We start from the raw sequence: 230,686 nt of genomic DNA on the forward strand, positions 1-230,686 counted from the left end.
TGGTCAGCAGGATCACCGGCATGTCCGCGATGGTGATGCCATCGGTGGTCCCACTCTCAATGATCTTGGCCACCTGCTTCTGCGACCAATCGAGTCCACTGGGTTCGTATTCACCGGTTAATGGCATGACGACAACTGTATCGCCGCGCCGGAACGTAGTTCCATCGCATATCGTCGCGCACTGAATGAGCCGCCGCCCGCTTGTTCATTTTTTGTGCCCGTAGGCATGTGTTCGGTTGACCGAACTTCTGCTTTAGGCCTATCCTGTACCCATGACGACATTCGAGCGCGCGGCACATGAGCTGCGGTCCCTGGATGTCGCCGCCTGGCCGGCCTACAAACTGCTCGCTCTTGGTGCGGGTGCCGTGGTCTTCATCGTCACGTTCCTGCTGATCGCATCGCTGTCGACCGCGGTGCTTTCTGCCGCCGCCGTGGCCAGCTTCGGATGGCTCACCGGCTCACTCATTCACTGAGCAAGACCTCATCGCGGGGTGTAATACATCCCCATGTCTTCGCCACGCGAATCCGCCGCCGGGCACCCGGGCGGCCACCGTATCGAGCGACTTGCCCTTGAAGTGTCCGACGATGTGCTGGCCGCCGAAAAGCACCTGCCGTCGTGGCTGCGTCCGGGTGCTCCAGAAAGCCGCATACCGGTCCTCATCGCCCTGGTGACGGCAATCTGCCTTCAACTGGCGATCCCTGCCCAGTTCAACCTCACACCGCGCTGGCCCCTGCCGGTGTTGGAGTCCGCACTGCTACTCGTCCTGGTAATCCTCAATCCGATAAAGTTCACGCGCTCAACGACTCTCGGGCGCTGGGCGACGTATCTGCTGATCGCCGCGATCACCGCCGACAACACCATTTCCGCAGCCCTACTGGATTACAAAATCGTGAGCGGACAGATGGGTGACAATCCGCGCGTGCTACTCGGCAGCGGCCTGGCGATCTTCATCACCAACGTGATCGTCTTCGGCATGTGGTACTGGGAGTTTGATCGCGGCGGCCCCTTTGCGCGCCGCACACCCGACCGTCCGCACCCGGATTTCATGTTTCCACAGATGGCCAATCCAGAACTGGCGCCCCCGGATTGGCGACCGAAATTTCCTGATTATCTGTACGTGAGCTTCACCAATGTGGTGGCCTTCTCCCCCACCGACACCATGCCGCTGTCGCGGTGGGCGAAGATGCTGATGACCCTGCAGTCGATGGTGGCGCTCTCCACCGTCGCGCTGGTGCTTGCCCGCGCCGTGAACATCCTGAGTTAGCGATGATCGCCCAGGAGTCCGTTCCGGCCCCGGACGCCCCAGGGCCCGCCCATCGCATCGTGCACCTGGCCACGATGATGGCGGTGAATGCCATTCCGCTCACCGGATGGTTCATCGGCGGATGGTCTGCGGGCACCACTTTGGCGGTTTATTGGTTCGAAACCGTCGTGGCGTCGCTCTTGGTTGCGCTCCGTGCGCTGCTTCACAAACATTGGAGCCCCCGCCATGGGCACTTCCGGTATGAGGCACCTGGCCCGGATCGCCGTTACTCGCGCACGTCCTTCGTCAAGGGCTTCCTGTTCACCACTCTCGTCTTCTCGGGGGCGCACGGGTTCTTCCTCGCGGTCATCGTGCTCCTGCTCACGCACAACGGCAAGGCTGCGCTGATCGGTATCGATTGGCGCAGTGTGGGTTTGGGCTGCCTGCAGGTGCTGATCGCGCTTGCCGCCGACTTCGTGGTAGACCTGCCCTCGCTGCGCCGGTGGACCTTTTGGCAACTCGAAGTGATGGCGAGCCGCGGATTTCTGCGGGTGGCCGTGGTGCACCTGACCTTGATCTTCGGGATGTTCGCGGTCGCGGTCACCGATGCGCCGTCCGCCTTGTTCGGCGTGTTCGTCGCCCTGAAGACCATGTATTCGTTGAGCACCATCTTCCCGCAATGGGAGCCTGCCGCCCCTCCGCGCTGGCTGAGCCGAGCCATGAACCGCATCCCCAGTGCTCGCCCAGGGCAGACATTTGAGCAGCAGTGGGCCAAAGACCGCCGCGACGAGGCGGTCCGGCGCAAAAAGAACGAACAACCGTGGACCGGGATCAACCGCTGATCGGGCTAGCCCCCCAGACAGCCCGGACCGAGCAGTGCCTTGAGATCTCCCATCAGGGCGGACGAAGGAGTCACCCGAAGCGACTGATCGAGCTCCAGCGTGGTGACGCGCTCCCCGCTGATCAACCGCAGATGCACCTGGTTGGTGCCCGGGTGCCGGGTAAGCACCTGTTTGAGCGCCGTCACCTTGTCGATGGTGCACTGCCGCGTCGGCATCGTCACCGCGACCGGCCGATCGTCGGCCGCCTGAGAGAAGTCCGGCACCACGAGGTCATTGGCGATCAGCGAGACCCGGTCATCCCGGATCGCGACCTTCGCGTTGACGAGCACCACGGCATCATCGGCGATGTCTGCGCCGTACACCGAGTAGGCCTGGGGGAAGAACAGCACCTCAATGCCACCCGTGAGATCCTCCAGCTGCGCCGAGGCCCACGGCATCCCATTCTTGTTGACACGGCGGTTCACCGAGGCCAAGATGCCGCCGACCTTGACTACGGCATCGTTGGCGACTTCGCCATCGAGGATCGCGGGGATCTGGGTATCGGTTTGTCTGCTGAGTAGGTGCGCCACACCGTTGAGCGGATGTCCGGACACATACAGCCCCAGCATCTCTCGTTCCAGGGCCAGCTTGTGCTTTTCTTCCCACTCGTCGTCGGGAACCTTGATCGCAAAAATATCGGAGGCCGGGACGCTGTCTTCCCCGCCGCCACCGAAGAGATCGAACTGCCCCATGGCTTCGGCCTTCTTGGTGCCGAGCACCGAGTCGACCGCGTCGGACTGCACAAGGAAAAGCCCCTTGCGCGGATGCCCTAGCGAGTCGAATGCCCCCGCCTTCACCAGAGATTCCGTGACCTTCTTATTGCAGGCCGCGATATCGATCTTGTGCAGGTAATCGGAGAAGTCGGTGAACGCTCCCTTTTCCTCGCGAGTCGCGATGAGGGACTGCACCACGTTGGCGCCGACGTTGCGCACACCGCCGAGTCCGTACCGAATGTCCTCACCCACCGACGCGAAGTTATGTACGGACTCATTGACATCCGGCGGCAACACGGTGATACCGAGACGACGGCAGTCAGCGAGGTAAACGGCCGCCTTGTCCTTGTCGTCGCCGACAGAAGTGAGCAAACCGGCCATGTATTCGGCCGGATAGTTCGCCTTGAGATACGCCGTCCAGAAGGACACCAGCCCGTACCCGGCGGCATGCGATTTGTTGAACGCGTACCCGGCGAACGGGAGAATGGTGTCCCACAAAGCCTTCACGGCCTTCTCCGAGAAACCGTTATTGGTCATGCCCTCGTAGAAGCCCTTGTACTCGGCCTCGAGGACTTCGAGCTTCTTCTTACCCATGGCCTTACGCAGCGCATCGGCCTTACCCATCGAGTAGGAGGCAACCTTCTGGGCGATGAACATGATCTGCTCTTGGTAGACGATCAGGCCGAACGTCTCGGCCAGGATGTCCTTGAGCGGTTCCTCCAGCTCCGGATGAATCGGTTTGATCGGCTGGCGCCCGTTCTTACGGTCGGCGTAGTCGTTGTGCGCGTTCATGCCCATCGGTCCGGGGCGGTATAGCGCCAGCACGGCGACGATGTCGTTGAACCCGGTGGGCTGCATACGGCGCAGCAGATCACGCATCGGCCCGCCATCGAGCTGGAAGACGCCCAGAGTGTCGCCGCGAGAAAGTAATTCGTAGGTCGCCGGGTCATCGAGCGGCAGATGGTCCAGGTCCAGATCGATACCGCGGTTGGCCTTGATGTTGTCCAGGGCGTCGCCGATGACCGTGAGGTTGCGCAGGCCCAGGAAGTCCATTTTCAGCAGGCCGATGGCCTCACACGACGGATAGTCCCAGCCGGTGATGATGGCGCCGTCTTGGGCGCGCTTCCACAGCGGGATGGCGTCGGTCAGAGGCTCCGAGCTCATGATGACCGCGCAGGCGTGCACACCGGCGTTGCGGATCAGGCCCTCCAGACCAAGCGCTGTCTGGTAGATGTTGCGCACATCCGGATCGGTATCGATCAGGGTGCGCACCTCGGCGGCCTCCTTGTACCGCTCGTGCTCGGGGTTGGTGATGCCCCATACCGGGATGTCCTTGGCCATGATCGGCGGCGGAAGTGCCTTGGTGATGCGGTCGGCGATCGCGAAACCCGGCTGGCCGTAGTGGATCCGTGCCGAGTCCTTCAATGCGGCCTTGGTCTTGATGGTGCCGAAGGTGATGACCTGTGCGACCCGGTCGCTGCCCCATTTCTCGGTGGCGTAGCGGACCATCTCACCGCGGCGGCGGTCGTCGAAGTCGATATCGATATCCGGCGCCGACGGACGTTCCGGGTTGAGGAATCGCTCGAACAGCAGGCCGTGCGGTATCGGGTCGATATTGGTGATGCCGAGCGCGTAGGCGACAAGTGAACCTGCCGCCGAACCACGCCCAGGGCCGACCCTGATGCCGACCTCTTTCGCGTGGGAGACGAGGTCACCGACGACGAGAAAGTATGCGGGGAAACCCTTTTGCTTGATGACGTCCAGCTCGTAGTGAGCACGGGTGAAGTACTCGTCGGGCACTCCCCCCGGGACTCCCTCGAAGCGGCGCTCCAGTCCGCGGTCCACTTCCTTACGCAGCCAGGAGTCTTGATCTTCCCCCTCCGGCACCGGGAAGATCGGCATCCGGTCCTTGAAGTTCCAGACGTCTTCATAGGACTGCACCCGTTCGGCGATCAACAGCGTGTTGTCGCAAGCACCGGGAACGGCGTCATCCCAGAGGTCCCGCATCTCGGACGCGGGTTTGAGGTAATAGCCGTCGCCGTCGAATTTGAAGCGGGTGGGGTCCGAGAGCGTCTTCCCGGTCTGCACACACAGCAGTGCCTCGTGGTTGTGCGCGTGATCCTTGGTGACGTAGTGGCAGTCGTTGGTCGCCAGCGGCGGGATGCCCAGCTTCTTGCCGACCTCCAGTAGGCCCTCACGCACCCGCCGTTCGATGGACAGCCCGTGGTCCATCAGCTCCAGGAAGAAATTGTCCTTGCCGAAGATGTCCTGCCATTTGGCCGCGGCGGCAAGCGCCTCGCTCTCCTGCCCCAGCCGCAGGCGGGTCTGCACCTCACCCGATGGACATCCGGTGGTGGCGATGATGCCGCTGGCGTGCTCGGCGATGAGGTCGGCGTCCATGCGCGCCCACTTGCCCAGCTGCCCCTCGAACGAGGCCAATGACGACAGCTTGAACAGGTTGCGCAGCCCGGTGGCATTCTCGGCAACCATGGTCATGTGGGTATACGAGCCCGAGCCCGAGACGTCATCGGACTTCTGTCCGGGATCGCCCCAGAAAACACGTTTGGTGTCGAACCGCGACGCAGGGGCGATGTAGGCCTCGATACCGATGATCGGTTTGACTCCGGTGGCCGCGGCGACGTTGTAAAACTCGCTCGCGCCGTACATGTTTCCGTGGTCGGTCATGCCGACAGCAGACATGCCCAGCCGTTCGACCTCGGCGAGCATCGGCTTGATCTTCGCTGCACCGTCGAGCATCGAGTACTCGGTGTGGTTGTGCAGGTGCACGAACGAAGAATTCGAGGAGCTCACACGTGCCTTTCGTACCGACCCGGGATTGGGGCGTCAATCGCTAGAGGGGTCAGTTTATTGCGAGGGTCCGACAGACCCGGGCGTGTCGGGGGTGTGTCGTCAAGCTCACCGGGCTACCCGATTCACAGCGGTCACAAATGCCCCGCCAGCAACGCTTAGGGCGAGGCCCAACCCGGCGCGCAATTGACGTCGACCACGTATGTCATGGTCTTCTCGGCGCCGCTGTCGTGGCCGGAGCCTTCCCCCTCGATGTGAAAGCTGTCGTCGTTCCTGGTCGCTGTGATCTGCTCACCGACGTTGTCTTCCTCGGTGAGCAAAATGATGAGCTCACGCGTCTGGATATCGAAAGTCTGGACGGCCAGCGAATCCGGGTCCAGTTTCACCATCGCATGCCCGCCGGATGCTTTCTTCGGTCCGACGTTAATGAGCAAGTGGGTCACTCCCCTGTTCACAAAGCAATAGACCGGGCCAGGCATGTTCAACACGGCGCCGTCCACCGTGACCGTCGCATCACCCGAGGGCATGAAGCCGGGGTGCCTGCCCCCGGTCCTGAGTGCTTGCACCATGCTTTGGCCTTGCGCCGGTATGTCATCGGTAGCAGCGACCGCAATGCTGGCTTCTGCGTCCTGCTGCCCGCCGGACGAAGCACAGCCGGACAACGTGGCCACCACGACCGCCGCCCCGAGGATCATGTGCCGCAACGCTCAATCCCTCCCCTTGACCGACACCATGTCGATGGGCGAAACCGTAGCCGGTCGGCCCGACTGACGCGGCAAGATCAGCGCACTGCGCACGGTATCGGCCGTGAATATCACCAGCGCAGCCCAGATCAAGACAAAGCCCACCCAGCGCTCCGGCGGCATTGCCTCGTGTTTGACCAGTACACCCCAGAGCATCTGCAACGTCGGCGTCACATACTGCAGCAGCCCCAGGGTGACCAACGGAATACGTTGTGCCGCAGCACCGAATAACAACAGAGGCAGAGCCGTCACCACACCGCTGAGCACCATCAGCGCGGTATGTCCGTGGGTGTAGCCCAGAAAGTGTTGCTGACCGGACACGCCCACGAATACCAGGTAGGCGCCCGCGAACGGCGCGGCGACGATCCCTTCGGCGGTCAGGCTTACCCGCGGGTCAACGGTGATCGTCTTCTTGATGGCGCCGTAACCGGCGAACGAGGCGGCCAGAATCAACGTGATGACCGGCAACCGGCCCACGCTGATCGTCAGTACCGCGACCGCGGTGAACGCCAACACCAGTGCCAATAGCTGCCACCGGCTGAGGGGTTCCCGAAAGAGCACCACTCCCAACAACACCGTCACCAACGGATTGATGTAATACCCCAGGGCGGCGTCGAGTACATGCCCGGAGTTGACGGCATAGATGTACACGCCCCAGTTCAGCGCGATGAGCAGCGAAGCGCCGATGAGCAGCCCCCAGTTGCGCAGCCCCATGGCGACCAGGTCGCGCAGACGTCGAGAGACCGCGACGACGACCGCCATCAGCAGCAGTGTCCAGATCATGCGATGCGCCAGAATCTCCAGCGCACCCGCAGGTTCCAGCAGCGGGAAGAACGCCGGGAACAATCCCCACATCAGGTATGCGGCCGCGCCGAACAGATACCCGGATTTCGGGCTGCGGTTCTGTTCGGGAATGGCGGGGAGCCCGCTCATCGCAGGACGTCGAGCGCGTGGGCCAAATCCTCGGGGTACTCACTGGTGATCTCAATCCAGCGACCGTCCCCCGGATGGGCAAAGGCCAACGATTTGGCATGCAGCCACTGACGTTCCAGTCCGAGCTTGGCGGCCAGTGTCGGATCGGCGCCATAGGTCAGGTCGCCACAGCACGGATGTTTTATCGCCGAGAAGTGCACTCGAATCTGGTGCGTGCGACCGGTTTCCAGGTGTATGTCGAGCAGGCTGGCCGCCACGAACGCCTCAAGGGTGTCGTAGTGGGTGATGGAATGACGACCATCCTCGACCACGGCAAATTTCCAGTCGTGACCGCGATGCCGGCCGATGGGCGCATCGATTGTGCCGCTGGATGGATCCGGATGCCCCTGCACGAGAGCGTGATAGCGCTTCTCAACCCGCCGGTATTTGAAGGCTCGCTTGAGCTCGGTGTAGGCCTTCTCGGACAGCGCTACGACCATCACCCCGGAGGTTCCAACGTCCAGGCGGTGCACGATCCCCTTGCGTTCGGGAACACCGGACGTCGTCATCCGGAAGCCGGCCGCTGCGAGTCCACCGAGCACGGTCGGCCCGGTCCAGCCGACGGAGGCGTGGGCGGCGACGCCTGCCGGCTTGTCGACGGCAACCAGATCGTCGTCGGCATAGAGGATCTTCATGCCCTCGATCACCTCGACGCGGTTCTCCGGCGGCGCCTTGGGCTCGGGCAGCGTGACCTCCAGCCAGGTACCCGCGGTCAGCTTCTCGGATTTGGTGACGGCAACCCCGTCCAACAGCACCGCGCCCTCTTCGGCGAGGGCGGCCGCGGCGGTGCGCGAAAGTCCCAGCAGACGAGCCAAACCTGCGTCCACACGCATACCGGACAGGCCGTCCGGAACCGGCAGAGAGCGCGACGTCATGACGGCTTGGTCTGGGAAGCCTGCGGGTCCGCGTTCACGCTGTCCTCCGGGCCACTGCTCGCTGGTTTCGAGGTAGAACGGCCCTCGCGGTCGTAGTCGTAACCGAACAGCGACAGTGCCACCAGCAGAATCGCGCCACCCACCACGGAGGGGTCCGCGACATTGAAGACCGGCCACCACCCCACGGACAGGAAGTCCACCACGTGGCCGCGCAGCGGTCCCGGGCCGCGGAAGAACCTGTCCACGAGATTGCCCAGTGCACCGCCGAGAATCATGCCCAAGCCGATTGCCCACCACGTCGAGACCAACCGACGACCGATGAACAGGATTCCCACCACCACCGAGATGGCGATGAGGGTGAGCACCCAGGTATAGCCCGTGGCGAACGAGAACGCGGCGCCCGAATTGCGCACCAGCGTCCAGGTGACGGTGTCGCCGATGATGGGCACCGGCTTGCCGGGTTGTAGCAGCCTGACGGCGAGAACCTTGGTCACGACGTCCAGTACGAGCACCACCGACGCCACGATGAGCAGCAGTTTTATCCGCCGCTTTGGCTTCCGGGCGGTCTCGGACTCGTCACTCACGTCCCCCATCATCCCTTACGCGGCGCAGCGCTTTGCGCAACCTGTCTGCGATGATCGCCGCTGTGCCTGCCGCTCTTCGCCCAAATGACTCCTCGCCAGCGCTCGTTCTCTTGACCACGGGGGGCACGATCGCGACCGAGGTGGGCGCAGACGGCATCGCCCGGCATGCCAGTTCCGGCGGCGATCTGCTGGCGGCAAGTGGCCAGGGCAATGTGCTGGTCGAGGACCTGATGACGATCGACAGCGCGGAGATGACGCCGCAGCGCTGGCAGCAGATCGCGGCCTCGGTACGCGGGCATGTCGCCGCGGGCGCGACCGGAATCGTCATCGCACACGGCACGGACACTCTGGAAGAAACCGCTTTGTGGCTCGCGCTGACATGCGCGGTGCCGGTCCCCGTCGTACTGACCGGCGCACAACGCAGCGGCGACCACCCCGAGTCCGATGGTCCAGGCAACCTGCGCGACGCGTTGACGGTGGCGGCCTCCGGCGAGGCGCTGGGCGTGGTGGTGTGCTTCGCCGGGCAGGTCTTTCCGGCGGCGGGCATCCGCAAGGTGGATCTGACCGCGACCGCGGGATTCGCCGGGGCACCGCCGGTCGGGCAGATACGCGACGGCGCCTTCGTCCGCACCGCCCAGGCGTCCTCGTCGTTTCTGGGCACCGTGACCCGTCCGGCGCTGCCGCGGGTCGATGTGGTGAGCCTGTACCCGGGTGCCGACGCCGTGGCACTGGACGCCTTCGCGCGGGCCGGCGCGCAGGGCCTAGTGCTCGAATCGATGGGTGCCGGAAACGCCAACGACGCTGTCACCGAAGCGGTTTCCCGCCACATCGAGAACGGGATACATGTTGTGGTGACCACCAGGGTGCCGGGTGGCCTGCTGTCCCCGGGCTACGCACCGGGACAGAAGCTCATCGACGCCGGCGCGGTGGTCGCGCCTCGGCTTCGCGCCGGCCAAGCGCGAGTGCTGTTGATGGCGGCCCTAGCCACCGGTTCCGATCTCGTCGCCGTCATCGACCGGCTCGGCTGACTCCCCCGGCCAGTCCAGGCTCGCCACCGGGTCGGCGCGCGCGATACCCGGATCATCGACCGCGAAGGTGCGCGCGATACCCGGACCGCTGCTTCGCGTCTCAAATCTCACCGTCATGACACCGTGCCCGGTGCCCTGTATCCACCCGTGCCCGAACTCGGCGTGGTCGACGTCATCCCCGACACCCCAACCAGCCGTGCTGTGGGTGGGCTCCGCGGTAGATGGCACCTCGTCGGACTCGGCAACGGGCTCGGCCTGATCCAGATCCGGGAACAACGAGGTCTGCTGAACATCGGAGAATCCCGAAAAACCTACGCCGACAAGACGGATCGGCCCGATCTCGACGGGATCCAGCAGCAGCCGGCGCGCCGCCGACATCAGTACCGCGCGTTCCGTGGTGGCGTAGGGCAGCGTCGCGGACCTGGTCAGGATGCTCATATCCGAGCGCCGCAACTTCACGGTGACGGTCCGGACGCCACGCCCGTGTTTGATGAGTCGCCGGTGGGCGTGGACACCGATGGGCTCGATGGCCTGGCGTAGTTGATCAAGGGTTGTCAGGTCGTCGGGAAACGTCGATTCCGCGCTGATCTGTTTGGTTTCGGCCCGCTCGGCCACCGGGCGGTCATCGACGCCACGGGCCAGCTGGTGCAGCGCGGGGCCGATCGTGCCACCCAAGACCGAGGCCGCCTCACTGGTCTGCAGGGCCGCGAACTGGCCAATTGTGTTGATACCCAACCTATTCAGGCGCTCTTCGGCGACCGGGCCGATACCCCACAATTTGCGCACCGGGAGCTCGTCGAGCAGTGTCCGTTCTTCCTCCGGCGCTATGATCCGCACGCCGTCGGGCTTGGCCAACCCCGAGGCGATCTTGGCAATCTGTTTACCCGAGCCCGCCCCTACCGACGCGGTGAGACCGGTCTCGCCGAGCACGCGTGAACGCAACTCATGAATGTAATCCGCGACTGCACTTGTTGTGGCACCGAATAATTCGGACGGTTCTCCAAACGCCTCATCGAACGACAGCTGCTCCAGAATGGGGATCATCGATCGCACTGTCTCGAATACGCGCCTGCTGGCCACGCCGTACACCGAACCGCGAGGCGGCAAGACGACAGCGTTGATGCCCACCAGGCGCCGAGCCTGATGCATCGGCATGGCCGAACGGGCCCCGAAGACCCTGGCCTCGTAGCTCGCGCCGGCCACCACGCCGCGGCCGCCGGTGCCGCCGACGAGTACCGGACGACCACGCAGGGTGGGCCGGGTCAGCTGCTCGACCGAAGCGAAGAAGGCGTCCATGTCGAGGTGCAAAACCCATCGACCGGCAGCACACACGCGCCCATCGTATTGCGGCCCACCGACTGCCCACGGGTATCGCTGTCGGAAGCTCGATATGGATTGGCCGAATCCCGGTAGCCGCTGGCCCGCAGCCCTCCTAGCCTGGCGTTATGGCAATGAATTTGGTGCATCGGTGGTGCTGTAGCTCGGAAATGTGGGCACGCAAGACCGAGTCGCAGCTCCTCCCCTGGGCGCTGCAGGGGGTTGAACTCGGTGCGGACACTCTGGAGATCGGGCCCGGCTACGGCGCGAACCTTCGGGTGCTGACCAATCGCACCCCGCAGCTCACCGCGGTCGAGATCGACGAAACCATGGCCACCCGGCTCCAGCGACTCTATGGCGACCGGGCGACCGTGATGCAGGGCGATGGCACCAAGCTGGGTTTCGACAACGACAGGTTCAGCTCCGTGGTGTGCTTCACCATGCTGCATCATGTCCCCACCGCAGATCTGCAAGACCAACTGTTTGCGCAGGCACACCGAGTGCTGGCACCCGGCGGAGTCTTCGCGGGGAGTGACGGCGTGCATTCCACGTTCTTCCGGCTGCTGCACATCGGCGACACCTACAACCCGGTGCCGACCACGTCGCTGCCGGATCGTCTGCGCGCGGCGGGCTTCACCGATATCGAGCACCACCTCGACGGCGGCAATCAGCGCTGGCGCGCAGTCAAGGCCGCCTAGAGCTGGGGCCCGGTGCAGTAGGCGCCGGGGTGCCCGGCTAGGAGCGACAAGCACGCCGACGTGCCATCATTGTCGCTCCTAGCCGGGCACAGGGAGACTTCGCCGAAGCGGGCTTAACCCGCCGCCTTCTTCAAGGACACCCGGACCCCGTCGCTGAGAGCGGTGGCGGGCGTCCGCGTATCCGCGCCGGCTTCCGCGATGTCCAGTGTCGTGGCCAGGATCTCCCCAGAGATCAGTTCGCGGTGCCGTTCCGCCCACGCGCGATGCACGGCCGGAACCTCCAAGACCACCTCGATCCGATCGGAGACCTCCAGACCCGTCGATTTGCGCAGGTCCTGGAGCTCACGGATGAGATCACGTGCCCAGCCCTCCGCTTCCAGCTCCTCGGTAACGGTGTCATCCAGGATGACCAGCCCTCCACCTTCGGGAAGCGCCGCAGTCGAATCCGGTTCAGCGGCGACCAGTTTCGAATCGAACTCACCCTCGCGCAGGGTGATACCCGCGGCGACGACGGTACCGTCGGCCTGCTGAGCCCAGTCGCCGGACTTGACCGCCCTGATGACCGTCTGTACGTCCTTACCCAGCCGCGGGCCCGCGACCCGCGCATTGACGGTCAGCTCAAACTTGCCATACGCAGCGATATCGTCAGTCAGCTCAACCGATTTCACGTTGAGCTCGTCGGCGATGAGCGCGGTGTACGGCTCCAACCGCTTCGGATCGGGCACCGCCACGGTCAGCTTGAGTAGCGGCAACCGCACCCGCAGCTTCTTGGCCTTGCGCAAGGAAGACCCGGTAGAAGCCACCTTTCTCACCTCGTCCATGGCGGCGACCAGTGCGGCATCCGCGGGCAACACAGACTCGGACACCCAGTCGGTCAGGTGCACTGACCGCTCCCCGGTGAGCCCCCGCCAGATGACCTCGGTGGTCATCGGTAGCAGCGGCGCCGCCAGACGGCACGTCGTCTCCAGCACGGTGTGCAAGGTGTCGATGGCGTCCGCATCCTCTTCCCAGAAACGCGAACGAGACCGCCGCACATACCAATTGGTCAGCGCATCGGTGAACTGCCGTAGCTGCTCGCACGCCACGGAGACATCGCAGTCATCCATGGATGTGGTGAGATCGTCACGTAGTTGCGCCAGTTTTGCCAGGATGTATCTGTCCAGCACCTGCTTCGAGTCGGTGCGCCAGGTACCGGGCTTGGGCGCGTACAGCTGCAGGAAGCTCCAGGCATTCCATAGCGGCAGGATGACCTGCCGCACGCCCTCGCGGATCCCCTGCTCGGTGACGATCAGATTGCCGCCGCGCAGGATCGGCGATGCCATGAGGAACCAGCGCATGGCATCGGATCCGTCGCGGTCGAACACCTCGTTGACGTCCGGGTAGTTGCGCAGCGACTTGCTCATCTTCTGGCCGTCGTTGCCCAGCACGATGCCGTGCGACACACAGGTGCGGAACGCCGGGCGATCGAAGAGTGCGGTCGCCAACACGTGCATGACGTAGAACCAGCCACGCGTCTGGCCGATGTACTCCACGATGAAGTCGGCCGGAAAGTGCTTCTCGAACCACTCGGCGTTTTCGAATGGGTAATGCACCTGCGCGTAAGGCATTGAGCCGGAATCGAACCAGACGTCGAAGATATCCGGGATGCGACGCATGGTGGACTTGCCCGTCGGATCGTCCGGGTTCGGCCGGGTCAGCTCGTCGATGTAGGGCCGGTGCAGGTTCGTCGGCCGGACTCCGAAGTCGCGTTCCAGCTCATCGAGGCTGCCGTACACATCGATACGGGGATACGCCGGATCGTCGGACTTCCATACCGGAATGGGGCTGCCCCAGTAGCGGTTACGCGAGACCGACCAGTCACGCGCACCTTCCAGCCACTTGCCGAACTGACCGTGCTTCACATGCTCGGGATACCAGGTGATCTGTTCGTTAAGCTGCACCATGCGATCCCGGAATTCGGTGACCTTGATGAACCAGGAGGACACCGCGCGATAGATCAACGGGTTTCGGCAACGCCAGCAGTGCGGGTAGGAGTGGTCGTAGGTCTCGTGACGCAGCAGAACCGCCCCGTTGAGACCCGCTGCGCCCGTGCCGTTCTTGAGGTCCTTGATGATCTGCGCGTTGGCATCGAATACCTGCTGCCCCTCGTAATCGGGCACGGTCGCGTCGAATCGGCCCTTCGAATCGACAGGGGTGACCGGAGTGATCTGCGCCCTATCGGTGACGTTCTTGTCTTCTTCACCGTAGGCGGGTGCCATGTGCACGATGCCGGTACCGTCGTCGGTGGTCACATAGTCTCCCGACAGCACGGTGAAGGCGTTCGGCGAGGCGTCCTGCTGGAAGTATGGGAATGGCGGCAGGTAGCGCAGACCCAGCAACTCCGCACCGGTGTAAGTGTCCAATACGGTGGGCTCCTCGCCCAGTTCCCGCGCGTACGCACCGACCCGGGCCTGCGCCAACAGGTAACGGTCTTCGGAGTCTTCCGGTTTCACCACCGCGTAGGTCACCTCGGGGTTCACCGCGACGGCGAGGTTCGACGGCAGCGTCCACGGCGTTGTGGTCCAGATCAGCAACCGCGCGCCGTCGAGCGTCGCCCACCGGCTGTCCTCGTTACCCGCGATCCGGTAGCCGACGGTGACAGCAGGATCCTGACGACTTTGGTAGACGTCGTCGTCCATGCGCAGCTCGTGGTTGGACAGCGGCGTCTCGTCACGCCAGCAGTACGGCAGCACGCGGTAACCCTCGTAAGCCAAACCCTTGTCCCACAACTGTTTGAACGCCCAGATGACCGATTCCATGAAGGTCAGGTCCAGCGTCTTGTAGTCGTTGTCGAAGTCGACCCAGCGCGCCTGCCGGGTTACGTACTCACGCCATTCCTTGGTGTAGCGCAGCACCGACTCGCGGCAGGCATCGTTGAACTCGGCAATGCCCATCGAATCGATCTGGGATTTATCGGTGATGCCCAGTTGCCGTTCGACTTCCAGCTCGGCGGGCAATCCGTGGGTGTCCCACCCGAATCGCCGATCCACCTGATAGCCGCGCATGGTCTGGTATCTCGGGACGATGTCCTTGACATAGCCGGTCAGCAGATGCCCGTAGTGCGGTAACCCATTGGCGAACGGCGGACCGTCATAGAAGACGTATTCCGGTGCGCCGTCACGGTTCGCGATGCTCGCACGGAAGGTGTCGTCCTGATCCCAGTAGCGCAGTACCTGCTTTTCCAGTGCAGGAAGATTCGGGGATCCGCTGCGCTGATCGGCGCCGAGATCGGTCCGCGGGTACGCGTCCATATGGGTACTTCTCCCTGTGCTCGCCGGCACGGGGACGATGGGACGCCGTCGGCGTACCTCCGCGGTACCACCCCGCTTGCCCCGACCTGGCCGGGGCCTCTCGCAACGGCTGTGACGGGCCTACCCGTCCGGTTCTACTCTGCTCACGCATTTCTTCCGGAGACTCCCCGGTGATAGCCGGATCAGTATCGGTAACAGCGATTCTATTCGGGTGCGTTGATATGGCCAAACCGGTTTCGAAGCACCATCAGCGCGGCCAGGACCAGCGCGATCGCCAAGAGCGCGCCCACAAAGAGCACCGTGAGCCCCCAGCCGCCGGCCTGGTACGCCAGTCCGCCCACAGCACCCGCCACCGAACTGCCCAGGTAGTAACTGAACAGATACAGCGCCGAGGCCTCGGCACGATCACGCTGCGCGACGGCGCCGACCCAACCGCTCGCGACGGTATGGGCCGCGAAGAAGCCGGCGGTGAACACACCGACACCGACGATCACCGTGAGCAGCGAGTTCGGGATTGTCAGCGCAAGCCCGGCGGCCGTGATGACGATCGCGGCGATCAAAACCGAACCCCGGCCCCGGCGATCCGCCAGCCGTCCGGCCACCGCCGACGACATGGTTCCGGCCAGGTACAGCAAGAACAGCAGACCGGCAATGGCTGTCGGCAGCCCGAACGGGGGTGCGACAAGGCGATAGCCCAAATAGTTGTATACGGTGACGAATCCACCCATGAGCAGAAATGCCAAGCCGAACATGATGAGCAGGACCGGGTTTCGTAGGTGCACACCCAGGATCCGCAGGGTGGTGCCGACCCGGACCTTCTTCGGCACAAAGAACTGAGACTTCGGAAGCAGCGCGGCGAACAGCACCGTGCACACCAAAGTCATGGCACCGCTGCCCAGCAGGGCGATACGCCAGTTGCTCACATCAAGCACTGAGGAGGCCACCAGCCGCCCGGCCAGCCCGCCCACCGTGGTGCCCGCGATGTATCTGCCCATCGCCGAGCCCAGCGATCCCGGATGCACTTCTTCGGCCAAGAAGGCCATTGCCACCGCCGGAATCCCAGCCAGGGCAGCTCCCTCGGCGGCACGGCCGATCAACAACACAGCGAACGTGGGGCTGGCAGGAAGGAGCAGCCCGATGATCGTGGTGGCGATCGCCGAAACCAGCATGACGCGAGTACGGCCGAACCGTTCCGAGAGTGCACTGGCCGGAATGATCGACAGGGCGAGCATCCCCGTGGTTACCGAGACCGTCAGGGCCGCCGAAGCGGGGCTGACCCCTAGATCCGCGGAGAGTGCCGGCAGCACCGCCTGGGTTCCGTAGAGCGCCGCGAAGGTCGCCAGTCCCGCGGCGAACAGCGCACCGGTCAGGCGCCGGTAACCGGCGGTACCTGTCTGATGGGGTGACGGATCCACGCCATTGCGGACGGTGGTGGTGCCCTCGGTGCTCGCAGCCGTCGCCATGAGTCCCAATGTTGCTCGCGATCAGGCATATTGCGGAAATGAGCAATATTCGGATCTATAATTCATTTTACGTATAAACGGAGGTAGAGCCATGGCCGAGGGTGACTACGAGTGGTACATCACACTCGCCGAGCTACAGAACGTCACCGCGGCCGCCGACCAGCTCCGGCTTGCGCAGCCGACACTCACCCGCATGCTGGCCCGTTTGGAACGCCGCCTGGGCGTGCAGCTCTTCGACCGGCACGGTAAGCGGCTCGCCCTGAATCCATTTGGCCGGATCTTCTACCAACACGCCCGCCGCGCTCAGCTGGAACTGGATTCCGCGCGCCGCGCAATCGACGATCTCGCGAACCCTGCTGAGGGCGAGATCCGTCTGGGGTTCCTGCACACCTTCGGGCCTACCTTGATCGCCGGATTGATCGCCGGCTTCGCGACGACATCGCCGCATGTGCGATTCGTCCTGGAACAGGGCGCCGCAGGCAGTCTCGATGATCTGGTGGCCACCGGCGACCTGGACGTCGCCATCGTCTCTCCGCGCCCTCGGCGTGCGAATCTCGGCTGGCGCAACCTTTTCCGGCAACGTCTCGGCGTCGCGGTGCCCACCGACCATCGCCTTGCGCAAGCCCAGGATGTGTCGATGGTTGACCTTGCCGACGAACCTTTCGTGGCGATGCATCCAGGTTTCGGTATGCGTCGGCTGCTCGAAGAGCTCTGCGCCGCAGCACAATTCCAACCACGGATCGTGCTGGAATCAAGCAATCTGATGACGGTGGCGGGTCTGGTGGCCGCCGGTCTCGGCGTTACCGTGCTTCCCGTCGACGCCACCACCTATCCGCCCGACCTGCGGATGTTGCGCCTCATCGACGCCGATGCGCACCGCGACGTCGGGATCGTCTGGAGCTCCGGGCAACCGCTGTCGCGGCCCGTCCGCAACTTCATATCCCACGCCGTCGCATCGACGTAGGTAACAATCATTGCCATGTCTGCCGAGGTGCCGGCCGAAAACGGGATGGCCCGGGCCATCGCGCAGATCGATGCTGCCGCCGACGAAGCGGCGTTCCATGCGGGGGTGAGCGCGACACGGATCGCGATCACATTGCAGGCGCGGGCGCGCGCACCGGAGGCAACTCTCGCCGCTGCGTGGTCCGAGGCATTGCGCAGCAGTGTCATCACCGCGGCGAGGCTCGTCACCGATGGCGTGAACCCCGGCTGGAGCTGGTTCGTTTCCGGGAGTGCGGCACGCGGCGAGGCGGCGCCGGGATCGGACATCGAGACGCTGATCGCGGTCGACGACACGATCGACGCCGAGGGCAAAACTCGCCTCATGGAGCTGGCGGCACGGGTCCACACGACACTCGAGCGCGGCGGCATTGGCGGCGATTCCAACGGGGTGCTGGCCAGTCGCGGCCGATTCTGCCGCCGCACCACCGACTGGCTCGAGGGCATCGAGCGCTGGTGTGCCAATCCTCCGGCGGACCGGGGGGTCGTGATGGCGGGCTTGATGGCCGATTCACGAGGTGTCGGCGCCGACGCGTCGCTGCCGGACGGCGCCCTGCGCAGCAAAAACGCGCGCTGCGCCCAGCGCCACTACCCCATCCGTCATGCGATGCTGCAGGATGCGGTGGCAGTGCGCGCGGGATTCCCTTCGCGGTTGAAGATATTCGCGACGCAATCGGACTCGGTAGACCTCAAGATCACCGCGATGGACCCGGTGGTGAAGATCGCCCGGTGGGCGGCGTTATCGGCCGGATCGGATGTTCTCGCCACGCCCGCGCGGCTGGATGCCGCATCCACTGCCGAAACCCTCGACCGCGATGACGCCTCGACACTGCACGACTGTTTCGACTGGCTGCTGCGCTTCCGGTGGCGGGCACGAGCGGCGGCCTGGGAGGAAGGGCAGCCGATGTCCGATACCGTCTCGCTGTCCGCCCTTGCCCCTCAGGAACGTGCGATGCTGCGCGGTATCGCACGGGAGATCGCCGGCATCAGACGCAAGCTGGTTTACCTGTCGTCGACGTCGTCATTCAGATAATCGGTCGTACCAGCGCATGGCCCAACGAGCATCGCCAAGGGCCGTGTGCCGCTGCGCCGCGCTCGGGGTCTTCACGCCGAATTGCTGTGAGAGGTTGGAATAGTCGGCATCCGGTGTCAACCCGCGGTCCCGCAGTCGTGCCGCCGTGGTCGCGACCACGTCGACAAGTTCCGGATTCCAGGTGGGACCGACCCCGTGAGCCAGAAACATCCGCGCCAGACATTCGGTGTCGAATTGCGGTATCACCCCGACGATCGTGGCTCCCGCCGTCCATTCCGCGACAAGCGAAACAGCCTCGGCGGCACGGAAAACACGCGGAAATTGCAACGGCCGCAGACGAACCTGTGGATGGCGCTTGTGGAAACCGCTTATTTGCAGGCCCGCCGGATCGGCGGCCGCCAAGTCGAGATCCTGCACATCGACGCACAAATGCAACTGTCGCTGGCCCGCCGCGGTTCGCCGGATGATCGCAATCTCCCACGGTTCGCGCTCGCGGTGCAGCCCGGTGGTCTCCGTATCGAGAAAAACCAACGCCATCCAGACATCTTCTCGCGGGCGACACCTTGGGCACACACATACCGGCGTGTTTGTGTGCGCAACGCCGCGCTCGAGGTCTACGAGCTGAGGTTGAGTAGTTGCTCGGCGGCCAGCGCGGGCGTCAGGGTGCCTTCCCGCACCTGCTGCTCGATATCAGCACGCGACGCCTTCACGTCGGGGGCGTTCAAAACCCGGTCGAGCACCGCGTCGCGCACCATCGCCCACATCCAATCGACTTGCTGGCGGCGGCGTTTGGCCTCGAACTCGCCCGCTTCGGTGAGCACCGCGCGATGCTGCAGCACCGTGTCCCACATCTCGGAGACACCGTTGTTCTCCAGCGCACTCATGGTGAGAACCGGTGGGCGCCAGAGCGTGTCATGCGGATAGATCAGGCGCAAGGCTCCCGACAATTCACGGGCGGCCTTCTTGGCTTCGATGGCGTGCTCACCATCGGCCTTGTTCACCACCACGATATCGGCGAGTTCGAGTACGCCCTTCTTGATTCCCTGCAACTGGTCGCCGGTGCGCGCCAACGTCAGGAAGACAAATGTGTCGACCATATTGGCGACCGCGACCTCGGACTGCCCCACGCCCACAGTCTCGATCAGGATGACATCGAAGCCGGCGGCCTCCAGCAGGACCACCGTCTCACGGGTGGCCTTGGCCACCCCACCCAGGGTTCCCGAGGTCGGCGACGGCCGGATGTAGGCATCCGGATGCACCGAGAGCCGACCCATCCGGGTCTTGTCCCCCAGGATCGATCCGCCGGTGCGCGTCGACGATGGGTCGACCGCCAGCACGGCGACGCGATGTCCCTGTTCGATGAGATACATCCCGAGCGCCTCGATGGTGGTCGACTTCCCCACCCCGGGCACTCCGGTAATCCCCACGCGCAGTGCGTTTCCCCCCTCGGGCGAGAGCTCGAGCAGCAACTGCTGCGCCTGCGACCGGTGATCTTGTCGGGTCGACTCCACCAAGGTGATGGCCCGGGCCAGGCCGGAACGGTCTCCCGACCGGATCAGTGCTGCCAGATTGTCAGGTGCCGACATCAGGTCAGGTCGTACCCGAGCCGCTCAGCCAGCTTGTGCAACAGGCCAATTGCGGCCTCCGAGATCACCGTTCCGGGAGGGAAGATGGCCGCGGCGCCCGCCTGGTACAGCTCGTCGAAATCGCCCGGCGGGATCACGCCGCCCACCACGATCATGATGTCCGGGCGCCCCACCTCGGCCAGCGCCTGACGCAGTGCAGGGACCAGGGTGAGGTGGCCCGCGGCCAACGACGACACACCAACCACATGCACGTCGTTGTCGGCGGCCTGTCGCGCGACTTCCTCCGGAGTCTGGAACAGCGGACCCACATCGACATCGAATCCGATGTCGGCGAACGCCGTTGCGATCACCTTCTGTCCGCGATCATGCCCGTCCTGCCCCATCTTGGCGACCAGCACGCGCGGCCGGCGGCCGTCGGCGTCGGCGAATTTCTGTACCAGCTCGGTTGCTTGCGTCACGCTGCTGACGGCGCCATCCCTTCCCACTTCGTCGCGGTATACCCCGCTGATGGTACGGATTTCGGCCTGATGCCGGCCATAGACCTTCTCCAGCGCATCGGAGATCTCCCCGACGGTCGCCTTGTGCCGAGCGGCGTTGATGGCCAGCGCCATCAGGTTGTTACCCAGCCCGTCTTCGCCGGCCCGGCCCGAATCGGCTGCCGCACGAGTCAACTCGGCCAAGGCTGCCTGTACCGCGTCGTCATCGCGCTCGGCACGCAGCTGCTGCAACTTGGCCAGCTGCTCGGCCCGTACGCGGGAATTCTCTACCTTGAGAACCTCGATCTGCTGGTCCTCGGCAACCTGGTATTTGTTCACGCCGATCACCGGCTGACGGCCCGAGTCGATGCGCGCCTGGGTGCGTGCGGCGGCCTCTTCGATACGAAGCTTCGGGATGCCCTGATCGATGGCCTGCGCCATACCGCCGGCCTCGGTGACCTCCCGAATATGTTCGCGCGCGCGGGAGGCGAGCTGGTGAGTCAGCCACTCGACGTAGTACGAGCCGCCCCACGGGTCGATCGGGCGACAGGTGCCCGACTCCTGCTGGATGAGCAGCTGCGTGTTGCGGGCAATGCGGGCCGAGAAGTCGGTGGGCAGCGCCAGCGCCTCGTCCAGGGCATTGGTATGCAGCGACTGGGTGTGTCCCTGGGTGGCGGCCATGGCCTCGATGCAGGTGCGGGCCACATTGTTGAACACGTCCTGCGCGGTCAATGACCACCCGGAGGTCTGCGAATGCGTGCGCAGCGACTGCGACTTGGAACTCTTCGGATCGAACTGCGCGACAAGCTCACTCCACAGCAGACGCCCGGCGCGCAGCTTGGCGACCTCCATGAAGAAGTTCATGCCGATGGCCCAGAAGAACGACAGACGCGGGGCGAAGACGTCGATGTCCAGCCCTCCGGCCAGGCCTGCCTTGATGTACTCGACGCCATCGGCCAGCGTGTATGCCAGCTCCAGATCGGCTGTGGCACCGGCCTCTTGGATGTGATAGCCGGAAATCGAGATGGAGTTGAACTTCGGCATCTTGGCGCTGGTGTACGCGAAAATATCGGAGATGATCCGCATCGACGGCTTCGGCGGATAGATGTAGGTGTTGCGGACCATGAATTCTTTGAGAATGTCGTTCTGGATGGTCCCGGCAAGCTTCTCCGTACCGACACCCTGCTCCTCGGCTGCCACCACATACAACGCGAGGATCGGCAACACCGCGCCGTTCATGGTCATCGACACCGACACCGAACCCAGGTCGATACCGTCGAACAGCTGACGCATATCCAGGATGGAGTCGATGGCCACGCCAGCCATGCCCACATCGCCCTGCACGCGCGGATGGTCCGAGTCATACCCGCGATGGGTCGCCAGGTCGAATGCCACGGACAGGCCCTTTTGGCCCGCCGCCAGGTTGCGGCGGTAGAACGCGTTGGACTCGGCGGCCGTGGAGAAACCCGCGTACTGGCGAATGGTCCACGGCTGATTGACGTACATCGTCGGATACGGCCCGCGCAGGAAGGGCACCTGACCGGGGAAGGTATCCAACGGATAACCCTGCGCCCGCACCGCCTCGCGGTCGGCGGCCGTGTAGATCGGCTTGACGGTGATCGCCTCCGGCGTCTCCCAATCAAGCTGCTCGGGACTGTATCCGTGCGCGGCGGCGGCCTCGCTTACCGCGGTCTGAACGGCGGCGGTGTCCGGGGCGACGGATACGCGGTCACCGTGCAGCGGTACATCGGCAAAGCTGCCCAGGATGGTGCCGGATTCCGAAAGATCCGTGAGGTCAGTCATGTCACGCTCCCAATGTGGTCAGCATGGCCGAAAGCGCTTCGACAGCATTGATTTTCATGGTGAGGTACCCATCCGGCCGGGAGGCCTCCGCGACCTCGGCAACAGCCTTCTCCGGTCCCGCGAGATACACGTCGGTGATACCGGCTGCCTTCGCCGCGTCGACGACAGCGCCGGCCTCGGCCGCATACCGGCCATCGGTGCCACAGATGACGGCGATACGGGCTCCGGCATCGGCCACCGCGCCGGCGACAGCACTCGCGTCCAGCACACCGGGGTTGATGGCTTCGATACCACCGGAGGCCAACAGGTTCGAGGCGAATGTGGTGCGCACATTGTGTTCGGCCAACGGTCCCAACGGCAGTAGCAGCGCCGACGGCCGGGCGCCGGAGGATGCCAGGAAGGCATCCGAGCGGTCCCGCAGTTCCTCGAAGTCGGCGGCGTACCGGTAACCCGTGCCAGGATGCGGCGGTAGCGGCTCCTCCGCGAGATTGGGGAACTCGTTCACTCCCGTGACCGAGGTACGCCGATGAGCGATGTCGTCGGCACGCTGGGCGCGGGTGGCCGCGATCCGTTCCCGGATCAGCTCGGTGGCGGCTTCAAAGCCGCCCGCGGCCTCGATCTCGGTGAACAGCGACCATGCCTGCTGCGCAAGGCTTTCCGTTAAATCTTCGATGAACCACGAGCCGCCGCCGGGATCGAGCACCCGCGCGACATGCGACTCCTCGATAAGCAGCAGCTGAGTGTTCCGTGCAATGCGGGCAGCGAAGGCGGGAGATACCGCGCTCAAACCACCCGGGATGGCGTCGTCGAATCGCCGGACCCGGACGCTGTCCGCACCGCCGACTCCCGCGCCGAAGGCGGCGAGGGTGGTACGCAGCATATTCACCCACGGATCACGTTGTGCCATCATCGGTTCGGAGGTCACCGCGTGGATAACCGCGCCACCGGCGTCGGGTGCACCGGCAACTTCGGCGACCCGGGCCCACAGCACCCGCGCCGCCCGGAACTTGGCGATGGACAGAAACTGATCGTCTGTTGCGGCGATACGGAAGCTGATCTGCTCCAGCGCTTCCGCGACGGTCAGGCCCGCCCGCTGCAGTAGCCGCAGATATGCGACGCCGGCGGCCACCGCCACCGCGAGTTCCTGGCTGTCGCTGGCACCCGACTCATGTGCGACGGTGCCGTCGACCGTGATGGCGCGCACCTGTTCGGCCCGCGCGGTCGCCCGACGGGCCAGGGCAACGGTCTCATCGATCGAAATCCCGGCCCGGTCCGCGAAGGCGTTGCCCAATGGGTCGGCGCCCAAATCGGCCACCACGGCAGCGGCGTCTCCCTCATAGGCATCGAGGGTGGTCAACAGGGCTTCGGCCACCGCCGCCAGCTCGGCACCGGCCTCAAGCTGCACGGGCGCCAGGTCCAGGTAGACACCCTGCAAGGCCCGAGCAACCGCCTCGGGTGGCAGGCCTGCCAACACGATGGCACTGGCACCCTGTCCCAGCGCATCGAGGATGGTCTCGTTCACCAGCGCCGGATCGGCGGCACCGCCGAACGCCTCGGCCACCTTCCACCCGCTGTTCACATCGCGGCGCGGGTCACCGCCACGCACGAAGGGCCACTGCCCGGGTAGTGACGGCTCGGGTAGCTCGTCAAGCGCGGTGTACAACGGCCGGATGGCAATTCCGTCGTAGGTGGGCGAGTCGAGCAGGCGCTCGGGGTCCGCCGGCAGGTCCTCGACCGCTTTGCGGGTCGATTTCGCCAGCACGCCGGCGACGCCCTTCTGCCATCGCGCGAAGTCACGCTGAATTTCGGGCACCTCAACAGTCACAAAACTGCTCCCTGCTGCTCGTCGTCGAGCGACACATATGGCACTCCATGCCGAAATGCCTATCACACTTACTCATCAGGCTAAATGACGCCGCCCATTACTTCCCAGTACGGGGGCCGGCGCACCACAACGACCGTGTCCTGGTACCCGCCATTCATGCAGGCTCCGTAGGCTTGTTCACCATGGGGTTCCGGCAGATCGGGAGAACGGCCGTCGCAACGCTGCGACGGCTGCCGCGACGCCAGCTGCTGTGGACCGGCGCCGCTCTTCTTATTGTGATCGCCGCGGTCCGGTTTGTCCCGCTGCCGACGGCCCTACAGATGCGCGACTGGGCGCGCGACCTCGGCCCGTGGTTCCCGCTCGCTTTCCTGGGCGCACACACGATCGTGACGGTGCTGCCCTTCCCCCGCACCGCGTTCACCCTGGCTGCCGGGCTGCTGTTCGGGACACAACTCGGCGTGCTGCTGGCCGTCGTCGCCAGCACCGCAAGTGCGGTCCTGGCCCTGTGGGCGGTCCGGGCGCTGGGATGGAAGCTCAGTGCATTGCATCACCGTCCCGCGGTGAAAAGCGTGGACGATCAGTTGCGCCGGCGCGGCTGGATCGCGGTGATGTCGATGCGACTCATCCCGGCGGTGCCGTTTTCGGTACTCAATTACGCGGCAGGGGCCTCCGCCGTGCGGGCGCTGCCCTACACGCTGGCCACCTTCGTCGGTCTGCTCCCGGGCACGTTGGCCGTCGTCGTGCTTGGTGACGCATTGACCGGGCACATCAGTCCCACACTCTTCGCCGTCTCGTTGGCTACCTCGGCGATCGGCGTGCTGGGCATCCTCTATGAAATTCGGCGCTATAAACGCACGCACACCGAGATCCCTGATCCGGAAAGCTCCGGCGCGCCCGAACGCGTCGGCCGCTAGGGTTGTACGACTTCTCGTTCGTCAAATCCCTTGGCGGTAAGCACAGCGAACAATGCGAGCAGGCTTGTCGCGGGTAACGCGTTGAGCATCTTGTCGTGTGCGCGTAGGTGTGCGCCGACTGCCAAAGTGAAGTAAACGGTCAGCATGAATGTGGTCAGTCTGCCCAGCGCCGACCACCGTATCCCGCCGATGAGCCCCGCTGCCGACGCGGTCTTCACGACGGGTAATAGCCACCAGATATCTTGCGGCAGACCGACTTTCTCCAGAGAATCTTTGACCGGTTTGATCGGCCCGACACAAGCCGCGGCATCGGCAGCCTGGACGGCGGCCAGCACGGCCAAGACCCTGGGTTTGGCTAAAAGCCGTTCCGTCATGATGATTTCGCCCCCAACCCCTTCACCATCAGGGCGCCGTAGGTGGCGAGCAAAGCCGACGCCGAGACGGCGTTCAGCCCGATATCGCGCGCGCGAACATGCGCTCCGACCGCCAGGGTGAAGTAGACGGTCAGCATGAGCAGGGTTAGCTTCGCAAGCCACGGGAACCGGATGCCCCCTAACAGGCCCACCGCCGACGCCGCCTTGATGGGCGCGAAGATCCACCGATATTGCTGCGGATAGCGCACATCATCGAGGCACTTGGCCACGTAGGGAATCGGCTGGACGCAGATGGCGGCGTCAACAGCCTGGAATGAGGCCAGAAGAGCCAGAACTCGCGGAGATACGAAAGCGCCATTGCTCATTACTCCAGTGAACCACTACTACGCCGCGCAGACGATGGCGCGACCGATTCCCGCTAGTGAGGAGCGTGTGCACCCAACGATGCGGAGATAACGGCCAATGGCGACAGGGCCAGCTGCATGTTGGCCCGCTCCTGGGGGGTCAGCCGACGGCGCTCCCAGAAAAGTCGCAACGCGCGAATACTCATCTCTCTATTGGACGCGGCCGCGCCGACATAATCCAGCGCGGCCGCGATATCCCAACGAATTCATGACGCGTCCCTTGCGGGGCTCAGTTGCCGTGGGCGAGTTGAATCGCCTTCACCACCAACAGAATGGCACCGACAACCAGATAGCCCCGGAGCGCGAGCATGCCCAGCTTTGTCCCCGGGCTCCACCTGACGGGTTCGAGCAGTGCCAGCGGCGGCATGCGCCACGTCCGCGCATCTACGCCGTCGAGCACTTTGGTCATCGCCAGCACCGCGGGATCGGCGCGTTGTCGGCTCGATACCCACCACAGGCCTGTACCGATCAACACCGCGAGAATCGTGACACCCACCGCCAGATCACGCGCGACCTCCACCACATCCAGATCCGGGAAGAGCGTGGTGGCCATCAGAATGCCGGAAAGGAACAGCAGCACGCCGACGATGAGCCCGGCGACAATGTTGAGCCACGGCTTATTGACCCACGGACCCAATACCGCCTTGTCATTGCACAGCAACAGCAGGAACACACTCGCGCTGGGCAGTAGCAAGCCGGCCAGGGCCTGCACCGCGGTGGTCATGAGCCCGAGTGGGGCGTTCGGTATCAGCACTATGGCCGCCCCCACCCCGACCATCACCGTGTAGGACAGGTAGAACGGCTTGGCGTCCTTGAAGCTACGGTGCAGTGAGTGCTTGAGTCCGAAGGTGTCCCCGAACGCGTAACTCGTAGCCAGGGTGACCGCAGCCGCACCGATTATCGACGCGTCCAACAGCACGATCGCGAAGATCTTGCCCAGCAACGGTTGCACCTGCCCCAGCCATTCGGCGATGAGGCCCGCATCACCGCTGTCGCCCCACTTGTCCGGGCCCGAATTACCGGTCGCGCGGGCGGCGTAGTCGGCGGTCATGAGCAGGGCGGCGGCCCCGATCACCACCACGAGTGAGCCGATCACGGTGTCGGCGCGCTCGTATCCGATGAAACGTGGGGTGATGCGCTTGTCGACGATGTTGGACTGCTGGAAGAAGAGCTGCCACGGAGCTACCGTGGTGCCCACCATGGCGATGATCAGCAGCACCGCCCCCGAGCTGACGCCGCCGTCGATACCAGGGACCACGAAATCGTGTGCGGCCCTTCCCCACTGCGGCTCGGCCAGCAAGAACATCGGAATCTGCAGCAGCGTGATCGCGATGAAGACGAACATGGCCCGCTCCCAGCGTCGGAAACTCCCGGTGGCCATGATCAGAATCAGGGCGATGGCCGCGAGGGGAACGGTGTAGTACTTCGAGACGCCCAGATACTCGGAAGCCAGTGCGACACCGATAAATTCGGTGACAAGGGTAAGAAAGTTCAGGATGAACAAGTCGCCCACCGAGAACCAGCCCCAGCCACGACCGAACCGCTCATTGATCAACCGGGCGTGCCCGACTCCGGTCACCGCTCCGAGGCGAACCACCATCTCCTGGTTCACGATGAGGACGGGGATCAGCAGCAAGAGCACCCAGAGCAGGCTGTACCCGTAGCTCTGACCGGCCTGCGCGTAGGTTGCGACGCCGCCCGCGTCGTTGTCGCCGACCATGACGATGATGCCCGGCCCCAGGATGGCGGCCATGGTGGCCATCCGCGACCTGAAGGTACGGGCCTGCCCGGGATCACTGACGCTGATCTTGCCGAACGCACCTTCGATATCTCCCAGGTGAGCCGAATCGAGCACAGCGCTCTTCGGTTGCGATACTTGCACTTTGAGCTGTCCGTTCGCAGTTTCCGCGCCGTTGACAGACCCGTTGACAGACCCGTTGACGATGCCGTTTTCACTCATGGCGCGACTCCGTCGGGGTTCGACGCGGCCTGACGGACCGGCCGCGGGGCCGGTTCACGCCGCCGCCAATCCTGGGGGATGAGCGCGGCCAACACGTCGTCATAGGTCACGACCCCGAGCACCCTGTCGCCCTCGTCGACAACGGGGATCAGGGCCAGGTTGTAGTCGGCCATCAGCAGGGCGACATCGGTGAGATCGGCCTGCGGTGCCACCCGCACCGGATCGTCGTCCATGACCGATTCCACCGCGGCGTCACCATCGGCCTGAAGCAGCCGGATCACCGACACCACACCCACCAATTCGCCGTTATCGGCCAGCACATGCACCTTCAGCAATGCCTCGGGCTGCAGGGATTTGGCGGCGGAGATGGCCCCCAGTGCGGCGCCGACAGTGCTCCCGAGCACACAGGACACGATGTCGACGTTCATCAAACCGCCCGCCGACTCGGGGCTGAACCCCATCAAGGTGACCACCTTGGTGCGCTGCGGCGCGGGCATCAGCTCCAGAACCGCGCGACGGCGGGACTGACGCAGGTCGAAAATGGCATCTGCCGCATCGTCCGCGCGCATGCGGCCGAGGAGAGCCGCGACATCGCCGTCGGACATGTCTTCGAACAGCTTGCCGGCCTTCTCCGAATCGAGTTCCTCGAATACGTCGGCCTCGAGCTCAGGGTTGTCGCGGACGCGATCCAGGATCTCGCCGCCCTCCTCCTTGGTGGCCTCCTCGAGCAGATCGGCGATCTCGGCGGGCTTGAGGGTGTTCACCCGTCCGCCGACACGGCGCGCCAACAGGGAACCACCATGCCCGATCATGGGTTCGAAGGCTTTCCAATCCCGCCCAGCCTGGCCCGCGCCAGCCTTGATAAGACCGAAAAACCTTGCGGGACGACGAGTATCGAGACGGGCAAGAATCCACCCCTCAGCCGTTTCCTGCAGCTCGATGTCATAGGCGTGTACCAATTCGGCGTTGTCGACATCGATGAACCGGTGGTCGAGTACGTCCTCGTCGAGCAGGTACTCACCGTCGCGGCGCTCGAAGCCCCTGAGGTCAACCTTGTTCTTGCTCAACTCGATTCGATCCGGCGCCACGACAGAAACCACGTCCGCGGAAATGAAGACGGTGCGCCCGCCCATGTCCACGACGTATCCGGTGACGAGCGGATACCGGTCGGACCCGCGGAGCCGGACAATCACATCCTCCAGCCGGCCAATGGTCTCACCGGACCGCGCGACAACCGGAGCCTTCAATAGATCTGAGAATTGAATTACCCGCGGCGTAGCCGCCGTGTTCGAAGTAGCCATGCCGACTCCTCAGCGTTTGCACCAATACGCTTCGCCCGCCCGGGTGGGTGGACGAAGCGTATTGGCCTCGAATGAATTCCGAATGTCCACGCACTGTGAATCGACTGTGCGTGGTAGTGATTGCCGTACCGCCGAACTACCGCGGTGGATGTGCCCCGAGCGATGCCGATACGACGGCAAGCGGCGAGTACGCCAACTGCAGGTTGGCCCGCTCTTGCGGGGTCAGGCGGTGCCGGATCCAGATACGGCGGACGGCGTTGAATGTTGTGGTCATGATCGGACTCCTTCTAGGGAGAGCCGCATACCCGAACCCGAGCGTCAAAAATGTTGACTCAAGCGAGGGTTCACCCTCGAACGCGCAGCAAGGTATGCGGCAGCTGTTGTCTATGCGGACCATCGCCGGATATCACGGTCGTGCCTCACCTCCTTGCCGTCGGGGCGCGCGCGGGCGCCTGCTGCAGGAACAGCGACCAAGAGAGGGAGAGAAAATTGCCGAACAACGAACGCCGCCCGGCACGCACCCCTCTCGTCAGGGCTTCGGCACTACGTGACGTGTCCGCCAGCGGAAGCCACTTCGGGTCATCCCTTAGTCCGGGAAGACCTGTCCTAACCTTGGGCGTCTCTCGACGTCGTCAGATCAGTGGCCTGTATTCACGTAGGAGCCTCACCTAGCAAGGTGCTGAACCGGTACCCATGATGGGCCGCTGAAATAGGCTTGTCAAGCCAGCGACATCCGCGTCACACCTCGGGCAACTGATGCCGGCTCACCGGATCGATCTGACCAATCTCCTTTGCGGCCGACTGCGCCTCGGCGACCGCCGCGGCCGCCTCGGGAGTCGCCTTGGTGTCGAACCATCCCGCCACCTCATCGGAGTCATCCTCGGGACGCTCCGTGGACGTATCGACCGGGGACGGCTCGTAGCGGAACACTCCGTCGTCGCCAGGGGCACCCAACAACTTTGTAAACCCTTGTAGCGCCGAACCGAAGTCGCTTGGAATCAGCCATACCTTATTCGCCTCGCCCTCGGCCATCTTGGGTAACGTCTGTAAATACTGGTAGGCCAACAACTCTGGCGTGGGTTTACCGGATTTCACTGCGGCAAAAACCTTTTCGATCGCCTTCGCCTGGCCCTGAGCCTGCAGATACTGTGCGGCACGTTCACCCTCGGCGCGCAGAATGCGCGACTGCCGGTCGGCCTCGGCCGAGAGAATCGCCGCCTGCTTGGCACCCTCTGCCGCGAGGATCTGCGACTGCTTGGCGCCCTCCGCCTGCTTGATGGAGGCCTCACGCACACCCTCGGCGTTCAGGATCATCGCACGCTTCTCGCGGTCGGCCTTCATCTGCTTTTCCATCGACTCCTGCACCGACGGCGGTGGGTCGATAGAACGCAGTTCCACCCGGGCCACGCGCAGTCCCCAGCGCCCGGTGGCCTCGTCGAGCACGCCACGCAGCTGGCCGTTGATCTGGTCGCGCGAGGTGAGCGTCTGTTCCAGGGTCATACCGCCCACCACGTTGCGCAGAGTGGTCGTGGTGAGCTGCTCGACGCCCACGATGTAGTTGCTGATTTCGTATACCGCCGCCTGCGGGTTGGTGACCTGGAAGTAGACGACAGTATCGATGTTCACCGTCAGGTTGTCCTCGGTAATCACCGGCTGCGGCGGGAAGGACACGACGCGTTCACGCAGGTCTACCTTGGCCCGGATCCGGTCCACGAACGGCACCAGGATGGTGAGCTGCCCACTCACCGTCTTCGAATAGCGCCCGAGCCGCTCGATCACCGCGGCCTCGGCTTGCGGAACGAGCGCCACGGACTTCAGCACGATGGTGACGCCCAGGATGATCAAGACGATCAACACAAACACTCCGGCCGCTACTCCCATACCCGTACTCCCCTATTCTCAGATCTTTTCGACAACCGCCGTGGCGCCGTCGATTTGAACCACTGTGACCGTCTCGCCCTGCTCGAATCGCCCAGACTTTTCCAGACTGCGGGCGGTCCACATCTCCCCACCCAGACGGACAAGCCCATGCAGATCGTCGACGGGTTCAATCACAATGGCGCTCTTGCCCTCCAATGCCTTGGCATTGGTATGCAGGACCGGTCCGGCCGTCAGGCGCCGCCGCAGCGCCGGGCGCACACCGACCAACAGCACGACCGCACTGATTACGAAGACCAGCCCTTCGGCCCATAACGGCATGTCGAATGCCCATCCGGCACCGGCCGTGACCAGGGCCGATCCGCCCAGCATCAACAGGAACATGTCCCCTGTCATCAGCTCGGCGGCCGCGAGCAGGATGCCTGCGACAAGCCACACAATCGGCATGTGTCCACATTAGCCCGCGTGGGCAACTGGTGGGGGCGGATGCGGCGCCTTACACTGCGAGCATCATGGCGAATCCGAGTGTGTCCCTGGCAGTGTGGGCAAGCGCGTGGCTGGCGGGCCGCGCGGCACCCGATGATGTCATTGATGCCCTCATCGCGTGGGCACCAAGGCATTTGGTCACCGCATACGATGCGGTCGCGGCGGGTCATACCGGGCTGTCCTGGCCCGATATGGACGACAACGGCCCCATCGGCCTGCTCCAGACGATCCGCACCGCGACCGGTCAACCACACGGTTTACCCGATATCCACGTCATTCTGCCCGCGCCGGGCGACCCTCGTGGGCTGCCCGCAGGCACACAGTTCCAGCGCGACGCCATGGAGGCCAGTGAGGCGATCATCCTCAGCGACCGCCAGAATGATTCCACCGCAATAGGATTGGTTCCGGCCGTGGAATACGACGAGGATCGCGACGAGACCACCGGGTTGTTTTGGACCGTCTATTCACTACCGGCGAAGATCCCGCCGCAACCCGCACAAGATCTCGGGGAAGCCGAGTTCCAACTGCGCCAGGCGGTTCGTGCCGCAACCGCGACGCTGGGGCGCCTGGACCGCGCGGTGGGGGCAACCGAAGCCGACCCCCGCGCCCTGGTCGAGGAGGTGCTATCCACGCTACGCGGGCATCGCCTGCCGGACTACGCGCCACACCGCGCGATTCGAGTCCTCGACTCGGCCAACCAAGTGGAGGCCATCGCCACGGCCGCGGCCGAGATCTTGGAGCTGCCCGGCGCACTCGATGATGGTGCGGTGTCCGACGCTTTGCGGCCGCTGATCTTAGTGGTGCGCGAAGCACGGATGGCTGCGGCCAGCGCCATTATCGGGGCCGCGCGCTAGTCCTCCTGCACACCGCAGCACAGGGGCGAGCACAATGCGCCGTTCACACTGAATCCGTACCCCGGGACCGGGTTCACCCCACTGGCCCGTAACGCCGGCCGTCCCTCAACGACCTCAGTGATCAAGTCGACCGCAAGGCGCGCGAATCGTTCATCCGCACCGGGCGTGGCCGCCCGGACGAGCTCGATATCGTGCTCTTGCGCGTATTCACGAGCCTCGTTGTCCAGGTCCCAGACCACCTCCAGGTGGTCGGACACAAACCCGATCGGCGCCACTGCCACCGATCGAATCCCTCGATCTTTCAGCGCCGCAAGGTGATCGACAATATCGGGCTCAAGCCACGGAACCTGAGGCGGGCCCGAACGCGATTGCCACACCACGTCGTAGTCCTGGTGACCAGTCGCGGCGGCAACCAATTGCGCCAGGTAATGCACTTGCCGGCTGTAGAGCTCGGGGCCGTGGCGCCGGTCCGCCGCAAGGGGAATCGAATGAGCCGTGAACACCAATCGCGCCTCACCGCGCAGGCTCGACATCGCGGCGGACACCGCCTCGGCGTACAGCTGCACCAAGGACGGGTGGTCGAAGTACTGACGAAGTTTGACCAGCTCCGGCGCGCCGTCACCGACGGCTGCACGGGCCCGGGCAATGTCCTCCACGTACTGCTTGCAGCCCGAATACCCGCCCCACGCCGAGGTGGTGAAAACAGCTGCTCGCCGAATTCCCTTGTCCCGCATCTCAGCAACCGTGTCCTCCACCATGGGATGCCAATTGCGGTTGCCGAAGAACACCGGCAAGGGGTGCCCGGCCGACTCCAGCTGCCGTGAGATCTGATCGACAAGCGCCCGGTTGATGCCGTTGATCGGAGACACGCCACCGAAATGGAAGTAGTGCTCGGCTACCTCGTCGAGACGCTCGGGTGGAATGCCGCGGCCACGCGTCACATTCTCCAGGAACGGCCGAACCTCCTGCGGCCCCTCGGGACCCCCGAAGGACAGCAGCAGCACCGCGTCAAATAACACAGCAGTCCGTCAGAGCAGCTGAGTGTGAGCGCCGCCGTCGGCGAAAATGATGTCGCCGGTGGTGGCGGGCAACCAGTCGGACAGCAGCGCGCACACCGTCTTGGCCACGGGTGTCGGGTCCTTCATGTCCCAGCCGATCGGGGCACGCTGATCCCAGCCCTCTTCCAGCAGCTGCATTTGCTGACCGGCCTCATCGCCGAGGGCACCGCCCACAATGGCGCTCATGGCCAACGTGCGGATCGGTCCGGCCGCCACCAGATTGGAACGGACACCGACCTTGCCTGCCTCACGGGCGACGAATCGGTTCACCGACTCCAGCGCGCTCTTGGCCACGGTCATCCAGTTGTAGGCAGGCATCGCCCGAGTCGGGTCGAAGTCCATACCCACAATGCTGCCGCCCCGGTTCATGACCGGTAGCACGGCCTTGGCCAGCGACGAGTACGAGAACGCCGAAATGTGGAAGCCCTTGGAGACGTCCGCGAACGGCGCGTCGAAGAAGGGGTTGACGCCCATTCCGCTCTGCGGCATGAAACCGATCGAGTGCACAACACCATCGAGCTTGTTGCCCTCGCCGATCACCTCGGAAATGCGCCCAGCCAGGCTGCCCAGGTGCTCCTCGTTCTGCACGTCGAGCTCCAGCAGCGGGGCCGGCTTGGGTAGGCGCTGGGTGATGCGCTCGATCAGGCGCAGCCGGTCGAATCCGGTGAGCACCAGCTCTGCGCCCTGTTCCTGCGCGACCTTCGCGATGTGGAATGCGATGGACGAATCGGTGATGATGCCCGTCACCAGGATGCGCTTGCCCTCAAGTAGTCCTGCCACGATTCTCCTTAGGTAATTGCCTGCGCTCCTGCGCACGCGGGGACGTCCGAGAAAGTTCCTAGTGGCCCATGCCCAGGCCGCCGTCGACCGGAATAACGGCGCCCGAGACGTAGGCGGCATCCGGCGAAGCCAGCCAGCTGACCACACCGGCGACCTCGCTAGGTTCACCGATGCGTCCCATCGGGATCGCAGTCAGCGCGGTCTCGACGTGCTTTTCACCCAGCTCGCGGGTCATGTCGGTATCGATGAAACCGGGCGCGACCACGTTGGCGGTGATCGAGCGCGACCCCAGCTCACGGGTGAGCGCACGGGCCATGCCCACCAGACCCGCCTTGGACGCCGAGTAGTTGGCCTGCCCCGGCAGGCCGATCTGGCCGGCCACCGATCCCATGAAGATCAGGCGGCCGAAGCGCTTCTTGATCATGTTGCGCGAGGCACGCTTGGCCAGCCGGAAGGTACCGATCAGGTTGGCGTCGATGACCTTGAGGAACTGCTCTTCGCTCATGCGCATGATGAGCATGTCCGCGGTGATGCCGGCGTTCGCGACAAGCACCTCGACCGGACCCTGCTTCTCCTCGACCTCCTTGAAGGCCGCGTCGATCTGGTCGTTGTCGGTGATATCGCACTGCACGCCGAGCAGACCCTCCGGAGCTCCCGAACCGCGGTGCGTCACCGCCACCTTGTGCCCGTCGGCGGCCAGGCGCTGGGCCACGGCCAGACCGATCCCCCGGTTGCCACCGGTGACAAGGACGGAACGAGGAACGAATTCAGCGTTGGTCATGAGAGTCAACTTATCGTCTTCTTAGACTTCTTCCTAAACGACTGGCCAAGGAACCGCACAAGGAACCGCACAAGGAACCGCACAAGGAACCGGCACAAAGGAACCGGCACAGCGGGTATCGCATCAGTTGGGCAGGCGCCGGTTGATGACGAGCCCGACGAAGGCCGCCGCCAGCACGAGAAGCGCACCCAGCCGCAGCCAGCCGACGCTCGCGTCACCGCGGATCGTCTCGTACCCGATCTGCTGCTGCAGATTGGCGTACACCTCTTTGAGCTGACCCAGCGTGGACGCCGTGTACGTCTCGCCACCGGAGAGCTTGGCCACCTTTTCCATCATGTCCGGGGCGTACGGAACGTTCTGGCGTTGCCCGTTGATCTCGACGTACCCGTCTTTGGTACCGAACGCGATGGTCGAAATCGGCACCTGCTGATCCTTGGCCGTGCGCGCCGCGGTGTAGGCACCCTTCGGGTTGTCCGGGTTCGACGGCACCGTCTCCTTACCGTCGGACATCAAGACGATGCGCGCCGGAGGTGGCTTGTCGCCGCCGCCGATGACAGCACCCACGGTCGCGATGGCCTGTAGCGCCGTGAAGATGCCCTCGCCGGTCGCGGTGCGATCGGCGAGCTGCAGGTTGTCCAGGGCATTGACGGTGGCGTCGCGGTTGGTGGTCGGCGAGACCAGCACCGTGGCGGTACCGGCGTAGGCGATAAGACCCAAGTTGATACCCGGGGTCAGATTGCGTGCGAATTCCTTGCCGGCTTCCTTCGCGGCACCCAAACGGTTGGGTGCCACATCGGTCGACTCCATGGAGCGCGAGACATCGATGACGAGCATCACGACCGCACGGTTACGCGGAATCCGCACATCGTGCGTCGGACCGGCCAGCGCGATGGTCAGCACCATCAACCCCACCACCAATAATGCCGTCGCCGCATGGCGCCACGTTCGGGGACGCGTGGGCGCCACCGAGTCCAACAGCTCGGTATTCGCGAACCGCAGTACCCGCTTCTGCCGCAGGTATTGGGCCACCACATACAGGGCGATCAGGGCTGCCACCAACAGCAGCACCAGGAAGAACCACGGATGGGCGAAGCCCGTCAGGGTCATCGGCCCGAAGAACGGAACGTCGTTCATCGAGTCCCCGCCCCCGTTCCGGCCACCGCGCCGCGGCGTTGTTGCGAGACGAATCTCACGATGTCGCTGATCCAGTCACGGTCGGTCCGCAGGCTCAAAAGCGGTGCACCGCAACGACGTAATGTGCGTGCCACCTCTTCATGATGCCTTGCCGCCGCCTGCTGGAAATCCCGGCGCAAGTTCTCGTCGATCCGGTACTCCTTGGTGATGCCGGTCTCGGCGTCCTGAAGCAGCACCTCGCCTACGTCCGGTAGCTCCACATCACGCGGGTCCAGCACCTCGATGCCCAGCACCTCGTGCCGGCCTCCGATCGCACGTAGCGGCCGCATCCAGTTGATCGGGCCCAGGAAATCGCTGATGATCACGGCCATCCCGCGCCGGCGCTCCGGGCGGCGCAACGCGTCAATGGCAACCGACAGATCACCACGCACCCCTTGAGGGGCCTTGGGCATGGTCGCGATGCTACGCAGGATGTCCTGTTCGTGGGCGCGACCGGAGCGTGCGGGCAACCGCACGATCTTGTCTCCGTTCGCGATGATCGCGCCCAGCCGATTACCTCCGCCGCTGTTGAGGAAGATGATCGCCGCGGCGGCAGCCACCGCGAGATCGCGCTTCTCACAGTTGGTGGTGCCGAAGTCCAGACTCGCCGACATGTCGACCACCAGCCACGTCTCCAGCTCGCGGTCGGCGATCATCTGGCGGACATGCGGGCTGGTGGTCCGGGCCGTCACCGACCAGTCCATCCGCCGCACGTCGTCACCGGGTTGATACAGCCGCGACTCCCCCGGCTCTGATCCCGGACCGGGGATCAGACCGAGGTGGTTGCCGTGCAACACCCCGTCAAGCTTGCGACGGATCTTCAGTTCCAGAGTCCGCAGTGCCGCCGACAGCTGCGGATCACGGATCTCGCCACGACGCAGCGACGGGATGTCTACCGGCCGGCCGGAGGCCGGACTTGGCGTGCTCACCTGGGTGCGGCGTTATGGGCGGCCGGGACCGGGTTGTTGGTCCCAACCATCGCCGGCGGCACCGAATTTCCTTGCTGCGGAACAGCATTCACCTGCGGCAGGCCCACCGTCTGCAGAATTCGGTTGATCGCCGTGTCGGCGGAAACCTCGTCGGCAAGCGCGTCGTAGCTCATCACCAGACGGTGACGGAGTACGTCCGGGATCACCTCGATGACGTCCTGCGGAATGACGTAGTCACGCCCACGCACCAGTGCCAGTGCGCGTGCCGAGGCGATGATGCCCAGCGAAGCACGGGGGCTGGCACCGTAGGAGATCCAGTTGGCGACATCGCCGAGACCGAACTGAGCCGGATTGCGGGTGGCCGCGATGACCCTGACCACGTAGTCGACCAGGGCGTGGTGCACGAAATTATTGGCCGCCAGGTCCTGCAGGCGCAGCAGCGCCTCGGACGACAGGATCTGCTTGGGCTCCGGGGGCGTGACACCCATCCGGTAGATGATCTCGCGTTCCTCTTCGACCGTCGGGTAATCGACGTTGATCTTGAACAGGAAGCGGTCGCGCTGAGCTTCCGGCAGCGGATACACGCCCTCGTTCTCGATCGGGTTCTGCGTCGCCATCACCAGGAACGGCTTGGGCAGGTGATAGTCCTTGCCGCCGATGGAGATCTTGCGCTCGGCCATGACCTCCAGCAGTGCCGACTGCACCTTGGCGGGCGCACGGTTGATCTCGTCGGCCAGTAGGAAGTTCGCAACCACCGGGCCCAGCTCGGTATCGAACTCCTCGCGGCCCTGGCGGTAGATGCGGGTACCGATGATGTCGGTGGGCACCAGGTCGGGGGTGAACTGGATACGCGAGAACGTGCCGCCCACCACCTTCGCGAAGGTTTCCACCGCGAGCGTCTTGGCAACGCCGGGCACACCCTCGAGCAACACGTGCCCCTTGGCAAGCAAGCCGACCAGAATTCGCTCGACCAGACGGTCCTGGCCCACGATGATGCGCTTTACCTCGAAAATGGCACGCTCGAGGTTCTGCACCTCAGCGGCCAGGGCCGGTGACGTCGCACCCTGCGGGGCGTGCGGCGCGGAGCCGGCGCTTCCGCCGGTGTACCCGGCACCTCCCCCTGGTTGCCCTGGTGATGACATCAACTTCCCTCCGGCTCTGCCTGACGATTCCATGCTTTTTCGGTGGCTTCTTGGTGGCCCTGTCCATACGGGCGACACCCAACCCTGGGCGGCGCCTTCGGTCCACTATTCCAGCATCCCGGGGTTTGGTCCACGTACCCGTTCGCTGGCGCGCCCTTCTAGCTCACCCGAAGGATCAGAAGAGCTACCACGCGATGATACGAACGGCGTAAGGAGTCATGCCGCCCGTGCGCACCGGGGACACGGTCACCTTGCCCGCACTGCCGCTGGCCTCCAGCATCTGGCCATTGCCGAGGTAGATCACCACGTGCTGAGAACCGCCGGGACCGTAGAACAGAAGGTCACCACGTTTTGCCTGCGCGACCGGGACCTTTTGGCCGGCGTTGTACTGGTCTCCCGAGTACTTCGGCAGCTTCACTCCCGCGGCCGCGTACGAAAACATGGTGAACCCGGAGCAGTCGTAGCCGACCTTGCCCGAGTCATAGTCGACACCACCGCTGGGCCCGCGCACTGTGCCACCGCCCCAGGAGTACGGCACCCCGAGTTGGGTCCCGCCACGCTGAATCACGCGCTCCACGGCGGCACGGCCGTAGACCAGCGGGCGCCCCGCGCCCGCGGACGCGCTGTTTCCACCGATCCCCAGCGCTCCCAACGCGGTCTGACCGACCCCCATCACGCCGTTCATGATCTTTGCGGGATCCGCGCCCTGGCTCGGGCCGGCGAAGGGCAGCGTGGGGTCGTATTGGCCGCCGGTCGGGTTCAGTCCGAGAGCGTTGAGGAAGGCGGTACCGACATTGGGACCGAGCGGGTTATCGTCGGCCGCGGCCCGCGGGACACCCATGAACAACACCAGTGCGATGGCGATAGTCACTGCGATGGCCGACCGTAATAGGAAGAGCCCCTGCACTTTTAGCACCTTTGCCGCCTTCACCACTTCTACCACTCAATCATCCGGGTTACATAGGGCGTCATGCCACTGGTGCGGACCGGCGACACCTTGACCACATCGCCGGTGTTCGGCGCTTCAAGCATCTGACCGTTGCCCAGGTACAGCGCAACGTGCTGACTTGCGTTGGGGCCGTAGAAGATCATGTCGCCGCGCTTCATCTGTGCGCTGGGAACCTTGCGCCCGGAGTTGTACTGGTATCCGGTGTAGTGCCGCAGCCTGATGCCGACCGCGGCGAAGCCGTACATCATCAGCCCGGAGCAGTCATAGCCGACAGTTCCTGCACCGGAATCGATTCCACGAGTAGGGCCGTTATAGGAGCCACCGCCCCAGGAATACGGCGTGCCCATGGCACTACCGGCGCGGGCGATGACGCGCTCCACGTTCTCGCGGCCATAGACCTTGGGGAGGTACTCGCCGCCCTCGCCCGAAGCCGCCGCCGCCGGGGCGGCCTTCGGGCAGAAGATGCCGATCACACCGCACACCGCTGATTGCCCGACATTGGCCGCGGTATTGCCGATCCCCAAGACCATGTTGATGGTCTGCGTCGGGTCGGTGGGCACGTTGGCACTGGCGATCATCGGGAGGGTGGTGTCCCACTGGCCGCCGGAGGAGACCGGCGCGGGGCCCTCGGTCCATTCATTGCCATTGCCGGCGATCGCGGCACTCGGGTTGATCACCCGGGCGGTCGCGGTCGAGGCGGCATAGGCCGGGCCGCGCGCCGCCGCGAGCTGCGCCTCCGCACTCTTCTTCTTGGCCGTCAGGTCCGCGGCGACGCCACGCTGGGCCTCCAGCTTCTTCTGCACGTCCTTCATCGCGGACACCAGATCGTCTTGTTGCTGTTGGGCATCCGCGGCCGCCTGGTCGGCCTTCTCCTGGATGGCCCGGGCCTGCGATTGCTTGTTGACCTGCTCGGTACGCGCCCGGCGCAGATTGTCCATGACCGTCTGCGAGCTCGCTTCGACACTCTTGGTCACGGAGGCCAGACGCACCACGTCATCAGGATTGGTCGCGGTCAGATATGAGGTGGACGGGCCCGCCATATAGGTGGCCGCGGCCATCCGATCGAACTTGCCCTGAGCCTCCTCGATGGCACCGTTGGCGGCGTCGACGGCGCGCTGCCCCTCGGCGACCTGCGCGGCGGCACTGGCGGCGTTATCACGCGCGGCCTGCAGATCGACCAGCCCCTTGTTGATGGACTCTTGCTGGGTCTGCACATCGGCGGTCAGTTGTTCGATCTGCTGGTTCGTATCGGCCAGCTGCGTGATCAACGAGGCCATGTCGTTCGGCTCGGCGGACGTTACTGCGACAGTCGTGGGAAACATCATCAGCCCGGCGACCAGTAGCGGCGGCACCATCAGCGCAGTTGCCACGGTTCGTTTGCCCCGCACCGCGAAACGGTCATTCACTGTCCGCTTCATCGCGTCTGCCGTCTCCCTATTCCTGCCAAGTCTCTGCACTGGTCGAGCCTTCTCGGTCATTAGCGGCCCTTCCCCGACACGCTCCCAGTTGTCACATAAGACGCACTAACAACATTGGCGCCACTTGCACCGTACGTCACTTTTGCAACTAATGAAACTTTAGTCACAAATTACAGATGTGTAATTAATTGCCCACTGGCGGACAATTACAGAGATGTCATCCGACGGTTAATTGACGCGAATTGAAAAGCGGCAGTTCATCCGGGTTCTATAGTGCGCGCGGCTATTTCGCGACGAAACCTGGTGTGCGAATGGTTTGCAAACCGTTACTTAACCGAGTCATTCGCGAAGCGGCCGCGAACGAGTGCAATTCCGGCGCAGGCCGCCGCGACCAGCACGACGAGCACAATGGTCAACGCGGTCCATGAGAAGTGCTCACGTCCCAGCTCGTCCACGAAGTTGTTGGCCGACAGGACCGGGTTCCCGGTCTTTGCGACATCCTGCCCCGCCTCCAGCGTCACCCTGTCGTACTTGGCGCTGTAGGTGCCGGCGTAGGAGGGGCTGATGACCAGGATCGTCGAGTCCGGATGGTCCTTGCCGATCTCGGTCGCGATATCGCGCAACGGGGTGTCAATCCAGGGATTGCCAGGAAGAGCGACGACCTTCAGGTCGATGTCCTTGGCATGCGCCTTGGCGACGACTTCCTTCAGCCCGGGAACGTCAGCCGGCGCGGCCGCGACGCCGTCCTCGTTGACGTCCGCGCGCGCCATCTGCAGACACTTGGCCGACCAGCCCACGGGGTCGGTTCCCGCGGTCTGTATCGACACGCCCACCGCCTGGCACAGTTCGGCGGGAATGAAGGTCGGCAGGTGCTGCGGCGTCACGCGACCAATCTAACCCCCGGCGAGCGCCGCGTTGCGCACCCGGACACGCCGTATTTGACGTGCATAACGACGCCTTCCCCCGGGGTGGCGGATGCCACGACGGGAATGGCGAGTGAAATTTGTGCATCCCCCTTATTACGGGACAAGCGTACTGTTAGACTAGCGATGGAAGGCAGCCATCTGTGGTGGCGCCTCCGGAACCCCGCCTGGCACAGCCCGCCGGCGGGTGGCCTTCGAGCTTTGGAGCTGATGTGACTAGCAGTCCTAACAAGACGGAATCGGTGAATTCCTTCGGCGCGCGCGGCACTCTGCAGGTTGGCGACGAGTCGTACGAGATCTTCCGACTCAACGCCGTACCGGGCACCGAGAAACTGCCCTACAGCCTGAAGGTGTTGGCAGAGAACCTATTACGCACCGAAGACGGCGCGAACATCACCAAGGACCATGTCCTGGCGCTGGCCAACTGGGATCCCTCGGCCGAGCCGAGCGTGGAAATCCAGTTCACCCCGGCCCGCGTGGTCATGCAGGACTTCACCGGTGTGCCCTGCGTGGTCGACCTGGCCACCATGCGTGAAGCGGTCGCCGCCCTCGGTGGCGATCCGGACAAGGTGAACCCGCTGTCCCCCGCCGAGATGGTCATCGACCACTCGGTGATCCTGGACGTCTTCGGCACGGCCGACGCCTTCGAGCGCAACGTCGAACTCGAATACGAGCGCAACGCCGAGCGCTATCAGTTCTTGCGTTGGGGCCAGGGCGCTTTCGACGACTTCAAGGTCGTCCCGCCGGGCACCGGCATCGTGCACCAGGTCAACATCGAGTACCTGGCCCGCACCGTGATGGTGCGCAACGGCCAGGCCTACCCCGACACCTGTGTGGGCACGGACTCGCACACCACCATGGTCAACGGCCTGGGCGTGCTCGGCTGGGGAGTCGGGGGTATCGAGGCCGAGGCAGCCATGCTGGGCCAGCCGGTCTCCATGCTCATCCCGCGCGTCGTCGGCTTCAAGCTCACCGGCGAGATCCAACCGGGTGTGACCGCCACCGACGTGGTGCTGACCGTCACCGACATGCTGCGCAAGCACGGCGTGGTGGGCAAGTTCGTCGAGTTCTACGGCAAGGGTGTGGCCGAGGTACCGCTGGCCAACCGCGCCACGCTGGGCAACATGAGCCCGGAATTCGGTTCTACCGCAGCGATCTTCCCGATCGACGACGAGACCATCAACTACCTGCGTCTGACCGGTCGCGACGAGGCACAGCTGGCGCTCGTCGAGGCCTACGCACGTGAGCAGGGCATGTGGCACGACGCCGATCACGAGCCTGCTTTCTCGGAGTACCTCGAGCTGGACCTGTCCACCGTCGTCCCGTCGATCTCCGGACCCAAGCGTCCGCAGGACCGCATCGAGCTGTCCGATGCCAAGAACGCGTTCCGCAAGGACATCCACAACTACGTCGAGGAAAACCACCCGGCGCCGCACACGAACCTCGATGAGGCCGTTGAGGAGTCATTCCCGGCAAGCGACTCCGCGGTGCTGTCCTTCGCCGAGGATGACGCCGTCATCCCGTCGGCGGCCAATGGCGGCGAGGGTCGCCCGTCCAAGCCGGTCAAGGTGACGTCCGCCGAGCGCGGCAACTTCGTGTTGGACCACGGCGCGGTGGTGGTCGCGGGCATCACGTCCTGCACCAACACCTCCAACCCGTCGGTCATGCTGGGCGCCGCCCTGCTGGCCAAGAAGGCCGTCGAGAAGGGCCTGACCACCAAGCCATGGGTCAAGACCAACATGGCCCCCGGGTCGCAGGTCGTCACCGACTACTACAACAAGGCCGGTCTGTGGCCGTACCTGGAGAAGCTGGGCTACTACCTGGGCGGCTACGGCTGCACCACATGCATCGGTAACACCGGCCCGCTGCCCGACGAGATCTCCAAGGCCATCAACGACAACGACCTCTCCGTGACCGCGGTCCTGTCCGGTAACCGCAACTTCGAGGGCCGCATCTCCCCCGACGTCAAGATGAACTACCTGGCCTCCCCGCCGCTGGTCATCGCCTACGGCATCGCCGGAACCATGGACTTCGACTTCGAGACCGATCCCCTGGGCAAGGATCACGACGGCAATGACGTCTTCTTGAAGGACATCTGGCCCAGCGCCTCGGAGATCGAAGAGACCATCGCCTCGTCGATCAACCGTGAGATGTTCACCAGCTCCTACGCCGATGTCTTCAAGGGCGACGAGCGCTGGCGCGGGCTGCCCACCCCGGAGGGCAACACCTTTGCGTGGAGCGACGATTCGACGTACGTGCGCAAGGCGCCCTACTTCGATGGCATGCCGCTGGAGCCCACGCCGGTCACCGACATCAAGGGTGCGCGTGTGCTGGCCCTGCTCGGCGACTCGGTGACCACCGACCACATCTCGCCGGCCGGTTCCATCAAGTCGGGCACCCCCGCCGCGCAGTACCTCGACGAGCACGGTGTGGAGCGCAAGGATTACAACTCGCTGGGCTCACGCCGCGGCAACCACGAAGTGATGGTGCGCGGCACCTTCGCGAACATCCGCCTGCGCAACCAGCTGCTCGACGACGTCTCGGGTGGATACACTCGCGACTTCACCCAGGATGGCGGACCACAGTCGTTCATCTACGACGCGTCGGTGAATTACCAGAAGGCCGGTATCCCCCTGGTGGTGCTGGGCGGTAAAGAGTACGGATCAGGCTCGTCCAGGGACTGGGCGGCAAAGGGCACGCGTCTGCTGGGCGTCAAGGCCGTCATCACCGAGTCGTTCGAGCGCATTCACCGGTCGAATCTCATTGGTATGGGTGTCGTCCCGCTGCAGTTCCCGGCCGGAGAGTCCGCGGCCTCGCTGAAGCTGGACGGCACCGAGACCTACGACATCAGCGGAATCGAGAAGCTCAACGAGGGCTCGACGCCGAAGACCGTGCAGGTGACCGCTACCCGCGAAAACGGCGAGACGGTTCAGTTCGACGCCGTGGTCCGGATCGACACCCCCGGTGAGGCCGACTACTACCGCAACGGCGGCATCCTGCAGTACGTGCTGCGGAACATGCTGGCCGGTTAACCCCGGCCAGGACTAGGGGCCAACACAGTGCCGCGCGTTAGCGAGGATCACCTCGCGGCTCGTCGCCGCCAGATCCTCGATGGCGCGCGGCGCTGTTTTGCCGAGTACGGCTATGACGGCGCCACGGTGCGCCGTCTTGAGCACACCATCGGCATGTCGCGGGGCGCGATCTTCCATCACTTCCGCGACAAGGACACCCTGTTCTTCGCGCTCGCGCGCGAGGACGCCGAACGGATGGCGAATGTGGCTAGCCGTGAGGGTCTGGTGCAGGTGATGCGGGACATGCTCGCCGATCCGAGTCAATTCGATTGGCTGGCAACCCGTTTGGAGATCGCCCGGAAGCTGCGCAACGATCCGGAGTTTCGGCGGGGCTGGAACCAGCGTTCCGAAGAGCTCAACACCGCTACCTTGGCGCGGCTACAGCGCCAGAAAAAGGCGGGCAGACTGCGTGAAGACGTGCCCAGCGAAGTCATCCTGGGTTATCTCGACCTGGTGCTCGACGGTCTGGTGGCCCGCCTGGCCGCCGGCGAATCGACAGAGAGCCTCAGCCGGGTGCTGGATCTCGTGGAGGACTCGGTGCGACGTGCCGATCACGCCTGACACCAAGGACTGGACCTGGGTCCTGGAGAGCCGTTGCGGTGAGTGCGGATTCGATCCGGCCGCAACATCATTCGATCAGATACCACACATCGTCCGGGAGAATCTGGCGGCCTGGCAATCAGTGCTGGCCGGCCCCGACGTGCACCTGCGCCCCGACGAGCAGACCTGGTCGGCACTGGAGTACGGCGCGCATGTCCGCGATGTGTTCCGCATCTTCCTGACACGGCTGCGGCTCATGTTGGCCGAGGACGACCCGCTGTTCGAGAATTGGGACCAGGACAAGACTGCGCTCGAGGACCGCTACGCCCAACAAGACCCCGCGACAGTTGCCGACGAGCTTGCCGCGGCCGGTGAAGCCGTCGCCGCCGCATTTGCCGCGGTGCCGCTCAGCGCGTTACAGCGGCGCGGAACGCGAAGCAATGGCTCGGTTTTCACCGTCACCACGCTCGGGCTGTACTTCGTGCACGACCCGGTGCACCATCTCAACGATGTTTCCCGCCCGGCCGCGGATTAGTGCGGGAAGTCGATCACCGCGCGTGCGGGCGTATCGGCGACATAGACCACCGGGCATTTCGATGCGTGCGCAGCGACCTTCCATGCCAGCACGCCATTGCGGTCTTTGAAGATGTCGGGGTCTTGCATGAGGCGGGCCGATCGCACCACCGGTGAGCCGGGCGGCGCCCCGAGGTCATCGGGCTGCGGAAAGGACTTGACCCGTTGGTTCTCCGGGCGGTCGAAGCTGCCCATCACCGTGTCGTGCGCCGCGGCGCCACGGAACGCCACCGCGTATCCCCCATCCACGGGCGTGACGGAAAACGGCGGTGCCTGCCAGTAGGTCACCGGCCCCACCGGCGGTGCCAGCCTGTTCGGCCCGAAGACAAAGGTGACCCGATCTACGTCATCGAGGGTTTCGATGCGCACATCGTGCAGGATGTTGGCGTAGTTCTCGGCACCGCCGTCGGTCAGGGTGGGGCAGGCGGGCGCGGCCCCTGCCTGCGGGACAGGCACCAACGAGCCGACTACTAGTACAAGCGGTACCAGGTATCGATACATGAGTAGCGAATGTACGGCGTCCGCCACGAAATTGTCGGCATTCGGCTGCGTCTTGTCCGTGGTGGTCAAGCCCGAGCCAGCACGTGGTGACCCGTCACAAATACCGTTAGTGCGGCAGATCCACCACAAGCCGTGGCGGGTTGGTCAGGGTGCTCACTTGGGGACAGCGCTGCTTGTTCAGCCCCAGCGCCCACCTGACCTTGCCTTCGAAATCCTCACCTTGCTTGGCCTCCGCAAGAACCGGGAAGTCCTTGGGCTTGATCTCGTTGGGCCCCGGGTAGGAGCGGATCGGTTTGTCGGCTTCGTGGGCGGCGGCGCCGTCGAAGAGCACACCGAGCAACGCATTTCCCGCGACTACGACATGGTCGCCCTTAGGCCCCGCAGACACACTCGCCGGGCTGTCCACCGAGTACTTGGGAACCACCAGCTCATCCAGCGGCACCTTGTTCTTGGGATCGGCCTTGGGGTCCGGCCCGAATTCGAAGGTGACCCTGTCGTAGTCGTCTTGCTTTCCGACTCGGACATCGCGGAGCAGCGGGGCCACGTTCTTGCCGCCGCCGCCGCCGCTGACCGTCTCGCACGCGGTAACCCGGAAGGTCTCCGGCGCCGGCGTCGTCGTTTGCGGCAGCGCAGTCGTCGTGGCCACCGGCGACACCAGCTCGCCCAGCTGGCGTGTCTGGCCGGCACAACCGGATGCCGTCAGCGCCGTCAGCGCCAGTACTCCGATGTTCCGGATACCGCCTTGTCCTCGCATCGCACCACGGTAGCAACAATTGTCGCCCGAAAGCTCAACGGGCACACTGCGTGTCGAAAGCCAACTAGACCTTGCGGCCGCGCCGATTCGGGCCTCCGCGGCCGCGCAGGACCACGCCCGATTCCACGAGCGCGCGGTGCACGTAGCCGTACGATCGGCCCGTTTCCGCGGCGAGCGTACGAATGCTCGCCCCCTTCTCGTATCCGGCCTTCAGCTCGGCACGCTCCTCGTCGCGCGTTTTGGCCATCGCGACCTCTCTCCCGACTCCATTCCACAGCCCTGCTGGGCAGCTCGACCCGGTTGCACCATAGCGCAAATGTGATCACGCATGTGCACGAGACGCGGTAGGAGGGGAAAGAAATAGGTTAGGCCAGCTCGATGAGGTCCCGATACTCGTCCGACCAGTAGTCCTCGGTGCCATCCGGCAACAACACTACGCGTTGCGGGTTCAGTGCCTCGGCGGCTCCGGGGTCATGCGTCACCAGCACAACCGCACCGAGGTAACTGCGCAGCGCGTCCAGAACCTGCTCACGCGAGGCCGGGTCCAAGTTGTTGGTCGGCTCGTCGAGCAGCAACACATTCGCCGTCGAGGCCACCAGTCCGGCCAGAGCCAGCCGGGTCTTCTCACCGCCGGACAGCGTGCCCGCCAGCTGCTCCAGCTGGGGACCACTGAACATGAACGCGCCCAGGATTCCGCGCAGCTCCTGCTCTCCCGTATCCGGAGCGGCGTGACGGATGTTCTCCCAGACTGTCGCGTGATCGTCCAGGGTGTCGTGTTCCTGCGCGAAATATCCGAGTTTGAGACCGTGCCCCGGTTCCAACTCGCCGGCGTCGGCGGTCTCCACGCCCGCCAGCAGCCTCAGCAGCGTCGTCTTGCCGGCGCCGTTGAGTCCCAAGACCACGACCCGGGAACCACGATCGATGGCCAGATCCACCCCGGTGAAGATCTCCAGCGACCCGTAGTTCTTGGTCAGCCCCTTGGCCACCAACGGCACCCGCCCACACGCGGCCGGAGTGGGGAACTTGATGCGGGCCACCTTGTCGGCCACCCGTTCCTCGTCGAGCCCCGACAACATCTTCTCGGCGCGGCGCAACATATTCTGCGCGGCAACGGCTTTGGTGGCCTTAGCGCCCATCTTGGCCGCCTGGGTGCGCAGGGCTGACGCCTTCTTCTCCGCGTTGGCGCGCTCCCGGCGGCGGCGCTGTTCATCCAGCGACCGCGCGTCCAGATACTTCTGCCAACCCATGTTGTAAACGTCGACCTCGCCGCGTACCGCGTCCAGGAACCACACCTTGTTGACGACGTCCGCGAGCAGCTCGACGTTGTGACTGATCACCACCAGCCCGCCATCGTGATTTTGCAGAAAGCTACGCAACCAGCCGATCGAGTCCGCGTCCAGGTGGTTGGTCGGCTCATCGAGCAGCAGTGTCATGCTCGAGCCCGCGCCGCCTTCGGACGCACCGAAGAGGATCCGCGCGAGCTCGACACGGCGGCGTTGCCCGCCGGAAAGCGTCCGCAGCGGTTGAACCAGAATCCGCTCGGGCAACCCGAGACTCGAGCAGATCCGGGCGGCTTCACTCTCGGCGACATATCCGCCCAGCGAGGAGAAACGCTCCTCCAACTGCCCGTAGCGGCGCACCGCTTTATCGCGCTGGTCGTCGTCGGCCAGCTCGGCCATCAGTGTCTGCTGCTTTTCCATCTCGCTGATGATGGTGTCCAGGCCGCGCGCCGACAGCACCCGGTCACGAGCCAGCAGATCCAAATTTCCCTCTTTGGGATCCTGTGGCAGATAACCAATTTCGCCAATCCGGGACACCGAGCCGGCGTATGGTTCACCCTCGCCGGCCAGAATTCTCATCGAGGTGGTCTTGCCGGCCCCGTTACGGCCCACCAGACCGATGCGGTCACCGGGCTGAATACGTAACGCGGGGCCCGGCGCGTAGACGAGCGTGCGGGCGCCGGCGCGGACCTCGAGGTCCGTCGCGGTAATCACTACTTACTCCTTGGATGCTGGGTGCGTGCCGGGCACGTCTCAGCGCTTGTCTCTGAATTCCGCCGGCCGCTTCTCCTTGCGCGCGGCGGTGGCTTCTTCGAAGTTGTCGGTGAGTAGCCGGACATATAGCTGGCCCAGGCCCTCTTGGTGCATATGACTTTCCAGGCTAGCGGCGTCCAGCCCACTCCAAATCGTGCGCTTGGTCAACTCGATTCCCGGACGGGAGAACCCGGCGATGCGTTCCCCGATCGCGTAACACTCTTCCAGCAGCGACTCGGACGCCACCTTCCGGGATACCAATCCGATGCGTTCGGCCTCGTCGGCGTCGACGTCGCGGCCGGTCAACATGATGTCAGAGGCGCGCGAGGTGCCGATGGCGCGGGGCAGCAGATAGCTCAGACCCAGTTCGCTGGCGGTCAACCCGTTGTTGATTCCGGCCGCCCGGAAGTACGCGTCCTGCGAGGCCACCCGGACGTCGCACGCCAGCGCCAGGCATAGTCCGCCGCCGATGGCCGCACCGTTGATGGCCGCGATCACCGGCTGATGCATGCGGCGCAGCGTGAGGATCACCTCGTCGAGCAGTTCCATGGAACGCAACGCGATGGTGGGCTGGGTCAGTCCGCCGATATGCGGAATGGGGCCGGCCGACTTCTGGTCGGCGCCCGAACAAAAGCCCTTACCGGCGCCCGTGATCACGACGGCGCGCACGTCATTGTCGTGGCTGATATCGACGAGCATCTGCTTGAAAGGCAGCATCACGTCGAACGCCATGGCATTCATCCGCTCGGGCCGGTTCAGGGTGACCAGGGCAATTTCCGGACGCGGACGGTCCACCAGGACGAAACTCATGAATCCATATAACCGACCGCGCCGGGCTGCACCAAATCGCTGTGCCGCCGCACGTGCGGCCATGCCATACGGAGCGGTCAGCCGGCCCGGACCGGATTCTCGGCGCCGCTGCCGAGAACGGCAGACCGCTCGGCGGCCGATTGGTCGGACCGGCGGACAAACCGTTGCAGCAGGGTTACCGCGCTGGCAATGGAGACGATCAGAAGGGTGGGGCCGATCGCGACGATCAGAAGCTGCGACACGTCGACCGACAACGTGAAGATCAGGAAGACGGCCAACACCGGAAACATGCCGCAGAGCAGGCCCAGCCACAGGCAGATGCGTGTGTGCAGTGCGTGCCAGTCCGCGACATCCCGCTCCGTCCAGCCACGGCCCGCCAGTGCTCCATCGGCAAGCTTCGGCGAGATGGCGCTCGCGAACTTTTTGGATGCAGGCTTGCGCAGCAGCGCACTGACGACCAGGGACCATACGATCATGGAAACCGGGATGAGCTCGGTGACCTGCACAATGCGGGGGTTCTTGGTGGTGAATGCGACCGTCAGCGAGCACGCGGCCGCGACGATCACCAACCCGTTCACCGGCTCGAACTTGCGTTTGATCACCATGTTCAAGATTCCCTGCAGGACGGCGGTGATGATCGCGCCCGCGAGCGCGAGGTAAGGCGTTACCCCGAACGCGCGAAGGGCGTAGTACGCGATAAGCGGCGGAAGGGTGTTTATCGCGGTGGTCTTGACGTACTCCCGCAGGCTGGTCGGCGCGTCCACACCTTCCGAGAGAGGTGTTTCGCCGTCGACTGGAACATGACTACCCACGGTAAGTAAGCGTAGCCTACACTTACTTACCGTGGGTGGCTCCGCGCTTGGTTAAGCCTCTTGCTCGCGTAGCGCCGCCTCGACGTCCAGGTCCCTCACCTGCTGTACCAAATCGGCCAACGACGCCGGAGGCAACGCGCCCGCCTGGTTGAAGACCAACTGCCCCTGCTTGAACGCCATCAGCGTGGGAATCGAGCGGATATTCGCCGCCGACGCCAGAGCCTGTTCGGCCTCGGTGTCCACCTTGGCGTGCACCACATCGGGGTTGGCTTCCGACGACGCTTCGAAGACCGGGCCGAACTGACGGCACGGTCCACACCAGGACGCCCAGAAGTCGACCAGCACGATGTCGTTGTCGTGGATCAGGTCATTGAACGCGTCAGCGGTGATGTCACGTGTTGCCATGTAGTCCTCAACGTTGCCGGAGTGCGCGATGTTCCGCCGGCGGTCAGTAGAGCGCCGACAGTGCCTTGCCGATATTGAATCCGACGAATTCGCCCTGCCTGCCGGACCGCAGCTTGTTCACCCACTCCGGGTCCGACAACAGCGCCCGTCCGACCGCGATGACGTCGAACTCGTTATCGGCGAATTGACGCAGCACCGCCTCGACAGGTGCAGGTTCGATATCGCGCACCTCCGAAGGTTTGAACTCCGTCTGCAACCCGACCGAGCCAACGGCGACGGCCGGCAGGCCGGTGAGTCGTTTGGTCCAGCCCGCCAGGCTCAACTCTCCGTCGGCGCCCGCCAGCTCCGGGAACGCGGGCACATAGTGCCGACGGGTGGACGGATGAAAGACGTCCACACCCGCATCCACGAGGGGCGCCAGCAGGCCTTCCAGTTCCGCGGGGCTGTCGGCCAGCGTCGCGGTGTAATCGGCCTGCTTCCACTGCGAAAACCGGTACAGGATAGGGAAATCCGGCCCCACAGCGGCACGTACCGCACGCACCACCTCCACCGGGAACCGCAACCGCTGCGCTGCCGAGCCACCGTAGCCGTCGGCGCGAACGTTGGTCCGCTCCCACAGGAACTGGTCGAGCAGGTAGCCGTGGGCACCGTGCAGTTCGACCGCGTCGAACCCGGCGGCCTTGGCGTTGCGGGCGGCCTCCGCGTACTGCCCCGCAAGCGGGGCGAGCTCACCGGTCTGCAACGCGCGCCCGCGGGGCGACGCGTCACCGGCCAAACCCGACGGGCTCACCGACTCCACCCCGGGGTTGAACTCCGGATCGACACCGCGCTCCACACCCTGATGCCAGAGCTGTGCGGCGATCACCGATCCCTCCCCATGCACCGCATCGGTGACGGCCGACCACCCCGCCAGCGAATCAGCACCGGCCAGCCGCGGCACATTCGACTGCCCACCGGCGGCATCATGCGGGATGAAGACGCCCTCGGTGATGATGAGGCCGACACCACCAGCCGCGCGACGCCGATAGTAGGCGGCCACATTCTCTCCCGGCACACCACCGGGCGAGGCCGACCGCGTCATCGGCGCCATCGCGAATCGGTTGGGCGATGTCATCGATTTGACAGCGAAGGGCTCGAAAAGGGGCGCTACGTCTGGTCTCACGTCGGTCACGAGGTGTCAAACTACGCCGTCACCGCATCCATTCCAGATAACGTGGTCAACCATGTCACCAAACCTCAGGCCCCGGCCCGCGTTCCTGGTGATCGCCAGCGCGGTCCTGTTGTCGAGCACGGCATGCGGCGGGTCCCAGGACAAACCCACGGTGTCATCCCCCGGCCCCGCTTCGACCACTGTGACACGTCACGCCGGCGGGCATGACCGGGCCGGCGGGCTCATCTCGGCGGTAAGCGGGCACACCGTGCAAGTGGCTACGCCCGACGGCGGCACCGCAGATATCGACTTCAACACCATGACCAAACTCACCGAGGTGCGGCCGGGAGAGCTTTCCGATGTGGTGGTCGGCAGCTGCGTGAGCGTACTGTCGGCGCCCAGCGCGGATACCGACGACGTCACCGCGCAGCGGGTACTGATCAGTGCCGCCGAGGACAACAAGTGCGCCGCCGACACACCACCCGGCGGTGCGCCACCTCCCGGCATACCCCAGACACCGCCTCTCCCGGGGCCGGAGGGGCCGCCACCGGGCGCGCCGGCCCCATTCGGCGGGCCGAATGTGCAGGGCGGGGTCGCCTCCGTCAACGGCAACACCATTGTGGTGACCAACACCAACCCGAGCGCGGGGTCGGCGATACAGACCAATGTCACGGTGAACGACGACACCAAGTACGACAAACGCCAGCCCGCAGAGGCCATCGCCATCACCGCCGGCAAATGCGCTGACGCCCGGGGCACCAAGGACGGCCAGGGCGTACTGCAGGCCACCAAGATCGACCTCGGTCCCGCCGTCGATGAGAGGTGCGGACCGCCACTACGGTGAATACGTATGGATATCCGCCATGCGAAGCCGTCCGATCATTCGGCCATCAAAGACGCCATCCCGCAGTGGTGGTCGGGTTCACGCACCCCTGCACAGGCACGCGAGCTCAGCCTGTTGGTGCCCCCGCTGTTTCTTCAGCATTTCGGCTCCACCAGTTGGGTGGCCGAAGACGGGGGCACATTGGCAGGGTTCCTGATCGGGTTTCATTCGGCAGATCACGGCGATCAGGCGTACATACATTTCGTCGGCGTCGACCCCGCACACCGCGGCCAAGGGGTGGGACGCCACCTCTACGACCTGTTTTTCACGCAGGCTCGAGATGCCGGGCGCAGCGTCGTCAAAGCGATCACCTCACCACGCAACACCGCATCAATCCGGTATCACGCCGCGCTCGGATTCGTACTGCAACCGGGAGACAAGGAAGTCGGAGGCGTACCGGTCCACACCGATTACGACGGACCCGGAGAGGATCGCGTCTGTTTCATCCGGCGGATCGCGTGAGGCGGCACGCCATGACATCCACAGCAACTTCGCACACGGGCCGGAGCCCGACCCCAGCCGCGGTAAGCACGCTGAGTTGTCCCATTCGCCGATCACGGAGAGCATCAATGACCCCCACCCAGACACTTGCCCAACCACGATTCGCCCGCGGGGCGCTGCTGGCATTCGCCGGCCTGACAGCATTCTCGGTGGCGGCGTGCGGCACGCACGGCGACACCAATGCCGCCTCGACACGTTCATCGGCGCCCACCACATCGTCGTCGGCCCCCCACGGCGAGCACAACGAGAAGGGCCACGTCAGCGGCCTCATCGTGTCGGTGTCGGGTAACAGCGTCGAAGTGACCAAGCAGAACGGCAACGCGACCGTCAGCTTCGGTCAATCGACGAAAGTCTCCGAGATCTTCGCGGCGCAGCTATCGGATGTCACGGCGGGCAGCTGCATCGCCGCTATGACACCACCGGACTCCAACCCGCCAACCGCCCGTCGCGTCATGATGTGGCCGTCCGCGGACGGTAGTTGTGTGCGCGAACATCCGAAGGAACAGCAGTCCACCTCTCCCGCCCCGACGTCCGGCAAGCGCCCCGAGCATGAGGGCATTCGCGGCACCGTGGCCTCGGTCAGTGGAAACGCCATCACGGTGACCGGTACGGATCCGAACGGCACAGCCACCGGCCCCACCACCGTGACCGTCAACAACGACACAACGTATGCCAAACGGGCCCCGGTGGATCAAAATGCGATCGCCACGGGCAAGTGCATGGCCGCGCACGGCACCGACGACGCGTCCGGAAACCTGCAAGCCACGTCGATCACGCTGCGTGCGGCGCGGGACGGCTCATGCGATGGCGGCGGCCACGAAGGCCATCACCAGCGCTAGACGGTGAAGCCGAGGGCCCGGAGCTGCTCCCGACCATCGTCGGTGATCTTGTCCGGGCCCCACGGCGGCACCCAGACCCAGTTGATCTTGATCTCTTTGACAAGTCCCGCGCCGACGAGGGCGTTACGCGACTGGTCCTCGATCACATCGGTGAGCGGACATGCCGCCGACGTGAGGGTCATGTCGATGACCGCGACCTTGCCGCTCTCGCTCTCCTCGACATTCAGCCCGTACACCAGGCCCAGATCGACCACGTTGATACCGAGCTCTGGGTCGACGACATCGCGCATCGCCTCCTCGACATCTTCGAGAAGCTTTACTTCCTCTGATACCTCGGTCATCGCTTCACCTCGTGATGTTCTATTGCCTGTACCAACGCATCCTTGAACGCCATCCATCCTAGGAGCGCGCACTTGACGCGGGCCGGATAGCGCGAAACACCGGCGAAGGCAATGCCATCGCCGATGACGTCCTCGTCGCCGTCGATGGTCCCGCGCGACGAGATCATCTCGTTGAATGAGGCCACCGTTTTCAGTGCCTCGTCCACTGTCAACCCGATCACCTGATCGGTCAGCACCGACGTGGCGGCCTGGCTGATCGAGCAACCCTGACCGTCATAGGACACGTCGGCGATCTTGTTGTCCTGCACAAAGACCCGCAGCGTCACCTCGTCGCCGCAGGTGGGATTCACATGGTGTACCTCGGCCGCGAACGGCTCACGCAGCCCGCGATGGTGCGGATGCTTGTAGTGATCCAGGATGACTTCCTGGTACATCTGCTCCAGACGCATTATGAAAAGAACTCCTGTGCGCGGCGAACACCGGCGGTCAGCCGATCGACCTCGTCCAGGGTGTTGTACACCGCGAAAGATGCGCGGGCGCTGGCCGCTATGCCGAATCGACGGTGCAGCGGCCACGCACAATGATGGCCGACCCGCACCGCGACGCCCTCGTCGTCGAGCACCTGTCCTAGGTCGTGCGCGTGAATACCGTCCACCACGAAGGAGACCGCCCCACCGCGATCGAGGTTGTCCGTGGGGCCGATGATGCGGACGCCCTCGATGCCGGCAAGCCCGGCGAGCGCCGCGGACACCAACTGATGTTCGTGTGCGGCAACGGCTTCCATACCCACCGCATTGAGATAATCGACGGCCGCGCCCAGGCCCACCACCTGGGAGGTCATCGGCACACCTGCCTCAAATCGTTGAGGCGGCGGTGCATAGGTGCTGACCTCCATGGTCACCGTCTCGATCATGGAGCCGCCGGTGATGAACGGGGGCATAGCCTCCAGCAGCGCACGCCGGCCATACAACACCCCCACCCCGGAGGGGCCAAGCATCTTGTGTCCGGAGAACGCCGCGTAGTCCACCCCCAGCTCCCGGAAGTTCACCGACATGTGCGGGACGGACTGGCAGGCATCGAGAACCACCAGGGCGCCAACGGCCTTCGCACGTCGCACCAGTTCTGCCACTGGCGCGACGGCACCCGTCACATTCGACTGATGGGTGAATGCGACAACCTTGACCGCTTCGGTGAGTTCCAGCGAGTCGACATCAATACGGCCATCGTCAGTCACGCCAAACCACCTCAGGGTGGCGCCGGTGCGGCGGCAGAGTTCCTGCCACGGAACCAGATTCGCGTGATGCTCGAGTTCGGTGACGACGATCTCATCGCCCGGTCCCACCGCACGATCGAACCTGTTGTCACCGAGGGTGTAGGCCACCAGGTTCAGCGATTCGGTCGCGTTCTTGGTGAACACGATCTCGCCGTCGTCGACACCCACGAACCGGGCAATCGCATTGCGCGCGCCCTCGTAGGCGTCCGTCGCTTCCTCCGCCAGCTGATGTGCGCCGCGGTGCACGGCCGCATTGCGCTCGGTGAGGAAACGGCGTTCGGCGTCGAGCACTTGCACCGGGCGCTGCGAGGTGGCCCCGGAATCCAGATACGCCAGCGGTTTACCACCGCGCACCGTCCGACTCAGGATCGGGAAATCATTCCTGATCGCGGTGATATCGAGCGGCACAGTGGCCGTCACGGTCAGGCTCCCACCGCTTGGGTGAAGCGCACATAGCCGTTCTCCTCCAGCTCGTCGGCCAGCTCGGGGCCACCGGACTCGACGATGCGGCCGCCGACGAAGACATGCACGAACTGGGGCTGGATGTACCGCAGAATCCGGGTGTAGTGCGTGATGAGCAAGATGCCCCCATGCTCACGCTCGGCGTAGCGGTTCACACCCTCGGACACAATGCGCAGCGCATCAACGTCCAGGCCGGAGTCGGTCTCATCGAGTACCGCGATCTTCGGCTTGAGCAGACCCAATTGCAGGATCTCGTGGCGCTTCTTCTCGCCGCCGGAGAAGCCCTCGTTCACGCTGCGCTCTGCGAAGGTGGAGTCGATCTCCAACTCCCCCATGGCCTCCTTGACTTCCTTGACCCAGTGGCGCAACTTCGGAGCCTCACCGCGTACGGCGGTGGCGGCGGTACGCAGGAAGTTCGACATCGACACGCCAGGCACCTCGACGGGGTACTGCATCGCCAAGAAGAGACCCGCCCGCGCTCGTTCATCGACCGAGAGCTCCAGGACGTCCTGACCGTCGAGGGTGATCGATCCGGACGTCACCTCGTATTTGGGGTGTCCGGCGATGGCATAGGACAGCGTCGACTTGCCGGAGCCGTTGGGCCCCATCACGGCGTGAGTCTCTCCCGAGTTCACGGTCAGGTTGACGCCCTTGAGGATCTCGATCGACTCGCCCTCCTTGGGCGAGATGCTGACGTGCAGATCCTTGATTTCTAGCGTGGTCATGAGTTGCTTTCTATCTACGAGTTCGACTTAGTTCGCGTTCGCTTGCAGTTCTTGTTCGATGGCCTCGGTGAGGCGGTCTCGCACCGACTCGATCCCGATGCGGCCGATGATGTCCTGGAAGAAGCCACGCACCACCAGGCGGCGGGCGTCTTCTTCGGGAATTCCGCGCGAGCGCAGGTAGAACAGCTGCTCGTCATCGAATCGGCCGGTGGCACTGGCATGTCCGGCCCCGGCGATCTCCCCGGTCTCAATCTCCAGGTTAGGCACCGAGTCCGCCCGCGCCCCGTCGGTGAGGATCAGGTTGCGGTTCAGCTCAAAGGTGTCGGTTCCGGTGGCCTCGGCGCGGATGAGCACGTCGCCGATCCAGACGGTGTGCGCGTCGGGCTTATCCGAGGACGGATCTCCCTGTAGGGCTCCCTTGTACACAACATTCGACTTGCAGTTCGGCTGGGCATGGTCGACCAGGAGCCGGTGCTCGAAGAACTGCCCCTCATCCGCGTAGTACAAGCCCAGCAGTTCGGCATCGCCGCCCGGCGCACCGAAACGGACGGTGCCCGTCAGCCTCACCACATCTCCCCCCAAGGTGACCGCGATATGCCGAAGCACGGCGTCCTTGCCGAGTTTGGCGTGGTGGGTTGTCACGTGGACGGCGTCGTCGGCCCAGTCGGCAATGGAGACCACCGTCAGGCGCGCGGCGTCGTCCAATACAAACTCGACATTCTCGGCGTACGTTCCGCTGCCGCGATAGTCGATCACCACGGCCGACTCGGACAATGCACCGGCGCGAACCTGCGTGTGGCCGTACGCGACCTGCCCCTGGCCGGGCCCGCTGAGGCTGATTTCGATCGGGTCGGCGACGACTTGCTGCTTGCCGACAGAAACCACGGTCGCCGTCGAGAACGACGAATACGCCTGTGCCGCGACACGATCCGACGGGATACCGCCCTGGCCCAACCTGTCATCGGAGCGCTCGACGGTTTCGACCGTCACACCGCCGGACGCGTTCACGGCCACGGGAGCCGCCGCCGTCGCCACCGCGGTCCCGTCGTGCAGGCCGCGCAGGCGCCGCAGCGGGGTGAACCGCCACAACTCGTCGCGACCGCCGGGCACCTCGAAGGCGTCGACATCGTACGAGCTGAACAGCTCGCCCTTGTTGATGCCCGTACCCTCTACGGCCCCAGCGAGATTCGATCCACCCGGGGTGGAATCAGTGAGATTCGACATGCGTTAACCGACCGCGCCTTCCATTTGCAGCTCGATGAGGCGGTTGAGCTCGAGCGCGTACTCCATGGGCAATTCCTTGGCGATGGGTTCGACGAACCCGCGCACCACCATGGCCATCGCCTCATCCTCGGTAAGGCCGCGGCTCATCAGGTAGAACAGCTGATCCTCGCTGACCTTGGACACCGTGGCCTCATGGCCCATCGTGACGTCGTCCTCGCGGATGTCGACGTAGGGGTAGGTGTCGCTGCGGCTGATCGTGTCAACAAGCAACGCATCGCATTTCACCGATGAGTGCGAACCGTGCGCACCCTTGTTGACCTGCACCAGACCCCGGTACGAGGCACGTCCGCCGCCGCGAGCCACCGACTTGGACACGATCGTGGAGGACGTCTTCGGAGCCAGATGCAGCATCTTGGCGCCGGTGTCCTGATGCTGCCCCTCGCCGGCGAATGCCACCGAAAGCACCTCGCCCTTGGCGTGCTCACCGGTCATCCAGACCGCCGGATACTTCATGGTGACCTTGGACCCGATGTTGCCGTCGATCCACTCCATGGTGGCCCCGGCCTCGGCACGGGCGCGCTTGGTCACCAGGTTGTAGACGTTGTTCGACCAGTTCTGGATCGTCGTGTACCGGACGCGCGCATTCGGCTTCACGATGATCTCCACGACGGCCGAGTGCAGCGAATCCGACTTGTAGATCGGCGCAGTACATCCCTCGACGTAGTGCACGTAGGAACCCTCGTCGGCGATGATGAGCGTCCGCTCGAACTGGCCCATGTTCTCGGTGTTGATCCGGAAGTAGGCCTGCAGCGGGATGTCGACATGCACACCCGGCGGCACGTAGATGAACGAGCCGCCCGACCACACCGCGGTATTGAGCGCGGAAAACTTGTTGTCGCCGGCGGGGATCACGCTGCCGAAGTACTCCTTGAAGATCTCCGGATGCTCACGCAGACCCGAGTCGGTGTCCAGAAAGATGACACCCTGCGATTCGAGGTCCTCACGGATCTGGTGGTAGACGACCTCGGACTCGTACTGGGCTGCGACACCGGCTACCAGCCGCTGCTTCTCGGCCTCCGGGATACCCAACCGGTCATAGGTGTTCCTGATGTCCTCGGGCAGATCGTCCCAGGACGCCGCCTGCTTCTCCGTCGAACGCACGAAGTACTTGATGTTGTCGAAATCGATGCCATCGAGGTTGGACCCCCAGTTCGGCATGGGCTTCTTGTCGAAAGTACGCAACGCCTTCAGGCGGATGTCCAGCATCCACTCGGGTTCGTTCTTCTTTCCCGAGATATCGCGGACCACGGCCTCGGAAAGCCCGCGCTGAGCGCTTGCCCCCGCGACGTCGGAGTCCGACCAGCCATAGCCGTAATTGCCCAGCGACGCAATGGTTTCGTCCTGGGTCAAGACCTCACGTTCGAGGGTCATCGTGACTCCTTCTACTCGTTTGACATCCGGCGCGGGCTGGGCACCGGGACTGGGCTGTTAGGCAGGCGGTGACGTCTGCATCGGCACATGGGTGGTGCAGGCGCAGTCGCCGTTGGCAATGGTCGCCAAACGCTGTACATGTGTTCCCAACACCGCGGCGAAGGCCTGCTGTTCCGCCTCGCACAATTCCGGGAATTCCGCGGCGACATGCGACACCGGGCAGTGATGCTGACAGATCTGCACCCCTTGCAGAAATCCACCGGACCCACCCACCTTCTGGGTGGAGGCGGCATACCCCGCGCGGGTGAGCGCGTCGGCCACCTGGCCGACAGCCGCCGGGAGGTCGTCCTGAGGCGCTCCGATCGTCAGATCCCCCAGGATCGTGTCGATGCGGCGCCGCGCGAATGTGCGCACCGCCTCGTCACCGCCAATTTCACGCAGCTGGCGCATGGCCGCCGAAGCCAGATCGTCGTAGGCGTGGTTCAGCTTGGCGCGGCCATCGGCCGTGAGCTGAAACCGCTTGGCCGGACGACCCCGGCCGTGATGCTGCCAGGCCGCAGCGGGATGTGCGACGGCGTCACCGGCGTCGATGAGCGCATCCAAGTGCCGACGCACGCCCGCGGCCGACAGGCCGAGCCGTTCGCCGATCTCACCTGCGGTGATGGGCCCCGATTCGAGGAGCAGGCGAACCACCGCCGCCCGGGTCTGCCCCTCGGTGGATGCGGCCGGAGCAGCGTTCAGCGACGGCGCTGCCGTGGCGGCAGTCCCTGCTGACGTACCCGGACCGAATTTCACAACACCAGTGTGACGCAATTCGGAATGCCACGTCTAGCAAGGGTTACCTATGTTGAGCGGCAGCCCACCGGGTGGACAGGCCCGTCCGACTGGTTCCGCGGCGCGAGCATGGCGGGCCGATACGCTGCTGGTGTGTCGGTACGTGGGCAATGGCTGAGCTCGTCGCTCTCGCATCTGCATGACGATGAGCGCTCGTCGGCTCCACTCAATGAGCACGAACTCACCGCCATGAACCGGACGCGTTTGTTCGGCGCCACCGGAACCGCCCTGATGGCGATCGGAGCGCTCGGAGCCGGCGCCCGCCCGGTGATCCAGGACCCGATCTTCGGGGTTCGGCTACTCAATCTGCCGTCGCGAATCCAGACGGTGTCCCTGACCATGACAACCACCGGCGCGGTGATGATGACGCTCGCCTGGTTGATGTTGGGCCGCTTCGCGATCGGCAGCCTGCGCAACAAAGGTCCGGACGGTCGCCCGGATGGGCCCAGAGGTCCGGTGCGCAGGATGTCCCGGGGCCAGCTGGACCGGACCCTGCTGCTGTGGCTCCTGCCGCTGCTCGTCGCGCCGCCGATGTACTCCAAGGACGTCTACTCGTATCTGGCACAAAGCCAGATAGCGCGACTCGGCAAGGATCCGTACACCGAGGGCCCGGCAGCCGCCCTCGGGCTGGACCACGTGTTCACGCTCTCGGTGCCGAGTCTGTGGCGAGAAACACCTGCCCCGTATGGTCCGCTGTTCCTGTGGATCGGTAAGGGCATCTCGTGGCTTACCGGCGATGACATCGTCGCCGGGGCGCTCTGCCATCGGCTGGTCGAACTTCTCGGCGTGCTGCTGATCATCTGGGCCACGCCGCGCCTGGCCCAGCGCTGCGGCGTGGCGGAGGTCAGCGCGCTCTGGCTCGGAGCCGCCAATCCGCTGCTCCTGATGCACCTGATCGCCGGAATTCACAACGAGGCCCTCATGCTGGGCCTGATGCTGGCCGGCACCGAACTGGCCATGCGGGGTGTTGATTCCACCCATTCACTCGCCGGCGTACGACACTGGCCGCGCAGCCACGCTCAGTGGGCCAGCTGGGCACCTCTCGGGAACCTGCTGGCCGGAACGCTGCTGATCACCGCATCATCACAGGTCAAGCTGCCCTCCCTGTTGGCGCTGGGCTTCGTCGGGATGGCGCTGGCGCGCAGGTGGGGCGGCGGGGTTCGCGGCCTGTTCCAGGCCGGGACACTGTTGGGCGCTGTCACCGGAGCGTGCACGGTGCTCATCGGATGGGCCAGCGGGCTCGGGTTCGGGTGGATTTACACACTGGGTACGGCCAACGCGGTACGCAGCTGGATGTCGCCGCCCACGCTCGTCGCGCTGGGTACCGGACAAGTCGGCATCCTGCTCGGCCTGGGTGATCACACGACCGCCATCCTGTCGCTCACCCGCGGCATCGGCATCGGCATCATCGCGATCGCGGTGTCCTGGCTACTGTTCGCCGTGCTGCGTGGGCGCCTGCATCCCGTGGGCGGGCTGGGCGTAGCCCTGGGCATCACCGTCCTGCTTTTCCCGGTCGTGCAGCCCTGGTACCTGTTATGGGCGATCATCCCGCTGGCTGCCTGGGCCACCCGCCCCGCCTTCCGCGGCACCGCGATCGGGATAACGCTGCTCGTGGGCATTTTCGGGCCCACCGCCAACGGCGACAGGTTCGCCCTGTTCCAGATCATCGACGCCACTGCGGCGAGCGCCATCATCGCCCTGCTGCTGATCGCTATCACGCACGACTATCTGCCGTGGCGTCGGCTGCCTAACGGTCACCAAGAGGCGCCGCTTACGCTGACTGACCGTGACGCAACCATCGACCAGGACAGCACCACCAGTGCGGATGCGGTCGGTGACCAAGCGATACGGGACGGCCGCGGCTCCGATCACAGCGTTGGACAGCCTGGACCTTGAGGTCCACGCGGCGCAGGTCTTCGCCTTGCTCGGCCCCAACGGCGCGGGAAAAACCACGACCGTCGAACTATGCGAAGGCTTTCTGCATCCCGATGAGGGCACCGTCGAGGTACTCGGCATGGACCCGGTCGCGAAGAACTCCGCCGTACGCTCGCGCATCGGGGTCATGCTGCAAGGCGGCGGCGCCTACCCCACCGCACGCGCCAGCGAGATGCTTGGACTGGTGGCCTCGTACTCCGCGAATCCCCTTGACCCACAATGGTTATTGGACACACTGGGCCTTACGGATGCCGCCCGCACCCCGTACCGGCGGCTGTCGGGCGGGCAGCAACAGCGCCTCGCGCTGGCGTGCGCGCTCGTAGGCCGGCCAGAGCTGGTTTTTCTCGACGAGCCGACCGCCGGCATGGACGCGCACGCGCGGCTGGTGGTGTGGGAGCTGATCGACTGCCTGCGCCGGGACGGCGTCTCGGTGGTGCTGACCACGCACCACATGAAGGAGGCCGAGGAGCTGGCCGACCAGTTGATGATCATCGATCATGGTTCGGTGGTGGCCGCAGGTACGCCCTCGGAGCTGATGCAGTCCGGCGCCGAAAACCAGCTGCGCTTTGCCGCCCCTCCACGTCTGGACCTGACCCTGCTCACGTCTGCCCTGCCGGAGGGCTACAAGGCCACCGAGGTGACGCCGGGCGAGTACCGCGTCGAGGGCGTTGTCGACCCACAAGTGCTGGCCACGGTCACGGCGTGGTGCGCGCGGATGGACGTCTTGACCACCGACCTGCGCGTGGAGAAGCGCAGTCTTGAGGACGTCTTTCTCGATCTGACCGGCAGGGAATTGCGATGACCGACACCACCACACCCCGCTTCGATCCGGGCACCTTCACTCCCGATCCACGGCCGAGCGCCGTCCACACCATGCTTTTCGCGCAGTTCTGGCTGGAACTCAAGCTGCTTCTGCGCAATGGTGAGCAACTGCTGCTGACCATGTTCATCCCGATCACCCTCCTGATCGGATTGACGCTGCTGCCGCTGGGGCAGTTCCCCGGCTCGCGCACCGATATCTTCGTGCCCGCCATCATGGCGCTGGCTGTCATCTCCACTGCCTTCACCGGACAGGCCATTGCCGTCGGGTTCGACCGCCGTTACGGCGCCCTGAAACGTCTGGGAGCCACCGCCTTGCCGGTATGGGGAATCATCGCGGGCAAGGCGCTGGCCGTGGTGACGGTCGTCGTGCTGCAGGCTGCGGTGATCGGTGCGATCGGTGGCGCGCTGGGTTGGCGCCCGCACCCGGTCGGCCTGCTAGTCGGCGCGGTGGTCATCGCGATCGGCACCGCGGCCTTCGTGGCGATGGGCCTGCTCCTGGGCGGCACGCTGCGCGCGGAAATCGTACTGGCCCTGGCGAATCTACTGTGGTTCATCTTTGCCGGCCTGGGAGCGCTGACACTCGAAGACGGCCGCACCACCGACGCGATTCCCCGCGCCGTGGTGCTGTTGGCGCGTCTTTCTCCCTCGGGCGCGCTGTCGGAGGCGCTCGCGGCCGCGATGACGCTGTCCGTGGACTGGTTCGCGATCGCCGTGCTCGCGGTGTGGGGTGCGCTGGCCGGCTACGGCGCGCTGCGCTGGTTCAAGTTCACCTGAGCCGAGGTATATCCACCCCGATACCCCAACTACTACAGGCTGTAGTTGGCGGTGGCATAGACTCAGCACGTGCTATATCGAGCATTTCTGCGGGTAGTCGATCTGCTGCCGATGCCAAGTTTGCGTGCGCAGCGCCTCATCGCCGCGGCAGTGATCCTCACCCAGGGTGGCATTGCCGTGACCGGAGCCGTCGTGCGGGTCACCGCCTCTGGTCTTGGCTGCCCCACCTGGCCACAGTGCTTCCCCGGCAGCTTCACCCCGGTCGCGGTGGCGGAGGTGCCGCGAATCCACCAGGCGGTGGAGTTCGGCAACCGGATGATCAGCTTCCTGGTGGTCATCACGGCGGCGTTGGCGGTACTCGCGGTGACCCGAGCGCGTCGCCGGCGCGAAGTGCTGGTGTACGCGTGGCTGATGCCCGCTTCGACGGTGTTGCAGGCCATCATCGGCGGCATCACGGTACGCACCGGACTGCTCTGGTGGACCGTCGCGATTCACTTGCTGGTCTCGATGGGCATGGTGTGGCTGGCAACCCTGCTGTACGTGAAAGTCGGTGAGCCCGATGTCGTTTCCGATCTGCCCAGCGTGCCCCCGCCGCCCGCACCACTGAGCCGGCTCACCGCATTGATAGGCGTGACGTTGGCCGCGGTCCTGGTGGCCGGAACGCTGGTCACCGGCGCCGGGCCGCACGCCGGCGACAAGAGCATCACCCGGGTGGTCCCCCGGCTGCAGGTCGAGATCACCACGTTGGTGCACCTGCACGGCACTCTGCTTATCGCCTACCTCGCGCTACTCCTGGGCCTTGGGTTCGGGCTGGCGGCGGTCGGCGTAACGCGGCATATCTGGGTGCGCTTCACGGTGGTGCTGGCACTCACCCTGGCACAGGCACTCGTCGGAGTGGTGCAGTTCTACACCGGAGTGCCCGCTGTTCTGGTAGCGCTGCACGTCGCGGGCGCGGCCGCATGCACAGCCGCCACCGCGGCGCTGTGGGCGGCGCTCACCACTCCGGAGCTAGCCGCGACCGCGCTGCCCAAGCGGGCCGAGGCCCAACCGCTCTAGCGCGTCCTCGACGCCGATCACGAACTTACGTTGGGCGAGGTCACGCTCCTCGGTCTCCAGCTGACGCCAGCCCAGGGAAGGCTCGACCAGCTCGAGTTCCAGCAGTCGCGGGTCATCGTCCGCCACCCCACCGATCACGTCGACGCGCGCATAGAGCAGGTCCGTCATCGCCACTCCGCACTGTGTCGCGGCCGCCGCGAGCGCCGCCGCGCCGAGCCTCCACAGCGCCGAGGTCGGCTTCACCGGTGCCAGTCGCTCGGAGTGGAACAGGCCCGACTCATCGACCTCTGCGGCAGTGCCCGGCGGAGGCAACAGCGCTGCCTTGGTAAACGCATGCGACGGTTCACCGTTGAGAAAGACCAGCGCGGTCTCTCCATGCTGATCGACCCGCGGATCGTAAGGCTGAATCAGCACGGTGCGCCCCTCGTCCTGCAGAGCCTCCGCGTGATTGCGCGCGGCCTCCGGGCAGGTGAAGCGGCCCGCGCCGCGAGATCCGCCCGCCACCGCAGGCTTGATGACGAGCTCGCCATCAGGCAGGACAATCGGCTCATCAGGGGCGAAGAACATGCTGGGCACAGTCGGAATGCCCGCTGCGGCAAGATCATTCAAGTAGCGTTTATCGATGTTCCAGCGCACCACCGGCAGCGGATTGAGCACATTGCGGACCGAGCCGGCCCATGTCAAGAATTCATCCAACCGTTCGGGGTAATCCCAGGTGGCGCGCAGAATTACCAGGTCGGCCTGCGTCATCTCCGGGTCATCCCAGGACAGCCACCGGGCATGCAGATCGCGAACACGCAGCGCGGCAACGAGTTCGGCGTCATCGCCATCGCCGGCGACGAGCTGTGGGCAACCGGCCAGAACAATGCGCGGATGGAAGATATCCGGCCGTCCCAGCCTTACGTCCGGGCGACCCACCCGGCCATCTTCTTGACGTGACCCGGCGCCGGAGTGGCAGTGCTGACCAGTTCACGGTCCCAGCCTTCGGCAACCTCAATGCCTTCGACGGCTGCCACGGCAGCACGCGCGGTGGCGAGGTCGGCGACCACCTGGTCACCGAGAACCCCGTCGGCGCCCACCAGAGTGATACGCACACCGGTCTCCCCGACCGGCTGCAAGACGGCCTTGGTAGGCATGTGGTGCGCCTTCACGAAGGCCGTCAGGGCGCGGTGCACGGTCGACGGCACCGTGGGCTTCGCTTCGTCAGACATGAGTAAAGACTACGGCTTGCCGCGAGCGATGTACCGACCTGGTTCGGTTGCCAAGGCCCCTGCTGGCCGACGACTGCTGAATACTGGATGATATGCGCGCCATCGAGGTACCCGTGACCGGAGGACCAGAGGTCCTCACGCTCGTCGAAAAGACCGATCCCGCACCGGGTCCCGGCGAGGTGCTTATCGACGTGGACGCGGTGGGGGTCAACTTCCGCGATATCTATCTGCGAAACGGCAGCTACACCGCTCCGCTCCCCCATATCCCGGGATCGGAGGTCAGTGGCGTAGTGCGTGCCGTAGGCGAGGGAGTCCAAAGCCTGGCCCCCGGAGATCGGGTCGCCAGTCCGGTCGCGGCCTGGGGATACGCCGAGTCGACCACTGCCCCTGCCGATTACACCGCCAAAGTGCCCGCAGGTCTCTCCGCCGAGGTAGCGGCGAGCTCCCTGCTACAGGGGATCACCACGCACTATCTGTTGACCTCGGTCTACCCCGTGGCGGCCGGTGACACCGTGCTGGTGCACGCCGGCGCCGGCGGTATGGGACTGCTACTGACCCAGTGGGCGACGTATCGAGGAGTCAGGGTCATCACCACTGTGTCGAGCGAGGCGAAGGAGAAGCTGTCCCGCGAGGCGGGCGCAGCCGAGGTTCTGCCGTACCCGGACCCCGCCGATCCATCCGAGTTCGCCGCACAAATCCGGGAATTGACAGCCGGCGAAGGTGTCGCCGTCGTCTATGACGGGGTCGGAAAGTCAACCTTTGAGGCCAGCCTGGCCGCCGTCCGCGTGCGTGGCCTGATCGCCCTGTACGGAGCGGCCAGCGGCCAGGTGCCGCCCTTTGACCCGCAGCGTCTCACCGCGAAGTCCGCTGTGCTCACCCGCCCCACCATGGGACATTTCATCCGCACCCCCGAAGAGTTCGCCTGGCGTGCCGACGATGTCCTGGACTTGGTGTCACGCGGGACCTTGAAGATCACGATCGGTGCCGGCTACCCGCTCGAACAGGCCGCCCAGGCCCATACCGACCTGGAGGCACGCAAGACCACGGGGTCGGTCGTATTGGTTCCCTGACGCGGCTCAGAGCTGGAAAAGGGTTGGCCAGCCGACCACAGAGTCGACGGCGAGCGCGCAGAAAACCACAGCCAGATAGTTGTTCGATTGCAGGAAAAGACGCAGCGGCCTGATGGGCTGGCCTTTGCGCACACCCGAGTACAGCTGGTGCGCCATCGCCAGGAACCACACCCCAGCCAGGAAAGCGACCACCGCGTAGATGACACCGGCGGCCAGCGCGAGCGCCAACGTGGACAGCACCGTGAGCCAGGTGTACACCAGGATCAGCTTGGTGACCTTCTCCTCGGTGGCGATCACCGGCAGCATGGGGACTCCGGCGGCGCGGTAGTCCTCCTTGTACCGCATCGCGAGAGCCCAGGTGTGCGGCGGCGTCCAGAAGAAGATGACCGCGAACATCACCAGCGCCGGCCACTGAATCGTGTTCGTGACCGCCGACCACCCGATCATCACCGGCATGCATCCGGCGGCTCCGCCCCACACCACGTTCTGCGCGGTGCGACGCTTGAGCACGAGCGTGTAGACGAAGACATAGAAAGCGATGGTCGCCACGGCGAGCAGGCCCGACAGCAGATTGGCGGTCCACCACAACCACGCGAAGGCGCCCACACCCAGCACGACTCCGAAGATCAGGGCGTTACGGGTGGTCACCGAGGACATGGCCAGCGGCCGCCGTGCGGTGCGCTTCATCACCTTGTCGATATCGGCGTCGGCGACGCAATTCAGGGTATTGGCGCTGGCTGCCGCCATCACGCCACCCAGCAGCGTATTCAGGATGAGCAGCGGGTTCACGTCGCCGCGATCCGCCAGCAACATCGCCGGAATGGTGGTGACCAGCAGCAGCTCGATGACGCGCGGCTTGGTCAGCGCGATGTACGCGAGGATGGTGCGGAGAAAGGGCGGTGCGTTCCGGCCACGGCCTTGCGCGCCCTGCGTCTCTCGCATCCGCACCGCGCTGATCCTCCTGGGTAGCTTTTTGGTGAGCCAGCCGACCCGCGGCACTGAGCGCTCTACTACACACGATGGTAGACCGCCAGGGTCCGGCGTCGACAACCAAGGTCGGCCCATCGAAGTGAACACCGGTTGTCTGTCACTGGACTATCACATTGCTCGCACGGCGTGACCCGGCCTTGAGGCAGCGGCATGAAATCGTCAGCACTACGATGGGGCCCGTGACCGCGATCTCACGTGAACTGGCGGAAGTCCCGACCGATATTCCAACCCTGACCCGGGTCGACCACCCGGATGACTGGACCGAGCTGGACTCACGCGCGGTGGACACCGTGCGGGTGTTGGCCGCTGACGCGGTGCAGAAGGTTGGCAATGGCCACCCTGGCACTGCGATGAGCCTGGCGCCCGTGGCGTACACGCTTTTTCAGCGTCAGTTGCGCCACGATCCCAGCGACACCACCTGGATCGGCCGCGACCGGTTCGTGCTGTCCTGCGGGCACAGCAGCCTGACTTTGTACTTGCAGCTCTACTTAGGCGGGTTTGGCCTGGAGCTCTCCGATATCGAAGCGCTACGCACCTGGGGCTCCCTGACTCCCGGGCACCCCGAGTACCACCACACCAAGGGTGTGGAGATCACCACCGGGCCGCTGGGCCAGGGCTTGGCCTCCGCGGTCGGCATGGCGATGGCCTCCCGATACGAGCGTGGCTTGTTCGATCCGGACGCCGCCCCCGGTACCAGCCCGTTCGATCACTTCATCTACGTCATCGCCTCCGACGGGGATATCGAAGAGGGCGTGACTTCGGAGGCCTCGTCGTTGGCGGGCACTCAGCAGCTCGGAAACCTCATCGTCATCTGGGATGACAATGAGATCTCCATTGAGCACGACACCAAGATCGCACTCTCGGAGGACACCCCCGCCCGCTACGAGGCGTACGGCTGGCATGTACAGACCGTCGTCAGTGGTGAGAACGTCACCGGCCTTGAAGAAGCACTGGCCAACGCCCGTGCGGTCACCGACCGCCCGTCGTTCATCGCGCTGCGCACGATCATCGGTTACCCCGCTCCCACCAAGATGAACACCGGCGGTGTGCACGGCTCGGCCCTGGGCGCTGACGAGGTGGCCGCCACCAAAAAGATTTTGGGCTTCGACCCGGATAAATCCTTCGAGGTGGCCCCCGAGGTCATCGCGCACACGCGCGAACTGGTGACGCGCGGTAAGCAGGCGCATGCCGAGTGGGACAAGAGCTTTGAGGCCTGGGCGGCCCGTGAGCCCGAGCGCAAGGCGCTGCTGGACCGCCTCCAGGCGCGTGCGTTGCCGCAGGGCTGGGACGCCGGGCTGCCGTCCTGGGAGCCCGGTTCCAAGGCGGTGGCCACCCGCGCCGCCTCCGGCGACACGCTTTCGGCGCTCGGGGCCAAGCTGCCCGAGCTGTGGGGCGGCTCGGCGGATCTGGCGGGCAGCAACAACACCACCATCAAGGGCGCCGATTCCTTTGGCCCGACCTCCATCGCGACGTCCGACTGGAATGCCCAACCCTATGGCCGCACACTGCATTTCGGCATCCGCGAGCACGCGATGGGTTCCATCTTGTCCGGCATCGTGCTGCACGGACCCACCCGCGCGTACGGCGGAACGTTCCTGCAGTTCGCCGACTACATGCGCCCCGCGGTGCGTCTGGCCGCGCTGATGAACATCGACCCGATCTACGTCTGGACACATGACTCGATCGGTCTGGGCGAGGACGGGCCCACCCACCAGCCGGTGGAACACCTGGCCGCCCTACGCGCCATCCCCAACCTCTCGGTGGTGCGCCCCGGCGACGCCAACGAAACCGCGTACGCCTGGGCGACCGTCCTGGAGCGCCAATCCAGCACCGGCCCCGTCGGTTTGGCACTCACCCGCCAGGGTGTGCCGATCCTGGAAGGCACCAGCCGCGAAGGCGTGGCCAAGGGCGGCTACGTGCTGGAGGCAGCCAGTGACAATCCGGCGGACGCTCCCGATGTGATCCTCATCGGCACGGGCTCGGAACTGCAGCTCGCCGTCGAGGCCAAGAAGATTCTTGCCGCCAAGGGAATTGCGGCCTCCGTGGTGTCGTTGCCCTGTGTGGAATGGTTCGAATCCCAGCCCCAGGAATATCGCGACAGCGTGCTGCCGCCGTCCGTACGCGCGCGTGTGGTGGTGGAAGCCGGCATCGCGCAGGGCTGGTACAAGTTCGTCGGCGATGCGGGGCAGATCGTCTCCCTGGAGCATTTCGGAGCTTCGGCCGACGACAAGACGTTGTTCCGCGAGTTCGGCTTCACCCCTGACGCAGTGGCCGCAGCGGCCGAAAGGTCAATCGCAGCAGCTCAATAACCCCGAATCAGGAAGGGATGAATCCCATGAGCACATCTGATCAGAACGCTAATCTCGCCGAACTGAGCGAGGCCGGAGTCGCTGTCTGGCTCGATGATCTCTCCCGGGACCGACTCAATTCGGGCAATCTCGCCGAGTTGATCGCAACCAGGAGTGTTGTCGGGGTCACCACGAACCCGGCGATCTTTCAGGCAGCCTTGTCCAAGGGCCATGCCTATGACGCGCAGATTGCCGAGTTGGCCGAGCGCGGCGCCGATGTTGATTCGGCGATCCGCACCGCGACCACCGATGATGTGCGTGCGGCGTGCGATGTGCTCGCTGCGCAGTACGAGGCTTCCGGTGGCGTCGACGGGCGCGTCTCCATCGAGGTTGACCCGCGTCTTGCCCATGACACCGATAAGACGATCCTGCAGGCGATCGAGCTGTGGAAGATCGTCGACCGGCCGAATCTGTTGATCAAGATTCCGGCCACCAAGGCGGGTCTGCCCGCGATCACCGCGGTGATCGCCGAGGGTATCTCGGTGAACGTCACCCTGATCTTCTCAGTGCAGCGCCACAAGGAGGTCATGGACGCTTACCTAAGCGGCCTGGAGGCCGCCAAGGAAGCCGGCCGCGACTTGTCCAAGATCCACTCGGTGGCCTCGTTCTTCGTCTCGCGGGTGGACACCGAGATCGACAAGCGCCTCGAAGAGATCGGCAGCGGCCAGGCATTGTCACTGCGCGGCCGCGCCGGGGTCGCCAACGCCCGGTTGGCTTACCAGGCCTACGAGAAGGTCTTCGGCTCGGACCATCATGCTGGTCACCGGTTCGCCGCGCTCAAGGACGCCGGCGCACGCGTGCAGCGTCCGCTGTGGGCCTCCACGGGTGTGAAGAACCCCGACTACGACGACACCCTGTACGTGGTGGACCTGGTGGCGCCGCACACGGTGAACACCATGCCCGAGAAGACCTTAGAGGCGGTTGCCGACCACGGCGTGGTCACCGGCAACACCATTGCCGGAACCTATGACGGCGCGCACGCGGTGTTCCATGAGCTGACGCGCGCCGGAATCGACCTTGACGACGTGTTCGAGGTGCTCGAAACCGAAGGCGTCGAGAAATTCGAAGTTGCCTGGAACGAGCTCATCGACGCCACCCAAGCCCAACTCGACGCGGTATCCACCCAGGACTGAGCGTGGATGACGGTCTTCACACGAAAGGCTCATCCATGACCGAGGTTCTTCCCCCCGATAGCTCGTTGACGGCAAATCCGTTGCGGGACAAACGTGACAAGCGCTTGCCCCGCATCGCGGGCCCTTGCTCGCTGGTGATCTTCGGCGTCACCGGCGATCTGGCGCGCAAGAAGTTGATGCCGGCGATTTACGACCTGGCCAATCGGGGGCTGCTGCCGCCGTCGTTCGCGTTGGTCGGGTTCGCCCGCCGGGATTGGGCCAACGAGGATTTCGGGCAGATCGTGCTCGATGCTGTCAAGGCACACTCACGCACGCCGTTTCGTCAGCATGTGTGGGATCGCCTTGCCGAGGGAATCCGGTTCGTGCAGGGCAGTTTCGATGACGACGCGGCCTTCGAGCAGCTCAAGAAGACGCTGCAGACCCTCGATGAGGAACGTGGCACCGGCGGCAATCACGGTTTCTATCTGTCGATTCCGCCGAATGCCTTCCCCACCGTCTGCGAGCAGCTGTCCAAATCGGGCCTGGCGCAGCCCGTGGACGGCGCGTGGCGGCGCGTGGTGATCGAGAAGCCCTTCGGCCACGATCTGGCCAGCGCCCGCGAGCTCAATGCGGTGGTCAACGAGGTTTTCCCCGAGGAGTCGGTCTTCCGCATCGACCACTACCTCGGCAAGGAGACGGTGCAGAACATCCTGGCGTTGCGGTTCGCCAACCAACTGTTTGACCCCATCTGGAACGCGCACTTCGTCGACCATGTGCAGATCACCATGGCCGAGGACATCGGTTTGGGAGGCCGCGCAGGATATTACGACGGCATCGGGGCGGCGCGCGATGTCATCCAGAACCATCTGCTGCAGCTGCTGGCCTTCACCGCGATGGAGGAGCCCATCAACTTCTCCCCCGCCGAGTTGCAGGCCGAGAAGATCAAGGTGCTCTCGGCAACCCGCCTGGCCGAGCCGTTGGCCGAAACCACGGCCCGTGGCCAGTATGGTCCCGGCTGGCAGGGCAGCCAGCAGGTGCCCGGCCTGCTGGAGGAGGAAGGTTTCTCCAAAACCTCGACCACCGAGACATTCGCGGCCATCACCCTGGAGGTGGACAGCCGGCGCTGGGCCGGGGTCCCGTTCTACCTGCGTACCGGAAAACGCTTGGGCCGCAGGGTTACCGAGATCGCACTGGTGTTCAAGAGAGCACCGCACCTGCCCTTCGACTCCACCATGACCGAGGAACTCGGAGCCAACGCACTGGTGATCCGGGTGCAGCCCGACGAGGGCGTCACACTGCGGTTCGGATCCAAGGTGCCCGGAAGCGCCATGGAAGTACGCGATGTCAACATGGACTTCTCCTACGAGCAGGCCTTCACCGAGGAATCACCGGAGGCCTACGAACGGCTGATCCTCGACGTGTTGCTGGGCGAGCCGTCACTGTTCCCGGTGAACGCCGAGGTCGAATTGTCTTGGCGGATCCTCGATCCCGCCCTGGACTTCTGGGCCTCCCAAGGCCGGCCGGACACCTACGAGTCGGGAACCTGGGGACCGCAATCGGCGGTGGAAATGCTGGCCCGCAGCGGCCGGGAATGGAGGCGGCCATGATCATCGATCTGCCCAACACCACCACCAACGACGTCAACAAAAAGCTCGTCGAACTACGCGAGACCGGCGGAGCGGTCACCATGGCCCGCGTGCTGACCCTGGTGGTCATCACCGACGCCGGAGACGACGTGGAAGAGGTGATCGAGGCCGCCAATGGTGCCAGCCACGAACATCCATGCCGCGTGATCGTGCTGGAACGCAATCCCCTTGCCTCCGATACCGGATTGAGTGCTCAAATCCGCGTCGGGGGCGATGCCGGGACCGGCGAGGTCGTCGTACTACGCCTGCGCGGCCCGCTCGCCGCCCATGAGCACAGCGTGGTCATTCCGTTCCTACTGCCCGACACCCCGGTAGTGGCGTGGTGGCCCAATCAAGCACCCCCGATCCCCGCGCAACATCCACTGGGCCGCCTAGCCATTCGCCGGATCACCGACGCCACGACGGCCCCCGACCCGATGAACGCCATCAAAAACCGTCTCGCCGGTTACACCCCGGGCGATACCGACCTGTCCTGGAGCCGCATCACCTACTGGCGAGCCCTGCTGGCCTCGGCGCTCGATCAGGCACCGTACGAAGGCATCAACTCCGCGGTCGTCTCCGGGCTAGCCACCGAACCGGCACTGGACGTCACCGCCGGATGGCTCGCCTCACGCATCGACGGCCCCGTCACCCGGGTCGTCGGCGACCTGAAGGTCGAACTGCACCGGGACAGCGAGATCATCACCCTGAGCCGCCCGCAGACCGGGGCCATCGCGACCCTGACCCGCACCGGACGCCCATCAGCGTCACTACCCCTGCCACGCAGGGAGACACGCGATTGTTTGGCCGAGGACTTGCGCCGCCTCGACCCCGACGAGATCTACCGCACGGCGCTCGAGGGAATCGCGAAGGTGCAATACGTATGAGTGAGACGATCATCGAAAAGTACGCGGACACGGATGCTTTGGTGACCGCGGCGGGCGATCGGCTGGCATCGGCGATCACCGGCGCCCTCGCCGAACGGGGCAAGGCGATGATCGTACTGACCGGCGGCGGCACCGGCATAGCGCTACTCAAGCACCTACGCGATGTCGCCAGCGGTCTCGACTGGACCAACGTCCACGTGTTTTGGGGCGATGACCGGTACGTCCCCAAGACCGATCCGGAACGCAACGCCTGGCAAGCCTGGGAGGCACTGCTGGAGCACGTGAACTTCCCACTGCGCAACATGCATGCCATGCCCAACAGCGAAAGCGAGTACGGCACCGATCTTGACGCCGCCGCACTGGCATACGAGCAGCTGTTGGCGGCCAATGCCGAGCCCGGCCAGGATTGCCCGGCATTTGATGTCCATCTGCTGGGCATGGGCGGCGAAGGTCATATCAATTCATTGTTCCCGCATACCGATGCCGTCAAGGAGACGCAGCGGCTCGTCGTGGCGGTGCCCGACTCTCCCAAGCCTCCGCCACAACGGATCACCTTGACCCTGCCGGCAATTCAGCGCTCACGCGAAGTGTGGCTGGTGGTTTCCGGCGAGGCGAAGGCCGATGCAGTGGCTGCGGCCGTCGGCGGTGCCGACCCTGTCGATGTGCCCGCGGCCGGCGCCAAGGGCATCGAGCGCACGGTGTGGCTGCTCGATGAGGCCGCGGCAAGCCAACTGGGCTAATCGCCGAGACGATCGCCCGCCACCGCGGCGGTGATCGACTTGATGGCCTCCGCGATCGGTAGGCGATCAACATCCTCGGCGCGCCATTGCAGCATCGTGGGTATTTCGACGGTGAGATCGTCGATCGGCAGCAGTACGAACTCGGCAGGATCCAGACCCTTGAGTTCTTCCGATTGAAGTGAACGCAAGGTGATCTTTGTTGAGTTTCGCAGGGTCAACAGCATGCTGGAAACGTCGTCGCAGCGCGTCAGGGAATCATTGAGTACGCCGCTATCGAACAGAACATGCTGGGCCTCGAGCATCGACGCGATCTCCCAGGCCTCCGGCCCGTGCACGTAGGTGTAGCCGCGTAGATCCGCCAGCTGGACACTGACTTTCGCGGGAAACGCGGACGCGTCGGCAAGAATCGCCAGCCGCTCGGTGTTCAACAGCCGGGCCTGCACACGAGCGCTTGCCGCAGGGACCCGGGAAACCCCCAGATCGATGCTTCCGGCCAGCAGCTGTCGTTCCATGTCGCGTGACGCGACTTGATTGACGATGTAGGTGTGATCCCGTGAGAGCTCGGCCAGGACGTCCGATATCGTCCGACGGCTCCGGCCGTTCAGGGCACGGGTGACGCCCACCCGTACCGCACCAGCGGGCATGCCCAACAGGAGTTTTCGCGGCAAGGCATCGAAGTCAGACACGATGGTCCGCGCGAGCGGAACCAGCCTCTCCCCAGCATTGGTCAATTCGACATGATGGGTCGACCTGTCGAAGAGTTGTTCGCCTAGTTCGTTTTCCAGGGCCTTTATCCGCTGACTCAGGGGTGCGACGGACATATGGAGATTTTGGGCAGCCTTGGTGAAACTCAATTCCCTCGCGACTGCCAGAAAATATCGCAGGTGATGAATCTCCATTCTCGAATGCTACTGACTATTGACGCGAACGGACGCGTTCATGCCCATGTCCGGCACCGTACGCCGGTATGTCCATGCCGATAAGACAACTTTGCGAGATGGACATTCCCATTGCCCAACATACAAATTAACCTCGCACCATAGGCACGGTCAGCGTCGACATTGCTTTGCTGTCAATTGATTGACCGATGTCGCCGCGCATGCCGCGCCCGCCCTGCCCCCCAAGTACGCAGTGGTCGGATGCCGCTGCCAATCGGCGCACCGGCCCAGAAAAACGAAGGGGTAGGAGTGAAGAACTCTAACCAACTGCAACAGCGGGCACTCAAGGCTGTGACCGCGCAGCTACCGATCGATATCGATGGCAGTAACGTCATTGTGGAGGACGGCCTCTCTTACACGCGCAGCCCGATCAAAGCGCATGACTACGCGACTGGTTTGTTTTCGGCATTCGGGGGCGCCGTTGAGTACTTGGGACGGATGCGCGGGCTGCCCGCCCAGACGTTGACCGTCAACCGCCGGCTTTCCGGGCTCTCCCTGAACTCTTTGCAACTGACGTTCTCGAACGGCCGTGCACTCGGGTTCGATGACTACACGACCGGCCCCGACAACGGCATCTACCGCACACGGGACAACCGGTTCTTCGGGATGATCGGACTGCACCCGAAGCTGCGAGACGGCATCACCGAGTATTTGGGTGCCACCAGCCGTGAAGGCCTGCGGCGCGCCATTTCCCAGCGCGACGCACAGGATCTGGAGGACTCATTCGCCCAGCGGCGGCTGCCCGGAGGCATCGTCAGAACTCCGCAGGAGTGGCTCGATCACCCTCAGGGGAGGGCTTGTGCGGAGCATCCGATGGTGCTGGTGGACCAGCTGAGTAAGGGAGGCTCCCACCGCCGCCTGGGAAACGCCACGGTGCGTCCGCTGGAGGGCGTCCGGGTTGTCGAACTTGCCAATGTGGTCGCAGGCCCCACCACCGGCCGGGCTCTGGCCGAGCAGGGCGCCGAGGTCATCAAGCTCGCCTGTGTCGGCGGGCCAGTCACCATCGGCATCTGGCTCGACGCCAACTGGGGCAAACGGCAGTTCCGCATGAACATCAAAGGCCCCGCCGGGCAGGCCAAGCTACGAGAGCTACTCGCCGGTGCAGATGTGTTGCTCAACAGTATGAGCCCAGGGCGGCTTACCGAATTGGGATTGGGCCCGGAGGCACTGCAACAGATCAATCCGAACCTGATACTCGCTGACTTCTCTTTTGCGCCAAAGAATTCGCCGTGGTTCGACCGCAAGGGCTTCGAACAGATCGCCCAATCCGTATCGGGCATAGTTTCGGTGAACTCGCAGGACCGCTATGTGGACGATCCGACCCATATCTCGGTGCTGATCAACGACTTCTGCTCGGCCTACAACCTGGCCACCGGTATCGTCTCCGCACTCGCCGCACGGGAAGAGCAGGGCGGATTCTGGTACGTCGAACACTCACTGCTGCGGAACGCCACCGAAGCGGTGCGCTACGTCCGCCCGATGAACGACGAGCGGTACGCGCCGGTGTCGATCGCCGACCTGCGCCGCTGGGCCATCGATCAGGACACCCCGAACGGTGTCTTCACGCGCCTGACGCCTCCGGTGACCTTCAGCCACACCCCCTCGAAGGCCTGGCGCCCCACCGGGCTGCCGTTCGGCGGGGTCGAGGGGCTGTCATGGCAGGACAAGCCAATCGGTTCCGATGACCCACTGGCGACTCCCCATTATCCGTCCAGGATCGTCGCCGAGGGCCGACTACACGACTTTGTCGAGTGTTACGGCATCGAGGACCGCGGCGATGGAGGCGGCGATGTGAGCTTTTTCTCCCCTGGGTTGGCGGTTCTCTCCAGAAACCAAGGGCTAGAGGCTATTTGATGCGCATAGTCATTGCCATGACCGGGGCGACCGGCGCGGTTCTCGGGGTTCGACTCCTCGAGAACCTAGCAGCGCGGCCCGACATCGAAACCCACCTGGTGATCAGTCGTTGGGGCCGGGCCACTATCGACTATGAAACCGACCGCACACCAGTCGAAGTCGAAAAACTGGCCGATGCGGTGTACAAACCCGATGACATGTACGCCCCGATCTCATCGGGGTCATTCACCACCGACGCAACAATCGTGGTGCCCTGCAGCATGAAGACCGTGGCCGCCATTCGCGCGGGCTACTCCGACGGTCTCATCGCACGCGCGGCAGACGTAACCCTGAAGGAGCGCCGGCGGCTGGTGCTGGTGCCCCGAGAAACACCGCTGTCCGAGATTCATCTGGATAACATGCTCGCCCTGTCTCGCATGGGTGCACACATAGTTCCGCCCATGCCCGCGTTCTATCAAATGCCCAACACCATCGACGACCTGGTGAACCACACGGTGATGCGCATCCTGGACGCCGCCGGCATCGAGAACGAAACCGCGCCGCGTTGGCGGGGACTTCCTGCTCGAAATGAGCGAAATACCAATAAGAATGGAAATCCATATGGCGTTCAATGACCTCCGCCGCTACCTCGCCGACCTGGAAGCACACGGCGAGCTGCGCACCATCAAGACTCCCGTGAGCACCGAGATCCAACTTGGGGCCATCGCCCGACTCGCATGCGAAACATACGGTCCGGCAGCACTTTTCGAAAACCTCGTGGGCTACCCGACGTTTCGCGGACTCGCCGCGTTCGAGACATATTCCGGCAATCCAGACAATCGAGCCTGGCGCCTCGCCCGCGCCCTGGGGCTATCCGACGACACCACTGGTGATCAGATCGTGGACTTCCTGGCGGGGTTTCGCGATACCGCGGGCGTCGCCCCAGTTTTGGTTGAGACCGGTCCGGTGCACGAGAACATCGTCCGCGACCGCGGCGAGTTGTTGGACTACCTGCCGATTCCACACCTGCACCCCGGAGACGGCGGCCCCTACGTAAACACCATCGGCTTCTTCGTGCTGGAATCCCCGGACCGCAGCTGGGTGAACTGGGCGGTAGCGCGCTGTATGAAACTCGACGGTGACCGGATGGTCGGAATGACCGCGGTGATGCAGCACATCGGCATGTTGCGCCGAGAATGGGACAAGATCGGCACGAGCGTTCCGTTCGCCCTCGTCCTCGGCGCCGACCCGATCACGACGCTGATTTCAGGAGGCCCTTTGGCCAAGTTCGGCGCCAGTGAGGGTGACATCATCGGAGCCATTCGGGGTGAGCCGCTTGAGGTCGTCGAGTGTGTGACGAGCTCGCTCCGCGTACCCGCACACGCGGAGATCGTCATCGAGGGATACATCGACCTGACCGAATCCGCGGACGAAGGACCGATGGCCGAGTATCACGGTTACATCGACAAGGCGAAAAACACCACCGGCGCACCAGATTTCGGCGTGTACCACATCACCGCGGTGACCCACCGCAATGACGCCATCTATCCATCCACCTGTGCCGGAAAACCGGTTGACGAAGACCACACCATCACCGGACCAGGAGTTGCCGCGGCAAGCCTCAACGCACTACGGGCAGCGAGCCTGCCCGTAGAGAAGGCCTGGATGGTGCCTGAGTCCGCAAGCCACGTGCTGGCTGTGACTGTCAGCGATGGTTGGTCTGGGGAATTCCCCGACGCAAATGAGCTCTGCCGCAAGATCGGTAACGCGGTCAAGACGATGGACCATTCGGCGTACTGGGTACAGCGAATCCTGGTTACCGACAACGATATCGACCCGACTTCTCCGTCGGACCTGTGGTGGGCGTACGCAACCCGGTGCCGCCCAGGCGATGACTCCATCATCTTGGAGGATGTGCCCATCATGGCGCTGTCACCGATCGTCAACACTCGCGAAGAACGGACTAAGACTCGCGGTCGCGTGGAAGTGCTCAACTGCCTCATTCCGCCCTATGCGGATGATCTCTCGGTCACGTCGGCCGCGCTGCGTCAGGCCTACCCCCACGATGCGATCGCGTTCGCCGAACGAACGTATCTCGGCGAGTAGCCGGGCTCGTCGCGCCTGCCGCGCCAGCTCGTCACGGCAATTCGGTCACGCCTGGGTATTGACCCGCCCCCGCCATCGGCATATATTACCGACTGGTCAATTCGCTGCCGTTATGGCGGCGTATTGCGGGCACGGACGCCACCACCCGATCACACCGGGTCGCTAGCCGCGCCCATCGTGGCTAGCTGAAGAGGAGCTCGACGTATGCAAAACCGGATGCTAGAGCGCGCGAGCGCCTGGTCTGGCCTTTTTTACCTGCTCCTCTTCGGAACCGGCTGGCTATTGGTCGCTCGTTTCATGCCGCCGATCCCTCCCTCCGCCGGACCCGCGCAAGTAGCCTCCCAGTTTGCGCAGCGACATGCATGGCTGATGCTCGCGGCGGTGCTGATGATGTGTTCTACGTTTGCCTTGTTTCCGGTATCAGCATTGCTGGTGTTGATAGCCCGCAGGATCGAACGCCAGGTCGGCATGGTCACGGTGATGATGGGCCTGACCCTCGCGACCTACCTGGTGATGAACTTCTACACGCCGTTCTCGTTCGGCATCGCAGCCTTTCGGACCGAGCGCGACCCGGCCCTGGTCCAATACGCGAGCGACTACGGCTTCCTGCAGTTCATGGGTGGTATCCCGATGTTCCTCATGGTGTGGCTGCTCAGCGCCTACGCCATTCTGGTGTTGAGCCCTCGCCACGATCCCGTTGTCCCCCGCTGGTTCGGCTATCTGAACCTGTGGATAGCAATCCTTTACCTACCAGAGCTTTTGGTGTTCTTCTTCCACTCCGGCCCCTTCGCATGGAACGGCGTCGTAGGGTTTTGGATTCCCGCGATTCTCTTCATCGTCTATTTCGCGATCTCTCCGGTGATCCTGATCCCCCTGGTGCGCAAGCTGATTGCCGAGTCGACGGAAACCGCCGTGACACCGGTGCGCATTTCGTGACCATCGAAACCGGCCCCCGACCTTCGACGCACCGTCGTCGTATCGGTGGCCACGTGCCCGCAGAAGCAGAGCTGTGGATCTTCATCATGGGAGATCTCACCGTGTTCGGCGTCTTCTTCGCGGTCTGGGGATGGAGCTACGCCCGCAACCCGGCCATGTTCGAGCTCGGCCGCGCGAGCATGTCGCAGTCGATCGGTCTGACCGAGACCCTCACCCTCATCAGCAGTTCTGCTGCGGTGGTCACCGCGCTTACCCGTGCGCGGTGGAAACAATGGTCCCGGGCGTGCGCCTGGTACCTCACCGCAATCGGTTTCGGTGCGGTGTTCGTGGTGTTGAAAGCCTTTGAATACGGTCGCCATCTGACCACCGGCCTGGATCCCCTCGCGGGTGAATTCTTCATGTATTACTTCGTTTTCACGGGAATTCACCTGCTGCACGTACTGATCGGACTCCTCGGACTGGGCGCTGCCGCGCGGTCGATGCGCCCTAGAGCCACACGTCGCTATGGCGTAGCTCTACTGGAAGGTATCGGCGTGTACTGGCACATGGTGGATGTCTTATGGGTCGTGCTGTTCTCGTTGATCTACCTGATCTAGATACTGAGCAACCCGTGATCATTTCCGCGCTCCCGATGCCCGCCCGCCGCAGCACACTCGTGACCTGGCTGGTGCTGACCGGCTGTACCGTGCTGTCCTGGTCCGAGAGCTCCTCGGGGCGCCCCTCCATCCCGGTGATTCTGGTTATGTTGTCGCTGACCGCGATCAAGTCGGCACTGATCATCGCGTCCTACATGGAGATCAGCCGAGCGCCAAGGTGGCTTCAAATGCTCTGCGGCACATGGGTGGTAGTAGTTTTCGGAATGCTGGGTTACATTCTGTGCGTGGCGGCCTAGGTCTCGTTGCCCTGTCCAGCGGCGAACAGTGCGTCGGGGTCCACGGGCAACCCATGTTCGGCCGGCGCTGTGGCCGCACGCGCGTGGGTGACGACAGCCGCCGCGGGAACCGAGGCGGCGGCGCCAGGTGCCGGAGTCCGCAGCCGCTCCACGTTGATCGCGAACTCGGCCACGCCGTCCCGGATCGCGGCAGCGTGTTCGTCCAGCCGGTCCAGGAGTTGAGAGAGCGTGCGCCCCATCTTGTTTCCAAGCTCGGAGGCCTCAGCCACAGCGGAAGCGATGGTGGTCGCGACACTGCCGCCCTGGGTGATGGGAGAGGCCGCCCGTGCCGCCGTGAACTCGGTGATGACGTCGTCTACGTAACCCTCGACCCATTGCCCGAGCATGCTTCGCGTGTGGGTGACCAGATCGGTCACCACATTGATGCGTTGATTGATATTGGCCGCGACGAGGCGCAGCTCCTGTAGCGCGTCATCGATCGGGCCAGACGCTTCGCTGAATCCTGTTGCCGCCGCGCCACTGTGCCCTTCGCCCAGCGCACTGAGCACAGCCGAGAGTTCCTGCTGCACATTAGTGACGTCGGCAATGCAGTACCGCCAGAAAGTAGCTTCGGCAGAGGCTGCGACCGGGTTACCACGTAGCGCATCCAGCGGCTCTTCGAGAAACTGGACATGCTCGACCACGAAGCCCAATCCGGCATCGTCAAGGCGCGTGAGCGGCTTCAGCTCGGCATCAAGGGTGTCCACCGAACCCTTCACCAATCTTCGTCATCGCGGCGACGGTCTGATCCTCGGCCTCGGCGATCCGCCGGGCCTGATCATGCAGACGCTGCCCCGTCTCCACAATCACGTCGCCGAGAGTGCGCACCGCATCGCTCAGCTCCTCGATACTGCCCCGCACCGATGCGACGAAATCCGACGACACCGCCCCCAGATCCCGGTCGCCGAGCCCCTCGCCGTGATGCTCGAGAAGAAACCGCAGCGATCCTCCCGCGCTTTCCAGATTCGCCGCCTCGCGCAGCACCACATCCCGGTCGAACCGGAAGGTGCCCGTCTCATCGGTCATGAGGCCGGTCCCAGATGTTCGCCCTCCCCGAGGTGCCCCCCGTCCAGGTAGCCCTTGACGTAGTCCATCGCCGGTCCGTCGCCGGTGAGGTCGTGCAATGTGCTGTGAATCTGACTGGCTGCGTTGACCTGCGCCGCGGCGATGGTCCGGGTGATGATGGCCGATAGATCTCTCGCGTCCATCGACAGCGTCGACTCGTCCAGGTCCAATGTCTCGATGCGTCCCCCCGAACCGACGGTCACCGCCACCCCCACGTCGTCCTTCGCATGGCCGCGAACCAGCCCGACGGTCTGCTGCACATACTGCGCACGCTGCCCCAGAATCTCCAGGCGATCCTGGTATTCGCGAATCCATTGGCGGGGGTCACCACGGCACTCCGACATGACGAGGGGCTCCTTTCCTGGACACGACCGGTGAAACGGGAACGTCCCCTCCGCGTCCCCGGTCCACCGACCGCTGATGGCATTTGTCGACTTCTGTGCCATACATAGAGATTGATGGGCGCAGGACGTGAATCGGTTCCATGAATTTTGAAGAAATTTCTTGGCAAATGAATGAAACGTCAATTACCTGCAGGAACAACTGCCCCAGAGACAAAACAGCGGACTACCTGTGCAGTAGTCCGCTGTGTGAGAATCGTTCTGGCGCTATCCGCCGAGCTTGATCTGCAGCCCGACGCCGATGATCGAGATCACCCAGATCGCGGTGACGAAGTAGGTGAGCCGGTCCAGGTTCTTCTCCACCACGGTCGAACCCGAGAGGCTGGACTGCACACCACCGCCGAACAGCGTGGACAGACCGCCGCCCTTCGCGCGGTGCAACAGCACCAGCAAGACCACCAACAAGCTCGTGATCACCAGGACGATCTGCAACGCCAATTCCATGCGGCCAGCCTACCGGCTCCCTTCCGGCGACCTGCGCAGGGACGCCGGTCAGCTCACTTCTGAACTGTCGGACAGCCAGGTATTGCATTCCCACAGCCGATTCTTGAGCGAGCCGTGCCGCCACCATGCCGCAGAATGCTCGTTGGACCCATGGTCACGCTTGGACCGTTGCCCATCGCCCCGATATTGGTCGTTCCAGGCAAGATCGAGTTCGTGCTGGGTGATCGTGCCCCCGCGCCGCGACCCGAGGAACATTCCCGAGAAGCACTGGGCCTGAAGTTCGCTTCGCCGCGACAGCTCCAGCCCCACCGGGGAATCGACTCCCGCAGCGACGCGCTGGTTCCATTCCTCCGACGATATGCCGCTGAGCTCCTGGACATGATGTCCGTACTCGTGCGCATACACGGCAAGGTAGAAGCCGTCATGATTTCCGTACCTGTTGGGCGACATGCTCACCGTCGACATGTAGATCGTGTTGTTGGCCGAGCAGTAGAAGGCGGCTGTCTCGCCGCCGCTGAAGTCCTCGCCCCCGCAGGGCGAATCCACGTAGCTTCCGGCCACTACCAATCCCGGCGACGACCATGGCAGACGCAACCCGTCCAGAAGCCGCTTCCACTCCGGATCCAAGCACCCGAGCAGATCCCGGTAGAACGCCTCTGCGTGAGGAATGTCAAACGGCCATGTGCTCGTTGAGCAGGGCGCATTGGTGAACCCAGCCTCCCGGTCCCGGAACAAAGGGTTGTCGCCGAGCGCGTAGACCGGCTGAGGGCCGGGCGGTGGCTGCGGGGGTGTCACCTTAGGGCTGATCCAGGTCGAGGTCGGAGAATACTGCCATGTCGAGGTCACCCGCACCGGGTGGCGCCCGCCGGAGTCCTGATGGACCGACCACACCACCACCGTTCCCAGCATCAGGATCGCGACCAGCACGAAGGACGCGCCGCCGATGATCAGGCCGGTGTGAGATCTGCCGCGCGCCCGCGGGCGCGGTCCGTACCCGACTGGCGGTGGATATACCGGGCGCCCCGGCGGTACCCGGTACGCGGGCAGCGGCTGAGGCGCCTGATATCCCGGAAACGGCGTAATAGGTGGTGGGTGCCATCCACGTTGCGGTGGTGCCATGGGGGCGTGAGCAGGCGGCGGCAGCGGCGCGCCCCAGGCAGGCACCGGTCTGGGCTGGAAATACGGTCGCGGCTCCATGCAGTCCCCCCACCACATTCTGTGAATGCGCGCCAGCATATCGACCCTGACCTAGGGTTACCGCCGTGGGAGAGATGAGTCGTGGGGTGGCTTTACGGTTGGCGTTGTATCTGCCGGTGTGTATGGGAGGACTTCTGCTGGCGGCACCGGCAAGCAGCGATGTTTCCCCGGGCACCGTCGCTGTTGCCATGACCCTCGCCGACGACGGCGTGCTGAACATCACCGAGACCATCACGCCCGCCAAAGGTCAAGTGCTGCAACGCCATCTACTGCTCGATGTGCCCGTTGAAGGTAATCGGATACAACATTTCCAGGTCAGCAACGTCACTAGCACCGGCGACGCGGAGGCCGCTGGCGACACCGGCACATTGACCATCGTGGCTCGCGGTCCAGCGACCGTCAGCTATGCCGTCCGGGGTGCCGTCGCCGATGCCGCCGATCACCAGCAGGTGACCTGGCCGTTTGCCTCCGGCTGGGATTCGGGAATGAGGGATGTCACGGCCTCATTCGCCTCTCCCAGCACCAAACCCAGCTCCCCCACGTGCTCCCTGGGCCCACCGGGTTCTCGCACACGTTGTACTGCGGCGCAGGTCGATCACACCGGGGTGGTGCGAGTCCAGCAAGACAATGTGCCGCCGGACTCGATCGCAACCTTCACCGTGACGGTTCCGGCCCGCACCGTTCCCGCCGGCGCCATTTTCACCGTGATCCCCGGCCCGGCAGGCCCCTTCGCGCTGACGCGACCGGCGATCGCAGCCCTGGCCGGCCTGGGGGCCGTCACCGCCGCATTGGCCGGTTGGGTAGTCGTGGCCCGCCGCCGGGACACCCACGCCGCCGAAACCAGCGTCACCCCAATCGATCCCCTGGTTCGCGACCACACAGGATCACATTTCGCTGCGCCGGACGGGGTGCTCCCCGGGCAGATAGGCACCGTCATCGATCTGCGGGTGGATGCCGTAGACCTGACCGCGACGGTCATTGATCTCGCGGTCCGCGGATATCTGTGGATCGCCGAAACAACGGGTGCCGAAGGCCGGCTCGATTGGCAGATATCCCGGCGCGCCCCGGCGGACAGCCTCTTGGCCCCCTATGAGGCGCAACTTCTGGACATCTTGTTGCCTGCGAAGACCGAGACGGTGTACATGTCCAGCCTCCAGATGCCGGGTTCCCGGGTGGATATCGGCCGCATTCCCGAGATGATGTATGCCGACGCCCGGCTTCGCGGATGGTTCCGCCGTACGCCGGAGCACCTGGGCGCCCTGACCGGTTACGGGGTCGGCGTGCTGCTGGCGGGTCTCGTAGTCACCGCCGTCCTAGCCGTCAGCATCGGCAACGCGATGATCGGGGTCGCGGTGTGCGGCGTGGGCGCGGTCTGCGCGCTGGCCGGCACGCTGCTGCCGATCCGCACCGCGCGCGGGCATCTGCTGGTGGCGCACGTGGCCGCGCTGCGCCACTATCTGAGCGAGTTCAACGTCGATGACTTGGCGCCCGCTGATCGCGAGCTGGTGCTGACCCGGGCAGCACCGTATGCCGTTGTGCTCGGGCAGCTCGGCCCGTGGCTCACGGCCATGGGAAGGCTGGATACCGCCGCCGACGGTACACCCGGAATCGATTGGTACGACACGGCTTCCAGCGATACCGCGAACCTGCCCGCCTTCCTCACCGCCCTCGACGGAGTGTTGGCGCGCGGCGCGCATCTACGCAATCTGCCGTAGATCCCGGCTAAAGCAGCGGACCGCCCGCGGCGATCGCCGACATCTGGGCGAACTGCTCGCCGTCCAGCGAGGCGCCACCGACCAACGCTCCGTCGACATCCTCCTGCGCAACGATCTCGCCGACATTCTTGGCGTTGGCCGAGCCGCCATACAAGACCCGGACAGACCCCGCCACGTCGGCGTTCGCGATTTGCGCCAACTCGGCGCGGATCGCGGCGCACACTTCCTGCGCGTCGGCGGCGCTGGCCACCCGCCCGGTGCCGATGGCCCACACCGGCTCGTAGGCGATAACCACCTTGCCCACCTGTTCGGCGCTGAGGCCGGCCAGTGACCCACGCAAGGAGTTCACGTTGTACTGGACGTGATCTCCGGCTTCCCGGATGTCAAGTGCCTCACCGATACACACGATCGGTGTGAGGCCGTGTTTGAGGGCCGCGGCCGCCTTGGCCGCCACCAGCGCGTCGTCCTCGCCGTGATACTGGCGGCGCTCGGAGTGCCCGACAACGACATAGGTGACACCCAGCTTGGCCAGGAAGGCGCCGCTGACCTCACCGGTGTACGCGCCCGAGTCATATACGGACAGGTCCTGTGCGCCGTAGGTAAGGCGTAACTTGTCACCGTCGACCAGGGTCTGCACGCTGCGGATATCGGTGAACGGCGGAATGACCGTCACGTCCACCTTGTCGAAGTACTTGTCCGGCAACGAGAACGCGATCTTCTGCACCAAAGCGATGGCCTCGAAATGATTGAGGTTCATCTTCCAGTTGCCGGCGATCAACGGCTTACGCGACATACGGAACTCCTCTAGTCCTCGAGAACGTCGATACCCGGAAGCACCTTGCCTTCAAGGTATTCCAGGGATGCACCACCACCGGTGGAGATGTGCGAGAAACCATCATCGGGCAGGTCCAGGGCGCGCACCGCGGCAGCCGAATCGCCGCCACCGACCACGCTGAACGCACCCTTCTCCGTAGCAGCGATGATCGCCTCGGCGACACCCCGGGTACCCGCGGCGAACGCCGGGAACTCGAACACGCCCATGGGGCCGTTCCAGAAGATGGTCTTGGCGTTGGACAACACCGCGGCGAACCGCTTCACCGATTCCGGTCCGATGTCCAGACCCATCTTGCTGTCCGGAATCGCGTCCGCGGCAACGATTTCCGAAGGTGAATCGGCGGCGAACTCATCTGCCGCCACGATATCCATCGGCAGATGAATCACATCGGCATAGGTATCGAGCAGCCGCTTGCAGGTGTCAACCATCTCCAGCTGTACCAACGACTTGCCCACCGGCAGACCTTGCGCGGCCAGGAATGTGAAGCACATGCCGCCGCCGATCACCAGGCTGTCGGCCTTGGTAGCCAACGATTCGATGACCGCCAGTTTGTCGGAGACCTTGGACCCGCCCAGAACCACCGCATAAGGCCGCTCGGTACTGGCCGTGAGCACCCGCAGAACTTCCACCTCGGCAGCCACCAGACCACCGGCGTAATGCGGCAGCAAGGTCGCCACGTCGTACACGGACGCCTGCTTACGGTGCACTACCCCGAATCCGTCGGAAACGAACGCGCCGCCGGTGCCCGTTGGGCCGCCGACCAACTCGGCCAGTTCCCGCGCGAGCGCGAGACGCTGTGCGTCGTCCTTGCTGGTTTCCCGGGGGTCGAACCGGATGTTCTCCAGTAGCAGCACATCGCCGTCGGTCAGGCCCTCGGCGCGTGCCAGCGCGTCGGTCCCGACGACGTCTCCGGCCACCTGCACGTGCTGCCCCAGCAGTTCACCCAACGCCGCCCCGACCGGGGCCAGGGACAGTTTTGGGTCCGGCTTTCCATCGGGGCGGCCCAGGTGCGCGGTCACGATGACCTTGGCCCCGGCACCCGCAAGCGCGCGGATGGTCGGCACCGAGGCCACGATGCGACCGGGATCAGAGATATGGGCGATGTTGCCGTCCAGGTACTCGAGCGGGACGTTCAGGTCCGACCGGACCAGCACGCCCTTGCCCGAAACTCCCTCGGCCAACAGGTCGTTGAGGGACTTGATCGCCATCGTTACAGCGACTTGCCGACCAGGCCGACCAGGTCGACGAGGCGGTTCGAGTAGCCCCACTCGTTGTCGTACCAGGAGACCACCTTGGCCTGGTCGTCGATCACCTTGGTCAGACCCGCGTCGAAGATCGAGCTGTGCGGGTCGGTGACGATGTCCGAGGAGACGATCGGCGCGTCGTAGTACTTGAGAATGCCCTTGAGCTTGCCCTCGGCGGCGGCCTTCATCGCGGCATTGATCTCATCGGCGCTGGCGGCCTTCTTGAGTTCGACGGTGAGGTCGGTCGCCGAACCGGTGGGGATCGGCACGCGCAGGGCGTAGCCGTCGAGCTTGCCCTTGAGCTCGGGGAGCACCAGGCCGATGGCCTTGGCGGCACCGGTGGAGGTCGGCACGATGTTCAGGGCGGCGGCGCGAGCACGGCGCAGATCCTTATGCGGGCCGTCCTGCAGGTTCTGGTCCTGCGTGTAGGCGTGGATGGTGGTCATCAGGCCCTTGACGATGCCGAACTCGTCGTTGAGGACCTTGGCGAGCGGGCCCAGGCAGTTCGTGGTGCACGAGGCGTTCGAGATGATGTTCTGGCTGCCGTCGTACTTGTCGTCGTTGACGCCCAGCACGATGGTGATGTCCTCGTCGCTGGCCGGCGCGGAGATGATGACCTTCTTGGCGCCGGCGTCCAGGTGACCCTGCGCCTTGGCGCGTGCGGTGAAGATGCCGGTCGACTCGACGACGACGTCAACGCCCAGGTCGCCCCAGGGAAGGGCCGCAGGACCCTCCTTGACCTCGAGCGCCTTGATCTTGTGATCGCCGACGACGATCGTGTCATCGCCCTCCAGGCTGACGTCATAGGGCAGCCGGCCCAGGATGGAGTCGAACTTCAGCAGGTGGGCCAGGGTGGCGTTATCGGTCAGGTCGTTGACCGCGACGATCTCGATGTCAGTGTTGACCCCTTGAGCCTTCTGCGCGTCCAGTGCCCGAAAGAAGTTCCGGCCGATCCGGCCAAACCCGTTTACGCCTACCCGGACAGTCACGTAGCGCTCCCTCTTTGTCGGTTTGAGATGTGGTGTACCCGTTATCGGCACTCACATTAGCCCAGGGGGTGAGCCATTTCGTCCCGGCCCAGTCGCGCGACGATATGGGCGGCGGCTGCCAGCACCAGCGGCGCCACTCCCGCGATGACGAACACCGTCGTGTTGCCGATGACATGTGCCACGGGAACCACCAGCGCGAAGGATGCCGGCAGCCCGACCAGGGAGACGAAGAAGTCCATGCTGGCCGCACGGCCCAGCATCTCCTCGGGCACGCGACGCTGCATCAGCGTGCCCCAGATGACGTTGGCCGCCTGCATGGTGCCGCCGACGATGATCATGGCGACCGCGATCATCCAGACGTGGCCGGTGAACCCGATGAAGATCAGGGGTAACGAGCCCGCTCCCCACATCAGGATCATCACCGTCAAATATCGGCGGGCCAACGGTAGTGACGACACGATGAATGAGCCAACCGCTCCCGCCAGACCGAAAAGCGCCAATACCGTGGCATGGGCGCCGGGGTCGCCGCCGTGATCGCGGATGACGAACGGCAGCAGTATCTCGATGGGGCCCACGACCACCAGCACGTAGCCGATCGCGAACAGCAGTGTGGCGAAAAACCAGGTGGTGCGCACCATGTACCGGAATCCCTCTGCCAAATCGGCGAGGGCACGACGCAACGGGTGCTGCCGCACCTCCGCGGATGCGGGCGGCTCATGCTTGTGCCGGACCAGCAGCAGGCAACTCAGACCCGCGCCGACGAGCATGCCCTCCAGTAGGAATGCGCCACCCGGCGACCACACGCTCACGATGGCCGCGCTTACCGCAGGGCCTGCGGCCAGCTGCATCACCGGCCGCAGGATGCCTTCGATTCCGTTGGCGGCCAATAGCTCATCGGCAGGGAGCAGACTGGGCAACAATGCGGTATAGGCCGGTATGTAGAAACCCTCGGCGATACCGAACAGCAATGAGTTCAGTGCCAAATGCCAGATATGGGCCGCGCCGGTCAGCGCAAGGGTCGCGGTGGTCAGCATCAATGCGGTCTGCACCGCGAGCGAGCACCGCATCACCCACAGCTTGGGCAGACGGTCGGCCGCCACGCCTGCCGGTAGCACGCTGAGCAGCAGGCCGACGCTGAACGTGGTACCGACAACGGCAACTTGTGCCGGCCCCAACCCCATCCGGATGACCTGCCAGACGAGCGCGACAGTCCACATGCCGTTGCCCAGCAGCGTGATCGCGAGGCCAAGCGTGAGCAGTCGATAGTCGCGGTGTCGCATCGGGCGCAGCGCCCGCGGGAGGCCGGACGTCGAAGGATGTGACTCCCCGCCGGAAGAGCCCCCGGAGTTTTTGCCAAGGACCCCTTCGGTTTTCAACTGTTCGGGGAAGTCCACCAATCCAGGGTACGAAAGCGCTCCGACAATTCGCCAACGTTTTTCGACCGCCGCGAGCGGCAGACTAGGCCTCTTCGAGCAGCTCGGGGGTCACGGCGGACTCAGTGTCCGGGATGCCCTCGGTCTTGGCCTTGCGATCGGCCATCGACAACAACCGCCGGATGCGGCCGGCGACAGCATCTTTGGTCATCACCGGGTCGGCCAGCCGGCCCAGCTCCTCTAAGGAGGCCTGACGATGCTCGACACGCAGTTTGCCCGCAGCCGCCAGGTGGTCGGGGACGGTGTCACCCAGGATCTCCAGCGCCCGCTCCACTCGCGCCGCCGCCGCGACCGCAGCGCGCGCGGACCGGCGCAGGTTCGCATCATCGAAATTGGCGAGCCGGTTTGCCGTTGCCCGCACCTCACGCCGCATGCGGCGCTCTTCCCAGGTCAGCCGGGTGTCCTGGGCGCCCATGCGGGTAAGCAGGGCACCGATCGCCTCGCCGTCGCGGACCACCACGCGATCGCTTCCCCGGACCTCACGCGCCTTGGCGCTTACGCCGAGCCGTCGGGCAGCACCCACCAGCGCCAACGCGGCCTCTGGACCCGGGCAGCTGACCTCCAGCGCCGAGGAACGTCCGGGTTCGGTCAACGATCCATGCGCCAGGAACGCACCGCGCCAGGCCGCCTCGGCGTCTGCGACGCTGCCGCCGACCACCTGTGCCGGCAGCCCGCGCACCGGGCGACCCCGCAGATCGAGCAGGCCGGTTTGCCGGGCCAATGCCTCTCCGTCTTTGGCGACGCGCACCACATACCGGGTTGTCTTGCGGATACCGCCGGCCGACAGCACGTGCACCACCGCGTTGTAGCCGTACAGATCGAAGATGTCCTTACGCAGACGGCGGGCGATGCTGCCCTGGTCGACCTCCGCCTCGACGACGACCCTGCCGCTGACGATGTGCAGCCCGCCGGCGAACCGCAGCAGCGACGCGACCTCGGCGCGCCGGCTACTGACCTGAGTCACCACCAGGCGGCTCAGTTCGTCCTTGACCTCGGCGGTCATCGCCACGTGGCGTCCCCTCTCTGGCTTCCGTGCTGCGTGCGTCCGCCCCCCGCGGCCAGGCGCACCGTGGATTCGGCATCTGTTCCGGCGGCAGTTCCTGTGCCCAAGGCCGCGCCACCCGTCCGTACTCGGTCCAAGACCGCCGCCAGTTTCGCAGGGTCATGTAAATGTGTACCAGGACGCGAGACATCAGCGAACTGAACCTGCGCATTGAACAAGGCGGCCGCCCTGGTCAGGTGGTCGCGTTCGGTGCTGTCTGCGGACGCGGATTCGACAACGATGTCGTGCACTCCGAACTCGGGAGCGTGTTGCGAGAGTACGTGCAAATGACGCTCAGCGGAAAAGCCCGCCGTCTCCCCCGGCTCCGGGGCGAGATTCAGGATCAGCGCCTTGCGCGCCGGTGTCTGTTGCAAAGCCGCAAAGAGCTCGGGCACCAAGACATGCGGGATCACGCTCGTGAACCAGGATCCTGGGCCTAAAACCACCAGGTCGGCAGCCATAATCGCGTCGATGGCCTGTCGGGTGGCGGGCGGGTTACCCGGATGGAGGCGCACCCGGCGGACCTTGCCCGGGGTGGTGGCCAATGCCACCTGGCCGCGGATCACCCGGCTCATACGGGGATCGGATTCCAGTCCCGATACGTCAGCCTCGATCTGCAACGGAATCGGGCACATGGGCAACACGCGTCCGGTAATGCCGAGCATGCGCCCCATCTCGTCGAGGGCGGTGACCGGGTCGGCGAGCATGTCGGTGAGACCCGCCAGGATCAGGTTGCCGATCGGGTGCCCCGCCAGGCCCCCGCTGCCACCCAACCGGTGCTGTATGGCCGTGGCCCACATACGTCCGCGGGGGCTGTCGGAGGCCAGCGCCGCCAACGCCATCCGCAGATCACCGGGTGGCACGATCCCGAGCTCGGAACGAATGCGGCCGGAGGAGCCGCCGTCATCGGACACAGTGACCACCGCGGTGATGTCGTGGGTGAGCCGCCGCGCCGCCGACAACGTCGCGTAGAGGCCGTGCCCGCCACCGAGCGCGACGATGCGCGGCTCCCGCCGGGTCAGCTGGGTGTCCTGCGCGATACCGGAGCTCATTCGCGTCCCAGGTCGCGGTGCAACACCCGCACCGACAGGTCGTCGTCGGGAGCCAAGGATGCGGCCAGCGCCTCGGTTATCGCGACGCTTCGATGCTTGCCGCCCGTGCACCCCACCGCGATTGTCATGTAGCGCTTCCCCTCTCGCCGGTAGCCGTCGATCACGAGGTTCAGCAGCCGATGGTAGGTGTCCAAGAACTCGTCCGCACCGGGTTGGCTCAACACATAGTGGCTGACCGAGGGATGTTGTCCGGTATGTGGCCGCAGCTCATCCACCCAGTGCGGGTTCGGCAAGAACCGAACGTCGACGACCATATCCGCATCCATCGGGAGACCGTACTTAAAACCGAAGGACTCGACGGTCACGCTGATGTGTGCAACGGACTCGCTGCTGAAGGCACGCTCGATGGCCGCGCGCAAGGCGGGGACGGGAAGGGACGAGGTGTCGATCACCAGGTCCGCCGAAGCCCGTATCGACGAAAGCAGCGCCCGTTCCGCCGCGATGCCCTCAGCGAGCGTCTGGCCGCCCTGCAGCGGGTGGCTCCGCCGGTTGTTCTCGTACCGGCGGACCAGACTCTCGTCCGACGCCTCCAGAAACAGCACCCGGGGACTGATTCCGCGGGTGGCCAGGTCGGCGCGGACGGACTCGAGGTCGCCGGTGAAGCCTCGGGACCGGACATCCATCACCACAGCGAGCTGAGTGATGCGTGAACCGGCGGCCAAGCCCAGGTCGACCATTCGTGTGATCAGTTCCGGCGGAAGATTGTCGGCGACGTACCACCCGAGGTCTTCGAGCACCTTGGCGGTAGTGCCGCGTCCCGCGCCCGATAGGCCCGTGACCAGCACGACGTCGATATCGGCGTTTGCGGTCTCGCTAGGTGGATGGAGTGTCATCGACTCCATTTTCGACCATGGCGGGCAGTACTGCTTCGGTTGCACCGGAACTCGGGGCCGAACTGTCAGTTTCGATGAGGGCCTCACGCACCGCGACCGCGGTCGCCGCACCGATGCCGGGCACGGCGGTGATCTCCTCCACGCTCGCCTTCTTGAGCTGGGCTACCGAACCGAAATGCGAGACGAGTGCAGCCCGGCGCGCCTCGCCCAAACCGGGTATGCCGTCGAGCACGGAGGCCGTCATCCGCCTGGACCGCTTGCTCCGGTGGAAGGTGATGGCGAACCGGTGTGCCTCGTCACGCACCCGTTGCAGCAAGTACAGCGCCTCACTGGTGCGCGGCAGAATCACCGGATCCGGCTCGCCCGGAACCCACACCTCTTCGAGCCGCTTGGCCAATCCGATCACCGCGACGTCGGTGACGCCCAGCTCGCTGAGTTCGGCGGCGGCCGCGTTGACCTGCGGCGCCCCGCCATCCACGACGAAAAGATTCGGCGGATAGGCGAACTTGCGTGAATGTCCCTCCGCCGCATACTCGGTCACCGCCTGCTGATCTTGCACGTGACGAGCGAACCGACGCCGGGTGACCTCTGCGATGGAGGCGACATCGTCGGAGCGGCCGTCTCCCGCGGCCTCCCTGATGCTGTAGTGGCGGTAGTCGGACCGGCGCGAGAGCCCGTCCTCGAAAACCACCAACGATGCCACCACGTCGGTGCCCTGGACATGACTGATGTCGATGCACTCGATGCGTAAGGGCGCCTGCTCCAGCCCCAGTGCGTCCTGCAGCTCCTGCAATGCGGCCGACCTGGTGGTGAGATCACCGGCGCGTTTGAGCTTGTGCTGCGCCAGCGCCTCTTTCGCATTGCGCTCCACCGTCTCCGCCAGCGCCTTTTTGTCGCCGCGCTGCGGCACCCGTAGGGAGACCCGAGAGCCCCGCAGTCCGGTGAGCCATGAGGTCATTCCCTCGGCATCCCTGGGCAGCACCGGCACCAGCACCTCGCGCGGTACCGGCGCCACATCGGCCTCGGTATCGGCGGCGTACACCAGATCCGCCTGGTCACCGTAGAACTGGGTGAGGAACTGCTCAACCAATCCCTGGAGATCGGAATCGCCAGGGTCGCCGGTCTTTTCGACAATCCAGCCACGTTGTCCGCGAACCCGCCCGCCACGCACGTGGAACACCTGCACGGCAGCTTCCAACTCGTCGTCGGAGAACGCCACCACATCTGCATCGGTGCCATCGCCGAAGACCACGGTCTGCCGTTCCAGCGCTCGTTGCAGCGCGGAAATGTTGTCGCGCAACCGTGCGGCCCGCTCGAAATTGAGTTCCTGGGCGGCCTGGTTCATCTCACGTTCCATGTCGCGGGCCAGACGATCGGTCTTACCCGATAGGAAGTCGCAGAAATCCAGGACTATCTCACGGTGCTCCTGGGCACTCACCCGGCCGATGCAGGGTGCCGAACACTTCTCGATATACCCGAGCAGGCAGGGTCGATCAATTTGCTTGTGGCGCTTGAATACTCCGTTCGAGCAGGTGCGCGCCGGGAACACCCGGGTCAGCAGGTCGAGCGTTTCCCGGATGGCCCACGCATGCGAGTAGGGCCCGAAGTAGCGCACGCCCTTGCGACGTGGGCCGCGATAGACGAACAGCCGCGGATATTCTTCATTGAGGGTGACCGCGAGCACCGGATACGACTTGTCGTCGCGATAGCGGACGTTGAAACGAGGATCGAATTCCTTGATCCAGTTGTATTCGAGCTGCAGGGCCTCGACCTCGGTGCCCACCACCGTCCACTCCACGCTGCCGGCAGTGGTGACCATCTGCCGGGTGCGCGGATGCAGACCCGTGATGTCGGCGAAATAGGAGGTGAGTCGGCTGCGCAGGCTCTTGGCCTTGCCGACGTAGATGACCCGGCCATGCGGATCGCGGAATCGGTAGACACCCGGCTCGACGGGGATCGAGCCGGGAGCCGGTCGATAGGTCGAGGGATCGGGCACATGTCCAGGCTAGTCCGGGGCTCCGACGACCGACCTCATCGGCAGTGAGACATCCATGCCCGCCGACTCCCCACCGACCGCGCGATCCACTGCTACCCTCGGGGGGTACTTCAACGTAGAGACGAAGGAGTAGCGACGGTGCGTAGATCTACCGCGAGGGGCTTGCCGGTACTACTCACCGCGGCCACGGGGCTGTCTCTCATCACGGCGATCAACGCGCTCGCGGTTCCCGCAAATGATGCCGATGCCGTCATCAACAGCTTGCAGGCCAGCGGCTATCGCGTCACCGTGACGCGGATCGGCTCCGGACACCAGGACAACTGTGTCGTGCAGTCCGTCAATCAGCAGTCGCCCGTATCCAATGTGGCCAGCGCGCGCGATATGCGCAACAGACCGACATCGGTTCCCGTGTCCACCAAGGTCGCTCACGTCACGCTGGCGTGCTGAGAGATAGGACGAGTTGGATGAAATTCAGCGTTGGCCCATTGGCCGTTGCCCTGGTCACGATGAGCGGTATCGCGGTGTTCCCCGCGATCGGCTCGGCGGATCCGGAGACCCCAACCCCCACGCCGGCGTCCGAAACAAACTCTCGCACAGCGATACTCCCGGTCTTTGCGCAGGAAGGCATCCGTGTCCGAACCGGTAAGCCCGGCGAGCTCTTGACAATCCACCTCCCGGAGGACGTTCCGCTGGCACCCGCACAATGGGGGCCGGACGGGGACGCGACATACCGAGCCGCAGACACCGAATACACGGTCACCCCGTTGATCGACGGCGGCGAGTACTTCACCATCGTGAAAAAGGACCCCGGCGAGTCCTTTGACTACAAGGTGCGTCTCGGACTACCCGCGGGCACTCATTGGGTGCGCCATGGCACCACGTTGCTGATCGAATCCGATGGTGCGCCCGACAATCCCTCACTGCTGGTGGGAATGTTCGCCTCGCCCAAGGTGACCACGGGCACGGGAGCCGACATCCCCTTGACCGTCGAGATCGACTCCGATGCCACGGTGACGCTCTCCGCACGCAGCCCCGCACTCGCCAACACTCCGATCGAGATCGGTTTCTCCTACCACCCGGTGGACGCCACCACCTAGCGTACGGTCAGGGCGCACCGAAACCGAAGGCCGACATGAGTCGGTGGCCGTCACCGCTACGCACCGAATCGGCGAGTTGCTGTGCCCGGTTTTGGTTCTCCGACTTGGTGGTGACAGCAATCGAGTAGCGCTCGACCGACACCGCATCGCCGGGAAAGCTCAGCGTGGTCACGCGCGGCTCGTCACTTGTGGCGTACGAGGAGTAGGTGAGCCCTACCTCTGCCCGTCCCTCGGCCACCGCGTCCACCACCGCATTCGCGGTGCGCTCTGTCTGAGCCGGACCGAGCGGAGCCGCGAGTGATTCCGCAACGCGCGCAGTGGCAGCGCCACACGCGAGTTCCGGTGCACACACCGCGAGCCGCGCGCCCGAGCGCACCGCGTCGTTGAAGGTGAAGACATGATTCGGGTTCCCAGGTGGGGTAACAATCACCAGTCTGTTCGCGGCGAACGCCGCCGGATCTTTCACCTGCCCCGCCTGTGCCGCCCTGTGCATATCCACGTCCCGCACCACCAGCACATCCGGGGCCGGCTCCCGCTCCAGCTCGTCGGCAAGTTCTTGCGACCGCTTGAATTTCAGCTGTATCTGGGTGCCCGGATGGTCGATCTGGAATCGTTTGGCCAACTCGCTGAACACCGTGCGCATCGCCTGGTCGACGGAGACACGCAGTGTCATCGGGACGGCGGCACCGCCGATCTCGCCCGCGTCTCCGGGCCGCGTGGTCGGGGCGGGGGGCTGCGAAGTACCGCATCCCGCGACCGCAAGAAACGCTGCCAGCGCCACCACGAGGGATGCCGATCGCCGCGGTCCGAATAATCCGGCTGTCTGGGGCGCGCCTCCGAACACGCGCGGAACCTATCACGTAGGTCGACCGCCCAGCCGACCATGGCATAACGTGATCACACTGTGAGAGCCCTGACCAGAGCGCTAGCCATCGCCTCTATCGCCCTTCTGGCGTCCGCGGGCTGCGCCGGCGACATGACGAGCAGGCCGGGCGGCGCGGCGGAACCATGCGGGATCACCGCAAACGGTGTTCCGATCACGAAAACCGCTGCCACTCAAGCGGCTACCGAACGAAACATCTCCACCAATCCCGAAGTGGCCACCGGCTATCGGACCGGGATGACCGCGGTACGTACCGCGAGCTATGCCGCCGCAACCGCAAACCCCCTGGCCACGCAGGCCGCGTGCAAGGTGCTGCGTGACGGAGGGTCCGCCGCCGATGCCCTGGTTGCCGCCCAAGCCGTGCTCGGGCTGGTCGAGCCGCAATCCTCGGGCATCGGGGGCGGCGGCTTCCTCGTCTACTACGACGCCGCCAGCGGTGCGGTACAGACCTATGACGGTAGAGAAGTCGCCCCGGCCGCCGCGACCGAGAACTATCTACGCTGGGTCGACGACGCAGACCGGACTGCACCCAGACCCGATGTGCGGTCGTCGGGCCGCTCGATCGGAGTGCCCGGAATCCTGCGCATGCTCTACGACGTGCATGCCGAGCACGGAGCCGCACCCTGGCGCGAGTTGTTCACTCCGGCAGTTCAATTGGCAGACGACGGCTTCGAGATCAGCCCGCGCCTGGCCGCGGCGATCACCGATTCAGCGGCCAGTCTTGCCCTGGATCCAGAAGCCGACCTCTACCTTCTCAACACCGATGGTTCGGCCAAACCCGCCGGAACCAAGATCACCAACCCGGCCTACGCAAAAACCCTCGGCGCCGTTGCTGCCGACGGACCCGATGCCTTCTACCGGGGCGCCATCGCCGAAGCCATCGTGGCCGCGGCGGCGGACACCTCGTCGGGACGCACCCCGAGCCTGATGACCACCGCAGACCTATCTGGATACACCGCCAAGAGGCGGGCAGCGCTGTGCACCACCTACCGCGACCACGAGATCTGCGGTATGCCAGCGCCTTCCTCGGGAGGTATCGCGGTGGCCGCGACATTGGGCATCCTGCAGAACTTCCCGATGGCATCCTTCCGGCCCACCGATATCGATCTCGACGGCGGCAAGCCGACGGTTGACGGGGTGCACTACATCGCCGAGGCGGAACGGCTCGCCTATGCCGACCGCGACAAATACGTTGCCGACACAGATTTTGTTGCGCTACCAGGTAATTCACCCGACACTCTGCTGAATCCGACGTACCTGGCCGGGCGGGCACGACTGATCTCCGGCGATACAACGATGGGCGTCGCCAAGCCGGGCGAATTCAACATACCGGCATCCGCGGCGGTATCCACCCCCGAGCACGGCACCAGCCAGGTGACCGTCGTCGACGCCCGGGGCAACGCGGCGTCGCTCACCACGACGGTGGAGTCAGCATTCGGTTCGTTCCACATGGTGGACGGGTTCTTCCTCAACAATCAGCTCACCGACTTCTCGGCCGAGCCCGTGGGTAAAGACGGGCTCCCGGTCGCCAACCGGCTGCAACCAGGAAAACGCCCCCGTAGCTCGATGGCGCCCACCCTGGTTTTCGAACGCGCCGAATCCGGCAAGCGCGGCGCGTTGCTCCTGGCACTCGGCTCGCCGGGCGGCTCGGTGATCATCCAGTTTGTTGTGAAAACCCTTGTCGGCATTCTGGACTGGGGCCTCGATCCACAGCAGGCGGTGTCGATGGTGGACTTCGGCGCCAACAACTCCCCCAAGACCAATGTCGGCGGCGAACACCCCAGTATCGATGCCCGCGACAACGGCGCCGACGACCCCTTGATCCAGCGGCTGCGCGCACGTGGCCACATCGTCGACGTCGCCGATCAGTCCAGTGGCCTGTCCGCGCTGGTGCGCCGGGGACCGGGCTGGATCGGCGGCGCGGACCCTCGCCGCGAAGGACTGGTCATGGGCGACACCGGATAGCGGCCGATCAGCCCAGCGACTCAAGCCCCGGGTCGTCGATCGCGGAGGCGCGCGAGGTGTCCTTGAGTTCCACGCCGGAGCGGCCCAACTGAAGCGCTCCGCCGACCAGACTCGCCGCGATGCGCGCCGCTTCCGAGTAGCTGAGCCCGTCAGGCGGATGGATATTGGATATGCAGTTGCGATCGGCATCGGTGCAACCGGACCGCGGTAGGTGCGTGAGATAGATACCGAGGCTGTCGACCACACTGAGCCCCGGTCGCTCACCGATGATGACGATCAACGTCCGGTACCGCCCCTGCTCGGCGACGTGGTCCCCCAGCGCTACCCGAGCCTGCGTTGCGATCACCGGCGCGGCCAGCGTGTACGCGTTTCCCAACCTCAGGGCGAGCTCGCGCAGGAGCGGAACACCGTGGCGCATCAGGGCAGTGGGTGATAAACCGTCGGCGAGTACGAATCCGATATCCGCCGGTCTACGCGCCACCGCCGACAGGTCGGCGGGCAGCCGGCCGAGGTCGGGTCGGCGCAAGTACTCCGCCCGGGAACCCACCTGACTGGTCACCACGACGGGTACGCCCAACCCGAGCGCACCGACGTCAGCGGCGAAGCGATCGATATCCAGGGGTACGTGCACGGCGTCCCGTGCAATCGCATGCGCGGCAGCCAAGTCCAGCACATCTCGAGTGTGCAGCGCATTACCTGCCCTGTCCAAACCGATCCGGGCCTGGGTGTTCAGTCTCAGGTCTTTCCAAAACCTCTGGCGCGCAACGTCACCGGCTGTCATCGGGCGCCCGAGATGGTAAGCGCACGCAACGGTGAGCTCGTCACGTCGAAGGGGGTGAGGCGGCCGTCATCGTCAACCATGCCGATGGCGTGCAGCCACTGTTCAAACTCCGGCGCGGGCCGCAGACCTAGCGTCCGGCGTGCCTGCAGCACATCGTGAAACGACAGACTCTGATAACCCAGCATCACATCGTCGGCGCCCGGAACGGTGATAACGAAGGCCACGCCCGCCGCGGCAAGCAGGATCAGCAGCGTATCCATGTCGTTCTGGTCGGCCTCGGCATGATTGGTGTAACAGACGTCGACGCCCATGGGCAGGCCAAGCAGCTTGCCACAGAAATGGTCTTCCAGCCCGGCGCGCACGATCTGCTTACCGTCGTAGAGGTATTCGGGTCCAATGAATCCGACGACGGTGTTGACCAGGAAAGGTTCCAGGTCACGGGCCACCGCATAGGCCCTGGCCTCCAAGGTCTGCTGATCGACTGGTTTACCGCCGGCACCCAGGTGAGCACGAGAACTCAGCGCGGAGCCCTGCCCCGTTTCCAGATACATGACGTTGTCACCGACGGTCCCGCGGCGCAAGGCCCGGGTGGCGTCGCGGCCCTCACGCAGCAGCGCGATATCGACGCCGAAAGCGGAGTTGGCGCCCTCGGTTCCGGCGATCGACTGAAACGTCAAGTCCACCGGCGCTCCCCGCTCGATCAGGCCGATCGTGGTCGTGATGTGTGAGAGGACGCATGACTGGGTCGGGATGTCGTAGCGTGACCGGATCGAATCCAGCAGCTTGAGCAGATCTCCTGTCGCCTCGGGAGAGTCCGTCGCAGGATTTATACCGATGACCGCGTCACCGCATCCCAGCAGTAGTCCGTCGAGCACGGCCGCAGCGACACCGCGTGGATCATCGGTGGGGTGGTTCGGCTGCAGGCGGGTGGCCAGCGTGCCCTTGCCGCCGATGGTGGTGCGGAAGGCCGCACTCACGTGCATGGCGGCCCCCACCGCGATCAGGTCTTGATTGCGCATGATCTTGCTGACCGCCGCCGCCATCTCCGGGGTGATCCCCGCGGAAACCTCGGCGATCCGCCGTGCCCCATCATCACGAGAAGCGCTTTCCAACAACCAGTCCCGAAAGCCACCGACCGTCAGGTGCGAGACGGCGCTATACGCCCCGCGATCGTGGCTGTCGATTATCAGCCTGGTGACTTCGTCGGATTCGTAGGGCACCACGGCCTCGTTCAGGAAGGTGTCGAGCGGCAGGTCCGCGAGAACCCAAGCAGCAGCGGCCCGTTCGGCGTCCGAGCCTGCCGCGCACCCGGCCAGCTCATCACCCGATCGCAACGGGGTCGCCTTGGCCATCACATCCACCAGTCCGTCAAAGGCGTAGTTCACCCCGGCGACCTGTTGCCGATACTTCACGTGAGCTCGCTTTCCGCCTCCGCCAGTATCGCGAATTCCTCATCCGGCGAGTTCGCCACCAGGCGGTGACGGCTGTACAGCGCGAAATACGCCATGAATGCCGCGAAGACCGCCAGACACAAGCCGGCCGCCACCGGATTGACCAGGAAGGTTGCGGCGACTGCCAACACCGCCACGATCAGCGCAAAGCTGGTAGTCACGATTCCGCCCGGTGTGCGGTAGGGCCGCGGCATATTCGGCTCGCGAACCCGCAACGTGATATGGCTGACCATCATCAGCACATAGCTCAGGGCGGCCCCGAAGACCGCCATGTTCAGCAGCAGGTCTCCATGTCCGGTCAGTGACAACGCAAATCCGACCACACCGGGGACGATCAGCGCCAGCGTCGGCGCCTTGCGGGAATTGGTCACCGAAAGAACCGTCGGCAGATAACCCGCGCGGGACAGTGCGAACAACTGTCGCGAGTAGGCGTAGATGATCGAGAAGAAGCTCGCGATAAGCCCGGCCAACCCGATGTAGTTGACCAATTTCGCGGCGGTGCCGTGACCAAGCGCCTCAACCAACGGATTACCCGAATCGGACATCTGTTCCGCACCACCGGCACCGGTGGTCAGCACCAGCGCCGTCGCACAGGTGACCAACAGCACGGCGATCGCCGCGATGATCCCGCGCGGTACGTTGCGTTCCGGGTGGGCCGTCTCCTCGGCTGCCAACGGCACGCCCTCCACGGCGAGGAAGAACCAAATGGCAAACGGGATGGCAGCCCAGATGCCCAGGTAACCGTGCGGCAAGATGCTGGACGATCCGGCCGCGCTTTCGTCCGCCGCGATGTTGGTCAAGTTGTGGAGGTCGAAATGACCGGCTGCGGCAATCGCGAAGATCAATAGCCCCACCAGGGCGATGGCGGTGATGACGAACATCACCTTCAGCGCCTCCCCGACACCGGAGAGATGGATTCCGATGAAAAAGGCATAGGCAGCCAGGTAGACCCACCATCCGTTGGTGATCCCGAACAATCCCAGCGACTGCACGTAGGCGCCGATGAAGGTGGCGATGGCGGCGGGAGCGATCGAGTACTCGATGAGAATGGCTGTACCAGTAGCGAATCCACCCCATGGGCCCAGGGCGCGACGCGCGAACGTGTAGCCGCCACCTGCGGTCGGGAGCGCCGAAGAAAGCTCCGCCATGCCCAGCACCAGTGCCAGGTACATACCAGCGATGACCACAGTGGCAAGCGCCAGCCCGCCGAATCCGCCTTGCCTCAAGCCGAAGTTCCAGCCCGAGTAGTCCCCGGATACCACGTAACTCACCCCGAGGCCGGCCAGCAGCAGCCAGCCCGCGCTTCCCGATCTGAGCTGACGCTTGCGTAGATAATCCGCGCTCTCGAGATGTTCCTCGATGAGTCCGTGTTTGGTGGTCGCCATATCGTTTCCTTGTTCTCTGCAGTTCAATTCAGTGGGATGACTTCACTTTCGGGTGTTATCGCCGACGGTGGCGGTCAGAAGAATCCCTGGGCTTTGGAGCCGTAGGACACCAACAGGTTCTTGGTCTGCTGGTAGTGATCGAGCATCATCTTGTGGTTCTCGCGGCCGATGCCGGACCGCTTATAGCCACCGAAGGCGGCATGCGCGGGATACTGGTGATAGCAATTGGTCCACACCCGGCCTGCCTTGATGTCACGTCCGGCGCGGTAGGCGATGTTGCCGTTGCGGCTCCACACTCCTGCGCCCAGCCCGTACGGCGTGTCGTTGGCGATGGCGATGGCATCGTCGTAGTCGGCGAATGAGGTGACCGCGAGCACCGGACCGAAGATCTCTTCCTGGAAGATTCGCATGGAGTTGTCCCCCGCGAATACGGTGGGCGTGACGTAGTACCCGCCCGAGAGATCACCGCCCAGGTCGGCGCGGTCGCCACCGGTAACCAGCCGTGCGCCTTCGGATTTACCGATATCGATGTAGGACAGGATCTTCTCGAGCTGCTCGTGCGAGGCCTGCGCGCCCATCATGGTCTCGGTGTCCAGCGGATCGCCCTGGCGGATCGCCTTGGTGCGGATAGCTGCCAGCTCCAGGAAGTCGTCGAAGATGTCGGCCTGAATGAGGCTGCGTGACGGACAGGTGCACACCTCGCCCTGGTTGAACGCGAACATCGTGAACCCTTCCAGGGCCTTGTCCTGAAAGTCGTCACCTCCTGCCATCACATCGGAGAAGAACAGGTTCGGGCTCTTGCCGCCCAGTTCGAGGGTGACCGGGATCAGGTTCTCACTGGCGTACTGCATGATCAGGCGGCCGGTGCTGGTTTCCCCGGTGAAGGCGATCTTCGCGATCCGGCTGCTGGAGGCCAGCGGCTTACCCGCCTCCACCCCGAAACCGTTGACGATGTTCACCACGCCCGGCGGCAACAGGTCACCGATGAGCGAGAACAGATGGAGGATCGACGCGGGAGTTTGTTCTGCGGGTTTGAGCACCACCGTGTTTCCAGCCGCGAGAGCTGGCGCCAGCTTCCAGCTGGCCATCAGCAGCGGAAAATTCCACGGGATGATCTGTCCGACAACGCCGAGCGGCTCATGGAAATGGTACGCGACAGTGTCCTCATCGATCTGCGAGAGCGAACCCTCTTGTGCGCGTAGCACGCCCGCGAAGTACCGGAAGTGATCGATGGCCAACGGGACATCAGCGTTGACGGTTTCACGAATCGGCTTCCCGTTGTCCCACGACTCGGCCACGGCGATGGCTTCCAGATTCGCCTCCATCCGGTCGGCGACACGGTTGAGGATGAGCGCCCTGTCCGCGGGCGAGAGCTTGGCCCAGCCGGGCGCCGCGGCATGCGCCGCGTCAAGCGCCTTCTCCACATCGGCTTCATCCGAGCGTGGTATCTCGCAGAACACCTCCCCCGTCACCGGGGTGCGGTTCTCGAAGTACCGCCCATGCTCTGGTGGGACCCATTGCCCGCCAATGAAATTCTCGTAGCGGGACGCGAATGTCATCAGCGATCCCTGCGCTCCCGGGCGGGCGTAAACAGTCACGGAGGTCTCCTACCTTCAAGGCGACAGATGTGTCGGTGATCACTCAAGGTAGGTAGTGGCCCGTTGCAGCACGGTTGCAACCTTCACTCCGGCGCGCGCCGGGCTCAGGCCAAGTCTGAATCCAGCGCGATCAGGTGACCGCGAGCCTCCGACCGCGCCACCGCGCCCGCGCCGGGGTGATCGTGCAGCCCTTGCCAGCCCTCACGGTTGTCCCGAGCCTCCGGCAGATCTAGCCAGCGGCGCAGCAAGTGCAGATCGCCGCTGGCCAGGACGGCACCCCGAAGGCTGGTGCTCAGCTCCAGGCGCAACCGCGCAACCGCCGGCGCCGCCGAACGAGGCAGCAGCTCACCGTGATAGTGATCCATGGCGTTGGCGATCTCCCCCGCCCGCAGTGCGGAGAAGACATCAGCCATGTCGCTTCGCACCTTCTTGAGCAGCCGGTACGGCCGTGACCCGATCAGCTCGCCTCCCACGATGCGGCGTAGTCGCGACATTTCCGCGCGAATGGTCACCACGTCGAGGTCGTTCTCGTCGAGCAGCATCGCCAGGTGATCGGCGCTCAGGCCCTCGGGGTGCCTAAGCAACAGCGCCAGGATCTCGGCATGACGTCCCGACAGCCGATGTGTGCGTTCGCCGTCCGCGGTGTGTAGCACCGGGCGGCCGACACCGAGCAGGGTCAGCCGGGGCCCGGTGTCGGCGTCTACCTGAACGCGCCCCGGATAGTCCAGGGCGATGAAATGCTCGACGGCCACCGCCGTCGCACGCACCAGCGCCAAGGTCTGCGGGGAGGCGATGTCCACACCGCCGGTAAGGTCCAGACTCCCCAGTGGCGTTCCGGACAGCGGGTCGTGTATCGGGACCGCGGTGCACGACCAGGGTCGCACCAGCCTGCAGAAGTGTTCGCTCCCCCGGATCTGTACCTCGCGGTCCAGCGCCAGCGCGGTACCCGGGGCGTTGGTGCCCACGGCGCGCTCACTCCAATCGGCACCCGGAACAAAATTCATCGCGGCCGCCTTGCGGCCTGCCCCGGAATCGCCCTCCACCCAGAGCAGCGCGCCATCGGCAGCGGTGACCCCGACAAGTGCACCTGAGTCGGCAGCGTGATCCACCAGTAGGCGGCGGATCACCGGCAGCGCCCGGGCGAGCGGATGACTGTTGCGTAATTCGGTCAGTTGCGTGGCGGCAGCCGCCTCACCTGGCCCTCGGTCAGGATCGACCCCGGTGGCCAGGCTGCGCTGCCAGCTGTCGGTCACCAGGCGCGGCAGCGGTATCGACTCCAGATATGAACCATCTACCTGGCCCGTCACAAAGAGCTCGTGCGCGTCGCGTACGGATGTCAGCGATACGCGGGCGGGCCCACAACGCGCCGATGTTCTCGTAGTCGCCACAGTCTCCAAGCTCTCTGCCATCGCCGTTCTTGCAGGCACGGCCGATATTCTCACGATACTTGGACGTGGGCACCGCGATGGGGAACTGCGCGATATCCGCGATACATGCGGGACACCGATCGAGCGGTCGCCGGAGGGCACGGCCCCTAGCCGCGGTACTTGCCCAACACTTCCCGCAGTGCGTCCATCGCGTCAACGGCCCGCTGTTTGTCGATCGCCTGGATCGCCATCATTGGCTCGTACTCAAAGTCCTCCAAATCCAGTCGCGCCCATTGCGCGCCCGGGGGAAACGACACCCCGACCACCTCGGACCACGGAATGAGTTTGGGGCCCAGCACATTACGCACCTCGATACCGGCCGAACCGGCCCGCACGCGCGGGCGGGCGAACATCAGGACCACACACGCGATCACGATGCCCACCAGAGCGATACCGACCTGATCAGAGGTCTTGAAGATCACCCCGCTGGGCGAGATCTTCAACAGGAATCCGACGGCGATATGCGCTGCCGCGATCACCAGCGCGGCCCCGTACACGAAATACGGCGACAGATGTGGTTTGAGAACAACGTCCCATTCAGCCTCGGCCACGCGCCTCACGCCCAGGGTTGGCGCAGCCGGCGCAGGGTCAGCGCGGTGTCCAGCGCCGCGGCCGCCGCCTGAGCGCCCTTGTCTTCCGCGGATCCGGGCAGACCGGCGCGGTCGATTGCTTGCTGTTCGTTGTTGACGGTCAGCACGCCGTTGGCCACCGGCGTGCTGGTATCCAAGGAAACGCGCGTCAGACCCGTGGTCACGGCATCGCAGACGTACCCGAAATGCGGTGTCTCCCCTTGGATCACCACTCCCAGTGCCACGACAGCGTCATGAGTCCGGGCCAGCGCCTGCGCCACGACAGGGATCTCGATGGCCCCCAGCACCCGCACCACGGTGGGGCGGTCGATGCCCGCTTCGGTGGCCACCCGTTGCGCCCCCTCGAGCAGCGCCGTGCAGATCTGGTCATGCCAGGTGCTGGCCACGATCGCCAGGCTGATGCCTGATGCGTCACCGACACTCAGTGACGGGATCCCATCGCCGCTCACGCGCCATCAGCCTCGGGATGATCGTCCAGGTCGGCGAGGTCATGACCCATTCGGTCCCGCTTGGTGCGCAGATAGCGGATGTTCTCCGAGTTGGCGCGCACCGGCAGCGGCACTCTCTCGATGATGTGCAATCCATAGCCGTCCAGCCCCACCCTCTTGGCCGGGTTGTTGGTCAGCAGCCTCATCGACTTGACGCCCAGGTCGACCAGAATCTGTGCGCCCAAACCGTAATCGCGCGCATCGGCGGGCAGACCGAGCTTCAGGTTCGCATCCACCGTGTCCTCGCCGGCGTCCTGCAACTGGTAGGCCTGCAGCTTGTGCATGAGGCCGATACCGCGGCCCTCGTGGCCGCGCATGTACAGCACAATGCCGCGCCCCTCCTTGGCCACCATCTCCATCGCCGCGTCCAATTGCGGACCGCAATCGCAACGGCGCGAACCGAATACGTCACCTGTCAAACACTCGGAGTGCACGCGCACCAGCACGTCATTTCCGTCGCCGTCGGGGCCGGAGATATCGCCCAGGACCAGTGCCACGTGTTCTACGTCGTCGTAGATGCTGGTGTAACCCACCGCACGGAACTCGCCGTGTTGCGTGGGGATACGGGCCTCGGCTATCCGCTGCACATGCTTCTCGTGCTTGCGCCGCCACTCGATCAGGTCGGCGATCGACACCAGCGCCAGATTGTGCTCGTCGGCGAAGACCCGGAGTTCCTCGGTTTGCGCCATGGCGCCCTCGTCTTTTTGGCTGACGATCTCGCAGATGACCGCCGCGGGGCGCAGCCCGGCGAGTTTGGCGAGGTCGACCGACGCCTCGGTATGACCGGGACGGCGCAGCACCCCACCGTCTTTGGCGCGCAACGGAACCACATGCCCAGGCTTGGTGAAGTCGTCGGCAGTGCTCGCGGCGTCGGCCAGCAGGCGCATCGTCGCCGCGCGATCCGAAGCCGAAATCCCTGTGCCGATACCGTTTTTCGCATCCACCGTGACGGTGTAGGCGGTGCCGTGTTTGTCCTGGTTCACCGCATACTGAGGCAGCAGCCCCAGACGGTCACAGTCCTCCCCGGCCAGCGGTACGCACAAGTAACCCGATGTGTACCGCACCATGAAGGCCACCAATTCCGGGGTGGCCTTCTCCGCGGCGAAAATCAGATCGCCTTCGTTTTCCCGATCCTCATCGTCGACGACGACGACGGCCTTACCGGCGGCGATATCGGCGACAGCGCGTTCGATGCTGTCCAACCTGGTCATGGGGACCACTCTCGTTAGGGGCGTGTGGGCATATCAATTATGAACCACCGCCGATTCGTCGATTCGCGCGCTGTTCACTCAATGGAACGAGCCGCGCTATCTGCGCTCTTCGCGCAAGCCGCTCATCGGTGTCTGCGCTCTTCGCGCAAGCCGCTCATCGGTGTCTGCGCTCTTCGCGCAAGCCGCTCATCGGTGCTCAAGCAATCTCTCGACGTACTTCGCGATCACATCCACCTCGAGATTGACCGTCGTTCCCACCGCCGCGGCGCCCAGCGTGGTCAGATCCAGCGTGGTCGGAATGAGCGACACCTCGAACCAATCCGGCCCCAGCCCGGAGACCGTCAGGGACACCCCGTCCACGGTGATCGATCCCTTTTCGACCACATACCTGGCCACCGCCGAGGGCAGTGAGACCCGCACCACTTCCCAGTTCTCCGACGGTGAGCGCGACAGCACATTGCCGGTGCCGTCGACATGCCCCTGCACGATGTGCCCGCCGAGCCGGCTGTTGACCGCCGCCGCCCGCTCCAGGTTGACCTTGGCGCCCGCCTCGATCTTGTCCAGACTGGACCGTGCCAGCGTCTCGCCCATCACGTCCGTGGTGAAGACGCCCCCCTCGCGTACATCGACCACCGTCAGGCACACGCCGTTGACGGCGATCGAGTCGCCGTGTTTCGCGTCCTCCACGACGAGAGGTCCGAGCACAGTGAGACGGGCAGAGTCCCCGAGGTCCTCCCTGCCCAGGATCTCGCCAAGCTCCTCAACGATTCCTGTGAACATTCGACAAGCCTAGCGCCGCCGCCGCTCCCCTTTTGATCGCCTTATCGTGCAATCGGTTTCAGGCGCGCGTTCCCGCCGCCGCGCACGCCATCTGCACATCATTGGCGTCCTTGTTGAGATCGCCGGCCTTGCCGTTGACCGAGTCCTGCCCGATGCGCAGACCCATCAGGACCACGAGCTTGTACGCGTCGCCCGACCACGCATGCATGGGGGCGGCCAGCTCAGGGGCCAGCCCGGGGGTATTGGCCGCGTCATTCGCCACCTCCGCGGCCTGACGCAACGCGGTCCGTCCCACGACATTCGTGTTGGCGGCGATGGCGTTGTTGTAGTCGCCCTCAGCTACCGACATCTCGTTAGCGAAGTCCGAGTAATTGGTGGCGGCATATGCCATGGCGTTCGACATTTTCGAACACGCCATGACCGCCGCGTCGCTATCGCCCGCGGGCACCTCCAGCGGCGCAGCACCGGCCTCGGCATTGACCGGCGGCGGTGTGGCCACGACGGGCTGATCGACCACCTGCGCAGGCGCCGGGGCCGGGGCGGGCACGCCTGGCCCGCCGTCGTTGGGGTCGGCGTAGGAGCTGGGTGCCACCGCAAGACCGGCCGCGAACGCGGTGACCGCGGGAACCGCCAAGTACCGGCGGATATTAAGTAGCCTCATCGATTCCTCTCCAGATGATCGGCTGCACGAGGGCGGGCTCCGCGACACTGCGTGACAAACCTAGCGGCCACGCCGCCCAGCGGGCGTGCGCGATGCCGTACCGATCTGACTATAGGTAATCGGCGCAGTCGCAACTGTCGGTAACCTGAACGCACAATTAACAACTCATGGCAGCATGGATTTCCACTATCCGTTGAAATTCGCCTGCTACTAGCGCCCCCAAAGCCCCCAACAGCCACATTGCTCACAGTGAGGTATCTGTCACCTTGTATGCGATTCTGCAGGCAGATGAGTTTTCGAGTTTCGATCACGCCGGTTCGAACGGTGTGGGCATACGTTCGAAATAGATAGACATTGGGCGCTAACTGTTATCTGTCCCTTTACCGTTCCGACATAAAGCCACCCAATCATTCGTCGGGACAGCTCCCATATCGGACAAACGGACCTGAGAGGCCCTATCGCCCATGCTGAAAAGTCTCGTCTCGCTGACTACTGTTTGCGCTCTGGCGCTGACGGCGCCCCTCGCGTTTGCCGACCCCGAAGATCCGAACCCAGCCCCCGCCCCCGCCCCCGCGCAGCCGGTCGCCAATGACGTGCCCCCGGGCCCCGATGGCGCGATTGCTTCCGCCGAGCCAGGAAACTTGATCACCCCAGACGGCTGGACCGTTACCGTCGCCGGAAAGAACGAGTCCCTGTTGCCGGTCGCTCCCCTCACCACCGCGCTGTCGTCCCGCGAATACATCGTGGGCGGAAGCTTTATCGGCGCGGTCTCAGGTGCGGGCAAGACCAAGCTCGCCGGCGGATCGCTGGAGGCCGGATACCAGATCGGCTGCGGCATCATGGGCGGCCCCGTCGAGCTCACGGCCGGTATCGGCCTCTCCGGCGGTTTCGGAACCAGCGGTCTGACCAGCGTATCGCTGCCGATCAACGGCCTGGTCAAGGTCGACCTCAAGCCGGGCCAGGTGACCATCGTGCCGGTCAACAAGAAGTCCTTCGAGGGCAAGACCACCCGCACCACCATCACGGGCTTCCGCATCAAGATCGACAGCTGCGTTGGCCAGTCGTTCATTCGCTCGTACGCGACGATGACGAGTTCCACCGACAACACCGACGACGTGGTCACCTACATGGGTATCACCAAGGCCGTCTGATAGATGAACGACACCCATTCGAACTCCTCACACCTGAGCACGAGAGGCGCCACCCCCATGCTGAAGAGTCTTGCCGCCGCCACCGCCGTGTGCGCGCTGGCCGTTACCGCACCGTTCGCCCTGGCAGACCCCGGCGACCCGCCCGCCCCGGTGCAGCCCGTGGCCGATGCGCCGCCGCCCGCCGACGGCCCGCCGCCGGACAATGGCGTCGTCGCCTCCGAGGAACCCGGCATCGTCACTACGCCGGATGGCTGGAACCTGAAGGTTGCCGCCAAGGACGAGACCCAGCTGCCCATTCCCCCGCTGACCACCTCATTGGCCTCGCGCGAGTACCTGGTGGGCGGCACCTTCACCGGGTCGGTCACCGGCTCGGGAAGCACCACCCTCAGCGGCGGCACGCTGGAGGCCGGATACCAGATCGGCTGCGGTATCAGCCTGGCGTGGGTCAAGCTCAACGGCGGTGCCAACATCACCCCGGCCATCAGCGCCGCCGGTGTCCCCACCGTGAGCGCCGGTATCACCGGTTCGATCGAAGTCCACCCGCAGCCCGGTGAGGTCATCAACGTCAGCGTCGACAAGAAGAAATACAAAGGCAAGGAAGCCCGTGTCACGCTCAAGGATGTCCACATCAAGATCGACGGTTGCGTCGGGCAGTCCTTCCTGCGCTCCTACGCGGTGATGACCAGCTCATCGAAGGACAACGACGACATCGTCGCGTACTACGGTGTGACAAAGACGTTCTGATACAAGGTCTTTCGTCGCCCTAGGCGAGCCAAAAGACGCATCGGATATCGAACCCAGAGGAGAAGCCAATGACGGGCATCCATCGCCGCTCAACGAGGAAGACATCTACCCCGCGGATGGCGGCGGGAGCCTTCGCCCTGGGTTCGATATTCGCATTCCCGGCTGTCGCGGCCGCCGACCCGGCTCCCCCGCCGGCCCCGGTGCCGGGCCTGACCGGCACCAATGACGCCTACTCGCCTGATCCTCCGGCGAACCTACCCCCACAGCAGGGCCTGCTCTCACCACTTGAACAGAGCACCGGGCGCGGCGAGGGGCCGGCGGGACTGCCGACCCCGCTGCCAGACCTTCAGCAGGGCGCGGTCAACGAGTTCGTGCTGGCGCAGAACAACACTCCGTCTGCGCCGGGAACTTCGCCCGACACACAGCGCGCGCCGAACACCAACGCCCTGAACAACCAGTACCTGATGCCGCAGAACATCAAGCCCGCGGCGCCCGGCCAAGGACAGTTGTTTGATGTCGAGCCTGGCGAGGAAAACGCCGACCTCACCAAGACCGAGGCTCTCAAGCACCTCTGGCACGGGTACCAAAATGGTCAGTACCGCGGCGGCTTCGTGAATCGCGGGAACAAGGAAACGCTCAACCAGCCGCTCCCGGGTACCGCTCCGCCGCCCGGAACCCGGATCCCGGGCCTCGGTGACGACTCTCAGGGGCCGCCACCCGAGCAGTGGCACTGGACTCCCCCCGAGCCCCCCGAAGGTGCTGCCCCGGCAGCACCCGGTACGCCTCCGGTTCCGCCGGCACCGCCGGTGCCCGCACCTCCCGCGTAGCTATCGCCGCAGCGCTTTGCGCGCCAGATAGTTTCCGAAGAACTGGGCCGCTTGGACCAGCGCGATGATGATGACGGTCGACACGATGGTCACCTGCCAATTGAAGCGCTGGTATCCCTGCACTATCGCGAAGTCCCCCAGGCCCCCACCGCCGACCAGCCCCGCCATGGCGGACATGTCGACGATGCCGATCAGTACGAAGGTATACCCGAGGATCAAAGGCCCCAGCGCTTCCGGCACCAATAAGGTCACGATGATGCGCAACGGACCTGCTCCCACCGCGCGGGCCGCCTCGATGACTCCGGGATCGATGGTCACCAAATTCTGTTCGACGATACGGGCAATCGCGAAGGACGCGGCGACGATCATCACGAACACCACGGCGGTGGTACCGATCGTCGTACCCACTACCCCCAGAGTGATGGGCCCGAGTGCTGCGATCAATACCACGAACGGAATCGGCCGAACAATGTTTACCACCACATTCAGCAAGGTGTGCAGCAACCGATTCTGCAGTAGGCCACCGGATCTGGTGGTGTACAACAACACTCCGAGTGCCAAACCGACGAGCCCACCCACGACCAGGGTGATGGACACCATGTACAAGGTGTCGCCGAAGGCCTCGAACAATTGCGGGCGCAGCCGCTCCCAATTCGTCGTCATCGGGCCACCCGCTGGACCGTCGTCACTGCGGACAGATCCGAGACAACATGTGCCACTTGATCGTCAGGCCCCTCCAGCTCTAGCGTGAGATTGCCAAACGAGCGGGACTGCAACGTGGTGATCCCGCCGTACACCACTTCGAAACGCACGCCCAATTCGGTGGCACGTGCCAGCGCCGGGCCGATTTGCACACCCTCGCTGATCTCGACAGCGACAATCCTTCCCTTGTGCCGCTGCGCTATTCGCGCAATGTCCTCACCACTGGGGGTGTTCCGCAGCACGGTGCCGACGAAACGCTTGCCTGCCTCGCTCTGCGGCGTGGAAAACACATCAAATACGGTTCCGGTCTCCACTACCTTGCCGTCGGCAAGCACGGCGACATGGTCGGCGACAGTGCGGACAACATCCATTTCATGGGTGATCACCACGATCGTCACCCCGAACTCGGCGTTGACTTCGCGCAGTAGCCGCAACACGTCACTGGTGGTTTCCGGGTCCAGCGCACTGGTCGCCTCATCGGCCAGCAGGACCGATGGAGACGTCGCCAGTGCCCGCGCGATACCGACACGCTGCTTCTGTCCCCCGGAAAGCTGGTCCGGATAGCTTTTGGCCTTATCGCCAAGGCCAACGAACTCCAGCAGCTCGGCGACCCGCGCGTTGCGTTTGTCAGCTGTCCATCCGGCCACCCGCAGCGGGTAAGCAATGTTTCCCGCCACCGTACGAGACCGAAACAAATTGAACTGTTGAAAGATCATGCCGATATCGCTACGCAGGCCCCGGAGTTCACGCTCGCCCAGCGCACTCACTTCCGCGCCGTCCACGATGACGCGGCCGGAGGTGGGACGCTCCAAGCCGTTGATGAGGCGCACCAGCGTGCTCTTGCCCGCTCCCGAGTAGCCGATCATGGCAAACACATCGCCCGAGCCGATGTCGAGCGACACGTCATCGACTGCGGTCACCGTCTTCTTTCCCACCCGAAAGGTCTTGGTGACGTTCTGGAATTGGATCAGTGGTGCCACATCGCCCATTTCCCGGATCACTTCTCGTTGCGTATCTGCTGTTCGATCCTGCTCAGGATCGCCGCGCAGTCCTGTCCGTTTTTGGTCACGGAGAGCTGAGTTCCCTTGCTTTCCTTGGCGTACGCCTCCGTGACGGCCGGCGAATGAAAGACGTCCACGAGTTTTTGGTAGGTGGGATTGTCCTTCTCTTCTGCGCGCGCCACGATCACGTTGATGTAGGGCTCGGCGCCTGGACTCGTCGGATCGTCGGCGTAGAGCGCGCTCTTCGGATCGATATTCGATTGGGCCAGATAGGTGTTGTTGATGACGGCACCGTCAATCGATTTCAACGACAGCGGGGTTTGGGCCGCGTCGACAAGTGCCACGGTGACCCGCGAGGCATCTTTGTCTATATCGGCCGTACTCGGCGTCACCCGTCCACCCTTGAGCGCGATGAGACCGGCCGCCCGCAACACAAATAAGGCCCGAGCCTGGTTAGGCGGATCGTTGGGAATCGCGATCTGTCCGCCCCGCGGAATGTCGGCGAGCGTCTTGTGCTTCTGGGAATACAAGCCGAGCGGCACAATATACGTAGCACCCACGGGGGCCAGCGTTGCATTATCGGCCACGTTATATTCGCCCAGGAAACGCAGATGCTGGAATAAGTTCACGTCGATCTGTTTTTGAGTGAGTGCCACATTAGGCTGGCTGTAGTCCGTGAAGTTGGTCGTGACGAGTTTGATCCCCGCCTTTTCCGCCTCCGCTACGAAGACATCCCAGGAGTCCTTGCCGGCCTCGGTGGTGCCGATACGCACGATATTTCCACCGCCACCATCTTCACCGGAGCACGCCACACCTCCCACGGATATCGCGAGCACGGCAAGAGCAATGACGATACGCTTCATGTCAGCCTTTCAAATTCAGCATGATCGCAATGATTGACATTGCGTAATATCTGAAGGATCAGCAAATTGCTATTTGGCCTCAGAACGGCGCCACGATACCAGACATAAAAGCGCTATGTACCCCGGGGAAATGTGCCCACGAAGCCCACGAAGCCTACGAAGCCGCGGAAACCGCCGCGGGCGTTGGCGGCGCCGGAAGTTCGGGCCCGCCGTTACCCGGGCCCGCCGCAGGCATTTGCGCCACCAACTGTGACTGCATCTGGGCCGAGATCGCCGACCAGGACATCGCCGCGGGCTTGCCGCCCCAGCGCAAGGAATAGATACCCACCAGCAGCGCCTGTCCGGGTTGGGTGACCGTATACACCGGGCCTCCCGAATCACCGTGTTGCCCAGCGACATCCACCATGGTGAACCAACCGTTGTTGATGGCCTCCACCTTGCCGCAGGTTTCGCCGGACACCGATCCCATCAGGCACACCGGCAGACCCAGCTCGGGACCGGCATTCTGCGCCATCCGTAGTGCAAGCCCGTTGGGCAGGTTGCTGCTCAGCTCCACCCCCGGGCCGAATGAGATGCCCTCGTAGTCCGAGACGACGTCGCCGGGTCCGATCGCGCCGCCGGTGGGCAGGTTGCGGCTCATCAGCAGCACCTCACCGAGGCGATTGCCGGCCAGATCGACAATCGATCCGGTGGCGTTGCAGTGACCCGCCGTCAGACCGATACGGGAGACCGGGTCGACATAGCCAAGAGTGCAACGGCTGTCTCCCTGGACTATCGACATGCCCGGGAAAGCGACAATCTTGGGAGCGGTTTCGGCAGCTGGATCGGCGATCGAAAGCGCAGGTGAAGCAACAAGAACGCCGGCAACCGCGGCGACTGCGGACACACCACATGCCAGTGCTCTGCTCACGTTTTTCACAACAACCAGCCCTCGGTTGACAATCCCGCCCTGCAAACGAGCATGGCGACGGATTGCTGGGGTGTCAATTTCATCCTCAGCAACACCGCCGTGTCGCGCGCCGCCCAGGGGTCGCGCACAGCCTCTACGATCGGACCCATGCGCAATCGCATCCGCCTCGCCCTGATCCCTGTCGCAGTCGCCGCCATCGCCTTGGCCGGCTGCTCCAAGACCGACAAGGCCGACCCCAATCTGCCCGAGGCCGCCACGCTGCTCAGCGAGTCGGCGGCCACCACCAAGACCCAGACCAGCACGCATATCGTGCTCAAGGTCACCGGCGACAAGCCCACACTCAAGCTCTCCGACCTCACCGGCGATCTGACCACGAAGCCGGCCGTGGCCGCCAAGGGCACCGCCAAGACGGGCGGCCTCGAGCTGCCGTTCGTCGTGGTGGACGGCGAGTTGTTCGCCCAGCTCGGCAGCGCCTACAGCAGCATGGGGCCCGTCAAGGACGTCTATGACGTGGGACTGATCCTCGATCCCAACAAGGGGTTGGCCAACCTGCTCGCGAACATCACCGGAGCCAAGTCCGAGAAAACGGAGACCATCGACGGCGTCGACTCCGTTCTGGTCACCGGAACCATGAGCAAGGACGCCCTGAACACCTTCACGGGCGGCACCACGCTCACCGCTGACATCCCTGCCAAGGCGTGGATTCAAAAGGACGGCAACCACGCGCTGACCAAGATCAGCGTCGACACCTCACCGGGCAACACGATTGAGATGTCGTTGTCCGACTGGGGCAAGCCCGTCACGGTCGACAAGCCCGCCCAGTGACGCACACAGCGACGGAGCCCGGCACTTCCCTGCCGCTGCGGCATCGCAGCATCGCGATAGGCGCCGGAAGTCTGGCGGTCCTGTTGGGCGCCCTCGACACCTATGTCGTGGTCAGCGTCATCACCGACATCATGACCAGTGTCGGCATCGCACTGAACAACATCCAACAGGTCACCCCGATCGTGACGGGTTACCTGCTCGGGTACATCGCCGCGATGCCGCTGCTGGGACAGGCCTCCGACCGATTCGGGCGACGGTTGATCCTGCAACTGGCCCTGGCCGGATTCGCGATTGGTTCCGTCATCACAGCGCTGTCCACCGATCTGACGATGCTGGTCAGCGGCCGCGTCATTCAGGGTGTCGCGAGCGGTGCGCTGCTACCGGTCACGCTGGCGCTGGGGGCCGATCTGTGGTCGCAGCGCAACCGTGCGACGGTTCTCGGCGGCATCGGTGCCGCGCAGGAGCTGGGCAGCGTGCTGGGCCCGCTGTACGGCGTGCTGTGCGTCTGGCTGTTCGGCTCGTGGACGGCGATCTTCTGGGTCAACGTGCCGCTGGCGATCATCGCCATCGTGCTGGTCCAATTCAGTGTTCCGGCACACCAGCACGACCCCGATCGCCCCAAGGTCGATGTCGTGGGCGGCGCGCTGCTGGCCGTCGCCTTGGGCCTGCTGGTCGTGGGCCTGTACAGCCCCGACCCCAAGGTCTCCGCGTTACCTGAGTGGGCCCTACCGGTTCTCAGCGGTTCCGGAGTCGCGTTCCTGGCGTTCATTCTCTGGGAATCGCGGGCCAAGACCCGGCTTATCAAGCCCGAAGGCGTTCGCTTCGGGCCCTTCTTCGCGGCGTTGGCCGCATCACTGGCAGCCGGCGCCGCCCTGATGGTGACCCTTGTCAATATCGAGCTGCTCGGGCAGGGCGTCCTGCAGATGGACAAGGCCGACGCGGTGTTCCTGTTGTCCAGGTTCCTCGTCGCCCTGCCGATCGGCGCGGTGATCGGCGGCTGGCTCGCGACGCGATTCGGCGACCGGATCATCGCGGTGATCGGCATGCTCATCGCCGCGTTCGGGTACTACCTGATTTCCGGGTGGCCGGTCGACGTGTTGGCGGCCGTGCACAACTTCGGCTTCTTCACTCTTCCCCGCCTCGACACGGACCTGGTAGTCGCCGGTATCGGCCTGGGTCTGGTGATCGGTCCACTGTCTTCAGCCGCTCTACGCGTGGTGCCCGCTGCGCAGCACGGCATCGCGTCGGCACTCGTGGTGGTGGCCCGCATGACAGGAATGCTCATCGGCATGGCCGCCCTCGGCGGCTGGGGCATTCACCGCTTCTATCAGAACTTCGATGCGCTGGCCGCAAAGGAACCCAAGCCGACAGGAAAGCCGAATCTCCTTGAGTTGCAACAGCAGCTGCTGAATCGGAGCATCACCGCCTACAGCGAGATGTACAGCGAGATGTTCGCGATCACGGCGGTCGTCTGTGTCATCGCGGCGGTTATCGCGATATTCGTCGGCTCACACCGGAAGTCGGGGCACGAGGCTCAGTAGTACGTCCGGACCCATCCGCTCGATCTGGTCGTACTCCCAACGCAGTGCCCGCGACAGGGTGGTAACGCCCACGTCCTCCACGGCGGGGACGTTGCCACCCAGCAGCATCGGCGCCAGGTAGGCCAGGATACGGTCGACCAAGCCGGCGCGCAGGAACGCGCCGGCGAGTGTCGGGCCACCTTCCAGGATGATGTCGGTGCGGTCACCCAGTGCCGCGAGCACCTCCGCGGGATCATGGGTACGGATCACCATGGTGTGCGAGTCGTCGTTCAAAACCTTTGCGTCCGATGACACCTCACGCATACCGACCACCACGCGCAGTGGCTGATGCGGCACCAACTCGTTGTCCGGGGTACGCGCGGTGAGCTGGGGGTCATCGGCGAATACGGTGCCGGTTCCCACCAGGACGGCATCGGCGAATGCCCGGCGCCGATGTACATCGGCCCGCGACTGCTCGCTGGTGATCCATTGGCTGGTGCCGTCATTGGCGGCACTACGCCCATCGACACTGGCACCGTATTTCCAGGTGACATGAGGACGTCCAGTGCGCTGCTTGTGTAGCCACTCCCGCAGTGGTCCCGCCGAGACGCGGTCAGAGGCCAGGCCATCAAGCACCTCGATACCCAGCGTGCGTAGACGCGCCGCTCCCCCCGCGGCCTGCGGATTCGGATCGGCGACGGCATAGACCACGCGTGAAACACCCGCCGCGGCAAGCGCATCCACACACGGACCGGTCCTGCCCTGATGGTTGCACGGCTCCAGAGTGACCACGGCGGTACCGCCCCGGGCGGCCGCACCGGCCCCGGCAAGCGCTACCACCTCGGCATGTTCCTGCCCCGGTGGACGAGTACCGCCCACACCGGCGACCTGCCCGGCGGCATCCAGAATGACCGCACCGACAGGCGGATTGGGATAGGTGCTGCCCTTGACCTCTTCGGCGGCCCGGATCGCCAGATCCATGGCCTCGTCGAGGCCGATCGGGTTGGTCATATCAATCAACGGGCCGAATGTGCTGCTGCCCTGGCGGCTTGCTCGCGCAGCGCCCGCACCGCCGCTTCGGGGTTCTGCGCCCCATAGACCGCCGAACCTGCGACAAAACAGTCGACGCCCGCCTCGGCGGCCTGCTCGATGGTGTCGGTGTTGATGCCGCCGTCGATTTCCACCAGCACCGACAGCTCGCCAGAGTCGACGAGTTTGCGCACCGCGCGCACCTTGTCCAACACGCTCGCGATGAAGGATTGCCCGCCGAACCCCGGTTCGACCGACATGACCAACAACGTGTCAAAGTCCTTCAGCACCTCAAGGTATGGCTCCAGCGGTGTGCCCGGCTTGATACTCAGCCCGGCCTTCGCACCCGCCGCCCGAATGTCGCGCGCGACCCCGACGGGATTGTCGGTGGCCTCGGCGTGGAATGTCACATTATGCGCGCCGGCCTCGGCATAGCCAGGTGCCCAGCGATCCGGGTTGTCGATCATCAAGTGGCAGTCGATGGGGATATCGGTTGCGGCGAGCAGACTGTCGACCACGGGCAGCCCCAGGGTGAGGTTGGGCACGAAATGCCCGTCCATCACGTCCACGTGCAGCCAGTCGGCTCCTTCAACGGCCGCCATCTCCTCGGCGAGGCGTGCGAAATCGGCGGACAGGATCGAGGGGGCGATCATGGGAGCGCGGTGAGACATGTCGTTCAGCTTATGTGCCCCTTCATGCGTGTTTACGCAGGAGGGCGGTGAACATGGCGTCAGTGCCGTGCCGGTGCGGCCATAGCTGCACCGCATCTGCGTCGCCCAACCCCGCCACGCCGGGAAACACCGCCCGGGCGTCTTCGGCGCTCACCGCGTAGCGGCGCACGGCATCGGAGACAACACCCACCGTCTCCGCCAGGTGTGGCGAGCAGGTGCTGTACACAATGACGCCACCCGGACGAGTCAATTGGATTGCACTGGCGAGCAATTCGCGTTGCAGCTTGACCAGCTCCGGAATGTCACCCGGTTGTCGGCGCCACCGTGCTTCCGGTCGGCGGCGCAGCGCACCCAGCCCGGTGCATGGCGCGTCGACCAGCACTCGGTCGAAGGATGCGGCAGCCAAGTCGCTGTCGCGCCCATCCGCGGTGACCACCGTAACCGGCAGAGACTTCGTGGCGTTTGCCACCAACTCCGCGCGGTGCGGCGCGACCTCCACCGCCGTTACATGGGCGCCGCGCTGGGCGGCCAACGCCCCCAACAGCGCGGTCTTGCCGCCCGGGCCGGCGCACAGATCGAGCCACTGCTCGTCGGCGCCCTGCAGCGGAGCCAATGCGGTCGCACGCGCGATCAGCTGGCTGCCTTCGTCCTGCACCTGCGCCAGGCCGTCGCGTACCGGCTCCAACCGGCCCGGATCCCCTCCGGGTAGGTACACGGCGAAGGGTGAATAGCGGCCGACGGTGCCGCCGACCGCCTCCGCCAACGCTTCCGCATCGATCCGGCCCGGACGCGCGGCAAGGTGAACGAGCGGTCGCTCATCGTCACTGGCGAGCACCTGGGCAAGCTCCGAGCCCGCCGGTCCGAGCGCGTCGGAGAACGACTGTGCGATCCACCGCGGGTGAGCGGTCGCGAAGGCCAGCCGTCCGATCCGGTCCGACTCCGGCGGCGCCAACTCCTCAACCCAGTCCGCCTCGTCCCGACGTGAGATGGTGCGCAACACCGCGTTCACGAAACCCGCTCTGCCCTGGTCGAATTCGACGGCGACCGCGTCCACGGTGGTGGACAACGCGGCATGCGGCTCAACACGGGTCCGCAGCAGTTGGTAGGCGCCCAAACGCAACGGGTCGCGCAGGCCCTCATCGACCTGATCGATGGTGCGGCCCGCGGCGGCCTCGATCACCGCGTCGAGAAGACCACGGGCCCTGCATGTTCCATAGGTGAGCTCGGTGGCGAAGGCGGCGTCGCGGCCGGTGATACCGCGTTCGCGCAGCAGCGCGGGCAACGCCAGATTAGCGTAGGCATCTTGGCGCGATACCGCCCGCAGTACGTCGAGGGCGGCCTGACGTGGTGGGTCAAGCTTACGGCGCGCACGCTCCGCAGGACCCGCACTCCGACGGGAGTCCTGATTCGACCGGCGGCGCGGCGGACGCGTACTCACAGCGCGTGAACCTCCGCATCCAGCCGGGCACCCCGGGCCCAATCCGCGGCCTTCATCACCTTCTTGCCCTGAGGCTGCACCTCATCGAGTGCGATCGCCGTGGTTCCCGTGCCAACCAGGACGTCACGCTTGCGCACCGCCACGGCGCCGGGCGGTAACTGCTCGTCGGTGGCGACGCCGACCGGGCCGACCTTGACCCGCGTCCCGCCGATATTGGTCCAGGCGCCTGGTTCCGGAGTCATCGCCCGAATATGCCGGTCGATAGCGTGCGCGGGTAGCTCCCAGCGGATGCGCGCCTGCTCCACCGTGATTTTCGGTGCGATGCTCACCCCGTCCACCGCCTGCGGCACGGCCACCAGCGCGCCGTCCTCGATGCCGTCCATCGTCGATTCGAGCAGGCCCGCGCCGGATTCGGCCAGCCTGCCCAGTAACGCACCGGCGGTGTCATTCGGCGAGATTCGTTCGGTCACCACCCCGTACACGGGCCCACTGTCCAGTGCGGGCTCAATGAGAAATGTTGTAGCGCCCGTGATCTCATCTCCAGCCGCGATCGAAGCTTGTACCGGCGCGGCACCACGCCAGGCCGGCAGCAGCGAGAAGTGCAGATTCACCCAGCCAAGCCGCGGCACCGCCAGCAGCTCGGGTTTGAGCAGGGCGCCGTAGGCCACGACCGCACAACAGTCGACGTCGAGTTGCGCCAACTCGCGCACGAACTCGGGTTCGTTGGGGCGCGCCGGAGTAAGCACGGCAACCCCGTGTTCACGTGCCAGCGCCGCCACCGGAGAGGACGCCGATGCCCTCCCTCTGCCCGCACGGGCATCGGGCCGGGTCAACACCGCGACCACCTCATGACGAGACGCCAATAACCTCTCCAGAGACGGCAACGCCGGGGCCGGAGTACCGGCGAACACTATGCGCACCGCGCCAGTCTAGGAAGGATGCACCGCCCACATCGAATCCCGAAGAGCGCGGAACCACACAGACCATGCGATAGGGTTCGCCAAGAGTAGCGGGAGAAACTCTGGATACATCCGATACCATAATTTCGATGGCTACCAGAGGACGAGGCCGGCCCAGTGGCGCTCCGTACGATCGCAAGTTGCGAACCGAGGAGCTGCTCGACGCCGCCGAGCGCGCGATTCGCAACAGTGGCGGAACCGTCTCCATCGCCGAAGTGGCCAGGGAGGCCGGGTTCGCCAGGTCCGCATGCTACGCGGTATTTCCCACCAAGGCCGACCTGCTGCGCTCGTTGAGTCGGCGCCACGCAGACCGACTGATCTCCGGCGCCTGGCAGCACAGCATGGTGGGCGACACACGGGACCAGATCCGGGCCTTTTCCACCCTGGTTATCGATTGGATCAGCGCGGAACCCGAGCTGTACATCGCACTTGATCGCGACCTCACCGCGCAGGAACAGCTCGATCACGGTGTCTTTGATCTCATAGCCCAGGTGACCGAAGAGCATTTGCACGCCCAGTTTCCCGGCGACCAGATGACGCGGCTGGCACCCATCTGGTCGCGGCTCGCAGTCGGGGGCGTGTTGATGACCATCAACTGGTGGAGCGCCTCGCGCACCATGACTCAAGACGATCTCATCGGCTACATCGTGGAGACCTTCGCCGAAGGCATTGGTGAGGGGTCCCGGCTCGTCGCCGCAAATTGCTGAAATTCGCCAGATCAGCCCACGTGGAGCGGATCGATCTGAACCCTGACGGGCTGGGCGTCGCGGCGAGCGCTCAGCGTGGTGACGCCGCGGCGCAAAGCCGCGGCGAGTTCCAGTCCGGCGGCGCGTTCGACCCGAACCAGTATGCGCACCACCTCGACGCTGTCGGGCACACCCGCCGGACGCCGCGCCCCAAGCGGCAGCTCGACGGGCCCCAGCAGCTCGGCCCCCTCCGGCAGGTCGGCCGTGTCAATGAGGCCGGCGACCGCCTGGGCGGGCCCGTCGACGGCGGCGATGTGCACCTGCGGCGGCAGCCCCACCTCCGCGCGCGCCGCCAATTCGGTGGCCGCGTGTCCCACCGGATCCCACCGAATGAGCGCTTGCACGGTGGACAGGGAGGAATCCGCGACCACCACCACCGTTCCGCCCTCATCGCGCCCGCGCACCAAGGCCGCGGCAGCCATCCACTTGCGCAGGGTGTCCTCCGCGGCGCGTAGATCCTGACGTCCCAGCAGTGCCCACGCGTCTAGCAGCAGCGCCGCGCCATACCCGCCCGGTGTCACCGGCTCCGCCCCGGGAGTGCACACCACCAGGGTCGGCGGCCCGGTCACCGTGTCATGGACCTCACCGCCACCGGAGGTCACGACCGGCACCCCGGGCAGCGCTCTGCCGAGCTCCTCGGCCGTCCTGCGAGCGCCCACCACCACAGCACGTACCGCACTGGAGCCGCAGCGCGCACAACGCAAGTCGGCGTCTACCCGTCCGCACCATCGACAGCTGGGGCTCGCACTGTGCGATGCCCCGCCGGGCCCCTCCCATGCCAACGGCCCGGTGCAGTGACGGCACCGCGCCACCGTCCGGCATTTCGTACAGGCCAGCGCCGGCACATAACCACGGCGCGGCACCTGCACAAGTACTGAATGACCGCGCTTCAGTGCGTCGCGGGCCGCGGTCAACGCGACCATCGGCAGGCGCGCCGAACGTGCCGCCGGATCACGCTCCTGCGCGTATCCGCTGTCATCGAGCGCACTGATCCGTGCCGAGGACTTCCGCACCGTGGGCCGGGCGGCCACCAGATCGTGCGCCCAGCCGCCTTCGACGAGCGCCTGCGACTCGGCCGTACGGGCATACCCCCCGATCACCGCGGCGCAGCGCAATTGGTGGGCGCGCAGCATCGCCACGTCCCTAGCATGCGGATAGGGAGAACGCGGCTCGGCAAGATTGTCGTCGCCGTCGTCCCACACCATCACCAGTCCCAGATCGACCACCGGCGCGAACACCGCAGCCCTGGTGCCGATCACCACAGTCGCTTGGCCGCGTAGCACCGCCAACCACCGCCGATATCGTTCGGCCGGCCCCAACTCGGCCGAGAGCGCGACAACACGTTGCACGCCAAAGTTTTTCACGCATTCAGCGGACAGCGCGTCGATATCCCGCTGGTCGGGAACAATCGCCAACACTCCCTTGCCGGTGCTCGCGGTGGCCCGCGCGGCCTCGGCAAGCCGCAGGCACCAGGCCTCCCCCGGCAGCGCCTGCCAGACCGCGCGCGCGGCACGGCCGTGCGTCAGCGCGTCCAGGAATCGTTCTCCGCGCTGATAACGCGACCAGCCGGAGCGATCCGGAGTTTCCGGCGGCAAGCCGTCCGCGCCTGGCACCCGGTTTTCCTTTTCGACGCGTGCGTGACGCGGCGGCAGCGCGAGGCGCAGCACATCCGCGCGAGTCCCGGCGTAGCGAGCCGCCACCGCGTCGACGAGCCTGCGGACATCCGGGGTGAGCACCCGGGTAGGAGATACGACGCGATCCAGCCAGCCGAGCTTGCCAGAGTGGTCACTTTCCGAACGGCGCTCCAGCAGGATGGCGTCCACCAGGCGGCCGTGGAAACGCACCCGCACCCGCACACCGGGCTGGGCATCGTCCGATTGCTCGGCCGATACGAGATAGTCGAACTCCCGATCCAGATGCGGCACGGTGAGCAACGGCAGCACCCGAGCAATGGGCTCGTGTTCGGCCACCACCCGCGTCGCAGTCACCTGGTCGTTCTAGCAGACGCAGCCGACGCAACCGCGGATCCACCACCGCACGGTCGCCGATGTGCGCTACCCAGTGTGGCCCGTCCCGGGTAAGTCCCCGAGGGGATGCCGCTAAGGTGAGGCCATGACAGCCACCGCCGGTATCGATCCGATCATCGTCAAGATCCTGGAAGCTGTTCCGATTCAACTCGTTTCACCGGACGGGCCGCAGGCCTCCCGGGATGCCTATCGGGCGATCGCCACGGCGCGCCCGCCGTGGATCGAGGTGGCCAACATCGAAGATCGCACGATCCCGGGCCCCGCCGGCGAAATACCGGTTCGGATCTACTCGCCCGCCGAGGGCGGAGTACGTCCGGTTTTCGTGCTGATCCATGGCGGCGGATGGGTCATCGGCGACCTGGACACCCACGACGCGGTGGCTCGCGCCGCGGCGGTACAGGCCGATGCCGTGGTGGTCTCGGTGGACTACCGGCTGGCGCCCGAGCACCCCTACCCTGCCGCGGTCGAGGATTGCTGGGCCGCCCTGCAATGGGTGCACGAGCACGCCGCCGAGATCGGCGGCGACCCGGGCCGCCTTGCCGTGGGCGGTGATTCGGCCGGTGGAAACCTGTCGGCAGTCATGGCGCAACTGGCCCGCGACAATGGCATTGACCTGGCTTTTCAGGTGCTGTGGTACCCAGCCACCACCTTTGACACGACGCTGCCGTCCATGGTGGAGAACGCCGAGGCGCCAGTGCTGGACTTCAAGACCGTGGGTGCGCTGAGCAAGTGGTACCTCGGCGACACCAATCCGGCCACCGCGGGCCCGACGCTGGTCCCGGCCCGTGCGGAAAACTTCGAGGGGTTGGCTCCGGCCTTTATCGGCACGGCACAGTTCGATCCGCTGCGCGATGACGGCGCCAAGTACGCCGAGCTGTTGCGTGACGCCGGTGTGCCCGTACAGCTACACAACGCGCCGACGTTGATCCACGGTTACCTCGGCTACGCCGATATCGTGCCGTCCGCCACCGAGGAGCGCGACCTTTCCCTGGCCGCGCTCAAGCAGGCCCTACACGGCTAGACCGGGACCTGCCACGCCCCAACAGGTACATGAGTACGCCGCCCAGCAGGGCGCCGACCGGCCAGGAAAGGGCGGTCACGCCCTGGGCTCGCGGCACCAGCGCGATAACGACCGCCACAATGCCGCCGATACCCAGCGAGATCAGCGCGGCCGGATTGAAGCCGCCGGCGTAGTGATACGCGCCTCCGGGGGATTCGGAATACAGGTCGGCGGTGTGGGTGTGTTGCCGGCGCAGCAGGTAGTAGTCCACGACCAGGATGCCGAACACCGGTCCCATCAAAGCGCCCACACCACCCAGGAAGTACACGATCGCGGCCTCGTTGCCCCAGATTTTCCAGGGCAGCACCGCGACCGACAGCACCGCGGTGATGATGCCCCCGGTGCGAAATGAGATGTACTTCGGTGCCACATTGGAAATGTCGTACGACGGCGAGACGAAGTTGAGCACCACGTTGATGCCGACGGTGGCGATCGCGAAAAGAACCGCGGCGACCACCACGACGGCATCCGAGTCGATATCCGCGACCAGCTCGACCGGATCGGTCATCGCACTGCCGTACTTCTTCAGTGCGGCAAGCGAAATGACGATCGAGATCACCACGAAGGCCGTCTCGTTGAACGGGATACCCAGTGCGTTGCCCCGCAGAATCGCACGCCTACTCGGCGCGAAACGCGCGAAGTCGGCATAGTTGACCAGCGGACCCGCCATGAAAGCGACCATCAGGAAAGCCACCCCGACGAACGCCAACACCGTGGCCCCAGCCGACAACGGTGCGCCGGTACGAGCGCCGAAGTCGATGCTCCAGCCCACACTGTCCAACATCCATACGGCCAGGGCGAGCATCCCGATCCAGACCACCGGGCCGGCCACATCCGATGCCTTGCGCACCACTTCCATGCCGTAGTTCAGGATCAGCAGCTGCACAGTCCACAGGGAAAGGAATGCGGCCCACCCCAAGGCATGTAGGCCCAGGAATGTCGGTTCCGTCCAGGACCGCAGTCCCGGGTCCAGCCGTAGCAGCAGCACGATAACCGCCGTGGATGCCAGGTAGGTCTGGATGCCGTACCAGAAAATAGCGACCAGGCCGCGCAGCAGCGCCGGGATGTTGGCGCCGAACACCCCGAACGTGGCGCGGGCGAAAACCGGGAAGGGCACGCCCAGCCGTTGGCCGGCTATCCCGATCAGATTGCTCCCCGTCCAGAGCACCAGCACCCCGGTGAAGAGCGCCAGCATCGTCTGCCAACCGGTAAGACCCAGCGCCAGCATGCCCACCGCGAATCCGTAGCTGCCCAGGCTGTGCGCGGAGGTCATCCAGAGACAGAAGATGTCCCACGTGCGCCAGGTGGCCTGTGCCGCCGTGGTGGGCGCCAGGTCATCGTTACTCAATCTACCGGCCGCCGGGCCGGCCGCCTCCAGGACCACTAGCCGCTCTTCGCCGTGATGTGTTGTGACAGTGCGGGTATCACTGTCTCTCCATAGACCCGCAGCGTCTCTTCCTTGTTGTCGTGTTGGAGGTAGCCGGCGAATTGGTCCACACCTAAGGCCTTGAGCTCGGACAATTTGGCGATATGTTCATCGGCGGTGCCCAACACACAGAAACGGTCCACGATGTCATCACTGACGAACTCGGCGTGGGTGTTTCCCGCGCGGCCGTGTTGGTTGTAGTCGTATCCGTCACGGCCGGCGATGTACGCGGTAAGGGTCTGCGGTACATCGCCCTGTGAGCCGTATCTGGCCACGATATCGGCGACGTGATTACCCACCATCCCACCGAACCAGCGGCACTGCGCGCGCATGTGCGTCCGGTCCGATCCCACATACATGGGTGCAGCCACGCAAATCCGTACCGCCGCGGGGTCGCGCCCGGCAGCGACCGCTGCCTCCCGCACTGCCCCGATCATCCAGCGTGCGATATCGATGTCGGCAAGCTGCAGGATGAAGCCGTCGGCGACCTGCCCCGCGAGGGCAAGGGCCTTGGGCCCGTACGCCGCTACCCAGACATCGAGCTCGGACCCTCTGCTCCACGGGAACTGCATGGTGGCGCCGTGATATTCGACGGGACGGGAGTTGGCCAGCTCTCGAATGACATGTATCGATTCGCGCAGCGTTGCCAGCGTGGTCGGCGTCCCACCCGTTACGCGCACCGCGGAATCGCCACGACCGATGCCGCAAATGGTGCGGTTGCCGTACATGTCATTCAGGGTCGCGTACAGCGACGCCGTGACGGTCCAGTCTCGCGTGGCCGGATTGGTCACCATGGGGCCCACCACAATGCGCCGCGTTTCGTGCAAAATCTGGCTGTAGAGCACGTAGGGCTCCTGCCACAGCAGATGCGAATCAAAGGTCCACAGATGGCTGAAACCATGAGCCTCGGCAAGTTTCGCCAGCTGCACGGTACGCACCGCGGGTGGGTCGCATTGCAGGACAACTCCGAAATCCATCGCGGGGCCCTCTCTATCAACCAGCCTCAGATGAGGTATTGACACAGGTCGCGGCGCAGGAACACACCGTCCCCCTTACTGCCGAGGTACTCGTCGCCGTCGACGATCACCTTTCCGCGGGACAGCACGGTATCGACGTGCCCGTCGATCTCGTACCCCTCCCACGCCGAGTGGTCCATATTCATGTGATGGGTCTTGCCCAGTCCAATCGAGGTGTGCCCGTTGGGGTCGTAGACAACGATGTCCGCATCGGCCCCCGGGGCGATGACGCCCTTGCGCCCGTACAGCCCGAACATCCGTGCCGGCGTGGTCGAGGTGATCTCGACCCACCGCTCCACGCTGATCCGGCCGTCCACCACACCTTGGTAGAGCAGGTCCATCCGGTGTTCGATGGATCCGATACCGTTGGGAATCTTGGAGAAATCCCCGATGCCCATGTCCTTCTGCCCCTTCATGCAGAACGGGCAGTGGTCCGTGGACACCATCTGAATGTCGTTGGTGCGCAATGCGCGCCACATTTCGTCCTGATGATGCTCGTGCTTGGCACGCAGCGGCGTCGAGCAGACCCACTTGGCGCCGTCGAAACCGGGCGCGCCCAGGTTGTCCTCGAGGGACAGATACAGATATTGCGGGCACGTTTCGCCATATACGTTCTGGCCGGCGTCACGCGCGGCCGCCAATTGCGCGACGGCCTGTTTCGCCGAGACGTGTACCACGTACAGCGGCGCACCGGTCAGATTGGACAGCATGATGGCGCGGTGCGTGGCCTCTTCCTCAAGCTGCCACGCGCGGGCGATGCCGTGGTAATAAGGATCGGTCTTGCCTTCGGCGAGTAACTGGGCCACCAAAACGTCGATCGCGGGACCATTCTCGGCATGCATCATCGTCATCAGCCCCGTCGCGGCGCCCACCTGCATGGCCCGCACTATCTGTGCGTCGTCGCTGTAGAAGACCCCGGGATAGGCCATGAACATCTTGTAGCTGGTGATGCCCTCGTCGGTCAGCCTGCGCAGCGCCGCCAAAGAAGCATCGTTGACATCTCCCACAATCTGGTGAAACGAGTAGTCGATGGCACATTGCCCGGCTGCCATCTCATGCCAGGTATCCAGCGAATCCTGCAGCCGCTCACCGAATTTCTGCACTGCGAAGTCGATGATGGTAGTCGTGCCGCCCCACGCGGCGGCGCGCGTGCCGGTCTCGAAATCATCGGATGCCGTAGTACCGCCGAAGGGCATGGACATGTGAGTGTGTGCGTCGATGCCCCCGGGAATAACGTATTTGCCGTGGGCCTCGATCACGGTATCGACGGTTTTCGCGAGGTCCATCCCGAGCAGGGTGCTGCCGGGCAATAGGACCGCCGCGATCGTCGCGCCGTCCACCAAGACATCGGCGGCACCGCGTCCGGTCGCCGACACCACCGTGCCGCCCCGGATCAAAGTCGTTGCCATCGCAGCCTCCTACGGTGCGATGATCGGGCCGTAGGTATCCGGACGGCGGTCCCGGTAAAACTGCCAGTCATCCCGAACTTGACGGACCAGCGACAGGTCGAGATCCCGTATCACGATCTCTTCGTCGGTCGCGGAGCCGATTTCGCCGACATAGTTGCCGCGCGGGTCCACAAAGTACGAACTGCCATAGAAGCTGACCGCCTGATCGCCGAATTCACCGCTTTCGGCGCCTATCCGATTGTTGGCGCCGACGAAGTACTGGTTCGCCGCCGCGGCGGCGGGCTGCTCGAGTTCCCAAAGCCTGTTGGAAAGACCAGGTTTGGTGGCCGACGGATTGAAGACCAGCTCTGCTCCGGCCAGTCCGTAGTTGCGCCAGCCCTCGGGGAAATGGCGGTCATAACAGATGTAGACGCCGATCTTGCCGACGGCGGTGTCGAACACCGGGTATCCGAGATTGCCCGGCCGGAAGTAGAACTTCTCCCAGAACCGGTCCAGGTGCGGAATATGGTGCTTACGGTACTTGCCCAGGTATCTGCCATCGGAATCGACGACGGCGGCGGTGTTGTAGAGAACGCCCGGTTGTTCCTGCTCGTACACGGGCAGCACCAGGACCATGCGGTGCTCCCTGGCCAACTTGGCGAATCGCTCGGTAACCGGGCCGGGCACGGGTTCGGCGTAGCCGTAGTACTTCTTGTCCTGGACGATGCCGAAATACGGGCCGTAGAACAGCTCTTGAAAGCAGATCACCTGGGCACCCCGGGCCGCAGCCTGGGCGACAAAACGCTCGTGTTTGGCGAGCATCGATTCCTTGTCGCCGGTCCAAGTCGCTTGCGTCAGTGCGGCTCTGATCACCGTCATTGACCGACTTTATGCGCACTGCGCCGTTGGCGCGCGCCAAACGGTTCAACGGGCGCCCGGTGCCCAACCGCCGGGCATGTATCCAGGGTGCCCTCCGGGCGTGGTAGAACACGTTACAGTTTTGTGGTTCGCATCACGGCCTCCCCGCTCGCTCACGAGGAAAACACCATGCACTGGTATACCGGAAATTCCATCTACGACACCGTGCTGACGGCGGCTTTCGCGTTCGCGGCGTTCGTGATCGTCGGAGGCTTCTTCGCACAAAGCTCGTATGGCCGCTTCTCCACCACGAAACTCGGGCTCAATCTGAATCCGAAGCTCGGCTGGTGGCTGATGGAGATACCGGCGACGGTGGTATTTCTTGTCTGCTACCTGACCGGGCCCCACCGGCTCGAGACCGCCCCGCTGGTCCTCGCCGCGATCTGGATGTTGCACTACGCCAACCGCGGCTGGTTCTTCCCGCTGGCCATCCGCCAGGTGCCGGGCAAGCGCAGTACCTTCAACGTCTCGGTCGTCGTCATGGGCATGCTGGTGACGTCGATGCATGGGTACCTCAATGGCACGCTCTTCAGCCATGACTTCTTCGGGCAGTACTCCGATGCCTGGCTGCACGATCCGCGGTTCCTACTCGGCCTGGCGGTCTATCTGTGCGGGTTCACGCTGCTACTCAGTTCCGAGTCAATCGTCCGTAACCTGCGTGACAAGAAGAACCCTGGCGCGGCCGAATACCGCATCCCATTCGGCGGTGGGTTCCGGTTCGTCACCAGCCCGGCATACCTCGGCGAGCTGATCGCCTGGTCCGGCTTCGCCCTGCTGACCTGGGCATTGCCCGGTGTGGTGATCTTGTTGATCACCGCCGGCAACCTCATCCCCCGCGCGCTGGCCACCCACCGCTGGTACCAGGAGAAGTTCATCGACTACCCCGCCGACCGGAAGGCGCTGATCCCGAAGATCATCTAGGCGCCGAGCCGACGCAAAAGCCCCCGCACTCGGCGTGTCGGGGGCTTTGCGTCGGCTCGGCAGGAAGCGCAGCGGCTAAATGGCGGCCTTGAGCGCATCGACGCGGTCGGTCTGTTCCCAGGGCAGCTCGACATCGGTGCGGCCGAAGTGGCCGTACGCGGCGGTCTGCGCGTAGATGGGACGCAGGAGGTCCAGGTCGCGGATGATGGCGCCGGGACGCAGGTCGAACACCTCGTTGATGGCCTTCTCAATCTTGGCCTGATCGACGGTGGCGGTACCGAACGTGTCAACGAACAGACCGACCGGCGCTGCCTTGCCGATGGCGTACGCGACCTGCACCTCGGCCCGGTCGGCGAGGCCGGCCGCGACGACATTCTTGGCCACCCAGCGCATCGCGTACGCGGCGGAACGGTCCACCTTTGACGGGTCCTTGCCCGAGAACGCGCCGCCGCCGTGGCGGGCCCAGCCGCCGTAGGTGTCGACGATGATCTTGCGGCCGGTCAGTCCGGCGTCACCCATCGGCCCGCCGAGCACGAACTTGCCCGTCGGGTTGACCAGCAGCCGGTAGTCGGAGATGTCCAGACCATCCTGGTTCAGCTCGTCGAGCACTACCTGGACCACCTTCTCGCGGATGTCCGGGGTCAGCAGATTTTCGAGATCGATATCCGCGGCGTGCTGCGTGGAGAGCACGACAGTGTCCAGCCGGACGGCCTTGTTGCCGTCATACTCGATGGTGACCTGAGTCTTACCGTCGGGACGCAGGTACGGCAGCAGCCCATCCTTGCGCACCTCAGTCAGGCGGCGCGAGAGCCGGTGTGCCAGCGCGATGGGCAGCGGCATCAGCTCGGGGGTGTCGTTGATGGCGTAGCCGAACATCAGGCCCTGATCGCCGGCTCCCTGAGCGTCCAGCGGATCCGCGGCGCCCTCAACGCGGGCCTCGTGGGCCGTGTCGACACCTTGCGCGATATCGGGTGACTGCGCACCGATGGCGACATTCACACCACAGGAGTTTCCATCGAAGCCCTTGGAAGAGGAGTCATAGCCGATTTCCAGCACTCTTTCCCGGACGATGTGCGGGATATCGACATAGGCGGAGGTAGTCACCTCGCCGGCGACATGGACCTGACCGGTGGTCACCAGCGTCTCCACCGCCACCCGGGACTTCGGGTCCTGCGCGAGCATGGCGTCCAGGATCGAGTCACTGATGGCGTCACAGATCTTGTCCGGATGCCCTTCGGTCACTGATTCGCTGGTGAAAAGCCGTCCAGCTGAGCTCACAGCGCAGCCCCTTTCAGATCGTTACATGTCCTAATCATTATGGCCGACGAACCAAGATCGAGGCCATGCCCGGTTGTCAGCTTCACTGACAAAGCCCGGCAACGGCATCCACAATACGGCTTGCCATCAGAACTTTGGTGCCGTGTTCAAGGACAACTTCGGTGATGTCACCACCACTCTGCGCCGAGAGCAACCACCCGTCATTGCTGTCCACCTCGAAGGCCCGTCCCTCGCCAACAGCGTTGACTACCAACAAATCACAGCCCTTGCGCTTCAACTTGGCGCGGGCGTGAAAGAGCACATCGCCGTTTGCGTCGCCCGTTTCCGCGGCAAACCCGACGATTGCCCGCATCTTGGGCAGCTGCCCGTCTGCACGCGCACGAACCACACCGGCCAGCACATCGGCGTTGCGCAGCAACTCAATGGGCGCGTCATTCTCACCGGCGGCCCCGTGGCTCTTTTTGATCTTGCTGGTCGCAACGTGGGCCGGCCGGAAATCTGCCACCGCTGCCGCCATGATCAGCGCTTCGGCCGCAGGAGCGTGTTTGGTGACAGCGTCCTGCAATTGCGCGGCGGAGCTGATATGCACCACCTCGACGCCAGCGGGATCCGGTAAGCCGACGGTATGACCCGCGATGAGCGTGACTTCGGCACCACGCTGAGCGGCGACCCGGGCGATGGCGTATCCCTGCTTACCGGAACTGCGGTTTCCGATAAAGCGCACCGGGTCCAGGGGTTCACGAGTGCCGCCGGCGGTGACCAGGACCCGCACACCGGCCAGATCGTGCGGCAGCGCGTCGGGTCGTGCCAGCAATAATTGGGCCAGGGTGGTGATTTCTTCGGCCTCGGGAAGACGGCCCGGGCCGGTGTCCGCCCCCGTCAGGCGGCCAGAGGCGGGCTCCAGGACAACCGCGCCACGGCTCCGCAGGGTCGCGACATTCTGCTGGGTTGCCGGATGCAGCCACATCTCCGTATGCATCGCGGGGGCGAACAGCACTGGACACGTGGCGGTGAGCAGGGTCGCGGTCAGCAGGTCATCCGCCCGGCCGGTGGCGGCACGCGACAGCAGGTCCGCGGTGGCGGGAGCGACCACTACCAGGTCGGCATCCTGTCCGAGCCGCACGTGCGGAACCTCGGGAACATCGTCGAACACCCCGGTACGGGCCGGCTCACCGGAGAGCGCCTCAAAGGTCGCGGCTCCCACGAACTGCAGGGCCGACTCGGTGGGAACGACCCGGACGCTGTGCCCGGCCTCGGCGAGCTGGCGCACCACGGTGCAGGCCTTGTAGGCGGCGATTCCTCCACCCACTCCGACGATGATCCGGGACATGGACGTCGCCCTAGCCTTGATGCTCTTCGCGCAAGCGGCTCATCGCAGAGCTTCTTACTCGCCTTCGGTGTGCTCGAGCAGGTCGCCGTGGATCTCGCGCAGCGCGATCGACAGCGGCTTCTCCTGCAGGCCTGGCTCGACCAGCGGTCCCACGTACTCGAGGATGCCGTCGCCCAGCTGGTTGTAGTAATCGTTGATCTGGCGTGCGCGCTTGGCGGCGTAGATCACGAGCGCGTACTTACTCGAGGCACGGGCCAGTAGCTCGTCGATCGGCGGGTTGGTGATACCCAGCGGCGTGTCGAGAGCGGCGTCGTAGCTGTCGGTGCCCGGTTCGACGATGACGTCGGTCTGGGAGGTGCTCACTAAAGAATCTCCTGGATAGGTATATGGCGCTGAATATGGCTGGCGCAGAATTCGTGCAGCGCTGCCGGTTAACGTCCGACCAATAACGATACCAACTTTGCGCAGGCATTTTCCAACTGGTCGTTGACGATGACGACATCAAAGTCGGTTTGGGCCGCCATTTCCACCGTGGCCGTTTCCAGCCGCCGGGCAATCACGGACTCCGATTCGGTGCCCCGGCCGGTCAGCCGATCCACCAGCGCCTCCCAGCTCGGTGGCGCCAGAAAGACGGCGAGAGCCTGCGGGAGCGCGGCTTTGATCGCCCGGGCACCGGCCAGATCGACCTCGATGAGCGTCGGGCGGCCCGCCTCCATGGCCTCACGCACGGGCGCGGCCGGGGTTCCCGAGCGTTGTAATCCGCCGTGGATGTCCGCCCATTCCAGCAGCGCGTCGGTGTCGATCAACCGCTGAAACTCCTCGGCGGTGACGAAGTGATAGTCGACACCGTCCACCTCACCCGGCCGTGGGGCCCGGGTGGTCGCGGAAACGCTGAAGAACAGGCCGTCGACCTCATCGCGTAGCCGACGCACAACGGTGGATTTACCGACGGCGGAGGGGCCGGATAGGACTACTACCCGGCCCCTCGTCGAAGCTGTCATCTGGAGTAGATCAGGAAAAGTCGAACCGCTCCAGCAGCGCCTTGCGCTGACGGTCGCCAAGGCCACGCAGACGGCGGGTCGGGGCGATCTCCAGCTCGGTCATGATCTCCTGGGCCTTGACCTTGCCGACCTTGGGCAGGGCCTCCAGCAGAGCGGAAACCTTCATCTTGCCCAGGACCTCATCGGTCTCGGCGTCCGTGAGCACCTGCTTGAGATTGGTGCCACCTTTCTTGAGCTTCTCCTTGAGCTCGGCCCGGGCGCGGCGGGCGGCAGCCGCCTTCGCCAACGCGGCGGCGCGCTGCTCGTCAGTCAACTGTGGAAGGGCCACGATTCCTCCGTCTCGTACGAAACTCGTCGATTTTTCTGTTCGGCTGGAAACACAACCAGCCAGCGACAGCGACCGTACCCACGCCAGCCGACAAATGTGAACCCCACCCCCCTTATCTCGGGGAAAATCGCCTGCTAGAGGGGCCGCGAGCGACCCCGCCGAGCAACCATCGCATCCTCGCCGCCCCACCCGGCATTTCTCCAGATAAGTTTTTAAATATGTTGCACCACATACGGTTTCGCACAGAGTTGACAACACCGGCAATTCGTATACCCGAAGCGGAGACAAGCAAACCGTGATTGCCGTGAGGGCAAACTGAAAATCTTGTGTGAATCTCGTGTTGCGCGTGTCGCGCCCCGTCAACCTTCAGTTGAAGAGACGCAGGTGAGGGCACCACTCGCGGAGCGCCCGTGCGGCCGCTCAGCGCAGCGCATCAGTTGCTGGGTAGGGTGCCAAATATGGGTGACCACGAGCACCCATCACGTGAGCGTGATCGGGTACTAGATGCCGTGAGGCTGATGTCACTGGCCACCGTGGTGGCCTACCACGTCCTTGCCGGCAGCCCCACCCTCGTCAAGGGCAAACCCGCGATGGCATCGAATTACAACGTACATTGGCTATTTTGGCTGGTACCGCTCATGCCGCTGTTTTTCTTTGCCGGTGCCGCCGCAAACGTACACTCCTGGGAGTCCGGCAAATCCTGGGGGCAGTTTCTGATGGGCCGGGCAACGCGGCTCTTTCGCCCCGTGTTCTATTTTTTGGCCGTCGTCGCGCTGATCACCACCTTGCTGCGCATCACGATGGGCAACTCACCACAACTGCTATACCTCGAGATGCGCCATATTGAACTGCTCTGGTACGTGGGGGCCTACCTGTTGACGCTGGCCTTCATGCCGTGTCTGGCGCGCATCCGCACCGCGCACCAACTCGGCTGGTTCATCGCGGCAATGTGCCTGCTCACCGCCCTCACGGACACCGTCAGTCTGATCACTGACACGTGGCTGACGACGGGCTGGATCAACATGATCTTCATGTGGCTGATCCCCGCGGCCCTCGGCATCGGCTATCAGCGCCGGCTCGTCCCCCGCCCGGTGGCGTTGACCCTCGCGAGTGTCGCATTGGCCGCGACCGTGGCACTTGCCGTCCTCGGTCCGTATCCGTCGGGCCTGATCGCCAACATGCCGCCGACCCTGCTGCTCGCCGCAAGCTCGATCGTGGAATGCCTCGCGGTGATCGCGTTCGCACCCATCATCAATCGCTGGGTCCAGGGCGCCAGGACCTGGCGTTTCTTCGAACTGTGCAACAGCGGCAGCATGACGATCTACCTGTGGCACTGGGTTGTCACATTTCTGCTGTCCTACGGGGTCTATTTGACCTTCCGTATCGGGCTGCTGAGCCAGCATGACGCGTGGTACTGGCCGGCAAACGTGCTGCGGCTGCTCATCGTGTGCGCCGTCGTGGCGGTGTTCTTCGTCCCGCTGCGGGCCACCGAGCGACGGCCATTGCCCTGGTGGGATCGCCCGGTGCCGGCGATGAACACGGGGCGCGATATCGCGGTCGGTGTCCTGGTACTGGTCGGCGCGATACTGACGCTGGTCTACACCCGGATCTACGTCATCGATCCGCACTGGGGCGGATTCACGCCGATCGGACGATGGATCGTGGTGGCTTCTCTGGTGCCGCTGGCCGCCGCACGCTTCCTGTGCCGAAACCCCTTGTCCCCCACTGCCGGTCAGGTAATGGACGGACGGCCGCTGGCGCACTCGGCCAGATAGACACCCGCGGACCCGAGTGTGCGGATTGTGTCGATTTTCGGTCGGTTATCGACCGGATTCGCACTCTCGACCGGCGCCAGACTCAGTCGAGTAGATAGGCGACGCTGTCGCGCAATCGACTTACCTGCGCACGCAGCGCGGTAGCGTCCGGCCCGGCCCGCAACACCTCACGGGAGACCGCGGGCAGCAGCGATCCCGGGGCACCACCCAGCCCACGTAGGTCCTCGGGCTTGCCGCCCTGGGCGCCGAGCCCCGGCACCAGCACCGGGCCGCCCAGCGACGATAGATCCGGTGGATCCGTGACGGTCACGCCGACCACCACGCCCACCGAACCCGGGCCAGCCTGTTCCGCGTTCAGCGCGGCCACCTGGTCCACCATCGCTTGCGCGACGGTCTTTTCTCCGGCGCGCGCCCGCTGCACCGGAGGGGCCTCCGGATTGGAGGTCGCGGCCAGCACAAAGACGCCACGATCACGTTCGCGCGCGAGGTCCAGCAAGGGGGACAACGACCCGAACCCCAGGTACGGGGAGGCGGTGACCGCATCTGAGCTCAGCGGTGAATCGCCCAGCCAGGCTTGTGCATAGGCCGCCATCGTCGAGCCGATGTCCCCGCGCTTGGCATCGGCGAGCACCAACACACCCGCGTCACGCAATCCCGCGATAGCGCGTTCCAGGACCGAATAACCTGCCGCACCGTGAGACTCAAAGAACGCCACCTGCGGCTTGACGATCGCGACGTCGGCGAATGCCTCGACGCAGATATCGCTGAACCTGGCCAGACCCGCTGCGTCGGCGTCGAAACCCCAGGCACGCAGCAGCTCCGGGTGCGGATCGATGCCCACACATAGCGGGCCGCGTGATGTGGTCGCGGCCCGCAGCCGTGCCCCGAACGTCACCGGATCCACCGCTCTTCACACAAGCGACTCATCGCAACCCGACGCTCTTCGCGCAAGCGGCTCATCGCAACCCTGCGTGGAGTTCCTGCAACGACCGCACCCCGATATCGCCGCGGATACCGGCTTCGATGCCCTGCACCGCGGCCGAGGCACCCTGCACCGTCGTGATACACGGAATGTTCATCGAAACCGCGGCAGAGCGGATCTCGTAGCCGTCAACACGCGGGCCGGAGTTGCCATACGGGGTGTTGATGACCATCGCGACATCGCCTGCCTTGATGACATCCACCGCGGACAGCGCGGGCAGCGTGCCACCCGGCTCCTGATAGTGCTTGCGCACCTCTTCACATGGAATTCCGTTGCGGCGCAACATCTCCGCCGTGCCTTCGGTGGCCAGCACCGTGAATCCCAGATCGGCGAGCCGTTTCACCGGAAACACCAGTGAGCGCTTGTCGCGGTTGGCCACCGAGACAAAGATGGTGCCCTCCTTGGGCAGCGATCCGTACGCGGCAGTCTGGCTCTTGGCAAACGCGCTGCCGAAATCGGCGTCGATACCCATAACCTCACCGGTCGACTTCATCTCCGGCCCCAGCAGGGAGTCGACTCCGCTGCCGTCGGCCTTACGGAACCGATGGAACGGCAGCACGGCCTCCTTGACCGCCACCGGAGCACCCGGCAACGAGGTGGCGCCATCGCCCTCCGCGGGCAGCAGGCCCTCTTCGCGCAGGCCGGCGATGGTGGCGCCCAACATGATGCGCGCACATGCCTTGGCCAGGGGGACCGCAGTGGCCTTGGATACGAACGGCACGGTGCGGCTGGCACGCGGGTTGGCCTCAAGAACGTAGAGCACATCGTCTTTGAGCGCGTACTGCACATTCAGCAGTCCGACCACACCGATGCCATGCGCGATGGCCTCCGTAGCCTTGCGCACCTTCTCGATATCGCTGCGGCCCAGGGTGACCGGTGGCAGCGCACAGGCGGAGTCGCCAGAGTGGATACCAGCCTCCTCGATGTGCTCCATGACGCCGCCGAGATAGACCTCGGTGCCGTCGCACAGCGCGTCGACATCGATCTCGATCGCGTCCTCCAGGAACCGGTCCACCAACACCGGATGCTCGGGCGACAGCTGGGTGGCCCGGGCGATGTAGCCGTGCAGAGTTTCCTCGTCGTAGACGATCTCCATACCGCGTCCGCCCAGCACGTAGGACGGGCGCACCAGCACCGGATAACCGATGTCGGCGGCGATCTGCTTGGCCTGCTCGAAAGTCGTTGCGGTACCAAAGCGTGGGGCCGGCAATCCCGCCGACACCAAGAGATCGCCGAAGACGCCGCGGTCCTCGGCGCGATCGATGGCCGCCGGGCTGGTGCCCACCACCGGCACGCCGGCGTCGGCCAGACGCTTGGCCAACCCCAGCGGAGTCTGCCCGCCGAGCTGCACAATCACCCCGACAACGCCCGGTCCACCGCGACCGGATTCGGACTCGGCGTGGTACACCTCGAGCACATCCTCGAACGTCAGCGGTTCGAAGTAGAGGCGATCAGCGGTGTCGTAGTCGGTGGACACTGTCTCCGGATTGCAGTTGACCATGATGGTCTCGAAACCCGCCTGCGACAACGTGGTTGCCGCGTGTACGCAGCTGTAGTCGAATTCGATGCCCTGGCCGATGCGGTTGGGCCCAGAACCCAAGATGAGTACCTTGGGGCGCTCGGTCTGAGGGGCCACCTCCGACTCGGCCGCCGGGTCCAGCTCGTAGCTGGAGTAGTGGTACGGCGTCTTGGCCTCGAACTCGGCGGCGCAGGTATCGACGGTCTTGTACACCGGCCGGATACCCATCCGATGACGTAACGACCGAACGCCGTTCTCCCCCGCCAATTCCGGACGTAGCGCGGCGATCTGGCGATCAGACAGCCCGTAGTGCTTGGCACGCCGGAGCAACTCCTCGTCGAGGATCGGCGCCTCACGCAATTCGGTACCGAGCTGATTGATCTGGGCGATTTCTTCGACGAACCACGGGTCGACACCGGTCACCTCGGCCACCTGCTCAACCGGCACGCCCGCGGCCAACGCGCGCTCGATGCCGTAGAGCCGGCCATCGCGCGGCACCCGCAGTTCCTTCAGGAAGGCGTCCAGGTCCTCGATGGGCTCAGCCTTGTCGGTCCAGAAGCCCGCCGCCGAGGTCTCCAGCGAGCGCATGACCTTGCCGAGCGCCTCGGCGAAGTTGCGGCCGAGGGACATCGCCTCTCCCACCGATTTCATGGTGGTGGTCAAGGTGGCGTCGGCGCCGGGGAACTTCTCGAAGGCGAATCGGGGTGCCTTGACGACCACATAGTCCAGGGTCGGCTCGAAACAGGCGGGGGTCTCCTTGGTGATGTCGTTGACGATCTCGTCGAGTGTGTACCCGATGGCAAGCTTGGCCGCGATCTTGGCGATCGGGAAGCCGGTTGCCTTGGAAGCCAATGCGCTTGAACGAGACACACGCGGGTTCATCTCGATGACGATGAGACGGCCGTCGCGCGGGTTGATGGCGAACTGGATGTTGCAGCCGCCGGTGTCCACCCCGACCTCGCGCAGGATCGCGATGCCGAGATCACGCATCTTCTGGTACTCGCGGTCGGTCAAGGTCATCGCGGGCGCGACCGTGACCGAGTCGCCGGTGTGCACACCCATGGGGTCGACGTTCTCGATCGAACACACGACCACCACGTTGTCGCGGCCGTCACGCATCAGCTCGAGTTCGAACTCTTTCCAACCGTAGATGGACTCTTCGATCAGCACGTTCGCCGAGGGCGAGGCCGAAAGCCCCTCTCCCGCCATGCGCTCGACATCGTCGGCTGTGTACGCCATGCCGGAGCCCAGACCGCCCATGGTGAACGACGGGCGCACCACGACCGGCAGCCCGAGGTCGGCAACTGTCTCGCGGACCTCTTCCATGGTGAAGCAGACTCGGGACTTGGCGGACTCACCACCGACCTTGGCGACGATGTCCTTGAAGCGCTGCCGATCCTCACCGCGCTGGATGGCCTCGAAGTTCGCGCCAATGAGCTCCACGCCATACCGGTCCAGCGCACCGTTCTCATACAGCGCGACCGCGGTGTTCAGTGCGGTCTGGCCGCCCAGTGTCGGCAACAGGGCGTCAATCTTGTTGCCCTTCTCTGCCTGTGCGGCAATGACTTTCTCCACGAACTCGGCAGTAATCGGCTCGACATAGGTGTTGTCGGCGTACTCCGGGTCGGTCATGATCGTCGCCGGGTTCGAGTTGACGAGGCTGACCTGCAACCCCTCGGAGCGCAGCACACGGCAGGCCTGGGTGCCCGAATAATCGAACTCGCACGCCTGGCCGATCACGATGGGTCCGGAACCGATGACCAGGATGTGGTTGAGGTCTGTGCGACGTGGCATCAGCGGTTACCCCGATTCTCCGAGTTTGTTTCCAATGCGGATGCGAACTGATCAAACAGGTATTCGGCGTCATGAGGTCCGGCCGCCGCCTCCGGGTGGTACTGCACCGAGAAAGCAGATCCGTCCAACAGCCGGATCCCTTCCACCGTGCCATCGTTGGCGCAGGTGTGGCTTACCTCGGCGCGCCCGAACGGTGTGTCGAACTGCTCGCCCGCCTCACCTTCGAGGGCAAAACCGTGGTTCTGCGCGGTGATGGCAACCCGCCCGGTCGAGTGGTCGATGACCGGAATGTTGATGCCGCGATGCCCGAACGTCATCTTGTACGTCGACCGCCCAAGTGCCCGGCCCAGCAACTGGTTACCGAAGCAGATGCCGAACAGCGGGATCTTGCGGTCCAATACCGCCCGGGTCACCGAGACGACATGGTCCGCGGTGGCCGGATCTCCCGGACCGTTGGACAGAAAGACACCGTCGGGCGCGAGCGCGAGTAGCTCATCGGGGCTGATCGAGGCGGGCACCACCTGCACGCGGATGCCACGTCGCGCGAAATTACGCGGTGTGTTGGTCTTGATGCCCAGGTCCAGGGCGGCCACCGTGAACCGGTGCGCACCATCGGGTTCCACGGTGTATGTGCTGGCCGTGCTCACCTCCCCGGCTAGATCGGCGCCCAGCATGGCGGGCTGCCCGTTGACGCGGGAGAGCAGGAAATCTGTGGGCGCGTCGGCAACGGTGCCACTGAAGATGCCCGCCTTCATCGATCCGCGGGTACGCAGGTGCCGGACCACGGCGCGGGTGTCAATGCCCGCTATGCCGACGACATGCTGCGCCTTGAGGGCATCGTCCAAGGTACCGCTGGCGCGCCAGTTCGATACCCGGTTCGAGGGATCGCGCACCGCATATCCGGCGACCCAGATCTTGCCGCCGCGGCTCTCGTCGTCCTCGTCGTTCCACCCGGTGTTGCCGATCTGGGGAGCTGTCGCCACCACGATCTGCCGGTGGTAGCTCGGGTCGGTCAGGGTCTCTTGGTACCCCGACATGGCCGTGCAGAACACCGCCTCACCAAGGGTTTCCCCCACCGCGCCGAACGGCTTACCGGTGAAAACCCGCCCGTCTTCGAGAACCAGCACCGCCTTGTCACGACCGAATCCTCTTCGCGCACGCGGCTCATCGGTCATGACGCTACCTTCCATTCCTCGTATTCACTTCGCGGTCGGGCCAAAAATCCTGTGTCGATCTCGGTGCCAGAGGGCAGCCGCCACCGAATCGCGAGAATTCCGTCGTGGGTGAGCACCTTGCCCGCCAGCGCCTTGGCCGTGCGGATCTCGGTGATGGCATCGGCGGGTATCCAGATCTCTCCGGTTCCGCTGCGCTCCAACAAGATTCCCCGAGAATACCGGGTAAGGGTGGCCGCGGCCCGATACCCCAGGTCACCCACCGCGATTCGGTCTTGCCAGTCGGGCGCGATGGTACTGCCGACGTAAAGACCTTCCACGGGTTCGATCACCATGTCGCCGCGCTCCGCCGGCGTGACCGGCAGCTCGCCGACGACATCGGTCTGCCGCTGCGCGCGGGCGCGCCAACCGCGCCACATCAGGCGGAAGAGTAAGACCGCCAACGTCAGTGAGGCGCCCGCCATGATGAGCGCACCAATGAAGTCGCCGTGGTTCACTGTGCCAAATCCTCGTCGCACAGATGACTCATCGACGCCACCCTCCCGTCCCGCGCGGTGATGCGGCCACGCAGTAGCGTGGCGGTCACCGTGGCGGGCAAGGTCATTGATTCGAACGGGGTGTTGGCCGACTTACTGGCCAAACCATCGCCACTGACAGTCCAGGACGCATCGGGGTCCACGATGGTCAGGTTGGCGGGCTCACCGACGGCAATCGGGCGCCCTTGGTCGGGCAGGCCCACGATCTGCGCCGGGCGCTCACTCATCACCCTGGCGATATCGCGCCAGGTGAGCAACCCCGGTCTCACCATGGTCTGCACGACCACCGATAGCGCGGTCTGCAATCCGAGCATTCCCGGGCGGGCCGCGGCGAACTCACAGCATTTCTCGTGATCGGCGTGTGGCGCGTGATCGGTTGCCACGCAGTCGATCACTCCGTCAGCGAGAGCCTGGCGCAGCGCCGCGGCGTCGCTGGACTCACGGAGCGGCGGGTTCACCCGGTACACACCGTCGTAGGAAGACAATCGGCCATCATCGAGCAACAGATGGTGCGGCGTCACCTCGGCGGTAATAGAAATCCCTTGCCCCTTGGCCCATTTGAGTAGTTCAACGGTCCCGGCAGTGGAGGCGTGGCAGATGTGCACCGGTGCACCCGTGTCGCGGGAAAGGATCGCGTCGCGCGCGACGATGGATTCTTCGGCGGCGCGTGGCCATCCGGTCAGGCCCAGCCGAGCCGCGTTGGCACCCTCGTGCGCCACCGAGCCGACGGTGAGCCGCGGTTCCTCGGCATGCTGGGCAATCAGCACGCCCAGTCCCTTGGCGTATTCCAGGGCACGGCGCATCACCAACGGATCGTGCACGCACTTGCCGTCATCGGAGAACATCCGCACCCGGCCCGCACCGCGTGCCATCATCGCCATTTCGGTGAGTTGCTTGCCTTCGAGCCCGACAGTGACCGCACCGACCGGATGAACGTCGACGATGCCTACCTGCTGACCACGTTGCCACACATGGTCGGTCACCACGGGGCTGTCGGCGACGGGGTTGGTATTGGCCATCGCGAACACCGCGGTGTAGCCGCCGAGCGCGGCCGCGGCCGAACCGGAATCGATGGTCTCGGTGTCTTCACGTCCCGGCTCACGCAGATGTGTATGCAGGTCCACGAACCCGGGCAGCAATATCTGACCGGGCGCCTCGATGGCCGTATCGACCTCGGTCTCGATGCCTGCGCCGATGCCGGCCTCGATGCGGGTGATCTGACCGTCCTCGATGAGGACGTCGACCTGGTCACCCTCGCCGTACAGCAGTACGCCCTTGATCAACACGCTCATGCCGGAACCGCCTCGGGGCTATCGGAGGACCCGACCAGCAGGTGGAACAGCACGGCCATGCGGATATGCACTCCATTCGATACCTGTTGCAGAACACCGGATTGCGAAGAATCAGCCACCGCGGACGCGATCTCCATGCCGCGCAGCATGGGTCCGGGGTGCAGCACTACCGCGTGTTCGGGCAGCAGCCGCTGCCTGGCCTCGGACATGCCGTATAGGACCGAGTACTCGCGGGCCGACGGAAAAAAGCCGCCGGTCATGCGCTCGGCCTGGACCCGCAGCATCAGCACCGCGTCGGCCCCCGGCAACTCGGCGTCCAGGTCGTGGGTCACCGTCACCGGCCAGGTCCCGACACCGACGGGCAGCAGCGTCGGCGGCGCCACCAGCACCACCTCTGCGCCGAACGTGTTGAGCAACAAAGCATTCGACCGGGCGACCCGGCTGTGCAGGATGTCTCCGACGATGACGACGCGGCGCCCTTCGAGACTGCCAAGCCGCTGCCGGATCGTCAGTGCGTCGAGTAACGCCTGGGTGGGGTGCTCATGCGTGCCGTCACCCGCATTGACGACGGCCGGACCGCCCTCACCTTCGGCGGTCCACTGCGCCAGCTGTGCGGCTACCCCGGAGGCCGGGTGGCGGACGATCAACGCGTCGGCGCCGATCGCGCGCAGGGTCAACGCGGTGTCGCGCAGCGACTCCCCCTTGGCCACCGAGGAACCGGAGGCACTGACGTTGATGACGTCCGCGCTCATCCACTTGCCCGCGACCTCGAAGGAAACCCTTGTGCGCGTGGAGTTCTCATAGAACATCGTGATGATGGTGCGGCCGCGCAGGGTCGGCAGCTTCTTGACCTCACGCCCGGCTAGCGCCTGCAGGAACCGGTCGGCGTCGTCGAGGATGGCGGTGGCCTCGTCACGCGTGAGGTCGGCCGCGGAGAGGAGATGTCTCATGTCTGCGCCCCTTGCCCGCTCGTGATGATCACCGCGTCGCGGCCGTCGTGTTCGGCCAGCAGCACCTTGACGTCCTCCGAGCGTGCCGTCGGCACGTTCTTGCCGACGTAATCCGCACGCAGCGGCAGCTCGCGATGTCCGCGGTCGACCAGCACCGCCAGCTGCACCGCACGCGGCCTGCCGAGGTCCCGCAGCGCGTCAAGTGCCGAGCGCACGGTACGGCCGGAGAACAGCACGTCGTCGACCAGCACCACCAGAGCGCCATCGACGCCACCCTCGGGAATGGAGGTGCGTTCGAGCGGGCGGTGTGGTTTGTTGCGCAGGTCGTCGCGGTACAGCGTGATGTCCAAGAATCCCGCGGGCACCTCGACACCGGAGAATTCGGTGATGTGTGCGGCGAGCCGCTTGGCGAGGGTGGCTCCGCGGGTAGGGATGCCGACCAAGACGACGCGGGGCGCGTCACCGGAGTCAGAAAGCGCGGTCTTTTCGATGATTTGATGCGCGATACGCGAGATGGTCCTGCCGACATCTGCGGCGGACAGCAATTCGCGTCCTTCAACCGGATGTCGCCGACATTGCGGCTCCGAGTCAGATGATGCGCCCACGCTTACGCGAGACCTCCTTCTCCGCCTCACTGGACGGATCGTTAAAGGATGTCACTTATCGCCAGGGAGCTTAGCATCCGGGCACCCGCCAGCCTCCGCTGACAGTATGGAGAGATGGCCGAACCCGATTCCACCTTCGATGCCGCCCTCGCCCCGATCCGCGCCGCGATCGACGACCGCATCTTGGCCGGGGCGGTGACCCTGGTGTGGCAGGGCGGACAGCTCAGACATCTGGGCGCCACCGGCTATCGCGATATCGACGCGGGACTCTCGATGGCCGAGAACACCATTTTCCGCATCGCCTCCATGACAAAACCCATCATCAGCGCCGCCACCATGAATCTGGTCGACGACGGCACGATTCGCCTGAGCGACCCGATCACCACCTGGCTACCGGAGTTCAGCGACATGCGGGTGCTCAAGAACCCGGAGGGCCCACTGGATGACACATTCCGGGCGCCGCGGCTCATCACAGTGGAGGACCTGCTGACCCACCGCAGCGGGCTGACCTACGACTTCATTTCCACCGGCCCGATTGCCAAGGCCTATCACCCTCTGCACACCGCGGCGTTCCGCGAGCCCGATGAGTGGCTGGCGGCGATCGCTGCGCTACCACTGGTGTACCCACCCGGCGAGCGCTTCCACTACAGCCATTCCACCGATGTGTTGGGCTTGCTCATCGCCCGTGCGGCCGGTTTGCCGCTGAACACGCTCTTGCGTCAACGGATCCTGGATCCACTCGGCATGAATGACACCGATTTCTTCGTTCCCGAGCACAAGGCGGCACGCCTGGCACGCCTGTACGGCCTGGGCGATGACGACACGATCGTGGCAGCCGACAGCGGTTACCTCACCGCGATGCCCACCTCAGCACCCGCGCTGTGCCGCGGCGGCGGCGCTCTGGCCAGCACCGCGCACGACTACCTCACCTTCGCACGCGCGCTGCTAGGCGGCGGCCAGGCCGACGGGGTGCGCATCCTGTCCCCCGAGTCGACCCAGGCGCTGCGCACCAACAGGCTCACCCCTGCTCAGCGTCGGCTTCCGTCGTTCGGGATTCCCTACTGGACCGGACGCGGCTTCGGCCTCGGCTTGTCGGTCGTCATGGATCCCAACGAGGCCGCGCTGTTCGGGCCTGGCGGCACGGGCACCTTCGGCTGGCCAGGAGCTTTCGGCACCTGGTGGCACGCCGACCCGAAGGCCGATGCGATCCTCATGTTCCTGCCGCAATGGCGCATGCCCGAGCTGGACCCGAAGGCCGCCCTGGCCCGCACGTCGACGATCAGGCTGCAGCTGCTACACGTCCAATTCGGACAGGCGGTGTACGCAGCGCTGTGACCGCCGCGCGTCAGTCCCGGTGCGCCTGGAGCAACCAGCCCGCCATCGAGACCCAACCGTTGGATTCCTCACGGAATTCTGCGAAACGCTGCGCGCCGCCGTCCTGGAAACCGTCACCGTTGGCATACAGGCGGGCAGGACTGATGTCGTCGACGGTCCAATATTTGGACACGATCTCACGCAGCTCGGGCTCGCTGACCGGGTGCGGTCCGTCGATATCGGGCGGGAAGGCCGCCTTGTCGAAGACCAGCACGATGTAATTGGCGCCCGGTGCCGCCGCACGGACGATCGACTGCTGGTACCCCTCCCGCAGCTCCACTGGCATCGAATGGAACAGCGTGGAATCAATGATCGTGCCGAAGCGCCCGTCGTATCCGGTGAAGTTCGAGATGTCGGCGACGTCGAAGGTGACGTTCGTCAGACCCCGTTCGGCCGCGTAACCCTTGGCCAGCTGGATTGCCGTCGGTGCCGCATCGAGGCCGACAGCGGTATGTCCCCGCTCGGCGAGATACAGAGCGGTGGCGGCTTCCCCACAGCCGGCATCGAGCACGTCACCATGCACCTTGCCTTGCTCGATGAGCTTCAGGATTTCAGGCTGCGGCTGCCCGATGCTCCACGGTGGCCGAGCGGCGAGCTGCTCGGGCGCCTCACCGCGATAGGAGGATTCGAACATATCTTGCAAGTTCTCGGTCATGCTTTCACGGTGCCAGGAATACCCATCTATGTCAATGCCATTGACATAGATGCACCCAGTCAATCCAACGAATCGAGATGACTATGAGCGAACCGTCAGGTACCGAGCAATCATTCAATGAGGCCAACATCGCCGAGTTTCGCGCCAACGGCGGCAAGGTGGGCGGCCAGTTCGAGGGGTTTCCGCTGATGCTCCTGACAAGCATCGGGGCCAAGTCGGGGGCCGAACGCGTTAACCCATTGGCCTACTTCGATATCGATGGCAAGGCCTATATCGTCGGCTCCTCGGCGGGCAGACCGACGAACCCCGCCTGGGTCGCAAATCTGCGCGCCAACCCGCATGTCGAAGTCGAGATCGGTGCCAATCCCAAAGCGAGTGCCATCGCCGTGGAACTTCCCCGCGCCGAGCGTGATCGCGTGTTCGAAATCGTGAAACAGCGCGCTCCGGGGTTCGCCGAATACGAGGCGGCGACCGACCGCGTGATCCCGGTATTCGAAATACAGCTCGCGTGAACTAGTCGGTCGAACTGGGCGCCGAGCTGCCGCGGATGTGCGGAGTCACCAGCATCAGCTGGCCCAGTACCCCATTGACGAACGCCGGCGATTCATCGGTGGAGAGCTGCTTGGCCAGCTCGACCGCCTCGTCCACCGCCACCACCTCGGGGACATCCTGGGCGTGCAACAGCTCCCACACCGCGACCCGCAGGATCGCACGGTCGACCGCAGGCAACCGGGCCAGCGTCCAGCCCTGGAGGTGCGAGGAAATCAGCTCGTCGATGTGCGCGGCATGCTCGGTGACGCCGTGCGCGACGGACACCGTGTACGGGTTCAGCGGGTCGATGTCTGGTTTCGAGGCCGCCAGCGCACGACGCTCGTCGGCCACCCCGGCGGCCGTCATCTCGCGCGCCTCGGCCTCGAACAGCAGGTCCACGGCCCGCTTGCGGGCCTTGCGACGTCCCCCCTTGGCCGATCCAGACACTCTTCGCCCCGGCGGCTCATCGCCGGCCCGGGCCGAATGAGAACCGATATCAGCCATTCACACGGCCGAGGTAGCTGGCGTCGCGCGTATCCACCTTCAGCCGGTCACCGGTGTTGATGAACAGCGGCACCTGAATCTCGGCACCGGTCTCCACCGTGGCGGGCTTGGTGCCCGCGCTGGAGCGATCACCCTGCAGGCCCGGTTCGGTATGGGTGACTTCCAGCTCAACCGAGACCGGAAGCTCGATGTACAGCGCGGCACCCTCGTTGAAGGCGACCTGCACGGTCATGCCCTCCAACAGGAAGCGATGGGCGTCGCCGACGAGCTCCGGGGACAGATGGTGCTGCTCGTAGTCCTGGCTGTCCATGAACACGAACGAATCGCCATCGCGGTACAGGTAGGTGGTGTCGCGGCGGTCGACGGTCGCGGTCTCGACCTTGACTCCGGCGTTGAAGGTCTTGTCGACGACCTTGCCCGAGAGCACGTTCTTGAGCTTCGTGCGCACGAAGGCCGGTCCCTTACCGGGCTTCACGTGCTGGAACTCGGTGATCTGCCACAGCTGACCATCGATGTTGAGCACCAGGCCGTTCTTGAAATCGGCGGTTGAAGCCACGTGTTCAGTCTCCTCTTGTCACTGCTCAGTCGATAACGATGAGTTCCTTGGGGAACCGGGTCAACAGCTCCGGCCCGTCGGGCCGCACCACGAGCGTGTCCTCGATCCGGACTCCGCCCCGGTCGGGCAGGTAGACCCCGGGCTCGACTGTCACCGCCGAGCCAGCAAGCAGTGTACCGGTGGCTGTCGATCCGATGCCCGGTGCTTCGTGGATCTGCAAACCCACGCCATGACCAAGGCCGTGACCGAAGTTCTCTCCGTATCCGGCGGCGGTGATCACATCGCGGGCGGCCGCGTCGACATTCTTCAGCGATGCCCCCGGCGCCAGCGCCGCGCGCCCGGCCGCCTGTGCGGTCAGTACCAGCTCATGGATCTCCTGCTGCCAGGGCGCTGCCGAGCCCAGCACCAGGGTTCTGGTCATGTCGGAGTGGTATCCGGCGACCAGCGCGCCGAAGTCGATCTTCACGAAGTCCCCGGCAGCCAGCATCGCGCCGGTGGGCCGGTGATGCGGTATTGCCGAGTTCGGCCCGGCGGCCACGATGGTCTCGAAGGACGGGCCGTCCGCGCCATGCTCCGCCATGAGGTTTTCCAGGTCCCGCGCCACCTCACGTTCGGTGCGCCCGGGGCGGATCCCTCCGGTCTCGATCAGCGCAGCCAGCGCGGTATCTGCTGCCGCACAAGCTCTTTCAAGAAGCAGGACCTCGGAATCGTCCTTGACTTCCCGCAGTTTCTCGATCCGGTTCGGCGCCCGCACCAACTCGACATCGGTTGCGGCTTCGGCCAATTTGTCGAATCCGTCGACGGTCACGACGTGACTTTCGAAGCCCGCGCGTCCGGCAGGGGCGTGTGCCACCAGAGCCGCACCGTATCGGCGGTCGATCAGGGCGCGCAGGTCAGGAACCTGCGCGGCGGCCTGGGTCCGGTACCTGCCGTCGGTGCACAGCACGGTGGCCTTTTCCTCCGGCCCGTCCCCGGCCGCCACCCACAGCGCGGCGGCCGAGCCGGTGAAACCCGTCAGGTAGCGAATATTGATCAGATCGGTGACCAGGAGCGCATCAAGATCCTCGGCGCGCAGCACCTCGCGAAGCCGTTGCCTGCGGTCGATATGGCTGAGGACCGAACCCGATGTTCTTCGCGCACGCGGCTCATCACTCTTCACAGGTGTCGACGCTACCGCGATACGCTGACCCCATGCCCGAGGCTCAGTCTGCCCCTCTTCGCGCAAGCGGCTCGTCGGCCACACGTGCTCTCACAACCCAATGGCTTACCCGGGGCGCCGTCTTCGCGGTCCTTATGGTGCTGGTGCGCGTGGTGCAGGGATTGGCCATCAGCCTCTGGGAGACCCACGGCACCGCCATTAACATCGTGCTGGTCCTGGTGTTCCTGGCAGCGGTCACGGCGTGGGCCGTTGCCGACGGGCGCGGCGATGCGCAGCGTAACCCCGATCCGGATCGCCGCGAGGATCTGGCCATGTGGTGGCTGTTGGGCGGAATCTTCGCCGGTGTCGTCAGCGGCCTGGTGATCTGGCTGATCAGTCTGTTCAACGACGGGATTTACGCCGCGAGCATCCTTGCCGAGCTCACCACCACCGCGGCGTTCGTCGCACTGCTGGTCTTTGTGCCGGCCATGGCCGGTGTCTTCGCGGGCCGGCTACTGGTGGACCGCAAGCACAAGGAACACGCCGCGCTGCAGCAGTCCGATACCGACGTGTTCCAGGCGGTTCAGGAAGAGGCAGACGCCACGAAGTAGCGCAGGGCCAGTAGATAGCCCTGGACACCGAGCCCGACGATGACGCCGGTGGCCAACGCACTGAGGTATGAGTGGTGTCGGAACTCTTCGCGCGCATGCACATTCGAGATATGCACCTCTATCAGTCCCGCGCTCAGTTCGGCGCACGCGTCCCGTAGCGCCACCGACGTATGGGTGAACGCACCGGCGTTGAGGATGACGGGATCCTTAGCATCGGCGGCATCATGCACCCAGCCGAGCAGTTCGGCCTCGCTATCGCTTTGGCGCACCTGGACGTCAACACCCAGCACCGCGGCCTCCGCCTCGATGAGCGATACCAGCTCGGCGTAGGTGACGCTGCCGTAGACGGCGGCCTCTCGTTTACCCAGACGCCCCAGATTGGGTCCATTGAGAACCTGAATCGTCATAGCAGGACTCCTTCGCCGCGCGCCTCGCCCGCCACCACCGAATAGGCGGCTGCCAGCAGCGACGGATCCGGACCTTCCAAACGTCCCGGCTTGGCCAATCCGTCAAGCACCACGAAACGCAGTATGCCCGAGCGGGTCTTCTTGTCGCCCTGCATATATTCGACGAGCTGGCCCAGCGCATCGGCGTCGTAGCTGACCGGCAGCCCCAGCGCCGAGAGCACCCGAGCATGACGATCGGCGGTTTCATCGTCCAGGCGGCCCGCCAAGCGGCCCAGTTCGGCGGCGAACACCAGCCCCACCGAGACCGCGGCGCCGTGACGCCAGCGGTACCGCTCACGGCGCTCGATGGCATGGCCGAGCGTGTGGCCATAGTTGAGGATTTCGCGCAGCTCGGCTTCCTTCTCGTCGGCCGCCACCACCGTGGCCTTGACCGCGATGGAGCGTTCGACGAGTTCGCGCAGCACGGGCTTGGACGGGTCGATCGCCGTCTCCGGGTCGGCCTCGATGAGGTCGAGGATCACCGGATCTGCGATGAAACCGGCCTTCACCACTTCGGCCATGCCCGCGATGATCTCGTTACGCGGCAATGACTCGAGGGTCGCCAAGTCAACCAGTACGGCACCCGGCTGATGAAATGCGCCGACGAGATTCTTGCCGGCCTCGGTGTTGATACCGGTCTTTCCGCCGACCGCGGCATCGACCATGGCCAGCAGCGTGGTGGGCACGTGCACCACCTTGATCCCGCGCAGCCACGTGGCGGCGGCGAATCCCGCCGTGTCGGTTGCCGCCCCTCCCCCGAGGCTCACCACGGCGTCCTTGCGTCCGATTCCGATGCGGCCCAACACTTCCCAGATGAAACCGAGGACGGCCAAGTCCTTGCCCGCCTCCGCATCGGGGATCTCGACGCGATGCGCATCGATGCCGCTGTCGGCCAGCGTCTTGCGAATTTCCTCGGCGGTGACCGCCAGGGTCGGCTGGTGCAGGATCGCCACCTTGGCTAGCCCCTGCGAGCCCTTCAGATTATCCACCAACTCACCCAGCAGACCCGTCCCCACGATGACCGGGTAAGGCGGGTTCACCTCGACGGTGATCGTCGTCGGGTTGGCGCTAGTCATTGTCGGCTCTCTCCCTGGTTTCGGTTCCGGAGGTATTGGTTTGGGTTACCGCCGCAGCGCCTGCGCTACGCCGCCGCGAACGGGGGCGCCGGCGCGGGCGACGCCGCCGTGACGAGGCCGAGCCCGCGCTGCCCTCGGGGTTCTCCAACCGGGACACAATCATTCGCACCACCGCACCCGGATTTCTCCTGTCGGTGTTGACCTTGATGGTGGCGACTTCCCGGTACAGCGGCACCCGCTGCGACATCAGGGCGTGGTACTTTTCGGCGCGGTCCGGTCCCGCCAGAAGTGGGCGTACCACGCTGCCACCGGTGCGCCGAATGCCCTCTGCGGCACTGATTTCCAAATACACCACGGTGTGCCCGGCGAGTGCCTCACGTACGCCAGGGGTCAGTACGGCGCCACCGCCCAACGACACGACCCCGTCCTGCTGGTCGAGCGCCTGCCGAATCACTGACTCCTCGATGCGCCGGAACTCCGGCTCCCCATCGTTGGCGAAGATCTGCGCGATGGTGCGCCCGGCCTCGGTTTCGATACCGGTATCGGTGTCATAAACATTGACGCCCAATGCTTTTGCCAGCCGACGGCCAATGGTGGACTTACCCGATCCGGGCAGTCCGACGAGAACGGCTTTGGGGCTCATCCCGCTGTGTTAGCCGCTCTTCGCGCAGGCTGCTCATCAGAAGATTCTTGGCGCGGCTCCCGCTGCGCCACAGCATCAAGGTACGCAGCGACATTGGTCTTGGTCTCGGACAGGGAGTCACCGCCGAACTTCTCCAGGGCGGCGCGGGCCACCACCAGCGCGACCATGGCCTCGGCGACCACGCCGGCGGCCGGAACCGCGCACACGTCCGAACGCTGGTGGATCGCGACCGCCTCATCGCCCGTGGACATGTCCACGGTCGCCAACGCCCGTGGGACGGTGGAGATGGGCTTCATGGCCGCACGCACCCGCAGCGGCTGGCCGTTGGTCATACCGCCTTCCAGGCCACCGGCGCGGTTTGTGGAACGCAGGATGCCGTCGGGTCCGGGGTAGATCTCGTCGTGCGCCGCGCTGCCCCGGCGGCGCGCCGTGGTGAATCCATCGCCGATCTCGACACCCTTGATGGCCTGAATGCCCATGATGGCGGCGGCGAGCTGGCTGTCCAGCCGGTCCTGCCCGCTGATGAACGAGCCCAGGCCGACGGGCAGTCCGGCAACCACGACCTCCACCACACCGCCGAGGGTGTCGCCGTCCTTCTTGGCGGCCTCGATCTCGCTGATCATCGAAGACTCGGCCTGCGCGTCGAAAGCGCGCACGGGGCTGGCGTCGATGGCAGCCAGATCCGCCGCATCGGGCACCGGCCCCTCATACGGGTCGGAGTCACCAATGGAAATGACGTGCGAGATGACATCGACGCCCAGAGCCTGCTTGAGGAAGGCCTTGGCAAGGGTGCCCACCGCCACACGGGCCGCGGTCTCGCGCGCACTGGCGCGTTCCAGCACCGGGCGGGCGTCGTCAAACCCGTACTTGAGCATGCCCGCGTAGTCGGCATGCCCGGGACGGGGCCTGGTCAACGGCGCATTGCGTGCGATGTTCTGCAGCTCGGCGGGGTCAACCGGGTCCGGAGACATCACGGTCTCCCACTTGGGCCACTCGGTGTTGCCGACCTCGATCGCCACCGGGCCGCCCAACGTCAGACCGTGGCGCACACCTCCGAGCATGGTGACCTGGTCGGCCTCGAAGGCCATCCGGGCACCGCGGCCGTAGCCCAGGCGGCGGCGTGCCAGCTGCCTGCCGATGTCCTCCGATGTCAGTTCGACACCAGCGACCATGCCTTCCAAGACCGCGACCAGCGCGCGTCCGTGCGATTCACCTGCCGTGATCCAGCGCAACACGTCTTCCATTGTCCCATGCGGGCAGGTCGGTCCTCCAAATCGATCGGCGCAGTGGATGCTTCTTTGTCAGATACCCGGTGTCGTGGCGCCCAGCCCGGCCGCCACCGCCGTAGCCAGGCACATCGACGGCCCGTGCGGAACCGTCGCTCCCCGGCGTCCCAATCCCAGGAGCACCAGGCCGGTCAGCCCCGTCACCAGCGGTGCACCGATCGCCGCCAGGAACCACGCGTCCAGCCCGAACGCCCCCGCCAAGCCCCCGGTGCTGACCGCAAGCTTGACGTCTCCGGCACCCATCGCGCGCGGTGACAGCAGGTGGGCGGCCAGATACAGCGCCGTCAGAGCCGCCGCTCCCGCCCATATCGAGGGCCCGCGCCCCCACAGGCCCACCGTGATGATCACCACCGCGGCGGGCAGCGTCAGCCAGTTCGGCAACCGGCGGTATCTGATGTCGAAATAGGACAGTGCCGTCATCCAGCACAGCACCGCCACCCCCGCCCCATAAATCATGTGGGGAATCTAACTCCGCGGGGCTAGGTTTGGAACAGTGACCAGGACACCGAAAACCCAGTGGAGCCCGCAGGAGTACAGCCGTTTCGGTGATGAGCGCAGCCGGCCGTTCTTCGAGCTTCTTGCCCGCGTCCAGGCTGTGGATCCGCGTACAGTCGTTGACTTGGGTTGTGCCAGTGGGGTCCTGACGCTCGAGCTGGCGCGGCGCTGGCCGAACGCATCGGTGCTTGGTCTGGATTCTTCTGCCGAGCTACTCGCCACCGCCCCCGCGGACCTGCCCGCCAACGTTCGCCTGGAGCAGGGCGATATCGCGGATTTCCGCGCCGACGGTGTGGACGTGGTGTTCACAAATGCCGCGTTGCAATGGCTTCCGCAGCACCGCGACCTCATCTCCGCCTGGGCTCACCAGCTCAATCCGGGTGGATGGCTGGCCTTGCAGGTTCCCGGCAACTTTGGCGCCCCCTCGCACGCATTGATGCGCCAGGTCGCCGAATCGCCCCGCTGGGCAGCGCGCCTAGCCGGCGTCCTGCGCGGAACAGACAGCACCGACGGGGCAGAAGATTATGCGCGCCTGGCGATTTCCAGCGGCCTGGTTCCGGACGCCTGGGAAACTACGTATGTGCACCTGCTCGGCGGCGATGACCCGGTATTGCGGTGGGTGCACGGTACCGGTTTGCGGCCCGTCATCTCGGCGCTCACGGCCGACGAATTCGCGGAGTTCGAGTCCGAGTACGGCGCACTGTTACGCCGGGCCTACCCGCGCTCCGGCGATATCACGCCGTTTGGATTCCGCCGGATCTTCTGTGTGGCATCGAAGCCCGATGGGGCTCGATAGACTCAACCGGTGCCAGATACCGATGCCCAAGAGCGTTCACTGACCGGGCACGAGGCACGCTGGGAAAGGCACAACTCGGCGCGGCAGACCCGGATCGTGGAGTCGGCCGTCGCGCTGCTCGACGAATCCGCGCCCGGCACCGAGATTCCCGTGCAGTCGATCGCCAAACGCGCCGGGCTGGCCAAGTCGGTGGTCTATCGGCAGTTCGAGGGACGCGAGGATCTTGACCGCCGGATCCGCTCGTATCTGCTCGAAGACTTCGATACCACCATCTCGTCGCAGCTCGACGTCAACAGCGGTTCCATCATCGATATCGCCACCAGAACCATTCGGGCAGTTCTGGATTGGATGACCGACTACCCCCATCGCTACGAATTCATGCGCTCCGGAGCCACCGACGACGATCCCGCCGTCGATGCGATCAGCACGGTCAAGGTGCGCATGGAACAGCGCGTCCGCGGCGTCCTGATCCCGATTACCGAGATGCTCGGAATCGATTACAGCCCCTTCGAATCGGTCACCTATGCGGTGGTAACCATGGTCGAGGGAAGCCTGTCGCGGTGGCTACGAGAAGCCGAGCCGGTCCGCACTCGCACGGAGATCGTCGAGGATCTCGCGAACTACGTCTGGTACGTCCTGGACGGAGCGGGGGGCTCGGTCGGCGTGTCCCTTGACCCGACGACCGAGCTCATGACCGCGCTGGCCCAGCTGTCAGGCGCCAACCGCTAGCGGAGCGCCCGCGTGCGAACGGTCGGGCTCGCTGCGGTACCGCGAGGGCCGGCCGTCGATGTGCAGCAGCTTCCACAGCGGGCGCACCCACCAGGGACGCAGCCCGATGTCCTCGGTGAGCTTGCGCATATCACCGAAGTAGCCGGACAGCGTGTTCCGTGCGTGCTCACTGCGCCAGAAGGCTTCCTTGAAAACCTCACGTGGAATATCGAATTCGGTGGCGAAAGACCTCGGCGGCGTCATGATCTCGCCGGCCAGCCACCGCATGGTCAGCGGGAACAGCACGGTGCAGATGGCCTTTTTGCGCTTACTCATCAGCGGCACGTGCACGCGCAGGAACTCGCCGGCAAAGGAGATGTGCCGCGCCTCTTCGGCCACGTGGATCTGCATGACCCTGCGGACGGCCGGGGGCTGATCAATGTCGTTGCGGATCAACGACTTCTGATAATGATCGATGGGCTCCTCGCCACCGAGAATGCCGATGAAGAGAACCACGTGAGCCCATCCGCCCAGTACACCGATGAAGGGTGAGGCCCGGCGGAACCACTTGCGCATGCCGGGCACGTCATCGCCGATGCGGTTGACGAGCTCCTGGAACATCTGGATGTGGTTGCACTCCTCGGTCATCTCGTGGAGGCAGTAACGGAACTCCGGGGAGCCGTTGGGCAGCTTCATGAGGTACTGCATCATGCCGCGGATCAGGATGCTCTCGAAGGCGAGACCAACCTTGACCGCGTTGGCCTGACGCCAGCGGCCGATCTCGATCTGGCGCTCCAGCGGCTGGTTGCGGTACCACTCGGTGGCGCCCAGGGTGTCCAGCTCGGGATCCAGCACCCAGCGGGGGTCGTTGCGGTCGATCTGATAGTCCGGGGAATCCCAATCGATGTCCTCGAACGGGTCGAAGTGCAGACGCACCGACCCTTCCGACAGCGTCTGCAGCGTCTGCAGGTACTCGGCATCGAATGCACCCGACTTGGGAACGGTGAACAGCGGCATTGCTTCCTCCTCAACTGCCCTCCAATTTAATGGGACACAACATCCCACGCAAGAGCTGATGGGACCGAAAGTCCCACAAATTTCGTAAGACCAGGTGAGAAGCAAGCCCCCATGCCGCGAGCAGGGTGGAGCCGGGTGATCAGTGCAGGGCCGCGGCCATGGCAGCACGTGGAGCGGACAGCCCGGTGAAGAGTTCCACCTGGGTAAACGCCTGGTTCAGCAACATGTCCAGCCCGCCGACCACCACTGCCCCGCGGCGCTGCGCGGCGGCGGCCAGCGTGGTGGGCCACGGATGGTAGATGACATCGAGAATCGCCGGTGCCGCCGCCAATGACCGCGCATAGGGAGCAGCGGCCTCCGCGGGCACGGTGCTGACCAGCACACCCGCGGCCTGACACACCGAAGAAAGCTCCGCGTCCGTAAAACTGAGCACCGAGGCACGCAGGCCCAGGTGCTCGGCAAGCTCGAGTACGCCCTGTGCCCGGCCCGCGTCACGGGCCACCACCGTGAGAGCGCGCACGCCCATCGCGGCAAGCGCAACGATCGCCGGGCGGGCGGTTCCACCGGCCCCCACAATCACCGCGGATTGTCCCGCCGGGTCGATGCCGGCGCCGGCCAACGCCCCCGAAACCCCGTCGACGTCGGTGTTGTCGGCATGCCAACCATCACCGGAGCGCACCAGCGTATTGGCGGCGCCGATCGAGCGCGCACGCTCGGTCGAAGTCGACGCGAACCGCAATGCGGCGAACTTGCCCGGCATGGTTACCGAGAAGCCCACCCATTCAGGACCGGCACCGCCGACCACATCGGGCAGCTGCTCGGCCGTGCACTCGATTCGTTCGTAGGTCCACCCGGTCAGGCCCAGCGCGCGGTAGGCCGCCACGTGCAAATCCGGTGAGCGCGAATGCCCGATCGGTGAACCCAGGACCGCGGCGCGGCGAATCTCAGCGAGCACTGTCCAGGATGCCGTTCTTCTTGGCGAGCTCGATATTCGCCAAGTGCTCGTTGTAGTCGGCGGTGAACAGCGTGGTCCCCTCGGCGTCAATGGTGACGAAGTACAGCCAATCCCCCGACTCCGGACGTTCGGCCGCCTGCAGCGCCTCCGGGGAGGGCGAGCTGATCGGTGTGCCCGGAAGGCCCTGTGACACATAGGTGTTCCACAGCGTCTTACGCTCACGATCTTCGTCGGTGGTCGCGACTTCCTGCCGGTCCAACGGGTAGTTCACGGTGGAGTCGAATTCGAGCTTCTGATGTTTGGCAAGACGGTTGTAGACGACCCGCGCCACCTTCGCGAAATCCCGGGGCTTGGCCTCGCGCTGCAGCAAGGACGCCACCACCAGCACCTGATAGGGCGACAGCCCGGCCGCATCGGAGCTCAACAGTCCGAGTTGCTGATATTGGGCGTTGCTTTCCCGGATCAAGGACGCCAGGATCTGCTCCGGCTCCGCCATCGGGTCAAAGTCCCAGCGTCCGGCGGCGATCAGTCCTTCGATGCGGCGGTGGTCGTCGCGCACGGCGTTGACTCCGTTGGATGCCCAGTCCGGCACGTCCAGCTCGCCTTGAGAGGCCGTCGTGGCGGCCTGGCGCAGATCCGAGGCGGCCACACAATGTTTGTCCCCGTCGAGATCCACACAAGAGGCACGGGCGATCAGGGTGAATATGCCCTCCGTGACCGCTCCATTGGAGACCGCCGAGACGTCGTCGAGCTGGCGCCCCTCGGGGATGACCAGCAGACCTACTCGGTTGTCCTGCTCGGCGAGGCGTGCGACCGCCTCCTTGCCGGCGATCTTGGTGCGCAGCTTGTAGAAGCCGGGCTGGATCGCGGCGATGGCCTGATTGCCCGCCGCCGCGTCGGTGAAGGCACTCGGGGTCGCCACCACCCCCTCGTCCTTGAGGCGCTGGCCGATCACCTTGGTGGTGTCCCCACGGTGTACCTCGAACACGAAGTCCTTGACGCCGGATCCTGAATAGTCGGTGACGGGACGGTCGGCACCGAACAAGCTGTCCCATAACGTGGCCCCACCGACGACGGCCGCGACCGTGATGATGACAACCGCCGCAAGTCCCAGGATTCCCGCGTTCCGCCGGCGCCGCGCCGCCGCCCTGCGCCGCGCCCGCTCCCGGCGGGTCTCTCGCGGACGGGGCCCAACGGCGACCGGCACGGCCCGGCGGCCGCCTCCCCAGTCGTCATCGTGCTCCTGGCGATCGTCCCAGTCGCGCCAGTCGCTCAAGGCGTGTCCCCTTCACTGCCGCACCGGCGCCGCTGCTCAAGCCAATCCTGCAGAATGGCCACCGCCGCCGCCTGGTCGATGATGCCGCGCTGCTGACGAGACCGTACTCCTGCCTCACGCAGGGAACGCTGGGCGGTAGTAGTAGTGAAACGCTCGTCCACCAGCCGCACCGGCACCGGAGCTATCCGTTCGCCCAGCTCACGGGCGAATCCGGCCGCGTCGCGCGCCGACGATCCCGTGCCCTCACGCAGGTTACGCGGGAGGCCGACCACGACCTCAACCACGCTCATCTCCTCGACCAGCTCCGCGATACGCCGAAAATCACTGTCTTCCTTAGCATCCCGCGAGACTGTCTCGACCGGGGTGGCGAGAATTCCGTCAGGATCGCTCGAGGAGATACCAATTCTGACGGTACCCACGTCCACGCCCAGCCGACGGCCGCGCCCCGGGTCGTCGGGGCCAGGACGATCCGGGGTGGGGGCTGCGGTATCGGGCACTCGGCTCAGGCCCGGCGGATCTGTGCACGCAGCGCCTGCAGTGCCGCGTCGATGCCCGCCGGATCCTTGCCAGACCCCTGCGCGGTGTCGGCCTTGCCGCCGCCACGGCCGTCCACCGCGGGGCCGATAGCGCCCACGAGGTCGTTGGCCCGCAGCCCGGCGTCCTGAGCGGCCTGGTTGACCGACACCACAAAGGGCACCGAGCCCTCGCCAGCGGCGATCAACGCCACCACAGCGGGATCACTGCCCAGGCGACCGCGGATGTCGCCCACCAGACTGCGCAGATCGCCCGCACCCGTCCCATCTGGCAGGCGGTGAGCCACCACCGTGACACTGCCAATACGTTCGGCGTTGTCCACCAAGGTTGCGATGGAGGCCTTCACCGACGCCAAACGTGTTTGCTCCAGCTCTTTTTCGGCTACCTTGAGCCGCTCCACCAGCGTGGCGACCCGGCCGGGCACCTCTTCAGAAGGCACCTTCAGACTCGACGAAAGCGCCGCCATCAGCGCGCGTTCCTTGGACAGGTACCGGACCGCGTCGAGTCCGACATAGGCCTCCACGCGACGGACCCCGGAGCCCACCGAGGATTCTCCCAGCAGCGTGACAGGCCCGATTTGTGAGGAGTGCGCCACGTGGGTGCCACCGCAGAGCTCCAGCGAGAACGGTCCACCGATGTCGACGACGCGCACGCGGTCGCCATAGTTCTCGCCGAAGAGCGCCATGGCGCCCATCGACTTGGCCTGGTCCAGATCGGTGACAAAGGTGTTGACCGGGTAGTTGGCCTCGACCGCCTTGTTGGCGACGTCCTCGACCTCTTGCCGCTGCGCCTCCGAAAGCGCGCCCTGCCAACTGAAGTCGAAACGCAGATATCCGGGCCGGTTTAGCGATCCGGCCTGAACAGCGTTGGGGCCCAACACCTGCCGCAGTGCCGCGTGGACCATGTGGGTACCCGAGTGGCCCTGGGTGGCGCCGTGACGCCAGTGTGGATCCACCGAAGCCACCACCTGGTCACCCTCGACGAACTCGCCGGATTCCACCGTGACCTTGTGTACGAACAATGTTTTGGCGATCTTCTGGACGTCGGAAACCTTCGCCTGCGAGGTCGCGTTCGCACCGTCTCCGCGAATGGAACCCACATCGGCGATCTGACCGCCCGATTCGGCGTACAGCGGAGTGCGGTCCAGCACGATCTCGGCTTCGGACCCCGCCGACGCCACGGGCACCCGGGCGCCATCCACGAAGATACCCAAAATCCTTGCTGCCGAATCTAATTCGTCAAATCCGGTGAATTCCGTGGGTCCGGCATCAACAAGTTCCCGGTATGCCGACAGGTCGGCGTGAGCGTGCTTGCGGGCTGCGGCATCGGCCTTGGCGCGCTGCCGCTGCTCGTTCATCAGCTCCCGGAAGCCCTTCTCGTCCACCGAGAGTCCGGCCTCGGCCGCCATTTCGAGGGTGAGCTCGATGGGGAATCCGTAGGTGTCGTGCAAGGTGAACGCATCGCTACCCGAAAGCGTGCTTTTTCCTGCCGTTTTCGTCTTGTCCGCGGCATCCTCGAACAGCTTCGAACCGGAGGCCAGGGTGCGGTTGAACGCGGTCTCCTCGGCGACGGCGATTCGGCTGATCCGTTCAAAGTCGGTGACCAACTCCGGGTACGACGGGCCCATCTCGTCACGCACTACGGCCATCAGCTCGCCCATCATCGGCTTTTCGACGCCAAGCAACTTGGTGGAGCGGATGATCCGGCGCAGCAGGCGGCGCAGCACGTAGCCGCGGCCTTCATTGCCGGGGCTGACCCCGTCACCGATGATGATCGCCGCCGTGCGGGCGTGGTCGCCGATGACGCGGTAGCGCACGTCATCCTCGTGGTTGCCCTGCCCATATCCGCGCGGGGCGACCGCTGCCACGCAGTCGATGACGGGCCGCACCAGGTCGGTTTCGTAGACGTTGTCGACACCCTGCAGCAGACACGCGATGCGCTCGACGCCCATACCGGTATCGATGTTCTGGCGCGGCAGCGGGCCGAGGATCTCGAAGTCCGTCTTCGAGGTGCCCTCACCACGCTCGTTCTGCATGAACACGAGATTCCAGATCTCGATGTAGCGATCCTCGTTGGCCTCCGGGCCACCCTCGATGCCGTACTCGGGGCCGCGGTCGTAGTAGATCTCCGAACAGGGGCCGCACGGTCCGGGGATACCCATGGACCAGTAGTTGTCGGCCATGCCGCGACGCTGAATCCGGTCCAGCGGGAGGCCCGCAACTTCCTGCCACAGCCCGATGGCCTCGTCGTCATCCAGGTAGACGGTGGCCCACAACTTCTCCGGGTCGAATCCGTACCCACCCTCGGACACCGGATTGGTCAGCAGGGTCCAGGCCAGCCGGATGGCTTCCCTCTTGAAGTAGTCGCCGAAGGAGAAGTTCCCGGCCATCTGGAAGAACGTGTTGTGCCGGGTGGTGATGCCCACCTCGTCAATGTCCGGTGTGCGGATGCACTTCTGGACGCTGGTGGCCGTGTTGTACGGCGGGGTCCGCTGCCCCAGGAAGAACGGCACGAACTGCACCATGCCGGCGTTGACGAACAGCAAGTTGGGGTCGTCGAGGATCACCGAGGCACTCGGCACCTCGGTGTGACCGGCCTTCACGAAGTGGTCCAGGAATCGCTTCCGGATCTCGTGTGTCTGCATGTCGTCCTTGGGTGTAGCTGGGGAATCTGACCGGACCACCCTACCGGTGCGTCCGCCTATCGCCGGTATACGCCAAGGTCAGGCGGTAACGCCAGTGAGTATCTACTCCGTCACACCGCCCTGAGCCGACCGAAATGAGACGCTCGGCACGGATGAACACGCACCGATTGTGATCGCAGCAAGTGCGATCGCGTGCGGTGTTTGTTCAGCCGCCGGCGCCACCGCTAAGGACCGGTCGGTGCGTCCCGGATCGAGCTGTCCACGGCGCCGCCGATGGGCGCGGTGACCAGTCCTGTAAACGGCCCCAGAAACGGGCCCAAGACGATGCCGGCACCCGCGGCGGCGGCGTCACCGGCGGCCCCGGCGCCCACATCCCGCCCGTACTGCTCGACCCAGGGGTCGACCGGCGGAGGCGGCGGCGGGCCGGGATCTTCGAAGACCGGCCCGGGGCCCGGATCGGGCTCCGGGTCTGCCCAGGCCAGGGCGGGCATTGTCATCACGGCCATCGACGCGAGTAGTCCGCCCGCAGCCAAACGCATACGCAACGTCATGTCTTCAGTATGCCGAGAGTGCGATTCGTGTCGATGTGTGAGCAATAACCGACCACATCCGCACGCTCGATCAGCGCTTCAGGCCGCGCCGCACGATGGCCCGCAGCTTCTCCAGCCGCGAACCGATCTCGCGTTCGTTGCCGTGATCGGTGGGCTGGTAGTAGTCGGCCCCCACCAACTCGTCCGGCGGATACTGCTGCGCCACCACGCCGTCACGGTCGTTGTGCGGATAGACGTAGCCGACGGCATTGCCGAGTTTGGCGGCCCCGGAGTAGTGCCCGTCGCGTAGATGCGGCGGAACCAGCCCGGCCTTGCCCTCACGAATATCGCCCATCGCCGCACCCAACGCGGCCGGGACCGCTCCCGATTTCGGCGCGGTCGCCAGGTGGATCGTTGCGTGGGTGAGGGTCAGCTGTGCCTCCGGCATCCCGATCAGTTGCACCGTTTGGGCCGCCGCCACGGCCAGCGGCAACGCCGTGGGATCGGCCATGCCGACGTCCTCGCTCGCCAGGATCATCAGTCGCCGCGCGACGAAGCGGGGGTCCTCCCCCGCCGTCAGCATGCGCGCCAGATAGTGCAGCGCGGCATCCACGTCGGAACCGCGGATCGACTTGATGAAGGCGCTCACCACGTCGTAGTGCTGGTCACCATCGCGGTCGTAACGCACCGCGGCGCGGTCCACCGACTGCTCCACCACCTCCACGGATATGACGGAGCCCGCCCCTCCAGCTGTTTCAAAGGCGACCTCCAGGGCGGTCAGCGCTCGCCGCGCGTCACCAGCGGCGAGCTGCACCAGCAGGCTCAGCGCTTCCGGGTCCACGGCCACGGCCCCGCCGAGCCCCCGTTCATCGGCGATAGCCCGGGTGAGCACCTCACGAATATCGTTGTCGGCCAAAGGTTGCAGCTGCAAGATCAGTGAACGCGAAAGCAACGGGGCCACCACGGAGAAGGACGGGTTCTCGGTGGTGGCGGCCACCAACAACACCACCCGGTTCTCGACGGCGGCCAGCAGCGCGTCCTGCTGGGTCTTGGAGAACCTGTGCACCTCGTCGATGAACAACACCGTCTGCTGGCCGTGATAAGCGAGGGCGGTGCGGGAGTTCTCTATGACGGCCCGCACCTCTTTGACTCCGGCTGACAGCGCCGACAACGCCTCGAACCTGCGGCCGGTAGCTCCTGAAATCAGCGATGCGAGAGTGGTTTTGCCGGTGCCAGGAGGTCCGTACAAGATGACCGAGGCGGCCCCGGAGCCATCGACCAGACGGCGCAACGGAGATCCCTGTTTGAGCAGGTGCCCCTGTCCCACCACTTCATCAAGTGTCGCTGGGCGCATCCGGACAGCAAGCGGCGCATTAGGCGGCACCCCGGGGTCCGCGGAGGACGAGTCGAATCCGCCCCCTGGCACGTCGAACAGGCTGTCTGACACGTCTCAGGCTTACCACGTCCGGCCGACGGGTTCAGCCCGCCGGCTGCGTGACGAAATCGATAAGTTCCTCGACGCGGCCGATCAGGGCGGGCTCCAGGTCTGTCCAAGTGCGTACCTTGCCGCGGATTCTGCGCCAGGCCTCGGCGATCTCGGTCTGGCTACCGTGCGGCCAGCCGAGCGCCTGGCAGATGCCGTGCTTCCATTCGATGTCGCGCGGCACGGTGGGCCAGGCGTGCAGCCCGATGCGCTCAGGCTTGACCGCCTGCCAGATATCGACGAACGGATGCCCCACCACCAGCGTGTGAGCACCGTACGGCCCCTTCTGCACCGTCTCGGCGATCCGTGATTCCTTCGATCCCTTCACCAGGTGATCGACCAGCACCCCGAGCCGTCTGCCCGGGCCGGGCTGAAACTCCTTGACAATGGCCGCCAGGTCGTCGACTCCGCCCAGGTATTCCACCACGACGCCTTCAACACGCAGGTCGTGGCCCCACACCTGTTCGACGAGTTCGGCGTCGTGACGGCCTTCCACATAGATCCGGCTGGCCAATGCCGTGCGTGCCTTGAGCCCGTGTACCGCAACCGATCCCGACGCGCTCCTGGTCGCCTTGGTGGGTGTGTGCCGCAGCGGTTCTTTGAGAATGACCGGCTTACCGTCGATGAGATAGCCGGGGCCCACCGGAAACCCGCGCACACGGCCATGCCGGTCCTCCAGGTCCATCCGTCCGTATTCGATGCGCACCACGGCGCCCACGAATCCCGTCTGGGCGTCCTCGACCACGGTCCCAATGGTCGCGGCGACCTCCGTCGAGCGCGGACGCCGCGGGGCGTGCGGGTTATTGGACAGGACATCGGATCCATAACGGTCAGCCACCCGGCGATCGTAGGAATGCGTCCAGGCCGCGCAGCGTTACGACGCGCCCGTGTGACGAGACCGTGACCGTGACCGCGCGGGTGCGCGGGTGCGCGGGTGCGCGGGTGCACAACAGCAATCCCCGACACGCACCGCTCGACGACCGCACATCGAGGAACCGCCGTGACGAGGCAGACGAACGGTTAGCTGTCCCTGAGGGTCTCGCCACGCAGACCGCCGATCACATCGGAGGCATGTGCGGCCACGACATCGTCGCCGACACGTTCGGCGGCCGCCCGCAATGCCACCCATCGGCCCAGAAGCGCGGAATGACTAGGTGCGGGGTTCTCGAAGACGGCCGCGTCGTCAGCCGCGTCGTCTTCGCCTGCGGTGGCCGCGTCGACATCCACCATGAAGTATTCATGAGTTGCCAGCCACACCCACATCAACCGCGCGTCCAGAATGCGCCGCGCGAGGTTGTTGTCGTCGGCCAGCCCCGGGGCGATCGAGACCACATCGGATCGCCAGGCTTCGGTCATCGCGTCATCAAGTTCGGCGACTTCCTCACGTTCGGAAGCGCCCAGAAACTCCGGGTAAACGGTGAGCGCGTGCGCGATGTCCAGCACGATGTCGCGGAAACCGCCCCATTCGTAGTCAAGGATCCGGACACCGTGTTCGGTCACCAGGATGTTGTCGGGAGCGACCTCCGAAGGGCTGAAGGCCCGCACACCGCCCTTCCCGAAAAGGTCAGCTGTTTGCTGAAGGCGAGTGATCAGCGCAGCCGGCACCTCAAGGGAGTACTCACTTCTCAGGATCTGCTGCAGCGGCGCGATCGAATCCGCTCCGCCGAGACGCTGCTGCGAGGGGTCCACATCGGTCTTCTTCACGTCCAGGCGCCGGAGCAGCGCAGCAAAGTCTCCTTCGCGCCCCACCGTGGCGACGTGCATGCGTCCGAGAGCCTGCGCCCACGCCATCAACGCGTGGTTTATCGCAGCGTGATTGCGCTCCGCGAGCAGCTCTGACATGGTGGGCGCCGAACCCAGATCAGTGAGCACGATGAGGCGGTCGGCGATGGAGTAGGCAACCAGCTCGGGCCCGGGCCGATGCTTGGCCGTCAAGGAATTTGCGAACTGATACGACACCACTTCACGAAGCACGGCGGCATCGGATCCCCCCTCGGGGACCTGCTTGATCACCATGGACTTCGGCAACGCAAACGGGTTCTGGACGGCGCGCACCCGGATGACGATCGCAGGGCCGCTGCCACCGAGATCTTCCGGTTCAGCGAGCGTTACCGTCGCCCCCGCGCGCCTGGAGAGCAACTCCTCGGCTGTGGCGATAACCTGCGCGACGGGGTCTGCCAATAATGTCGTCATTACCGTCTCACCATACCCCGTCTTTATAAGACTGTGGGCCGTCACACACTCATCGCAATATTCGTATCCGCATATTTGCCAGGCTGCTACCAGCGGCGATCTTGCCCGGGTTCGGCACAGTCACTCGGCCGCGTCGCCCGCCGCCATCACGATCTCGTGGATCAGCCGCATCTTCTCCAGGACGGGACCCGGTAGCACGAACGGGTACAGGTCAAGGTGCCCCATCGAGCGATTCACCATGTTGAGCGACCAGGCCAGCGGCAGCCACATCTCGATGATGGTGTCGAATCCGCTCGGGCCAAGCACCCTGCGGTCGAAGGTGCCGCCCGCGGGCGCCAGCGCGAAGGACGCCGCGGTATCCAGGGTGTCGCGGATGTGCAGGTAGTGGGCGAAGGTCTCCGCCCAATCCTCGGCGGGATGCATGGTGGCGTAGGACGAGACATAACTCTCCTCCCAGCCCTCGGGAGCACCTTGCTGATAATGGCGGTCCAGGGCTGCCTGGTAGTCAGCGTCCGCATCGCCGAACAGCGCATGAAATCTTTCCAGGTATTCCGCCGAGCCCCCAACAAGTCGGTAGTAGAAGTAGTGCCCGATCTCGTGGCGAAAGTGCCCGAGCAGTGTTCGGTACGGCTCGTCCATCGAGATACGGAGCTGCTCGCGGTGTACGTCGTCCCCTTCCGCGAGATCCAGTGTGATGACCCCGTTGTGATGACCTGTCATCACCTGCTCCTGCTCGCTGGACAGTAAGTCGAAGGCCAGCCCGAACTCGGGGTCGGTGTCGCGCCCCGTCACCGGTAACCGCAACTCGGCAAGCTCGGCGATGAGCCGTCGCTTGGCCTTCTCTGCCTCCGCGAAGGCCGGCAACGCCGCGGTGTCGGCGTCATTGGGCCGGGTGCGGGTCAGCGCGCAGGATGCGCACAGCGTGCCGGCGGAGGCGCCACTGACCAGCCAATTACATTCTGCTACATGCAGATTCGCACACAACTGATGATCGTCGGCATCGACGAAGCCGGGCGCCGCGTCCGCGGCGAGCACCAGCAGCGCCTTCTGGTCGAGCGAAAATCCGAGATGACTACCGCAGGACAGACATACCGAGTTTTCGAATGCCAGATGCTGACCACACTGGGGGCAGATGAAATCACGCATGCGCGGGACTCTCCTCACAGGGTGCGACGTCCACCGATACCTCGATGCTGCTGCTGTCGGAATCGGTGTAGATGATGCCGCGCAGAGGCGGAACGTCCGCGTAGTCGCGGCCCCACGCGACGGTGACATACCGTTGGTCGGCAATCGTGTCGTTCGTCGGGTCGAAGGCGATCCAGCCGTCGGGTGGCACCCATACCGCCGCCCAGGCGTGGGTGGCGTCCGATCCGACCAGGCGAGGCTGCCCGGGCGGAGGATTCGTTGCCAGGTAACCGGATACGTAGCGGGCAGCCAGTCCCTGCGTGCGCAGCGCGGTCGCTGCGATGCGGGCGAAGTCCTGACAGACACCCTCACGCGCGGCCAGCACTTCGCTGACCTTGGTGGAAATAGTGGTAGAACCGGAGCGGTACTCGAAGTCACGGTAGATCCGGCCCATCAAGTCCACGACGGCCTCACCCAGCGGTCTGCCCGGAGTGAAACTCACTGCGGCGTAATCACGTACGTCGTCGGTAATCTCGGGCGGAACCAGATCCAAAACAAACTCGGTGGCCAGCGCCCCCGCGCCGGTCGAGTCCTGGTACGCCGGCCGGGCCAGCTCCCACGGCTGCTCCCACCCGGCTCCCGACGGCGCCAGATTCTCGACATCGACGATCGACCGCGCGGTCACGCTCAGTTCGCGATGCGGGGTGGTGACGTGGAAATAGGAGCTCAGATTCCCGTACAGGTCCCTCCCGGTAGACCTGTCCGAAGGCTCGGGTTCGACGATCAGTTCGCTCGATTCGCAATGCTGCCAATCGGTGTCGCGCGGCGTGAGATAGCCGCGCCCGTAGGAACTGGTGACATCGTCGGAGTACCGGTACAGCGTGCGGTGCGTGACCTGATAGCGGATCGAGGAGAGGCCATTGGTCATGGCAGCCTCCGCCTGGTATCCGGACCCCACAACGGTTGCATCCCGGTCGGCATCGACAAGTGGGTCGCGGTGACCACCGAAGACAGTTCACGCAAGGCATGATGGACGCTGTCGAGGGTTTCGGCCAGCGTGTCCCGCAACCCTTGCTCTCCGGTGGTCTCCAAATCCGCGGGGTCGATCCGTCGCAGCTGCGTCACCAGGTCTTCCACCAACCGTTCGGGGCGTGAAGTGCCCGAGGCACTGGGCAACGACTTGAGGTCGGTGCGCAACGATTCGACCTGATACAAAAGAGATCTCGGGTTATCGGCATCGAATAACAACAGGTCGGCAACCGCCTCCAGACTGATCTTGCCCCGAGTGCGCCGACGGTACATCACCGAGGACTCACACGCCACCAGTGTGGATTCGGTGACCGACTGTTCGGCGGCACGACCGCGCTCCGTGGTCAGGGTGGACCGCAACAGGGCGGTCAGGCCGAGGCCACGTTCGATGCGCTTACCGATGTCCATGATGGTCCAGCCGATGTCGTGAACGGTGGACTCCGCCGCCAGCCCGGACAACGCGAGAAGCCCTGCCAGTACCTGGGTTTGCGTCGCGGCCAGCACAGTGTCATCGGCACGGGTCGGGGCATCGCCGGATCGCCTGAACTCGTCATACTCGGCCGCGGCGGCCGCGATGGCCCGATCCATCCCGCCCAGCACCATCCAGGTGTCGTTGGACATTTGGTCACGGACCGCGCGGGCGGCCAGGCCCAGCCGCTCTACCGACTGCGCCAGTGAACCTGACCGCTCCTTGTCCACCGTGAGAGACCACAGCTGGGTTCCCAGATCCTCGGCCGCGGTGTCGGTACCGGTGATGTCACCCAATGCCTTCAACAGCACCGGAACACATTCACTGGCCTCCATGAATTGCCGGTACCGATACTCGTGGAAGCGTTCGCGAGTGACCGATAGCAGCCTGACCAGATTCTCCGCGCGCTCTCCGTAGCGCCCCAGCCAGAACAAGTCCGACAACACGCGCGGCGAACTGACCGCGTCGGATCCCGCCGATCGGCCACCGGGCAGGTCCAGCGGCGCCACCGTCAGGGCACGCTCGGTCTGATCCCGGTCCGGCTGCTGGACCCAAAGATCTTTAGCGGCAAAGCTGTTGAGAGTGGAACCCGAGTATCCGGAAGCCGCGACATAGCCGAGGCCACCGATCATCGGCGCGTAGCCACCCCGCTGCGCCACTGTGAACAGCCGCATGCCGACGGGCGCGGCGGTGAGCGCGCCCGAGCGCAGGTAGGTGGGAGCCACGGACAATTCGGGGAGTTCTTGACCGACCCAGCGCCAGGGTTGCGCTTCGATACGTGCCCGCAGCGTTTCCAGCGTCTGCGCGGACTCCAATGGCCCGGTGTAGACCTCCTCCTCCGCTGTCGATTTCACCAACAGCGAGGCCAGGTTGGCGAGTAGATGCGAGCGCTCCGTATCGATGCCACCCCACCATGATTGGCCGCCGGACAAGGCAAGTGGCTCGTCGAGTAGTCGTCGCGACAAATCCGGCAGGAAACGGGCCAGGCCCGGATTCTCCAACACTCCGCTGCCCAGTGAGTTGACGACGGTCACCGCGCCCCGGCGGAGTACCTCGACCAACCCGACGACGCCGAGCTGGGAGTCGGCCCGCAGATCGAGCGGATCGGAGTAGTCGGCATCCACGCGGCGCAACACCACATCAACCCGGCGCAGGGTGCCGAGCGAGCGCATCCATAGCTTGCCGTCGCGTACCACCAGATCTGCGGACTCGACCAGCGGGAAACCCAGCACCGAGGCGAGGTAGGCCTGATCGAAAGAGGTCTCCGAATGGATGCCGGGGCTCAGCACCACGATCGTCGGATCCTCCACGGACTCCGGCGCGACATCGATCAGCGCCAACCGCAGTGTCTGCGCGAAAGACGAAGTTGGCCGCGGCGCCACCTTCTCGTACAGATCGGGCGCGGCATGGGCGACCACCCGCCGGTCCGCCATCGCATAACCGGCACCGGACGGTGCCTGTGTCCAATCCGCGTTCACACGAAAGTCGCCGGTGGCGGTGCGGCTGATATCGCAGCCGAGCAGAAACAGCTGGTGCCGCCCCGGCAGGGCCATGCCGTGAGCAGCCCGCACATAGCCGGGATGCGCGAAGAGCAGCTGGGGCGGCAGCGCTCCGGAACTGATCAGCTCCTGTGCTCCGTATAAGTCGCTGAGAACCGCATCCAGCAGGGTGGCCCGCTGGGTGAGCCCGACCTCCAGAACATTCCAGTCGGCGGGATCCAGCAGCAGGGGCAGCCCATCCAGGCGCCACGGCACCGGATGAGCGGGCGCGTCGGGGCCGGACACGGATCCGGGTGCGCGGCGCGGATCCATGTAGGTGATGCCGTCGCTGTCGACAAGCGTGTGCACACGGTCCAGCAGGCGATCCAGGCCGGGACGGCCGCGCTGCGCGATGGCGTCGGCAAGGTCCGTCCATGCCGGGCGAACGCTGCCGTCTGGAGCCAGGAACTCGTCGTAACCCGCCTGGTCGCCCCGGCGCCCGACCTCGAACAGCGCGCCCTGAGCGCGCGCGCTCGCGTACTGCGCGATCAACGGGTTGTCGCCCACAGCGAAGCCGGGTCCGACGGGAGCCCCCGAAGCAGGTGCTGCCACCGGCCGTACCTTCCTTCCCGTTTATGCGGTTCTACCTGCGTCCCACGGTTCTCGCCCGACGTAAATCCAGGATGCCTGGCGCCACGGCGTCGGTGGACATGCGGGCTTGTTTCTCGCGCAAGTCTGACAAATCGACGCGTCCGGTGGTGTAACCGGTGGCATCGAAACGCCGACCACGGCGCGCCTCCGCGGCCACGGCGTTGACCGGAGGATCGTCGTAGGAGCGGCCGCCCGGGTGCGAAACGTGGTAGGTGCAGCCACCCCGAGACAGCGCGTTGGCCGTGTCGATGAGCTCGAAACGTAAAGGATCGTCGACGGTGATACTCGGGTGCAGGGCGCTTGGCGGCTGCCAAGCCCGATACCGGACACCAGCCACCTGCACATCCGGGTTTTCGGTGGACAACAGCGGGATGGGCTCGCCGTTGCAGGTGACGACGTACCGGGAGCGATCGGCTCCGATAACCCGCACCTGTACGCGTTCGATCGAGGAATCCACGTACCGGGCGGTGCCTCCCGAGGTGGCCTCCTCTCCGAGTACCCGCCACGGTTCGATGGCGCCGCGCAGTTCGATCTCGATGCCATCGAACACCGCGGTACCGATGCGTGGGAACCGGAACTCGGTGAACGGATCGAGCCAGCTGGTTTCGAAGGCGATGTCATGCGCACGCAGATCGGCTGCTACCTGCGCGATGTCATGAATAATGAAGTGCGGCAACAGGTAGCGGCCGTGCAGGTTCGCGCCATGCCGGACCAGCGGTGCGCTCAGCGGCTGTGCCCAGAACCGGGCCACCAGCGCGCGCACCAGCAGCGACTGCACCATCGCCATCTGAAAATGCGGAGGCATCTCGAACCCGCGCAACTCAAGCAGGCCCAAGCGCCCACGAGCGCTGTCAGGACTGTAGAGCTTGTCGATACAGAACTCCGCGCGGTGGGTATTTCCGGTGATATCGGTGAGCAGATGCCGCAGCGACCTATCGATATGCCACGGGGCTTCCGAATCGGCCAGCCGTTCAATCTCGGCGAAGGCAATCTCCAACTCGTACAACGCCTCTTCGCGTCCCTCGTCTACGCGGGGAGCCTGCGATGTGGTGCCGACGAACCGTCCGGAGAACAGGTATGACAGCGCCGGATGATGCTGCCAGTAGGTCAGGAGCGAGACCAGTAGATCGGGCCGGCGCAGCAATGGCGACGTGGCTGGAGTGCGGCCGCCGAGAGTGATGTGGTTGCCACCACCGGTTCCGGTGTGAGTTCCGTCCACGTCAAAAGACTCGGTGGTGAGTCGCGCCTTGCGCGCCTCCTCATAGAGCACCTGCAATTGCCGAGACTGCTCGGCGAAGCTGGCCGTGGGGGTCACGTTGACCTCGATGACCCCTGGATCGGGGGTGATGCTCATCGCCTCGATCCGCGGATCCGGCGGTGGCCCATACCCTTCGATCACCAGCGGACAGGTCACCGCCGCCTCGACGCGCGCGATGAGATCCACGAAGTCGTCCACCTGCTCCAGCGGCGGCAGAAACAGATACAGCAGGCCGTCACGAATTTCCGCGACCAGAGCGGTGACCGGCGCGCCCTCGGCAGGCACCACCACAGCGGGCGCCGGGGACCGTTGGGCTCCCAATTCCGCAGGGGCGCTGAGCGGGTCTGCCTCTGCGGACTGCGGCGCCGGCTGCCAGGAAACCGCGTCCAGGGGCAGCCGGAGCCCGGCCGGAGAATCGCCGTCGGTCAGCACGATCCGGCCGCGGCGCAGTGTCCAATCGGCGCTTTCCCAACCGTCCTCGCCCCGGTGCAGGGGCAGCACATAGGCCGTCGGCTGGGTCACCGCCTCGTCCAGACGGTCCAGTAGACCGGTTCGTCGCTCCGCCGAGTCCTCATAGGGTGCTGGATCGTCGGCCGTGTCGATCGGATCGCCGGCCGGGCGCCGGATCGAGGCGACGAGCCGGCTCAACGGGTCCTCGTATGCCGGGCGTACCTGGCTGTCGGGCAGCCCGAGATCACTCGCAAGAGCACTCAACAGCGCCCGGTCGGCACCCTGGGGTGTGGACCACTGGCGTTCACCGTCCCATGGGTCTGCCAACAGCTCGGGATCGGACCATAGCGGTTGGCCGTCCCGGCGCCAATACAAACCGATCTGCCAGCGCGGCAGGGGCTCACCCGGATACCACTTGCCCTGACTGCGCTGCACCAAGCCCGTTGGCGCCCAGGCCGCTTTGAGGCGGGCGGCAAGATCGCTGGCACGTGCCCGCTTGTGCTCGCCATCGGCCGCGGTGGTCCACTGCTCAGAGGTTTGGTCGTCGATGGACACGAATGTCGGTTCGCCACCCATGGTTAAGCCAACGCCCGCCGCATCGAGCCGGGCATCAATCTCTTCGCCCAGCGCGACGACCGCTTCCCAGGCCGATGCCGTGTACGGCAGCGTGACTCGCGGGTCTTCGTGGACACGGGTGACGGTGTTGGAGAAGTCCAGCGTGGACTCACACATGTCGGTGGCGCCCGTGATGGCGGCGGATGTCGACGGATGCGGAGTCGCCGACAACGGAATGTGACCTTCCCCCGCGAACAGTCCCGATGTCGGGTCCAGCCCCACCCACCCGGCACCAGGGATGTATACCTCCGCCCAGGCATGCAGGTCGGTGAAGTCGGCAACCGGCCCTGAGGGACCATCGATTTCGGCGATATCCGAAGTCAGCTGGACCAGGTATCCGGATACGAAACGCGCGGCAAGTCCCTTCTGTCGCAGAATGGACACCAGCAGCCAGGCAGTGTCACGGCACGAACCAATGCCCACGGCCAGCGTGGTGTCTGGACTCTGCACGCCGGGCTCCAACCGCACCGCGTATCCGACGTCCGAGCAGAGCGCCTGATTGAGCGTGACGAGGTAGTCGATGATGCGTGTGGTGGGCGCCATCGTGAAGTTGGCCACCCAGGCCCGGACCAGTTCACCGGGCCCTGAACCGGGTTCGGATTCGTCTACCGGCTTGAGGTAGGGCTCTAGATCAGCCGCTAGCGCGGGTGGATACACGAAGCCGATGTGTTCGGCCCATTCCTCGATGAAGAAGTCGAACGGATTGACCGATTTGAGGTCGGCAATGAGCCCGACTGTGATCGACAGCTGCCGGGTCCGGTTCGGGAATACCACGCGGGCAAGGAAATTACCGAAGGCATCCTGTTGCCAGTTGATGAAGTGATCGTCGGGTGCGATCCGTAAGGAGTACGCCTCGATAGGTGTACGAGTGTGCGGCGCCGGACGCAACCGAATCTCGTGCGGGTGCACCTGCACGAGTCTGTCGAACGCGTAGCTGGTCCGATGCTCCAGCGCCACCTTGATGCCCATCGGCTGATCCCACCATAACCTGGCCCCACCCGCATGGTCTGTGAATCAGGGCACCGCACATCACGGCCCGGCCGGGAACGCGCACCGGCCTTCAATGGATAGCTCGCCGGAGCTTCGCGACTACGTGCGGCGCAGTTCGAAGATCGGGATGGGCCGGGCGGTCTTCTCCTGATATTCAGCGAACACCGGAACCAGCTCGACCACCTTCGGATACAGCGCATCACGCTCGGCCAGTGAAAGCTCGTGCGCGACTACGTCGTATCCGTCGGTACCGATGTCGATATGCGCATCTGGATTCGCGCGCAGGTTGTACACCCAGGCGGGGTCTTTGTCGGCGCCGCCGAATGAACCGACGATGTAGATTTTGCCGTCGATATTGAAGTAGGCCAACGGGTTAAGGCGCTGCTGTCCGCTCTTGGCGCCGGTGTTCGTCAGCAGCAAGATCGGCACTCCGGCGAATTGTCCGCCCACCTCGCCGCCATTCGCGCGGAACTCCCGGGCGACCTCATCGTTGAATTCGTTGATCACCGCGGTGGGCCGCTCGTTGAAGGGTGTGTCATCAGTCACCTCCCCAGAGTGCCACCGATGCGCCGCGTTCTCAGGTTGCACTGTCAGGATGGCGGGGTGACGGTGGCCGCCTCTGAGGATCGACGTTGGTTCGGTTCGACCGAGATCCTTGTCGTGGCGCTCATCGCGATGGCCCTGGCAGCGGGCTGGTTACGCGGAATCGTTGACGCCAACGAGAAGCTGGCGACTGCCGGAACCGTGTTCTGCGGGGTCTTCGTCCAGGCCGTGCCGTTCCTTGCACTCGGCGTGATCGTGAGCGGCCTCGTCGCGACATTCGTGACCCCGGAGCGGCTGGCGAGGTGGCTACCGAACCGGTCCGTCGCCGCGGTAGCGGTGGCGGGTATCGGTGGGGCCGCCCTGCCGGGCTGTGAATGCGGATCAGTTCCGGTGGCGCGGCGGTTGTACGGGCCGGGATCGGTCGGTGCGGCCGCGCTCACATTCATGTTGTCGGCTCCTGCCATCAATCCGGTGGTGTTGGTCGCCACTGCGGTGGCCTTCCCCGGGCAGCCGAGGATGGTGCTGGCGCGTGTGGTGGCCTCGCTGCTCACCGCAATGGTGATGGGGATGGTCTGGTCGCGTTGGGGCCGGGACAGCTGGGTAACTCGCCGTCTGCCGCACGCGCATGCCGGATCCTCCTCCCGCTGGGCGACATTCGCCGAGGCGGCACGACACGACTTCCTGCAGGCGGCCTCCTACTTGGCCATCGGGGCCGTAGCGGCCGCGGCGCTACATGTGCTGGTGCCCACCTGGGTGTTCGAGCACCTGGCAGGCAATCTGGTGGTCGGAGTGGTCACCATGGCGCTGTTGGCCGTGGTCCTGGCGCTGTGTTCGGAGGCCGACGCCTTTGTCGCGGCGAGTATCACGATGATGCCCCTGATTCCGAGGTTGGTGTTCCTTGTTGTCGGTCCTGCCGTCGATGTGAAACTCATCGCGATGCAGTCGGGTATGTTCGGCCGGGCCTTCGCGGCCCGATTCGCGCCACTGACCTTCGTGGTGGCCACACTCGTCGCGACGGGTATCGGCCTCGCGGTGCTGGGGGCCTCGTGAGGCGCGATACCGAGAACACGTTGCTGATCCTCTTAGGGGTCAGTGTGGCGATGATCGCCGCGACCGGCACGTTCACCCGCTACGTCAAGCCCGGACTGCTGCCATGGCTCGCCGGCTCGGCGGTCGTCGTGATCGGTCTCGGCCTGGCCGCCATCATCCGCGACGTGCGCAACGGCCACACCGACCATGGGCATGACGGTCATGGTGACCACCCCCACAAACACGGAGCCACCTGGTTCCTGGTGCTGCCGATCGTTCTGCTGATCTTCATCGTGCCGCCGGCACTCAGCGCGCGCTCCATCGCACCGGCCAATATCGCCGCGGCCACCAATACCCCACGACGCGCCTTTCCCCCACTACCGGCCGGTGATGCGCCCGCGGTTCCGCTGCCCGAGGTGTTGATGCGCATTGCCGCCGGATCCTCGGACACCTTGGCGGGCCGCACAATCACGGTCACCGGGTTCACCTTCAAGGAGGGCGCCCGCACGGATCTCGCGAAGATCGTCATCGTGTGTTGTGCCGCGGATGCGCAGTTGGCGCGCCTGCAGATGTCGGGGCCAGCGGCGGCCTCGGTATCCGCGCTCCCCGAGAACACCTGGGTGTCGGTAACGGGAACCGTGCCGACCGGGCAAAGTTATCGCGGTCCTTCCTCGATCCCCGTCATCGAGGTCACCGGGGTAACCCGCACCGATCCGCCCAAGAGCACCTACTGAGGGAGTCGCGTTGCGCTACAAGGCATACCTGTTCGACGTGCAAGGCACACTGCTCGACTTCTTCGAACCGGTATCGCGGGCGGTCGCCGAGTACTCCCCCGATGTCGACGCCGCCGCGTTCACGCGGGCCTGGCGTGCGGACTACTTCGAGCGGGTCTCGAGTCTGACTCAGTCCGCCGACCACTGGACACGCGTGCAGGACCTCTACGCGGCCGGTTTCGCTGATGTCTGCCAGACATTTGGGCTACCGTGTCCGGACACCGCGACCGCCGAGGATGTTGCATCCAGCTGGCAACGTCTGGTTCCATGGCCCGACGTACCCGCGGGCCTTGCGGCCCTGCGGATGCGGGCCGTCGTCGCGACCCTGTCCAACACCGATATGGCCACCATGGTGAACCTGTTCAAACGCCTGGACATTTCGTGGGACGCGATTTTCACCGCCGAGGTATTCGGGCGCTTCAAACCGGACCCGTCGGTGTACCGGGGCGCACTGCGCTACCTGGGCGTTGAGCCGTACGAAGCGGCCATGGTGGCGGCGCACCCCTACGACCTGCGGGCCGCACGACAGCTCGGCATGGGCACGATCTTCGTCTCGCGGCCGCACGAATACGGTGACCCGGTCCTGGCGCACACCGATCCCGATGAAGAATTCGATCAGCGAGTCACCGCTATCGGGGAGCTCTCCTAACGGTATCCGCGCGGTCGCACCCACAAGACCAGCACGCCCGCCAGCACAATGCCGAAGAGGTTGACGGCCAGCTGAAGCGCCGACAGTCCGGCAATATCCCATTCCCCCACCGTCGCCGCGACCACCGCGAAACCTGCGGCCGGAACGGTGGTCACGGAGATGAAAACCCCAACCAGGGCAGCGGATTTCGCCGACATCAGCGAGAGCATGCCCGCCGCGCCTGCCAAGAGGGCCACCACCAAGGAGAACGGCCCCACCTGGAAGACGAAGTCGACCTGCTGCAGCTCACGCACACTCTTCAAGGTCACCCATCCGGCGGCCTCGGCAGCCAGGGCTCCGACCGCAGTCACCCCCATTGCCACCGGGAAACCCACGAGCAAGGCCAGTAGTGACCGTCGGGCCAGCGACCATTTACGCCGCACAATCGAAACTGCCAGGGCGGCAAGCGGACCGAACTCTGGCCCAACCACCATTGCGCCCACAATGGTGACCGGTGAATCGGTGACCACGCCAACCGCGGCGATCAGGCAGGCCAAACAAAGGAAGGCGAGAAACGTTAGGTTGAGGGTGGACTCCTCACGCGTGCGCCCGATCAGCTCGTCCCAAATCACCGCGTCCGCGGGGTCGCCTTCCGCGTCATCCTCGGCCTCATAGGCGGTCTGCGAGATGACGGTGTCGAGCACCTCGGCGGTGATCGATCCACGCTTGTCGATATCGATCGACTTGAGCCCGTCGAGCACATCGTTGGCGGTCTCGCGCGCCACGTCGGCGGTGATGAGGTCACCTGCCGGGCTGATGGCAGCCTGGGGCACGCGCACGATATGCGTGACTCCCGTGGTGGTGGAAAGGAATTCGACCACCTGATCCGAAACCTCGGCGGGTGCGATCACCCTGAGATGCAGCACTGGCTACGCGTCCGCCGGCTTACCCGCCTTCTCGGCCTTCTCGGGTTTGGCGTCAATCCCGGACTCCTTGCGCTGTGCCGCGGTGATCGGCGCGGGCGCGTCGGTCAGCGGGTCAACACCACCACCGGACTTCGGGAAGGCAATGACTTCGCGGATCGAGGATGTCCCGGCCAGCAGTGCGGTCACGCGATCCCACCCGAAGGCGATGCCGCCGTGCGGGGGTGCACCGAAGGCGAACGCGTCCAGCAGGAATCCGAACTTCTCCTGGGCATCCTCGTTGCTGATACCCATCACCTGGAAGACGCGTTCCTGAATGTCGCGGCGGTGAATACGGATCGAGCCGCCGCCGATCTCATGCCCGTTGCACACGATGTCGTAAGCGTAAGCCAGCGCCGATCCCGGATCGGTGTCAAAGGTGTTCTCCGACTCAGGTTTCGGCGAAGTGAAGGCGTGGTGTACCGCCGTCCACGCGCCCGAACCGACCGCCACATCACCGGCAGCTGTCGCATCATCGGCAGGCTCGAACAGTGGAGCGTCCACCACCCAGGTGAAGGCCCAGGCGTCTGGGTCGATCAACCCGAGGCGCTGTGCCACCTCGCCACGCACCGAACCCAATAACGCGCGTGATGACTTGGCGGCGCCGGCGGAGAAGAAAATGCAGTCTCCTGGGTTCGCGCCCACATGAGCCGCCAGTCCGTCGCGTTCGGCATCGGAAAGATTCTTGGCCACGGGCCCGCCGAGGGTGCCGTCCTCGCCCACCAGGACGTAGGCCAGTCCCTTGTGTCCGCGCTGTTTGGCGAACTCCTGCCAGCCGTCCAGGGTGCGGCGCGGCTGGTCGGCGCCGCCGGGCATCACCACGGCGCCCACGTATGGCGCCTGGAACACGCGGAAGCTGGTCTCAGAGAAGTAGTCGGTGCACTCCACCAGCTCCAGGCCGAACCGCAGGTCCGGCTTGTCGCTGCCGTACCGCCGCATCGCCTCGGCATAGGTGATGCGGTCGATGGGAGTAGGCACCCGGTAGCCGACCAGATCCCACAGCGCGACGAGGATCTCCTCGGCGAGCGCGATGACATCGTCCTGGTCCACGAAGCTCATCTCGATGTCGAGCTGGGTGAATTCGGGTTGCCGGTCGGCGCGGAAATCCTCGTCGCGGTAGCAGCGGGCGATCTGGTAGTACCGCTCCATACCGGCGACCATCAGCAGCTGCTTGAACAGCTGCGGGCTCTGCGGCAGCGCGTAGAAACTACCCGGCTGCAGACGGGCAGGCACCAGGAAATCGCGCGCACCCTCGGGAGTCGAACGAGTCAGCGTCGGGGTCTCCACCTCGACAAATTCGTGACCGGACAGCACGCTGCGTGCGGCGGCGTTCGCCTTGGAACGCAATCTGATTGCGTTGCCCGGCCCCTCACGACGCAGATCCAGGTAGCGGTAGCGCAATCGCGCCTCCTCACCCGCGGTCTCATCGAGCTGGAATGGCAGCGGCGCGCTCTCGTTGAGCACCTTCAGCTCGGCGGCGTTGACTTCGATCTGCCCGGTCGCGATCTCGTCGTTGGCGTTACCTTCGGGCCGGACCTCCACAACACCGCTGACCTCGACGCAGAATTCCGCGCGCAACCGGTGAGCCTGCTCCAGCACCGCGTCCTCGCGGAACACGACCTGGGCGACACCCGACGCGTCCCGCAGATCGATGAAGATGACGCCGCCGTGATCGCGTCGGCGCGCCACCCAGCCGGCAAGCGTCACTCGCTGCCCGGCGTTCGATTCCCGCAACGAACCGGCGTCATGAGTGCGCAGCACGAAAGATCCCTTCGACAGTGCTTGTTCATTAGAAAATCAGTGTTAAGACGTTTGAGCCTAGCGGCCCGGGTTCCCCATCCCGTCGAGGCGCCTTACCGACAAACTCAGTGCACCTGAGCCCAGGCAATTCGGCGCACCGAGTCCGGGTCCTCGACGGTGACATCGGAGCGGGACCGAATGATGCGTGTCCGGCGGCCGTCCGCCCCGTAGGTCGGCCAGTCTTCCGGGCCCGCCCCGGTGGCGAAATCCAGCCAAGCCCGTTGCATGCGCCGCCCCACCGACGGCATCATCCGCGCCCCCAGCGGGCTCAACAGCATCCCCACGAACGACCCGTAACTGTGCTGGACGTGCACGATCTCACTGCCGTGGGTGGCACCGAGACCGAGTAACTTAAGGCCCCACGCGGTGTGGTCAAAGCGGTACATGTAGGTGTCGACGAATGCGCTGTACGCATCCGCGAAAGCCCACATCGGAGCGGCGAACATGGCATCCGAGCCCACCGCGACGAGCGCCTGGCGGCTGGGATATCCCGGATACGCCGCGATGATCGCGTCCTGATATTCCGGGCCTATCCGGTTGAAATAGCCGTTCACGGTCGGCTCGGTGGTGGGCAGCATCGGCGGTTTCACACGGGCGAACATTGATGCCTCGTGGCTGTTGGACCCGATGATGAGAGGTACCTGATGCACCTCACCGCGCCGGGCCGCTTCTATCGGGTGATACGGCAGCAGTTCGGTGCCGTGCGCCAGCCCGTACCCGAGGACGGGCGTTTCCGTCGCACTCTCGATCTGCAATTTCGCCGCACCCCGGCGCAGCTCGCGCTGCGGGAGAACCTTGAGCCTGCTGGGGTCGGTGACGTCCAGCAGTTCCAGGTACCTGTGCGCGCGCTTGTCACGCAGCGCCTTGTCGGCGATCAGCGGTAGCGCCGGGCTCTGCGCGATGGCACGACCGAAAAGTCCTTCCGCCGCCGGGCTCGCCAACAGCGCCAGCACCGATGTCGCCCCAGCCGATTCGCCGAAGATCGTGACGTGGTCCGGGTCGCCGCCGAAGGCAGCGATGTTGTCGCGCACCCACGTCAGCGCGGCCATCTGGTCACGCAGCGCCAGGTTGTCGTCGAAACCCTCACCCAGCGCGCTGAGCTCAAGGCCGCCCAACGCACCAAGGCGGTATGTCACATTGACGACGACGACGTTGCCATTGGCGGCCAGCCGTGCCCCGCTGTACAACTCCAGCTGCCCGGCACCGAATACGAACGCACCGCCCGGTATCCACACCATCACCGGCAGACTGGCGTGCACATCCGGTGACCACACGGTGACGGTCAGGCACTCTTCTCCGCGAATCTTGGGATCGTCCCGTCCGGCACCCACGAACGACTTGCCTTGCGGGGGCAACGGCGCATGCTCGATGGCGTCGCGCACTCCCTCCCAGGGCTCCAGCGGAACGGGAGCCAGGAATCGGAGCTGTTCGACGGGCTGCTGCGCGTAGGGCACTCCGCGCCAGACCGAAACGCCGCCTTCGATCGCACCTCGCAGAGCCCCCAATGGCGTGCGGACGACTGTCGGCAGAGCGACGTCAACGGCCACGTACCGAATCGTAGTGCGATCGGCGGTTACGGGCCCGCATAGACGCAGCGGCGGCGCCGGAAAGTTGCCCCGGGTCTTTTCGGGGTACATGAACTCTTCGCCATGTAGCGATACGCGGGTCTGTGGAGTATGCAAAAGTATCGGCAGCCGACGGCACAGTGGCGCGGACACAGACTTGGGAGTGGGCAGACCAATGACCTTCAACGAAGGCATGCAGATCGACACCAGCACCACCTCGGGCGGCGGCATGGGCCGCGGCCCCAAGATGGCCATCGGCGGCGGCGTAGGAGGGTTGCTGATAGCGGTCGTCGTCATGCTGCTCGGCGGTGATCCCAGCCAGGTCCTGCAACAACAGGGTCCCCAGCAGGCTGGGCCGGCACGGGAACAGACCCAGGATTTCAGCCACTGCAAGACGGGTGCTGACGCGAACAAGTCATTGGACTGCCGCATCATCGCCACCGGAAACTCGGTGGACGCCGTCTGGACCCAGATCCTCGGCCCGAAGTACCCGCGACCGAATGTCAAGCTGTTCAGCAACCAAGTGAACACCGGGTGCGGGGCGGCCACCACCGAGGTCGGCCCCTTCTATTGCCCCGCCGACCGCACCGCCTACTTCGACACCAGTTTCTTCCAGGTCCTGGTCGACCAATTCGGCTCCAGCGGAGGCCCGTTGGCGCAGGAATATGTGGTGGCTCACGAATACGGTCATCACGTGCAAAACCTGTTCGGCGTTCTGGGCAAGAATCATCGCTGCGCCGAGGGCCAGGCGGGCGGCGGCGTGTGCACCGAGTTGCAGGCCGACTGCTATGCGGGCGTATGGGCCAAGCATGCGTCCACCACCGTTCAGGAAGGCACCGGCGTCCCCTTCCTGAAACCCTTGACGGAGCAGGATATTCGTGACGCGTTGTCGGCGGCTTCCTCCGTCGGCGATGACCGCATCCAGAAGCGGGCCACCGGTCGCGTCAATCCCGAAGCCTGGTCGCACGGCTCGTCCGAGCAACGCCAGCGATGGTTCACACAGGGTTACAACACCGGCGATTTCCGCACCTGCGATACCTTCAACGCCCAGAGCCTGAACTAGTTTCAGAACAGCGTCGGCTCCAGCGCCGGCGCCATTTTCACTGGCCGCGTTGGTGTTTCCTCGCGATGCGAGGACAGGCGGTGCTTCTGGACCAGTGGCCCAACGCGCTCACGTAACCATGCCCGATACTCGGCGGGAACGTATGCGCCCTTGCGGTACAGCTCTCGGTATCGACCAACAAGCTCAGGATGCGAGTGCGATATCCAGGACATGAACCAGCCTCGCGTGGTCCCGCGCAGATGCAGCGGAAAGACCGTCACGCCGGCCGCACCGGCATCCGCGATCCGGCCCAACAAATCGTCAAGATGCTCCACGGTGTCGGTGAGGAACGGAAGCACCGGCGCCACCATCACGTGTGGCTGAAATCCGGCCTCGCACGCCGCGGAGATCAGCGCCAGTCTGGCCTGCGGCGACGGCACCCCGGACTCAACCTCCCGATGCAGCACCTCATCCCCTATGGCCAGTGATATCCCCAGACTCACCGGGACCTGTCCGGCGGCCTCGGACAACAGCGGCAGATCCCTGCGCAGCAACGTGCCCTTGGTCAGGATCGAGATCGGTGTACCCGAGTCTGCCAGCGCCCCAATAACTCCGGGCATCAGTTGATAGCGCCCCTCCGCCCGTTGATATGGATCGGTATTGGTGCCGAGCGCGACCGTCTCGCGACCCCACGACTTGCGCCCGAGCTCTTTCCTGAGCACCGGAACCACGTTCGTCTTCACGACGATCTGATTGTCGAAATCAGCGCCGCTATCGAACTCGAGATACTCGTGGGTGGGACGCGCGAAACAATAGCGGCAGGCATGCGCACAACCGCGAAACGCATTGACCGTGAACCGGAACGGCAGCATGGACACCGTCGGCACTTTGTTGAGCGCGGACTTACACAGCACCTCATGGAAGGTGATGCCCTCGAACTCTGGCGTACGCACGCTGCGCACCAGGCCGATACGCTCCAAGCCGGGGAGCGCGCCGTCGTCGGCAGCCAGCGCCTGACCGTCCCACCGCATAGCCCTATGCGAACATATGTTCGATGTCCGTGTCAATCCCCCGCCATGTGTCGGTACGCGAACCTAGGCTTGGCCATATGAAACAGCAGCTACACTTCGTCACCGTTGCCGCAACCGATCTGGATGCCACCCGGCATTTCTATGGCGCGCTCGGCTGGACGCCACTGCTGGATGTCGAGGGCGAGATCATCTTTTACCAGAGCGCACCGGGACAAGTGCTGGGCTTTTTCCTCGCGGACAAATTCAACCAGGACCTCGCCTCACCCGGCGACCATGCGCAGGTCTCTGGAATCACGTTGGCGCACAACGTAGAGACCCCGAAACAGGTGAACGAACTATCCAGCACCATGGCCGGCGCGGGTGGCACGATCCTCAAACCTCCACAGCCGGGACAATTCGGCGGGGTGTTCCACGCGCATATCCAGGACCCCAACGGACTGATCTGGGAAATCGCACATAACCCCGGCTGGCGGATAGACGCCGACGGATCGGTGCAGCTCGGCGGGTAACACCGCGTGCGGTCGCCGCCGCGGCCTGCTTCACTTGGCTCGTGACGGATACTGCGACCGAGCTTCTGTTCTCCTATGGCACCCTGCAACAGCCCGACGTGCAGCGCACGACGTTTGGGCGGGAACTCGACGGACACACCGACGCCATCGTGGGGTTCGATCTGGACTACGTGACCATCACCGACCCGCATGTCATCGCGACCAGCGGTAGTGACCGACACCCCATTCTGCGCCCATCCAGCAATGCCACCGCGGAAGTCCCCGGCACTGTCTTCTCGATCACCGCCGAGCAGCTCGCGGCCGCCGACGCGTACGAGGTCGACGATTACCAGCGCGTTTCCGTGCCCCTGCGGTCGGGCGCAACGGCCTGGGTCTATGTGTTCGCCGGCTGATCGAACACGGTCAGCCGATTGTCGCGCCGAGGTGGGCAGTCACACCCTCGGTAGTCAGAATCGCAGGCGCGTAGGAGTTTTCGCCACCAAGGGCCAACGAGTTACCACTGCCGCAGTGAGCAGGTGACGGCAGTTTCGCCATCCGCCTGCGTGGCCAGCGCACCGTCCACGTACACCTCGCAGTGGAAGACGGGGGCGCCGGTGACGGCCTTGGCGGCGGCGCTGGCGCTCACATATGCCCATTGAGTCGGGTCGTTCAGGGTGGTCTCGACGACGAACGGCGCGTCGGGTGCGATACGGGTCGAGTTGCGCACCAAATACTTGCTCGATTCCGTGTCATACGCGGACTTGCTCGGCGGCTCATTCTGCAGGACCAGAGTCTGCGACAGGAAGTCACGATCGGAGCTGATCACGTACTTCACCTGGTGCGGGGCCGCCTCGGCGGCCGGCGCCAACGCCAACGTCAGGGTTGCGGTACTGGCGGTGGCGAGCAGAGCTGCTGTGATACGTCCCATACCTGTCATATCCGCGATGCTAGCCGCGCCGTTACTTCCCCGACAATCGAACCGATAGGCACCGGCTGCTGAACGCCATCGGCGAGCGTCTTGAGCTCGATGTTTCCCTCACCGATTTCACGGTCCCCGGCTACCAGCGCGATCGAGGCGCCCGAGCGGTCCGCACCGCGCATCGCGCCTTTGAGTCCGCGGTCTCCGTAGGCGATATCGGTGCGAATCCCCGCCCCGCGCAGCTGTGCCGCCACCTTCACGAGCACCGATTTGGCGTCCTGCCCAAGGGGAACGCAGAACACCTCACAGCGCCCGCTGTCCCCCACGGTGACTCCCTCGGCGCGCAGCGCCAGGACGGTTCTGTCCACACCGAGCCCAAAGCCGATACCCGACAATGACTGTCCGCCCAGCTGCGCCATCAGTCCGTCATAGCGGCCACCGCCACCGATACCGGATTGCGCACCCAATCCGTCATGCACGAATTCGAATGTGGTCTTGGTGTAGTAGTCCAGGCCGCGCACCAGACGCGGATTCACCACGTACTGCACGCCCAGCGCGTCCAAATGACTGAGTACCTGCTCGAAATGCGCCTTGGCTTCCCCGGAAAGGTGGTCGAGCATGAGCGGCGCGTTGGCCGTCATCTCGCGCACCTCGGGCCGCTTGTCATCGAGCACCCGAATCGGGTTGATGCGCGCCCGTTCCCGCGTCGCCTCGTCCAGATCCAAGCCGAAGAGGAATTCCTGCAACAACTCTCGGTACTGCGGACGGCAGGAGGCGTCACCCAGCGAGCTGATCTCCAAACGGAAGCCTGTTAGCCCCAGGGAACGGTATCCGGCATCGGCGATCGCGATCACCTCGGCATCCAGTGCCGGATCGTCGACACCGATCGCCTCCACACCCACCTGCTGCAGCTGGCGATAGCGACCTGCTTGCGGGCGCTCGTATCGGAAAAAAGGTCCGGCATAACGAAGTTTCGCGGGAAGCTGGCCGCGGTCTAGGCCGTGCTCGATGACCGCGCGCATCACCGACGCCGTACCCTCGGGCCGCAAGGTCACCGACCGATCACCACGGTCCGCGAAGGTGTACATCTCCTTGCTCACGACATCGGTGGACTCCCCGACGCCGCGGGCGAACAGCCCGGTGTCCTCGAACACCGGCAGCTCGATGTAGCCGTACCCGGCCAAACGCGCCTGCTCCAGTAGCCCATCGCGGACCGCCAAGAACTGCGCCGAGTCCGGCGGCACATAGTCCGGAATGCCCTTGGGCGCGCTGAAGGTCTTCTCGCTCACTGGATTCCCTCGAGGAATGGGTTGGCGCGGCGCTCGTCGCCGATGCTGGTGGCATTGCCATGTCCCGGCAGCACAACGCTGGAGTCATCGCGCGTAAGCAGCTTGGCGGCGATCGAATCGAGCAGCTGCTGGTGGTTTCCGCCGGGTAGATCGGTGCGCCCAATCGACATCTGGAACAGGGTGTCACCACTGAAAAGCACGTCGACGGGACCGTTCTCGCTATCAACCTCGATACCGAACACGACAGAACCGCGGGTGTGCCCCGGGGTGTGGTCGACGGTGAGCGTGATCCCGGCGAGCTCCAATTTGTCGCCGTCCCCGATCTCGACCAACTCCTTGGGCTCGGCGAACACCTGGCCCTGAATGAACTGGCCCAGCCCCGGACCGATCCCGGCCAGCGGATCGGCGAGCATCACGCGGTCATCGGGATGGATGTACACGGGAATCCCATATTCATCGGCAAGAGGCTGCGCTGTCCAGGTGTGATCCAGATGCCCGTGCGTCAGCAACACCGCTTCCGGGGTGAGATCACGCTCGGCGAGAATCTCCTTGACGCCCCCGATGGCGTCCTGCCCGGGGTCGACGATGACGGCCGGGCCGCCCTCGTGCGGCGCCACGATATAGCAGTTCGTCGCGAACATCCCCGCGGGAAAACCGGTGATCAGCACCCGACCAGCTTAGGCGGCGGGTCCCGTGTCTTCTCTCAGGTGTGGCTGGCACACTCTCTGGCGACCTACATTCTTCGATGATTCTGCAATTGACGCCCTAGAAGGAGAGCCCGGTGCCGACCAACGAGCAGCGACGTCAGACTGCCAAGCGCAAGCTGGAGCGACAGCTGGAGAACCGTGCGGAGCGCGCCCGCAAGCAGCGGATCTGGGCGATCAGCGGTGTCGCTGTGCTCGCTGTCGTCGTGGCGGTAGCCATCACCGCGTGGTTCGCCATCAGCAAGGGCGATAAGACCGACACGGCTCACGACACCGCGTCCACCACGCCGGTATCGACGGTTGACGCACCTCCGACGTCGTCATTGCCGACGCCCGACGAACCACCTCTCGCCGGCCCGGCGCTGCCCAAGTTCGTACCGTCCGCCGAGGTGGGCGCCAACTGTCAGTACCGACCGTCGGGCAAGGCTTCCAAGACCATCGAGAAGCAGATACCCCGGACAGGGAAGATCCCCACCGATCCCGCGACGCTCACCGCCAGCATGAAGACCAGCCAGGGCAACATCGGGCTGGTCTTGGATAACGCCAAAGCGCCCTGCACGGTGAACAGCTTCGCGAGCCTGGCGCAGGGCGGGTACTTCGACAACACCGTCTGCCACCGGATGACCAGCGGCGGCCTGTCGGTACTGCAATGCGGTGACCCGACGGCCACCGGCTCGGGCGGCCCGGGATACGAGTTCGACAATGAATACCCGACCACCCAGTACAAGGCGGATGATCCGGCGGCGCAGCAGGCCGTCGTCTATCCCGCGGGCACGCTGGCCATGGCCAACGCGGGCCCCGGAACCAACGGCAGCCAATTCTTCATGGTCTACAAGGATTCGAAGCTACCGCCGCAGTACACCGTCTTCGGGACGATCGACAAGACCGGGATGGACACCCTGGCCAAGATCGCCAAGAACGGCATCAAGCCCGGCGCACGTGGCGCGGGCGACGGAGAGCCCGCACAAGAAGTGAAGATCATCGACCTGCAGCTCGACTGACATGATCTCTCGTCGCGCACTTCTTGTCGGTGGGGTATCGGCGGTCGGTGTGGTGGCTGCCGGTTGTTCGCGCAACGGCAACCGTCGGCCCGCGCCGGACGAACTCGCCTCGCTGGAAAAGGATTTCGGCGGCCGCATCGGTGTCTACGCGTTGGACACCGGGTCGGGTGACACGGTCGGCCACCGCGCCGATGAACGCTTTCTGATGTGCTCAACGGTCAAGACCTTCATCGTCTCGGCCATCCTGCGCCGGAGACTGAGCGAACCGGGCCTGTTGGACCAGCGAATTCAGTACACGCAATCCGACGTTCTGGAATGGGCGCCGATCACCTCGCAACACGTGTCCACCGGAATGACCGTCTCGGAACTGTGTGATGCGACGCTCCGCTATAGCGACAACACCGGTGCCAACCTGCTGATCACCCAACTCGGCGGCCCGAAGGAGACAGAGAAGTTCGTCCGAAGCCTGGGCGACAACGTCACTCGCATGGACCGCACGGAGGTACAGCTGAACATCCCCGACGGCGATCTGGATACCTCGACCCCGCAGCAGCTGGTGGCCAATCTGCGCCGACTGGTCCTCGACGAAGGGCTGGATTCACGGGGACGGGATCTGCTGACCGATTGGTTGAAGCGAAATACCACCGGCGACCAGTCCATTCGGGCAGCAGTTCCCGCCGGGTGGACGGTCGCAGACAAGACCGGCGGCGGCTTCAAGGGTGAAACCAACGACATCGCGGTGATCTGGCCCCCGGGCCGTGCACCCATCGTGATGGCGGTACTCACCGTCCCGGAGGACCCCACATCCACCAAAGGTAAGCCGACGATTGCCGCGGCCACCCGAATCGTGCTGCGGGCCTTCGGCGCTTGATCGTCTGACGCGGCTCGCGAGATCTACGTTCTGCAGACGCGTACTCGCACTTTCGCGTCACAATGTCAATCTCGGCGTCTGGCGGCGCCGGTAGACCGCCGCTAGGCGGCCGAGGTCACCCGGTAGACGTCATAGACGCCCTCGACATTGCGCACCACGTTGAGGACATGCCCCAGGTGCTTCGGATCGCCCATCTCAAAGGTGAATCGACTGATGGCAACTCGATCGTTGGAGGTGGTCACCGAGGCCGACAAGATGTTCACCCGCTCATCGGCCAGTGCCCGGGTCACGTCGGACAGTAGCCGGTGCCGGTCCAGGGCCTCGACCTGGATGGCCACCAAGAAAACCGAAGACGCCGACGGCGCCCAGTGCACCTCGATGATCCGTTCCGACTGCTGCTGAAGGGATTCCGCGTTGGTGCAGTCGGTCCGGTGCACGCTGACTCCCCCGCCCCGGGTTACGAAACCGAGGATCTGGTCACCGGGTACCGGTGTGCAGCACTTGGCGAGCTTGGTCAGCACCCCGGGCGCCCCTGGCACCGCCACCCCGACATCGTCGGAGCGCCGCTGCCGGATGGGCATGGTCGACGGGGTGGACCGTTCGGCCAACTCTTCTTCGGCGCTGTCCACACCGCCGAGCTGTGCGACCAATCGCTGCACCACGTGCCGGGCCGAAACGTGCCCCTCGCCCACCGCGGTGTAGAGCTGTGAGGTGTCCTGGTAGCGCAGCTCACGGGCCAGCGAGGCCATACCTTCGCCGTTGACCAAACGCTGCAGCGGAAGACCACCGCGGCGCACCTCACGCGCGATGGCGTCCTTGCCGGCCTCGAGGGCTTCCTCGCGCCGTTCCTTGGCGAACCACTGCCTGATCTTGGCCTTGGCCCGCGGCGACACCACGAAGGTCTGCCAGTCGCGCGAAGGTCCCGCATTGGCCGCCTTGGAGGTGAAAACCTCCACCACTTCCCCGTTTTCGAGCTTGCGTTCCAGCGCCACCAGCCGGCCGTTGACACGGGCGCCGATACAGCGATGCCCCACCTCGGTGTGCACCGCGTATGCGAAATCCACCGGCGTGGAACCGGCGGGAAGTGTGATGACGTCGCCCTTGGGCGTGAAGACGAAGATCTCCTGGACCGCGAGGTCGTAGCGCAACGATTCCAGGAATTCCCCGGGGTCGGCGGCCTCACGCTGCCAGTCGAGCAGCTGGCGCATCCACGCCATGTCATCGATCTCGGCGGCGGCATGGGTGGGCGGAACCCCGTTGCGGCCCTTGGCTTCCTTGTACCGCCAGTGCGCGGCGATGCCGTACTCGGCGGTGCGGTGCATGTCCCGGGTGCGAATCTGCACCTCCAGCGGCTTGCCTTCCGGACCGACCACGGTGGTGTGCAAGGACTGGTAGACACCGAAACGCGGTTGGGCGATGTAGTCCTTGAATCGTCCCGCCATAGGCTGCCACAGGGAGTGCACCACGCCCACCGCGGCGTAACAGTCACGAATCTCGTCGCACAAGATACGCACACCCACCAAGTCGTGAATGTCATCGAAGTCGCGGCCCTTGACGATCATCTTCTGGTAGATCGACCAGTAATGCTTGGGGCGCCCCTCCACGGTGGCGCTGATTCGCGAACTATTAAGAGTCGCAACGATTTCGGCGCGTACCTTGGCCAGATAGGTATCACGTGACGGAGCGCGATCCGCGACCAGCCGCACGATCTCCTCGTACTTCTTGGGATGCAGGATCGCGAACGATAGATCTTCGAGCTCCCATTTGACCGTGGCCATACCCAGCCGGTGCGCCAGCGGCGCAATCACTTCCAGCGTCTCACGGGCCTTGCGGGCCTGCTTCTCCGGCGGCAGGAAGCGCATGGTGCGCATGTTGTGCAACCGGTCGGCCACCTTGATCACCAGCACACGCGGGTCACGCGCCATCGCGATGATCATCTTGCGGATGGTTTCGCCTTCGGCGGCGTTGCCCAGCACCACCTTGTCGAGCTTGGTGACGCCGTCAACGAGGTGAGCTACCTCGGTGCCGAATTCGGCGGTCAGCTGCTCCAGGCTGTATCCGGTGTCCTCGACGGTGTCATGCAGGATCGCGGCCACCAGCGTGGTGGTATCCATACCCAGCTCGGCCAGGATGTTGGCCACCGCGACCGGGTGGGTGATGTAGGGGTCCCCCGACTTGCGGAACTGCTCGGCATGCCGGCTTTCCGCTACCTCGTATGCCCGCTGCAGCACCGACCGGTCGGCTTTGGGGTAGAACTCGCGGTGAACAGCGATGAGCGGTTCCAGGACCGGGCTGACCGCGCCGCGCTGGGCTGTCATCCGCCGCGCCAGCCGCGCCCGCACCCGGCGCGAAGCGCTCATGGTGCCGCCGCTCACCCGCAGAGACTCGGTTACCGGGCCGGGCTCACTCAACGCAGGCAGGGATTCGACCGCGACCTGATTCTCGCTGGGCACGTGCTCGTCAGCCACGGTTCACCTCCTACCGCAATAGATTATCTCTCAGATCGCGCGCAGCGCAGTTAATGGCAGCGGCGCCACGGCCGCGCGGCCGCCCAGATCCGAGAGTTCCAGGACAACGCCCGCACTGATCACGTCGGCGCCCGCGGTGGTCAGCAGCCTCGCGGTTGCCGCCAGCGTCCCGCCGGTGGCCAGCACATCGTCGACGATCGCCACGCGGCGGCCCGCAAGTTCCACCCCGTCTGCGGGGATCTCCAGCGCCGCGGTGCCGTATTCGAGCTGGTAGGTCTGCGCATGCACCGGTGGTGGCAACTTCCCTGCCTTGCGCACCGCCAACACGCCGACCCCGAGCCGGATCGCCACCGCGGCCCCGAGCAGAAAGCCGCGGGCATCGATCCCCGCGATCAGCGTGGCCCCCGATGCCGCCTGTGCCAGCGCGTCGGTGACGCGTGACAATCCGTCGGCATCCGCGAACAGGGGCGTCAGGTCCTTGAACTGCACCCCGGGCTCGGGAAAGTCGGCGACCTCACGGGTCAGTGACGCGACGAGTTCGGCTATCTCATCGGGGCCCGTCACGTGGGCAGCACCCAACGATCCATGTTCCAGCCGGCACCCCACCGGGTGACGCTCGGGGTGGCGGCGTACATCGACTTCGGGGCGATCAGCACACGCGGCTGCCGATACAGCGGCAGTGTCGGCAGATCGTTCCATAGGATCGCCGAGGCGTCGCCGAGCAGCCGACTCTGATCCCGGGCGTTGGTTGTCACCGCCAGGGCGGCGATGATGCCGTCGATCTGGCCGTTGGCGTAGTTCGCCGGGTTCTTTCCTTCGCGTGAACGCAGCGCGTACGCATCCATCAACCACGAACCGGTCGAGCCGCTGCCGGGCACGCCGCCGATCGAGCTGAGCAACGCGTCAACCTGGTTGTCCCGGAGCGAATGCGGTCCGGTTTCGGGCGAACTGACATCCTGCACCGTGATACCCGCGGGCTCGCAGGCCTGCGCCATCGCGGACACGATCGCCGCGCGACGGGGATTCGGCGCCTGATATCCCACCCGCAGAGTCAACGGACGGTTGGCGGCGGCCGCCCGTGCCGCTATCGGATCGGAGCGCATGAACCGGCCCGCTTCTGCGGCAGCCTCCACCGAGGCGAAGGAGTCTCCGATGCTGGTGTCGAGCCGTGCGTTCATCACCGGCACTCCGGCGATTCCCGCGATGGCATCCCGCGGCGTGCACAACGCGACCGCACGGCGCAGATCGGGAGCTCCGACCGATCCCCCGGCACCGAAGATCAGTTGCTCCACACCCGACCCGGGCTCCTCGGTGCGCACAAATCCGTCTGGGGCGGTGAGAGTCCCGGCCGATCCCGCTGCGACGTCGACCACCTCAAGATCGCCATCGGACAGCCGCTTTTGCACGTCAATCCCGCTGGGCCACACCGTGACCCGCTTGGTCACCGGCGGGTTGCCCCACCACTTGTCATTAGCCACCAACACCACGGAGCCGTCGTCGTTGTACCCATCGAGCTTGTACGGACCTGATGACGGGAATTTCGACAGGTCCAGATCGGTATCGAGGTTCCACTGGTTGTTCCAGAAATCGGCGATCTTCTGCAGTGCCGGAACATCATTGGAGGCGATCGCGCCCACCAGATCGATGTTGCCGCCCAGCTTGTCGGCGACCACGTGCCACGGCAACATCGTGGTGGCGGTGAACAACTGGGTCCAGTCGGTAAAGGCACGATCGGGCGCGAAGGTCACCCGCGCGGTCTTTTGGCCCGGCTTGCAGTCGACCGTGGAGATGTCGGCGTATCCCGCCGTGCTGGCGGTATCGAAATCGGGCATCCGGCCGGATTGCGCGAACCAGGACAGCACCATGTCTTCGCAGGTCACCGGCTTGCCGTCGGAGTAAACGGCCTTTTCGTTGATGGTGTAGTCAAGTACCAGCGGAATGCGGCCCACTACCTCGACGGTGCCGAAATCGTGATCGGCGATCACCTGACCATCGGGTCCGTGGAAGCCGAAACCGGTGAGCACACGGTTGAACGCCTGTGCTCCGGCCGAGGCGTTACCCGCGACGCTGTTGACGTTGTATGTCGTGAGGCGACCGTCGACGGCGTAATCCAGCGTTTTCGCCGCCGAGGTCCAACACGAGGTCAACAGCCCCGCCGCGAGCAGCACCGTGGTCACAATGGCGCCGATTCGCGCGATTCGTCTTGCCCCGGTCCGTGCTGGACTTCGTGAATCCATCAGTGCCGCCGCGTGTTTCGCTTACCTTGAGGGCGGGCGCCGGGCTTGGGTTTGGCGGGGCGCACTCCGGTCGCCGCGGCATCGGATGTCCCCGATGTCGCGACCTTGGCCGTCTTGCTTCCCACACCCGCGTCTGCCAGCGGTGCGGCATCGGGCTTGCGACGGCTCAGCACCTTCTTGGTGTGGCTGGCAACCAGATCCGTGCGCTCACGCAACGCCACCAACAGCGGGGTGGCGAAGAAGATCGACGAATAGGTGCCCACCAAGATGCCGACCAGCTGCACCAGCGCCAGATCCTTCAGGGTGCCCACGCCCAATAGCCAGATGGCGACCACGATGAGCGAGAGCACCGGGATGGCCGAGATGAGGCTGGTGTTGATGGAACGCATGAACGTCTGGTTCACGGCCAAGTTGGCATGTTCGGCATACGTGCGCCGCGAGGTGTGCTGGAAGCCATGGGTGTTCTCTTCCACCTTGTCGAACACGATCACCGTGTCGTACAAGGAGAATCCGAGAATCGTGAGCAGACCGATCACGGTCGCCGGGGTGACCTCGAAGCCCACCAGGGAGTACACACCCGCGGTGACCAGCAGGTCGAAAACCAGCGCGGCCAGCGCGGCCAGCGACATGTAGCGCTCGTAACGCACGGCGATATAGATGCCGGCCAGCACCAGGAACACGCCCAGCGCCCAGAGCGCCTTGTTGGTGATCTGGCTGCCCCAGGTTTCGGAGACATCCGAGTCGCTGATGGCGTCGATGGACGGCTTGCCGTCCGGGCCCTTCGGCGCGAATCTGTCGAAGAGCGCCTTGTGCAGCTTCGAGGATTGCTCGTTGTCCAGCTTCTCGGTGCGGATCTGAATGGAGGCCGAGTCGCCGGTGCCGGTCACCACGATCGATTCGGCGTCGTGTCCCAGGGTCTGGCTGAAGACATCCTCGGTCTGCTGGACGGTGGCGTCCCCCTTGGGGAACCACACCTTGGTACCGCCCTCGAAGTCGATGCCGAAGACGAAACCCTTGATCGCGATCGACAAAATCGCGACCACCATGAACGCACCGCTGATCCCGAACCACAGCGTGCGTTTCCCGACGACGTCGACAGCGCCAGTACCGGTGTACAGGCGGTAGAGGAATCCGTGTTCCGGTGCGGCGCTAACGGTCTCAACCGCCGTGGATTTGGGCTCCTGCGCGGTGCTTGCGGTGGCGTCCGTGGCGTCTTCCGCGACGTCCTTGTCGGTGCCGTTGCCGTTGCTCACTGTGCCATTGCTCGTACTCATGCGTGTGCTGCCGCCTTACGTTCGCGGGCAATCTGCTGGACCGCGCCGAGCCCGTTGTACGCGGGCTTGGACAGGGTCGCCGACTTGGAGGACAGGTAGACCAGCGGCCACGTCACCAGGAAGACCACCACGACATCGAGAATGGTGGTGAGACCAAGGGTGAACGCGAAGCCCTTCACCTGGCCGATGGCCAGGATGTAGAGCACCACCGCGGCCAACAGGGTCACCGCGTTACCGGACAGGATCGTCTTGCGCGCGCGTGCCCAACCGCGCGGCACCGCCGACCGGTAGGAACGACCCTCTCGTATTTCGTCTTTGATGCGCTCGAAGAACACCACGAACGAGTCGGCGGTGGTACCGATGCCGATGATCAGGCCGGCGATACCCGCGAGATCGAGGGTGTACGAGATGTATCTGCCCAGCAGCACCAGGATCGCGAAGACCATGGCGCCGGAGGCCACCAGGGACAGCGCCGTGAGCAGGCCCAGCACCCGGTAGTAGATCAGCGAGTACAACAACACGATCGCCAAGCCGATGGCGCCGGCGATCAAGCCCGCCTTGAGCGAGGTCAAACCGAGTGTCGCCGACACGGTTTGGGCATCGGAAGACTCGAACGAGAGCGGCAGCGACCCGTACTTGAGTGCCGCCGCGAGTTGCTTGGCCGAGTCGGACGTGAACTGCCCACTGATCTCGGTCTTGCCACCGGGAATGGGCTCACGGATCGCCGGCGCGCTGATCACCTTGGAGTCCAGCGTGAAGGCGGTCTGGGTGCCCTGCTGCCAGTGCGCGGAGGTGTAGTCCGCCCACACCTTGGCGCCGGTGGGCTTGAATTCCATGCTCACGACATAGATGCCGCGCTGCTGATCCAGACCGGAGCTGGCGTCCTTGATCTCTTCGCCACTGATGATCGACTTGTCCAGCAGGTAGGCGGCCTTTCCGCCCTGGCTGTCGTCGCCGCAGGTGACCAGGGGCAGGTTCGGGTCGTCGTTACCGGCCAGCGGGTCGTCGGGGTCATAGCAGCGCGAGGCCTGAACTTGCAGGGCCAGCATCTGGATCCGCGGGTCCTCGCTCTGCCTGATCTGCTTCTCAAAGTCGATCAGCTGTTTGCGCTCCTCGCCGCTACCCGGCTTCGGCGGCAGGTCGGCCGGAGGCGCGGGAGCCGTCGTGGCGTTGGGTGTCGCGGGCTGCGTCGCCGGTGGCGGTGGCGGTGGCGTCGTGGTTTGCGCGGGGTACGGCCGCGGCTGCGGTTTCGGTGAGGGCGGCGCGGCAGGAGTGGACTTACCCGCGCCCGGCGCAGGAGGCGTCGCCTCCTTGGCGGGGGCCGGCTGTCCCTGCTGAGGAGCGCCCGCTCCGGGCTCCGGGTTCTCCTTGGGCTGCGCCGGAACCGCCTGCACAACGGGCCGAATGTAGAGCTTGGCGGTCTGGCCCAGGTTCCGCGCCTCACTGCCGTCGTTTCCGGGCACCGTGATGACCAGGTTGTCACCATCGATGATGACCTCGGACCCGGAAACGCCGAGGCCGTTGACGCGCGCGTTGATGATCTGCTGCGCCTGCGTCAACGCTTCCTTGGTCGGCTTGGACCCATCGGGGGTGCGAGCCGTCAGGGTGACACGGGTGCCGCCCTGCAGATCGATACCGAGCTTGGGCTTGGGCTGCTTGTCGCCGGTCAGGAATACCAGCAGGTAGGCGCCGATGAGCAGCACCAGGAAGGCAGCTAGGTAGCGCATGGGATGCACAGGGGCCGATGACGAGGCCACGTGTCCGGTCTCCTTGCTTGTCGAGGGCGGGTCGGGAGGCTTTCGGGGGATGTGAGCAAAGGCGAAAGCCGCTACTCCTTGGTCAGCTCAACCCCGCTGCTCTCGACGTCGCGAACCGTGCCGTCGTCGGCGGCTGCGCTGTCTTCAACCTCATCCACGATCTTGTCCCGTACGGCGAGCTTCATCCAACGTGTCACCACACCCGGTGCGATCTCCAGATCCACGGTGTCGTCGGTGACGGCGGTGATGGTGCCCTGCAGGCCCGAGGTGGTGTGTACCCGATCACCGATCGCCAAGGACGCGTGCAGTTCGATGGTGGCGTCGAGAGCCTTGCGCTGCCGCCGGTTCGCAAAGAAGAGGAATGCGCCCATCACGAGGATGAGCGGCAAGAAGACGATGATCGATTCCATGGCGGCTTTCGGGGTTCTTTCCGTTGGGTTTCCGTTGGGTACAGGCGAGGGCAAGCACGGTCAGCGTGAAATGAGCACGCGACAAGTCACCAGTGTGCCATCCGACTCTGTGGAATCGACGCGAACCCCGTGCCCGCGCGGGCCCTAGTGTCGCGTCAATCGAACAGCCCGGTCTGCCCCAGCAGCTGCGGCGGCGGGGTCAGACCCAGGTGCGTCCACGCCAACGGCGTCGCCACTCGCCCGCGTGGGGTGCGGGCCAGCATCCCGGCACGCACCAGGAACGGCTCACATACTTCTTCCACGGTGGTCGACTCCTCCCCAACTGCCACGGCCAGTGTCGACAAGCCCACCGGGCCGCCGCCGAAACTGCGTGTCAGGGCCAAGAGCACCGCCCGGTCCAGGCGGTCCAGTCCCAACTCGTCCACGTCGTACACCGCCAGGGCCGACTTGGCGACGTCCACGGTAATGACACCGTCGGCACGCACCTCCGCGTAATCGCGGACGCGACGCAACAGTCGGTTGGCGATGCGGGGAGTGCCACGCGAGCGCCGCGCGATCTCCGTACCCGCATCGGCACCCAGTTCGATGCCGAGGATGCCTGCCGAGCGCGCCAGCACGAGTTCGAGCTCGTCGGGCTCGTAGAAATCCATATGGGCGGTGAACCCGAATCGGTCGCGCAGCGGCCCGGTCAGCGATCCCGAGCGCGTCGTGGCTCCCACCAGTGTGAACGGTGCCACTTCCAGCGGGATGGACGTCGCACCCGGACCCTTGCCCACGACGATGTCGACGCGAAAATCCTCCATGGCCAGGTACAGCATTTCCTCGGCAGGCCGGGCGATGCGGTGGATCTCGTCGATGAACAGCACATCGTGTTCGACGAGGTTGCTCAGCATGGCCGCCAGATCGCCCGCACGTTCCAGTGCCGGGCCCGAAGTCACCCGCAGCGATGAGCCCAACTCCGCGGCGATGATCATGGCCAGCGAGGTTTTACCGAGGCCGGGTGGGCCGGATAACAGGATGTGGTCGGGGGTGCCGCCGCGATTCTTCGCGCCGGACAGCACCAGCTCCAGCTGTTCGCGAACACGCGGTTGCCCGATGAACTCGCGCAGCGACTTCGGGCGCAAGCCGGCGTCGACGTCGTTCTCACCGACCGTCAGCGCACCGGACATGTGAGCGTTGTCGAACCCGTCCTCGCCATCGTCGAGATCGTCGAATTCGTTCACACGGCTCATCGCGTCTTACCCAGCAACGCCAGTGCCGAGCGCAGCACTCCGGAAACATCCGCGCCCGTATCGCCCGGATTGTCTTGGGCCAGAACGGTGTCGGTGGCTTGCTCGGCTTGTTTTGCGGCAAAGCCAAGTCCGATGAGTGCCTCGACGACTTGGGAGCGCACCAGCGACGCAGTGCCACGCCCCAGTTCGGTGGTGCCGCCCGGAGCGGCAGCCACCTTCTCCCGCAACTCCAGCACCAAGCGCTCGGCCCCACGCTTACCAATCCCCGGCACCCGGGTGAGCGCGGCGACATCGCCGTCGGCCAGCGCCTGGCGCAGGGTCGGTGCGTCATAGACCGCGAGGGTGGCCATCGCGATTTTGGGCCCCACCCCGGAGACACCAAGCAGCGTCGTGAACAGATCGCGGGCATCGGTGTCGGTGAAGCCATAAAGCGTCATCGAGTCTTCACGGACGATCATCGCCGTGATCAGCCGAATCTGGGTGCCGCGCCGCAGCGTGGAGAGCGTGGCCGGTGTGGCGTTCACGCGGTACCCCACGCCGGCCGCCTCGATCACCACATGGTCGAGCGCGATGTCGATGACCTCGCCGTTGACCGATGCAATCACGCCGCACTCCGTTCTTTACGCAGACCTGCCATTACCGAGCCGCTGCCTTCATCCGGGCCGCGAAGGCCTTCCGTTGTTCCTCTGCCACGGCTTCCGCCTTGGCCATTCTCGCAAGCATGGGCGCGCGCCAGCAGTGACAGATTGCCAGGGCCAGCGCGTCGGCGGCATCCGCGGGTTTGGGCGCGGCCTGCAGATTCAGGATGCGGGTGACCATCGCGGTCACCTGGGATTTGTCGGCCCGGCCGTTGCCGGTGACCGCCGCCTTGACCTCCGACGGGGTGTGGAAATACACCTCGATCCCCCGTTTTGCGGCGCAGAGCGCGATCACCCCGCCGGCTTGCGCCGTGCCCATCACGGTGGAGACGTTCTGCTGGGCGAAGACGCGCTCGATGGCAACGACGTCGGGGCGATGAGTCTCCATCCAATGTTCAACGACCTCACTGATCACTAGAAGTCGTTGCGGCAGCGGCTGGTTGGCGGGAGTGCGAACGACGTCGACATCCAGGGCCACCACCTTGCGACCCGAGGATGCCTCGACCATGGACAGACCGCACCGGGTAAGACCCGGGTCGACTCCCATTACTCGCACGCGTCAGCCCTCTCGCTGTAGAACAGTTGTTCGATCAGCATATCGAGGAGGTTCCGCTATCGGCGGGCAACACGCGAGGGCGCTGCAAATGTCAACGCGCGTTGGCCTAAGCTCAGCGCATGCCCCCTGAACCTCGGCGATCGGACGCCACCCGCGCGGCCATCCTCGAGGCTGCTCAGGAGCATTTCGCCAGTGTCGGCTACGAGAAGGCGACCATACGGGCCATCGCCGGCACCGCGGGCATCGACCCCTCGCTGGTCATGCGGTACTACGGCAACAAGGGCAAGCTGTTCGCGGCGGCCGCCAATTTCGATCTGTGCCTGCCCGAACTGAGCGCGGTGTCCCACGAAGAACTCGGCACGGTCATCGTCCAACACTTCCTGGAGCGCTGGGAAGTGGACGACACCATGGTGGCACTGCTGCGCGCCGCGGTGTCTAACGAAGAGGCCCGGCTGCGCATGGTCGAGATCTTCACCGACCAGTCACTACCCGCGTTCGAAGAGCTCTTGACCGACCATGCCGCCGAGCGTGCCGCGCTCATCGGCGGCCAAATGATCGGATTCGCCGTCTGCCGCTACATTCTGCGGCTCAGCCCCGTCATCGAAATGACGCATCAGGACATCGTGAACTGGATGGCGCCGATCGTTCAGCAGTACATCGACACCCCTGCGCCCTAGCGGGCCGTCAGGACCGAACCTTCAACGCCCCATGCTCGTCGACCAGCGAGAAATAGATGGCGCTCATCGTCACGAAGACCGCGGTCCAGATCAGCAGACCCACCGAGTTCACCGCGAACGCCTCACCCAGCAGGATGGCAACGACACCGGTGATCAACGGGCTGCGCACATGCCTGCTTCCCGGTTGATCGAATTGTGCGACGGTGCGGGTCACCAGGAATGAGCCGGCCGCGATCAGCAGGGTTCCGATCACTGTCGCGGTGATCGACATCTGATCGGACATCCACGAGGGCACCCCGATGCCCGTTCCGTACAGGATTACCAGTGGCACCAAGACGGCCACGGTGAACGGTAGTGCGAGAACGGCACGTGCGGTGTGCCAGCGAGTTGTCGATTCAGGCGCCGGGGCGACTGTTTGTGTGGCCATGACGGGCCTCCCCTCACTTTTCGGATGTCTTAGATGTACGCCTGCCTGACATACACTGTCAACACTTGTTGACCAACAGTCGTTGACATCACAGTAACGCCGTCTAGTGACGTTTGATTCCCGGCGGTGATTCCCGGCGGCCGGCACGATTCGGGCCCGGCCGCGCGTCCGATTACTGTCGTCGGGGTGTCTGCCGGAAAACTGCCCAGCGAGAAAATGATTCAGTGGTGGCCGCCCCTCGGGGTCATCGCGATGCTGACACTTGGATTCTCCGTGGGCAAGGGTTCGACACCCTTTGACGCGTGGTTTTTCGATCTGACTCAGGCAGTCTTCGGGGTGCAGCCTCGCTGGTTGCTGTTCTTCACCGACTGGGAATTCCTCGTACCGGTGCTCGTGGTGTGCGTCGGATTCGAGCTGTACCGGCGGCGCTGGCGGGTCGCGGCCGTGGTGCTCATCTGCCCGTTCATCGCGAACTGGACCACTCAAGCCACCAAGATGCTGGTCGGCCGTGAAAAGGGCGGCTACCTCGCCTACCCCAGCGGTCACACCACCGTGGTGGTGGCGGTCATGGGGATGCTGGTGCTAGTCGCCGGCGGAGCCCTATGGGCGTACATCGTGGCCGGGATTGTCAGCACGCTCGGGCTGCTGGGGCAGGTCGCCTGCGGGTACCACTATCTCACCGACACCGTCGGTGCCGTGCTGGTCACTACGGCGGTGGTGGTGTTGGCGATATGGGCCGCGGGTCAGTCTTCGTCGAGCGCGGCGAGCACCTCGTCGGACAAGTCCACATTGGTGTAAACGTTCTGCACGTCGTCGCTGTCCTCCAAGGCGTCGACCAGTTTGAACACCTTGCGGGCGGTTTCGACGTCGACGGGCACGCTCATCGACGGCTGGAAGCTGGCTTCCGCCGATTCGTAGTCGATTCCGGCTTCCTGTAGGGCCTGACGGACGGCGACCAAGTCGGTGGGCTCGGAGATGACCTCGAAGGTCTCGCCCAGGTCGTTGACCTCCTCGGCGCCCGCCTCCAGGACGGCCGTCAGCACGTCGTCCTCCGACAGGCTGTTCTTCTCGAGCGTCACAACGCCCTTGCGGGAGAACAGGTACGACACCGAACCCGGATCGGCCATGCTGCCACCGTTGCGCGTCATCGCCACCCGCACCTCACCGGCGGCGCGGTTGCGGTTGTCACTCAGGCACTCGATGAGGACCGCGACGCCGTTGGGGCCGTAGCCCTCGTACATGATGGTCTGCCAGTCGGCGCCACCGGCTTCTTCGCCGGCTCCGCGCTTGCGGGCCCGCTCGATGTTGTCGTTGGGCACCGAGGTCTTCTTGGCCTTCTGAATGGCGTCGTAGAGCGTCGGGTTGCCAGCCGGATCTCCGCCGCCCGTACGTGCGGCGACCTCGATGTTCTTGATCAGCTTGGCGAACTCTTTGCCCCGGCGCGCGTCTTTGACGGCCTTCTGATGCTTGGTGGTGGCCCACTTGGAATGGCCGCTCATGTACCCCTGTACTACTTTCTCTAGGTTCTGTCGCACTTCTGCGCTGCCCGAGTGTACTCGCGCACCTAGGCTGAATCACATGACTGTCCTGGTGAAGGACCCCATCGTCGACGCGGTACTGGATAGATACGGCGCTGTCGTCGGCGACCGCCTCACGGATTACCGCAACCATCTGTACCGCGGCATGAACTACCAGCTGCGACTTCTTGGCATGACGGAGGCACCACCGGAGATCGCGCTGGCATGGGCGGTGCACGACATCGGTATTTGGACGGCCCGTACTTGGGATTATCTGGACCCCTCGGTGGCACTGGCCGAGCAACTGGCGCCGGAGTTCGGAATTACCGATGTCGATCGCGTCACGGCGATGGTGGCCGACCACCACAAGCTGAGGTCTGCCGACGATCTATGGGTCGAGATGTTCCGGCTGGGTGACCGGGTCGATGCGTTCCGCGGCCTGTACGCCTGGAGCGGGCTGGAACGTTCGGATGTGCGCGAGGTGGTGGAGGCACTGCCCTACGGCGGTTTTCACGGATTCTTACTACGCACCGCCGGGAAATGGACGTTGAAACATCCGCTGCGGCCGATGCCCATGTTGCGCTGGTGACTCCAGCTGTACGCGACACATCACCACCCCTGAAGCCGGCAGCCCGCTTTGGCGCGCATAGCCGGGCACCCGCCATCAGGGCTAGCCGGCGCGGACCATATCCACGAACAGCTGATGCACCCGGCGGTCGCCGGTCACCTCGGGGTGAAATGCCGTCGCCAGCGCACTCCCCTGCCGCACCGCGACCGGGTGGCCCTGCGCACTGGCCAGCACCTCGACATCGTCTCCGACACGCTCCACCCACGGTGCGCGGATGAACACCGCGTGCATCGCACCGTCCACGCCGGTGAAATCCAGGTCACCTTCGAAGGAATCGACCTGACGTCCGAATGCGTTGCGGCGCACGGTCATATCGATGGCGCCGAGTGCGACCGCGTCCGGGCGGGTATCCAGGATCTCGCTGGCCAGCAGGATCATGCCGGCGCACGAGCCGTAAACCGGCAGCCCGGCACGCAACCGTTCGGTGAGCGGATCCAACAGCTCGAACACGCGCAGCAAGTTGCTCATCGTGGTCGATTCCCCACCGGGAATGACCAGCCCATCGACCTTGCCAAGCTCCTCGGGGCGACGCACACCAAGCGCCTCGGCCCCCGAATCTTTCAGCGCCGCAACATGTTCCCTGACATCGCCCTGCAATGCCAGCACACCCACAAGGGGACTCACGCCATATTCCCTCGGGCCACCGACGCCTGCTCGGGGTTACGCTCAATGCGGGTAAGCCCCTCTTGCACCACCGCAGCCACCATGGTTCCGTCCCGGTTGAAGATCCGGCCCTGCGTCAACGCGCGCCCGAACCCTGCCGACGGGGATGTCTCGTCGTACAACATCCACTCGTCGGCACGGAAGGGCCGCAGGAACCACAGCGCGTGGTCCAATGAAGCCGTCTGCAGCACGGTATCCCGATGCGGCACCTTCGAAGAACTCAGCAACGTCAGGTCGCTCATATACGCCAGCGCGCAGATGTGTAGCACCGGGTCGTCGGGCAGGTGCTTACGGCAGCGGAACCACACCCGCTGCTGGGCGGCCAGCCGGGGATTCCTGTCCATGAGCTCGTCCGGCACGATCCGGATATCCCACTCGGCGAACTGCCGGAAAAGATCCCGGTTGAACGAATCCTGTTCCTGTGCGTCGGGCAGATCCTCCGGATCGGGTACCGGCGGCATCAGATCCTGATGCTCGATACCGGTGTCCAGTGTCTGAAATGAGGCCGACATGCTGAAGATGGCCTGCCCGTCCTGGATCGCGGTGACTCGGCGCGTTACGAACGATCTACCGTCGCGGACCCGGTCGACGAGAAACACGGTGGGCTCGTTGGGATTTCCGGGCCGCAGAAAGTATCCGTGCAACGAGTGCACCAGATACTCCGGTTCCACGGTGCGAACCGCGGACACCAGTGACTGCCCAGCGACCTGCCCGCCGAAGGTGCGACGAAGATTGCTGGGGGTCACGTTGCCCCGGAAGATGTCCTTCTCCAGCTGCTCGAGAGTAAGGATCTCCTCGATATCGGCCATCCGCTAGTTCTACCAGCCGCGCTCGGCGAGCCTGTGCGGCTGCGCGATGTCCTCCACATTGATACCGACCATCGCCTCGCCCAGGCCACGCGACACCTTGGCCAGCACATCCGGGTCGTCATAGAAGGTGGTGGCCTTGACGATCGCCGCGGCACGCTGCTCCGGGTTACCGGACTTGAAGATGCCCGAACCCACGAACACGCCTTCGGCGCCAAGCTGCATCATCATCGCCGCATCGGCCGGAGTAGCGATACCGCCGGCCGTGAACAGCGTGACCGGCAGCTTGCCGGCGCGCGCAACCTCGACAACGAGCTCGTATGGTGCCTGCAGTTCCTTTGCGGCAACGTACAACTCGTCCTCAGCCAGCGAGGTGAGCCGGCGAATCTCGCCGCCGATCTTGCGCATGTGTGTGGTCGCGTTGGACACATCGCCGGTGCCGGCTTCGCCCTTGGAGCGAATCATGGCCGCGCCCTCGGTGATGCGGCGCAGCGCCTCGCCCAGGTTGGTGGCACCACACACGAACGGCACGGTGAACTTCCACTTGTCGATGTGGTTGGTGTAATCGGCAGGGGTCAGCACCTCCGACTCATCGATGTAGTCGACACCGAGGCTCTGCAGGATCTGTGCCTCGACGAAGTGCCCGATGCGGGCCTTGGCCATAACCGGGATGCTGACCGCGCTGATGATGCCGTCGATCATGTCCGGGTCGCTCATGCGCGACACGCCACCCTGGGCGCGGATGTCCGCGGGCACCCGCTCCAGCGCCATCACGGCCACGGCGCCGGCGTCTTCGGCGATCTTTGCCTGCTCGGGCGTAACAACGTCCATGATCACGCCGCCCTTGAGCATCTCGGCCATACCGCGCTTGACGCGAGCGGTACCGGTGCCGGTCTCGGGGGACGTTCCATTGGTCGTGCTAGTCAACTGGGGGCTCCTGAATCTCGGGGTCTGCGACCAGTCTAATGCGGCCGCACCAGCGATTTTGTGGCGGGAGGTGCGGTGACGCGCCTCACCCGATTTGGACTGGCGCACGCCGTGCGCCGGGGGCTACCGCATCGGCCGCAGCGGCGGCCTCACAGAGCAGTTCTCCCAGCTGATTCGGGTACACCTGCTCCCCCGCAGCCGTGAGCGCCGCGATCTCCTCCGCATCGCACCAACGGTGCCCGGTGATGTAGCGCTGCTCCAGATTCGTGCGACCGTCGGTGGCCGGTTCGAACCTCTTGGTGCGGTGCACGAAGAACAATTCCTCGGACCGGATGGTGGTGCCGTTGAAGTCGAAGACGGCCACGCGCCGCCACAGCGGGCCCACCAGACGCCCGGAGGGAACCGATAGCCCCGTTTCTTCCACCAGTTCGCGTACCGCACCGTCGGCCAGCTTCTCTCCCGGCAAGGTCTGTCCACCAACCGTGAACCACCAATGCACTGCCGGGGTCGGCGCCGCAGGATCGAAGCCGCGCAGCAGCAGCACCCGGCCGTCCTCGTCAAGCAGGATGATCCGGGCCGAGGTGCGGAAGTTGGCCAGCGCCGGATCCTCGGTGCCTGCCCCCGGACGGTCGATGATTTCGAAATATGTTGGCATCGGCGCGGTTCCACCCAGACGCAACCAACGGACCGGGCGGCGTACCCGCAGTGCCAGGGTGTCGCGCACGGCATCATTGTGAAAGCGTCGCGCGATCAGCACGCGCGTCTCGGCATCGGCGAGCTCGGCCACCAAAGCCGGCCGCAGCCGGTCCGGGTCGACGGTGGACAGCGCGGCGGCGAGCTGGTTTTCGGCGTATTCGCGCCGGTCACGTTCGGCACGTTCGGCTTTCGCCGCCAGCTTGATCAGTTGCTCGTCCTTGAGTGCGTCCCCTACCGCACGTGCGACGACGGCGCGACGAGCCAGCGCAGCATCAAGTGCTTGCCAGGACAGGTCACTGCGCACGTGCAGCCGGTCCAGGCGGTTGGCCACCAGGTAGGCCCAGAGCAGGCCGAGCGCGACCAATAGGGCGATGATGGCGATGACGACGACCGTCAACGCCGAGAACGTCACCAACTGTCCACCTTCACCCGCGCGCCAGAGGCGGTGACGGTCTCATAGACGAGCATGATCTGCTGGGCGACCACCGACCAGTCGTACCGCTGCACCGCCTCGGTGCCGGCCGCGACCAGCTGTGCCCGGCCTTCGTCATTACCCAGCACATCGATGAGGGCCGCCGCCAAGGCATCGGGATCGCCGGTGGGTGTCAGCCGGCCCGCAGTGCCGTCCAGAAGCACCCGGCGGAAGGCATCCAGCGAGCTGGCGACGACGGCCGTGCCCGCCGCCATCGCCTCCACCAAGACAATGCCGAAGCTCTCGCCGCCGATATTGGGCGCACAGTAGACGTCGGCGCTGCGCATGGCCGAAGCCTTGGTGGCGTCGTCGACCTGTCCCAGAAACTTCAGATGCTTAGCCAGCGGTCCCGCCTGCGTGCGCAATTCGGCTTCGTCGCCGCGCCCCACGATCAAGATCTCCACATCGGGAAAGCTGGTCGCGATCTTCGGCAGTGCGCCCATCAGCACGTCCATGCCCTTGCGCGGCTCGTCGTAGCGCCCCAGGAACAGCACCGTTTTACCTTCGCGTGGGTACCCCTCAAGAACGGGCGCGCCCGAGAAGGAGCGAACGTCGACACCATTGGGGATCTCCACCGCGTCGGATCCCAGCGCCTCCATCTGCCAGCGCCGGGCCAGCTCCGAGACCGCTATCCGGCCCACGATCTTCTCGTGCCAGGGACGTAGCACGGCTTGAAACACGCTGAGCGTCAACGACTTGGTGGTGGACGTGTGGAACGTCGCGACAATCGGCCCCTCTGCCACCATGAGCGCCAGCATCGACAGGCTCGGCGCGTTCGGTTCATGCAGGTGCAGAACGTCAAAGTCGCCGTCGACAAGCCAGCGCCTGGTCTTGGCATAGGTAGCCGGGCCGAATCGAAGCCGCGCCACCGATCCGTTGTACGGGATCGGAACGGCCTTGCCGCCGGAGACCACGAACTCGGGCAGCTCCAGATCCGACGACGACGGCGCAAGCAGGCTCACGTGGTGGCCGCGATCACGCATGACCTCTGCCAGCTGCACGACATGGGACTGGACGCCACCCGGTACGTCAAAGGAGTACGGGCAGACCATCCCGATGCGCATTACGCCTGCCCACCAACGGGATCGGTCTCCCGGGAGGCCGCAGGCTCCTGCGGCGGCGCCGTCCGCAGTTTGGAGCGGCGCTCCTCGGACAAATCGTCGAGCCATAGCGGCTGCAGCATGTGCCAATCCGCGGGTCGTTCGGCGATATTGGCGGCGAAGACATCGGCCATCGCCTGTGTGGCGACCGCGACATCGCCCGCCGAGGTATCAACGGCCTGATGGATGCGGACTCCCCACCGCTCATGCGGTTCAAACCAGCAGTGCGCAGGTAACAGACGTGCTCCGGTGTCGATCGCCAGACGTGCGGGCCCTGCGGGCATGCGGGCCTCGGCACCGAAAAAATCGACGGGTACGCCACTGCGACTCAGATCGCGATCGGCCATGAGGCAGACGACACGGTTCTCCCGCAATCGCTGGGCCAGCAGCTCATATGGCCCCGACGCATCGCCGGTGAGCGCAAGCACCTCGAATCCCAGGGTCTCGCGATAGTCCAGGAAGCGCCGGTACAACGACTCGGGTTTCAGACGCTCGGCCACGGTGGTGAAGGTGCCGTAGGTCTGCGCCAGCCACACCCCCGCCATGTCCCAGTTTCCGCTGTGCGGCAGCGCGATAACCGTTCCCCGCCCTTCGGCCTGCGAGGCGTCAAGGTTCCGACGGCCGTATAGGCAACTATCCAGGCGGGCGGCGAGACGCTCCATGTTCTGCGAGGGCAGCCGGAACGCTTCGCGCCAGTACCGTGCGTAGGAACGCATCGAGTCGATGATGAGCCGGTCGGGCACCTCCCGGGGGTGTACGTCCAGCACCCGCGCGAGGTTCTTGCGCAGCTGCTCGGGTCCCCCTTTACGGGCACCGGCCATGGCGCCGACGTCGAATATGGCGCGGGCAAGCAGGTCTGGAGTGATCTGCGTCAGATTCCATCCCGCGGCATATCCCCAGTCGGCGGCGCGCTCTCCCCAGACACTCATGGCTGATTCGTCTCCGCGGTGTCCTGTCCCGCATCGGAATTGGGCAGCAGGTCCAGCGCTCCGGGAGAGGTACGGACCGCATGCATACGCTGGGCCACCGTCACCAAGCTCGCAACGGCCAGCACCCACATCGCCGTGTGCAGCGGCCACTGCACCCCGAATCCACCGCTGAATATCGCTCCGGCGAGCACGATGATGAGCCGCTCCGGTCGCTCAATGAGGCCACCGTCGGCACGCAATCCGGAGGCCTCGGCTCGCGCCTTCACATACGAGATCACCTGCGAGGTGATCATGCAGATCAGCGTCGCGACCACCAAAGAGGTTGATCCCCAGCCGAACGCGGCCCACCAAACGAGCCCGGCGAACACCGCGCCGTCGGCTACCCGATCGCATGTCGCGTCGAGGACCGCGCCGAATCGGGTGCCGCCGCCACGTGCGCGAGCCATCGCGCCGTCGAGCATGTCGAACATCGCGAACAACCACACCGCCATGCCGCCCCAGAAGAGGTGCCCGGTCGGGAAAAGTGTCAGCGCCGCAACCACCGATGCGGCGGTTCCGAAGATGGTGACCGTGTCCGGGGTGAATCCCGCACGCAACAGCGCGCTGGCCAGCGGGTTGGTGATCTTCGCGAATGTCTCCCGCGAGAGCAGGCCGCTCATGGCAACTGCTCCCAGGCGGTGGCGAGCAGCGTGCGGGTGTCTCGCAGCAGCTGCGGCAATACCTTGGAGTCGCCGATGATGGTGATGAAGTTCGCATCACCGCCCCAGCGCGGCACCACGTGCTGATGCAGGTGTTCGGACAGGGAGCCGCCCGCGGCACTACCCAGATTGAGGCCCACGTTGAAGCCGTGGGGCCGTGAGACCTTCTTGATCACCCGAATCGCCTTCTGGGTGAAGGCCATCAGTTCACGGCTCTCCCCTTCGGTGAGATCTTCGAGCTCGGCCACCTGGCGGTACGGCACCACCATCAAATGACCCGGGTTGTATGGATACAGATTCAGCACGGCGTAGACATGCTCACCGCGGGCCACGACCAAACCGTCTTCGTCGGCCATCTCCGGGATCTCGGTGAAGGGCGCCGAGTCCGGGCTGGGCGCCTTCACGGCCTCGGCGATGTAACTCATCCGGTGGGGGCTCCACAGCCGCTGCAGATGATCCGGGTCGCCCACGCCGCGGTCGATGATGGTCGAGTCCTGGTCAGTCACTGGCACCCAGCTTCAGGAGTTCGGCAGTCGGCGAGACGTTTTCACGTCTGTTCACCCAGTCGACGATGGCGGCGACAGCCTCGTCCCGGGGCACCCCATTCACCTGGGTACGGTCGCGGAACCGGAAGCTGACGGCGCCCGCCTCGACATCGCGATCGCCGGCCAGCAGCAAGAACGGCACCCGCTGGTTGGTGTGATTGACGATCTTCTTGTTCATGCGGTCATCGCTGCTGTCTACCTCGGCCCGGATGCCCTGCGCTTTGAGCTGCGAAACAATGTCGTTCAGATATGGCGCGTGCGCATCGGCGATCGGGATACCCACCGCCTGCACCGGCGACAACCAGGCCGGGAAGGCTCCCGCGTAGTGCTCGGTGAGCACACCGAAGAACCGTTCGATGGATCCGAAGAGAGCACGGTGGATCAGCACCGGCTGCTTACGGGTGCCGTCGGCGGCGGTGTACTCGAGGTTGAAGCGCTCGGGCATGTTGAAGTCGAGCTGAATGGTCGACATCTGCCACGACCGTCCCAGCGCATCCTTGGCCTGCACCGAGATCTTGGGGCCGTAGAAGGCCGCACCGCCAGGATCCGGCACCAGCTGCAGCCCTGAATCGAGCGCCACCTGCTCCAGCGTCTTGGTCGCTTCCTCCCAGACCTCGTCGGACCCAACGAATTTCGCCTCGTCCTTGGTCGACAGTTCTAGGTAGAAGTCATCAAGCCCGTAGTCGGACAGCAGGTCCAGCACGAATCGCAGCAGCGAGGTCAGCTCCTCATGCATCTGCTCGCGGGTGGTGTAGATGTGCGCGTCGTCCTGCGTCATGCCGCGCACCCGGGTCAATCCGTGCACCACACCGGATTTCTCATATCGGTAGACCGATCCGAATTCGAAGAGCCGCAAGGGCAATTCACGGTACGAGCGGCCCCGTGCCCGGTAGATCAGGTGGTGCATCGGGCAGTTCATGGGCTTGAGGTAGTAATTCTGGCCCGGCTTGCGTACCGTGCCGTCCTCATTGAGTTCGGCGTCGATATGCATCGGGGGAAACATGCCGTCGGAGTACCAGTCCAGGTGACCCGAGGTTTGGTAAAGGTTCTCCTTGGTGATGTGCGGGGTGTTGACGAACTCGTAGCCGGCGGCAGTGTGCTTGGCGCGCGAATAGTCCTCCAGCTCCTTGCGCACGATGCCACCCTTCGGATGGAAAACCGGTAGGCCGGAACCAATTTCATCGGGGAAGCTGAACAGATCCAGCTCCACACCGAGCTTGCGGTGATCGCGCCGCTGCGCCTCTTCCAACAGCTCGAGATGCTTGTCGAGGGCTTCCTGCGACTCCCAGGCGGTGCCGTAGACACGCTGCATGCTGGCGTTCGCCTGATTACCACGCCAGTAGGCGGCCGAGCTACGGGTGAGCCGGAAGGCCGGAATGTGCTTGGTGGTGGGGATATGCGGGCCGCGGCACAAGTCGAACCATTCCCGTTCCCCGGTGCGGGGATTCAGGTTGTCGTAGGCGGATAACTCGTCGCCGCCGACCTCCATGACCTCCGGGTCATCGGCTCCGGACTTGTCCGACACCAATTCCAGCTTGAATGGCTCGTTGGCGAGCTCGGCCTGGGCCTCTTCTACCGATTCGTAAACCCGGCGCGAAAAACGTTGCCCTTCTTTGATGATCTGCTTCATCTTCTTTTCGAGGGCGGTCAAGTCCTCGGGAGTGAAGGCGTGATCAATCCCGAAGTCATAGTAGAAGCCGTCGGTGATCGGCGGGCCGATGCCGAGCTTTGCCTGCGGGAACAGCTCCTGCACGGCCTGCGCCAGCACATGGGCGGCCGAGTGCCGGATGACGCTGCGGCCGTCCTCGGTATTGGCCGCAACCGGCTCGACCTCGGTGTCGGATTCCGGGGTCCAGGACAAATCCTTGAGCGCACCATCCACACGCACGACGACGATGGCGTCCTCGCCCTTGCCGGGCAGGCCGGCCTCCCGCACCGCGGTCCCCGCCGTCGTCCCGGCCGGCACCCGGATTGGGGCCACAAGGGAAGACGGGTTGGGCGCAGTCATCGGCAGTTCTCCAATTCAGAGACGGGGGGTTTGCGAACTCATGCTATCGGTCCGCACCAGCCACTTCCCAGCCCGATGGGTGCCATGCGCACTCAGGCCGATTGCGCGCGGAATGTGTTCCGATATGCCAGGGGCGAGACCCCGGTGAGACGACGGAACTGCTCCCGGAAATTCGCAGGTGAGCCGAACCCCACCTCACGCCCGATCCACTCCACGGAATCCGCCGATCGCTCCAGGAGCTGCTGGGCATGACGGACCCGTACTCCGGTCAGCCACTGCATGGGCGTCTGGCCTGTTTCGGCCCGAAACCGCCGGTTGAGGCTGCGCACGCTGGTGGACGCCTCGGTCGCGAGGTCCTCCAGGGATAGTTCGCGATGGGCGTTGTGTTCGATCCAGGCCAATATCTCGCCAAGGCTGACCTCGGCGCGCCGGCGATTCCGGATGACGTACTGCGCTTGCCCGCCGTCGCGGTGCAGCGGGGCCACCGCAACACGGGCAGCTTCCGCGGCGACCGCCGCGCCGTGATCGCGCGCCACGATGTGCAGACATAGGTCGAGCCCGGCGGCGGCACCCGCGGAGGTGAGCACCTGCCCCTCGTCGACGTACAGCACGTCGGCGTCCAGGTGCACCGCCGGGTACCTCTCGCGGAACAGGTCGGCGGCGAGCCAGTGCGTGGTGGCGCGCTTGCCGTCCAGAATCCCGGCTTCAGCGAGTGTGAAGGCACCGGCGCATATGGAGGCGATGCGCGTTCCGCGCTCGTAGGCGCCCCTCAGCGCATCGAGGACGCCCTCGGGTAGGGGCGCGGTGGGGTTGTCACGCGCGGGAACCACGATGGTCTCGGCCTCCGAAACAGCCTCGAGCCCAAGATCTGTCGCGATGCCGAACGGTCCCGCGGAGACCACGGGCTCGGTGCCACACACCCGCACGAGGTAGGGCCTGCTGCCGTCGGCGAGGTACACGCGGCGGAACACCTCAACCGCAGTGGCCAGATCGAAGCCGATGGTTCCGGGAAGCGCAAGAACGACGACGGAGTGAGGCTCGCCCGAACGACCCAGCCGCCCGGAGTGAGGCTCGCCCGAACGACCCAGCCGCCCGGAGTGAGGCTCGCCCGAACGACCCAGCCGCCCAGAGTGAGGCTCGCCCGAACGACCCGGCTCCCCAGAGTGAGGCCCTCTCGCAGAACGCATGCGGGTGAGCCTATCGCGCTAATGGCAAGATCTCATCGGTCAGTGGCTATTTGGCCACTTCTACGGAAACGGCCACTGCACGACGATGTGTTGATGCAGATAGCGATCTTGGCGTATCCCGGTATGACGGCCCTCGACGCGATCGGCCCCTACGAAATGCTCCGAGGTCTGCCGTCGGCGGAGTTTCGATTCGTGTGGCACCGGCCGGGGCCGATAGTGACCGACAGCGGTGTGCTGACGCTCGGCGCGACCCATTCATTGACCGAGACGCCGGCTCCCGACATGGTCCTCGTTGGTGGCTCGATGCCCGCCACCCTGAGCACGGCCGCCGACGAGCGGGTGCTGGACTGGCTGCGAAAGGTGCATGAAACCACGTCCTGGACCGCGTCGGTGTGCAGTGGATCGCTCATCCTGGGCGCGGCAGGGATTCTCCGCGGCAGGGACGCCACGTGTCATTGGGCCGGACAGCGTCTACTGGCCACCTTCGGCGCCAATCCGCAGCGCGACAAGAGAATCGTCCGCGACGGCAAGGTGATCACCGCTGCCGGAGTGTCCGCGGGGCTTGACCTTGGACTGTGGCTCGTCGGCGAAATCGCCGGACGGCCACGGGCTGAGGCAACCGCGCTGTGCATCGAGTACGACCCGCAGCCACCGTTCAATACCGGCCACATGAGCAAGGCATCGACCCGCAACAAGGCCGATGCGGTACGCGTGATCAAGGGCCTGCTCTCGGCACGCGATGCCGGCACAGAACTCGCGGCGGGTTCGAAGATGCTGTGGACGAACGCCATCGCCCGAATCAGGTCGACCGACAGATCTGGCCATCGCCACGCACCGGGCCCGCTCAGGGCTGGCCGGGGTTGAGCTTCACAAACAGCGCGTCCGCTTCGGCGAGCACCTCGTCACCGTCCAGCAGCCGACCGGTCATGAATACCTTGCGCCCCTCAACGCGAGCCAGAGTGCAGTCGTACCGCAGCTCCTTCTCGATGGGAGTGATCTTGCGGTAGTTGATATTCAAGTAAGCCGTGCGCAGCTTGCGCAGATCGGTCAACAACAGCGAGCCGGTCCCGAAGATGGTGTCGAACAGCAGCCCGAGGCAGCCACCGTGCACAGCACCGTTGCGCCCCAGGTGGTAGCGGCCGAAAGTAGCTGTGCCAGTGAGGACCCCGTTGTCGAAGCTCTCGATCGTCATGGGTACCAACAGGATGTTCCCCCGGAGCGGGAGGTCGGTACGCCGCCCCGAAGGCGAGTCCCATTCCGAGACCTCGTACGGAGCCAGCAGTTTATTCATAGCCTCGAGCTGATCGGCCAGCTCGGTGACCACCGCATCGGGCGGCAGCGCGGCCCGCGCACGATCCTGCAGGGTCCGCAGCGCATCGATGAAACGGCCGTAGTCGGGGCCGCCCTTGAGAGTGGGATCGGGCGGGTTGAACCCACCACCCTCATGCGCAGTTACTGCTTCCTCGGTGGTCATACTCCCCTACGTTATTGGGGTGGATATTGCCCGGTTGAGCCAGCTCCCTTTCACCTACCCGGAGAGGGGCGCGACGGCCGGTGAGCTGCCCGCCGGGTACCACCACGTACGGGAATCTCGGCAGATCGGGACCGGCGAGGCCCGATTCGAGGAGGCGGCCGCACGCCTGATGCGTTTCGGAATCCAGCATGGAATCGGGCTGCGGGTCCTGACCTCGGCGCCCGAGGTCGGCGAGGGCGTGAATGTGGCGACACGACTGTGGCCGTTCTGGGCGTTATGCCGCATCGTTTACGTGGTCGACGAGCCGAACCGGCGCGGATTTGCCTACGGCACGCTTCAAGGACACCCCGAAACCGGCGAAGAGGCGTTCATTGTGCGCCGTGATCCTTCCAACGACGTTGTCAGCGTGGAAATTACCGCCTTCTCCAGGCCGTCATTCTGGTGGATTCGGCTAGGCAATCCGCTGGCGAAGCAACTGCAGCGGATAGTCACGCAGCGGTACCTGCGCGCGCTATGACCGCACCGCAGCATCGAACCCTCCCCGGGTAACCTATCTATTAGCTGGGCGCTCAATTCAGCTATCTTTTGGCGTGTCGCGTTCATCGGCGATTCCCAGGTAATTTCGGGCCCATCCCGGCCGGTCCGGTCGTGAACAGCAAATATTCTGTGGATTCAAATCGTTATGATGTGTAACCTTTTGTTCAACTCTGATTCATGCATTGTTAGGAGCGCTGGACCTGATGGTTGCACTGCCCGCCCGCGTCGCGTTGTTCGCCGGGGCCTTCGGGGCCTCGGTCGCGACGTACCTGGCCCCCATTGCGGCAGCACAGCCGCCCGTTCCACCGGTCTGCGGCGCCGGCGAAGCCCCGTACACCCATAACTGCCGCACCGCCTGTACCGGTGGTGCGCCGCGCGTCGGTGGCGCCTGCACCCAACCAGGTACCGACCTGTATGACCGCGGCTTCCACGAACCCACTCACGAGGGCGCCAACCCGCGCACTCCCCTGGGCACCAATCCGCATGTGCCCTATGGGACCAACACCACGACCGTTTTGCAGTAACGCATAACGACACGGTGCCCGGTTGACAACGTTGTCAGCCGGGCACCGCCGTCTTAGGCCGCGACTAAGGCAACCAATTCGCCAAGACCGTGTCCATGTCGCCGTCACCGGGGCCCGGCAGGTGCCGCGCACCCGAAAACCGATGAGAGGGTTCTGTATACGTTCCCGCCTTGACAAGCCGAGCAATATTGGCCCGGTAGATCTCATCGACCTCAGCATTGCGGTCGGGCTCACGGTCAAGCCACAAATTGGCGGGGTGGATCCATCGGCACTAGCCAGCAATCGCCGATCGGGAATGAAACCGCACGCTACGGAGTAGAAAATCGACATGGAACTCAACGACGCCGCGCGCGCCCTCATCGGAGCGGGCGCCGACGCCACGCTCGTCACCGTCAACCCCGACGGCAGCCCGCAGGTATCTGTGGTGTGGGTTGCCCTGCAGTCCACACCGGACGGTGACGAGTTGGTGGCGGCCCACCTTTCGGGTAACTACAAGAAGCTACGAAACATCCGTCGCGATCCCCACGTTGCCCTGACTGTCCTTGCCCCCAGTCAGCCCGGGCAGCAGCGCGAATATCTGGCCGTCACCGGCTCGGCGCGGGTGGTGGAGGGCGGCGCACCCGAGTTGCTCAGCCAGTTGGCCGTCGCGCTGCTGGGTTCCGACGAGCACTTCCCGCCACCGAACTCGCCGGAGGGATATCTGACCCGGATTCGCGTCGAATCGGTGGGTGGGCACGGCCCCTGGGCTTGATCTCAGTCCCGGATGACGCCCTTGGTCCGCATCAGAAAATCCGCGAGGAAGCCGTCATGCGGGATTTCGGGGGCCGTGTACGTGGTGGGGAGTCTGCCGCTGTAGACGTTGGATACCGTGGGTTCGTCGACAAGTGCGTCGATCAGTTCCCCATCATCGGTGATCGCATTGATCACCAACGAATGGCGCAGTGGCACAAGACCGTCGGCACGGGTCCAAGGCGCGATCCACACGCACGGGAACGCCAGCTCGGTGTTGAGCTTGTCGACATCGGGGCCGTGCAGCAGATGCACGGCGGGACGCAGCACAGCCGAGCCGTCCCCCAGGTCGGCAACCATCTGATCCGCGCCCAAAAGTGCGGTGGTGCCTCGTGATTTCTCTGCCAGGTGGTGGGCAACACTCCTAGCCGCATCGAGTGGTTGCCCGGGCAGAACGGCGCGTTCGTCGGCGATCGGAAAGGGCCGTATCGTCGCGAGCCTGGCCGCAATGGCTTCCGCCAACTGTCGCGGATCGCCTTCGTAGAGAACGGCTGTGGTGTTGGTGCAGGCCATGCCGCCCTGACCGCTGATCGACTCCACGATCACGTCGAGGTAGTCGCGCCAATCCCGTTCCGCGGTAATCAGAATCTTGGTGCGGCCCGGCCCGTTTACCAGCACCGCTGGATCGTCGGCGTACTTATCCACCACATCCTGGCCGCCGTAGACGATGGCGAGATCAGCCGCGGCGATGATTTCTGCCGCTCCCGCATGATCGGTCGGCAGATACAGGGCATCTTCGGGCCGAAAACCTGCCCGGCGCAAGGCCTGGACCAGCCGGGCCCCGGTGAAGGGCTCGCGGCGCGAAGGACGCATGGCCACGCGATATCCCAACGCCAGTGCTTGCACCCACCCGCCGTGCACACCCGGGCTATTGCCCGACGCGTGCACGGCCAGTACCTCACCGCGCCGGACCCAGAGCGCGCTCCCCCGGTGCGTGCGCTCATCGCGCCAATCGAATGTCGCCCCTACAGGCCTGGCGGGTGCGACCGCGTCGAATGCATGCCGAATGGCCTCGGTGACTTCGCAGGCGCTGTTCCGCGCAACTGCGACGGGCAGCCCCGACACCCGACTGACCACCTCGACGTACTGATCGAAGCCGTAGCCTGCGATGTCGGTGCCGGCAAAGATCTCGGCAGCTTCGGCCAGCGCCGCTTCCCGGCGGACCGCAGGCAGCGGCCGCGCACTGCGCTGAGCGCGGATGCTCCGGCTGACAAACAGCGGCGGCGCGATACTCAGTTCAGCGACGGGCGTCCCCGCGATATCGGTGATCACTTCACGTGCGCGAGTGCGGTATTCGCCATTGGGGCCAAGCGCGTCCACTGCGATCACGATCAGTAGACGCCTTCGATGACGGCTTCGCCCTCGAACGTCGCAACGGGCGCGACCTCACTGACGGAGTCGCCGATCTGGCCGCCCGGTCCCTGTCTGCGGATCGCGGTGTCGCGTTCGAGGTTGTTCGGAATGAACATGCCCTTGCCGATGTGGTTCATCACCACCTGGCCGCGCTGGCCATGCGGTACCCGCTCCCCCGTCTCCGGATCGATGACCCAGAACACCACGTAGGGCGTGCGCGGATCGAACACGTGGATATCGCCGTCGAGTCGAGTCTTGGCCTGGGACAGGATCATTGTGCTGCCGAACGCCATCGCGATGACCGTCCTCGGGAAGATCTCGCGGAGCAGATCGAGGGTATCCAGGTCCACGTGCGCACCGCTGAGCAGGATGTAGCGGATCTTCTGATTCACCAGTTCGGCCATGGTGTCATCGCGCGCGATCGCGCCCAGCAGCGGCGGGCTGGTGTGCAGATTGGCAACGTCCTGGGTGTGCAGTACGAATCGCGCCTGCTCCAGCACGTGCTCCACATATGCGGACACCTCGGCGCCGACACCGCGCGTAGCGATCTTCTTGACCCACCGCGGATCCAGGTCTACCGAAAAGAACACCGAGCCCAACCGTTCGCTCACCGCGCGGGAGAAATGACCCACGCCATGAGGACCAGTCGGCATCAAGAACAGCAGCCCCTGGCCGCCCACGAAGCCACCTGTCGTGAAATCCTCGAGCTGCCACCGGGTGACCTGCTCAACCCAGTCCGGCAGCTGCGCGGTGCGTTTGGGCGCGCCGGTGGTGCCTCCGGATTCGAAAATCTTGGGAACCGGTGCCGGCGATCCGTAGCCGCGCGGTATCAAATCCTGGACGGGTGTGTCCCGCAGCTCGTTGACCAGGTTGGGGAACAGGCGCAAATCATCAAACCCGTTCACGTCGGTCAGCGGGTCGAAGTCCAGGTTCGGTGCCATGCGCAACCAGAACGGCGAGCCGGTGTCCTGCCCGAAGTGCCAGGCGATAGCGGCCCGCAGGTATGCCTCCGGGTCGACCACCGGCACGGTTCGTGGGATATCCAACAGCGAGAAGTCGATCTCGGCCATCCCCCCATCCTGGCGCAGCAACCGAGCGGACTTAAGTGAACTCTTGGTGCGCCGTTTCGACGGGTTGTGGTGCGGGTATTTCACGCGCCATGGCGATCAAGAAACGTCCCACGACGGACCTGCCGCCTGATCCTGAACCGGCGGCCACACCGGGCCTGTCGAAAGGTGGCGGCACACAGTCCGGGGACACTCCGCCCGCATCCGGTCAGGAGACACAACCGAGCAATCCAGACCCGGTATCGCTACGGAAAACTTCGGTACCTGCGATGGTGTCGATGATTGCGCTTGCCGTGCTTCTGGGCTTGTTTCTAGCGACCGCGGTCTTGCTGATCATGAAGATGTCCGGCGTCTTCAACTGAGCATGTGGCTCGCCGCGGCGCGATGGTTGATCTCGCGGCGCAGTTTTGGGCCCGGCCATCTCGTTATCTCGTGGGAGGAGGTCACGTCGCGGATGAGACTGACCAGCGCGGCGTTAACGGGTGCCTTGGCGCCAAGCCTCTTGGCAAGTTCGACGACTTCGCCGTTGATGTAGTCGATTTCGGTCGGTCTGCCGAGGGTGATGTCGTCAAGCATGGATGAGCGTGCCTGTGGGTCCATCGCAACCATCTGTCGCGCGGCCCGGGTAAAGATGGGGTTAGGCATCGTGAGCACCCAGGGCATGAGCGAAAGCGGTGCCGCAAGAGGGCTGACCACTGGCTGGCCGGCACGGCGCAGGAGTCCGAGCGCCTCACGCTGAGCTGCGGCGAGTACCAGCCGGTAGTCGCGATCCCCCAGTTCGGCTTTCAGCGGTAGCCCCGATAACGCATTGACCGAGTTGTTGAGGTTCACCACGAGCTTTCCCCACTGCACCGCGGCCATGTCGTCACGCACCGTGGTGAGCAATCCTCCGTGCGTGAGAGCCCCGGCAAGCGACTCGGCTCCCGTGGAGAGTGACAGTTTTCCCTGCGTGCCCTGATGAAAGTGTGCCGCCCCTACCTGAGCAACATTGAAGCCGACAATTCCAGTAATCACATTGTGCTGCTTTATGTATCGCGACAGCTGCGCTGGATTGCGGATCCCATTCTGCAGGCTCACCACCACGGCACCGGGCTCTAGCCTGCCTGCCAGCGATTCCGCCATCTGCGCGGTCGCGGCCGACTTCACGGTCACCAACACGATGTCCGCTGAGCGGACGGTGTCAATGTCCTCGGAGAATGCGCACTCCGATGCCGGGATGGCGGCCGACCATCCAAGGTAGTCCGACAGGCTCAGACCGTGCTCCGCGATCGCCCGACCGAGGCTCGGGCGGCCGATGTACACGACCTGGTGCCCCGCGGCCTGCAGCCTGCCGCCCACGTAGCAACCGATACTGCCGGCTCCGGCGACGGCGATTCTCATTGTGCTCCAGCCCGACCGCTCCACCTGACTACCAATGAATGACACCCATAGTCCAGACGATGAATTCCCACGATCACTGCCTGGCCGCAGAAATCTTTGCAAGGGCGTCGATCTCTACCAACAGCCCGGGCGGCAGCCCACCGAAAAGGGTCGTGCGGGCCGGATAGGGCTTCTGGAGGTAGTCCGCAAACGCCTGGTTGAGTTCGGCAAATCCCTCGGGAGCATTGAGGAACACCCTCAGCATGAGCACGTCTTCGAAATCGGCGCCCGCCGCGGTCAGGATCGCCTGAACGTTGCGCAACGCCTGAAGGGTCTGCGCGTAGACGGTTCCACCAACCAGCGATTCGGTATGGGGGTCGATCCCGACTTGGCCGGAAACCTGCAGGGTGTCGCCGATGCGGACAGCTTGTGAATACGCGCCGACGGGATCTGGGGCCGCGTTGGTCTCGATCTGGATCTTCACCGGTAGAACTCCTTTTGTTTGACGGTGCGCGTCATCAAAGCGCTCGGCTACGCGCCGGGTAGTGCTTCCTTCAGAACACGCTGGGCATTGCCGCCGAGGATCGCGGTGACTTCGGCGGTATCGAAACCCGTGTGCAGCAACGCCTCTACCAGCGTCGGGAATCCAGTGGGCCCGTCGAACCCCTTGGCGTACCCCGGAATGCCATTCATGTCTGTCCCGATACATAGGTGGCGTGGACCGACCAACTCAGCCAGATACGAGGCATGGCGCGCAAAGTCATCGACATCACGCATTCCCAGGCGCCGAAAACCCATCGGCCACAGCCCGATCAGCCCACCGGTGGCGGCTATCGCACGCGCTTCCTCGTCGCCGATGTAGCGGGGAAACTCCTGTACCGCCGCTGCTCCGGTATGCGAACTGACCACGGGAACGCGGGTGTGATCGCATACCGCCAAGGTTGTCGCCGCGTCGGCATGCGCCAAGTCGATCAGCATGCCGAGCCGGTTGGATTCTGCGACAACCTCTTTCCCGAAAGCAGTCAGACCAGGGGAATAGCGACCGGCCCGCACGGCCCTACTCCCCCGACTCCCGGATAACGAGGTACTTATCGTCCCGAGGCCATTGTCCGCGTAGTGCACCAGCCCGAGCACGCGCACGCCGAGCCGGTAAAGCTCGGCCAACCGATCCGGCTGCGCACTCACGACATCGGCGCCCTCGATGCCGAGCATCACCGTCGCGGCGCCGCCGTCCGCGATCTGTTCGACGGTATCCACCACCGCGATACCTGCTGCCGAAGCCTCCGCACGCGCCAGGTCCAGCTGCGCCCTCACGCCGTGCCACGGAGAGCGCAGTCGCCATGCGGTGCCCAGCGCGGCATCGCCGACCACTGTCACGATCGCCAGATTCACCTTGCCCTCAGACAGCTTCGATAACGGCGCTGCCGGCATGTCTATCGTCTTGCCACCCACCGCACGCAGCCATCTCGGCATGATGCTGAGCCCGTGGGTATGCATGTCAACGGTCAGCGCCGTGTCGCTGAGCCGCTGCGACTGGTCGGTGGCGCGGCTCATCGGTGACAATTCCCGATTCCGGGTGTCGGCGAGCTCAATGAAGGGCCTCTGGAGCCGTTCTGATCACGTCGTCCCATAGCGGCTGGAACTGAAACCACCCCGCGACCGGAGTCCCGATCTGGTTGTAGACCGACACGGCCGTGTCATGGTCGATCGTTCGGGGCTCGCCTGCCGCCATGGCAAGCAGTTGAGCCTGGCAGGAGCGCTCCATTGTGATAAACCACCAGGCGGCCTCCGCCACCGAATGCCCCACCGTGAGCAATCCGTGATTCTGCAGGATCACCGCCTTGGCCGGCCCGAGCGCCGATCCGATCGCCCTGCCCTCCTCCAGATCGCCGACCACCCCGCGGTAATCGGTGTACACAGCATGGTCTTGATAGAAGGCACAGGCGTCCTGCGTGATGGGCAATAACGGCTGACCGAGTGACGAGAATGCCTTGCCATGTACCGAGTGTGCGTGCGCTGCGGCGATCACGTCAGGCCGCGCCTTATGGACCTCGGAGTGGATGCAGAACGCTGCCCTGTTCACGGGCCGGCTCCCGGTGATCACGTTGCCGTCGTGATCGACCTGAATCAGATCGGACACCGTGATGTGCCGGAAGTTCATGCCGAAAGGGTTCACCCAAAACGTGTCGGGGAATTCCGGGTCACGGACCGTGATGTGTCCGGCCACCCCTTCAGAGAAACCGAAAGTCCCGAAAATCCGGAACGCGGCCGCCAGCTCACGCAATCTGCGTTCACGCTCCTGCGTCACCGTTTCCGCCGCCGCGGGACCGAGCTGAACGCCATCGGCGGAACCGACCATGTATGCGGATAGCTCCTCGCCCGCCACGACATTTCCGGAGGTCATGCACTCACCCTTCAATACATAGTCGTATCTATCTGCCCACAACCTACGCGCACCACGTGCACCCGTCAAGAGAAGCCCCGACGCGCATTGACGCTGAATACTGGCTCACTCCAGTCGGTTCGGATTGCCTATCGCCGCACCCTCCCGCCGGAGGCTCATGACCATTCAATAGCCTCTACTAAAGGCGCTCCGTATGATACATACTTGTATCCATATCGCTTCACCGTCATCACGACCGGAAGGCTGCTCATGTCGACTGGATCCACTCGTCGGCGCGAACACACCCGTGCCCGTCTCATGCAGGCTGCGCTGGACGTGTTCGCCGATCGCGGGTTCCATGGCGCAAGCATCGAAAATATCTGCGAAAAAGCAGGATTCACGCGGGGTGCGTTCTACTCCAACTTCGCCGGTAAGGACGAGCTGTTCTTCACCCTGTTCGATGCCAGCAGCGAACAGCTGCTCACTCAGCTGCGCGCCGCACTGGACGAATGCCGCAAGAGCCCCGACCCCCTCAGCACCTTCATCCGCACCATTGACGACAAGGGGCCCACACAACGCCGCTGGTATCTGATCAGCATGGAATTCACGCTGTACGCGATCCGGGAGCCGAGCGCGGCCGTGGTGCTAGCCGAGCACGACGCACGGCTACGGCGCGAGGCCGCCGGCATTATCAACGAACTGATGTCGATCGCACACCGTGAACTGATCATCGACACCGAGCTGATCGCGCGACTCGCGACCGCCCTGCGCGAAGGAGTGGCCGCGCAGTTCTATGTCGAACCCGAGCTGGCCGAGACACGGATGCTGGAACGCCTTGCCTTTCCCGCGATGCTGCGCGCATTTTCGCAGCCGGTTGGTGCCGACTAGCCCGGGCAACTATGTGCACAACGCGTATTGAAAAGCCTCCGCAGCTGGATCTTGACGTCTCTTCGTTGCCTTTGGCCGGTCATCCAGCAGAAATACGCAGCATGTTCGTAACATCGTTGTTCCAATCAGCAATTTTCCGGTCGATACGGTCGCACGATGACATCTCCGGCAACTTATGACACGTCGGCCCCCGCCCCGGAGGAGCAGGGCTATCACAAGGGACTGAATAACCGGCAAGTCCAAATGATCGGCATCGGGGGCGCCATCGGCACGGGGCTGTTCATGGGAGCCGGCGGCCGGTTGCACAGTGCGGGACCGGGCTTGTTCTTGGTTTATGCGGTCTGCGGCGTGTTCGTGTTCTTCATCCTGCGTGCGTTGGGCGAGCTGATCTTGCACCGGCCGTCCTCGGGATCCTTCGTGTCGTACGCCCGCGAATTCCTCGGCGAGAAGGCAGCGTACGTCGCGGGCTGGATGTACTTCTTCAACTGGGCCGCCACCGCCATCGTCGACGTGACCGCCATCGCGCTGTACATGCACTACTGGAGCGCCTTCAAGGCCATCCCTCAGTGGTCCATCGCACTCATTGCCTTGGTCATCGTGCTGACCATGAACACCATCAGCGTCAAACTGTTCGGGGAGATGGAATTCTGGGCGGCTCTGATCAAAGTGGTTGCCATCATGGGGTTCCTGGTCATCGGGACGGTCTTCCTGGCGGGCCGGTTCACGGTCGAGGGCGCCAGCACAGGACCATCGGTGATCGCGGACAACGGCGGCCTGCTGCCCACCGGCCTGATGGCATTGGTCATCGTCACCTCGGGAGTCGTCTTCGCGTACTCCGCAGTCGAACTGGTCGGCATCGCCGCCGGCGAGACCGAAAACCCTGACAAGGTGATGCCCCGGGCCATCAACTCCGTCGTGTTCCGGGTCGCGGTCTTCTACGTGGGTTCGCTCATCTTGCTGGCACTGCTGCTGCCCTATGGGACCTACAAAGCCGGCGAAAGCCCCTTCGTCACCTTCTTCTCCCGGATAGGCGTGCCGTACGCCGGCGATGTCATGAACTTTGTGGTGCTGACAGCCGCACTGTCCAGCCTGAACGCGGGCCTGTACAGCACGGGGCGGATTCTGCGTTCACTGGCGATGAACGGTAGTGCACCAAAAGTGTTGTCACGCATGACCTCCGGCGGAGTGCCCTTCATGGGCATCGCGGTCACCGGTGCCCTCACACTTGTCGGTATATTCATGAACCTGGTCATTCCCGCCGAAGCCTTCGAAACCGCTCTGGATCTGGCGGCACTCGGGATCATCTCGTCATGGGCCACCATCGTGATCTGCCAGATCCAGCTGTACCGGTGGTCACAGCGAGGCATCCTGCAACGGGGCAGTTTCCGGATGCCCGGCGCCCCGTACACCGGGTACCTGACGCTGGCGTTCCTGGCGGCCGTGGTGGTGCTGATGTGCTACGAGAACGCGTGGAACCTCATCGCAATAGCGGTACTTGTCCCCGTATTAACCGCGGGCTGGTACCTGTGCCGCGGTCGCGTGCTGCAGCTCGCCCGCGAGCGGATCGGATACACCGGCGCATACCCGGTGATTGCGCACACCCCCATGCTCGACGACCCGCCAGGCGAATCGCATAGGTAGGGATCGCCGTTCGGGCACACCCTCGGCCTCTGGTCGAGGGTGTGCGGTTCTCGGATGCCCGCGGCCTGTTTCTCGGGCGAGGCGTGTCATGCAATCCTCTGCCGGCAGGGCGCAGCACTGATCAACGCGACCGGCGACAAGCAATATCAGGTGCAACCGCCGCACTCTCCTTGATTACCCTGGTGATTGGCTCGCGGAACGACCAAATTTGTTTCAACACATGATCGCTCGGCGCGGAAGGCATCCGTGGTGCCAAGCAGACACCGCTTGGCCCAGCTCGTCAGCTGGAACGACTACGCCGTGGTCGGCTAAGTCCGAGGATGGTGGTGGCGACCAGAAGCGGGCGCAAATCGTCGGGATCGTCCGATGCTATGAGCTGCGTTGCGGCGCCCGTTTGGGCTGCCATCACAGCACGCACAAATGTCGAAAGATCCGTATTCAGTTCCCGCCCTGTGCATTCCACTATCCTGAGAAGGTACGGTTCAAGAGTTCGCCGAAGTCTATTTCTTTGCGTTATCAACTGCGCAGCTAGATCAGGGGCGTGCTGCGCATGTGCGTTCAGTGATGCTTGCAGGGCAAGGCGGCCGCGATCCACCGCGATCGCCGAGACGAACATCGTCACCAACCCCGAAAGATCGTCGGTGTCACCGACGGCGTCTGTTGCATGCACAAGTGCGGCGTTGACCGCGTCGATGAGGTCTGCATTTTGGCGTTCATGGACCGCTAGGAGATGGTCGTCCATCGACGGGAAACTCGAATAGAACGCACCGCGTGAGTACCCGGCAGCGTCACATATTTCCCGGACTCTGAATCGTGTCCTACCAGTGGTGTCGATGAGCTGGCGGGTCGCGTCGATTAGTTCTGATCGCGTGCGCTGGCGATCCCGCGACGTGGTAGCGCTCACACATTTCTCCTGGCCGACGACCTTGCATATGACCTTGGTAGTTATAGCATTGATCATAACGATACATAATGTATCGACGCAGGTAGTGCTGATTTTCCGCCTTGGCGGAGCCTGGCCACCACAGAGAGGCTTTGAAATTTTGTCTGACCGTGCACAATCGGGGTCCGTCATCACTGCCGACGAGATTGAGCAGGAGTTGGCGCTGCTGTGTCGTCTCAAGAGCCGTGTGACAGGCACTGCCGAGCACGATGAGTTGATCGAGCACATTGACGATCAGCTCACCAAAGCTGGCCTTAACGTGCGCAGCGACACTCTACGTTTCACCCGGTGGCATGCGTCGAGCGAGGGAAGCTCTGCCTTGCGGGTCTCAGATCGGCCGGTACCGATCGCCTCGGTCGTTCCCTACTCCGGGGTTACCGGGCCAGGCGGAACAACCGGAGAGTTGGTGCGTCTGCGTGGGCCAGCACCGGCGTGGAAGAAAGCGCGCGGAAAGATCGCGGTAGTCGAGGTCCGGAACTTCAGATTCCCTTTCTCCGCCGTCGTTGGCGCATGGGGACGAGACTCGCCGTGGCCGGTGGTGCGTAATCCGCTGATTGCTTCGACTCTGGCTGGACTAGGGCTGGCGCGCGCCCGCAAGGCGGGCGTAAGCGCAGTTATCTTTGTGTGGTGCAATATAAGTGATGACAATGCGCGCGGCCAGTATCTTCCGTTTACGCTCGGCTACCAGGGCGTGCCTGCCATATTTGTCAGTGGTACGGCAGGCGACACAGTGCTGGCCGCCGCCTCTGAGGGGGAACAGGCATCTGTTGTCCTTGACTATCAGCTCGCCCCAAACACAACCACACGCACCATCTGGACGGTGATCGAGGGCACCTCCCGACCGGACGAGACGGTGCTAGTTGTGACCCATACCGACGGCGTCAATGTGATTGAAGAGAACGGGCATATCGCGGCGGTCGCCATGGCCCGCGCCGCGGCCCTTAATCCCCCCGAACGCACCACTGTTTTCATCTTCACTTCAGGCCACATGCGGATCCCTGCGGTCACGTCCAAAGGTCAAGCCACTCAACGCTTCCTAAGAGACCATCCTGAAGTGTGGGCCGGCGGACACGGGCAGCGGCGAGCGGTCGCAGGGCTCGCTGTCGAGCACCTCGGTGCTCGAGAACTCGTCGATGATCCCGTGACGAATACATTGCGGGCAACCGGGCGAATTGAGCCCGAACTGCTCTACGCCACAACACCAGAACTAGCGCAGCTCGCCAGCCAGAAATGGCACGGCGTGAACCGCACTCTCCCCCGTATCTCCAAGCCCAGCCCGCTGATTCACTTCGGCGAGGGAGAGCCGCTGCTGCATGCCGGCATACCCGCGATCTCTCTAGTGACAGCGCCGTTGTACCTGCTGGCGGAAAGGTCTGGTGATGAGACACATCTAGTCGACAAGGCCGCGCTGCACCGCCAAGTGGATAACTTCGAACGCCTATATCGGCACATAAGCTCGGCACGCATTGATGACCTCGGTCATGTGAGCACGCCGACGAACCTCGCGCGATTGTTGGGCATCGCCTCGCTGCTGAAAGCAGTGGCCGTAACCAAAGCGCTTGATCTGTTAGGGCGGTAGCCGAAAACGTTCGTCTCCCTGCTCAGGCATCTCGCAAGGCCGGCCGCGATGAAGAAAATCTCGCCGCATAGTCCACACCCGCGTCGGTCCTGTCTGCCTGAAGCCGATTACATGGAAGATGTCTCTACGCCACAGTGTTCAGCTCATCAAGCGCCGCTTCGGCTAGTGCCTTGGCTAGCATCAGAGCTACCGGCTACCAAATGACGCCCATGACCGCCCCGAAGCGTGGCGAGGGGCAGACTAACTCGCCCCCTGGAGTGCGGTATTCCACAAACCAGCCGGACTGATTGAATGCCTACCCTGCCGCTGTGCAATGGTCATTCCCCGCTATAAACATCAACGCGCACGATGTGGCAGCTTGCCCGAGTCCGGCTCCGCGGTGGCGCACCCATGTGTCGTGCGCGCATATGTCGTACACGCCACAAACCGTTGTATATCCGACCGTTCGACTGAAACGCTTTGGATGGCTATCGGTAAGCCGGGCAGTGCCGGCAAGAAGGAGTACACGAACTAACTATGGTCTCGATCCCGGTCTCGGCGAGGAACTTGTTCGCCATCACTTTCGGCAACGGAGTGCGCCCACCCACACCGACCAGCCATGTTGCGCTGTTCGACGAGCCACATCGCCAATTGCGCCGTTACGGCACTGACGATCCGCGCGACTCCAGCGC

At 64.8% G+C, this 230,686-nt stretch carries 227 protein-coding genes, 1 pseudogene and 1 riboswitch (2 of these 229 running past the window's edge); of the genes and pseudogenes, 69 read left to right on the forward strand and 159 right to left on the reverse strand.

Annotation, left to right across the window (positions count from 1 at the left end):
- Window positions 1–127, reverse strand: the start of a protein-coding gene (locus tag MAB_RS13665) for a nitroreductase family deazaflavin-dependent oxidoreductase (RefSeq protein ID WP_005057895.1). 311 nt of this gene lie to the left of the window's left edge; only the first 127 of its 438 coding nucleotides appear in the window; its start codon is at window positions 125–127; its stop codon lies off the left edge, out of view.
- A gap of 145 nt (window positions 128–272) precedes the next feature.
- Here MAB_RS13665 and MAB_RS13670 point away from each other — a divergent pair, with 145 nt between their 5' ends.
- Genes MAB_RS13670 through MAB_RS13680 form a run of 3 tightly spaced genes read left to right on the forward strand, consistent with a single transcriptional unit; the run spans window position 273 to window position 2,086 of the window.
- Window positions 273–473, forward strand: coding sequence for a hypothetical protein (locus tag MAB_RS13670; protein WP_005075903.1), 201 nt, complete (start codon window positions 273–275; stop codon window positions 471–473).
- 33 nt (window positions 474–506) lie between these two features.
- Window positions 507–1,265 (forward strand): hypothetical protein, encoded by a 759-nt coding sequence (locus tag MAB_RS13675; protein ID WP_005115937.1) that lies wholly within the window; start codon window positions 507–509, stop codon window positions 1,263–1,265.
- Between the two features lie 2 nt (window positions 1,266–1,267).
- Window positions 1,268–2,086, forward strand: coding sequence for a DUF6498-containing protein (locus tag MAB_RS13680; RefSeq protein ID WP_005075905.1), 819 nt, complete (start codon window positions 1,268–1,270; stop codon window positions 2,084–2,086).
- 5 nt (window positions 2,087–2,091) lie between these two features.
- Here MAB_RS13680 and dnaE read toward each other — a convergent pair whose 3' ends face one another.
- From dnaE to lspA, 5 genes are all read right to left on the reverse strand, one after another.
- Window positions 2,092–5,649, reverse strand: coding sequence for a DNA polymerase III subunit alpha (gene dnaE / locus MAB_RS13685; protein WP_005082233.1), 3,558 nt, complete (start codon window positions 5,647–5,649; stop codon window positions 2,092–2,094).
- 155 nt (window positions 5,650–5,804) lie between these two features.
- Window positions 5,805–6,341 carry a lipoprotein LpqH gene (locus tag MAB_RS13690; protein ID WP_005114409.1) on the reverse strand — a complete coding sequence of 179 codons (537 nt, stop codon included), beginning with the start codon at window positions 6,339–6,341 and terminating at the stop codon, window positions 5,805–5,807.
- A gap of 12 nt (window positions 6,342–6,353) precedes the next feature.
- On the reverse strand, window positions 6,354–7,322 hold the full coding sequence (rarD, locus tag MAB_RS13695; RefSeq protein ID WP_005075908.1) for an EamA family transporter RarD: 969 nt from the start codon (window positions 7,320–7,322) through the stop codon (window positions 6,354–6,356).
- A complete protein-coding gene (locus MAB_RS13700) occupies window positions 7,319–8,236 on the reverse strand; it encodes an RluA family pseudouridine synthase (RefSeq protein WP_005057888.1) in 918 nt (305 codons plus the stop codon). The genes rarD and MAB_RS13700 overlap by 4 nt, the downstream gene beginning before the upstream one ends.
- Entirely contained in the window at window positions 8,233–8,832 is a 600-nt protein-coding gene (gene lspA, locus MAB_RS13705) for a signal peptidase II (RefSeq protein ID WP_005114410.1), read from the reverse strand. Before lspA ends, MAB_RS13700 begins: the two co-directional genes overlap by 4 nt.
- 98 nt (window positions 8,833–8,930) lie before the next feature.
- Here lspA and MAB_RS13710 point away from each other — a divergent pair, with 98 nt between their 5' ends.
- Entirely contained in the window at window positions 8,931–9,848 is a 918-nt protein-coding gene (locus MAB_RS13710; protein ID WP_005087810.1) for an asparaginase, read from the forward strand.
- Here the strand turns inward: MAB_RS13710 and MAB_RS13715 are convergent.
- Window positions 9,801–11,180, reverse strand: coding sequence for a DNA polymerase IV (locus MAB_RS13715; RefSeq protein WP_012296586.1), 1,380 nt, complete (start codon window positions 11,178–11,180; stop codon window positions 9,801–9,803). The genes MAB_RS13710 and MAB_RS13715 overlap by 48 nt on opposite strands.
- Before the next feature lie 113 nt (window positions 11,181–11,293).
- On the opposite strand from MAB_RS13715, the gene MAB_RS13720 reads away from it, so the two are divergent.
- Window positions 11,294–11,863 (forward strand): class I SAM-dependent methyltransferase, encoded by a 570-nt coding sequence (locus tag MAB_RS13720; protein WP_181390343.1) that lies wholly within the window; start codon window positions 11,294–11,296, stop codon window positions 11,861–11,863.
- 113 nt (window positions 11,864–11,976) lie between these two features.
- Here the strand turns inward: MAB_RS13720 and ileS are convergent, their stop codons facing one another.
- Together ileS and MAB_RS13730 are read right to left on the reverse strand one after the other, a co-directional pair.
- Entirely contained in the window at window positions 11,977–15,153 is a 3,177-nt protein-coding gene (ileS, locus tag MAB_RS13725) for an isoleucine--tRNA ligase (RefSeq protein WP_005111258.1), read from the reverse strand.
- Window positions 15,154–15,356: 203 nt separating this feature from the next.
- Window positions 15,357–16,616: an MFS transporter gene (locus tag MAB_RS13730; protein ID WP_005087812.1), complete on the reverse strand. Its 1,260-nt coding sequence runs from the start codon at window positions 16,614–16,616 to the stop codon at window positions 15,357–15,359.
- Between the two features lie 91 nt (window positions 16,617–16,707).
- On the opposite strand from MAB_RS13730, the gene MAB_RS13735 reads away from it, so the two are divergent.
- Window positions 16,708–17,580, forward strand: coding sequence for a LysR family transcriptional regulator (locus tag MAB_RS13735; protein ID WP_005111261.1), 873 nt, complete (start codon window positions 16,708–16,710; stop codon window positions 17,578–17,580).
- Between the two features lie 15 nt (window positions 17,581–17,595).
- Complete coding sequence (locus MAB_RS13740; RefSeq protein ID WP_005111263.1) at window positions 17,596–18,648, forward strand: putative nucleotidyltransferase substrate binding domain-containing protein; 1,053 nt, start codon at window positions 17,596–17,598, stop codon at window positions 18,646–18,648.
- Here the strand turns inward: MAB_RS13740 and MAB_RS13745 are convergent.
- From MAB_RS13745 to mutA, 4 genes are all read right to left on the reverse strand, one after another.
- Window positions 18,637–19,185, reverse strand: a complete 549-nt coding sequence (locus MAB_RS13745) for a 3'-5' exonuclease family protein (protein ID WP_005082245.1) — start codon at window positions 19,183–19,185, stop codon at window positions 18,637–18,639. The genes MAB_RS13740 and MAB_RS13745 overlap by 12 nt on opposite strands.
- Before the next feature lie 77 nt (window positions 19,186–19,262).
- Window positions 19,263–20,234, reverse strand: coding sequence for a methylmalonyl Co-A mutase-associated GTPase MeaB (gene meaB, locus MAB_RS13750; protein WP_005102543.1), 972 nt, complete (start codon window positions 20,232–20,234; stop codon window positions 19,263–19,265).
- Window positions 20,234–22,513, reverse strand: a complete 2,280-nt coding sequence (gene scpA, locus MAB_RS13755) for a methylmalonyl-CoA mutase (RefSeq protein WP_005075929.1) — start codon at window positions 22,511–22,513, stop codon at window positions 20,234–20,236. The genes meaB and scpA overlap by 1 nt, the downstream gene beginning before the upstream one ends.
- Window position 22,514: 1 nt before the next feature.
- Window positions 22,515–24,338 (reverse strand): methylmalonyl-CoA mutase small subunit, encoded by a 1,824-nt coding sequence (mutA, locus tag MAB_RS13760; protein ID WP_005111265.1) that lies wholly within the window; start codon window positions 24,336–24,338, stop codon window positions 22,515–22,517.
- 182 nt (window positions 24,339–24,520) lie between these two features.
- On the opposite strand from mutA, the gene MAB_RS13765 reads away from it, so the two are divergent.
- Complete coding sequence (locus tag MAB_RS13765) at window positions 24,521–25,252, forward strand: TVP38/TMEM64 family protein (protein WP_005082248.1); 732 nt, start codon at window positions 24,521–24,523, stop codon at window positions 25,250–25,252.
- On the opposite strand, the gene MAB_RS13770 is transcribed toward MAB_RS13765, so the two are convergent.
- The 8 genes from MAB_RS13770 to MAB_RS13800 form a co-directional block, all read right to left on the reverse strand.
- A complete protein-coding gene (locus MAB_RS13770; RefSeq protein ID WP_005082249.1) occupies window positions 25,249–25,626 on the reverse strand; it encodes a DoxX family protein in 378 nt (125 codons plus the stop codon). The genes MAB_RS13765 and MAB_RS13770 overlap by 4 nt on opposite strands.
- Complete coding sequence (locus MAB_RS13775; RefSeq protein WP_005087818.1) at window positions 25,623–25,991, reverse strand: DoxX family protein; 369 nt, start codon at window positions 25,989–25,991, stop codon at window positions 25,623–25,625. Before MAB_RS13775 ends, MAB_RS13770 begins: the two co-directional genes overlap by 4 nt.
- Before the next feature lie 53 nt (window positions 25,992–26,044).
- Window positions 26,045–26,176 carry a hypothetical protein gene (locus MAB_RS25320; protein WP_005101128.1) on the reverse strand — a complete coding sequence of 44 codons (132 nt, stop codon included), beginning with the start codon at window positions 26,174–26,176 and terminating at the stop codon, window positions 26,045–26,047.
- A gap of 83 nt (window positions 26,177–26,259) precedes the next feature.
- Window positions 26,260–27,990: an Nramp family divalent metal transporter gene (locus MAB_RS13780; RefSeq protein WP_005093506.1), complete on the reverse strand. Its 1,731-nt coding sequence runs from the start codon at window positions 27,988–27,990 to the stop codon at window positions 26,260–26,262.
- Window positions 27,987–29,291: a magnesium transporter MgtE N-terminal domain-containing protein gene (locus MAB_RS13785; RefSeq protein ID WP_005082252.1), complete on the reverse strand. Its 1,305-nt coding sequence runs from the start codon at window positions 29,289–29,291 to the stop codon at window positions 27,987–27,989. The genes MAB_RS13780 and MAB_RS13785 overlap by 4 nt, the downstream gene beginning before the upstream one ends.
- A 136-nt stretch (window positions 29,292–29,427) precedes the next feature.
- Complete coding sequence (locus MAB_RS13790) at window positions 29,428–29,565, reverse strand: hypothetical protein (RefSeq protein ID WP_005057867.1); 138 nt, start codon at window positions 29,563–29,565, stop codon at window positions 29,428–29,430.
- 240 nt (window positions 29,566–29,805) lie between these two features.
- Window positions 29,806–29,974: riboswitch (M-box (ykoK) riboswitch) on the reverse strand.
- 55 nt (window positions 29,975–30,029) lie between these two features.
- Window positions 30,030–31,172, reverse strand: coding sequence for an SPFH domain-containing protein (locus tag MAB_RS13795; RefSeq protein ID WP_005082253.1), 1,143 nt, complete (start codon window positions 31,170–31,172; stop codon window positions 30,030–30,032).
- 18 nt (window positions 31,173–31,190) lie between these two features.
- Entirely contained in the window at window positions 31,191–31,616 is a 426-nt protein-coding gene (locus tag MAB_RS13800) for an NfeD family protein (protein ID WP_005057865.1), read from the reverse strand.
- Between the two features lie 65 nt (window positions 31,617–31,681).
- Between MAB_RS13800 and MAB_RS13805 the strand changes: the two genes are divergently transcribed.
- Window positions 31,682–32,509, forward strand: coding sequence for a hypothetical protein (locus tag MAB_RS13805; protein ID WP_005082254.1), 828 nt, complete (start codon window positions 31,682–31,684; stop codon window positions 32,507–32,509).
- Here MAB_RS13805 and MAB_RS13810 read toward each other — a convergent pair.
- The 9 genes from MAB_RS13810 to MAB_RS13850 all read right to left on the reverse strand — a co-directional run bounded on the left by MAB_RS13810 (window position 32,506) and on the right by MAB_RS13850 (window position 41,623).
- The gene (locus tag MAB_RS13810; protein ID WP_005082256.1) at window positions 32,506–33,528 is read right to left on the reverse strand and encodes a ferrochelatase; all 1,023 of its coding nucleotides are present in this window, start codon (window positions 33,526–33,528) and stop codon (window positions 32,506–32,508) included. The genes MAB_RS13805 and MAB_RS13810 overlap by 4 nt on opposite strands.
- A 9-nt stretch (window positions 33,529–33,537) precedes the next feature.
- A complete protein-coding gene (gene inhA / locus MAB_RS13815; protein WP_005087822.1) occupies window positions 33,538–34,347 on the reverse strand; it encodes an NADH-dependent enoyl-ACP reductase InhA in 810 nt (269 codons plus the stop codon).
- 58 nt (window positions 34,348–34,405) lie between these two features.
- A complete protein-coding gene (fabG1, locus tag MAB_RS13820) occupies window positions 34,406–35,128 on the reverse strand; it encodes a 3-oxoacyl-ACP reductase FabG1 (RefSeq protein ID WP_005057861.1) in 723 nt (240 codons plus the stop codon).
- A 123-nt stretch (window positions 35,129–35,251) separates the two neighbouring features.
- Window positions 35,252–36,262 carry a VWA domain-containing protein gene (locus MAB_RS13825; RefSeq protein WP_005057860.1) on the reverse strand — a complete coding sequence of 337 codons (1,011 nt, stop codon included), beginning with the start codon at window positions 36,260–36,262 and terminating at the stop codon, window positions 35,252–35,254.
- Window positions 36,259–37,230: a DUF58 domain-containing protein gene (locus MAB_RS13830; RefSeq protein WP_005057859.1), complete on the reverse strand. Its 972-nt coding sequence runs from the start codon at window positions 37,228–37,230 to the stop codon at window positions 36,259–36,261. The genes MAB_RS13825 and MAB_RS13830 overlap by 4 nt, the downstream gene beginning before the upstream one ends.
- Complete coding sequence (gene moxR1 / locus MAB_RS13835; protein ID WP_005057858.1) at window positions 37,227–38,372, reverse strand: chaperone MoxR1; 1,146 nt, start codon at window positions 38,370–38,372, stop codon at window positions 37,227–37,229. The genes MAB_RS13830 and moxR1 overlap by 4 nt, the downstream gene beginning before the upstream one ends.
- A gap of 184 nt (window positions 38,373–38,556) precedes the next feature.
- Entirely contained in the window at window positions 38,557–39,279 is a 723-nt protein-coding gene (locus MAB_RS13840) for an NlpC/P60 family protein (RefSeq protein ID WP_005093513.1), read from the reverse strand.
- A gap of 29 nt (window positions 39,280–39,308) precedes the next feature.
- Window positions 39,309–40,739, reverse strand: a complete 1,431-nt coding sequence (locus MAB_RS13845) for an NlpC/P60 family protein (RefSeq protein ID WP_005098258.1) — start codon at window positions 40,737–40,739, stop codon at window positions 39,309–39,311.
- A 326-nt stretch (window positions 40,740–41,065) separates the two neighbouring features.
- Window positions 41,066–41,623 carry an Rv1476 family membrane protein gene (locus MAB_RS13850; RefSeq protein WP_005075955.1) on the reverse strand — a complete coding sequence of 186 codons (558 nt, stop codon included), beginning with the start codon at window positions 41,621–41,623 and terminating at the stop codon, window positions 41,066–41,068.
- A gap of 281 nt (window positions 41,624–41,904) precedes the next feature.
- On the opposite strand from MAB_RS13850, the gene acnA reads away from it, so the two are divergent.
- From acnA to MAB_RS13865, 3 genes are read left to right on the forward strand one after another with little or no spacing between them, the layout of a single operon-like run.
- Window positions 41,905–44,694: an aconitate hydratase AcnA gene (gene acnA / locus MAB_RS13855; RefSeq protein ID WP_005075957.1), complete on the forward strand. Its 2,790-nt coding sequence runs from the start codon at window positions 41,905–41,907 to the stop codon at window positions 44,692–44,694.
- Between the two features lie 27 nt (window positions 44,695–44,721).
- Entirely contained in the window at window positions 44,722–45,294 is a 573-nt protein-coding gene (locus MAB_RS13860) for a TetR/AcrR family transcriptional regulator (RefSeq protein ID WP_005075960.1), read from the forward strand.
- Window positions 45,278–45,808, forward strand: a complete 531-nt coding sequence (locus MAB_RS13865) for a DinB family protein (RefSeq protein WP_005111272.1) — start codon at window positions 45,278–45,280, stop codon at window positions 45,806–45,808. Before MAB_RS13860 ends, MAB_RS13865 begins: the two co-directional genes overlap by 17 nt.
- Here MAB_RS13865 and MAB_RS13870 read toward each other — a convergent pair.
- The 8 genes from MAB_RS13870 to MAB_RS13905 form a co-directional block, all read right to left on the reverse strand.
- Complete coding sequence (locus MAB_RS13870) at window positions 45,805–46,416, reverse strand: hypothetical protein (RefSeq protein WP_005111273.1); 612 nt, start codon at window positions 46,414–46,416, stop codon at window positions 45,805–45,807. The two genes, MAB_RS13865 and MAB_RS13870, sit on opposite strands and share 4 nt — an antisense overlap.
- 37 nt (window positions 46,417–46,453) lie before the next feature.
- Window positions 46,454–47,101 carry an AMIN-like domain-containing (lipo)protein gene (locus MAB_RS13875; RefSeq protein WP_005111275.1) on the reverse strand — a complete coding sequence of 216 codons (648 nt, stop codon included), beginning with the start codon at window positions 47,099–47,101 and terminating at the stop codon, window positions 46,454–46,456.
- A gap of 64 nt (window positions 47,102–47,165) precedes the next feature.
- Window positions 47,166–47,348 (reverse strand): helix-turn-helix domain-containing protein, encoded by a 183-nt coding sequence (locus MAB_RS13880; protein WP_005057849.1) that lies wholly within the window; start codon window positions 47,346–47,348, stop codon window positions 47,166–47,168.
- Window positions 47,349–47,466: 118 nt separating this feature from the next.
- The gene (locus MAB_RS13885) at window positions 47,467–49,095 is read right to left on the reverse strand and encodes an ABC-F family ATP-binding cassette domain-containing protein (RefSeq protein ID WP_005057848.1); all 1,629 of its coding nucleotides are present in this window, start codon (window positions 49,093–49,095) and stop codon (window positions 47,467–47,469) included.
- 39 nt (window positions 49,096–49,134) lie between these two features.
- Entirely contained in the window at window positions 49,135–49,944 is an 810-nt protein-coding gene (locus MAB_RS13890) for an enoyl-CoA hydratase (RefSeq protein ID WP_005057847.1), read from the reverse strand.
- A 77-nt stretch (window positions 49,945–50,021) separates the two neighbouring features.
- Window positions 50,022–50,756: a VC0807 family protein gene (locus MAB_RS13895; protein WP_005111279.1), complete on the reverse strand. Its 735-nt coding sequence runs from the start codon at window positions 50,754–50,756 to the stop codon at window positions 50,022–50,024.
- Between the two features lie 51 nt (window positions 50,757–50,807).
- A complete protein-coding gene (trxA, locus tag MAB_RS13900; RefSeq protein WP_005093515.1) occupies window positions 50,808–51,161 on the reverse strand; it encodes a thioredoxin in 354 nt (117 codons plus the stop codon).
- 43 nt (window positions 51,162–51,204) lie between these two features.
- Window positions 51,205–52,332, reverse strand: coding sequence for an NADH:flavin oxidoreductase (locus MAB_RS13905; protein WP_005111282.1), 1,128 nt, complete (start codon window positions 52,330–52,332; stop codon window positions 51,205–51,207).
- A 181-nt stretch (window positions 52,333–52,513) separates the two neighbouring features.
- Here MAB_RS13905 and MAB_RS13910 point away from each other — a divergent pair, with 181 nt between their 5' ends.
- From MAB_RS13910 to MAB_RS13920, 3 genes are all read left to right on the forward strand, one after another.
- Entirely contained in the window at window positions 52,514–53,155 is a 642-nt protein-coding gene (locus MAB_RS13910; RefSeq protein WP_005111283.1) for a DUF5666 domain-containing protein, read from the forward strand.
- 6 nt (window positions 53,156–53,161) lie between these two features.
- Window positions 53,162–53,656 (forward strand): GNAT family N-acetyltransferase, encoded by a 495-nt coding sequence (locus MAB_RS13915; RefSeq protein WP_005082269.1) that lies wholly within the window; start codon window positions 53,162–53,164, stop codon window positions 53,654–53,656.
- A 107-nt stretch (window positions 53,657–53,763) separates the two neighbouring features.
- The gene (locus MAB_RS13920; RefSeq protein ID WP_005082270.1) at window positions 53,764–54,534 is read left to right on the forward strand and encodes a DUF5666 domain-containing protein; all 771 of its coding nucleotides are present in this window, start codon (window positions 53,764–53,766) and stop codon (window positions 54,532–54,534) included.
- Here the strand turns inward: MAB_RS13920 and MAB_RS13925 are convergent.
- The 7 genes from MAB_RS13925 to MAB_RS13955 are packed head-to-tail and all read right to left on the reverse strand — an operon-like array spanning window position 54,531 to window position 60,785.
- Window positions 54,531–54,875 (reverse strand): metal-sulfur cluster assembly factor, encoded by a 345-nt coding sequence (locus MAB_RS13925; protein ID WP_005057839.1) that lies wholly within the window; start codon window positions 54,873–54,875, stop codon window positions 54,531–54,533. The genes MAB_RS13920 and MAB_RS13925 overlap by 4 nt on opposite strands.
- Window positions 54,872–55,324: a Fe-S cluster assembly sulfur transfer protein SufU gene (gene sufU / locus MAB_RS13930; protein WP_005082271.1), complete on the reverse strand. Its 453-nt coding sequence runs from the start codon at window positions 55,322–55,324 to the stop codon at window positions 54,872–54,874. Before sufU ends, MAB_RS13925 begins: the two co-directional genes overlap by 4 nt.
- The gene (locus MAB_RS13935) at window positions 55,324–56,568 is read right to left on the reverse strand and encodes a cysteine desulfurase (RefSeq protein ID WP_005111284.1); all 1,245 of its coding nucleotides are present in this window, start codon (window positions 56,566–56,568) and stop codon (window positions 55,324–55,326) included. Before MAB_RS13935 ends, sufU begins: the two co-directional genes overlap by 1 nt.
- A gap of 2 nt (window positions 56,569–56,570) precedes the next feature.
- Window positions 56,571–57,335 carry a Fe-S cluster assembly ATPase SufC gene (gene sufC / locus MAB_RS13940; protein ID WP_005057836.1) on the reverse strand — a complete coding sequence of 255 codons (765 nt, stop codon included), beginning with the start codon at window positions 57,333–57,335 and terminating at the stop codon, window positions 56,571–56,573.
- 27 nt (window positions 57,336–57,362) lie between these two features.
- A complete protein-coding gene (sufD, locus tag MAB_RS13945) occupies window positions 57,363–58,559 on the reverse strand; it encodes a Fe-S cluster assembly protein SufD (protein ID WP_005082273.1) in 1,197 nt (398 codons plus the stop codon).
- Window positions 58,560–58,562: 3 nt separating this feature from the next.
- Window positions 58,563–59,990 (reverse strand): Fe-S cluster assembly protein SufB, encoded by a 1,428-nt coding sequence (sufB, locus tag MAB_RS13950; RefSeq protein ID WP_005057833.1) that lies wholly within the window; start codon window positions 59,988–59,990, stop codon window positions 58,563–58,565.
- 57 nt (window positions 59,991–60,047) lie between these two features.
- A complete protein-coding gene (locus MAB_RS13955) occupies window positions 60,048–60,785 on the reverse strand; it encodes a helix-turn-helix transcriptional regulator (protein WP_005093525.1) in 738 nt (245 codons plus the stop codon).
- 132 nt (window positions 60,786–60,917) lie between these two features.
- On the opposite strand from MAB_RS13955, the gene mptB reads away from it, so the two are divergent.
- The 4 genes from mptB to MAB_RS13975 all read left to right on the forward strand — a co-directional run bounded on the left by mptB (window position 60,918) and on the right by MAB_RS13975 (window position 65,411).
- Window positions 60,918–62,720, forward strand: coding sequence for a polyprenol phosphomannose-dependent alpha 1,6 mannosyltransferase MptB (gene mptB / locus MAB_RS13960; protein ID WP_005111288.1), 1,803 nt, complete (start codon window positions 60,918–60,920; stop codon window positions 62,718–62,720).
- A complete protein-coding gene (locus MAB_RS13965; RefSeq protein ID WP_005093526.1) occupies window positions 62,701–63,561 on the forward strand; it encodes an ABC transporter ATP-binding protein in 861 nt (286 codons plus the stop codon). The genes mptB and MAB_RS13965 overlap by 20 nt, the downstream gene beginning before the upstream one ends.
- On the forward strand, window positions 63,558–64,355 hold the full coding sequence (locus MAB_RS13970; RefSeq protein WP_005111291.1) for an ABC transporter permease: 798 nt from the start codon (window positions 63,558–63,560) through the stop codon (window positions 64,353–64,355). Before MAB_RS13965 ends, MAB_RS13970 begins: the two co-directional genes overlap by 4 nt.
- Before the next feature lie 69 nt (window positions 64,356–64,424).
- The gene (locus MAB_RS13975) at window positions 64,425–65,411 is read left to right on the forward strand and encodes a COX15/CtaA family protein (RefSeq protein WP_005111294.1); all 987 of its coding nucleotides are present in this window, start codon (window positions 64,425–64,427) and stop codon (window positions 65,409–65,411) included.
- On the opposite strand, the gene MAB_RS13980 is transcribed toward MAB_RS13975, so the two are convergent.
- Both MAB_RS13980 and MAB_RS13985 read right to left on the reverse strand, forming a co-directional pair.
- A complete protein-coding gene (locus MAB_RS13980; protein ID WP_005115940.1) occupies window positions 65,364–66,329 on the reverse strand; it encodes an ATP-grasp domain-containing protein in 966 nt (321 codons plus the stop codon). The two genes, MAB_RS13975 and MAB_RS13980, sit on opposite strands and share 48 nt — an antisense overlap.
- The gene (locus MAB_RS13985; RefSeq protein ID WP_005130196.1) at window positions 66,311–66,622 is read right to left on the reverse strand and encodes a hypothetical protein; all 312 of its coding nucleotides are present in this window, start codon (window positions 66,620–66,622) and stop codon (window positions 66,311–66,313) included. Before MAB_RS13985 ends, MAB_RS13980 begins: the two co-directional genes overlap by 19 nt.
- A 92-nt stretch (window positions 66,623–66,714) precedes the next feature.
- Here MAB_RS13985 and MAB_RS13990 point away from each other — a divergent pair, with 92 nt between their 5' ends.
- The gene (locus tag MAB_RS13990) at window positions 66,715–67,692 is read left to right on the forward strand and encodes a quinone oxidoreductase family protein (protein ID WP_005082279.1); all 978 of its coding nucleotides are present in this window, start codon (window positions 66,715–66,717) and stop codon (window positions 67,690–67,692) included.
- 6 nt (window positions 67,693–67,698) lie between these two features.
- On the opposite strand, the gene MAB_RS13995 is transcribed toward MAB_RS13990, so the two are convergent.
- On the reverse strand, window positions 67,699–68,634 hold the full coding sequence (locus tag MAB_RS13995) for a heme o synthase (RefSeq protein ID WP_005057808.1): 936 nt from the start codon (window positions 68,632–68,634) through the stop codon (window positions 67,699–67,701).
- 227 nt (window positions 68,635–68,861) lie between these two features.
- Here MAB_RS13995 and tkt point away from each other — a divergent pair, with 227 nt between their 5' ends.
- The 5 genes from tkt to pgl are packed head-to-tail and all read left to right on the forward strand — an operon-like array spanning window position 68,862 to window position 75,394.
- Window positions 68,862–70,991, forward strand: coding sequence for a transketolase (tkt, locus tag MAB_RS14000; protein ID WP_005087835.1), 2,130 nt, complete (start codon window positions 68,862–68,864; stop codon window positions 70,989–70,991).
- Between the two features lie 26 nt (window positions 70,992–71,017).
- Window positions 71,018–72,163, forward strand: a complete 1,146-nt coding sequence (gene tal / locus MAB_RS14005; RefSeq protein ID WP_005111302.1) for a transaldolase — start codon at window positions 71,018–71,020, stop codon at window positions 72,161–72,163.
- Between the two features lie 35 nt (window positions 72,164–72,198).
- Window positions 72,199–73,749, forward strand: a complete 1,551-nt coding sequence (gene zwf, locus MAB_RS14010; protein WP_005082283.1) for a glucose-6-phosphate dehydrogenase — start codon at window positions 72,199–72,201, stop codon at window positions 73,747–73,749.
- Window positions 73,746–74,654 carry a glucose-6-phosphate dehydrogenase assembly protein OpcA gene (gene opcA, locus MAB_RS14015; RefSeq protein ID WP_005082284.1) on the forward strand — a complete coding sequence of 303 codons (909 nt, stop codon included), beginning with the start codon at window positions 73,746–73,748 and terminating at the stop codon, window positions 74,652–74,654. Before zwf ends, opcA begins: the two co-directional genes overlap by 4 nt.
- Window positions 74,651–75,394, forward strand: coding sequence for a 6-phosphogluconolactonase (gene pgl, locus MAB_RS14020; protein WP_005111307.1), 744 nt, complete (start codon window positions 74,651–74,653; stop codon window positions 75,392–75,394). The genes opcA and pgl overlap by 4 nt, the downstream gene beginning before the upstream one ends.
- On the opposite strand, the gene MAB_RS14025 is transcribed toward pgl, so the two are convergent.
- Window positions 75,391–76,293 carry a LysR family transcriptional regulator gene (locus MAB_RS14025; RefSeq protein ID WP_005111309.1) on the reverse strand — a complete coding sequence of 301 codons (903 nt, stop codon included), beginning with the start codon at window positions 76,291–76,293 and terminating at the stop codon, window positions 75,391–75,393. The two genes, pgl and MAB_RS14025, sit on opposite strands and share 4 nt — an antisense overlap.
- 288 nt (window positions 76,294–76,581) lie before the next feature.
- On the opposite strand from MAB_RS14025, the gene MAB_RS14030 reads away from it, so the two are divergent.
- From MAB_RS14030 to MAB_RS14055, 6 genes are all read left to right on the forward strand, one after another.
- Entirely contained in the window at window positions 76,582–78,186 is a 1,605-nt protein-coding gene (locus MAB_RS14030; RefSeq protein ID WP_005111312.1) for a CoA transferase, read from the forward strand.
- Window positions 78,186–78,800 (forward strand): UbiX family flavin prenyltransferase, encoded by a 615-nt coding sequence (locus MAB_RS14035; protein WP_005111315.1) that lies wholly within the window; start codon window positions 78,186–78,188, stop codon window positions 78,798–78,800. Before MAB_RS14030 ends, MAB_RS14035 begins: the two co-directional genes overlap by 1 nt.
- Window positions 78,787–80,271 carry a UbiD family decarboxylase gene (locus tag MAB_RS14040; RefSeq protein WP_005111317.1) on the forward strand — a complete coding sequence of 495 codons (1,485 nt, stop codon included), beginning with the start codon at window positions 78,787–78,789 and terminating at the stop codon, window positions 80,269–80,271. Before MAB_RS14035 ends, MAB_RS14040 begins: the two co-directional genes overlap by 14 nt.
- A 369-nt stretch (window positions 80,272–80,640) precedes the next feature.
- Window positions 80,641–81,207: a hypothetical protein gene (locus MAB_RS14045; protein ID WP_005093533.1), complete on the forward strand. Its 567-nt coding sequence runs from the start codon at window positions 80,641–80,643 to the stop codon at window positions 81,205–81,207.
- Between the two features lie 53 nt (window positions 81,208–81,260).
- Window positions 81,261–81,803 (forward strand): cytochrome c oxidase subunit 3, encoded by a 543-nt coding sequence (locus tag MAB_RS14050; protein ID WP_005093535.1) that lies wholly within the window; start codon window positions 81,261–81,263, stop codon window positions 81,801–81,803.
- A 14-nt stretch (window positions 81,804–81,817) separates the two neighbouring features.
- On the forward strand, window positions 81,818–82,099 hold the full coding sequence (locus tag MAB_RS14055; protein ID WP_005082288.1) for a cytochrome C oxidase subunit IV family protein: 282 nt from the start codon (window positions 81,818–81,820) through the stop codon (window positions 82,097–82,099).
- On the opposite strand, the gene MAB_RS14060 is transcribed toward MAB_RS14055, so the two are convergent.
- The 5 genes from MAB_RS14060 to MAB_RS14080 all read right to left on the reverse strand — a co-directional run bounded on the left by MAB_RS14060 (window position 82,096) and on the right by MAB_RS14080 (window position 85,245).
- Window positions 82,096–82,845, reverse strand: coding sequence for a hypothetical protein (locus MAB_RS14060; protein WP_005087837.1), 750 nt, complete (start codon window positions 82,843–82,845; stop codon window positions 82,096–82,098). The two genes, MAB_RS14055 and MAB_RS14060, sit on opposite strands and share 4 nt — an antisense overlap.
- Window positions 82,832–83,164 (reverse strand): hypothetical protein, encoded by a 333-nt coding sequence (locus MAB_RS14065; protein WP_005082291.1) that lies wholly within the window; start codon window positions 83,162–83,164, stop codon window positions 82,832–82,834. The genes MAB_RS14060 and MAB_RS14065 overlap by 14 nt, the downstream gene beginning before the upstream one ends.
- Window positions 83,161–83,547 (reverse strand): hypothetical protein, encoded by a 387-nt coding sequence (locus tag MAB_RS14070; protein WP_005082292.1) that lies wholly within the window; start codon window positions 83,545–83,547, stop codon window positions 83,161–83,163. The genes MAB_RS14065 and MAB_RS14070 overlap by 4 nt, the downstream gene beginning before the upstream one ends.
- 264 nt (window positions 83,548–83,811) lie before the next feature.
- Window positions 83,812–84,048, reverse strand: coding sequence for a preprotein translocase subunit SecG (secG, locus tag MAB_RS14075; protein ID WP_005076011.1), 237 nt, complete (start codon window positions 84,046–84,048; stop codon window positions 83,812–83,814).
- 48 nt (window positions 84,049–84,096) lie between these two features.
- Window positions 84,097–85,245, reverse strand: coding sequence for a neutral zinc metallopeptidase (locus MAB_RS14080; protein WP_005111320.1), 1,149 nt, complete (start codon window positions 85,243–85,245; stop codon window positions 84,097–84,099).
- A gap of 86 nt (window positions 85,246–85,331) precedes the next feature.
- Here MAB_RS14080 and MAB_RS14085 point away from each other — a divergent pair, with 86 nt between their 5' ends.
- A complete protein-coding gene (locus tag MAB_RS14085) occupies window positions 85,332–86,960 on the forward strand; it encodes a DUF2207 domain-containing protein (RefSeq protein ID WP_005082294.1) in 1,629 nt (542 codons plus the stop codon).
- A gap of 7 nt (window positions 86,961–86,967) precedes the next feature.
- Here MAB_RS14085 and tpiA read toward each other — a convergent pair whose 3' ends face one another.
- From tpiA to uvrC, 8 genes are all read right to left on the reverse strand, one after another.
- Window positions 86,968–87,753 carry a triose-phosphate isomerase gene (tpiA, locus tag MAB_RS14090; protein ID WP_005057795.1) on the reverse strand — a complete coding sequence of 262 codons (786 nt, stop codon included), beginning with the start codon at window positions 87,751–87,753 and terminating at the stop codon, window positions 86,968–86,970.
- A gap of 11 nt (window positions 87,754–87,764) precedes the next feature.
- Entirely contained in the window at window positions 87,765–89,003 is a 1,239-nt protein-coding gene (locus MAB_RS14095) for a phosphoglycerate kinase (protein ID WP_005082297.1), read from the reverse strand.
- A 2-nt stretch (window positions 89,004–89,005) separates the two neighbouring features.
- A complete protein-coding gene (gene gap / locus MAB_RS14100; RefSeq protein WP_005057792.1) occupies window positions 89,006–90,028 on the reverse strand; it encodes a type I glyceraldehyde-3-phosphate dehydrogenase in 1,023 nt (340 codons plus the stop codon).
- A 56-nt stretch (window positions 90,029–90,084) separates the two neighbouring features.
- Window positions 90,085–91,308 (reverse strand): MFS transporter, encoded by a 1,224-nt coding sequence (locus MAB_RS14105; protein WP_005087840.1) that lies wholly within the window; start codon window positions 91,306–91,308, stop codon window positions 90,085–90,087.
- 178 nt (window positions 91,309–91,486) lie between these two features.
- The gene (gene whiA / locus MAB_RS14110; protein ID WP_005057788.1) at window positions 91,487–92,464 is read right to left on the reverse strand and encodes a DNA-binding protein WhiA; all 978 of its coding nucleotides are present in this window, start codon (window positions 92,462–92,464) and stop codon (window positions 91,487–91,489) included.
- Window positions 92,461–93,555, reverse strand: a complete 1,095-nt coding sequence (locus MAB_RS14115) for a gluconeogenesis factor YvcK family protein (RefSeq protein WP_005057786.1) — start codon at window positions 93,553–93,555, stop codon at window positions 92,461–92,463. Before MAB_RS14115 ends, whiA begins: the two co-directional genes overlap by 4 nt.
- Window positions 93,552–94,457 (reverse strand): RNase adapter RapZ, encoded by a 906-nt coding sequence (rapZ, locus tag MAB_RS14120; RefSeq protein WP_005093536.1) that lies wholly within the window; start codon window positions 94,455–94,457, stop codon window positions 93,552–93,554. Before rapZ ends, MAB_RS14115 begins: the two co-directional genes overlap by 4 nt.
- On the reverse strand, window positions 94,429–96,444 hold the full coding sequence (gene uvrC, locus MAB_RS14125; RefSeq protein WP_005082304.1) for an excinuclease ABC subunit UvrC: 2,016 nt from the start codon (window positions 96,442–96,444) through the stop codon (window positions 94,429–94,431). Before uvrC ends, rapZ begins: the two co-directional genes overlap by 29 nt.
- Before the next feature lie 138 nt (window positions 96,445–96,582).
- Between uvrC and MAB_RS14130 the strand changes: the two genes are divergently transcribed.
- Together MAB_RS14130 and MAB_RS14135 are read left to right on the forward strand one after the other, a co-directional pair.
- Entirely contained in the window at window positions 96,583–96,891 is a 309-nt protein-coding gene (locus MAB_RS14130) for a hypothetical protein (RefSeq protein ID WP_005076031.1), read from the forward strand.
- Window positions 96,892–96,908: 17 nt separating this feature from the next.
- Window positions 96,909–97,541 carry a cupredoxin domain-containing protein gene (locus MAB_RS14135; protein ID WP_005111328.1) on the forward strand — a complete coding sequence of 211 codons (633 nt, stop codon included), beginning with the start codon at window positions 96,909–96,911 and terminating at the stop codon, window positions 97,539–97,541.
- A 7-nt stretch (window positions 97,542–97,548) separates the two neighbouring features.
- Here MAB_RS14135 and MAB_RS14140 read toward each other — a convergent pair whose 3' ends face one another.
- Complete coding sequence (locus MAB_RS14140) at window positions 97,549–98,385, reverse strand: molybdate ABC transporter substrate-binding protein (RefSeq protein ID WP_005082306.1); 837 nt, start codon at window positions 98,383–98,385, stop codon at window positions 97,549–97,551.
- A 60-nt stretch (window positions 98,386–98,445) separates the two neighbouring features.
- Between MAB_RS14140 and MAB_RS14145 the strand changes: the two genes are divergently transcribed.
- Window positions 98,446–100,389 carry a gamma-glutamyltransferase family protein gene (locus tag MAB_RS14145; RefSeq protein WP_012296594.1) on the forward strand — a complete coding sequence of 648 codons (1,944 nt, stop codon included), beginning with the start codon at window positions 98,446–98,448 and terminating at the stop codon, window positions 100,387–100,389.
- Window positions 100,390–100,396: 7 nt separating this feature from the next.
- Here MAB_RS14145 and eutC read toward each other — a convergent pair whose 3' ends face one another.
- The 10 genes from eutC to MAB_RS14195 all read right to left on the reverse strand — a co-directional run bounded on the left by eutC (window position 100,397) and on the right by MAB_RS14195 (window position 110,761).
- Window positions 100,397–101,170, reverse strand: coding sequence for an ethanolamine ammonia-lyase subunit EutC (eutC, locus tag MAB_RS14150; protein ID WP_005093542.1), 774 nt, complete (start codon window positions 101,168–101,170; stop codon window positions 100,397–100,399).
- A complete protein-coding gene (locus MAB_RS14155) occupies window positions 101,167–102,582 on the reverse strand; it encodes an ethanolamine ammonia-lyase subunit EutB (RefSeq protein WP_005082310.1) in 1,416 nt (471 codons plus the stop codon). Before MAB_RS14155 ends, eutC begins: the two co-directional genes overlap by 4 nt.
- Complete coding sequence (gene eat, locus MAB_RS14160) at window positions 102,579–104,006, reverse strand: ethanolamine permease (protein ID WP_005111333.1); 1,428 nt, start codon at window positions 104,004–104,006, stop codon at window positions 102,579–102,581. The genes MAB_RS14155 and eat overlap by 4 nt, the downstream gene beginning before the upstream one ends.
- 74 nt (window positions 104,007–104,080) lie before the next feature.
- Entirely contained in the window at window positions 104,081–105,604 is a 1,524-nt protein-coding gene (adh, locus tag MAB_RS14165; protein ID WP_005087846.1) for an aldehyde dehydrogenase, read from the reverse strand.
- 104 nt (window positions 105,605–105,708) lie between these two features.
- Window positions 105,709–106,992, reverse strand: coding sequence for a helix-turn-helix domain-containing protein (locus tag MAB_RS14170; protein ID WP_005111336.1), 1,284 nt, complete (start codon window positions 106,990–106,992; stop codon window positions 105,709–105,711).
- 146 nt (window positions 106,993–107,138) lie between these two features.
- Window positions 107,139–107,582, reverse strand: coding sequence for a PH domain-containing protein (locus MAB_RS14175; protein WP_005057756.1), 444 nt, complete (start codon window positions 107,580–107,582; stop codon window positions 107,139–107,141).
- 5 nt (window positions 107,583–107,587) lie between these two features.
- Window positions 107,588–108,070, reverse strand: coding sequence for a 6,7-dimethyl-8-ribityllumazine synthase (gene ribH, locus MAB_RS14180; RefSeq protein WP_005082317.1), 483 nt, complete (start codon window positions 108,068–108,070; stop codon window positions 107,588–107,590).
- Window positions 108,067–109,320, reverse strand: a complete 1,254-nt coding sequence (locus MAB_RS14185) for a bifunctional 3,4-dihydroxy-2-butanone-4-phosphate synthase/GTP cyclohydrolase II (RefSeq protein ID WP_005057753.1) — start codon at window positions 109,318–109,320, stop codon at window positions 108,067–108,069. Before MAB_RS14185 ends, ribH begins: the two co-directional genes overlap by 4 nt.
- A 186-nt stretch (window positions 109,321–109,506) precedes the next feature.
- Window positions 109,507–110,100 (reverse strand): riboflavin synthase, encoded by a 594-nt coding sequence (locus tag MAB_RS14190; RefSeq protein ID WP_005057751.1) that lies wholly within the window; start codon window positions 110,098–110,100, stop codon window positions 109,507–109,509.
- Between the two features lie 58 nt (window positions 110,101–110,158).
- Entirely contained in the window at window positions 110,159–110,761 is a 603-nt protein-coding gene (locus MAB_RS14195; protein ID WP_005082320.1) for a hypothetical protein, read from the reverse strand.
- Window positions 110,762–111,225: 464 nt separating this feature from the next.
- Between MAB_RS14195 and MAB_RS14200 the strand changes: the two genes are divergently transcribed.
- The 3 genes from MAB_RS14200 (at window position 111,226) to MAB_RS14210 (ending at window position 113,483) form a co-directional block, all read left to right on the forward strand.
- The gene (locus MAB_RS14200) at window positions 111,226–111,912 is read left to right on the forward strand and encodes an MspA family porin (protein WP_005057745.1); all 687 of its coding nucleotides are present in this window, start codon (window positions 111,226–111,228) and stop codon (window positions 111,910–111,912) included.
- 57 nt (window positions 111,913–111,969) lie between these two features.
- A complete protein-coding gene (locus MAB_RS14205; RefSeq protein ID WP_005076063.1) occupies window positions 111,970–112,656 on the forward strand; it encodes an MspA family porin in 687 nt (228 codons plus the stop codon).
- 116 nt (window positions 112,657–112,772) lie between these two features.
- Window positions 112,773–113,483: a hypothetical protein gene (locus tag MAB_RS14210; protein WP_005076066.1), complete on the forward strand. Its 711-nt coding sequence runs from the start codon at window positions 112,773–112,775 to the stop codon at window positions 113,481–113,483.
- Here MAB_RS14210 and MAB_RS14215 read toward each other — a convergent pair whose 3' ends face one another.
- The 4 genes from MAB_RS14215 to MAB_RS14230 all read right to left on the reverse strand — a co-directional run bounded on the left by MAB_RS14215 (window position 113,484) and on the right by MAB_RS14230 (window position 116,935).
- Window positions 113,484–114,146: a methionine ABC transporter permease gene (locus MAB_RS14215; protein WP_005057738.1), complete on the reverse strand. Its 663-nt coding sequence runs from the start codon at window positions 114,144–114,146 to the stop codon at window positions 113,484–113,486.
- Window positions 114,143–115,174 carry a methionine ABC transporter ATP-binding protein gene (locus tag MAB_RS14220; RefSeq protein WP_005082323.1) on the reverse strand — a complete coding sequence of 344 codons (1,032 nt, stop codon included), beginning with the start codon at window positions 115,172–115,174 and terminating at the stop codon, window positions 114,143–114,145. Before MAB_RS14220 ends, MAB_RS14215 begins: the two co-directional genes overlap by 4 nt.
- Before the next feature lie 8 nt (window positions 115,175–115,182).
- Complete coding sequence (locus MAB_RS14225; protein WP_005093548.1) at window positions 115,183–116,049, reverse strand: MetQ/NlpA family ABC transporter substrate-binding protein; 867 nt, start codon at window positions 116,047–116,049, stop codon at window positions 115,183–115,185.
- 154 nt (window positions 116,050–116,203) lie between these two features.
- The gene (locus MAB_RS14230; protein ID WP_005111341.1) at window positions 116,204–116,935 is read right to left on the reverse strand and encodes an Rv1815 family serine proteinase; all 732 of its coding nucleotides are present in this window, start codon (window positions 116,933–116,935) and stop codon (window positions 116,204–116,206) included.
- A 171-nt stretch (window positions 116,936–117,106) separates the two neighbouring features.
- Here MAB_RS14230 and MAB_RS14235 point away from each other — a divergent pair, with 171 nt between their 5' ends.
- Both MAB_RS14235 and MAB_RS14240 read left to right on the forward strand, forming a co-directional pair.
- On the forward strand, window positions 117,107–117,784 hold the full coding sequence (locus tag MAB_RS14235; RefSeq protein WP_005068781.1) for an LppX_LprAFG lipoprotein: 678 nt from the start codon (window positions 117,107–117,109) through the stop codon (window positions 117,782–117,784).
- Entirely contained in the window at window positions 117,781–119,325 is a 1,545-nt protein-coding gene (locus tag MAB_RS14240; RefSeq protein ID WP_005082328.1) for an MFS transporter, read from the forward strand. The genes MAB_RS14235 and MAB_RS14240 overlap by 4 nt, the downstream gene beginning before the upstream one ends.
- Here the strand turns inward: MAB_RS14240 and ribD are convergent.
- From ribD to fmt, 4 genes are read right to left on the reverse strand one after another with little or no spacing between them, the layout of a single operon-like run.
- On the reverse strand, window positions 119,293–120,315 hold the full coding sequence (gene ribD, locus MAB_RS14245; protein ID WP_005082329.1) for a bifunctional diaminohydroxyphosphoribosylaminopyrimidine deaminase/5-amino-6-(5-phosphoribosylamino)uracil reductase RibD: 1,023 nt from the start codon (window positions 120,313–120,315) through the stop codon (window positions 119,293–119,295). The two genes, MAB_RS14240 and ribD, sit on opposite strands and share 33 nt — an antisense overlap.
- Window positions 120,316–120,320: 5 nt before the next feature.
- A complete protein-coding gene (rpe, locus tag MAB_RS14250; protein WP_005057721.1) occupies window positions 120,321–121,004 on the reverse strand; it encodes a ribulose-phosphate 3-epimerase in 684 nt (227 codons plus the stop codon).
- Window positions 121,005–121,026: 22 nt separating this feature from the next.
- Window positions 121,027–122,442, reverse strand: a complete 1,416-nt coding sequence (locus MAB_RS14255) for an RsmB/NOP family class I SAM-dependent RNA methyltransferase (RefSeq protein ID WP_012296596.1) — start codon at window positions 122,440–122,442, stop codon at window positions 121,027–121,029.
- On the reverse strand, window positions 122,439–123,362 hold the full coding sequence (gene fmt, locus MAB_RS14260; RefSeq protein ID WP_012296597.1) for a methionyl-tRNA formyltransferase: 924 nt from the start codon (window positions 123,360–123,362) through the stop codon (window positions 122,439–122,441). Before fmt ends, MAB_RS14255 begins: the two co-directional genes overlap by 4 nt.
- 179 nt (window positions 123,363–123,541) lie before the next feature.
- Here fmt and MAB_RS14265 point away from each other — a divergent pair, with 179 nt between their 5' ends.
- Window positions 123,542–124,108, forward strand: a complete 567-nt coding sequence (locus tag MAB_RS14265; RefSeq protein WP_005057714.1) for a TetR/AcrR family transcriptional regulator — start codon at window positions 123,542–123,544, stop codon at window positions 124,106–124,108.
- A gap of 11 nt (window positions 124,109–124,119) precedes the next feature.
- Here MAB_RS14265 and MAB_RS14270 read toward each other — a convergent pair whose 3' ends face one another.
- Entirely contained in the window at window positions 124,120–126,135 is a 2,016-nt protein-coding gene (locus MAB_RS14270) for a primosomal protein N' (protein WP_012296599.1), read from the reverse strand.
- 124 nt (window positions 126,136–126,259) lie between these two features.
- On the opposite strand from MAB_RS14270, the gene MAB_RS14275 reads away from it, so the two are divergent.
- Window positions 126,260–127,195: an alpha/beta hydrolase gene (locus MAB_RS14275; protein WP_005082335.1), complete on the forward strand. Its 936-nt coding sequence runs from the start codon at window positions 126,260–126,262 to the stop codon at window positions 127,193–127,195.
- Here the strand turns inward: MAB_RS14275 and MAB_RS14280 are convergent.
- The 4 genes from MAB_RS14280 to MAB_RS14295 are packed head-to-tail and all read right to left on the reverse strand — an operon-like array spanning window position 127,173 to window position 131,943.
- Window positions 127,173–128,618, reverse strand: a complete 1,446-nt coding sequence (locus MAB_RS14280) for an NCS1 family nucleobase:cation symporter-1 (protein ID WP_005082336.1) — start codon at window positions 128,616–128,618, stop codon at window positions 127,173–127,175. The genes MAB_RS14275 and MAB_RS14280 overlap by 23 nt on opposite strands.
- Entirely contained in the window at window positions 128,618–129,637 is a 1,020-nt protein-coding gene (locus tag MAB_RS14285) for a TIGR03842 family LLM class F420-dependent oxidoreductase (protein ID WP_005111352.1), read from the reverse strand. The genes MAB_RS14280 and MAB_RS14285 overlap by 1 nt, the downstream gene beginning before the upstream one ends.
- A gap of 26 nt (window positions 129,638–129,663) precedes the next feature.
- The gene (gene hydA, locus MAB_RS14290; protein ID WP_005111354.1) at window positions 129,664–131,085 is read right to left on the reverse strand and encodes a dihydropyrimidinase; all 1,422 of its coding nucleotides are present in this window, start codon (window positions 131,083–131,085) and stop codon (window positions 129,664–129,666) included.
- Window positions 131,086–131,094: 9 nt separating this feature from the next.
- Window positions 131,095–131,943, reverse strand: coding sequence for a nitrilase-related carbon-nitrogen hydrolase (locus MAB_RS14295; protein ID WP_012296600.1), 849 nt, complete (start codon window positions 131,941–131,943; stop codon window positions 131,095–131,097).
- A gap of 168 nt (window positions 131,944–132,111) precedes the next feature.
- On the opposite strand from MAB_RS14295, the gene MAB_RS14300 reads away from it, so the two are divergent.
- Window positions 132,112–132,903, forward strand: a complete 792-nt coding sequence (locus MAB_RS14300; protein WP_005111358.1) for a phosphatidylethanolamine N-methyltransferase family domain-containing protein — start codon at window positions 132,112–132,114, stop codon at window positions 132,901–132,903.
- Between the two features lie 75 nt (window positions 132,904–132,978).
- Here MAB_RS14300 and metK read toward each other — a convergent pair whose 3' ends face one another.
- The 5 genes from metK to mihF all read right to left on the reverse strand — a co-directional run bounded on the left by metK (window position 132,979) and on the right by mihF (window position 136,840).
- Window positions 132,979–134,181: a methionine adenosyltransferase gene (gene metK / locus MAB_RS14305; protein ID WP_005057696.1), complete on the reverse strand. Its 1,203-nt coding sequence runs from the start codon at window positions 134,179–134,181 to the stop codon at window positions 132,979–132,981.
- An 82-nt stretch (window positions 134,182–134,263) separates the two neighbouring features.
- Window positions 134,264–135,511 carry a bifunctional phosphopantothenoylcysteine decarboxylase/phosphopantothenate--cysteine ligase CoaBC gene (gene coaBC / locus MAB_RS14310; protein ID WP_005057695.1) on the reverse strand — a complete coding sequence of 416 codons (1,248 nt, stop codon included), beginning with the start codon at window positions 135,509–135,511 and terminating at the stop codon, window positions 134,264–134,266.
- A 54-nt stretch (window positions 135,512–135,565) separates the two neighbouring features.
- Entirely contained in the window at window positions 135,566–135,874 is a 309-nt protein-coding gene (rpoZ, locus tag MAB_RS14315; RefSeq protein ID WP_005057694.1) for a DNA-directed RNA polymerase subunit omega, read from the reverse strand.
- Window positions 135,875–135,942: 68 nt separating this feature from the next.
- Window positions 135,943–136,512: a guanylate kinase gene (gene gmk / locus MAB_RS14320; RefSeq protein ID WP_025239507.1), complete on the reverse strand. Its 570-nt coding sequence runs from the start codon at window positions 136,510–136,512 to the stop codon at window positions 135,943–135,945.
- Between the two features lie 10 nt (window positions 136,513–136,522).
- Window positions 136,523–136,840, reverse strand: a complete 318-nt coding sequence (gene mihF / locus MAB_RS14325; RefSeq protein ID WP_005057687.1) for an integration host factor, actinobacterial type — start codon at window positions 136,838–136,840, stop codon at window positions 136,523–136,525.
- Window positions 136,841–137,298: 458 nt separating this feature from the next.
- On the opposite strand from mihF, the gene MAB_RS14330 reads away from it, so the two are divergent.
- The gene (locus MAB_RS14330; protein ID WP_005111362.1) at window positions 137,299–138,615 is read left to right on the forward strand and encodes an acyltransferase family protein; all 1,317 of its coding nucleotides are present in this window, start codon (window positions 137,299–137,301) and stop codon (window positions 138,613–138,615) included.
- 82 nt (window positions 138,616–138,697) lie between these two features.
- Here MAB_RS14330 and pyrF read toward each other — a convergent pair whose 3' ends face one another.
- From pyrF to pyrR, 7 genes are read right to left on the reverse strand one after another with little or no spacing between them, the layout of a single operon-like run.
- Window positions 138,698–139,519, reverse strand: a complete 822-nt coding sequence (pyrF, locus tag MAB_RS14335) for an orotidine-5'-phosphate decarboxylase (RefSeq protein ID WP_005111363.1) — start codon at window positions 139,517–139,519, stop codon at window positions 138,698–138,700.
- Window positions 139,520–139,571: 52 nt separating this feature from the next.
- Entirely contained in the window at window positions 139,572–142,910 is a 3,339-nt protein-coding gene (gene carB, locus MAB_RS14340; protein ID WP_005111366.1) for a carbamoyl-phosphate synthase large subunit, read from the reverse strand.
- On the reverse strand, window positions 142,910–144,085 hold the full coding sequence (gene carA / locus MAB_RS14345; RefSeq protein WP_005082345.1) for a glutamine-hydrolyzing carbamoyl-phosphate synthase small subunit: 1,176 nt from the start codon (window positions 144,083–144,085) through the stop codon (window positions 142,910–142,912). The genes carB and carA overlap by 1 nt, the downstream gene beginning before the upstream one ends.
- Window positions 144,082–144,579, reverse strand: a complete 498-nt coding sequence (locus MAB_RS14350) for a PH-like domain-containing protein (protein ID WP_005082346.1) — start codon at window positions 144,577–144,579, stop codon at window positions 144,082–144,084. Before MAB_RS14350 ends, carA begins: the two co-directional genes overlap by 4 nt.
- Window positions 144,576–145,910: a dihydroorotase gene (locus tag MAB_RS14355; RefSeq protein ID WP_005082347.1), complete on the reverse strand. Its 1,335-nt coding sequence runs from the start codon at window positions 145,908–145,910 to the stop codon at window positions 144,576–144,578. The genes MAB_RS14350 and MAB_RS14355 overlap by 4 nt, the downstream gene beginning before the upstream one ends.
- The gene (locus MAB_RS14360; protein ID WP_005057676.1) at window positions 145,907–146,860 is read right to left on the reverse strand and encodes an aspartate carbamoyltransferase catalytic subunit; all 954 of its coding nucleotides are present in this window, start codon (window positions 146,858–146,860) and stop codon (window positions 145,907–145,909) included. The genes MAB_RS14355 and MAB_RS14360 overlap by 4 nt, the downstream gene beginning before the upstream one ends.
- On the reverse strand, window positions 146,857–147,465 hold the full coding sequence (gene pyrR / locus MAB_RS14365; protein ID WP_005082350.1) for a bifunctional pyr operon transcriptional regulator/uracil phosphoribosyltransferase PyrR: 609 nt from the start codon (window positions 147,463–147,465) through the stop codon (window positions 146,857–146,859). Before pyrR ends, MAB_RS14360 begins: the two co-directional genes overlap by 4 nt.
- A gap of 114 nt (window positions 147,466–147,579) precedes the next feature.
- Between pyrR and MAB_RS14370 the strand changes: the two genes are divergently transcribed.
- The gene (locus tag MAB_RS14370) at window positions 147,580–148,800 is read left to right on the forward strand and encodes a serine hydrolase domain-containing protein (protein WP_005082351.1); all 1,221 of its coding nucleotides are present in this window, start codon (window positions 147,580–147,582) and stop codon (window positions 148,798–148,800) included.
- A gap of 10 nt (window positions 148,801–148,810) precedes the next feature.
- On the opposite strand, the gene MAB_RS14375 is transcribed toward MAB_RS14370, so the two are convergent.
- A complete protein-coding gene (locus tag MAB_RS14375) occupies window positions 148,811–149,494 on the reverse strand; it encodes a class I SAM-dependent methyltransferase (protein ID WP_005082352.1) in 684 nt (227 codons plus the stop codon).
- Window positions 149,495–149,577: 83 nt separating this feature from the next.
- Between MAB_RS14375 and MAB_RS14380 the strand changes: the two genes are divergently transcribed.
- Window positions 149,578–150,006, forward strand: a complete 429-nt coding sequence (locus tag MAB_RS14380) for a nitroreductase family deazaflavin-dependent oxidoreductase (protein WP_005082353.1) — start codon at window positions 149,578–149,580, stop codon at window positions 150,004–150,006.
- A gap of 1 nt (window position 150,007) precedes the next feature.
- Here the strand turns inward: MAB_RS14380 and nusB are convergent, their stop codons facing one another.
- From nusB to MAB_RS14395, 3 genes are read right to left on the reverse strand one after another with little or no spacing between them, the layout of a single operon-like run.
- Window positions 150,008–150,529, reverse strand: coding sequence for a transcription antitermination factor NusB (gene nusB / locus MAB_RS14385; protein WP_005111369.1), 522 nt, complete (start codon window positions 150,527–150,529; stop codon window positions 150,008–150,010).
- Complete coding sequence (gene efp, locus MAB_RS14390; RefSeq protein ID WP_005076127.1) at window positions 150,522–151,085, reverse strand: elongation factor P; 564 nt, start codon at window positions 151,083–151,085, stop codon at window positions 150,522–150,524. Before efp ends, nusB begins: the two co-directional genes overlap by 8 nt.
- 25 nt (window positions 151,086–151,110) lie before the next feature.
- Window positions 151,111–152,244, reverse strand: coding sequence for a M24 family metallopeptidase (locus tag MAB_RS14395; protein WP_005082355.1), 1,134 nt, complete (start codon window positions 152,242–152,244; stop codon window positions 151,111–151,113).
- Window positions 152,245–152,276: 32 nt separating this feature from the next.
- On the opposite strand from MAB_RS14395, the gene MAB_RS14400 reads away from it, so the two are divergent.
- On the forward strand, window positions 152,277–152,834 hold the full coding sequence (locus tag MAB_RS14400; protein ID WP_012296602.1) for a B-4DMT family transporter: 558 nt from the start codon (window positions 152,277–152,279) through the stop codon (window positions 152,832–152,834).
- Here the strand turns inward: MAB_RS14400 and aroQ are convergent.
- From aroQ to MAB_RS14425, 5 genes are all read right to left on the reverse strand, one after another.
- Window positions 152,807–153,241 carry a type II 3-dehydroquinate dehydratase gene (gene aroQ, locus MAB_RS14405; protein ID WP_005057656.1) on the reverse strand — a complete coding sequence of 145 codons (435 nt, stop codon included), beginning with the start codon at window positions 153,239–153,241 and terminating at the stop codon, window positions 152,807–152,809. The genes MAB_RS14400 and aroQ overlap by 28 nt on opposite strands.
- The gene (aroB, locus tag MAB_RS14410) at window positions 153,238–154,356 is read right to left on the reverse strand and encodes a 3-dehydroquinate synthase (protein WP_005082357.1); all 1,119 of its coding nucleotides are present in this window, start codon (window positions 154,354–154,356) and stop codon (window positions 153,238–153,240) included. Before aroB ends, aroQ begins: the two co-directional genes overlap by 4 nt.
- Window positions 154,349–154,999 carry a shikimate kinase gene (locus MAB_RS14415; RefSeq protein WP_005111371.1) on the reverse strand — a complete coding sequence of 217 codons (651 nt, stop codon included), beginning with the start codon at window positions 154,997–154,999 and terminating at the stop codon, window positions 154,349–154,351. Before MAB_RS14415 ends, aroB begins: the two co-directional genes overlap by 8 nt.
- On the reverse strand, window positions 154,996–156,234 hold the full coding sequence (gene aroC / locus MAB_RS14420) for a chorismate synthase (protein WP_005093578.1): 1,239 nt from the start codon (window positions 156,232–156,234) through the stop codon (window positions 154,996–154,998). Before aroC ends, MAB_RS14415 begins: the two co-directional genes overlap by 4 nt.
- Window positions 156,235–156,300: 66 nt before the next feature.
- Window positions 156,301–156,741: an A24 family peptidase gene (locus MAB_RS14425; protein WP_005111373.1), complete on the reverse strand. Its 441-nt coding sequence runs from the start codon at window positions 156,739–156,741 to the stop codon at window positions 156,301–156,303.
- Between the two features lie 37 nt (window positions 156,742–156,778).
- Here MAB_RS14425 and MAB_RS14430 point away from each other — a divergent pair, with 37 nt between their 5' ends.
- Window positions 156,779–157,576: a methyltransferase domain-containing protein gene (locus MAB_RS14430; RefSeq protein WP_005111376.1), complete on the forward strand. Its 798-nt coding sequence runs from the start codon at window positions 156,779–156,781 to the stop codon at window positions 157,574–157,576.
- A 9-nt stretch (window positions 157,577–157,585) separates the two neighbouring features.
- Window positions 157,586–158,305, forward strand: a complete 720-nt coding sequence (locus tag MAB_RS14435) for a TetR/AcrR family transcriptional regulator (RefSeq protein ID WP_005093581.1) — start codon at window positions 157,586–157,588, stop codon at window positions 158,303–158,305.
- Here MAB_RS14435 and MAB_RS14440 read toward each other — a convergent pair.
- The 14 genes from MAB_RS14440 to MAB_RS14505 form a co-directional block, all read right to left on the reverse strand.
- A complete protein-coding gene (locus MAB_RS14440; RefSeq protein WP_005057639.1) occupies window positions 158,288–159,301 on the reverse strand; it encodes an AurF N-oxygenase family protein in 1,014 nt (337 codons plus the stop codon). The genes MAB_RS14435 and MAB_RS14440 overlap by 18 nt on opposite strands.
- Before the next feature lie 139 nt (window positions 159,302–159,440).
- Window positions 159,441–160,256, reverse strand: a complete 816-nt coding sequence (locus MAB_RS14445) for a shikimate dehydrogenase (protein WP_005114425.1) — start codon at window positions 160,254–160,256, stop codon at window positions 159,441–159,443.
- On the reverse strand, window positions 160,246–161,532 hold the full coding sequence (gene mltG, locus MAB_RS14450; protein ID WP_005115286.1) for an endolytic transglycosylase MltG: 1,287 nt from the start codon (window positions 161,530–161,532) through the stop codon (window positions 160,246–160,248). The genes MAB_RS14445 and mltG overlap by 11 nt, the downstream gene beginning before the upstream one ends.
- Complete coding sequence (gene ruvX / locus MAB_RS14455; RefSeq protein WP_005057628.1) at window positions 161,529–162,029, reverse strand: Holliday junction resolvase RuvX; 501 nt, start codon at window positions 162,027–162,029, stop codon at window positions 161,529–161,531. Before ruvX ends, mltG begins: the two co-directional genes overlap by 4 nt.
- 5 nt (window positions 162,030–162,034) lie before the next feature.
- Window positions 162,035–164,710 carry an alanine--tRNA ligase gene (gene alaS / locus MAB_RS14460; protein ID WP_005093585.1) on the reverse strand — a complete coding sequence of 892 codons (2,676 nt, stop codon included), beginning with the start codon at window positions 164,708–164,710 and terminating at the stop codon, window positions 162,035–162,037.
- 224 nt (window positions 164,711–164,934) lie between these two features.
- A complete protein-coding gene (locus MAB_RS14465; protein ID WP_005082368.1) occupies window positions 164,935–165,261 on the reverse strand; it encodes a hypothetical protein in 327 nt (108 codons plus the stop codon).
- Between the two features lie 70 nt (window positions 165,262–165,331).
- A complete protein-coding gene (locus MAB_RS14470) occupies window positions 165,332–166,687 on the reverse strand; it encodes a replication-associated recombination protein A (protein WP_005122769.1) in 1,356 nt (451 codons plus the stop codon).
- Between the two features lie 31 nt (window positions 166,688–166,718).
- Entirely contained in the window at window positions 166,719–167,561 is an 843-nt protein-coding gene (locus tag MAB_RS14475; RefSeq protein WP_005057615.1) for a DUF3097 domain-containing protein, read from the reverse strand.
- Between the two features lie 182 nt (window positions 167,562–167,743).
- Complete coding sequence (locus MAB_RS14480; RefSeq protein ID WP_005093587.1) at window positions 167,744–168,916, reverse strand: kae1-associated kinase; 1,173 nt, start codon at window positions 168,914–168,916, stop codon at window positions 167,744–167,746.
- A 120-nt stretch (window positions 168,917–169,036) separates the two neighbouring features.
- On the reverse strand, window positions 169,037–170,062 hold the full coding sequence (locus MAB_RS14485; RefSeq protein WP_005057610.1) for a zinc-binding metallopeptidase family protein: 1,026 nt from the start codon (window positions 170,060–170,062) through the stop codon (window positions 169,037–169,039).
- Window positions 170,055–170,969 carry a transglutaminase family protein gene (locus tag MAB_RS14490; protein ID WP_005091036.1) on the reverse strand — a complete coding sequence of 305 codons (915 nt, stop codon included), beginning with the start codon at window positions 170,967–170,969 and terminating at the stop codon, window positions 170,055–170,057. Before MAB_RS14490 ends, MAB_RS14485 begins: the two co-directional genes overlap by 8 nt.
- Window positions 170,966–173,569 (reverse strand): circularly permuted type 2 ATP-grasp protein, encoded by a 2,604-nt coding sequence (locus MAB_RS14495; protein ID WP_005111384.1) that lies wholly within the window; start codon window positions 173,567–173,569, stop codon window positions 170,966–170,968. The genes MAB_RS14490 and MAB_RS14495 overlap by 4 nt, the downstream gene beginning before the upstream one ends.
- A gap of 91 nt (window positions 173,570–173,660) precedes the next feature.
- Window positions 173,661–176,960, reverse strand: a complete 3,300-nt coding sequence (locus tag MAB_RS14500; protein WP_005093589.1) for a transglutaminase family protein — start codon at window positions 176,958–176,960, stop codon at window positions 173,661–173,663.
- A 120-nt stretch (window positions 176,961–177,080) separates the two neighbouring features.
- On the reverse strand, window positions 177,081–177,527 hold the full coding sequence (locus MAB_RS14505; RefSeq protein WP_005082372.1) for a nitroreductase family deazaflavin-dependent oxidoreductase: 447 nt from the start codon (window positions 177,525–177,527) through the stop codon (window positions 177,081–177,083).
- Window positions 177,528–177,584: 57 nt separating this feature from the next.
- Between MAB_RS14505 and MAB_RS14510 the strand changes: the two genes are divergently transcribed.
- The 3 genes from MAB_RS14510 to MAB_RS14520 are packed head-to-tail and all read left to right on the forward strand — an operon-like array spanning window position 177,585 to window position 179,975.
- A complete protein-coding gene (locus tag MAB_RS14510) occupies window positions 177,585–178,574 on the forward strand; it encodes a permease (RefSeq protein ID WP_005091041.1) in 990 nt (329 codons plus the stop codon).
- The gene (locus MAB_RS14515) at window positions 178,571–179,287 is read left to right on the forward strand and encodes a TIGR03943 family putative permease subunit (protein WP_005082374.1); all 717 of its coding nucleotides are present in this window, start codon (window positions 178,571–178,573) and stop codon (window positions 179,285–179,287) included. The genes MAB_RS14510 and MAB_RS14515 overlap by 4 nt, the downstream gene beginning before the upstream one ends.
- A 10-nt stretch (window positions 179,288–179,297) precedes the next feature.
- A complete protein-coding gene (locus tag MAB_RS14520) occupies window positions 179,298–179,975 on the forward strand; it encodes a haloacid dehalogenase type II (protein ID WP_005082375.1) in 678 nt (225 codons plus the stop codon).
- Here MAB_RS14520 and MAB_RS14525 read toward each other — a convergent pair.
- The 3 genes from MAB_RS14525 to MAB_RS14535 all read right to left on the reverse strand — a co-directional run bounded on the left by MAB_RS14525 (window position 179,972) and on the right by MAB_RS14535 (window position 184,353).
- Window positions 179,972–180,880, reverse strand: coding sequence for a DUF389 domain-containing protein (locus MAB_RS14525; protein ID WP_005082376.1), 909 nt, complete (start codon window positions 180,878–180,880; stop codon window positions 179,972–179,974). The two genes, MAB_RS14520 and MAB_RS14525, sit on opposite strands and share 4 nt — an antisense overlap.
- Before the next feature lie 3 nt (window positions 180,881–180,883).
- The gene (gene aspS / locus MAB_RS14530; RefSeq protein WP_005082377.1) at window positions 180,884–182,677 is read right to left on the reverse strand and encodes an aspartate--tRNA ligase; all 1,794 of its coding nucleotides are present in this window, start codon (window positions 182,675–182,677) and stop codon (window positions 180,884–180,886) included.
- Between the two features lie 104 nt (window positions 182,678–182,781).
- Window positions 182,782–184,353 carry a carboxylesterase/lipase family protein gene (locus tag MAB_RS14535; RefSeq protein ID WP_005091044.1) on the reverse strand — a complete coding sequence of 524 codons (1,572 nt, stop codon included), beginning with the start codon at window positions 184,351–184,353 and terminating at the stop codon, window positions 182,782–182,784.
- A gap of 103 nt (window positions 184,354–184,456) precedes the next feature.
- On the opposite strand from MAB_RS14535, the gene ypfJ reads away from it, so the two are divergent.
- Complete coding sequence (gene ypfJ, locus MAB_RS14540) at window positions 184,457–185,344, forward strand: KPN_02809 family neutral zinc metallopeptidase (RefSeq protein ID WP_005068889.1); 888 nt, start codon at window positions 184,457–184,459, stop codon at window positions 185,342–185,344.
- Window positions 185,345–185,346: 2 nt separating this feature from the next.
- Here the strand turns inward: ypfJ and MAB_RS14545 are convergent, their stop codons facing one another.
- A complete protein-coding gene (locus MAB_RS14545) occupies window positions 185,347–186,354 on the reverse strand; it encodes an Rv2578c family radical SAM protein (RefSeq protein ID WP_005093592.1) in 1,008 nt (335 codons plus the stop codon).
- A gap of 77 nt (window positions 186,355–186,431) precedes the next feature.
- Here MAB_RS14545 and MAB_RS14550 point away from each other — a divergent pair, with 77 nt between their 5' ends.
- Both MAB_RS14550 and MAB_RS14555 read left to right on the forward strand, forming a co-directional pair.
- Window positions 186,432–186,863: a VOC family protein gene (locus MAB_RS14550; protein ID WP_005091046.1), complete on the forward strand. Its 432-nt coding sequence runs from the start codon at window positions 186,432–186,434 to the stop codon at window positions 186,861–186,863.
- A 41-nt stretch (window positions 186,864–186,904) separates the two neighbouring features.
- Window positions 186,905–187,255 (forward strand): gamma-glutamylcyclotransferase family protein, encoded by a 351-nt coding sequence (locus MAB_RS14555; RefSeq protein WP_005093593.1) that lies wholly within the window; start codon window positions 186,905–186,907, stop codon window positions 187,253–187,255.
- Between the two features lie 101 nt (window positions 187,256–187,356).
- On the opposite strand, the gene MAB_RS14560 is transcribed toward MAB_RS14555, so the two are convergent.
- Genes MAB_RS14560 through MAB_RS14570 form a run of 3 tightly spaced genes read right to left on the reverse strand, consistent with a single transcriptional unit; the run spans window position 187,357 to window position 189,718 of the window.
- The gene (locus MAB_RS14560) at window positions 187,357–187,770 is read right to left on the reverse strand and encodes a hypothetical protein (protein ID WP_005057571.1); all 414 of its coding nucleotides are present in this window, start codon (window positions 187,768–187,770) and stop codon (window positions 187,357–187,359) included.
- Window positions 187,771–187,775: 5 nt separating this feature from the next.
- Window positions 187,776–189,050, reverse strand: coding sequence for a histidine--tRNA ligase (gene hisS / locus MAB_RS14565; RefSeq protein ID WP_005082383.1), 1,275 nt, complete (start codon window positions 189,048–189,050; stop codon window positions 187,776–187,778).
- The gene (locus MAB_RS14570) at window positions 189,047–189,718 is read right to left on the reverse strand and encodes an MBL fold metallo-hydrolase (RefSeq protein WP_005068898.1); all 672 of its coding nucleotides are present in this window, start codon (window positions 189,716–189,718) and stop codon (window positions 189,047–189,049) included. The genes hisS and MAB_RS14570 overlap by 4 nt, the downstream gene beginning before the upstream one ends.
- Before the next feature lie 113 nt (window positions 189,719–189,831).
- Between MAB_RS14570 and MAB_RS14575 the strand changes: the two genes are divergently transcribed.
- Entirely contained in the window at window positions 189,832–190,755 is a 924-nt protein-coding gene (locus tag MAB_RS14575) for a peptidylprolyl isomerase (protein WP_005093596.1), read from the forward strand.
- Window position 190,756: 1 nt separating this feature from the next.
- The gene (blaMAB, locus tag MAB_RS14580) at window positions 190,757–191,626 is read left to right on the forward strand and encodes an MAB family class A beta-lactamase (RefSeq protein WP_005091054.1); all 870 of its coding nucleotides are present in this window, start codon (window positions 190,757–190,759) and stop codon (window positions 191,624–191,626) included.
- 101 nt (window positions 191,627–191,727) lie between these two features.
- Here the strand turns inward: blaMAB and MAB_RS14585 are convergent, their stop codons facing one another.
- The 9 genes from MAB_RS14585 to ruvC form a co-directional block, all read right to left on the reverse strand.
- On the reverse strand, window positions 191,728–194,094 hold the full coding sequence (locus MAB_RS14585) for a RelA/SpoT family protein (RefSeq protein ID WP_005068903.1): 2,367 nt from the start codon (window positions 194,092–194,094) through the stop codon (window positions 191,728–191,730).
- 30 nt (window positions 194,095–194,124) lie between these two features.
- Window positions 194,125–194,658: an adenine phosphoribosyltransferase gene (locus MAB_RS14590; protein ID WP_005082386.1), complete on the reverse strand. Its 534-nt coding sequence runs from the start codon at window positions 194,656–194,658 to the stop codon at window positions 194,125–194,127.
- Window positions 194,655–196,331, reverse strand: a complete 1,677-nt coding sequence (locus tag MAB_RS14595) for an ABC transporter substrate-binding protein (protein ID WP_005093597.1) — start codon at window positions 196,329–196,331, stop codon at window positions 194,655–194,657. Before MAB_RS14595 ends, MAB_RS14590 begins: the two co-directional genes overlap by 4 nt.
- Window positions 196,331–197,584 (reverse strand): protein translocase subunit SecF, encoded by a 1,254-nt coding sequence (gene secF, locus MAB_RS14600; RefSeq protein ID WP_005111391.1) that lies wholly within the window; start codon window positions 197,582–197,584, stop codon window positions 196,331–196,333. Before secF ends, MAB_RS14595 begins: the two co-directional genes overlap by 1 nt.
- A gap of 17 nt (window positions 197,585–197,601) precedes the next feature.
- The gene (gene secD, locus MAB_RS14605) at window positions 197,602–199,362 is read right to left on the reverse strand and encodes a protein translocase subunit SecD (RefSeq protein WP_005093598.1); all 1,761 of its coding nucleotides are present in this window, start codon (window positions 199,360–199,362) and stop codon (window positions 197,602–197,604) included.
- 71 nt (window positions 199,363–199,433) lie between these two features.
- On the reverse strand, window positions 199,434–199,772 hold the full coding sequence (gene yajC / locus MAB_RS14610; protein ID WP_005068913.1) for a preprotein translocase subunit YajC: 339 nt from the start codon (window positions 199,770–199,772) through the stop codon (window positions 199,434–199,436).
- 155 nt (window positions 199,773–199,927) lie between these two features.
- A complete protein-coding gene (gene ruvB / locus MAB_RS14615) occupies window positions 199,928–200,941 on the reverse strand; it encodes a Holliday junction branch migration DNA helicase RuvB (RefSeq protein WP_005093599.1) in 1,014 nt (337 codons plus the stop codon).
- Window positions 200,942–201,000: 59 nt separating this feature from the next.
- A complete protein-coding gene (gene ruvA / locus MAB_RS14620) occupies window positions 201,001–201,609 on the reverse strand; it encodes a Holliday junction branch migration protein RuvA (RefSeq protein ID WP_005076202.1) in 609 nt (202 codons plus the stop codon).
- Between the two features lie 31 nt (window positions 201,610–201,640).
- Window positions 201,641–202,198, reverse strand: a complete 558-nt coding sequence (ruvC, locus tag MAB_RS14625) for a crossover junction endodeoxyribonuclease RuvC (RefSeq protein ID WP_005082392.1) — start codon at window positions 202,196–202,198, stop codon at window positions 201,641–201,643.
- A 119-nt stretch (window positions 202,199–202,317) separates the two neighbouring features.
- Here ruvC and MAB_RS14630 point away from each other — a divergent pair, with 119 nt between their 5' ends.
- Entirely contained in the window at window positions 202,318–202,875 is a 558-nt protein-coding gene (locus tag MAB_RS14630) for a TetR/AcrR family transcriptional regulator (protein ID WP_005057551.1), read from the forward strand.
- A 7-nt stretch (window positions 202,876–202,882) separates the two neighbouring features.
- Here the strand turns inward: MAB_RS14630 and MAB_RS14635 are convergent, their stop codons facing one another.
- Window positions 202,883–203,302 (reverse strand): hypothetical protein, encoded by a 420-nt coding sequence (locus MAB_RS14635; RefSeq protein WP_005057549.1) that lies wholly within the window; start codon window positions 203,300–203,302, stop codon window positions 202,883–202,885.
- 126 nt (window positions 203,303–203,428) lie between these two features.
- On the opposite strand from MAB_RS14635, the gene MAB_RS14640 reads away from it, so the two are divergent.
- On the forward strand, window positions 203,429–204,100 hold the full coding sequence (locus MAB_RS14640) for a phosphatase PAP2 family protein (protein WP_021268778.1): 672 nt from the start codon (window positions 203,429–203,431) through the stop codon (window positions 204,098–204,100).
- On the opposite strand, the gene MAB_RS14645 is transcribed toward MAB_RS14640, so the two are convergent.
- Window positions 204,046–204,801 carry a YebC/PmpR family DNA-binding transcriptional regulator gene (locus tag MAB_RS14645; protein WP_005057545.1) on the reverse strand — a complete coding sequence of 252 codons (756 nt, stop codon included), beginning with the start codon at window positions 204,799–204,801 and terminating at the stop codon, window positions 204,046–204,048. The genes MAB_RS14640 and MAB_RS14645 overlap by 55 nt on opposite strands.
- A 79-nt stretch (window positions 204,802–204,880) precedes the next feature.
- On the opposite strand from MAB_RS14645, the gene MAB_RS14650 reads away from it, so the two are divergent.
- On the forward strand, window positions 204,881–205,408 hold the full coding sequence (locus tag MAB_RS14650; RefSeq protein ID WP_005111401.1) for a hypothetical protein: 528 nt from the start codon (window positions 204,881–204,883) through the stop codon (window positions 205,406–205,408).
- Window positions 205,409–205,489: 81 nt separating this feature from the next.
- Here MAB_RS14650 and pdxT read toward each other — a convergent pair whose 3' ends face one another.
- The 10 genes from pdxT to MAB_RS14700 form a co-directional block, all read right to left on the reverse strand.
- On the reverse strand, window positions 205,490–206,059 hold the full coding sequence (gene pdxT, locus MAB_RS14655; RefSeq protein WP_005111403.1) for a pyridoxal 5'-phosphate synthase glutaminase subunit PdxT: 570 nt from the start codon (window positions 206,057–206,059) through the stop codon (window positions 205,490–205,492).
- Between the two features lie 8 nt (window positions 206,060–206,067).
- On the reverse strand, window positions 206,068–206,919 hold the full coding sequence (locus tag MAB_RS14660) for an acyl-CoA thioesterase (protein WP_005068926.1): 852 nt from the start codon (window positions 206,917–206,919) through the stop codon (window positions 206,068–206,070).
- A 9-nt stretch (window positions 206,920–206,928) separates the two neighbouring features.
- On the reverse strand, window positions 206,929–207,843 hold the full coding sequence (gene pdxS / locus MAB_RS14665) for a pyridoxal 5'-phosphate synthase lyase subunit PdxS (protein ID WP_005057540.1): 915 nt from the start codon (window positions 207,841–207,843) through the stop codon (window positions 206,929–206,931).
- Between the two features lie 85 nt (window positions 207,844–207,928).
- The gene (locus MAB_RS14670) at window positions 207,929–208,951 is read right to left on the reverse strand and encodes an NUDIX hydrolase (RefSeq protein WP_005090088.1); all 1,023 of its coding nucleotides are present in this window, start codon (window positions 208,949–208,951) and stop codon (window positions 207,929–207,931) included.
- The gene (locus tag MAB_RS14675) at window positions 208,948–210,075 is read right to left on the reverse strand and encodes a glycosyltransferase family 4 protein (RefSeq protein ID WP_005090090.1); all 1,128 of its coding nucleotides are present in this window, start codon (window positions 210,073–210,075) and stop codon (window positions 208,948–208,950) included. Before MAB_RS14675 ends, MAB_RS14670 begins: the two co-directional genes overlap by 4 nt.
- Window positions 210,075–211,040 (reverse strand): phosphatidylinositol mannoside acyltransferase, encoded by a 966-nt coding sequence (locus MAB_RS14680; RefSeq protein ID WP_005082398.1) that lies wholly within the window; start codon window positions 211,038–211,040, stop codon window positions 210,075–210,077. Before MAB_RS14680 ends, MAB_RS14675 begins: the two co-directional genes overlap by 1 nt.
- Window positions 211,037–211,699: a phosphatidylinositol phosphate synthase gene (gene pgsA, locus MAB_RS14685; protein WP_005057532.1), complete on the reverse strand. Its 663-nt coding sequence runs from the start codon at window positions 211,697–211,699 to the stop codon at window positions 211,037–211,039. The genes MAB_RS14680 and pgsA overlap by 4 nt, the downstream gene beginning before the upstream one ends.
- Window positions 211,696–212,244, reverse strand: coding sequence for an ATP adenylyltransferase (locus MAB_RS14690; RefSeq protein WP_005057529.1), 549 nt, complete (start codon window positions 212,242–212,244; stop codon window positions 211,696–211,698). Before MAB_RS14690 ends, pgsA begins: the two co-directional genes overlap by 4 nt.
- A complete protein-coding gene (gene thrS, locus MAB_RS14695; protein ID WP_005082399.1) occupies window positions 212,237–214,291 on the reverse strand; it encodes a threonine--tRNA ligase in 2,055 nt (684 codons plus the stop codon). Before thrS ends, MAB_RS14690 begins: the two co-directional genes overlap by 8 nt.
- 92 nt (window positions 214,292–214,383) lie before the next feature.
- On the reverse strand, window positions 214,384–215,379 hold the full coding sequence (locus MAB_RS14700) for a GlxA family transcriptional regulator (RefSeq protein ID WP_074324073.1): 996 nt from the start codon (window positions 215,377–215,379) through the stop codon (window positions 214,384–214,386).
- A 192-nt stretch (window positions 215,380–215,571) separates the two neighbouring features.
- Between MAB_RS14700 and MAB_RS14705 the strand changes: the two genes are divergently transcribed.
- Window positions 215,572–216,342 carry a DJ-1/PfpI family protein gene (locus MAB_RS14705; RefSeq protein ID WP_005082401.1) on the forward strand — a complete coding sequence of 257 codons (771 nt, stop codon included), beginning with the start codon at window positions 215,572–215,574 and terminating at the stop codon, window positions 216,340–216,342.
- Here the strand turns inward: MAB_RS14705 and MAB_RS14710 are convergent.
- Window positions 216,323–216,952 carry a PaaI family thioesterase gene (locus tag MAB_RS14710; RefSeq protein ID WP_005082403.1) on the reverse strand — a complete coding sequence of 210 codons (630 nt, stop codon included), beginning with the start codon at window positions 216,950–216,952 and terminating at the stop codon, window positions 216,323–216,325. The genes MAB_RS14705 and MAB_RS14710 overlap by 20 nt on opposite strands.
- 19 nt (window positions 216,953–216,971) lie before the next feature.
- Between MAB_RS14710 and MAB_RS14715 the strand changes: the two genes are divergently transcribed.
- Both MAB_RS14715 and MAB_RS14720 read left to right on the forward strand, forming a co-directional pair.
- Window positions 216,972–217,469, forward strand: coding sequence for a DUF1990 family protein (locus MAB_RS14715; RefSeq protein ID WP_005082405.1), 498 nt, complete (start codon window positions 216,972–216,974; stop codon window positions 217,467–217,469).
- A 223-nt stretch (window positions 217,470–217,692) separates the two neighbouring features.
- Window positions 217,693–218,013 carry a hypothetical protein gene (locus MAB_RS14720; protein WP_005082406.1) on the forward strand — a complete coding sequence of 107 codons (321 nt, stop codon included), beginning with the start codon at window positions 217,693–217,695 and terminating at the stop codon, window positions 218,011–218,013.
- A gap of 64 nt (window positions 218,014–218,077) precedes the next feature.
- Here MAB_RS14720 and MAB_RS14725 read toward each other — a convergent pair whose 3' ends face one another.
- Window positions 218,078–218,260, reverse strand: coding sequence for a hypothetical protein (locus MAB_RS14725; protein WP_005082408.1), 183 nt, complete (start codon window positions 218,258–218,260; stop codon window positions 218,078–218,080).
- An 81-nt stretch (window positions 218,261–218,341) separates the two neighbouring features.
- Between MAB_RS14725 and MAB_RS14730 the strand changes: the two genes are divergently transcribed.
- Entirely contained in the window at window positions 218,342–218,764 is a 423-nt protein-coding gene (locus MAB_RS14730; protein WP_005082410.1) for a PPOX class F420-dependent oxidoreductase, read from the forward strand.
- 2 nt (window positions 218,765–218,766) lie between these two features.
- Here the strand turns inward: MAB_RS14730 and MAB_RS14735 are convergent, their stop codons facing one another.
- Window positions 218,767–220,131 carry an aldehyde dehydrogenase family protein gene (locus MAB_RS14735; protein WP_005082413.1) on the reverse strand — a complete coding sequence of 455 codons (1,365 nt, stop codon included), beginning with the start codon at window positions 220,129–220,131 and terminating at the stop codon, window positions 218,767–218,769.
- 2 nt (window positions 220,132–220,133) lie between these two features.
- Window positions 220,134–221,225: an acyl-CoA synthetase family protein gene (locus MAB_RS14740; protein ID WP_005082414.1), complete on the reverse strand. Its 1,092-nt coding sequence runs from the start codon at window positions 221,223–221,225 to the stop codon at window positions 220,134–220,136.
- Between the two features lie 89 nt (window positions 221,226–221,314).
- On the opposite strand from MAB_RS14740, the gene MAB_RS14745 reads away from it, so the two are divergent.
- Window positions 221,315–221,584 carry a DUF6480 family protein gene (locus tag MAB_RS14745; protein WP_005082418.1) on the forward strand — a complete coding sequence of 90 codons (270 nt, stop codon included), beginning with the start codon at window positions 221,315–221,317 and terminating at the stop codon, window positions 221,582–221,584.
- Here MAB_RS14745 and MAB_RS14750 read toward each other — a convergent pair.
- From MAB_RS14750 to MAB_RS14765, 4 genes are all read right to left on the reverse strand, one after another.
- On the reverse strand, window positions 221,577–222,602 hold the full coding sequence (locus tag MAB_RS14750; RefSeq protein WP_005115945.1) for a 2-dehydropantoate 2-reductase: 1,026 nt from the start codon (window positions 222,600–222,602) through the stop codon (window positions 221,577–221,579). The genes MAB_RS14745 and MAB_RS14750 overlap by 8 nt on opposite strands.
- A gap of 73 nt (window positions 222,603–222,675) precedes the next feature.
- Window positions 222,676–223,065 (reverse strand): RidA family protein, encoded by a 390-nt coding sequence (locus tag MAB_RS14755; protein WP_005082421.1) that lies wholly within the window; start codon window positions 223,063–223,065, stop codon window positions 222,676–222,678.
- Window positions 223,066–223,112: 47 nt separating this feature from the next.
- The gene (locus tag MAB_RS14760) at window positions 223,113–224,135 is read right to left on the reverse strand and encodes a dipeptidase (protein WP_005082423.1); all 1,023 of its coding nucleotides are present in this window, start codon (window positions 224,133–224,135) and stop codon (window positions 223,113–223,115) included.
- A 34-nt stretch (window positions 224,136–224,169) separates the two neighbouring features.
- Window positions 224,170–224,985: a class II aldolase/adducin family protein gene (locus MAB_RS14765; RefSeq protein ID WP_005082425.1), complete on the reverse strand. Its 816-nt coding sequence runs from the start codon at window positions 224,983–224,985 to the stop codon at window positions 224,170–224,172.
- 249 nt (window positions 224,986–225,234) lie between these two features.
- Between MAB_RS14765 and MAB_RS14770 the strand changes: the two genes are divergently transcribed.
- The gene (locus tag MAB_RS14770) at window positions 225,235–225,852 is read left to right on the forward strand and encodes a TetR/AcrR family transcriptional regulator (protein WP_005093604.1); all 618 of its coding nucleotides are present in this window, start codon (window positions 225,235–225,237) and stop codon (window positions 225,850–225,852) included.
- A 156-nt stretch (window positions 225,853–226,008) separates the two neighbouring features.
- The gene (locus MAB_RS14775) at window positions 226,009–227,493 is read left to right on the forward strand and encodes an amino acid permease (RefSeq protein WP_005111414.1); all 1,485 of its coding nucleotides are present in this window, start codon (window positions 226,009–226,011) and stop codon (window positions 227,491–227,493) included.
- Window positions 227,494–227,773: 280 nt separating this feature from the next.
- Here the strand turns inward: MAB_RS14775 and MAB_RS14780 are convergent, their stop codons facing one another.
- Entirely contained in the window at window positions 227,774–228,235 is a 462-nt protein-coding gene (locus MAB_RS14780) for a TetR family transcriptional regulator C-terminal domain-containing protein (protein ID WP_005111419.1), read from the reverse strand.
- A 39-nt stretch (window positions 228,236–228,274) separates the two neighbouring features.
- Window positions 228,275–228,349, reverse strand: a pseudogene (locus MAB_RS25200) (TetR/AcrR family transcriptional regulator); the annotation flags it as partial.
- Between MAB_RS25200 and MAB_RS14785 the strand changes: the two are divergent.
- Complete coding sequence (locus MAB_RS14785; RefSeq protein ID WP_005111421.1) at window positions 228,327–230,015, forward strand: hypothetical protein; 1,689 nt, start codon at window positions 228,327–228,329, stop codon at window positions 230,013–230,015. The pseudogene MAB_RS25200 and the gene MAB_RS14785 overlap by 23 nt on opposite strands.
- Window positions 230,016–230,531: 516 nt before the next feature.
- A protein-coding gene (locus MAB_RS14790) for an alpha/beta fold hydrolase (protein ID WP_005090104.1) crosses the window boundary here: on the forward strand, window positions 230,532–230,686 show its start. It continues 892 nt past the right edge of the window; the window shows 155 of its 1,047 coding nt (coding positions 1–155); its start codon is at window positions 230,532–230,534; its stop codon lies beyond the right edge, outside the window.

The sequence above is a fragment of the Mycobacteroides abscessus ATCC 19977 genome (assembly GCF_000069185.1).
GTDB lineage: Bacteria > Actinomycetota > Actinomycetes > Mycobacteriales > Mycobacteriaceae > Mycobacterium > Mycobacterium abscessus.

Excerpts from the sequence above, each read along its gene's own strand:
- MAB_RS14730 (WP_005082410.1), top strand. The coding sequence starts at position 218,342 with ATGGAACTCAACGACGCCGCGCGCGCCCTCATCGGAGCGGGCGCCGAC.
- MAB_RS14400 (WP_012296602.1), top strand. The coding sequence starts at position 152,277 with ATGCCCGAGGCTCAGTCTGCCCCTCTTCGCGCAAGCGGCTCGTCGGCC.
- MAB_RS14535 (WP_005091044.1), bottom strand. The coding sequence starts at position 184,353 with ATGTACCCCGAAAAGACCCGGGGCAACTTTCCGGCGCCGCCGCTGCGT.
- MAB_RS14295 (WP_012296600.1), bottom strand. The coding sequence starts at position 131,943 with ATGACGGTGATCAGAGCCGCACTGACGCAAGCGACTTGGACCGGCGAC.
- MAB_RS14220 (WP_005082323.1), bottom strand. The coding sequence starts at position 115,174 with ATGGGCGATGTGGCACCACTGATCCAATTCCAGAACGTCACCAAGACC.
- MAB_RS14035 (WP_005111315.1), top strand. The coding sequence starts at position 78,186 with ATGCGCATAGTCATTGCCATGACCGGGGCGACCGGCGCGGTTCTCGGG.
- MAB_RS14415 (WP_005111371.1), bottom strand. The coding sequence starts at position 154,999 with ATGAGCCCCAAAGCCGTTCTCGTCGGACTGCCCGGATCGGGTAAGTCC.
- moxR1 (WP_005057858.1), bottom strand. The coding sequence starts at position 38,372 with ATGTCATCACCAGGGCAACCAGGGGGAGGTGCCGGGTACACCGGCGGA.
- fabG1 (WP_005057861.1), bottom strand. The coding sequence starts at position 35,128 with ATGACCAACGCTGAATTCGTTCCTCGTTCCGTCCTTGTCACCGGTGGC.
- aroQ (WP_005057656.1), bottom strand. The coding sequence starts at position 153,241 with ATGACGATTCAGGTTCTCAATGGACCCAATCTGGGGCGTCTGGGTAAA.
- MAB_RS14705 (WP_005082401.1), top strand. The coding sequence starts at position 215,572 with ATGCAGATAGCGATCTTGGCGTATCCCGGTATGACGGCCCTCGACGCG.
- sufD (WP_005082273.1), bottom strand. The coding sequence starts at position 58,559 with ATGTCGAATCTCACTGATTCCACCCCGGGTGGATCGAATCTCGCTGGG.
- MAB_RS13765 (WP_005082248.1), top strand. The coding sequence starts at position 24,521 with ATGGGGTTCCGGCAGATCGGGAGAACGGCCGTCGCAACGCTGCGACGG.
- MAB_RS13730 (WP_005087812.1), bottom strand. The coding sequence starts at position 16,616 with ATGGCGACGGCTGCGAGCACCGAGGGCACCACCACCGTCCGCAATGGC.
- MAB_RS14465 (WP_005082368.1), bottom strand. The coding sequence starts at position 165,261 with ATGACGTTGCGTATGCGTTTGGCTGCGGGCGGACTACTCGCGTCGATG.
- MAB_RS14330 (WP_005111362.1), top strand. The coding sequence starts at position 137,299 with ATGGGTGACCACGAGCACCCATCACGTGAGCGTGATCGGGTACTAGAT.
- MAB_RS13700 (WP_005057888.1), bottom strand. The coding sequence starts at position 8,236 with ATGACGTCGCGCTCTCTGCCGGTTCCGGACGGCCTGTCCGGTATGCGT.
- blaMAB (WP_005091054.1), top strand. The coding sequence starts at position 190,757 with ATGATCTCTCGTCGCGCACTTCTTGTCGGTGGGGTATCGGCGGTCGGT.
- MAB_RS14080 (WP_005111320.1), bottom strand. The coding sequence starts at position 85,245 with ATGGAGCCGCGACCGTATTTCCAGCCCAGACCGGTGCCTGCCTGGGGC.
- MAB_RS13745 (WP_005082245.1), bottom strand. The coding sequence starts at position 19,185 with ATGGCGTTGGTTTTTCTCGATACGGAGACCACCGGGCTGCACCGCGAG.
- MAB_RS14675 (WP_005090090.1), bottom strand. The coding sequence starts at position 210,075 with ATGCGCATCGGGATGGTCTGCCCGTACTCCTTTGACGTACCGGGTGGC.
- MAB_RS14500 (WP_005093589.1), bottom strand. The coding sequence starts at position 176,960 with ATGGGCATCAAGGTGGCGCTGGAGCATCGGACCAGCTACGCGTTCGAC.
- nusB (WP_005111369.1), bottom strand. The coding sequence starts at position 150,529 with ATGGCTGATATCGGTTCTCATTCGGCCCGGGCCGGCGATGAGCCGCCG.
- whiA (WP_005057788.1), bottom strand. The coding sequence starts at position 92,464 with ATGACCGCCGAGGTCAAGGACGAACTGAGCCGCCTGGTGGTGACTCAG.
- thrS (WP_005082399.1), bottom strand. The coding sequence starts at position 214,291 with ATGACTGCGCCCAACCCGTCTTCCCTTGTGGCCCCAATCCGGGTGCCG.
- yajC (WP_005068913.1), bottom strand. The coding sequence starts at position 199,772 with ATGGAATCGATCATCGTCTTCTTGCCGCTCATCCTCGTGATGGGCGCA.
- MAB_RS13790 (WP_005057867.1), bottom strand. The coding sequence starts at position 29,565 with ATGACCACAACATTCAACGCCGTCCGCCGTATCTGGATCCGGCACCGC.
- MAB_RS14105 (WP_005087840.1), bottom strand. The coding sequence starts at position 91,308 with ATGCGACACCGCGACTATCGACTGCTCACGCTTGGCCTCGCGATCACG.
- MAB_RS13680 (WP_005075905.1), top strand. The coding sequence starts at position 1,268 with ATGATCGCCCAGGAGTCCGTTCCGGCCCCGGACGCCCCAGGGCCCGCC.
- MAB_RS14300 (WP_005111358.1), top strand. The coding sequence starts at position 132,112 with ATGCACTGGTATACCGGAAATTCCATCTACGACACCGTGCTGACGGCG.
- carA (WP_005082345.1), bottom strand. The coding sequence starts at position 144,085 with ATGACCGATGAGCCGCGTGCGCGAAGAGGATTCGGTCGTGACAAGGCG.
- ypfJ (WP_005068889.1), top strand. The coding sequence starts at position 184,457 with ATGACCTTCAACGAAGGCATGCAGATCGACACCAGCACCACCTCGGGC.
- MAB_RS14380 (WP_005082353.1), top strand. The coding sequence starts at position 149,578 with ATGAGCGAACCGTCAGGTACCGAGCAATCATTCAATGAGGCCAACATC.
- rapZ (WP_005093536.1), bottom strand. The coding sequence starts at position 94,457 with ATGGAGTCGATGACACTCCATCCACCTAGCGAGACCGCAAACGCCGAT.
- MAB_RS13795 (WP_005082253.1), bottom strand. The coding sequence starts at position 31,172 with ATGGGAGTAGCGGCCGGAGTGTTTGTGTTGATCGTCTTGATCATCCTG.
- sufC (WP_005057836.1), bottom strand. The coding sequence starts at position 57,335 with ATGACCACGCTAGAAATCAAGGATCTGCACGTCAGCATCTCGCCCAAG.
- MAB_RS14785 (WP_005111421.1), top strand. The coding sequence starts at position 228,327 with ATGAGCTGGCGGGTCGCGTCGATTAGTTCTGATCGCGTGCGCTGGCGA.
- MAB_RS14780 (WP_005111419.1), bottom strand. The coding sequence starts at position 228,235 with ATGGACGACCATCTCCTAGCGGTCCATGAACGCCAAAATGCAGACCTC.
- scpA (WP_005075929.1), bottom strand. The coding sequence starts at position 22,513 with ATGACTGACCTCACGGATCTTTCGGAATCCGGCACCATCCTGGGCAGC.
- hydA (WP_005111354.1), bottom strand. The coding sequence starts at position 131,085 with ATGGCAACGACTTTGATCCGGGGCGGCACGGTGGTGTCGGCGACCGGA.
- rarD (WP_005075908.1), bottom strand. The coding sequence starts at position 7,322 with ATGAGCGGGCTCCCCGCCATTCCCGAACAGAACCGCAGCCCGAAATCC.
- MAB_RS14660 (WP_005068926.1), bottom strand. The coding sequence starts at position 206,919 with ATGGCCGATATCGAGGAGATCCTTACTCTCGAGCAGCTGGAGAAGGAC.
- MAB_RS13780 (WP_005093506.1), bottom strand. The coding sequence starts at position 27,990 with ATGAGTGAAAACGGCATCGTCAACGGGTCTGTCAACGGGTCTGTCAAC.
- meaB (WP_005102543.1), bottom strand. The coding sequence starts at position 20,234 with ATGTCGGCACCTGACAATCTGGCAGCACTGATCCGGTCGGGAGACCGT.
- MAB_RS14550 (WP_005091046.1), top strand. The coding sequence starts at position 186,432 with ATGAAACAGCAGCTACACTTCGTCACCGTTGCCGCAACCGATCTGGAT.
- ileS (WP_005111258.1), bottom strand. The coding sequence starts at position 15,153 with ATGGACGCGTACCCGCGGACCGATCTCGGCGCCGATCAGCGCAGCGGA.
- MAB_RS14750 (WP_005115945.1), bottom strand. The coding sequence starts at position 222,602 with ATGAGAATCGCCGTCGCCGGAGCCGGCAGTATCGGTTGCTACGTGGGC.
- MAB_RS14770 (WP_005093604.1), top strand. The coding sequence starts at position 225,235 with ATGTCGACTGGATCCACTCGTCGGCGCGAACACACCCGTGCCCGTCTC.
- MAB_RS13775 (WP_005087818.1), bottom strand. The coding sequence starts at position 25,991 with ATGAGCAATGGCGCTTTCGTATCTCCGCGAGTTCTGGCTCTTCTGGCC.
- sufU (WP_005082271.1), bottom strand. The coding sequence starts at position 55,324 with ATGCGTCTGGAGCAGATGTACCAGGAAGTCATCCTGGATCACTACAAG.
- ruvB (WP_005093599.1), bottom strand. The coding sequence starts at position 200,941 with ATGTCCGGTGCGCTGACGGTCGGTGAGAACGACGTCGACGCCGGCTTG.
- MAB_RS14775 (WP_005111414.1), top strand. The coding sequence starts at position 226,009 with ATGACATCTCCGGCAACTTATGACACGTCGGCCCCCGCCCCGGAGGAG.
- MAB_RS13890 (WP_005057847.1), bottom strand. The coding sequence starts at position 49,944 with ATGAGTTTCGTCCTGGTGGACCGTCCGCGTCCGGAAATTGCCCTGGTC.
- MAB_RS14210 (WP_005076066.1), top strand. The coding sequence starts at position 112,773 with ATGGCGGCGGGAGCCTTCGCCCTGGGTTCGATATTCGCATTCCCGGCT.
- MAB_RS13785 (WP_005082252.1), bottom strand. The coding sequence starts at position 29,291 with ATGGCTACTTCGAACACGGCGGCTACGCCGCGGGTAATTCAATTCTCA.
- MAB_RS14025 (WP_005111309.1), bottom strand. The coding sequence starts at position 76,293 with ATGGAGATTCATCACCTGCGATATTTTCTGGCAGTCGCGAGGGAATTG.
- gmk (WP_025239507.1), bottom strand. The coding sequence starts at position 136,512 with ATGACAGCTTCGACGAGGGGCCGGGTAGTAGTCCTATCCGGCCCCTCC.
- alaS (WP_005093585.1), bottom strand. The coding sequence starts at position 164,710 with ATGCAGACACACGAGATCCGGAAGCGATTCCTGGACCACTTCGTGAAG.
- MAB_RS14095 (WP_005082297.1), bottom strand. The coding sequence starts at position 89,003 with ATGGCGATCAAGTCCCTCAACGACCTGTTGGCCGAGGGAGTTTCGGGC.
- MAB_RS14480 (WP_005093587.1), bottom strand. The coding sequence starts at position 168,916 with ATGACGACATTATTGGCAGACCCCGTCGCGCAGGTTATCGCCACAGCC.
- MAB_RS13720 (WP_181390343.1), top strand. The coding sequence starts at position 11,294 with ATGGCAATGAATTTGGTGCATCGGTGGTGCTGTAGCTCGGAAATGTGG.
- MAB_RS13970 (WP_005111291.1), top strand. The coding sequence starts at position 63,558 with ATGACCGACACCACCACACCCCGCTTCGATCCGGGCACCTTCACTCCC.
- MAB_RS13735 (WP_005111261.1), top strand. The coding sequence starts at position 16,708 with ATGGCCGAGGGTGACTACGAGTGGTACATCACACTCGCCGAGCTACAG.
- tpiA (WP_005057795.1), bottom strand. The coding sequence starts at position 87,753 with ATGTCGCGTAAGCCGTTGATCGCCGGCAACTGGAAGATGAACCTCAAT.
- MAB_RS14440 (WP_005057639.1), bottom strand. The coding sequence starts at position 159,301 with ATGCCGCTGTTCACCGTTCCCAAGTCGGGTGCATTCGATGCCGAGTAC.
- tal (WP_005111302.1), top strand. The coding sequence starts at position 71,018 with ATGAGCACATCTGATCAGAACGCTAATCTCGCCGAACTGAGCGAGGCC.
- MAB_RS14630 (WP_005057551.1), top strand. The coding sequence starts at position 202,318 with ATGCCCCCTGAACCTCGGCGATCGGACGCCACCCGCGCGGCCATCCTC.
- MAB_RS13670 (WP_005075903.1), top strand. The coding sequence starts at position 273 with ATGACGACATTCGAGCGCGCGGCACATGAGCTGCGGTCCCTGGATGTC.
- MAB_RS14275 (WP_005082335.1), top strand. The coding sequence starts at position 126,260 with ATGACAGCCACCGCCGGTATCGATCCGATCATCGTCAAGATCCTGGAA.
- MAB_RS14225 (WP_005093548.1), bottom strand. The coding sequence starts at position 116,049 with ATGAAGCGTATCGTCATTGCTCTTGCCGTGCTCGCGATATCCGTGGGA.
- MAB_RS13805 (WP_005082254.1), top strand. The coding sequence starts at position 31,682 with ATGGCGAATCCGAGTGTGTCCCTGGCAGTGTGGGCAAGCGCGTGGCTG.
- MAB_RS14680 (WP_005082398.1), bottom strand. The coding sequence starts at position 211,040 with ATGAGTGTCTGGGGAGAGCGCGCCGCCGACTGGGGATATGCCGCGGGA.
- MAB_RS14040 (WP_005111317.1), top strand. The coding sequence starts at position 78,787 with ATGGCGTTCAATGACCTCCGCCGCTACCTCGCCGACCTGGAAGCACAC.
- MAB_RS14485 (WP_005057610.1), bottom strand. The coding sequence starts at position 170,062 with ATGCGTGATTTCATCTGCCCCCAGTGTGGTCAGCATCTGGCATTCGAA.
- MAB_RS14375 (WP_005082352.1), bottom strand. The coding sequence starts at position 149,494 with ATGACCGAGAACTTGCAAGATATGTTCGAATCCTCCTATCGCGGTGAG.
- rpe (WP_005057721.1), bottom strand. The coding sequence starts at position 121,004 with ATGTCTCACCGCGCTCCCATGATCGCCCCCTCGATCCTGTCCGCCGAT.
- trxA (WP_005093515.1), bottom strand. The coding sequence starts at position 51,161 with ATGGCAACACGTGACATCACCGCTGACGCGTTCAATGACCTGATCCAC.
- MAB_RS14195 (WP_005082320.1), bottom strand. The coding sequence starts at position 110,761 with ATGAGGCTACTTAATATCCGCCGGTACTTGGCGGTTCCCGCGGTCACC.
- MAB_RS25320 (WP_005101128.1), bottom strand. The coding sequence starts at position 26,176 with ATGAGTATTCGCGCGTTGCGACTTTTCTGGGAGCGCCGTCGGCTGACC.
- MAB_RS14205 (WP_005076063.1), top strand. The coding sequence starts at position 111,970 with ATGCTGAAGAGTCTTGCCGCCGCCACCGCCGTGTGCGCGCTGGCCGTT.
- MAB_RS14740 (WP_005082414.1), bottom strand. The coding sequence starts at position 221,225 with ATGGCCGAGATCGACTTCTCGCTGTTGGATATCCCACGAACCGTGCCG.
- secG (WP_005076011.1), bottom strand. The coding sequence starts at position 84,048 with ATGGAATTGGCGTTGCAGATCGTCCTGGTGATCACGAGCTTGTTGGTG.
- MAB_RS13675 (WP_005115937.1), top strand. The coding sequence starts at position 507 with ATGTCTTCGCCACGCGAATCCGCCGCCGGGCACCCGGGCGGCCACCGT.
- MAB_RS13825 (WP_005057860.1), bottom strand. The coding sequence starts at position 36,262 with ATGAACGACGTTCCGTTCTTCGGGCCGATGACCCTGACGGGCTTCGCC.
- pgl (WP_005111307.1), top strand. The coding sequence starts at position 74,651 with ATGAGTGAGACGATCATCGAAAAGTACGCGGACACGGATGCTTTGGTG.
- MAB_RS14200 (WP_005057745.1), top strand. The coding sequence starts at position 111,226 with ATGCTGAAAAGTCTCGTCTCGCTGACTACTGTTTGCGCTCTGGCGCTG.
- MAB_RS13985 (WP_005130196.1), bottom strand. The coding sequence starts at position 66,622 with ATGTCTGACGAAGCGAAGCCCACGGTGCCGTCGACCGTGCACCGCGCC.
- eat (WP_005111333.1), bottom strand. The coding sequence starts at position 104,006 with ATGGCGACCACCAAACACGGACTCATCGAGGAACATCTCGAGAGCGCG.
- MAB_RS14045 (WP_005093533.1), top strand. The coding sequence starts at position 80,641 with ATGCTCGCGGCGGTGCTGATGATGTGTTCTACGTTTGCCTTGTTTCCG.
- MAB_RS14115 (WP_005057786.1), bottom strand. The coding sequence starts at position 93,555 with ATGAGCTCCGGTATCGCGCAGGACACCCAGCTGACCCGGCGGGAGCCG.
- lspA (WP_005114410.1), bottom strand. The coding sequence starts at position 8,832 with ATGATGGGGGACGTGAGTGACGAGTCCGAGACCGCCCGGAAGCCAAAG.
- MAB_RS14645 (WP_005057545.1), bottom strand. The coding sequence starts at position 204,801 with ATGAGCGGCCATTCCAAGTGGGCCACCACCAAGCATCAGAAGGCCGTC.
- MAB_RS13770 (WP_005082249.1), bottom strand. The coding sequence starts at position 25,626 with ATGACGGAACGGCTTTTAGCCAAACCCAGGGTCTTGGCCGTGCTGGCC.
- MAB_RS13925 (WP_005057839.1), bottom strand. The coding sequence starts at position 54,875 with ATGACCGAGGTATCAGAGGAAGTAAAGCTTCTCGAAGATGTCGAGGAG.
- MAB_RS14560 (WP_005057571.1), bottom strand. The coding sequence starts at position 187,770 with ATGGGACGTATCACAGCAGCTCTGCTCGCCACCGCCAGTACCGCAACC.
- MAB_RS14235 (WP_005068781.1), top strand. The coding sequence starts at position 117,107 with ATGCGCAATCGCATCCGCCTCGCCCTGATCCCTGTCGCAGTCGCCGCC.
- MAB_RS14185 (WP_005057753.1), bottom strand. The coding sequence starts at position 109,320 with ATGACCAGGTTGGACAGCATCGAACGCGCTGTCGCCGATATCGCCGCC.
- MAB_RS14745 (WP_005082418.1), top strand. The coding sequence starts at position 221,315 with ATGGCGATCAAGAAACGTCCCACGACGGACCTGCCGCCTGATCCTGAA.
- MAB_RS13740 (WP_005111263.1), top strand. The coding sequence starts at position 17,596 with ATGTCTGCCGAGGTGCCGGCCGAAAACGGGATGGCCCGGGCCATCGCG.
- eutC (WP_005093542.1), bottom strand. The coding sequence starts at position 101,170 with ATGACAGCCGGTGACGTTGCGCGCCAGAGGTTTTGGAAAGACCTGAGA.
- MAB_RS13990 (WP_005082279.1), top strand. The coding sequence starts at position 66,715 with ATGCGCGCCATCGAGGTACCCGTGACCGGAGGACCAGAGGTCCTCACG.
- MAB_RS14355 (WP_005082347.1), bottom strand. The coding sequence starts at position 145,910 with ATGAGCGTGTTGATCAAGGGCGTACTGCTGTACGGCGAGGGTGACCAG.
- MAB_RS13915 (WP_005082269.1), top strand. The coding sequence starts at position 53,162 with ATGGATATCCGCCATGCGAAGCCGTCCGATCATTCGGCCATCAAAGAC.
- MAB_RS14425 (WP_005111373.1), bottom strand. The coding sequence starts at position 156,741 with ATGATTTATGGGGCGGGGGTGGCGGTGCTGTGCTGGATGACGGCACTG.
- MAB_RS14635 (WP_005057549.1), bottom strand. The coding sequence starts at position 203,302 with ATGGCCACACAAACAGTCGCCCCGGCGCCTGAATCGACAACTCGCTGG.
- MAB_RS13920 (WP_005082270.1), top strand. The coding sequence starts at position 53,764 with ATGACCCCCACCCAGACACTTGCCCAACCACGATTCGCCCGCGGGGCG.
- ribD (WP_005082329.1), bottom strand. The coding sequence starts at position 120,315 with ATGACCAACCCGATCGGCCTCGACGAGGCCATGGATCTGGCGATCCGG.
- MAB_RS13880 (WP_005057849.1), bottom strand. The coding sequence starts at position 47,348 with ATGGCCAAAACGCGCGACGAGGAGCGTGCCGAGCTGAAGGCCGGATAC.
- aroB (WP_005082357.1), bottom strand. The coding sequence starts at position 154,356 with ATGACTAGCGCCAACCCGACGACGATCACCGTCGAGGTGAACCCGCCT.
- MAB_RS14215 (WP_005057738.1), bottom strand. The coding sequence starts at position 114,146 with ATGACGACGAATTGGGAGCGGCTGCGCCCGCAATTGTTCGAGGCCTTC.
- MAB_RS14360 (WP_005057676.1), bottom strand. The coding sequence starts at position 146,860 with ATGAGACATCTCCTCTCCGCGGCCGACCTCACGCGTGACGAGGCCACC.
- MAB_RS13800 (WP_005057865.1), bottom strand. The coding sequence starts at position 31,616 with ATGCCGATTGTGTGGCTTGTCGCAGGCATCCTGCTCGCGGCCGCCGAG.
- zwf (WP_005082283.1), top strand. The coding sequence starts at position 72,199 with ATGACCGAGGTTCTTCCCCCCGATAGCTCGTTGACGGCAAATCCGTTG.
- MAB_RS14710 (WP_005082403.1), bottom strand. The coding sequence starts at position 216,952 with ATGACCACCGAGGAAGCAGTAACTGCGCATGAGGGTGGTGGGTTCAAC.
- MAB_RS14720 (WP_005082406.1), top strand. The coding sequence starts at position 217,693 with ATGGTTGCACTGCCCGCCCGCGTCGCGTTGTTCGCCGGGGCCTTCGGG.
- carB (WP_005111366.1), bottom strand. The coding sequence starts at position 142,910 with ATGCCACGTCGCACAGACCTCAACCACATCCTGGTCATCGGTTCCGGA.
- MAB_RS14070 (WP_005082292.1), bottom strand. The coding sequence starts at position 83,547 with ATGTCGGAGTGCCGTGGTGACCCCCGCCAATGGATTCGCGAATACCAG.
- MAB_RS14650 (WP_005111401.1), top strand. The coding sequence starts at position 204,881 with ATGACTGTCCTGGTGAAGGACCCCATCGTCGACGCGGTACTGGATAGA.
- MAB_RS14370 (WP_005082351.1), top strand. The coding sequence starts at position 147,580 with ATGGCCGAACCCGATTCCACCTTCGATGCCGCCCTCGCCCCGATCCGC.
- MAB_RS13875 (WP_005111275.1), bottom strand. The coding sequence starts at position 47,101 with ATGCGAGGACAAGGCGGTATCCGGAACATCGGAGTACTGGCGCTGACG.
- MAB_RS13845 (WP_005098258.1), bottom strand. The coding sequence starts at position 40,739 with ATGAAGCGGACAGTGAATGACCGTTTCGCGGTGCGGGGCAAACGAACC.
- MAB_RS14760 (WP_005082423.1), bottom strand. The coding sequence starts at position 224,135 with ATGAGCCGCGCCACCGACCAGTCGCAGCGGCTCAGCGACACGGCGCTG.
- coaBC (WP_005057695.1), bottom strand. The coding sequence starts at position 135,511 with ATGTCCCGGATCATCGTCGGAGTGGGTGGAGGAATCGCCGCCTACAAG.
- MAB_RS14135 (WP_005111328.1), top strand. The coding sequence starts at position 96,909 with ATGAAATTCAGCGTTGGCCCATTGGCCGTTGCCCTGGTCACGATGAGC.
- MAB_RS14545 (WP_005093592.1), bottom strand. The coding sequence starts at position 186,354 with ATGCGGTGGGACGGTCAGGCGCTGGCTGCCGACGACGGCGCGCTCCCC.
- MAB_RS14285 (WP_005111352.1), bottom strand. The coding sequence starts at position 129,637 with ATGGATTTCGGAGTTGTCCTGCAATGCGACCCACCCGCGGTGCGTACC.
- MAB_RS13690 (WP_005114409.1), bottom strand. The coding sequence starts at position 6,341 with ATGATCCTCGGGGCGGCGGTCGTGGTGGCCACGTTGTCCGGCTGTGCT.
- sufB (WP_005057833.1), bottom strand. The coding sequence starts at position 59,990 with ATGACCCTCGAACGTGAGGTCTTGACCCAGGACGAAACCATTGCGTCG.
- MAB_RS14490 (WP_005091036.1), bottom strand. The coding sequence starts at position 170,969 with ATGACCAATGGCCTCTCCTCGATCCGCTATCAGGTCACGCACCGCACG.
- MAB_RS14765 (WP_005082425.1), bottom strand. The coding sequence starts at position 224,985 with ATGACCTCCGGAAATGTCGTGGCGGGCGAGGAGCTATCCGCATACATG.
- pgsA (WP_005057532.1), bottom strand. The coding sequence starts at position 211,699 with ATGAGCGGCCTGCTCTCGCGGGAGACATTCGCGAAGATCACCAACCCG.
- MAB_RS14595 (WP_005093597.1), bottom strand. The coding sequence starts at position 196,331 with ATGGATTCACGAAGTCCAGCACGGACCGGGGCAAGACGAATCGCGCGA.
- MAB_RS13995 (WP_005057808.1), bottom strand. The coding sequence starts at position 68,634 with ATGCGAGAGACGCAGGGCGCGCAAGGCCGTGGCCGGAACGCACCGCCC.
- MAB_RS14065 (WP_005082291.1), bottom strand. The coding sequence starts at position 83,164 with ATGACCGATGAGACGGGCACCTTCCGGTTCGACCGGGATGTGGTGCTG.
- MAB_RS14190 (WP_005057751.1), bottom strand. The coding sequence starts at position 110,100 with ATGTTCACAGGAATCGTTGAGGAGCTTGGCGAGATCCTGGGCAGGGAG.
- opcA (WP_005082284.1), top strand. The coding sequence starts at position 73,746 with ATGATCATCGATCTGCCCAACACCACCACCAACGACGTCAACAAAAAG.